Source organism: Streptomyces sp. NBC_00631, assembly GCF_045206895.1.
Lineage (GTDB): Bacteria > Actinomycetota > Actinomycetes > Streptomycetales > Streptomycetaceae > Streptomyces.
In genome coordinates this window covers 7,520,979-7,751,664 of the sequence record NZ_CP107734.1, presented here as the reverse complement: position 1 = coordinate 7,751,664, position 230,686 = coordinate 7,520,979, and the positions used below count along the sequence as shown (strand labels likewise).

Annotated in this window: 187 protein-coding genes, 5 tRNA genes, 3 pseudogenes and 1 riboswitch (2 of these 196 only partly in view); of the genes and pseudogenes, 71 read left to right on the top strand and 124 right to left on the bottom strand. The window is 71.0% G+C overall.

The annotated features are described in order from the left end of the window. On the top strand, positions 1 to 324 hold the 3' end of the coding sequence (locus OHB00_RS35745) for an LLM class flavin-dependent oxidoreductase (protein WP_406441024.1). 648 nt of this gene lie to the left of the window's left edge; 324 of the gene's 972 nt are visible here — the last part of the coding sequence; the start codon falls outside the window, past its left edge; its stop codon occupies positions 322 to 324. 230 nt (positions 325 to 554) lie between these two features. On the opposite strand, the gene OHB00_RS35740 is transcribed toward OHB00_RS35745, so the two are convergent. The 4 genes from OHB00_RS35740 to OHB00_RS35725 all read right to left on the bottom strand — a co-directional run bounded on the left by OHB00_RS35740 (position 555) and on the right by OHB00_RS35725 (position 7,111). After that, on the bottom strand, positions 555 to 1,973 hold the full coding sequence (locus tag OHB00_RS35740) for a sugar porter family MFS transporter (RefSeq protein ID WP_406441022.1): 1,419 nt from the start codon (positions 1,971 to 1,973) through the stop codon (positions 555 to 557). A 297-nt stretch (positions 1,974 to 2,270) separates the two neighbouring features. After that, the gene (locus tag OHB00_RS35735; RefSeq protein ID WP_406441020.1) at positions 2,271 to 5,993 is read right to left on the bottom strand and encodes an AAA family ATPase; all 3,723 of its coding nucleotides are present in this window, start codon (positions 5,991 to 5,993) and stop codon (positions 2,271 to 2,273) included. A gap of 251 nt (positions 5,994 to 6,244) precedes the next feature. After that, positions 6,245 to 6,448, bottom strand: a complete 204-nt coding sequence (locus OHB00_RS35730) for a hypothetical protein (RefSeq protein ID WP_093498859.1) — start codon at positions 6,446 to 6,448, stop codon at positions 6,245 to 6,247. Positions 6,449 to 6,829: 381 nt separating this feature from the next. Then, entirely contained in the window at positions 6,830 to 7,111 is a 282-nt protein-coding gene (locus OHB00_RS35725; RefSeq protein ID WP_406441018.1) for an acylphosphatase, read from the bottom strand. 189 nt (positions 7,112 to 7,300) lie between these two features. Between OHB00_RS35725 and OHB00_RS35720 the strand changes: the two genes are divergently transcribed. Beyond that, complete coding sequence (locus tag OHB00_RS35720; RefSeq protein WP_406441017.1) at positions 7,301 to 8,434, top strand: CAP domain-containing protein; 1,134 nt, start codon at positions 7,301 to 7,303, stop codon at positions 8,432 to 8,434. Between the two features lie 71 nt (positions 8,435 to 8,505). Further along, entirely contained in the window at positions 8,506 to 8,907 is a 402-nt protein-coding gene (locus tag OHB00_RS35715; protein ID WP_406441015.1) for a winged helix-turn-helix transcriptional regulator, read from the top strand. Here the strand turns inward: OHB00_RS35715 and mutM are convergent. The 8 genes from mutM to recG form a co-directional block, all read right to left on the bottom strand. Beyond that, entirely contained in the window at positions 8,880 to 9,740 is an 861-nt protein-coding gene (gene mutM, locus OHB00_RS35710; RefSeq protein WP_406441014.1) for a bifunctional DNA-formamidopyrimidine glycosylase/DNA-(apurinic or apyrimidinic site) lyase, read from the bottom strand. The two genes, OHB00_RS35715 and mutM, sit on opposite strands and share 28 nt — an antisense overlap. Positions 9,741 to 9,824: 84 nt before the next feature. Continuing rightward, on the bottom strand, positions 9,825 to 10,679 hold the full coding sequence (rnc, locus tag OHB00_RS35705) for a ribonuclease III (protein WP_406441013.1): 855 nt from the start codon (positions 10,677 to 10,679) through the stop codon (positions 9,825 to 9,827). Between the two features lie 8 nt (positions 10,680 to 10,687). Further along, positions 10,688 to 10,861 carry a 50S ribosomal protein L32 gene (rpmF, locus tag OHB00_RS35700; protein ID WP_007493396.1) on the bottom strand — a complete coding sequence of 58 codons (174 nt, stop codon included), beginning with the start codon at positions 10,859 to 10,861 and terminating at the stop codon, positions 10,688 to 10,690. Positions 10,862 to 10,863: 2 nt separating this feature from the next. After that, on the bottom strand, positions 10,864 to 11,514 hold the full coding sequence (locus tag OHB00_RS35695) for a YceD family protein (protein WP_406441011.1): 651 nt from the start codon (positions 11,512 to 11,514) through the stop codon (positions 10,864 to 10,866). Between the two features lie 153 nt (positions 11,515 to 11,667). After that, a complete protein-coding gene (locus OHB00_RS35690; RefSeq protein WP_406441009.1) occupies positions 11,668 to 12,774 on the bottom strand; it encodes a cell division initiation protein in 1,107 nt (368 codons plus the stop codon). A 57-nt stretch (positions 12,775 to 12,831) separates the two neighbouring features. After that, a complete protein-coding gene (gene coaD, locus OHB00_RS35685) occupies positions 12,832 to 13,311 on the bottom strand; it encodes a pantetheine-phosphate adenylyltransferase (RefSeq protein ID WP_406446138.1) in 480 nt (159 codons plus the stop codon). 26 nt (positions 13,312 to 13,337) lie between these two features. After that, positions 13,338 to 13,925 carry a 16S rRNA (guanine(966)-N(2))-methyltransferase RsmD gene (gene rsmD / locus OHB00_RS35680; RefSeq protein ID WP_406441007.1) on the bottom strand — a complete coding sequence of 196 codons (588 nt, stop codon included), beginning with the start codon at positions 13,923 to 13,925 and terminating at the stop codon, positions 13,338 to 13,340. 135 nt (positions 13,926 to 14,060) lie between these two features. Beyond that, entirely contained in the window at positions 14,061 to 16,265 is a 2,205-nt protein-coding gene (recG, locus tag OHB00_RS35675; protein WP_406441005.1) for an ATP-dependent DNA helicase RecG, read from the bottom strand. A gap of 169 nt (positions 16,266 to 16,434) precedes the next feature. Between recG and OHB00_RS35670 the strand changes: the two genes are divergently transcribed. Together OHB00_RS35670 and OHB00_RS35665 are read left to right on the top strand one after the other, a co-directional pair. Then, the gene (locus tag OHB00_RS35670; RefSeq protein WP_406441003.1) at positions 16,435 to 18,261 is read left to right on the top strand and encodes an HSP90 family protein; all 1,827 of its coding nucleotides are present in this window, start codon (positions 16,435 to 16,437) and stop codon (positions 18,259 to 18,261) included. Continuing rightward, positions 18,258 to 21,176 (top strand): tetratricopeptide repeat protein, encoded by a 2,919-nt coding sequence (locus tag OHB00_RS35665; protein ID WP_406446136.1) that lies wholly within the window; start codon positions 18,258 to 18,260, stop codon positions 21,174 to 21,176. The genes OHB00_RS35670 and OHB00_RS35665 overlap by 4 nt, the downstream gene beginning before the upstream one ends. A gap of 33 nt (positions 21,177 to 21,209) precedes the next feature. Here the strand turns inward: OHB00_RS35665 and OHB00_RS35660 are convergent, their stop codons facing one another. After that, entirely contained in the window at positions 21,210 to 22,886 is a 1,677-nt protein-coding gene (locus OHB00_RS35660) for a DAK2 domain-containing protein (protein WP_406441001.1), read from the bottom strand. A 259-nt stretch (positions 22,887 to 23,145) separates the two neighbouring features. Between OHB00_RS35660 and rpmB the strand changes: the two genes are divergently transcribed. Beyond that, on the top strand, positions 23,146 to 23,331 hold the full coding sequence (gene rpmB / locus OHB00_RS35655) for a 50S ribosomal protein L28 (RefSeq protein ID WP_003993230.1): 186 nt from the start codon (positions 23,146 to 23,148) through the stop codon (positions 23,329 to 23,331). Between the two features lie 129 nt (positions 23,332 to 23,460). Continuing rightward, positions 23,461 to 24,774: an FAD-dependent monooxygenase gene (locus tag OHB00_RS35650; RefSeq protein WP_406440999.1), complete on the top strand. Its 1,314-nt coding sequence runs from the start codon at positions 23,461 to 23,463 to the stop codon at positions 24,772 to 24,774. Here OHB00_RS35650 and thiD read toward each other — a convergent pair. Beyond that, positions 24,749 to 25,552: a bifunctional hydroxymethylpyrimidine kinase/phosphomethylpyrimidine kinase gene (thiD, locus tag OHB00_RS35645; RefSeq protein ID WP_406440997.1), complete on the bottom strand. Its 804-nt coding sequence runs from the start codon at positions 25,550 to 25,552 to the stop codon at positions 24,749 to 24,751. The genes OHB00_RS35650 and thiD overlap by 26 nt on opposite strands. Continuing rightward, a complete protein-coding gene (locus tag OHB00_RS35640) occupies positions 25,549 to 26,514 on the bottom strand; it encodes a thiamine-phosphate kinase (protein ID WP_093498874.1) in 966 nt (321 codons plus the stop codon). Before OHB00_RS35640 ends, thiD begins: the two co-directional genes overlap by 4 nt. A gap of 206 nt (positions 26,515 to 26,720) precedes the next feature. On the opposite strand from OHB00_RS35640, the gene OHB00_RS35635 reads away from it, so the two are divergent. Beyond that, positions 26,721 to 26,954 (top strand): Lrp/AsnC family transcriptional regulator, encoded by a 234-nt coding sequence (locus OHB00_RS35635; RefSeq protein WP_028802415.1) that lies wholly within the window; start codon positions 26,721 to 26,723, stop codon positions 26,952 to 26,954. Between the two features lie 20 nt (positions 26,955 to 26,974). Further along, entirely contained in the window at positions 26,975 to 27,460 is a 486-nt protein-coding gene (locus OHB00_RS35630; RefSeq protein ID WP_406440995.1) for a DUF3515 domain-containing protein, read from the top strand. 126 nt (positions 27,461 to 27,586) lie between these two features. On the opposite strand, the gene OHB00_RS35625 is transcribed toward OHB00_RS35630, so the two are convergent. From OHB00_RS35625 to OHB00_RS35615, 3 genes are read right to left on the bottom strand one after another with little or no spacing between them, the layout of a single operon-like run. Beyond that, positions 27,587 to 28,744 carry a D-alanine--D-alanine ligase family protein gene (locus OHB00_RS35625; protein ID WP_406440993.1) on the bottom strand — a complete coding sequence of 386 codons (1,158 nt, stop codon included), beginning with the start codon at positions 28,742 to 28,744 and terminating at the stop codon, positions 27,587 to 27,589. Positions 28,745 to 28,803: 59 nt separating this feature from the next. Continuing rightward, a complete protein-coding gene (locus OHB00_RS35620) occupies positions 28,804 to 29,814 on the bottom strand; it encodes an NAD(P)H-dependent glycerol-3-phosphate dehydrogenase (protein WP_406440991.1) in 1,011 nt (336 codons plus the stop codon). Further along, positions 29,811 to 30,575: a lysophospholipid acyltransferase family protein gene (locus OHB00_RS35615; protein WP_406440989.1), complete on the bottom strand. Its 765-nt coding sequence runs from the start codon at positions 30,573 to 30,575 to the stop codon at positions 29,811 to 29,813. The genes OHB00_RS35620 and OHB00_RS35615 overlap by 4 nt, the downstream gene beginning before the upstream one ends. 155 nt (positions 30,576 to 30,730) lie before the next feature. Between OHB00_RS35615 and cofC the strand changes: the two genes are divergently transcribed. Beyond that, entirely contained in the window at positions 30,731 to 31,369 is a 639-nt protein-coding gene (cofC, locus tag OHB00_RS35610) for a 2-phospho-L-lactate guanylyltransferase (protein WP_406440987.1), read from the top strand. Between the two features lie 9 nt (positions 31,370 to 31,378). Further along, positions 31,379 to 31,582: a hypothetical protein gene (locus OHB00_RS35605; RefSeq protein ID WP_406440985.1), complete on the top strand. Its 204-nt coding sequence runs from the start codon at positions 31,379 to 31,381 to the stop codon at positions 31,580 to 31,582. Positions 31,583 to 31,752: 170 nt separating this feature from the next. Here the strand turns inward: OHB00_RS35605 and OHB00_RS35600 are convergent, their stop codons facing one another. The 4 genes from OHB00_RS35600 to leuC form a co-directional block, all read right to left on the bottom strand. After that, on the bottom strand, positions 31,753 to 32,391 hold the full coding sequence (locus OHB00_RS35600; RefSeq protein ID WP_406440983.1) for an HU family DNA-binding protein: 639 nt from the start codon (positions 32,389 to 32,391) through the stop codon (positions 31,753 to 31,755). Between the two features lie 140 nt (positions 32,392 to 32,531). Further along, complete coding sequence (locus OHB00_RS35595) at positions 32,532 to 32,762, bottom strand: hypothetical protein (RefSeq protein WP_406440981.1); 231 nt, start codon at positions 32,760 to 32,762, stop codon at positions 32,532 to 32,534. A gap of 288 nt (positions 32,763 to 33,050) precedes the next feature. Continuing rightward, complete coding sequence (gene leuD, locus OHB00_RS35590; RefSeq protein WP_406440979.1) at positions 33,051 to 33,644, bottom strand: 3-isopropylmalate dehydratase small subunit; 594 nt, start codon at positions 33,642 to 33,644, stop codon at positions 33,051 to 33,053. 6 nt (positions 33,645 to 33,650) lie between these two features. Then, entirely contained in the window at positions 33,651 to 35,075 is a 1,425-nt protein-coding gene (gene leuC, locus OHB00_RS35585; protein ID WP_406440978.1) for a 3-isopropylmalate dehydratase large subunit, read from the bottom strand. A 205-nt stretch (positions 35,076 to 35,280) separates the two neighbouring features. Here leuC and ndgR point away from each other — a divergent pair, with 205 nt between their 5' ends. After that, positions 35,281 to 35,997, top strand: coding sequence for an IclR family transcriptional regulator NdgR (gene ndgR, locus OHB00_RS35580; protein ID WP_089098541.1), 717 nt, complete (start codon positions 35,281 to 35,283; stop codon positions 35,995 to 35,997). Positions 35,998 to 36,267: 270 nt separating this feature from the next. Here the strand turns inward: ndgR and OHB00_RS35575 are convergent, their stop codons facing one another. After that, positions 36,268 to 36,765, bottom strand: coding sequence for a DUF4188 domain-containing protein (locus tag OHB00_RS35575; protein ID WP_406440976.1), 498 nt, complete (start codon positions 36,763 to 36,765; stop codon positions 36,268 to 36,270). An 81-nt stretch (positions 36,766 to 36,846) separates the two neighbouring features. Between OHB00_RS35575 and OHB00_RS35570 the strand changes: the two genes are divergently transcribed. Beyond that, positions 36,847 to 37,491, top strand: coding sequence for a MerR family transcriptional regulator (locus OHB00_RS35570; RefSeq protein ID WP_406440974.1), 645 nt, complete (start codon positions 36,847 to 36,849; stop codon positions 37,489 to 37,491). Positions 37,492 to 37,545: 54 nt separating this feature from the next. On the opposite strand, the gene OHB00_RS35565 is transcribed toward OHB00_RS35570, so the two are convergent. The 6 genes from OHB00_RS35565 to OHB00_RS35540 form a co-directional block, all read right to left on the bottom strand. After that, a tRNA-Glu gene (locus tag OHB00_RS35565) sits at positions 37,546 to 37,618 on the bottom strand. Between the two features lie 28 nt (positions 37,619 to 37,646). Next, positions 37,647 to 37,718 (bottom strand) — tRNA-Gln (locus OHB00_RS35560). 21 nt (positions 37,719 to 37,739) lie between these two features. Next, positions 37,740 to 37,812, bottom strand: a tRNA-Glu gene (locus OHB00_RS35555). A gap of 28 nt (positions 37,813 to 37,840) precedes the next feature. Continuing rightward, a tRNA-Glu gene (locus tag OHB00_RS35550) sits at positions 37,841 to 37,913 on the bottom strand. Between the two features lie 21 nt (positions 37,914 to 37,934). Further along, a tRNA-Gln gene (locus OHB00_RS35545) sits at positions 37,935 to 38,006 on the bottom strand. A gap of 92 nt (positions 38,007 to 38,098) precedes the next feature. Further along, positions 38,099 to 38,842, bottom strand: a complete 744-nt coding sequence (locus tag OHB00_RS35540; RefSeq protein ID WP_406440972.1) for an HAD family hydrolase — start codon at positions 38,840 to 38,842, stop codon at positions 38,099 to 38,101. 37 nt (positions 38,843 to 38,879) lie between these two features. On the opposite strand from OHB00_RS35540, the gene OHB00_RS35535 reads away from it, so the two are divergent. Next, positions 38,880 to 39,164, top strand: coding sequence for a type II toxin-antitoxin system RelE/ParE family toxin (locus OHB00_RS35535; RefSeq protein ID WP_406440970.1), 285 nt, complete (start codon positions 38,880 to 38,882; stop codon positions 39,162 to 39,164). A gap of 59 nt (positions 39,165 to 39,223) precedes the next feature. On the opposite strand, the gene gltX is transcribed toward OHB00_RS35535, so the two are convergent. The 3 genes from gltX to OHB00_RS35520 all read right to left on the bottom strand — a co-directional run bounded on the left by gltX (position 39,224) and on the right by OHB00_RS35520 (position 41,799). Beyond that, a complete protein-coding gene (gltX, locus tag OHB00_RS35530; RefSeq protein WP_406440968.1) occupies positions 39,224 to 40,708 on the bottom strand; it encodes a glutamate--tRNA ligase in 1,485 nt (494 codons plus the stop codon). Further along, on the bottom strand, positions 40,701 to 41,486 hold the full coding sequence (locus OHB00_RS35525) for a fumarylacetoacetate hydrolase family protein (RefSeq protein ID WP_406440966.1): 786 nt from the start codon (positions 41,484 to 41,486) through the stop codon (positions 40,701 to 40,703). The genes gltX and OHB00_RS35525 overlap by 8 nt, the downstream gene beginning before the upstream one ends. 124 nt (positions 41,487 to 41,610) lie before the next feature. After that, entirely contained in the window at positions 41,611 to 41,799 is a 189-nt protein-coding gene (locus OHB00_RS35520) for a hypothetical protein (RefSeq protein ID WP_406440964.1), read from the bottom strand. Between the two features lie 566 nt (positions 41,800 to 42,365). Here OHB00_RS35520 and OHB00_RS35515 point away from each other — a divergent pair. The 8 genes from OHB00_RS35515 (at position 42,366) to OHB00_RS35480 (ending at position 53,025) form a co-directional block, all read left to right on the top strand. Further along, the gene (locus tag OHB00_RS35515; RefSeq protein WP_406440962.1) at positions 42,366 to 46,214 is read left to right on the top strand and encodes a nitrate- and nitrite sensing domain-containing protein; all 3,849 of its coding nucleotides are present in this window, start codon (positions 42,366 to 42,368) and stop codon (positions 46,212 to 46,214) included. 9 nt (positions 46,215 to 46,223) lie between these two features. Further along, complete coding sequence (locus OHB00_RS35510; protein WP_121890767.1) at positions 46,224 to 46,637, top strand: roadblock/LC7 domain-containing protein; 414 nt, start codon at positions 46,224 to 46,226, stop codon at positions 46,635 to 46,637. 110 nt (positions 46,638 to 46,747) lie between these two features. After that, complete coding sequence (locus OHB00_RS35505) at positions 46,748 to 47,146, top strand: DUF742 domain-containing protein (RefSeq protein ID WP_019058642.1); 399 nt, start codon at positions 46,748 to 46,750, stop codon at positions 47,144 to 47,146. Next, positions 47,127 to 47,702, top strand: coding sequence for an ATP/GTP-binding protein (locus OHB00_RS35500; protein WP_046729249.1), 576 nt, complete (start codon positions 47,127 to 47,129; stop codon positions 47,700 to 47,702). The genes OHB00_RS35505 and OHB00_RS35500 overlap by 20 nt, the downstream gene beginning before the upstream one ends. Before the next feature lie 392 nt (positions 47,703 to 48,094). Next, entirely contained in the window at positions 48,095 to 51,373 is a 3,279-nt protein-coding gene (locus OHB00_RS35495; protein ID WP_406440959.1) for a nitrate- and nitrite sensing domain-containing protein, read from the top strand. 10 nt (positions 51,374 to 51,383) lie between these two features. Further along, complete coding sequence (locus OHB00_RS35490; protein ID WP_005479603.1) at positions 51,384 to 51,797, top strand: roadblock/LC7 domain-containing protein; 414 nt, start codon at positions 51,384 to 51,386, stop codon at positions 51,795 to 51,797. 96 nt (positions 51,798 to 51,893) lie between these two features. Next, positions 51,894 to 52,463, top strand: a complete 570-nt coding sequence (locus OHB00_RS35485; protein WP_406440957.1) for a DUF742 domain-containing protein — start codon at positions 51,894 to 51,896, stop codon at positions 52,461 to 52,463. Next, positions 52,444 to 53,025 carry an ATP/GTP-binding protein gene (locus tag OHB00_RS35480; protein WP_046729246.1) on the top strand — a complete coding sequence of 194 codons (582 nt, stop codon included), beginning with the start codon at positions 52,444 to 52,446 and terminating at the stop codon, positions 53,023 to 53,025. The genes OHB00_RS35485 and OHB00_RS35480 overlap by 20 nt, the downstream gene beginning before the upstream one ends. 159 nt (positions 53,026 to 53,184) lie before the next feature. Here OHB00_RS35480 and OHB00_RS35475 read toward each other — a convergent pair whose 3' ends face one another. Beyond that, on the bottom strand, positions 53,185 to 55,278 hold the full coding sequence (locus OHB00_RS35475) for a protein kinase domain-containing protein (RefSeq protein WP_406440955.1): 2,094 nt from the start codon (positions 55,276 to 55,278) through the stop codon (positions 53,185 to 53,187). Positions 55,279 to 55,370: 92 nt separating this feature from the next. After that, positions 55,371 to 56,690 carry a hypothetical protein gene (locus OHB00_RS35470; protein WP_406440953.1) on the bottom strand — a complete coding sequence of 440 codons (1,320 nt, stop codon included), beginning with the start codon at positions 56,688 to 56,690 and terminating at the stop codon, positions 55,371 to 55,373. A gap of 218 nt (positions 56,691 to 56,908) precedes the next feature. Between OHB00_RS35470 and OHB00_RS35465 the strand changes: the two genes are divergently transcribed. Both OHB00_RS35465 and OHB00_RS35460 read left to right on the top strand, forming a co-directional pair. Next, positions 56,909 to 58,009: an NlpC/P60 family protein gene (locus OHB00_RS35465; protein ID WP_406440951.1), complete on the top strand. Its 1,101-nt coding sequence runs from the start codon at positions 56,909 to 56,911 to the stop codon at positions 58,007 to 58,009. 17 nt (positions 58,010 to 58,026) lie between these two features. Further along, positions 58,027 to 58,761, top strand: coding sequence for a hypothetical protein (locus OHB00_RS35460; protein WP_406440950.1), 735 nt, complete (start codon positions 58,027 to 58,029; stop codon positions 58,759 to 58,761). 72 nt (positions 58,762 to 58,833) lie between these two features. Here the strand turns inward: OHB00_RS35460 and OHB00_RS35455 are convergent, their stop codons facing one another. Both OHB00_RS35455 and OHB00_RS35450 read right to left on the bottom strand, forming a co-directional pair. Further along, positions 58,834 to 59,031 carry an acyl-CoA carboxylase subunit epsilon gene (locus tag OHB00_RS35455; protein ID WP_089098553.1) on the bottom strand — a complete coding sequence of 66 codons (198 nt, stop codon included), beginning with the start codon at positions 59,029 to 59,031 and terminating at the stop codon, positions 58,834 to 58,836. Between the two features lie 35 nt (positions 59,032 to 59,066). Next, complete coding sequence (locus tag OHB00_RS35450) at positions 59,067 to 60,662, bottom strand: acyl-CoA carboxylase subunit beta (RefSeq protein WP_406440948.1); 1,596 nt, start codon at positions 60,660 to 60,662, stop codon at positions 59,067 to 59,069. A 454-nt stretch (positions 60,663 to 61,116) separates the two neighbouring features. On the opposite strand from OHB00_RS35450, the gene OHB00_RS35445 reads away from it, so the two are divergent. Then, positions 61,117 to 61,713, top strand: a complete 597-nt coding sequence (locus OHB00_RS35445) for a YceI family protein (protein WP_406440946.1) — start codon at positions 61,117 to 61,119, stop codon at positions 61,711 to 61,713. Between the two features lie 126 nt (positions 61,714 to 61,839). Here the strand turns inward: OHB00_RS35445 and OHB00_RS35440 are convergent, their stop codons facing one another. The 5 genes and pseudogenes from OHB00_RS35440 to OHB00_RS35420 all read right to left on the bottom strand — a co-directional run bounded on the left by OHB00_RS35440 (position 61,840) and on the right by OHB00_RS35420 (position 65,128). Further along, entirely contained in the window at positions 61,840 to 62,520 is a 681-nt protein-coding gene (locus OHB00_RS35440; protein WP_406446134.1) for a DUF899 family protein, read from the bottom strand. Positions 62,521 to 62,613: 93 nt separating this feature from the next. Next, a pseudogene (locus OHB00_RS35435) lies at positions 62,614 to 62,906 on the bottom strand (formylglycine-generating enzyme family protein); the annotation flags it as partial. A 153-nt stretch (positions 62,907 to 63,059) separates the two neighbouring features. Continuing rightward, positions 63,060 to 63,602 (bottom strand): MOSC domain-containing protein, encoded by a 543-nt coding sequence (locus OHB00_RS35430; RefSeq protein ID WP_406440944.1) that lies wholly within the window; start codon positions 63,600 to 63,602, stop codon positions 63,060 to 63,062. Between the two features lie 143 nt (positions 63,603 to 63,745). Continuing rightward, a pseudogene (locus OHB00_RS35425) lies at positions 63,746 to 63,871 on the bottom strand (ATP-binding protein); the annotation flags it as partial. A gap of 117 nt (positions 63,872 to 63,988) precedes the next feature. After that, positions 63,989 to 65,128, bottom strand: a complete 1,140-nt coding sequence (locus OHB00_RS35420; protein ID WP_406440942.1) for an FUSC family protein — start codon at positions 65,126 to 65,128, stop codon at positions 63,989 to 63,991. 60 nt (positions 65,129 to 65,188) lie between these two features. Here OHB00_RS35420 and OHB00_RS35415 point away from each other — a divergent pair, with 60 nt between their 5' ends. Further along, a complete protein-coding gene (locus OHB00_RS35415; RefSeq protein WP_406440940.1) occupies positions 65,189 to 65,611 on the top strand; it encodes a MarR family winged helix-turn-helix transcriptional regulator in 423 nt (140 codons plus the stop codon). A 1-nt stretch (position 65,612) separates the two neighbouring features. Here OHB00_RS35415 and OHB00_RS35410 read toward each other — a convergent pair whose 3' ends face one another. Both OHB00_RS35410 and OHB00_RS35405 read right to left on the bottom strand, forming a co-directional pair. Next, entirely contained in the window at positions 65,613 to 66,986 is a 1,374-nt protein-coding gene (locus OHB00_RS35410) for a hypothetical protein (RefSeq protein ID WP_406440939.1), read from the bottom strand. Positions 66,987 to 67,028: 42 nt separating this feature from the next. After that, positions 67,029 to 70,040 carry a glycoside hydrolase family 3 protein gene (locus OHB00_RS35405; RefSeq protein WP_406440938.1) on the bottom strand — a complete coding sequence of 1,004 codons (3,012 nt, stop codon included), beginning with the start codon at positions 70,038 to 70,040 and terminating at the stop codon, positions 67,029 to 67,031. Positions 70,041 to 70,167: 127 nt separating this feature from the next. Between OHB00_RS35405 and OHB00_RS35400 the strand changes: the two genes are divergently transcribed. Further along, positions 70,168 to 72,057 carry a ricin-type beta-trefoil lectin domain protein gene (locus tag OHB00_RS35400; protein WP_406440936.1) on the top strand — a complete coding sequence of 630 codons (1,890 nt, stop codon included), beginning with the start codon at positions 70,168 to 70,170 and terminating at the stop codon, positions 72,055 to 72,057. Between the two features lie 45 nt (positions 72,058 to 72,102). On the opposite strand, the gene cimA is transcribed toward OHB00_RS35400, so the two are convergent. The 9 genes from cimA to OHB00_RS35355 all read right to left on the bottom strand — a co-directional run bounded on the left by cimA (position 72,103) and on the right by OHB00_RS35355 (position 83,419). Further along, positions 72,103 to 73,713, bottom strand: a complete 1,611-nt coding sequence (gene cimA, locus OHB00_RS35395) for a citramalate synthase (RefSeq protein WP_406440934.1) — start codon at positions 73,711 to 73,713, stop codon at positions 72,103 to 72,105. A 424-nt stretch (positions 73,714 to 74,137) separates the two neighbouring features. Continuing rightward, positions 74,138 to 74,737: a TetR/AcrR family transcriptional regulator gene (locus tag OHB00_RS35390; RefSeq protein ID WP_406440932.1), complete on the bottom strand. Its 600-nt coding sequence runs from the start codon at positions 74,735 to 74,737 to the stop codon at positions 74,138 to 74,140. A 9-nt stretch (positions 74,738 to 74,746) separates the two neighbouring features. Further along, positions 74,747 to 75,784 (bottom strand): agmatine/peptidylarginine deiminase, encoded by a 1,038-nt coding sequence (locus OHB00_RS35385; RefSeq protein WP_406440930.1) that lies wholly within the window; start codon positions 75,782 to 75,784, stop codon positions 74,747 to 74,749. Positions 75,785 to 75,794: 10 nt separating this feature from the next. Then, complete coding sequence (locus OHB00_RS35380; protein ID WP_406440928.1) at positions 75,795 to 77,507, bottom strand: urease subunit alpha; 1,713 nt, start codon at positions 77,505 to 77,507, stop codon at positions 75,795 to 75,797. Further along, positions 77,504 to 78,205, bottom strand: coding sequence for an urease subunit gamma (gene ureA / locus OHB00_RS35375; RefSeq protein WP_406440926.1), 702 nt, complete (start codon positions 78,203 to 78,205; stop codon positions 77,504 to 77,506). Before ureA ends, OHB00_RS35380 begins: the two co-directional genes overlap by 4 nt. A gap of 237 nt (positions 78,206 to 78,442) precedes the next feature. After that, on the bottom strand, positions 78,443 to 79,744 hold the full coding sequence (locus OHB00_RS35370) for a KamA family radical SAM protein (RefSeq protein WP_406440924.1): 1,302 nt from the start codon (positions 79,742 to 79,744) through the stop codon (positions 78,443 to 78,445). Between the two features lie 19 nt (positions 79,745 to 79,763). Further along, entirely contained in the window at positions 79,764 to 80,837 is a 1,074-nt protein-coding gene (locus tag OHB00_RS35365; protein ID WP_406440922.1) for a hypothetical protein, read from the bottom strand. Positions 80,838 to 80,946: 109 nt separating this feature from the next. Next, positions 80,947 to 82,035 carry a branched-chain amino acid aminotransferase gene (locus OHB00_RS35360; RefSeq protein WP_406440920.1) on the bottom strand — a complete coding sequence of 363 codons (1,089 nt, stop codon included), beginning with the start codon at positions 82,033 to 82,035 and terminating at the stop codon, positions 80,947 to 80,949. A gap of 340 nt (positions 82,036 to 82,375) precedes the next feature. Continuing rightward, positions 82,376 to 83,419: a 3-isopropylmalate dehydrogenase gene (locus OHB00_RS35355; RefSeq protein WP_406440918.1), complete on the bottom strand. Its 1,044-nt coding sequence runs from the start codon at positions 83,417 to 83,419 to the stop codon at positions 82,376 to 82,378. Between the two features lie 132 nt (positions 83,420 to 83,551). Between OHB00_RS35355 and OHB00_RS35350 the strand changes: the two genes are divergently transcribed. After that, a complete protein-coding gene (locus OHB00_RS35350; RefSeq protein ID WP_406440916.1) occupies positions 83,552 to 85,141 on the top strand; it encodes a purple acid phosphatase family protein in 1,590 nt (529 codons plus the stop codon). Positions 85,142 to 85,255: 114 nt separating this feature from the next. Here the strand turns inward: OHB00_RS35350 and OHB00_RS35345 are convergent, their stop codons facing one another. Further along, positions 85,256 to 85,387 carry a hypothetical protein gene (locus OHB00_RS35345; protein ID WP_015493350.1) on the bottom strand — a complete coding sequence of 44 codons (132 nt, stop codon included), beginning with the start codon at positions 85,385 to 85,387 and terminating at the stop codon, positions 85,256 to 85,258. 309 nt (positions 85,388 to 85,696) lie between these two features. Then, on the bottom strand, positions 85,697 to 86,392 hold the full coding sequence (locus OHB00_RS35340) for an SDR family NAD(P)-dependent oxidoreductase (protein ID WP_406440914.1): 696 nt from the start codon (positions 86,390 to 86,392) through the stop codon (positions 85,697 to 85,699). A 94-nt stretch (positions 86,393 to 86,486) separates the two neighbouring features. On the opposite strand from OHB00_RS35340, the gene OHB00_RS35335 reads away from it, so the two are divergent. After that, positions 86,487 to 87,389 carry a helix-turn-helix transcriptional regulator gene (locus tag OHB00_RS35335; RefSeq protein WP_406440912.1) on the top strand — a complete coding sequence of 301 codons (903 nt, stop codon included), beginning with the start codon at positions 86,487 to 86,489 and terminating at the stop codon, positions 87,387 to 87,389. A gap of 9 nt (positions 87,390 to 87,398) precedes the next feature. Here OHB00_RS35335 and pruA read toward each other — a convergent pair whose 3' ends face one another. Together pruA and OHB00_RS35325 are read right to left on the bottom strand one after the other, a co-directional pair. Then, complete coding sequence (gene pruA / locus OHB00_RS35330) at positions 87,399 to 89,030, bottom strand: L-glutamate gamma-semialdehyde dehydrogenase (protein ID WP_406440910.1); 1,632 nt, start codon at positions 89,028 to 89,030, stop codon at positions 87,399 to 87,401. A gap of 38 nt (positions 89,031 to 89,068) precedes the next feature. Continuing rightward, positions 89,069 to 89,995 carry a proline dehydrogenase family protein gene (locus OHB00_RS35325; RefSeq protein WP_406440909.1) on the bottom strand — a complete coding sequence of 309 codons (927 nt, stop codon included), beginning with the start codon at positions 89,993 to 89,995 and terminating at the stop codon, positions 89,069 to 89,071. A gap of 142 nt (positions 89,996 to 90,137) precedes the next feature. Here OHB00_RS35325 and OHB00_RS35320 point away from each other — a divergent pair, with 142 nt between their 5' ends. Further along, positions 90,138 to 91,436 carry a PucR family transcriptional regulator gene (locus OHB00_RS35320; RefSeq protein WP_406440907.1) on the top strand — a complete coding sequence of 433 codons (1,299 nt, stop codon included), beginning with the start codon at positions 90,138 to 90,140 and terminating at the stop codon, positions 91,434 to 91,436. A 24-nt stretch (positions 91,437 to 91,460) separates the two neighbouring features. On the opposite strand, the gene OHB00_RS35315 is transcribed toward OHB00_RS35320, so the two are convergent. Further along, positions 91,461 to 92,036 (bottom strand): TetR/AcrR family transcriptional regulator, encoded by a 576-nt coding sequence (locus OHB00_RS35315; protein ID WP_406440905.1) that lies wholly within the window; start codon positions 92,034 to 92,036, stop codon positions 91,461 to 91,463. Between the two features lie 97 nt (positions 92,037 to 92,133). On the opposite strand from OHB00_RS35315, the gene OHB00_RS35310 reads away from it, so the two are divergent. Next, the gene (locus tag OHB00_RS35310) at positions 92,134 to 93,642 is read left to right on the top strand and encodes an MFS transporter (protein ID WP_406440903.1); all 1,509 of its coding nucleotides are present in this window, start codon (positions 92,134 to 92,136) and stop codon (positions 93,640 to 93,642) included. Positions 93,643 to 93,748: 106 nt separating this feature from the next. On the opposite strand, the gene serA is transcribed toward OHB00_RS35310, so the two are convergent. From serA to OHB00_RS35280, 6 genes and pseudogenes are all read right to left on the bottom strand, one after another. Further along, on the bottom strand, positions 93,749 to 95,338 hold the full coding sequence (gene serA, locus OHB00_RS35305) for a phosphoglycerate dehydrogenase (protein WP_406440901.1): 1,590 nt from the start codon (positions 95,336 to 95,338) through the stop codon (positions 93,749 to 93,751). A 229-nt stretch (positions 95,339 to 95,567) separates the two neighbouring features. Next, complete coding sequence (gene ilvC, locus OHB00_RS35300; RefSeq protein ID WP_351961305.1) at positions 95,568 to 96,566, bottom strand: ketol-acid reductoisomerase; 999 nt, start codon at positions 96,564 to 96,566, stop codon at positions 95,568 to 95,570. A gap of 141 nt (positions 96,567 to 96,707) precedes the next feature. Continuing rightward, a complete protein-coding gene (gene ilvN, locus OHB00_RS35295; RefSeq protein ID WP_406440899.1) occupies positions 96,708 to 97,232 on the bottom strand; it encodes an acetolactate synthase small subunit in 525 nt (174 codons plus the stop codon). A 32-nt stretch (positions 97,233 to 97,264) separates the two neighbouring features. After that, entirely contained in the window at positions 97,265 to 99,115 is a 1,851-nt protein-coding gene (locus tag OHB00_RS35290; protein ID WP_406440897.1) for an acetolactate synthase large subunit, read from the bottom strand. 243 nt (positions 99,116 to 99,358) lie between these two features. After that, positions 99,359 to 102,359: pseudogene (locus tag OHB00_RS35285) on the bottom strand (putative bifunctional diguanylate cyclase/phosphodiesterase). Between the two features lie 468 nt (positions 102,360 to 102,827). Continuing rightward, entirely contained in the window at positions 102,828 to 103,778 is a 951-nt protein-coding gene (locus OHB00_RS35280; protein WP_406440895.1) for a 2-hydroxyacid dehydrogenase, read from the bottom strand. Positions 103,779 to 103,852: 74 nt separating this feature from the next. On the opposite strand from OHB00_RS35280, the gene OHB00_RS35275 reads away from it, so the two are divergent. Continuing rightward, positions 103,853 to 104,854, top strand: a complete 1,002-nt coding sequence (locus OHB00_RS35275) for an aldo/keto reductase (protein ID WP_406440894.1) — start codon at positions 103,853 to 103,855, stop codon at positions 104,852 to 104,854. A gap of 229 nt (positions 104,855 to 105,083) precedes the next feature. Further along, positions 105,084 to 106,247 (top strand): PQQ-dependent sugar dehydrogenase, encoded by a 1,164-nt coding sequence (locus OHB00_RS35270; RefSeq protein ID WP_406446132.1) that lies wholly within the window; start codon positions 105,084 to 105,086, stop codon positions 106,245 to 106,247. Between the two features lie 10 nt (positions 106,248 to 106,257). Here OHB00_RS35270 and OHB00_RS35265 read toward each other — a convergent pair whose 3' ends face one another. From OHB00_RS35265 to OHB00_RS35240, 6 genes are all read right to left on the bottom strand, one after another. Continuing rightward, on the bottom strand, positions 106,258 to 106,458 hold the full coding sequence (locus OHB00_RS35265; protein WP_406446131.1) for a DUF6191 domain-containing protein: 201 nt from the start codon (positions 106,456 to 106,458) through the stop codon (positions 106,258 to 106,260). A gap of 31 nt (positions 106,459 to 106,489) precedes the next feature. After that, the gene (locus OHB00_RS35260) at positions 106,490 to 109,525 is read right to left on the bottom strand and encodes an AAA family ATPase (RefSeq protein ID WP_406440892.1); all 3,036 of its coding nucleotides are present in this window, start codon (positions 109,523 to 109,525) and stop codon (positions 106,490 to 106,492) included. A gap of 161 nt (positions 109,526 to 109,686) precedes the next feature. Continuing rightward, complete coding sequence (locus OHB00_RS35255; RefSeq protein WP_406440890.1) at positions 109,687 to 109,887, bottom strand: hypothetical protein; 201 nt, start codon at positions 109,885 to 109,887, stop codon at positions 109,687 to 109,689. 206 nt (positions 109,888 to 110,093) lie between these two features. After that, positions 110,094 to 110,699, bottom strand: coding sequence for a hypothetical protein (locus OHB00_RS35250; RefSeq protein WP_406440888.1), 606 nt, complete (start codon positions 110,697 to 110,699; stop codon positions 110,094 to 110,096). 35 nt (positions 110,700 to 110,734) lie between these two features. Next, positions 110,735 to 111,310, bottom strand: coding sequence for a GNAT family N-acetyltransferase (locus OHB00_RS35245; protein WP_406440886.1), 576 nt, complete (start codon positions 111,308 to 111,310; stop codon positions 110,735 to 110,737). Positions 111,311 to 111,402: 92 nt separating this feature from the next. After that, positions 111,403 to 111,729 (bottom strand): hypothetical protein, encoded by a 327-nt coding sequence (locus tag OHB00_RS35240; protein ID WP_406440884.1) that lies wholly within the window; start codon positions 111,727 to 111,729, stop codon positions 111,403 to 111,405. Positions 111,730 to 111,915: 186 nt separating this feature from the next. Here OHB00_RS35240 and OHB00_RS35235 point away from each other — a divergent pair, with 186 nt between their 5' ends. Further along, entirely contained in the window at positions 111,916 to 112,725 is an 810-nt protein-coding gene (locus tag OHB00_RS35235; protein WP_406440882.1) for a methyltransferase domain-containing protein, read from the top strand. 56 nt (positions 112,726 to 112,781) lie between these two features. On the opposite strand, the gene gatB is transcribed toward OHB00_RS35235, so the two are convergent. From gatB to OHB00_RS35205, 6 genes are all read right to left on the bottom strand, one after another. Then, positions 112,782 to 114,296 (bottom strand): Asp-tRNA(Asn)/Glu-tRNA(Gln) amidotransferase subunit GatB, encoded by a 1,515-nt coding sequence (gatB, locus tag OHB00_RS35230; RefSeq protein WP_406440880.1) that lies wholly within the window; start codon positions 114,294 to 114,296, stop codon positions 112,782 to 112,784. Positions 114,297 to 114,311: 15 nt separating this feature from the next. Then, a complete protein-coding gene (locus OHB00_RS35225; protein ID WP_046726919.1) occupies positions 114,312 to 114,554 on the bottom strand; it encodes a hypothetical protein in 243 nt (80 codons plus the stop codon). After that, positions 114,551 to 116,044 carry an Asp-tRNA(Asn)/Glu-tRNA(Gln) amidotransferase subunit GatA gene (gene gatA / locus OHB00_RS35220; protein WP_406440877.1) on the bottom strand — a complete coding sequence of 498 codons (1,494 nt, stop codon included), beginning with the start codon at positions 116,042 to 116,044 and terminating at the stop codon, positions 114,551 to 114,553. The genes OHB00_RS35225 and gatA overlap by 4 nt, the downstream gene beginning before the upstream one ends. A 6-nt stretch (positions 116,045 to 116,050) precedes the next feature. Continuing rightward, on the bottom strand, positions 116,051 to 116,347 hold the full coding sequence (gene gatC / locus OHB00_RS35215) for an Asp-tRNA(Asn)/Glu-tRNA(Gln) amidotransferase subunit GatC (RefSeq protein WP_007384860.1): 297 nt from the start codon (positions 116,345 to 116,347) through the stop codon (positions 116,051 to 116,053). A gap of 212 nt (positions 116,348 to 116,559) precedes the next feature. Further along, entirely contained in the window at positions 116,560 to 117,051 is a 492-nt protein-coding gene (locus tag OHB00_RS35210) for a cupin domain-containing protein (protein ID WP_406440876.1), read from the bottom strand. 30 nt (positions 117,052 to 117,081) lie between these two features. Continuing rightward, a complete protein-coding gene (locus tag OHB00_RS35205; RefSeq protein ID WP_406440874.1) occupies positions 117,082 to 117,453 on the bottom strand; it encodes a DUF4267 domain-containing protein in 372 nt (123 codons plus the stop codon). A gap of 95 nt (positions 117,454 to 117,548) precedes the next feature. Between OHB00_RS35205 and OHB00_RS35200 the strand changes: the two genes are divergently transcribed. After that, positions 117,549 to 118,127, top strand: coding sequence for a TetR/AcrR family transcriptional regulator (locus tag OHB00_RS35200; RefSeq protein WP_406440872.1), 579 nt, complete (start codon positions 117,549 to 117,551; stop codon positions 118,125 to 118,127). A gap of 189 nt (positions 118,128 to 118,316) precedes the next feature. Here OHB00_RS35200 and OHB00_RS35195 read toward each other — a convergent pair whose 3' ends face one another. From OHB00_RS35195 to OHB00_RS35180, 4 genes are all read right to left on the bottom strand, one after another. Then, on the bottom strand, positions 118,317 to 120,557 hold the full coding sequence (locus OHB00_RS35195; protein WP_406440871.1) for a putative bifunctional diguanylate cyclase/phosphodiesterase: 2,241 nt from the start codon (positions 120,555 to 120,557) through the stop codon (positions 118,317 to 118,319). A gap of 213 nt (positions 120,558 to 120,770) precedes the next feature. Next, entirely contained in the window at positions 120,771 to 122,966 is a 2,196-nt protein-coding gene (gene ligA / locus OHB00_RS35190) for an NAD-dependent DNA ligase LigA (RefSeq protein WP_406440869.1), read from the bottom strand. A 13-nt stretch (positions 122,967 to 122,979) separates the two neighbouring features. Then, positions 122,980 to 123,981, bottom strand: coding sequence for a methionine synthase (locus OHB00_RS35185; protein ID WP_406440867.1), 1,002 nt, complete (start codon positions 123,979 to 123,981; stop codon positions 122,980 to 122,982). A gap of 9 nt (positions 123,982 to 123,990) precedes the next feature. Continuing rightward, positions 123,991 to 127,101 (bottom strand): AfsR/SARP family transcriptional regulator, encoded by a 3,111-nt coding sequence (locus OHB00_RS35180; protein ID WP_406440866.1) that lies wholly within the window; start codon positions 127,099 to 127,101, stop codon positions 123,991 to 123,993. Between the two features lie 244 nt (positions 127,102 to 127,345). Here OHB00_RS35180 and OHB00_RS35175 point away from each other — a divergent pair, with 244 nt between their 5' ends. Then, entirely contained in the window at positions 127,346 to 128,227 is an 882-nt protein-coding gene (locus tag OHB00_RS35175; protein WP_406440864.1) for a helix-turn-helix domain-containing protein, read from the top strand. Here OHB00_RS35175 and OHB00_RS35170 read toward each other — a convergent pair. Both OHB00_RS35170 and OHB00_RS35165 read right to left on the bottom strand, forming a co-directional pair. Beyond that, positions 128,196 to 128,903, bottom strand: a complete 708-nt coding sequence (locus OHB00_RS35170) for an SDR family oxidoreductase (RefSeq protein ID WP_406440862.1) — start codon at positions 128,901 to 128,903, stop codon at positions 128,196 to 128,198. The genes OHB00_RS35175 and OHB00_RS35170 overlap by 32 nt on opposite strands. Positions 128,904 to 128,910: 7 nt before the next feature. Then, positions 128,911 to 129,450, bottom strand: a complete 540-nt coding sequence (locus tag OHB00_RS35165) for a TIGR00730 family Rossman fold protein (protein ID WP_406440861.1) — start codon at positions 129,448 to 129,450, stop codon at positions 128,911 to 128,913. A gap of 158 nt (positions 129,451 to 129,608) precedes the next feature. Here OHB00_RS35165 and OHB00_RS35160 point away from each other — a divergent pair, with 158 nt between their 5' ends. Continuing rightward, a complete protein-coding gene (locus OHB00_RS35160) occupies positions 129,609 to 129,935 on the top strand; it encodes a DUF427 domain-containing protein (RefSeq protein ID WP_406440859.1) in 327 nt (108 codons plus the stop codon). On the opposite strand, the gene mnmA is transcribed toward OHB00_RS35160, so the two are convergent. Continuing rightward, entirely contained in the window at positions 129,911 to 131,047 is a 1,137-nt protein-coding gene (mnmA, locus tag OHB00_RS35155) for a tRNA 2-thiouridine(34) synthase MnmA (protein ID WP_406440857.1), read from the bottom strand. The genes OHB00_RS35160 and mnmA overlap by 25 nt on opposite strands. 77 nt (positions 131,048 to 131,124) lie before the next feature. On the opposite strand from mnmA, the gene OHB00_RS35150 reads away from it, so the two are divergent. Then, positions 131,125 to 131,781 carry an N-acetylmuramoyl-L-alanine amidase gene (locus OHB00_RS35150; protein ID WP_406440855.1) on the top strand — a complete coding sequence of 219 codons (657 nt, stop codon included), beginning with the start codon at positions 131,125 to 131,127 and terminating at the stop codon, positions 131,779 to 131,781. A 223-nt stretch (positions 131,782 to 132,004) separates the two neighbouring features. Further along, complete coding sequence (locus tag OHB00_RS35145; RefSeq protein WP_406440853.1) at positions 132,005 to 133,636, top strand: multicopper oxidase family protein; 1,632 nt, start codon at positions 132,005 to 132,007, stop codon at positions 133,634 to 133,636. On the opposite strand, the gene OHB00_RS35140 is transcribed toward OHB00_RS35145, so the two are convergent. The 4 genes from OHB00_RS35140 to OHB00_RS35125 all read right to left on the bottom strand — a co-directional run bounded on the left by OHB00_RS35140 (position 133,623) and on the right by OHB00_RS35125 (position 136,003). Next, positions 133,623 to 134,042 (bottom strand): hypothetical protein, encoded by a 420-nt coding sequence (locus OHB00_RS35140; protein ID WP_406440852.1) that lies wholly within the window; start codon positions 134,040 to 134,042, stop codon positions 133,623 to 133,625. The genes OHB00_RS35145 and OHB00_RS35140 overlap by 14 nt on opposite strands. Positions 134,043 to 134,185: 143 nt before the next feature. Beyond that, positions 134,186 to 135,349, bottom strand: a complete 1,164-nt coding sequence (locus OHB00_RS35135) for a cysteine desulfurase family protein (protein ID WP_406440850.1) — start codon at positions 135,347 to 135,349, stop codon at positions 134,186 to 134,188. 178 nt (positions 135,350 to 135,527) lie between these two features. Continuing rightward, positions 135,528 to 135,800, bottom strand: a complete 273-nt coding sequence (locus OHB00_RS35130) for a DUF4190 domain-containing protein (RefSeq protein WP_406446129.1) — start codon at positions 135,798 to 135,800, stop codon at positions 135,528 to 135,530. A gap of 35 nt (positions 135,801 to 135,835) precedes the next feature. Beyond that, complete coding sequence (locus OHB00_RS35125; RefSeq protein ID WP_089098627.1) at positions 135,836 to 136,003, bottom strand: hypothetical protein; 168 nt, start codon at positions 136,001 to 136,003, stop codon at positions 135,836 to 135,838. Between the two features lie 120 nt (positions 136,004 to 136,123). Between OHB00_RS35125 and OHB00_RS35120 the strand changes: the two genes are divergently transcribed. Next, positions 136,124 to 136,753 carry a TetR family transcriptional regulator gene (locus OHB00_RS35120; RefSeq protein ID WP_406440848.1) on the top strand — a complete coding sequence of 210 codons (630 nt, stop codon included), beginning with the start codon at positions 136,124 to 136,126 and terminating at the stop codon, positions 136,751 to 136,753. A 74-nt stretch (positions 136,754 to 136,827) separates the two neighbouring features. Here OHB00_RS35120 and OHB00_RS35115 read toward each other — a convergent pair whose 3' ends face one another. After that, on the bottom strand, positions 136,828 to 137,202 hold the full coding sequence (locus OHB00_RS35115; RefSeq protein WP_406440846.1) for a hypothetical protein: 375 nt from the start codon (positions 137,200 to 137,202) through the stop codon (positions 136,828 to 136,830). Between the two features lie 203 nt (positions 137,203 to 137,405). After that, on the bottom strand, positions 137,406 to 138,257 hold the full coding sequence (locus OHB00_RS35110) for a thioesterase family protein (protein WP_406440844.1): 852 nt from the start codon (positions 138,255 to 138,257) through the stop codon (positions 137,406 to 137,408). Between the two features lie 165 nt (positions 138,258 to 138,422). Between OHB00_RS35110 and OHB00_RS35105 the strand changes: the two genes are divergently transcribed. After that, positions 138,423 to 139,646, top strand: a complete 1,224-nt coding sequence (locus tag OHB00_RS35105) for an alpha/beta hydrolase (protein WP_406440842.1) — start codon at positions 138,423 to 138,425, stop codon at positions 139,644 to 139,646. Here the strand turns inward: OHB00_RS35105 and OHB00_RS35100 are convergent. The 10 genes from OHB00_RS35100 to OHB00_RS35055 form a co-directional block, all read right to left on the bottom strand. Beyond that, the gene (locus OHB00_RS35100) at positions 139,555 to 140,214 is read right to left on the bottom strand and encodes a trimeric intracellular cation channel family protein (RefSeq protein WP_406440840.1); all 660 of its coding nucleotides are present in this window, start codon (positions 140,212 to 140,214) and stop codon (positions 139,555 to 139,557) included. The genes OHB00_RS35105 and OHB00_RS35100 overlap by 92 nt on opposite strands. Before the next feature lie 47 nt (positions 140,215 to 140,261). Further along, positions 140,262 to 141,707 carry a M1 family metallopeptidase gene (locus OHB00_RS35095; RefSeq protein WP_406440838.1) on the bottom strand — a complete coding sequence of 482 codons (1,446 nt, stop codon included), beginning with the start codon at positions 141,705 to 141,707 and terminating at the stop codon, positions 140,262 to 140,264. Positions 141,708 to 141,807: 100 nt separating this feature from the next. Next, positions 141,808 to 143,235: a dipeptide ABC transporter ATP-binding protein gene (locus OHB00_RS35090; RefSeq protein ID WP_406440836.1), complete on the bottom strand. Its 1,428-nt coding sequence runs from the start codon at positions 143,233 to 143,235 to the stop codon at positions 141,808 to 141,810. Beyond that, positions 143,232 to 144,323 carry an ABC transporter ATP-binding protein gene (locus OHB00_RS35085; RefSeq protein WP_406440834.1) on the bottom strand — a complete coding sequence of 364 codons (1,092 nt, stop codon included), beginning with the start codon at positions 144,321 to 144,323 and terminating at the stop codon, positions 143,232 to 143,234. The genes OHB00_RS35090 and OHB00_RS35085 overlap by 4 nt, the downstream gene beginning before the upstream one ends. Further along, positions 144,320 to 145,327: an ABC transporter permease gene (locus OHB00_RS35080; RefSeq protein ID WP_406440832.1), complete on the bottom strand. Its 1,008-nt coding sequence runs from the start codon at positions 145,325 to 145,327 to the stop codon at positions 144,320 to 144,322. The genes OHB00_RS35085 and OHB00_RS35080 overlap by 4 nt, the downstream gene beginning before the upstream one ends. 72 nt (positions 145,328 to 145,399) lie before the next feature. Next, complete coding sequence (locus OHB00_RS35075) at positions 145,400 to 147,172, bottom strand: ABC transporter substrate-binding protein (protein WP_406440830.1); 1,773 nt, start codon at positions 147,170 to 147,172, stop codon at positions 145,400 to 145,402. A gap of 37 nt (positions 147,173 to 147,209) precedes the next feature. Continuing rightward, positions 147,210 to 148,208 carry an ABC transporter permease gene (locus tag OHB00_RS35070; RefSeq protein ID WP_406440829.1) on the bottom strand — a complete coding sequence of 333 codons (999 nt, stop codon included), beginning with the start codon at positions 148,206 to 148,208 and terminating at the stop codon, positions 147,210 to 147,212. 534 nt (positions 148,209 to 148,742) lie between these two features. Next, positions 148,743 to 149,540 carry an enhanced serine sensitivity protein SseB C-terminal domain-containing protein gene (locus tag OHB00_RS35065; RefSeq protein ID WP_406440827.1) on the bottom strand — a complete coding sequence of 266 codons (798 nt, stop codon included), beginning with the start codon at positions 149,538 to 149,540 and terminating at the stop codon, positions 148,743 to 148,745. 180 nt (positions 149,541 to 149,720) lie between these two features. Continuing rightward, positions 149,721 to 150,512: an enhanced serine sensitivity protein SseB gene (locus OHB00_RS35060; protein ID WP_406440825.1), complete on the bottom strand. Its 792-nt coding sequence runs from the start codon at positions 150,510 to 150,512 to the stop codon at positions 149,721 to 149,723. A 171-nt stretch (positions 150,513 to 150,683) separates the two neighbouring features. Continuing rightward, entirely contained in the window at positions 150,684 to 151,352 is a 669-nt protein-coding gene (locus OHB00_RS35055; RefSeq protein WP_406440823.1) for an AAA family ATPase, read from the bottom strand. 189 nt (positions 151,353 to 151,541) lie between these two features. Continuing rightward, a riboswitch (glycine riboswitch) is annotated at positions 151,542 to 151,639 on the top strand. A gap of 158 nt (positions 151,640 to 151,797) precedes the next feature. On the opposite strand from OHB00_RS35055, the gene gcvT reads away from it, so the two are divergent. The 4 genes from gcvT to OHB00_RS35035 all read left to right on the top strand — a co-directional run bounded on the left by gcvT (position 151,798) and on the right by OHB00_RS35035 (position 156,152). Then, positions 151,798 to 152,925, top strand: coding sequence for a glycine cleavage system aminomethyltransferase GcvT (gene gcvT, locus OHB00_RS35050; protein WP_406440821.1), 1,128 nt, complete (start codon positions 151,798 to 151,800; stop codon positions 152,923 to 152,925). Between the two features lie 123 nt (positions 152,926 to 153,048). Continuing rightward, the gene (gcvH, locus tag OHB00_RS35045) at positions 153,049 to 153,426 is read left to right on the top strand and encodes a glycine cleavage system protein GcvH (RefSeq protein WP_217547667.1); all 378 of its coding nucleotides are present in this window, start codon (positions 153,049 to 153,051) and stop codon (positions 153,424 to 153,426) included. Between the two features lie 39 nt (positions 153,427 to 153,465). Continuing rightward, the gene (glyA, locus tag OHB00_RS35040) at positions 153,466 to 154,728 is read left to right on the top strand and encodes a serine hydroxymethyltransferase (protein ID WP_406440820.1); all 1,263 of its coding nucleotides are present in this window, start codon (positions 153,466 to 153,468) and stop codon (positions 154,726 to 154,728) included. Positions 154,729 to 154,784: 56 nt separating this feature from the next. Beyond that, a complete protein-coding gene (locus OHB00_RS35035) occupies positions 154,785 to 156,152 on the top strand; it encodes an L-serine ammonia-lyase (protein WP_406440818.1) in 1,368 nt (455 codons plus the stop codon). 533 nt (positions 156,153 to 156,685) lie between these two features. On the opposite strand, the gene OHB00_RS35030 is transcribed toward OHB00_RS35035, so the two are convergent. The 3 genes from OHB00_RS35030 to OHB00_RS35020 form a co-directional block, all read right to left on the bottom strand. Then, positions 156,686 to 157,057: a hypothetical protein gene (locus OHB00_RS35030; protein WP_406440817.1), complete on the bottom strand. Its 372-nt coding sequence runs from the start codon at positions 157,055 to 157,057 to the stop codon at positions 156,686 to 156,688. Positions 157,058 to 157,178: 121 nt separating this feature from the next. Further along, positions 157,179 to 157,634: a hypothetical protein gene (locus OHB00_RS35025; protein ID WP_406440815.1), complete on the bottom strand. Its 456-nt coding sequence runs from the start codon at positions 157,632 to 157,634 to the stop codon at positions 157,179 to 157,181. 51 nt (positions 157,635 to 157,685) lie between these two features. After that, complete coding sequence (locus tag OHB00_RS35020; protein WP_406446128.1) at positions 157,686 to 164,642, bottom strand: ricin-type beta-trefoil lectin domain protein; 6,957 nt, start codon at positions 164,640 to 164,642, stop codon at positions 157,686 to 157,688. A gap of 369 nt (positions 164,643 to 165,011) precedes the next feature. On the opposite strand from OHB00_RS35020, the gene OHB00_RS35015 reads away from it, so the two are divergent. Next, positions 165,012 to 168,503, top strand: a complete 3,492-nt coding sequence (locus OHB00_RS35015; protein ID WP_406440813.1) for a DNRLRE domain-containing protein — start codon at positions 165,012 to 165,014, stop codon at positions 168,501 to 168,503. Positions 168,504 to 168,764: 261 nt separating this feature from the next. On the opposite strand, the gene OHB00_RS35010 is transcribed toward OHB00_RS35015, so the two are convergent. Next, positions 168,765 to 170,402: a protein kinase domain-containing protein gene (locus OHB00_RS35010; protein WP_406440811.1), complete on the bottom strand. Its 1,638-nt coding sequence runs from the start codon at positions 170,400 to 170,402 to the stop codon at positions 168,765 to 168,767. Positions 170,403 to 170,607: 205 nt separating this feature from the next. Between OHB00_RS35010 and OHB00_RS35005 the strand changes: the two genes are divergently transcribed. Continuing rightward, positions 170,608 to 171,402, top strand: coding sequence for an FHA domain-containing protein (locus OHB00_RS35005; RefSeq protein WP_406440809.1), 795 nt, complete (start codon positions 170,608 to 170,610; stop codon positions 171,400 to 171,402). Positions 171,403 to 171,457: 55 nt separating this feature from the next. Here the strand turns inward: OHB00_RS35005 and OHB00_RS35000 are convergent, their stop codons facing one another. From OHB00_RS35000 to OHB00_RS34990, 3 genes are all read right to left on the bottom strand, one after another. Continuing rightward, positions 171,458 to 171,685 (bottom strand): hypothetical protein, encoded by a 228-nt coding sequence (locus tag OHB00_RS35000; RefSeq protein WP_406440807.1) that lies wholly within the window; start codon positions 171,683 to 171,685, stop codon positions 171,458 to 171,460. A 32-nt stretch (positions 171,686 to 171,717) separates the two neighbouring features. Beyond that, positions 171,718 to 174,105: a hypothetical protein gene (locus OHB00_RS34995; RefSeq protein ID WP_406440805.1), complete on the bottom strand. Its 2,388-nt coding sequence runs from the start codon at positions 174,103 to 174,105 to the stop codon at positions 171,718 to 171,720. Positions 174,106 to 174,186: 81 nt separating this feature from the next. Then, a complete protein-coding gene (locus OHB00_RS34990) occupies positions 174,187 to 174,921 on the bottom strand; it encodes a Crp/Fnr family transcriptional regulator (protein ID WP_406440804.1) in 735 nt (244 codons plus the stop codon). Positions 174,922 to 175,094: 173 nt separating this feature from the next. On the opposite strand from OHB00_RS34990, the gene OHB00_RS34985 reads away from it, so the two are divergent. The 6 genes from OHB00_RS34985 to OHB00_RS34960 are packed head-to-tail and all read left to right on the top strand — an operon-like array spanning position 175,095 to position 179,577. After that, on the top strand, positions 175,095 to 175,829 hold the full coding sequence (locus OHB00_RS34985; protein ID WP_406440802.1) for a hypothetical protein: 735 nt from the start codon (positions 175,095 to 175,097) through the stop codon (positions 175,827 to 175,829). After that, positions 175,826 to 176,254, top strand: a complete 429-nt coding sequence (locus OHB00_RS34980) for a hypothetical protein (RefSeq protein ID WP_406440801.1) — start codon at positions 175,826 to 175,828, stop codon at positions 176,252 to 176,254. Before OHB00_RS34985 ends, OHB00_RS34980 begins: the two co-directional genes overlap by 4 nt. Further along, positions 176,251 to 177,453 carry a protein phosphatase 2C domain-containing protein gene (locus OHB00_RS34975; protein ID WP_406440799.1) on the top strand — a complete coding sequence of 401 codons (1,203 nt, stop codon included), beginning with the start codon at positions 176,251 to 176,253 and terminating at the stop codon, positions 177,451 to 177,453. The genes OHB00_RS34980 and OHB00_RS34975 overlap by 4 nt, the downstream gene beginning before the upstream one ends. Further along, positions 177,450 to 178,589 carry a hypothetical protein gene (locus OHB00_RS34970; protein WP_406440797.1) on the top strand — a complete coding sequence of 380 codons (1,140 nt, stop codon included), beginning with the start codon at positions 177,450 to 177,452 and terminating at the stop codon, positions 178,587 to 178,589. Before OHB00_RS34975 ends, OHB00_RS34970 begins: the two co-directional genes overlap by 4 nt. A gap of 14 nt (positions 178,590 to 178,603) precedes the next feature. Beyond that, positions 178,604 to 179,254, top strand: a complete 651-nt coding sequence (locus OHB00_RS34965; RefSeq protein WP_406440795.1) for a vWA domain-containing protein — start codon at positions 178,604 to 178,606, stop codon at positions 179,252 to 179,254. Next, complete coding sequence (locus OHB00_RS34960; RefSeq protein WP_406440793.1) at positions 179,254 to 179,577, top strand: hypothetical protein; 324 nt, start codon at positions 179,254 to 179,256, stop codon at positions 179,575 to 179,577. Before OHB00_RS34965 ends, OHB00_RS34960 begins: the two co-directional genes overlap by 1 nt. Positions 179,578 to 179,664: 87 nt before the next feature. On the opposite strand, the gene OHB00_RS34955 is transcribed toward OHB00_RS34960, so the two are convergent. Beyond that, positions 179,665 to 180,561, bottom strand: a complete 897-nt coding sequence (locus tag OHB00_RS34955) for a PfkB family carbohydrate kinase (protein WP_406440791.1) — start codon at positions 180,559 to 180,561, stop codon at positions 179,665 to 179,667. A gap of 167 nt (positions 180,562 to 180,728) precedes the next feature. On the opposite strand from OHB00_RS34955, the gene OHB00_RS34950 reads away from it, so the two are divergent. Together OHB00_RS34950 and OHB00_RS34945 are read left to right on the top strand one after the other, a co-directional pair. Then, the gene (locus OHB00_RS34950; protein WP_406440789.1) at positions 180,729 to 181,772 is read left to right on the top strand and encodes a phosphatidylinositol-specific phospholipase C domain-containing protein; all 1,044 of its coding nucleotides are present in this window, start codon (positions 180,729 to 180,731) and stop codon (positions 181,770 to 181,772) included. 99 nt (positions 181,773 to 181,871) lie between these two features. Continuing rightward, entirely contained in the window at positions 181,872 to 182,432 is a 561-nt protein-coding gene (locus tag OHB00_RS34945) for a glycoside hydrolase family 25 protein (protein ID WP_406440787.1), read from the top strand. Positions 182,433 to 182,469: 37 nt separating this feature from the next. Here OHB00_RS34945 and OHB00_RS34940 read toward each other — a convergent pair whose 3' ends face one another. Further along, positions 182,470 to 183,132, bottom strand: coding sequence for an NADPH-dependent F420 reductase (locus tag OHB00_RS34940; protein WP_406440785.1), 663 nt, complete (start codon positions 183,130 to 183,132; stop codon positions 182,470 to 182,472). Between the two features lie 138 nt (positions 183,133 to 183,270). Further along, on the bottom strand, positions 183,271 to 183,948 hold the full coding sequence (locus OHB00_RS34935) for a FadR/GntR family transcriptional regulator (RefSeq protein ID WP_406440783.1): 678 nt from the start codon (positions 183,946 to 183,948) through the stop codon (positions 183,271 to 183,273). A 248-nt stretch (positions 183,949 to 184,196) separates the two neighbouring features. On the opposite strand from OHB00_RS34935, the gene OHB00_RS34930 reads away from it, so the two are divergent. Further along, positions 184,197 to 185,891 carry a 2-isopropylmalate synthase gene (locus OHB00_RS34930; RefSeq protein ID WP_406440782.1) on the top strand — a complete coding sequence of 565 codons (1,695 nt, stop codon included), beginning with the start codon at positions 184,197 to 184,199 and terminating at the stop codon, positions 185,889 to 185,891. A 49-nt stretch (positions 185,892 to 185,940) separates the two neighbouring features. Here OHB00_RS34930 and OHB00_RS34925 read toward each other — a convergent pair whose 3' ends face one another. Together OHB00_RS34925 and OHB00_RS34920 are read right to left on the bottom strand one after the other, a co-directional pair. After that, positions 185,941 to 186,153 carry an EF-hand domain-containing protein gene (locus OHB00_RS34925; protein ID WP_406440780.1) on the bottom strand — a complete coding sequence of 71 codons (213 nt, stop codon included), beginning with the start codon at positions 186,151 to 186,153 and terminating at the stop codon, positions 185,941 to 185,943. Positions 186,154 to 186,200: 47 nt separating this feature from the next. After that, positions 186,201 to 187,148, bottom strand: a complete 948-nt coding sequence (locus tag OHB00_RS34920; RefSeq protein ID WP_406440778.1) for a MerR family transcriptional regulator — start codon at positions 187,146 to 187,148, stop codon at positions 186,201 to 186,203. 49 nt (positions 187,149 to 187,197) lie between these two features. On the opposite strand from OHB00_RS34920, the gene OHB00_RS34915 reads away from it, so the two are divergent. Then, positions 187,198 to 187,830 carry a GNAT family N-acetyltransferase gene (locus tag OHB00_RS34915; protein WP_406440777.1) on the top strand — a complete coding sequence of 211 codons (633 nt, stop codon included), beginning with the start codon at positions 187,198 to 187,200 and terminating at the stop codon, positions 187,828 to 187,830. Between the two features lie 37 nt (positions 187,831 to 187,867). On the opposite strand, the gene OHB00_RS34910 is transcribed toward OHB00_RS34915, so the two are convergent. From OHB00_RS34910 to OHB00_RS34880, 7 genes are all read right to left on the bottom strand, one after another. Continuing rightward, on the bottom strand, positions 187,868 to 188,479 hold the full coding sequence (locus OHB00_RS34910) for an ADP-ribosyltransferase (RefSeq protein ID WP_406440776.1): 612 nt from the start codon (positions 188,477 to 188,479) through the stop codon (positions 187,868 to 187,870). Positions 188,480 to 188,576: 97 nt separating this feature from the next. After that, positions 188,577 to 189,770 carry a beta-propeller fold lactonase family protein gene (locus OHB00_RS34905; RefSeq protein ID WP_406440775.1) on the bottom strand — a complete coding sequence of 398 codons (1,194 nt, stop codon included), beginning with the start codon at positions 189,768 to 189,770 and terminating at the stop codon, positions 188,577 to 188,579. After that, on the bottom strand, positions 189,770 to 190,528 hold the full coding sequence (locus tag OHB00_RS34900) for a polysaccharide deacetylase family protein (protein ID WP_406440773.1): 759 nt from the start codon (positions 190,526 to 190,528) through the stop codon (positions 189,770 to 189,772). Before OHB00_RS34900 ends, OHB00_RS34905 begins: the two co-directional genes overlap by 1 nt. Positions 190,529 to 190,628: 100 nt before the next feature. After that, on the bottom strand, positions 190,629 to 191,132 hold the full coding sequence (locus OHB00_RS34895; RefSeq protein WP_406440771.1) for an ATP-binding protein: 504 nt from the start codon (positions 191,130 to 191,132) through the stop codon (positions 190,629 to 190,631). A 289-nt stretch (positions 191,133 to 191,421) separates the two neighbouring features. Continuing rightward, positions 191,422 to 192,189, bottom strand: a complete 768-nt coding sequence (locus tag OHB00_RS34890) for an enoyl-CoA hydratase/isomerase family protein (protein WP_406440769.1) — start codon at positions 192,187 to 192,189, stop codon at positions 191,422 to 191,424. 113 nt (positions 192,190 to 192,302) lie between these two features. Next, the gene (locus OHB00_RS34885) at positions 192,303 to 193,538 is read right to left on the bottom strand and encodes an Ig-like domain-containing protein (RefSeq protein WP_406440767.1); all 1,236 of its coding nucleotides are present in this window, start codon (positions 193,536 to 193,538) and stop codon (positions 192,303 to 192,305) included. A gap of 164 nt (positions 193,539 to 193,702) precedes the next feature. Then, on the bottom strand, positions 193,703 to 194,938 hold the full coding sequence (locus OHB00_RS34880) for an Ig-like domain-containing protein (protein WP_406440765.1): 1,236 nt from the start codon (positions 194,936 to 194,938) through the stop codon (positions 193,703 to 193,705). A gap of 243 nt (positions 194,939 to 195,181) precedes the next feature. On the opposite strand from OHB00_RS34880, the gene glgX reads away from it, so the two are divergent. Continuing rightward, positions 195,182 to 197,416, top strand: coding sequence for a glycogen debranching protein GlgX (gene glgX, locus OHB00_RS34875; protein ID WP_406440763.1), 2,235 nt, complete (start codon positions 195,182 to 195,184; stop codon positions 197,414 to 197,416). A gap of 205 nt (positions 197,417 to 197,621) precedes the next feature. Here glgX and OHB00_RS34870 read toward each other — a convergent pair whose 3' ends face one another. From OHB00_RS34870 to OHB00_RS34850, 5 genes are read right to left on the bottom strand one after another with little or no spacing between them, the layout of a single operon-like run. Beyond that, entirely contained in the window at positions 197,622 to 198,539 is a 918-nt protein-coding gene (locus OHB00_RS34870; protein WP_406440761.1) for a dihydropteroate synthase, read from the bottom strand. 39 nt (positions 198,540 to 198,578) lie between these two features. Beyond that, a complete protein-coding gene (locus OHB00_RS34865) occupies positions 198,579 to 199,223 on the bottom strand; it encodes a response regulator (RefSeq protein ID WP_406440759.1) in 645 nt (214 codons plus the stop codon). Beyond that, positions 199,213 to 200,475, bottom strand: coding sequence for a sensor histidine kinase (locus OHB00_RS34860; protein WP_406440757.1), 1,263 nt, complete (start codon positions 200,473 to 200,475; stop codon positions 199,213 to 199,215). Before OHB00_RS34860 ends, OHB00_RS34865 begins: the two co-directional genes overlap by 11 nt. 25 nt (positions 200,476 to 200,500) lie before the next feature. Then, positions 200,501 to 201,235, bottom strand: coding sequence for an ABC transporter permease (locus OHB00_RS34855; protein WP_406440755.1), 735 nt, complete (start codon positions 201,233 to 201,235; stop codon positions 200,501 to 200,503). After that, positions 201,232 to 202,140, bottom strand: coding sequence for an ATP-binding cassette domain-containing protein (locus tag OHB00_RS34850; protein WP_406440753.1), 909 nt, complete (start codon positions 202,138 to 202,140; stop codon positions 201,232 to 201,234). Before OHB00_RS34850 ends, OHB00_RS34855 begins: the two co-directional genes overlap by 4 nt. A gap of 192 nt (positions 202,141 to 202,332) precedes the next feature. On the opposite strand from OHB00_RS34850, the gene OHB00_RS34845 reads away from it, so the two are divergent. The 9 genes from OHB00_RS34845 to OHB00_RS34805 all read left to right on the top strand — a co-directional run bounded on the left by OHB00_RS34845 (position 202,333) and on the right by OHB00_RS34805 (position 218,642). Next, positions 202,333 to 204,261 (top strand): ABC transporter ATP-binding protein, encoded by a 1,929-nt coding sequence (locus tag OHB00_RS34845; protein WP_406440752.1) that lies wholly within the window; start codon positions 202,333 to 202,335, stop codon positions 204,259 to 204,261. Then, the gene (locus tag OHB00_RS34840; RefSeq protein WP_406440750.1) at positions 204,258 to 206,135 is read left to right on the top strand and encodes an ABC transporter ATP-binding protein; all 1,878 of its coding nucleotides are present in this window, start codon (positions 204,258 to 204,260) and stop codon (positions 206,133 to 206,135) included. Before OHB00_RS34845 ends, OHB00_RS34840 begins: the two co-directional genes overlap by 4 nt. A gap of 23 nt (positions 206,136 to 206,158) precedes the next feature. Continuing rightward, a complete protein-coding gene (locus OHB00_RS34835; protein ID WP_406440748.1) occupies positions 206,159 to 208,012 on the top strand; it encodes an ABC transporter transmembrane domain-containing protein in 1,854 nt (617 codons plus the stop codon). Further along, positions 208,009 to 209,760 (top strand): ABC transporter ATP-binding protein, encoded by a 1,752-nt coding sequence (locus tag OHB00_RS34830; protein WP_406440746.1) that lies wholly within the window; start codon positions 208,009 to 208,011, stop codon positions 209,758 to 209,760. The genes OHB00_RS34835 and OHB00_RS34830 overlap by 4 nt, the downstream gene beginning before the upstream one ends. Before the next feature lie 312 nt (positions 209,761 to 210,072). Next, on the top strand, positions 210,073 to 212,118 hold the full coding sequence (locus OHB00_RS34825; protein ID WP_406440744.1) for a M4 family metallopeptidase: 2,046 nt from the start codon (positions 210,073 to 210,075) through the stop codon (positions 212,116 to 212,118). Between the two features lie 250 nt (positions 212,119 to 212,368). Further along, the gene (locus OHB00_RS34820) at positions 212,369 to 214,015 is read left to right on the top strand and encodes a M4 family metallopeptidase (RefSeq protein ID WP_406440742.1); all 1,647 of its coding nucleotides are present in this window, start codon (positions 212,369 to 212,371) and stop codon (positions 214,013 to 214,015) included. A 71-nt stretch (positions 214,016 to 214,086) separates the two neighbouring features. Then, entirely contained in the window at positions 214,087 to 214,602 is a 516-nt protein-coding gene (locus OHB00_RS34815; protein ID WP_406440741.1) for a DUF1990 family protein, read from the top strand. Positions 214,603 to 214,708: 106 nt separating this feature from the next. Beyond that, the gene (locus tag OHB00_RS34810; RefSeq protein ID WP_406440739.1) at positions 214,709 to 215,050 is read left to right on the top strand and encodes a trypco2 family protein; all 342 of its coding nucleotides are present in this window, start codon (positions 214,709 to 214,711) and stop codon (positions 215,048 to 215,050) included. A 4-nt stretch (positions 215,051 to 215,054) separates the two neighbouring features. Continuing rightward, on the top strand, positions 215,055 to 218,642 hold the full coding sequence (locus OHB00_RS34805) for a hypothetical protein (protein WP_406440738.1): 3,588 nt from the start codon (positions 215,055 to 215,057) through the stop codon (positions 218,640 to 218,642). Positions 218,643 to 218,693: 51 nt separating this feature from the next. Here OHB00_RS34805 and OHB00_RS34800 read toward each other — a convergent pair whose 3' ends face one another. Further along, entirely contained in the window at positions 218,694 to 221,318 is a 2,625-nt protein-coding gene (locus tag OHB00_RS34800; protein WP_406440737.1) for a glycosyltransferase family 1 protein, read from the bottom strand. A gap of 528 nt (positions 221,319 to 221,846) precedes the next feature. On the opposite strand from OHB00_RS34800, the gene OHB00_RS34795 reads away from it, so the two are divergent. The 4 genes from OHB00_RS34795 (at position 221,847) to glgB (ending at position 229,291) form a co-directional block, all read left to right on the top strand. Next, positions 221,847 to 223,901: an alpha-1,4-glucan--maltose-1-phosphate maltosyltransferase gene (locus OHB00_RS34795; RefSeq protein WP_406440735.1), complete on the top strand. Its 2,055-nt coding sequence runs from the start codon at positions 221,847 to 221,849 to the stop codon at positions 223,899 to 223,901. Further along, positions 223,898 to 225,598: a maltose alpha-D-glucosyltransferase gene (gene treS / locus OHB00_RS34790; RefSeq protein ID WP_406440734.1), complete on the top strand. Its 1,701-nt coding sequence runs from the start codon at positions 223,898 to 223,900 to the stop codon at positions 225,596 to 225,598. The genes OHB00_RS34795 and treS overlap by 4 nt, the downstream gene beginning before the upstream one ends. 111 nt (positions 225,599 to 225,709) lie before the next feature. Further along, positions 225,710 to 227,089 (top strand): maltokinase N-terminal cap-like domain-containing protein, encoded by a 1,380-nt coding sequence (locus tag OHB00_RS34785; RefSeq protein WP_406440732.1) that lies wholly within the window; start codon positions 225,710 to 225,712, stop codon positions 227,087 to 227,089. 27 nt (positions 227,090 to 227,116) lie between these two features. Continuing rightward, positions 227,117 to 229,291, top strand: a complete 2,175-nt coding sequence (glgB, locus tag OHB00_RS34780; RefSeq protein ID WP_406446126.1) for a 1,4-alpha-glucan branching enzyme — start codon at positions 227,117 to 227,119, stop codon at positions 229,289 to 229,291. Positions 229,292 to 229,316: 25 nt separating this feature from the next. Here glgB and OHB00_RS34775 read toward each other — a convergent pair whose 3' ends face one another. Continuing rightward, on the bottom strand, positions 229,317 to 230,686 hold the 3' portion of the coding sequence (locus OHB00_RS34775; protein ID WP_406440730.1) for a hypothetical protein. 889 nt of this gene lie beyond the right edge of the window; the window shows 1,370 of its 2,259 coding nt (coding positions 890-2,259); the start codon falls outside the window, past its right edge; its stop codon occupies positions 229,317 to 229,319.

Here is a 230,686-nt window from a genome sequence, read left to right as displayed (position 1 = left end):
CCCACGGCCGAGACGCCCCTGCTGCACATCGCCGAGGACCCGGACCGGGCGTGGGCCCGGTACGGCGAACACTTCCTGCACGAGGCCCGGATGTACGCGTCCTGGCAGTCCGGTGACATCCACTCGGCCGTGCGGTCCGCCGCGACCACGGTCGGGGAACTGCGCGAGGAGGGCGTCTACCGCATCCTCACCCCGCAGGAGTGCGTGACCTCCGGCCTGGACAACCTGGTCCTGCACCCGCTGGCGGGCGGGATGCCGGTGGAGGAGGGGTGGCGAAGCCTACGACTGTTCGCAGAGACCGTACTCCCGGCCCTGCCGGCGTAGCCGGGCGGGCCGGCCGACGGCCGGCCACGGGGTTCGGCACCGCCGGGCAGCGCGGTCGCGGTCGATCAACGTCGCGGCGGTGGGAAGGCCGCCGCGGCGGGATCGAGGGAGCCGAGCGTCTGCGCGACAGCGGAGCCGCCGCCCCGCCCGGGCAGTGACCGGGCGGGGCGGCGGGGGGATACGAGGAGAGGGGCAGCGGGGACTTGGCCCTTCTCCCCGAGTCGGGGGGCTCAGCCCATCTCCTCCAGGGCCTTGCCCTTCGTCTCCTTGACGTACTTGAGGACGAACGGGATGGAGAGGGCCGCGAAGACCGTGTAGATCACGTAGGTGCCGGAGAGGTTCCAGTCGGCCAGCGACGGGAAGCTCGCGGTGATGGCCCAGTTGGCCAGCCACTGCGCGGAGGCGGCCACACCCAGGGCGGCGGCGCGGATCCTGTTCGGGAACATCTCGCCGAGGAAGACCCAGACGACCACACCCCAGGACAGGGCGAAGAAGAGGACGAAGACGTGGGCGGCGATCAGGGCGATCCAGCCCTGCGCGGCCGGCAGCTTCCCGTCGACGAGGTCGTAGGAGAAGGCCCAGGCCTCCAGGGCGAGGCCGACGACCATGCCGACCGAACCGATGAGCGCCAGCGGCTTGCGGCCGATGCGGTCCACGAAGATCATCGCGATCACGGTGCCGATGATGTTGATGATCGACGTCGTGAAGGAGTAGAAGAACGAGTCCGTCGGGTCGACGCCCACCGACTGCCAGAGGGTGGAGGAGTAGTAGAACGCCACGTTGATGCCGACGAACTGCTGGAAGACCGACAGGCCGATGCCGACCCAGACGATCGGCTTGAAGAAGAAGGAGCCGCCGAGCAGGTCCTTGAACGTGGACCGGTGCTCGCTCTTCATCGCGTGCTCGATCTCCGCGACCCGGGCGTCCAGGTCGACGTTCTTGCCCTCGACCTCTTCGAGGATCGCGCGGGCGCGGTCACGCTTGCCGACGGAGAGCAGGAAGCGGGGGGACTCGGGGATCGCGAAGGAGAGCAGGCCGTACAGGCCGGCCGGGATCACCATGACGCCGAGCATGACCTGCCAGGCCTCCAGGCCCATCAGCTTGCCGCGCTGGTCGCCGCCGGCGGCGTTGAGCAGACCCCAGTTGACCAGCTGGGAGATGGCGATGCCGACGACGATCGCGGCCTGCTGGAAGGACCCCAGGCGGCCGCGGTAGGCGGGCGGGGCCACCTCGGCGATGTAGGCGGGGCCGATGACGGAGGCCATGCCGATGGCGAAGCCGCCGATGACCCGCCAGAAGGCGAGGTCCCAGAGCGCGAAGGGCAGCGCCGAGCCCACGGCGCTGATGGTGAACAGCACGGCCGCGATCTGCATGCAGCGGATACGGCCGATGCGGTCGGCTATCCGGCCGGCGGTCGCGGCGCCGATGGCGCAGCCGATCAGGGCGATGGCGATGACCTGGGCGAGGGCCGCGGACCCGATGTCGTAACGGCTCCGGATCGCCTCGACGGCACCGTTGATGACGGAGCTGTCGTAGCCGAAGAGGAAACCGCCCATCGCGGCCGCCGCCGCGATGAAGATGACATGCCCGAGGTGATCGGGGTGAGCCGTCCCGGCTCCTGACTGGGGTGCCTGCGCAGTGCTGGTCACAAGAAACTCCTCGGGCCACCGGCAACGCTGCCGGGGGTGGGGGGATGAGCCCTCTCAGGTTTAAGTGGCGCACACCTCCACACCGCTCACACCTGAAGGTAAAAGCAACGTTGCAGAGACTATGCCTTCAAGTTTCGAAGTCAATAGGGGCTGAGGTGTGAAGTTGCAGATACCACGCAATGAATATGCGTTCACTTCTTGAAGAAGAAGCGAAGGGGACGCACACCTAGGGGCGCGAAGCGCCGCGCGACCAGCCACGACGCACCCGCACCCGAGACCGTCGGCCATGACCCGGCGTCAGCGCAGCCGCTGGCTGATGACCTTCGACACACCGTCGCCCTGCATGGAGACGCCGTACAGCGCGTCGGCGACCTCCATCGTGCGCTTCTGGTGCGTGATCACGATGAGCTGGGACGACTCCTGGAGCTCCTGCATGATGCGGATCAGCCGCTGCAGGTTGGTGTCGTCCAGGGCCGCCTCGACCTCGTCCATGACGTAGAACGGGCTGGGGCGTGCCTTGAAGATCGACACCAGCATCGCGACCGCGGTCAGCGAGCGTTCGCCGCCGGACAGCAGGGAGAGCCGCTTGACCTTCTTGCCCGGCGGACGGGCCTCGACGTCCACGCCCGTCGTGAGCATGTTGTCGGGGTCGGTCAGGATCAGCCGTCCCTCGCCGCCCGGGAAGAGGCGGCTGAAGACGCCCTCGAACTCCCTCGCCGTGTCCCGGTACGCCTCGGTGAAGACCTGCTCGACGCGCTCGTCGACCTCCTTCACCACCTGAAGCAGGTCGGCGCGGGTCTTCTTCAGGTCCTCCAGCTGCTCACTGAGGAACTTGTGCCGCTCCTCAAGGGCCGCGAACTCCTCCAGGGCCAGCGGGTTCACCTTGCCGAGCTGCTGGTAGGCCCGCTCGGTCGCCTTGAGCCGGCGCTCCTGCTCGGCCCGGTGGAAGGGCTTGGGCTGGTTGCGCGGGTGCTCGGGGTCGTCCGGCAGCACCTCGCCCTCGGCGGGGGGCGAGGGCGGCACGAGCTGGTGCGGGCCGTACTCCTCGACGAGTCCCGCCGGTTCGACACCGAGCTCCTCCAGCGCCTTGGCCTCCAGCTGCTCGATCCGCAGCCGCTTCTCGGCGCCGAGTACCTCGCCTCGGTGAACTGAATCCGTGAGCTTGTCGAGTTCGGCCTTGAGATCGCGGCCGGCGGTGCGGGCGGCGGTCAGCTCCTGCTCGCGCCGGGCCTTCGCGGCTTCGGCGGCGGCACGTTCCTGCTCGGCCCGGCCCACGGAGACCTCGACGTGCGCCAGCAGTTGCCGCGCACCGGCGGCGACGGCCTCCGCGACCGCCGCCTCGTGGCGCAGCCGGGCCCGGCGCTGCTCGGCACGCGCGCGTGCGTCGCGTTCCGCGCGGGCGGCGCGGTCCAGGGAGTCGGCGCGGCCCGCCAGCCCCTTGACCCGTTCCTCGTGGGTACGGACCTGGAGCCGGGCCTCCATCTCGGTCTGGCGGGCGTTGGCGCCGTCGGCGGCGAGCCGGTCCCGCGCCGAGGTGTCGGGTTCCTCCTCGACGGGCATCTCCTCGGCCACGGCGAGCCGCTCGGCGAGAACCTCCACCTCTTCGAGGGCATTGTCGAGGGAGTCCTGGGCGCGAGCGGCGGCGGCCGCCGAACGTTCCGCCTCGCCCGCCGCGCCGCGGGCCTGTCCGGCGAGGCGGCCGAGCTGCTGGGCGACCGCCGACTTCTCGCGGTCGGCGGCGCGGCGCCGCTCCCCCAGGTCCTCGACGAGGGCGGCGCACTCCTTGCGGTGCGCCTGGGCCGACTCCTGCGCCTCGGCGAGCTCCTCGCAGCGGACGGCGAGCTCTTCCAGTTCGGCGGCGGCCTCGTCCACGGAGGCCTGCACTTCGAGCAGGCTGGGTGCGCCGGCGGAGCCGCCGTGGGCGAAGTGGGCGCCGAGGAGGTCGCCTTCGGCGGTCACGGCGGTGAGGTGGGGGTGGCGGTAGACGAGGTCTTCCGCGGCTTCGAGGGTGTCGACGACGACGATGCCCGTGAGCAGGCGTCGTACGGCGGGCATGAGGTCGGCGGGGCCGCGGACGAGGTCGGCGGCGAAGTTCCCTGACGGGAGGGCCGTGATAGGTCGTCGGTCGACCGGCGCGCCGTCGTGGCCGGTCGCGCCGTTCCCCGCGCCCCTGGGGGGCGCTGCCAAGTCGTCGGCTGCTTCGAGCGCCGTGGGAGGTCGTCGGTCGACCGGCGCGCCGTCGTGGCCGGTCGCGCCGTTCCCCGCGCCCCCATGGGGCGCTACGGACTGGGGGGCCTCAGGAGCCCCCGCCAGCAGCAGTGCCGCCCTGCCTCCGTCCTGCTTGCGCAGCAGGCGGATCGCGTCGGCTGCCGAGGCCGGGGTGGTCACGGCGATGGCGTCCGCCGCCGCGCCGAACGCGGCCGCCAGGGCGGTCTCGTGGCCCGGGGTGATCGTGAGGAGTTCTGCCGCCGGGCCCAGGACGCCGGCGAGGCGGTCGCGTGCGCCGAGCAGTATTCCGGTGCCGTCCTTGCGGCGCAGGCCCAGCGCCAGTGCCTCGTGGCGGGCCTGGGTCGCGGCGCGCTTGCGTTCCGCCGCCGTGACCGCCTCGCGGGCCGCGGTCAGGGCGGTCTCCGCCTCGGTGAGCCGGTGCTTGGCCCGGTCGTGCTGTGCGGCCAGCTCCTCGTCGCCGGCGTCGAGGCCGTCGACCTCCGCCTTCAGCGCCTCGTACTCCTCCTGCGCCGAGACCGCCCGCTCCTGGGCCTCGTCGCGGGCGGCGGCGAGCCGGTCGATCTCGGCCTGGGCGGACGCGGCACGCGAGCGGGCCGCGCCCACCTGGCCGTTCAGCCGGGCCAGGCTCTCGCGGCGGTCGGCGATGGAGCGGGCCACGTCCTTCAGGCGCCGTTCCTCCACGGCCAGCTCGCGCTCCAGCTCGGCGCGGTGGGCGACGGTGTCGTCCAGGGCGTGCTGGGCCGCCTCCAGGGAGGCTTCCAGCTCGGCCTCCTGCTCACGGATGCGGTGGGCCTCGCGCTCCATGTCCTCGGGGTCGCGGCCGCGCCGTTCCTCGGGGGGCGCGGAGGCGGCGCTCTTCACCCGGGCGTCGGCCAGCGAGATGGTGCCGCGGACCCGTTCGGCGAGCTGGGAGAGCTCGTACCAGGTCTGCTGGGCCCGCTGCAGGCGCGGGGTGAGCCGCCGTACCTCGTCCTCAAGGAGGGCCTCGCGCTGGAGGGCCTTCTTCAGCTCCTGCTCGGCGGCTTCCTTGCGTTCCTTGAGGGCGGCCTCGTCGGCGATCTCGGTCTGGAGTGCGTTGCGCAGTCGTACGAGGTCGTCGGCGAGCAGGCGCAGGCGCGCGTCCCGCAGATCCGCCTGGATGACCGCGGCCCTGCGGGCGACCGCCGCCTGGCGGCCCAGTGGCTTGAGCTGGCGGCGGAGTTCGTCGGTCAGGTCCTGGACACGGGCGAGGTTGGCCTGCATCGCGTCCAGCTTGCGCAGCGCCTTCTCCTTGCGCTTGCGGTGCTTGAGGACGCCGGCCGCCTCCTCGATGAAGGCGCGGCGGCCCATCGGGTCCGCGTGCAGGACGGAGTCGAGCTGGCCCTGGCCGACGATGACGTGCATCTCGCGGCCGATGCCGGAGTCGGAGAGGAGTTCCTGGATGTCCAGGAGGCGGCAGGTGTCGCCGTTGATCTGGTACTCGCTGCCGCCGTTGCGGAACATGATCCGCGTGATGGTGACCTCGGCGTACTCGATGGGCAGAGCGCCGTCGGAGTTGTCGATGGTGAGGGACACCTCGGCGCGGCCCAGCGGCGGGCGCCCGGTGGTGCCGGCGAAGATGACGTCCTCCATCTTGCCGCCGCGCAGCGACTTGGCGCTGTGCTCGCCCATGACCCAGGTGAGCGCGTCCACCACATTGGACTTGCCCGAGCCGTTCGGACCGACGACACACGTGATCCCCGGTTCGAACCGGAGCGTGGTCGCCGAGGCGAACGACTTGAACCCGCGGAGGGTCAGGGCCTTGAGGTGCACGCCGTCGGACTCTACCCGGCGGCGCTACCGCACTCCACGAAGCCTCGCAACCGCGCGGTTTCACGCATGAACATGCAGGGCACACCAGACGTTAAAGAAGGTGAAAGGATGCGCGGGGCTGGAAGGGCCCCGGCTCGGGCTCGGGGGCAAGAAAGAAGGGACGCCGGGGCGTCCCTTGCAAATCTTGACAACTTAAGCGGTTGAAAAGGCTGCCCAACCGCCGCATGTGCTGTTGTGGAGCGATGCAGCGATCAGGTGAGCGCAGGCTCCGCCTGGTTTGCGTCGATGCTCTCCATGATCCTGTCGGGAGAAGCGGCAGCCGTCAGCGCGTCGTTCTCGGCCTGAATCCGTACGAGCTCGGATTCGAGGTCCTGGACACGCTGCTGGAGCCGTCGCATCTCGGCGAGGAGTCGCGGGTCGGAGCCGCCGACGTAACCGAGAAGCGCCTTTGCCATGATGGATGGTCCTCCACACTGAGTGACCGACCGAAGCGGTGTGGGTCGTGAGGGATCGCACCCGCGGTGCTTGACACATCCGAGTGTTGCTCGACTGTTGCGCCATGCCAAACAGCTAAGGTGCGCGGGGCTTTCAGCGTCTCACCAAAAAGTTTGACGGTCAACACGATCACACCCCGTATTGGCGGGCGAACCCGTGGTCGGGCGGCCCTGGCCGGGCGGCGCTGCGACTCCCGCGGGGCCCTCAGGGCGTGGCGATCATCTGTAAGTCCGGAGCCTGCCACGACACGCGGTTCTTGGCAACCACCAGGCCATTTCTGCTCCGGGCACATGCCGGTGGCAGTTCACTCCGCTTCCGCCGCGCGGCTTCACAGCGCGGGTTCAGCGGATGGCGAAGCCGTCGTAGCCGCCCCGGGGTGTGTCCCAGATCTCGGTGACACCCTCTACCCGCCCGGGCGTGTCATCGCCTCGCAGCCAGCCGAGCAGCCCTTCGCAGCCCGCCCGGGAGCCCTCCGCGACCACCTGGACGCGGCCGTCACCCAGGTTGAGAGCAAAACCACTCAGGCCGCCGATCTCTAGCGCCTTGGCCCGCGTGAACCAGCGGAATCCCACACCCTGCACGCGTCCACGGACCCAGGCGACCAGTCGTACATCCTCGCTCATGGGTGCAACCTAACCGGCCAATGTCCCACTGGGCACTTCCTCCCTCAGCGGTATGGGGTACCGTCCCCACCCAACGAATCTCATATGAAACTCACTCGATCGAGTGAGTCTGGTTGACCAGAAGGAGTCATTGGCCACACCGGCCCCTGGTCGACCCCGACCGCGAGGACGAGGGAAGAGGGCAAGGACATGGGACGCCACCGACGCCACGCCGCCGGCCGCGCCGCCACGAGCCGCGCCACGGGGACCACGGAGAACAACGGCTCGTACACGGGCGGCCACGACCCGCAGGACTCGTACGCGGGCCTCCGCTACGGCACGGGCACGGCGGCCTACCTGCGCCAGGAGGAGTACGCCGACACCAACGCGCGTAGCTCGGCCTACCTGTTCGAGACCGACGGCGACTACGCCCGCTTCATGAACCCCGCCGACTTCCCGGCCGAGGAGTTCACCCCGGCCGGCGGCTCCCCCTCGGGCGGTGGGCGCCGGCGCCGGAAGAAGGCCGGGCGGCCCGTGGCCACCGGGCTGCTCGGGGTCTCCGCCGCCGTCGCCATCGGCACGGTCGCGGTGGCCACCGGTGTGGTGCCGGGCCTGGAGAACTACAAGCTCGGCGGCGGCAGCAGCACGACCGGCGGCGAGCGGGTGCAGGCCGACGGCGCGCCCAGCAACTCGGCCACCGAGCAGGGCGGCGCCTCCGGCAGCGCGGAGAGCCGCGGCACCGGCTCGTCGACCAGCCGGGACACCCAGCGCTCCGCCTCGCCCACGCCGACGGCCTCCGCCTCGAAGTCCGCCTCCGCGTCCGCCTCCGCGTCACCCACCCCGACGAAGACGGCGACCGAGAAGCCGACGCCCACCGCCACGCCGTCCAAGAAGCCGACGGCCACCCCGAGCAGGACCGCCACCAAGGCGCCGGTGAAGACCGCCGCGCCGATCACCTCCTCCGAGGCGGCCGTCGTCGAGGCCGAGGTGCTGAAGCTGGTGAACGTGGAGCGGGCCAAGGTCGGCTGCAGCGCGCTGTCGGCGAACTCCTCACTGACCGGGCTGGCCGAGGCGTTCAGTGACGACATGGCCGCGCGGGACTTCTTCGACCACACCGACCCGGACGGCAAGACGCCGTGGGACCGGGCCGCGGCGGCCGGCATATCCAACCTCGGCGGCGAGAACATAGCCCGCGGCCAGGCCACCGCCCAGGCCGTCATGGACGCCTGGATGAACAGCGCGGGCCACCGCGCCAACATCCTGAACTGCGACTTCAAGACCCTCGGGGTCGGGGTGCACTTCGGCGAGGGCGGGCCGTGGTGGACGCAGGACTTCGGCTACTAGCCACCAGGGGTGCGCTAACCAGCAGTTAGCGCACACTGTCGGTTAGCGCTGTGCTCCCGTACGCTTGACGCATGACCACCACCCAGGACGGCGTCGTGGAGCCGCAGCCTCCGTACGACGTCTTCGCCCGGGCCTGTCCCTCCCGCACCACCCTTGAGCACGTCATGGGCCGCTGGGGCGGGCTCACCCTGAGCGCGCTGCACGAGGGGTCGTTCCGGTTCAACGAGCTGCGCCGGCGCGTCGACGGCGTCAGCGAGAAGATGCTCTCCCAGACGCTCCAGGCCCTGGAGCGCGACGGCCTGGTGCATCGCGAGGCGCAGCCGACCAACCCGCCGCGCGTCGACTACGAACTCACCCCGCTCGGCCACGCGGTCGCCGAACGCCTGCTGTCCGTCGTCCACCTCGTGGAGAGCCGGATGGACGAGGTGCTGGTCGCCCGGGAGCGTTACGACGAGACGCGCGGCGCCCGCTGACACGTCGGGCAGAAGTAGCTGGACCGGTTCATCCAGGGCCGCCTGCGCATCGGCGTGCCGCATCGCCGGCAGGGCAGCCCCTCCCGGCCGTAGGCGTCCAGTGAGCGGTCGAAGTACCCCGACTCGCCGTTGACGTTGACGTACAGGCTGTCGAAGCTGGTGCCGCCGACCGCCAGCGCCGCGTTCATCACGTCCCGTACATGGCCGAGGAGTTCGGCGGTGCGCGGGCGGGTGAAGCCGGCGGTCGGCCGCTCGTAGTGGACGCGGGCGCGCCAAAGTGCCTCGTCCGCGTAGATGTTGCCGACTCCGCTGATCAACGACTGGTCCAGCAGCGCCCTCTTGATGGTGGACCGCTTCCGGCGCAGCGCCTGGTGGAAGGCCTCGTCGTCGAACAGCGGGTCGAGCGGGTCACGCGCGATGTGCGCGATGACGTCGGGCAGTCCGTCGAGGGTGTTGTCGTGCAACGACAGTCCGCCGAAGGTGCGTTGGTCGACGAAGCGGAGTTCCGTACCCAGGCCGTCGGCGAACCGGACGCGGATGCGCAGGTGCTTCTCCTCAGGCGCCTCGTGCGGCTGGACCAGCAGCTGGCCGCTCATGCCGAGGTGCGCGAGGATCGACTGGTCGGTGTCCTCCAACGGCAGCCACAGGTACTTGCCGCGCCGGCTCGGGGTGCCGATGCGGTGGCCCTTCAGCCGGTGCGCGAAGTCGTCGGCGCCGGCCAGGTGCCGTCGTACGGCACGCGGGTGCCGGACCTCGGCCTCGGCCACGACGCGATGGGCGACCCACCGCTCCAGGCCGCGCCGTACGACCTCCACCTCGGGCAATTCAGGCATCGGGACTCCCGGGAAGACCATGGAAGACTCCGAGCGCCCGCCCCCTTCGACTACCGGGTGCGGGCGCTCGGGCTGCGCTGTTCGTCAGGCGGAGGCGGCGGACGACGACGGGCCGTCGTCCTCCTCGGCCTCGGCCTCGGCGGCCTGTGCGGCTGCCGCGGCCTCGGCACGCTCGTCCGCCGCGGCGCGGATGGCGCGCCAGGCGGACTCGGCGGCCTGCTGCTCCGCCTCCTTCTTGCTGCGGCCGGTGCCGGTGCCGTACGAGACGCCTCCGACGCGGGCGGCAGCAGTGAAGGTCTTCTCGTGGTCGGGGCCGGTCTCCGTGACCAGGTACTCGGGCACGCCGAGGCCCTCCGTCGCGGTGAGCTCCTGGAGACTGGTCTTCCAGTCCAGGCCGGCTCCGAGGTTCGAGGACTTCTCGATCAGCGGGTCGAAGAGCCGGTGCACCAGCTCGGACGCCGAGTCGAGGCCCTGGTCGAGATAGACCGCGCCGATCACCGCTTCCAGGGTGTCGGCGAGGATGGACGCCTTGTCCCGGCCGCCCGTGCCCTCTTCACCGCGGCCGAGCCGGATGAAGGAGCCCAGGTCGAGACCGCGGCCCACCTCCGCGAGCGCACGCGAGTTCACCACCGCGGCCCGGAGCTTGGCCAGCTGGCCCTCGGGCAGGTCGGGGTGGGTGTTGTACAGCGTGTCCGTGACGACGAGGCCGAGGACGGAGTCACCGAGGAACTCCAGCCGCTCGTTCGTCGGCAGACCGCCGTTCTCGTACGCGAAGGAACGGTGGGTCAGCGCACGCACCAGAAGGGCGGACTCAAGCTTGTAGCCGAGCCGCCCTTCCAGAAGCGTGTGGGACGAGGCCGTGCTGTCCGCCTTCTTCTTGGCGGTTGGGTCCGCCTTGGGCTCATCGCCCTTCTTTGGACTGGACACAGTGCCTCTCACCTGGCCGCTCAGACTTCGAGGACCTGGCGCTTGTTGTAGGTGCCGCAAGACGGGCACGCGATGTGCTGCAGCTTGGGCTCGTGGCAGCGCTCGCACGCAACCAGGGTGGGGACCGCAGCCTTCCACTGCGACCGGCGGTGGCGCGTGTTGCTGCGCGACATCTTCCGCTTCGGAACAGCCACGGCTACTTCTCCTGCTTCTCGTCGACGCCCGCTTCCGCGTCAGCGCCGCTCATCTCGTCCTTCTCGCCGTCCTTGATGGAACCGGCGAGTCCCTGCAAAGCCGCCCAACGGATGTCGACGGCGTCATGGTGGTGGTCCGGGTCGTCCGTGAGCCGGGCTCCGCACTCGGAGCACAGGCCCAGACAGTCGTCCTGGCACACCGGCTGCATCGGCAGTGCGAGCACCACCGCATCACGCAGCACGGGTTCGAGGTCGAACAGGCCGTCCTCGATGAAGAACCTGTCCTCGTCGTCCTCGGCGTCGTCGCCCGGTTCCGCGATCACGCGGCCCCGGTCGTCGGCGTCAGGGTACGAGAACAGCTCCTGGAAGTCCGCTTCGAGCTCCTGCCCGACCGGCTCCAGACACCTTACGCACTCCCCCTCGGCCTGTGCACGGGCGGTGCCTGTGACGAGCACACCTTCCATGACCGACTCAAGCCGGAGTTCGAGCTCCACCGGGGCGCCCTGCGGCACTCCGATGACCCCCTTGATCCCGAAGTCCTCGGGAGCGTCGATCGTGCGGGTCAGGCGCTGCAGCGCACCAGGACGGCGCCCCAGCTCGTGTGTGTCGAACACGAACGGGTTGCGGTGGTCGAGGCGCGCGTGAGGAGCCATTCCTGCTTTCGATCTTCGAGTTCAGAGGGATGCCGTCCGGAGATGCCTCCGGGCAGCGTGGATCGCGGACGTAGACGCGACCGAAGAGCCAGGATACTGGACCTTTCGCTGTCGGCCCAATCCGCCGGTCTCCCGCCGCCTTCCACCCGGTTCCTACAGGCCCCGGCCCTGTTCGTAGGCCCGCAGCTGCTCCGGCGTGATCATGCCGGTGTCGAAGAGGCTGGTCTCGTCGAGGGCGTACGACTGGTGCTGCTGGTGCTGCGCCGCCGGCTGCTGCTGCTGCTGGGGGTCGTAGACGGGCTGCTGGCCGGTGTCGTAGCCCTGGTAGGCGGCGGCGTACGGATCGGCCTGCTGGTAGCCGTAGGGGTCCTGCTGGTAGCCGTACGCGTCCTGCTGCGCGTAGACGGGCTGCTGCTGGGGATAGCCGTACGGATCCTGCGCCACGGGCTGCTGCATGGGCTGCTCGTCGTACTGCGGCTGCCGCACGGGCTGGGCGGCGGGCTGCTCGGCCTGGGCCGCCTGCGCCGCCCGTTCGTCCTGGTCGGCGAGGGCCGCGAGGTCGGCCAGGTAGTCGGCGTCGCTGGAGTGCTGGAAGGTCGTGTTGTCGTCGGCGAGGGCGCCGAGGGCGTCGGAGGCGATCCGGCCGTGCAGTTTGGCGCGGCCCTTGCCGACCGCTTCCAGGGTCTTGGCGAGGACCGCCTCGAAGGCGCCGAGCTTGACGTCGACGTACGCGTCGGCGTCCCGGCGCAGGGTCTCCGGGTCGTGGCTGCGCTCGGGGGCGTCCTCGTCCTCGTAGCCCTGCTCGTCCAGGCCGGGGCCGGTGCCGAGCAGCTTCTCGCGGCCGCGGCCGACCGAGCCGAGGGTCTTGGTGAGGACGACCTCGAAGTTGGCGAGCTTGGAGTCGACGTAGTCGTCCGCGTCGGCGCGGACCTCCTCCGCCTCCTGGCGGGCCTCGGCGAGGATCCGGTCGGCCTCGGCCTGGGAGCGGCGGGCCACCTCGGTGTCGGAGATCAGCGAGCCGCGCTCGGCGTGCGCGGTCTCGATGATCCGCTCGGCCTCCATGCGAGCCTGCTCGACCATCTGGTCCCGGTCGCCGATCAGCTCCTGGGCCTGCGCGAGCGAGCCGGGCAGCGCCTGGCGCAGCTCTTCGAGCATCGCGAGCAGCTCGGCGCGGTTGACCACGCACGACGCCGACATGGGCATGGACCGGGCGCCGGAGACCGCGCTCACGATCTCGTCGAGCTTCTTCTGCACGTCCACCTGTGCTCGCCACTCTCTACAGCTGGGTTGGAGACGGACGGGACGACTGTAGCCCCATCAGTCCTTACCGAGACGCTTGTTGAGGGCCTCCAGAACGGCCGGCGGAACCAGGTGGGCGATGTCGCCGCCCCACTGGGCCACCTCCTTGACCAACGAGGAGGAGAGGAAACTGTAGGTCGGGTTGGTCGGCACGAAAAGCGTCTCGACACCCGACAGGCCGTTGTTCATCTGGGCCATCTGCAGCTCGTAGTCGAAGTCGCTGACGGCCCGCAGGCCCTTGACGATGGCCGGGATGTCGCGCTGCTTGCAGAAGTCGACGAGGAGGCCGTGGAACGCCTCGACCCGGACGTTGCCGTACTCGGCGGTGACCGTGCGGATCAGCTCGATCCGCTCATCGATCTCGAACAGGCCCTTCTTGGACTTGTTGATCATCACCGCGACGTAGACCTCGTCGTAGAGACGGGACGCACGGGCAATGATGTCGAGGTGTCCGTTGGTGATCGGGTCGAACGACCCGGGACAGACGGCGCGGCGCACTAGTGATCCCTCGCTCTCCGGTCCGGTCATCGTGCGTCTTCGCACGTAGAGGCGGCGCGACCGTACCAAAACGTTCCCTCGCCGTAGCGACGGGACCGGAGGGCCTCGAAGCCGTCCGGCCAGCCGAATGTGCCGCCTCTGGTGCTGCGCTCCACGGTGACGAGCGCATCGGGCGCGAGCCAGCCTCCCGAGCGGAGTGTGAGGAGAATCTCCCGAAGATCGTGATCTGTGACCGCGTACGGGGGGTCGAGGAAGACGATGTCGTACGGCTGCGCCGGCGCGGGGTTCTGGATGATCTGCTCGGCTTTGCCCGCCCTGACTTCGGCGCCGGGGAGGCCCAGGTTCTTCACGTTTTCACGTACGACGCGGGACGCTCTGGGGTCGGCTTCGACGAGGAGGGTGTGGGCGGCGCCGCGCGACAGGGCTTCCAGGCCTACGGCGCCCGAGCCGGCGTAGAGGTCGAGGACGCGTTCGCCGTCCAGGGGGCCGCCGAGGAGGGACTGCCAGGTGGAGAAGAGGCCTTCGCGTGCGCGGTCGGAGGTGGGGCGGGTGCCGGTGCCGGGCGGCACGGAGAGGCGCCGTCCACCTGCCTGGCCGGCGATCACGCGGGTCATGGGGGGTCCTTCTTCGAGGGCGGCTTTACGGTTCAGTTTGGCAGGCCCATGGGGGTGGGTGCCTGGTGTGCGACAGCGGCCACGGGTCCGCTCTGGCTCGTCGCGCAGTTCCCCGCGCCCCTGGGTTTCTCACCTCTAGCCCTTTTCCAAGTACTGCTCTCTCTCCTCGTCCAAGAGGGCGTCCAGGGCCGTTCGCAGGCCCGGGAGGTCGGTCAGCTCGGGGTCTCGGGCCACCAGTGCCGTCGCCTCCTCCCGCGCCTCCGCGATGATCTCCTCGTCCTCGATGACCGCCAGGACGCGGAGGCTGGAGCGGGCGCCGGACTGGGCCTGGCCGAGGACGTCGCCTTCTCTGCGCTGCTCCAGGTCGATCCTCGAAAGCTCGAAGCCGTCCAGGGTCGAGGCGACCGCCGTCAGGCGCTGGCGGGCCGGGCTCGCCTCCGGCATCTCCGTGACGAGGAGGCAGAGGCCGGGCGCCGAGCCCCGGCCCACCCGGCCGCGCAGCTGGTGGAGCTGGGAGACACCGAAGCGGTCGGCATCCATGATCACCATGGCGGTGGCGTTCGGGACGTTCACGCCGACCTCGATGACCGTGGTGGCGACCAGGACGTCGGTCTCCCCCGCCGTGAAGCGGCGCATCACGGCGTCCTTGTCGTCGGGGTGCATACGGCCGTGCAGGACCTCGACCGTGAGGCCGTTCAGGGGGCCCGTGGCGAGGTGGTCGGCCACGTCCAGGACCGCGAGCGGGGGGCGCTTCTCCGCCTCGTCCTCGGCGGACTTCTTCGCCTTCTTGGGGTCGTCCTCCTCGTCGCCGATGCGGGGGCAGACGACGTACGCCTGGTGGCCGTTCCCGACTTCCTCCCTGACCCGTTCCCAGGCGCGGGCCAGGAAGTGGGGCTTGTCGGCGGCGGGCACGACATGGGTGGCGATCGGGGAGCGGCCGGCCGGGAGCTGGTCCAGGACGGAGGTCTCCAGGTCGCCGAAGACCGTCATCGCGACCGTGCGCGGAATGGGGGTCGCCGTCATGACGAGGAGGTGGGGCGGCTGCTTGCCCTTGCCGCGCAGGGCGTCCCGCTGCTCGACGCCGAAGCGGTGCTGTTCGTCGACCACGACCAGGCCGAGGTCGTGGAACTGGACCTTGTCCTCGATCAGGGCGTGGGTGCCGATGACGATGCCGGCCTCGCCGGTGACCAGGTCGAGCATCGCCTGACGGCGGGCCGCCGTGCCCATCGAGCCGGTGAGGAGGACGACCTTGGTGGCGTGGTCCGCGCCGCCGAGCATGCCGCCCTCCGCCAGCTCGCCCATCATCTCGGTGACCGAGCGGTGGTGCTGCTGGGCCAGGACCTCGGTGGGGGCGAGCATCGCCGCCTGGCCGCCCGCGTCGACGACCGCGAGCATCGCGCGCAGGGCGACCATTGTCTTGCCGCTGCCGACCTCGCCCTGCAGGAGGCGGTGCATCGGGTGCTCCGTCGCCAGGTCGTCGAAGATCTCCTTCGAGACCTTCCGCTGGCCGTCCGTGAGGGTGAAGGGGAGGCGGTCGTCGAAGGCCGTCAGGAGGCCGTCGGGGGCCGGTCTGCGGGCCACCGCCGGGAGCAGGGCGTCCGTGTGGCGGCGGCGGGCCAGGGCGACCTGGAGGACGAAGGCCTCGTCCCACTTGAGGCGGTCACGGGCGGCCGCGATGTCCGCCTTGGTGTGCGGGCGGTGGATCTTGAGGAGGGCTTCCGGGAGGGAGACCAGGCCGCGGCCTTCGCGGAGGGTCGGGGGAAGGGGGTCCAGGGCCTCCTGGACGCTGGGCAGGACTGTCTGGACCGCCTTGCCGATCTTCCAGGACTCCAGCTTGGCGGTGGCCGGGTAGAGCGGGATCAGGGCTCCCGCCCAGGTCTCCACGGATTCGGCCGGGTCGTCACCGCGCAGCAGCTCGTAGGCCGGGTGGGCCAGTTGCAGGCGGCGGTTGAAGACCGAGACCTTGCCGGCGAACATCGCGCGGGTGCCGGGCAGGAGTTCCTTGTGGGGCTTGTGCACGCCGTTGCCGAAGAAGACCAGTTGGAGCCGGCCACTGCCGTCGGTGATCGTGACCTCCAGGCGCTGTCCCTTGCCGCGGGGCGCCTTGGCGGAGGCGAACGTGTGCAGGCGGGCGTCGGCGACCATGGCGACCACCGTCACGTGCTCGTCCATGGGCAGGTCGGCGAGGTGGGTGAGCTGGCCGCGCTCCTCGTATCTGCGGGGGTAGTGGTGCAGGAGGTCGCCGACGGTGTGCAGGCCGAGATGCTCGGCCATCACCTTGGCGGTGGCTGGGCCGAGCACTTTTTTCAGTGGTTCTTCCAGTGCGGGCACGAGATCCATTGCACACCACGCCACCGACAATGCCGGATACGGTTCGGGAAACCCCTGGTCAGACGGTCGTTTTGAGTCATAGGATGGCGCGCTCCGGCCATCCTTCCGCGGTCACCACCCCACCAGGGACCGCCCGACCCCGCGCCGACCACGTCTTCCCCCCTCCGGCGCAGCGACGATGGACTCCCAGACCTCACAGTCATCCCAGGCATCACAGCCACCTCATTCGTTCCAGGTCGACCTGCGTGGTCTGGTGGACCTGCTCTCCCATCACCTGTACTCCAGCCCCAAGGTCTACCTGCGCGAGCTGCTGCAGAACGCCGTGGACGCGATCACCGCGAGACGGGCCGAGCAGCCCGACGCCCCGGCGCGGGTGCGGCTGTACGCGGACGGCAGCGCGCTTCGGGTGGAGGACAGCGGCGTCGGGCTCACCGAGTCGGACGTGCACAACCTGCTTGCCACGATCGGGCGCAGCTCCAAGCGGGGAGACGGCCTGCAGGAGGCCCGCTCCGACTTCCTGGGCCAGTTCGGCATCGGGCTGCTGGCCTGTTTCGTGGTCGCCGAGCGGATCCGGGTGGTCAGCCGCAGCGCCAGGACGCCGGACGCGCCGCCCGTGGAGTGGACGGCCCGGGACGACGGGTCGTACACCGTACGGACCTTGGCGCCCGAGGCCCGGCCCGAGCCCGGGACCACCGTGTACCTCGTGGCGCGGGCGGGTGCGGCGGAGTGGCTGGACGAGCGGCGGGTGCTCGCGCTGGCGCGGGACTTCGGGTCGCTGCTCCCGTACGACGTGCGGGTGGGTGACGAGGCGGTCACCGATCTGCCGGCGCCCTGGGACCGGCCGTACCCCTCCCCCAGCACTCGGCGGGTGGCGCTGGCGCGGCACTGTCACGAGCTGTTCGGGTTCACGCCGTTGGACTCGATCGCCCTGGACGTGCCGCTGGCCGGGATCCGGGGGGTGGCGTACGTGCTGCCGTCGGCGGTGAGTCCGGCGCAGCGGGCCACGCATCGCGTGCACCTCAAGGGCATGCTGCTCACCGAGCGAGCCGAACAGCTGCTGCCGGACTGGGCGTTCTTCGTGCGCTGTGTCCTGGACACTGACAGTCTGCGGCCGACCGCCTCGCGCGAGTCGCTGTACGAGGACGAGACGCTGGCCGCCGTACGGGAGGCGCTCGGCGAAAGGATCCGGTCGTGGCTGACCGGTCTGGCGGCCGGTGATCCGGAGCGCCTCGCCGCTTTCCTGTCCGTGCATCACCTCGGGGTGAAGTCGCTGGCGCGGCACGACAAGGAGATGCTGCGGACCATGCTGCCGTGGCTGCCCTTCGAGACGACGGACGGGCAGCTTTCGCTGGAGGAGTTCGCGCAGCGGCATCCGGTGGTGCACTTCACCCGGACGGTCGAGGAGTACCGGCAGGTCGCGCCGATCGCCTCCGCGCAGGGCGTCGGTGTGATCAACGGCGGTTACACGTACGACAGCGAGCTGGTCGAGGCGCTGCCGTCGGTACGGCCCGGGACGGTGGTCGCGGAGCTCGACGCGGACACCGTGACCGCGCATCTGGACGCGGTGGATCCGGCGGAGGAGCTGGCGGTGGCGGGGTTCCTGGGGGTGGCGCGGGCGAAGCTCGACCCACTGCAATGTGACATCGTGCTGCGCGCCTTCCACCCTCTTTCGGTCCCCGTCCTCCACCTCGACGACCGCGCCGCCCGTCACGAGCAGGCCCGCGCGGAGGCCGAGGAGCAGGCCGACGACCTGTGGGCGGGCATCCTGGGCTCGCTGCGCGGCAGCGCGCCCCGCGCCCGGCTGGTGCTCAACCACCTCAACCCGCTGATCCGGCGGATCAGTGCCCTCAAGGACCCGGAGCTGATCGGCACCGCCACCGAGTCGCTCTACGGTCAGGCGCTGCTGATGGCCCAGCGCCCGCTGCGTCCGGCCGACTCGGCGCTGCTCAACCGCTCGTTCATCGGCCTCCTGGAATGGGCCACTCATGGGGAAGGCGATCACTGATGGAGATTGCTGACTTCGACTCGCTGCGCCGGGCGATGGCGGAGAACTCCGAGGAGCCGGAGGGGCCGGCCCGCAACGCGCGCGCGGAGCAGTTGCTGGTGGCGGCCGAGAAGCTGAGCATCCCGCTCGCCGTGATCGAGGCGCTCGGGCACCAGCTGAGGGTCTACAACTACAGCTCCGAGAAGGACAAGATGTTCGTCCCGTTCGCGCGGCTGCTGCGGATGTGGGACGAGCGGCCCGAGGACTTCGACGAGTACGAGACGCATTCGCTGCACTGGGTCTTCAAGTGGATGTCGGCCGGCATGCTCGACCAGCCGCACATCCCGCTCGCCTCGATCGAGAAGTGGCTGGGCGAGATGGAGCACCGCTACCGGCTGGCCGGGCACTCCGAGCGGGCGGTGCGCAGCGCCGAGTTCAGCGTGGCCGGGCACATCGGTGACCTCCCGCGCGCGGAGCGGGCGTACGCGGCCTGGCTGGCGGCGGACCGGGACCGGATGGCCGACTGTCACGCGTGCGAGCTGCACGGGCAGGGCGGCTGGCAGCTGAGGAACGGCCGGGACGCGCAGGCCCTGGAGGTGTGGGGGCCGGTGCTGGAGGGCGAGTACAGCTGCGCCCACGAGCCGCACACGGTGCTGGCCTCCTCCCTGGCCCCGCTGCTGCGGCTCGGCCGCGTCGACGAGGCCCGCGCCCACCATCTGCGTGGTTTCCGGCTCGTCCGCCCCATGGAGAGCATGCGGGGCGCCTACGCGGACCACGTCGAGTTCTGCGCGCTGACCGGCAACGAGGCGCGCGGTCTGGAGCTGCTGGCGGAACGTCCCGCCTATTTCACGGACACCGGGCAGCCGCGCAGCCGGATGGAGTTCCTGGCGGTGGTGGCGCTGCTGATGGACCGGCTGACCGAGCTGGAGCTCGGCGGACAGCGGGTGCCGGGGCCGGCCGGGCGGGAGTGGACCGCCAGGGAACTCGCCGGGCACGCGCGCGCGGAGGCTCTGGAGCTGGCCGCGCGGTTCGACGCCCGCAACGGCACCCCGTATGTCGGCGACCAGTTGCGCGAGCGGATGGCGCAGCGGCCGCTGGTGGACCGGCTGCCGCTGGGCGTGCGGGCGGTACGGACGGCGCCCGCCGGACCCCGCGCGCCCCTCGCCGCGGCGCCCGCGCCGGAGCAGTCGGAGCAGCGGGAGCAGCCGTCGCTGCCCGCACTCCTGGCCGAGGCGCGCCGGCTGTCGGACACCCTCCAGCCGCACGCCCTGGAGGCCTGGGCGGCGGTCGCGCGGGCCGCCGAGGAGACCGAGGTGGACACGTACGTCCGCGCGGAGATCGCCGACCACACGGCGATGGGGCGCGGCCCCGAGGGTGTCGCGCTGTTCGAGCGGGCGGCGGAGCTGTACGCGGAGGCGGGCGACGAGGGCGAGGCGATCGCGGCACACGCGCGTGCCGCGTACGTACGCGCGCTGTCGGGGGAGCTGGACGAGGCGCTGGCCGCGATCGACGATCCGTACGACCGGATCCTCGCCCTGTACGCCGACGACGCGACGGGCGTACGGCAGACGGCGTCCGTGCTCATGAGCCGGGCGCGGATCCTGATGCGTCAGGTGCACGAGCGGTCGTCGGGCGCGGGGGACGCCGAGCAGGCGGTACGGGAGCTGCTGGCGCTGGTCGGCGGGCGCGGCGGGTCCGACGTACGGCTGGTGTCCCGGGCGGCCGAGGGGCGGGCGATGCTCGCCGAACTGGCCGAGCACGCCGGGGACGGGGAGCGGGCGGGCGAGCTGTTCCGGCAGGCGTCGGCGCAGTTCGTCGGCGCGGAGCTGCCGTGGTTCGCGGTCGAGTACGAGGTGCGGGTGGCCGGGCTCGCCCACGAGCAGGGCGATCTGGCCGAGGCGGAGCGGGCGCTGCGCGCGGCGCTGGAGCACGGCGGGCCGCACGTGGAGCCGGTGGGGCGGGCGCAGCTGCATCTCCAGCTCGCCGAGGTCGTCGGCGGGCGGGGGGCGGCCGAGGAGGCCGCCGAGCACGCCCTGGAGGCCGCGCACTGGGCCGACGAGGCCGGGGAGAGCGGCACGCTGGGCGCGTGGGCCCGGCACCAGCTGGGCGGCTTCCTGCTGCGGCAGGGGCGGTTCGCGGAGGCCGCCGAGGTGCTGGAGTCGGCGCTGCCCGACCTGAGCGCCGAGACACACGGCGACGGCGCGGTGGTCCAGACCCAGTGGTGGCTCGGGGACTGTCTGAGCGAGCTGGGCGAGCACCACGCGGCGGCCGAACGTCGGTTGCAGGCCGCCGAGATCGCCCGGCACTGGCCCGAGCAGCACGACCACGCCACCCTCGCCCACCTGGCCGCCGAGTCGCTGGGCAACGCGGGGCTGCCCGCCGAGGCGGACCAGGCGTACACGCGCGCGGGCGAGTTGTGGCGGGCGATGGGCAATGTGCACTTCCTGGTGCGTTCGCTGCGGGCCCGCGCGTGGCTGGCGCTGCGGACCGAGGCGGGGCCGGAGGGCGCGCGGGCGCTGATGGCGGACGCGGTCCGGGAGTGCGAGGCGGCGCTGGAGGCCGTCGACGACCCGGCCGCGGCGGAGCGGCTCGCCGGTGAACTCGGTCACACGCACCGGCAGTTCGGCGACCTGCTGGCACGGTCCGTGCCGGAGGACGCCGACGACCCGGCGATCCAGGAGGCGTTCGAGGCGGCGCTCGCGGAGATGGCCGCGGCGATCTCGGTGTTCGCCGTGCTGGGCGAGGACGGGCTGCACAGCCGTACCGCGGCGGAGCTGGCCGCGGGCTGGCTGGAGGCCGACCTCAGCCGTCCGGCCGCGGCGACGGCACGCGCGCGTGCGGTGCTGGACGCCTACGAGGGCGCCGACCCGGCCGACGAGACGGTCCGGTCCCGGCGGGCGGAGGCCCGGCAGCTGCTGGAGCCCACGGAGGAGTGACGGCGGAGTGGAAGAGGAGCGGAGAAGGGGGGCTCACTCGACGCCGATGAGGAGCGGAGCCCCCTGCCGGCCGCCCCGGTAGACCACCGTGTCGACGGCGAGGTACGCCTCGCGCACGCGGGCCTCCAGGCGGTCGGCGACGCCCTCGGGCGCCTCGTCGCCGAGGACGAGGGTGACCAGCTCGCCGCCGGCCTGGAGCATGCGGTCCAGGACGGTCTCGGCGGTGGCCGTCACGTCCGAGCCGATCACCGCCACGTCGCCGTCTATCAGGCCCAGCACGTCCCCGGCCTGGCAGATGCCGGCCATGGTCCAGGACTGCCGCTCCGCGACCACGACCTCGGCGTAGCGGGTGGCGCCGGCCGCCGAGGTCATCTGGACGACGTCCTCGTCGAAGCGGCGGTCCGGCTGGTGCACCGCGAGCGCGGAGATGCCCTGGACCGCGGAGCGGGTCGGGATGAGGGCGACCCGGATGCCCTCCGCACGGACGTGTTCGGCCGCCGCGGCCGCCGTGTGCCGCAGGTCGGCGTCGTTGGGCAGCAGCACCACCTCGCGCGCGTGGGCGCGCCGTACGGCGTCCACCAGCTCCCCGCTGGCGGGCGGCTCCCCGGGGCGCGCGAGCACGGTGGTCGCGCCGGCCTCGGCGTACAGCCCGGCCAGCCCCTCCCCCGGCACGACGGCCACCACGGCCCGCTGCACCCGCTCGCGCGGCGGCCGTTCCCCGCCGGTGTGCACGTCCCCGGCGCCGAAGTGCGTGATCCGGATCCGGTACGGCCGTCCGGCCTCCACCCCGGCCTCCACGGCGGCCCCGGCGTCGTCGACGTGCACATGGACGTTCCACAGACCGTCGCCGCCCACCACCACCAGGGAGTCGCCGAGGGCGTCGAGCCGGGTCCGCAGCCGGTCCACGGCGGCGTCGCCGGCCTCCAGGAGGTAGATGACCTCGAAGGCGGGCCCGCCGGCGAGTTCGGCGCGGCTCTCGGCCCGCGCGTCGGAAACGGCGTCCACGCGCGCGTGCCCGACCGGGCCCGCCACGAACGCGTGCAGGTCGAACGCCGTCGGCGTCTCCCCCGTGAACGCCTCCACCAGCGCCCCGAGCACCGCGACCAGACCCCGTCCGCCGGCGTCCACCACCCCGGCACGCTCCAGTGCGGCCAGTTGGTGCGGAGTCGCCGCGAGCGCCTTGCACGCGCCCTCGTAGGCGGCCCGCGCGACCGCCCCGCAGTCGCCCTCGGCCACCTGGGCGGCGTCCGCCGCGGCCGCGGCGACCGACAGCACGGTGCCCTCCACGGGGTGGGCGACGGCCTGGCGGGCGGCGTCGGCGGCGTGCCGCAGGGCGAGCCGCAGCCCCTCGGCGTCGATGTGAGTCGCCTCACCCTCGGTGAGGACGTGGGCCATGCCGCGCAGCAGTTGCGCCAGGATCGTGCCGGAGTTGCCGCGCGCGCCTATGAGGGCGCCGTGCGCCATCGCGCGGACGGCGTCGGCCAGGGTCGGCACCTCCTCGCCCAGCTCGTAGCCGGCGAAGACGGCCTGCACGGCCCCCGCGGCCGACTCCACCGTCATGTACAGGTTGGTGCCGGTGTCGCCGTCGGCCACCGGGTAGACATTGATCGCGTCGATCTCCTCGCGCGCCCGCCCGAGCGCCCCGAGCGACAGTCCGCACCAGGTGCGTACCGCGAGAGCATCGAAGAATGTCTGCGGCACCTGCGCCACCTGCGCCTCCTTCAGCCGGCCGAACGTGGACGCAGCGTAGACCCCGGAAGGGTGTCCGCCGGAAGAGGGCCGGGGGCGGGGCCCTGAGCTGCCATGCTAGTTTCGTCTAACGGACGCAGCCGTTGTATGCTGCTCCGGTTGCCCGATCCGATCGGGCCATTCCCCTGGCAACGCCACTCAAGATCTCTGATCCTCAGAATCTCGATCCCGGCACGCCGGGATTCAACCGTAAGTGCATCTGAAGTCTTTGGAGTGACCCGTGGCTGCCAACTGCGACGTCTGCGGCAAGGGGCCGGGCTTCGGCAACAACATCTCGCACTCGCACCGCCGTACGTCCCGCCGCTGGAACCCGAACATCCAGCGTGTGCGTACCGTGGTCGGTGGGACGCCGAAGCGCGTGAACGCCTGCACCTCGTGCATCAAGGCCGGCAAGGTCTCGCGCTGACGCACTGTCGCTGAGCGCGCGGCCACCGCTGGTTCGCTGCACAGAGCCGGTCCACCTCAGGGTGGGCCGGCTTTTTGCCGTGCCGGAGAACGCGAACCCCGGCAGACCAGGCCCTGACAAGCTGACCCCATGCGCTTCGGCATCCTCGGCCCCCTGGACGTACGCACCGACGACGGCACCCCCCTCGATCCCGGCGGCCCCCGCCCCCGCGCCCTGCTCACCCTCCTGCTCCTGGACGCCGGACGGCCGGTCTCCACCCGGCGTCTGACCGACGGGCTGTACGGCGCCGAGCCGCCCGCCGGACCCGCCCTCGCCCTCAACCTCGCCCGGCTCGGGGCCCGCGTCACCGTCGTCGAGAAGGCCCCGGACCTGCGCGGCGGCGGCTTCGCGGTCGACTTCCGCGGCCATGTCCACCGTACGGTCCTGACCTCCATGGGCATCTGGGACGAGATCCACGCCCGCCAGACCCACATGGGCCGCCAGACCGTGGTCGACGCCGACGGCAACCCGCGCGTGGACCTGCCCGCCGAACTGATGAGCGGGGACGTGGAGATCTTCCGCGGTGACCTCGCACAGATCATGTACGAGCGCGCCAAGGACGACGTCGAGTACGTCTTCGGCGACTCGATCGCCTCTCTCGCACAGGACGCCGGCGGCGTCGACGTCACCTTCGAGATTGGCGCGCCGCGCCGCTTCGACCTGGTCGTCGGTGCCGACGGGCTGCACTCGAACACCCGTCGGCTCGTCTTCGGCGACGAGTCCCGCTACCTGCGCTTCTTCGACCACTACGTGGCCGGCTTCGACGTCCCCAACCACCTGGGGCTGGACCGCACCGGCCGCGCCTACAGCGAGCCGGGCCGCGGGATCGTCGTCGGCAACTACGACGGCGACCCGGACCGCGCGGGCGCGCTGCTGGTCTTCCGGTCGCAGGAGCTGTCGTACGACCGCCGGGACGTCCCGGCGATCAAGCGGATCCTCATGGAGCGCTTCGCCGGGATGGGCTGGGAGCTGCCCACCGTCCTCAAGGCCCTGGAGGAGACCGACGACCTGTACTTCGACGCGATCGCCCAGATCCACGTCGACCGGCTCGTCAAGGGGCGCGTGGCGCTGCTCGGGGACGCCGGGTACGGGGCGACCATGGGCGGGATGGGGACCGGCACGGCGGTCGTCGGGTCGTATGTCCTCGCCGGTGAACTCGCGCTCGCGGGCGGTGACTTCCGTACCGCGTTCGCCGAGTACGAGACCCGGATCCGGGACTTCGCCAAGGGCTGCCAGAAGATCTCCGGGAACGCGGGCCCGTTCTTCGCCCCGCCGTCCGAACGGCGTATCCGCAGCCGGGACCGCATGTACCGGGTGCTCGCGTCCCGGCCGCTGGCCCGCTTCTTCAAGAGGATGACCGAGAAAGCGGCCACCGACATCAAGCTGAGGGAATATCCCTTCTGAGCGCCCAGCCGTGGTCCACGGGCCCGATCCCGGCGCCGAGCGCGAACCCCGCGGCGATCGCCCCGGTGACGTACTCCTTGGCGGCCGTCACCGCCTCCGGCACGGACTGCCCCTTCGCGAGCTGCGACGCGATCGCGGACGCGAGGGTGCAGCCCGTGCCGTGGGTGTGCCGGTTGTCGTGGCGCGGGGCGCGCAGCAGGAGTTCGTCCCTGCCGTCCGTGAGCAGGTCGACGGCTTCGCCCGGCAGATGACCGCCCTTGATGAGCGCCCACTTCGGCCCGTACGACAGCACGGCCGCCGCGGCCCTGCGCAGATCCGCCTCCGATTCGACGTGCACGCCGGTGAGTTGGGCCACCTCGTCGAGGTTCGGGGTGGCGACGGTGGCCAGCGGCAGCAGCCTGGTGCGGACCGAGTCCAGGGCGGAGGCGGCGAGGAGCGGGTCGCCGTGCTTGGAGACTCCGACCGGGTCGACGACCACGGGTGCTCCGGTACCGGCGAGCAACTCCGCGACCGTCTCCACGAGTTCGGCCGAGGCGAGCATTCCGGTCTTCACCGCGTCGACGCCGATGTCGTCGACCACGCTGCGGTACTGGGCCCGCACGGCCGCCACCGGCAGCTCCCAAGCGCCCTGCACGCCCACGGAGTTCTGGGCGGTCACCGCTGTCAGCACGCTCATGCCGTGCACCCCCAGCGCGAGCATCGTCTTCAGGTCGGCCTGGATCCCGGCCCCGCCGCCGGAGTCGGAGCCCGCGACCGTCAGCACGCGCGGCAGGCTCACGACTCGATGTCCCCGAAGTGGTCCCAGCCGCCCTTGCTCGTCCAGGGCGCCCCGTCGACCGTCACCTGGGGCAGCGCGGACGGGTTGAGGACCTCGCCGATGACCTTCCAGCGGGCGGGAAGCTTCACGTCCGGCGGGAAGGTGGCCACGATCGCGTGGTCCTCGCCGCCGGTCAGCACCCACTGGATGGGGTCGACGCCGACGGCCTGGCCGATGTCGTTCATCTGGGTGGGGATGTCGATCGCGCCGGAGCGGATGTCGATACGCACCTTGCTGGCCTCGGCGATGTGCCCCAGGTCGGCGATCAGTCCGTCGCTCACGTCGCACATCGCGGTCGCGCCGAGGGCGGCGGCGGCCGGGCCCGCGTGGTACGGCGGCTCGGGGCGGCGGTGCGCCTCCACGAACGCCCGTGGTGAGCGGAAGCCGCGGGAGAGCACCGCGTAGCCGGCCGCGGACCAGCCCAGCCAGCCCGTGACGGCGATGAGGTCACCGGGCTGGGCACCGGCCCGGGTGACCGGTTCCTGGTTGCGCAGATCGCCGAGCGCGGTGATCGACACCATGATGGTGTCGCCGCGGACCACGTCGCCGCCGACGACCGAGGCACCGGCCACCTGGCACTCGTCCCGGATGCCGTCCATCAGCTCGCTGGGCCAGGTCACCGGGAGTTCGGCCGGCACCACCAGGCCGAGCAGCAGGGCGGTCGGCACGGCGCCCATGGCGGCGATGTCCGCGAGGTTCTGCGCGGCCGCCTTGCGGCCCACGTCGTAGGCCGTGGACCAGTCGCGGCGGAAGTGCCGGCCCTCCAGCAGGATGTCGGTGCTCGCCACCACCCGGCGGTCGGGCGCGGCGACCACCGCGGCGTCGTCGCCGGGGCCGACCCGGACCGCCGGAGTGGTGGTGAGACGGGAGGTGAGCTCCCTGATGAGCCCGAACTCCCCGAGCTCACCAACAGTGCCCTTCATTGCTCTTACGCCCCTTCTCTGCCTTGCCGTGCCCGCTCGCGCGTCACCGTCGACCTGGATACGGTCGAGGTGACCGTCAACATCTGTCCTGCCTGCACCCCGGCGCGCAAGCCCCTGTCCGCGCAGGTCTCGCCCCGGTGAGCGGCGACGCGATACCGTGGCGTTCCTTTTCCCCACATGATCCTCGTGGCCGCCCTGGAGGTTCCGTGGTACAGGCGTACATCCTGATCCAGACGGAGGTCGGCAAAGCGTCGACCGTCGCCGAGACGATCAGCAAGATCCCCGGCGTCATCCAGGCCGAGGATGTGACAGGACCGTACGACGTCATCGTGCGCGCGCAAGCCGACACAGTCGATGAGCTGGGTCGCATGGTGGTCGCGAAGGTCCAGCAAGTGGACGGCATCACGCGCACCCTGACCTGCCCGGTCGTCCATCTGTAGCCCCCGTCTACCCTTGGCCGGTGAACATCTTCCGTCACCGGCCATCCGGTCTGCCCGCGCTCGCCGCGCTGATGATCGCGGCAGTGGGCTGCTCATCAGCAGACGACGCCCCGTCGGCGGCGGTTCCCAGTCCGGGCGGGGCGGTTGCGAAGCTGTGCCGTCGCCTCGACGGGGTGCTGCCGAAGAAGGTCGACGGACTCACGCGCCGTGACCCCGAGCCCTCGTCCGCGCTGACCGCGGGCTGGGGGGACCCGGCGATCATACTGCGCTGCGGTGTTTCGCGACCCGCGAAGATGGCCGACCCGGAAGCCGACGGGGTTGAGGTGAACGGGGTGGGGTGGCTGTTGGAACAGCGGGCCGACAAATCGTTTCGGTTCACGACGACGTTGCGGAAGGCGTATGTCGAGGTGACGATCCCCGCAAAGCGGACGGGCGATGGCATGGCACCGTTGGTGAGCTTGGCGCCTGCCGTCAAGAAGGCGATTCCGGAGGGGATTGCCGACTAGTCGCCGTACGTGGAGCCGTCGCGTGTCGGGTGCCGGTGCGTTGTGGCTCATCGCGCCCACGCGGCGGAGCCGCATATCGAATACAGCCCCGCGCCCCTTTCGGGGCGCTCCGGCTCGGGGCGATCACTAGCGAAGCCCTGTCGAACGGTTCAGGGCTGCCCGGATCAGGCGGTCGATCAGGTCCGGGTAGCTGATGCCCGTGGCCTGCCACATCTGGGGGTACATCGAGATCGGGGTGAAGCCGGGCATCGTGTTGATCTCGTTGATGACGAAGTCGCCGGTCTCCGTGAGGAAGAAGTCGGCGCGGACCAGGCCCTCGCAGGACGCGGCCTCGAAGGCGTCCACCGCGAGCTTCTGGACCTCGGCGGTCTCCTCGGGGGTGAGGGGGGCCGGGACGATGCCGGGGGTGGAGTCGATGTACTTGGCCTCGAAGTCGTAGTAGGCGTGCTCCGACGGCGGCGGGATCTCTGCGGGGACCGAGGCGCGCGGACCGTCCTCGAACTCCAGGACGCCGACCTCGATCTCACGGCCGTGCACGGCCGCCTCGATGAGGATCTTCGGGTCGTGGGACTGGGCCTCGGCGATCGCCTCGTCCAGGCCGGAGAGGTCGTCGACCTTGGTGATGCCGATCGACGAGCCCGCGCGCGCGGGCTTCACGAACAGCGGCCAGCCGTGCTCGCCGGCGAAGTCGACGATCCGCTTGCGGGCGGCGGACTCCTGCTGCTGCCACTCGCGGGGGCGGATCACCAGGTACGGGCCGACGGCGAGCCCGAAGGAGGTGAACACCCGCTTCATGTACTCCTTGTCCTGGCCGACGGCCGAGGCGAGCACGCCCGAGCCGACGTACGGGACACCGGACAGCTCCAGGAGGCCCTGGAGGGTGCCGTCCTCGCCGAACGGGCCGTGCAGCACCGGGAAGACCACGTCGACCTCGCCGAGCGCCTTCGGCACCGAGCCGGGCTCGCTGTAGACGACCTCGCGGCTGGCGGGGTCGACGGGGAGGATCACGCCGCCCTCGGTGGACTCGGCGAGGTCGCCGACCTCGGGGGTACGGCGTTCGGTGATCGCCATGCGTTCGGGTTCGTCGGCCGTGAGCACCCAGCGGCCTTCCCGGGTGATGCCGATCGGCAGGACGTCGTACTTCGTCCGGTCGATGGCGTTCAGGACGGCTCCGGCGGTGACCGTGGAGATCCCGTGCTCGGAGCTGCGGCCACCGAAGACGACGGCCACGCGCGGCTTGCGAGCGGGCTGCTCAGGGCTCTGGGGGAGGTTCTCGGTGCTCATATCGCGTTGAGAGTACCCGGTGGTAGGGCCCCGAGACAGCGTCCGCCGCGTGCCGTGGCTCAGCGTCGTTCGGGCTTCGCGCTGCGCGACATCAGCTCCTTGAGAGCGACCACCGGCGGCTTGCCCTCGTGCACGATGTCCACGACCGTCTCGGTGATCGGCATCTCCACGCCGTGCCGGCGGGCCAGATCGGCCACGGACTCGCAGGACTTGACGCCCTCGGCGGTCTGCTTGGTGACCGCGATGGTCTCCTCCAGGGTCATGCCCTTGCCGAGGTTGGTGCCGAAGGTGTGGTTGCGGGAGAGCGGGGAGGAGCAGGTGGCCACCAGGTCGCCGAGCCCGGCGAGTCCCGAGAAGGTCAGCGGGTCGGCGCCCAGGGCGCTGCCGAGCCGCGCGGTCTCCGCGAGACCGCGCGTGATGAGCGAGCCCTTGGCGTTGTCGCCGAGCCCCATGCCGTCGGCGATGCCCACGGCGAGGCCGATGACGTTCTTCACCGCACCGCCCAGCTCGCACCCGATCACGTCGGTCTCGGTGTACGGCCGGAAGTACGGCGTGTGGCAGACCGCCTGGAGCCGCTGGGCGACCGTCTCGTCGGTGCAGGCGACCACGGCGGCGGCCGGCATCCGGGCCGCGATCTCCCGGGCGAGGTTGGGTCCGGTGACCACCGCGATACGGGTCGGCTCGACCTTGGCGACGTCCGCGATGACCTCGCTCATCCGCATGGTGGTGCCGAGTTCGATGCCCTTCATCAGGGACACCAGGATCGTGCGGGGCGCGAGCAGCGGTGCCCAGTCGGCGAGGTTGGCCCGCATGGTCTGGGACGGCACCGACAGGACGGTGAAGTCGGCACCGGCGGCCGCCTCGGCGGGGTCGGTGGTGGCCCGCAGGTTCTCGGGGAGTTCCACGCCGGGCAGGTAGTCGGGGTTGGTACGGCCGGAGTTGATCGCCTCCGCCACCTCCGCGCGCCGCGCCCACAGGGTGACCTCGCACCCCGCGTCGGCGAGCACCATCCCGAAGGCCGTACCCCACGAACCCGCGCTGAAGACCGCCGCCTTGGCAGGCATGCTCACTTGCCGCTCTCCTCTTCCAGACCGCTCTGCGCACGCGTGCGGCGCCGCTGCTCGATCCGCACCTGGCGTGGATCGTAGGGGGTCTCGGGAGCCTTCTCGCCGCGGATCTCCTCAAGCTGGCGGGTGATGGCCGCCATGATGACCTCGGTCGCCTCCTTGAGGAGGTCCTGGGTCATCTCCTTGCCGTAGAAGCGGGTGAGGTCGACCGGCGGGCCGGCGAGGACGTGGTGCGTCTTGCGGGGCAGCAGATCGAGCTTCTTGGCGTACGGCGGGAGCAGTTCGTTGGCACCCCACTGGGCGACCGGGATCACGGGGCACTTGGTCTGCAGCGCGACGCGGGCGGCACCGGTCTTGGCGGTCATGGGCCACTGGTCCGGGTCGCGGGTGATCGTTCCCTCGGGGTAGAAGGCGACGCACTCGCCGCGCTCCACGGCGTCGATCGCGGCCCGGAAGGCGCTGAGCGCGTCGGTGGACTCGCGGTAGACCGGGATCTGGCCGGTGCCCCGCATGGCGGCGCCGACGAATCCCTTCTTGAAAAGGCCGCTCTTCGCGAGGAATCGCGGAACACGGCCGGTGTTGTACTGATAGTGAGCGTAGGCGAAGGGGTCGATGTGGGAATTGTGGTTCACCGCGGTGATAAAACCGCCCTCGGCCGGAATGTTCTCCATTCCGCGCCAGTCCCGCTTGATCAGAACCACCAGCGGAGGTTTGCAGAGCACCGCAGCGAAGCGGTACCAGAAGCCGATTCTCCGGCGGGGCACGCGGACACCTTCCTCTAGGACTTCTTCCCGGCCTGGGATCGGGAAGAAGTGTGGCCCCGGCCCGCCGGCCTGTCGAGAACACCGTACGCCTCGGTGTCACGGCCACCCCGTGAGCCCGGGTGACAATGAGGCAACAAGGGAGGGACGGTACGACTGTGCAGTGGACCTTGGTCATCCCGCTCAAGCCGCTTGCTCGCGCCAAGAGCAGGCTCGCGGACACCGCGGCGGACGCTGTGCGTCCGTCACTGGCCCTCGCCTTCGCCCAGGACACGGTGGCGGCTGCCCTGGCCTGCCAGTCGGTGAAGGATGTGGCGGTCGTCACGGACGACACGCTTGCCGGGCGCGAACTGTCGGCGCTGGGCGCGCGCATCGTCCCGGACACCCCGGGAAGCGGCCTGAACGCGGCGCTGCGGCACGGGGCGGCGGCCGTCCGGGCGTCGCGTCCGGAAAGCCCCGTGGCGGCCCTGAACGCCGACCTCCCGGCCGTCCGCCCACTGGAATTGGCCCGAGTCCTCGACGCGGCCGCGGAATTCCCGCGCGCTTTTCTCCCGGACGCGGCGGCAATCGGCACCACCCTGTTGGCAGCTGCCCCCGGCCATGAATTGGCGCCCGCATTCGGGCTGGATTCCCGCGCCCGGCACGCCGCGTCGGGCGCCGCGGAACTCCGGCTGGTGGGCGTGGACTCGGTACGCCAGGACGTGGACACCGGCGCGGACCTGCGAGCGGCCCTGGCCCTGGGTGTGGGCCCCCGCACCGCCACAGTGGCGGCCCGCCTGCTGATCCCGGACCAGTAGGCTGCGCTCATGCAGGCGACCGCATACACGTACGACCCCGAGACCCGCAGCGGTCAGGTACTGCTCGACGACGGAACGCCCGTGGCGTTCGACGCAGCGGCCTTCGAGGCGGGCGGCCTGCGGCTGCTCAGGCCGGGGCAGCGGGTGCGCGTTGAAACGGAGGGGACCGGAGCCGACCTCCGCGTCACTCTGGTCACGTTGCAGACGTTCTGAGGCGTAACCAACCAGGGGCGCGGGGCTGTATTCGATATGCGGCTCCGCCGCGTGGGCGCGACCAGCCCCCACCCAGTCGCACCCCAAACGCAAAGCACTCCTGAACACACCGCGGGCCGGACTCCCCCAGGGAATCCGGCCCGTCGCGTGAGTATCCCGGCGCCCCGCCCTCAGCGAGCGGCCGTCGTCTTCTTCGCCGTGGCCTTGCGAGCCGTCGACTTCTTGGCCGGCGCCTTCTTGGCGGTGACCTTCTTGGCCGGCGCCTTCTTCGCGGCCGTCTTCTTCGCCGTGGCCGTGGTCTTCTTCGCCGCCCCCGTCGTCTTCTTGGCCGTGGTCTTCTTCGCGGCGGCTGCCGTGGTCTTCTTCGCCGTCGTCGTCTTCTTCGCGGCGGCCGTGGTCTTCTTCGCCGCCCCCGTCGTCTTCCTGGCGGTGGTCTTCTTCGCCGCGGCCTTCTTGACCGTCGCCGAAGCGGCGCCGGTCAGGCTGCCCTTGGGCGCCTTCTTGACCGAGACCTCGCCGCCGCGCGGGAGCTTCTTGGAGCCGCTCACCAGATCCTTGAAGCCCTGGCCGGCACGGAAGCGCGGCACGGAGGTCTTCTTGACCCGAACCCGCTCGCCCGTCTGGGGGTTACGGGCGTAGCGGGCGGGGCGGTCCACCTTCTCGAAGGACCCGAAGCCGGTGACCGAGACCCGCTCACCCGCGACGACCGCGCGGACGATGGCGTCCAGGACATGGTCGACAGCATCGGCGGCCTGCTGGCGGCCGCCCATCTTGTCGGCAATCGCTTCTACGAGCTGCGCCTTGTTCACGTCTTCCCCTTCGGAGACATCGCCAGAACGAATGTGTTCAAGCTTTTTCGCACGTTAGGCAGATATATACCGCAAATCAAACACGAAACGGGCTTATCACCCTCGTGCCGCAACGGATTCGGCCTGCTCGTACGGTCCGGTCAGCGGTCCTCTTCGGGGATTCGCCCCGCGTCGAGGTCCTCGTTGAACCGTTCGAGCCGCCTTGCCGCGTCGACGACGTCGTGTTTGGCCGCGGCCGTAATGACCAGCAGCTTCCGGGTCAGCGCCATCCGTACGCCCTCCGGGACTTGCAGTGCGCGCACTTTTGTGTGCGCTTCCTTGAGTTGGCCCGCGACCGCCGCATAGAGCTGGAGTTGGCCGTCGTGTTCCATGCACAGATTGTGCCATCTGGGGCGAGTTGTCGCCTGCGCAGGGTGCAACTGCCGCCTCAAATGGCCTTCCGAGCACTTGCGGAAGCCACGGACACAGCACTCACTTACCCCGACAACATCCGCCCTAACGTGGGAAGTTGGCAAGACCTGCGACAACGCGAGCGCCCGTTCGGGTGCAGACATGGCTGTACCCCCAATCGTGGCGATCGGGGGTACAGGCGGAGTGTTGCGGTGGCTGAAACCAGCCGTATTCAGATGTGGCGGTTCACGCCCGAAGCGGGCTCCGGCTCAGACCTGCAGCGTCCTCGGCTTGTACGACGGCCGCTTGGCCTCGTACGCGGCGATGTCCGCCTCGTCCCGGAGGGTGATGGAGATGTCGTCCAGGCCGTTCAGCAGCCGCCAGCGGGAGTTCTCGTCCAGCTCGAAGGAGGCGGTGACGCCCTCGGCGCGCACCTCGCGGTTCTCCAGGTCGACGGTGATCTCGACCTCGGGGTCGTTCTCGGAGAGCTCCTGCAGCGCCTCCACGATCTTCTGGTCCAGGACCACCGTGAGCAGGCCGTTCTTCAGCGAGTTGCCCCGGAAGATGTCGGCGAAGCGGGAGGAGATCACGGTCTTGAAGCCGTAGTTCTGCAGCGCCCAGACCGCGTGCTCACGGGAGGAGCCGGTGCCGAAGTCGGGGCCGGCCACCAGGACGGTGGCACCCTGCCGCTCGGGGCGGTTGAGGATGAAGTTCTCGTCCTTGCGCCAGGCCTCGAACAGACCGTCCTCGAAGCCGTCCCGGGTCACCTTCTTGAGCCAGTGAGCAGGGATGATCTGGTCGGTGTCGACGTTGGAGCGGCGCAGCGGGACGGCCCGGCCGGTGTGCGTGGTGAATGCTTCCATGGCTGATCAGACTCCAGCGGGCGTACGAGCGTCGGACAGGTCGGCCGGGGAGGCCAGGTGGCCCAGGACGGCGGTTGCGGCCGCGACCTGCGGCGACACCAGGTGGGTGCGGCCGCCCTTGCCCTGCCGGCCCTCGAAGTTGCGGTTGGAGGTGGACGCGGAGCGCTCACCGGGGGCCAGCTGGTCGGGGTTCATGCCGAGGCACATCGAGCAGCCCGCGTGCCGCCATTCGGCGCCGGCCTCCTTGAAGACCACGTCCAGGCCCTCGGAGACTGCCTGCAGACCGACCCGCGCGGAGCCGGGGACGACCAGCATCCGTACGCCGTCGGCGACTTTGCGGTCCTTGAGGATGTCGGCGGCGGCGCGCAGGTCCTCGATGCGGCCGTTGGTGCACGAGCCTACGAAGACGGTGTCCACGTTGATGGAGCGCAGCGGCTGGCCGGCCTCCAACCCCATGTACTCCAGGGCCTTTTCGGCGGCGAGGCGCTCCGAAGCGTCTTCGTACGAAGCCGGGTCGGGGACGTCCGCCGAAAGCGGCGCGCCCTGGCCGGGGTTGGTGCCCCAGGTGACGAACGGCGACAGCGCGGCGGCGTCGATGTGCACCTCGGCGTCGAAGACCGCGTCGTCGTCGGTGCGCAGCGTCTTCCAGTACGCCACCGCCGCGTCCCAGTCCTCGCCCTCGGGGGCGTGGGCGCGGCCCTTCAGGTACGCGAAGGTGGTCTCGTCGGGGGCGATCATGCCCGCGCGGGCGCCGGCCTCGATCGACATGTTGCAGATGGTCATGCGGGCCTCCATCGAGAGCTTCTCGATGGCGGAGCCGCGGTACTCCAGGATGTAGCCCTGGCCGCCACCCGTGCCGATCTTGGCGATGATCGCCAGGATCAGGTCCTTGGCGGTGACGCCCTCGGGCAGCTCGCCGTCGACCGTGATGGCCATGGTCTTCGGGCGGGCCAGCGGCAGCGTCTGGGTGGCCAGCACGTGCTCCACCTGGGAGGTGCCGATGCCGAACGCCAGCGCGCCGAAGGCGCCGTGCGTGGAGGTGTGCGAGTCACCGCAGACGACCGTCGTGCCCGGCTGCGTCAGGCCCAGCTGCGGGCCGACGACGTGCACGACACCCTGCTCGACGTCGCCCAGCGGGTGCAGGCGCACCCCGAATTCGGCGCAGTTCTTGCGCAGCGTCTCCAGCTGGGCGCGGGACACGGGGTCCGCGATGGGCTTGTCGATGTCGAGGGTCGGGGTGTTGTGGTCCTCGGTCGCGATGGTGAGGTCGAGGCGGCGCACCTGGCGGCCGTTCTGGCGCAGCCCGTCGAAGGCCTGCGGGCTGGTCACCTCGTGCAGCAGGTGCAGATCGATGAAGAGGAGGTCGGGCTCGCCCTCGGCGCGCCGGACGACGTGGTCGTCCCAGACCTTCTCCGCGAGTGTCCTACCCATCGCTTTCCCTCCGGCCGGCAGACGTGCACCGGCCCAACTAGAGATCTTGAGGAAGCGGCTGCCCGTGTACCGGGCCCCTGAAGTCGTGGTTCCGGGCGTCCGCCGCCGGGCCCGTTGGTCTGCGGGCCACTGTGTGATTCCAGGGTGGCGCGTTCCACGGAAAATTGAACTTGCGTTTCACAGAGTGAGACGTGAGTATCGTTTCATGGACAACAGTAGCGGCGTCGGCGTTCTGGACAAGGCGGCCCTTGTCCTCAGCGCTCTGGAGTCCGGTCCGGCCACCCTCGCGGGTCTGGTCGGGGCCACCGGACTGGCACGACCCACGGCCCACCGACTGGCCGTGGCTCTGGAACACCACCGCATGGTGGCACGCGACATGCAGGGCCGTTTCATTCTCGGTCCGCGACTCGCGGAACTGGCCGCGGCGGCCGGAGAGGACCGCCTGCTGGCGACGGCCGGCCCGGTGCTCACGCATCTCCGTGACATCACCGGAGAGAGCGCGCAGCTCTATCGCCGCCAGGGCGACATGCGCATCTGCGTGGCCGCCGCGGAACGCCTGTCCGGCCTGCGGGACACGGTCCCGGTCGGCTCCACCCTCACGATGAAGGCCGGCTCCTCGGCACAGATCCTGATGGCCTGGGAGGAGCCGGAGCGGCTGCACCGCGGTCTCCAGGGCGCCCGCTTCACGGCGACGGCCCTCTCGGGCGTCCGCCGCCGCGGCTGGGCCCAGTCCATCGGGGAGCGCGAGCCGGGCGTCGCGTCGGTGTCGGCGCCGGTACGGGGGCCCTCCAACCGCGTGGTCGCCGCCGTCTCCGTCTCCGGCCCCATCGAGCGCCTGACCCGCCACCCCGGCCGCATGCACGCCCAGGCGGTCATCGACGCCGCCGCCCGCCTCTCCGAGGCCCTGCGCCGCACGGGCTGACAAACAGAGCTCCCGCCGAGGAGAGGCCGGCCTCAACGCCGCGGCAGGCCTTTCCCGACGGGAGCGAAACGCCCCGTAAGGGGCGCGGGCAACTGCGCGATCAGCCACACGCGACCCGCATCCTCCCAACCCTCCCACCGCGCGAAGCCACGGCGAGGAATGTGCCCCCACAGGCCGCCAGCCGTCCGCCACGCCGTCGTGGCCTGTCGCGCCCACGCGGCGGTAGCCGCATATCAAACACAGCCCCGCGCCCCCTGACGGGGCGCTCACTCACGCAGATCGATGGGCGAACCGGTCCTTCGCGTAGCGCCCCCGGCGCTCCACCGGTACCACTCCGCTCGCCGCGCCCAGGCCGAACTCCGGCATGTCGAAGTAGATCGACTCGTACGAGCCCTCGGGCGCGACGTACGTCTCGTGCCACAGGCCCACGTGCTGCCGCAGCTTCCCCGCCCGCTCCTTGCGGTTCACGATGCTCCACATCCCGTGGTGGAGCATGTCCGGCGAACTCGCGTACGCGTACAGCTTCTCCTTGGACTCCCAGTACTGGACGACGTAGTACGTCCGCGGTGAGGCCGTCAGCAGGATGCGCCCCAGCAGTCCACGGGCAGGGTCCCGCGCAAGCTCCCCCAGCATGCGGAACATCGACCGCATGACCGGGAACCACTGGTGCACCGCCCAGAAGTGGTTGATCCGCATGCCGATGAGCAGCACCACCACATCACCCTCGGCCGCCGCGGTCGTACGGCCCGGTACCGGCTTCGCGAACATGACCGTCCCCCTCATCAGATAGCGTCACTATCCTTCTGTCGATGCTTGGATAGTGGCACTTACCAAGGAGGCGCGCAAGACATGCGGCTTGCCCGGTTGAGCGAGCGCAGCGGGGTGTCCGCCGCGACGATCAAGTACTACCTGCGCGAGGGGCTGTTGCCGCCGGGCCGCCAGGTCAACGCCACGACCGCGGAGTACGGCGAGGAGCACCTGCGGCGGCTGCGGCTGGTGCGGGCGATGATCCAGGTGGGCCGGATCCCCGTGGCGACGGTCCGCGAGGTGCTCGGACACGTCGACGACGACTCGCTGGGCCGCACGATCCGGGTGGGCGCCGCCCTGTGGGCGCTGCCGCAGCTGCCGGAGCCGGACGAGGACGACGAGTACGTGCGGGCCGCGCACCGGGAGGCCCACGCCCTGCTGGACGTCCTCGGCTGGGAGAACGCCAGTCAGCTGACGACCATCTCCCCCGCGTACCGCCAGTTGGTGGTGGCGTTGGCCGCGTTCCGCCGGCTCGGCTACGACTGGGACGCGGAACTCCTCGTGACCCACGCGAAGTTGATGCACCAGGCGGCAATCGCCGACCTGGACTTCCTGGAGACGCATCCCTCGGAGGAGGAGAAGGTGGAGGCCGCGGTGGCCAGCGCGGTGCTGGTGGAGCCGATGCTCCAGGCACTGCACCGACTGGCCCAGGAGGAGGAGTCGGCCCGGCGCTACGGCTTCGAGTAGGGCGCCGTACGCCACGAGAAAGGCCCTCCGCCGAAGCGGAGGGCCTTTCGAACGTACCCCCGACCGGATTCGAACCGGCGCTACCGCCTTGAGAGGGCGGCGTGCTAGGCCGCTACACAACGGGGGCGTGGACACTGCGTTTCCGCAGGTCCGAGCTGGTCTACCTGGACTCGAACCAAGACTAACTGAACCAGAATCAGTCGTGCTGCCAATTACACCATAGACCAATGATGGTTTAGACCAGTTCGTACCCCCGACCGGATTCGAACCGGCGCTACCGCCTTGAGAGGGCGGCGTGCTAGGCCGCTACACAACGGGGGCCCTAGCGATCATCCGTGGAAGATCTCCGTACCCCCGACCGGATTCGAACCGGCGCTACTGCCTTGAGAGGGCAGCGTGCTAGGCCGCTACACAACGGGGGCTTTGCAGATGAGCTCTGCGAGCTGGCCTACCTGGACTCGAACCAAGACTAACTGAACCAGAATCAGTCGTGCTGCCAATTACACCATAGGCCACTGGAACGCAAGCCCCTGAGGGGATCTTGTTCTAGTTTTCGCGCCTCCGGTTCCGGCCTTTCGGCCCGCTCCCCGGCGGCGCAGGAAGAACATTACCTGAAGGTGGACGGGGCTCCAAAACGGGTATCGGCGCGGAGGATCGCGGGCAGTTCGGCGAGGGAGGCGATCCGGTGCGGGCCGAGGGATGGGTCGGCCCTGGTGGCCGGGCCCGCGGAGAGTCCGTAGCGGTCGATCCACACCGACAGCAGTCCGGCGTCGGCGGCGCCGCGCCCGTCGATCTCCGGGTGGTCCCCGACGTACGCGACCTGGTGCGGCGCGAGTTCCAGGGCCTCGCAGACCGCCAGGAAGGCGGCGGCAGCGGGCTTGGAGACGCCCAGTTCGGCGGCGCAGAGCACGGCCTCGAACCGGTCGTGGACGCCGAGCGTGCGCAGCTTGTGGTCCTGGACGTGCAGGCTGGAGTTGGAGAGCACGGCGTGCCGGTAGCCGGCCGCGAGGGCGTCCAGGGCGGGCAGGACGTCCGGGAAGAGGGCCCAGACGGCCTCGTAGTGCGTCCGGTACCGGCGGAACCAGTCGTCGGCCTCGGCGTCGGTCAGCCGCGCCTCCAGGAACACCCGCACCCGGTCGCGGCGCTGGCCCTCGAAGGAGACCTCGCCCGCCGAGAACCGCGCCCACTGCTGGTCGGTGATCTCCCGCCACCGCACCAGCGCCGCCTCCGCGCTCCCCCAGCCGGCGAGCAGCCCCTCCGCCGCCAGATGCGCCCGCATGCCCTCGCGGTCGGCGGTGGTGTAGTCGAAGAGGGTGTCGTCGACGTCCCAGACCACGGCGCGAATGCTCATGGCTGCGACAGTAGCGCGGGCTGTCATGCTGAGGGGCATGACCGAGTACCGCGTCCAGTTCACCGTCGAAGCGCGTGCGACGTACGACAACCTGCCCGAGGAGCGGCGGGCGCAGCTGGACAGGGCCGTGCGGGTACTCGCGCGTGACCCGTTCCGGAAGAACGCGACCGCCCCGCTGGGCCCGGCCGAGAATCTGCGCCGGGCCTATGTGACTCCCGGCATGATGCTGGAGTACGTGGTCGCGGGTCCCCGCATGGTCGTCGTCGTCCTGGAGGTCTTCGACGAGTTCGCGTACCTGGTCGACGAGGCCGATGCGGTCTGATGCCGACGCGTGAGGGGCGGCACCCGATCCGGGTGCCGCCCCTCACGCATGTCCCGGCGTCACGCCGCCAGCTTCGCCAGCGCCGCGTCGATCCTCGCCAGGGTCTTCTCCTTGCCCAGGACCTCCAGCGACTCGAAGAGCGGCAGGCCGACCGTGCGGCCGGTGACGGCCACCCGGACCGGGGCCTGGGCCTTGCCGAGCTTGAGGCCGTGGGCCTCGCCGGCGGCCAGGACGGCCTCCTTCAGGGACTCGGGGGAGGTCCAGTCGGCCGACTCCAGCCGCTCCCGGGCCGTGGCCAGAAGGGCGTCGCTGCCCTCCTTCATCGCCTTGGTCCAGGACGCCTCGTCCGCGACCGGCTCCGCCAGGAACAGGAAGTCGACGTTCTCGGTGATCTCCGAGAGGACCTTCAGACGGGTCTGCGCGTGCGGGGCGATCGCCTGCCACTTGGCCTCGTCGAAGTCCTCCGGGGCCCAGGGGGCGAAGGGAGCCTTCAGCCAGGGGGCGCAGCGCTCCGTGAAGTCCTTCACGTCCAGCAGCCGGATGTGGTCGGCGTTGATCGCCTCGCACTTCTTCAGGTCGAAGCGGGCCGGGTTGGGGTTCACGTCGGAGATGTCGAAGGCCGCGACCATCTCCTGGACCGTGAAGATGTCCTGGTCGGCGGAGAGCGACCAGCCCAGCAGGGAGAGGTAGTTGAGCAGGCCCTCGGGCAGGAAGCCCTGCTCGCGGTAGAGGTTCAGGGACGCCTGCGGGTCGCGCTTCGACAGCTTCTTGTTGCCCTCGCCCATGACGTAGGGGAGGTGACCGAAGGCCGGGATCTGCTTCGCGATGCCGAGCTCGGTCAGCGCCTTGTAGAGGGCGACCTGGCGCGGGGTGGAGGAGAGCAGGTCCTCGCCGCGCAGGACGTGGGTGATCTCCATCAGGGCGTCGTCGACCGGGTTGACCAGCGTGTACAGCGGGGCGCCGTTGGCCCGGACGATGCCGTAGTCCGGGACGTTCTCCGGGGTGAAGGTCAGCTCGCCGCGGACCAGGTCGGTGAAGGTGATCGTCTCGTCGGGCATCCGGAAGCGCACGATCGGCGTACGGCCCTGGGCCTTGTACTCCGCCACCTGCTCGGCGGTGAGGTCGCGGCAGTGGCCGTCGTAACCGGACGGCCTGCCGGCGGCGCGGGCGGCCTCGCGGCGGCTGTCCAGCTCCTCCTGGGAGCAGTAGCAGTGGTAGGCGTGGCCGGCGTCCAGCAGCTTGGCGGCGACGTCGGCGTAGATGTCCATGCGCTGCGACTGGCGGTACGGCGCGTGCGGGCCGCCGACCTCGGGGCCCTCGTCCCAGTCGAAGCCCAGCCAGCGCATCGCGTCGAGCAGCTGGTTGTACGACTCCTCCGAGTCGCGGGCCGCGTCGGTGTCCTCGATGCGGAAGACCAGGGTGCCCTGGTGGTGCCGGGCGAACGCCCAGTTGAACAAGGCGGTGCGGACCAGGCCCACGTGGGGGTTACCGGTGGGGGAAGGACAGAAACGTACGCGAACGGGAGTGCCGGGTGCGCTAGCCACGCTTGACAACCTTGTTGGTGAGAGTGCCGATGCCTTCGATGGTGACGGCGACCTCGTCGCCGACGTGGAGGGGGCCGACCCCTGCCGGGGTGCCGGTGAGGATGACGTCGCCGGGGAGCAGCGTCATGGCCTCGGTGATGTTGACGATCAGGTCCGCGATGGAGTGGATCATCTCGCTCGTTCGGCCGAGCTGGCGCTGTTCGCCGTCGACCGTGAGCTGGATCGTCAGGTCGGACGCGGTCGCGAGGTCCAGGTCCGTCTCCACCCAGGGGCCGAGCGGGCAGGAGGTGTCGAAGCCCTTGGCCCGGGCCCACTGCTTCTCGCGCTTCTGGACGTCGCGGGCGGTGACGTCGTTGGCGCAGGTGTAGCCGAGGATCACGTCCGCGACCCGCTCGCGCGGGACCTCGCGGCACATGCGGCCGATGACCACGGCCAGTTCGGCCTCGTGGTGGAGGTCCTGGGAGAAGGACGGGTACTGGATGTCGTCGCCGGGGCCGATCACCGAGGTGGACGGCTTGAAGAAGGCGAAGGGGGCGTCCGGGACCTCGTTGCCCAGCTCCTTCGCGTGCTCCGCGTAGTTGCGGCCGTAGGCGACGACCTTGTTGGGAAGCACCGGCGGGAGCAGCCGGACCTTGCTCAGCGGGACCTTCGTACCGGAGAGCTCGAAGTCCGCGAACGGAATGCCCTTGATGATGTCGAGGACGAGTTCGTCCTGCTTGTCGCCCTCGACGGCGCCGAAGGCGACGTTCCCGTCGATGGAGAACCTGGCGATGCGCACGGGATCCTGGCGCCCCTCACTGAGCCGGCTGGAGTCTGACGCTCCAGGCTAACGCGGTGAGGGGTGGCCGCCGCGGAATAACCCGGTCAACGGGTGGATGAGTGATCGCCGGCCGGGTCCCGTACTACTCCGCGACCGAGGTCCCGACGGGGATCTCCATGAGGATCGTGCGCCGGGGGTTGGCGGTCTGGGAGGGGAGATCCAGGGAGTGCTCGGGCAGCTCGGGGATCTGCAGTTCCTCGGCGTCCTTGAGGTGGGCGAGGGTGGTGCGGCGGGGGTTGGCTATGTTGTGGAACATCATCGTCGTCTTCACGGTTGCAGTGGACCCCGTCATGTGTGGGTTGGCAGAGACTTCCCTCTTGTAAAGCGCCAGGCTAAACATCGAATTCCCGGCCGAAGCCGCCAAGAGCCCTGCATCAGCATGTGAGTTTGCTCACGGGGGCATGGGCAAAGCGGTCATTTCGGGCCCACAACTCACCGCAACGAAACGGACATTGACGAACTGAAGCTGTCATTCCGCTCCTGATCATGGCGACTGGGACACGGTCCACGCGCCAGCAACTGACAGGGATACGTCCGGTATGTACGCGATCGGCTTCCACATCTCGTAACGTGTCACTCACACGCTGTCACAGAGGTCACAGCTCGGTCCACGGCCCTTGTTGGAGATCCGGCACTGTGCTGGAATTCCACGGACCGCCGCAGGATCGAGCCGGCGCGCAGGGGGCGCGAAAGCGCCGAGTGGCGGTGAGACAGGGGGAGCCAGCGCCGGTCACACTCACGACCACCAGGGGGCGCATTCAGGGCGCTCCCCGTACAACGCCGACACCGTGTCCTTCCGTTACCGGAAGGGCGCCTGGTCCAGAGGTTGCGACGCTAGTGCAGGGACGTTTCAAGAGGGATGGCAGCGCTCCGGCGGAGCCGGAGGCGCACGGCGGGACCGACCGCGGTTCCTCGCCCCAGCACGCCCAGAATCCGGGCCCGGCTCCGGCCGGTGGTGTGGGTGACGGCGGTGAGCGCTCCGGGCGCCCCGCCGTGTCGGCGTCTTCGGGCCCCCAGCCGGCCGCCGCTCCGCCGACTCCGGCGATCAAGCCCGCGAAGGGCCCGTCCAACCCCGGCTCGCGCCTGGCCCTGCGCAACTGGCGTATCTCCACGCGCCTGGTGTCGCTGCTCGCGCTCCCCGTGGTGGCGGCGACGACGCTGGGCGCGGTGCGCATCAACCAGTCGCTCGACGACATCCAGCAGCTCGACAACATGAAGCTGCTGACGGACATGACCAAGCAGGCGACCGAGCTGGCCGCCGCGCTCCAGAACGAGCGCGACGAGACGGCCGGTCCGCTGGCGCACGGCGCGTCGCCCACGAGCGTCGCGGTCAAGGGCTACGAGGACAAGACCGACCGCGCCCGCGACAACTTCCTCAACGCCTCCGAGGAAATCGACACCGCGAGCAAGAACGGTCAGCTCCAGGGCGTCCGCGACAGCCTCGTCGGCCTGGCCGGCCAGCTGGACGACCTGGCGAAGATCCGCAAGGACGCCTATCAGCAGAAGGAGAACTCGACCCAGACGGTCGAGGCCTACCACCGGCTGATCACCCAGCTGATCGACCTCTCGCAGGACATGGCGCAGGCCTCCAGCAACCCGGAGATGATCCAGCGCACCCGCGCCCTGGCGGCGTTCTCCACCGCCAAGGAGTACGCGTCGGTGCAGCGCGCCGTCATCGCCGCGGCCCTGCCGGCCAACGGCACGAGCGCCGGTGACCTCTCCGAGAACGACCGTCTGTACGGCGAGTCGGCCCAGGAGAGCGAGACCTCCGAGCTGACGATCTTCCGGAAGATCTACGCCGGCAACGCGGCCGACCTGCTCAGCCCGATCGACGGGAACAACCCGACGATCGAGGCCGCGGACACCTACGCCAAGCGTGCGCTCGGCGCCGAGAACGGTCTGAACGAGCTCAGCAGGCGGTCGTACCTCGACTGGGTCGACGACAGCTCGACCAAGATCGACCAGATGGAGAAGATCGAGCACACCCTGCTTGAGGACATGGAGCAGAAGGCGCGCGAGCTGCGCGCCTCCTCCGAGCAGTCGGCGATCATCTCCGGTGCGCTGATCCTGCTCGTCCTCGGTGTCTCGCTGGTCGGTGCCTTCATCGTGGCCCGGTCCATGATCCGCTCGCTGCGCCGCCTCCAGGAGACCGCCACCAAGGTCGCCCAGGACCGCCTGCCCGAGCTGGTCAAGCAGCTGTCCGAGTCCGACCCGCAGGACGTCGACACGTCCGTGGAGTCGGTCGGTGTGCACTCCCGGGACGAGATCGGCCAGGTGGCCGCGGCCTTCGACGACGTGCACCGCGAGGCGGTCCGCCTCGCCGCCGAGCAGGCCCTGCTGCGGGGCAACGTCAACGCGATGTTCACCAACCTCTCGCGGCGCTCCCAGGGCCTCATCCAGCGTCAGCTCTCGCTCATCTCCGAGCTGGAGTCCCGCGAGGCCGACCCGGACCAGCTGTCGTCCCTCTTCAAGCTCGACCACCTCGCGACGCGTATGCGCCGTAACGGTGAGAACCTCCTCGTCCTCGCCGGTGAGGAGCCCGGCCGCCGCTGGACCCGCCCGGTCCCGCTGGTCGACGTGCTCCGCGCCGCCGCCTCCGAGGTGGAGCAGTACGAGCGCATCGAACTGGCCGCCGTGCCGACCACCGAAGTGGCCGGCCGCGTGGTCAACGACCTCGTGCACCTGCTCGCCGAGCTCCTTGAGAACGCCACCTCGTTCTCCTCGCCGCAGACCAAGGTCAAGGTCACCGGTCACGCCCTGCCCGACGGGCGGGTGCTGATCGAGATCCACGACACCGGTATCGGCCTCTCCCCCGAGGACCTCGCCGCGATCAACGAGCGGCTCGCCTCGCCGCCCACCGTGGACGTCTCCGTCTCCCGCCGCATGGGTCTGTTCGTGGTCGGCCGGCTGTCCCAGCGGCACGGCATCCGCATCCAGCTGCGCCCCTCCGACTCCGGTGGTACGACCGCGCTGGTCATGCTCCCCGTCGACGTGGCCCAGGGCGGCAAGAAGCCCGCTCCCGGCAAGCCCGGCGCCCCGGCGCCGTCCGGCGGTCCGGCCTCCGCGCAGGCCGCGGCCGGTGCGGCCGCCGCCCGTCGTGGCAACGGCCAGGGCGGCGCCCCCGGTCCGCTCGGCGCGGGTGCCCCCGCCCCGGCGCTCGGCGGCGGTGCCGGCGCGGCCGGCGGCCGCGGTGGTGCCCTCGGTCCGGGTGCTCCCTCCGGTGGCGGGCTGCTCGGTGCCGGTGCGGGTCCGCGCGGCCAGGTCGGCGCCGGCCAGGGTCCCCGGGCGGCGCTGCCCGGCGCGGGCCCGAACGGCGGCCGTCCCGGTGCACAGGGCGGTGGCCGCGGCTCGCAGGGCCGGCCGAACCCGGGTGCCGGTGCCTTCGGCAACCAGGACGCGTTCGGCAACCCGCAGGACCCCTTCGGCGGTCCTGACGCCTTCGGCAACCGCGCCCCGGTCCCGCCGCAGCGCTCCGCGAACTCCTCCGACCAGGGCCGTCAGCCCCAGCTGCCGCCGCGCGGCGGTCCGCGGGCCGAGCTGCCCGGCGGCAACCCGCCGGCGGGCCGGCCCAGCTGGAGCGACGACAACGCCCAGCCACCGCTCTCCCGTGCCTCGCTGGACACCCCGCGCGGCCACGACGAGCAGGACCCGACCCACACCGCGCCGATGCCCCGCATCGACGACCGGCAGGACTACGGCGCCACCTCGCAGATGCCGGCGATCCCGCAGGCCCCGTCGACCGGCGAGTTCCCGCGCCCCGACTTCAACGCGCCGAACGGCACGCAGAACACCGGTTCGTTCCCGCGTCCCGGCACCACCGGCCCGCAGGACACCGGCTCGTTCCCGCGCCCGAACGTCAACGGCCAGCAGGACTCCGGCCAGTTCGTGCGCTCGGATGTCTTCGGGACGCCGGCCGGCCCGCAGAACGGCTCCCAGAACACCGGGCAGTTCGCCGCTCCCCAGGCCTACGACAACGGCTCCACCGGCCAGTTCGCCGCCCCGCCCTTCGACGGCGGCGCCACCGGGCAGCACTCCCTGCCCGGTCGCCAGAACGGCTACCCGGCCAACGGCCAGAACGGCAACGGACTTCACAACACGGGCCAGTTCGAGCGTCCGGGGACCAACGGCCGCGGCGTCGACTTCGGTGCGCCACAGCGTCCGCCGGTCCCGCCGGTCCGCCAGGAGCCGGAGGCGCTGCCGCCGGCCACCGGCCCCGGTGACGGTCGCACTCCGCTGTACGACACGCTGGAGACCAACTGGTTCCACGGCGGCCAGCAGGAGCAGCAGCGCCCGCAGAGCAACGGCAACGGAGCGGCGATTCCGCCGGTCCCGCCGGTGCCCACCCAGCCGCCGGCGCCCGCCGCCGCGGCCCCCCAGCGTCCCGCCCAGGCTTCCTGGCGCACCTCCCCGAACGACGACCTCGTCCGGCAGGCGGAGCGCGTACGGCAGCCGGCGGCGGGCGGCGTCACCACTTCCGGTCTGCCGCGCCGGGTGCCCCGGGCGAACCTCGTTCCGGGCACGGCTCAGCAGCAACAGCACCACACAGGTCCGCAGGTCTCGCGTTCGCCTGACGACGTCCGCGGCCGGCTGACCAATCTCCGTCGGGGTATCGCACAGGGTCGACAGGCCGGCACCGGCCCGCAGACCGGCACTTTCCCGAGCCCCACTCACCAGCAGGAGCGTTAGTTGAGTCCGATGAGCCAGGCGGCACAGAACCTCAACTGGTTGATCACCAACTTCGTGGACAACACCCCAGGGGTGTCCCACACCGTCGTCGTGTCCGCCGACGGTCTCCTTCTGGCGATGTCCGAAGGCTTCCCACGTGACCGTGCCGACCAGCTGGCGGCCGTCGCGTCCGGACTCACCTCGCTGACGGCCGGGGCCTCCCGGATCTTCGAGGGCGGCGACGTGGCGCAGACGGTCGTCGAGATGGAACGCGGCTTTCTCTTCCTGATGTCCATCTCCGACGGCTCGTCCCTCGCCGTGCTGGCCCACCCGGAGTGCGACATCGGCCTCGTCGGCTACGAGATGGCGCTCCTGGTCGACCGCGCGGGCGCGGTCCTCACCCCAGACCTGCGCGCCGAACTGCAAGGCAGTCTGCTCCACTGACCGCCCGGATCCAACCCGCCTCACCAAATCACCGTCCGGCCGCCACAATCCCCCCACCGGCCACGTCCGACGGCTAGCCCGACCGACTTGCTGTCCCGCCCGGAGGAACGATGACCCCGCCCACCGCCTCTCATGATCCGTACGCGGAGCCGTACGGGGACGAGGGCGACCAGCCGCTGGTACGTCCTTACGCGATGACCGGCGGCCGGACCCGGCCGCGCTACCAGCTCGCCATCGAGGCGCTGATCAGCACCACGGCCGACCCGGCAGCGCTCATGGGGCTGCTCCCGGAGCACCAGCGCATCTGCCACCTGTGCCGCGAGGTGAAGTCGGTGGCCGAGGTCTCGGCGCTGCTGGCCATGCCGCTCGGTGTGGCCCGGATCCTGGTGGCCGACCTCGCCGAGGCCGGCCTGGTCGCCATCCACCAGCCGGGCGGCGACGAGAACAACGGCGGCGCACCGGACGTGACGCTGCTCGAAAGGGTGCTCAGTGGACTTCGCAAGCTCTGACGGAGGCCGGGCCACCACCTCCGCGAAGATCGTGGTGGCGGGCGGCTTCGGCGTCGGCAAGACCACGTTCGTGGGAGCGGTCTCCGAGATCAACCCGCTGCGCACGGAGGCCGTGATGACGTCCGCCTCGGCGGGCATCGACGACCTGACGCACACCGGGGACAAGACCACCACCACGGTGGCCATGGACTTCGGCCGTATCACGCTCGACCAGGACCTGATCCTGTACCTGTTCGGCACGCCCGGCCAGGACCGCTTCTGGTTCATGTGGGACGACCTGGTACGCGGCGCCATCGGCGCTGTCGTGCTCGTGGACACCCGGCGGCTCGCCGACTGCTTCCCGGCGGTGGACTACTTCGAGAACAGCGGTCTGCCGTTCGTCATCGCGCTCAACGGCTTCGACGGGCACCAGCCCTACACTCCCGAAGAGGTACGCGAGGCACTCCAGATCGGACCGGACGCGCCGATCATCACGACCGACGCCCGGCACCGTGCCGACGCGAAGAGCGCGCTGATCACGCTGGTGGAGCACGCCCTCATGGCGCGTCTGCGGTAGCCGCGGCGCGGTACCCAAATCAGTCATGATGTACGGCAGTTGTCGTATGGAAACCGGAGCCGGCTGTGGCCTTTGACACGGTCGGCTCCGGTGTTCATAACGTTTCGGCAGAGGAATCCGGTGGTATCGCCACGCGTCGCGGTCGCGCGGTGCCGCTGCGCTCACAATGGCCCCGCCTTTTGGCGGGGCTCGCTCTTTATGACCGTTTTATCTGGGGCTTACATCATCGCGCTCTGCCCCAACGGACTGTTTGGAAGTGCACCGGCCCCCGTGCTGGAATGCCTGAACTGCCCAATAGTCAAAGACGTACTGAGTAGTGGTCTGTGACACACCGGGCTCTGAGAGACTGCGGCACGACGACAGGTGCCCGCCGCCGAGAGGTTGTTGGTCGAGTGAGGCGAAGCAAGAACGGTCCCGAGCCGTCGGCACGGGGCAACTTCACCCCGCCGCCGCGCGCTGCGGCGCCCACCCCTGTGCCAGCCGCGGAACCACCGGCCGCGCCCGCGAAGAGCGGCGGCCGTTTCTCGCCGCGGAACTGGCGAGTGCCGACCAGGCTGAACGCGATCCTGCTCATACCCGTGGCCGTCGGCCTGGTCATGGGCGGCTTCCAGGTGAAGAGCTCGATCGACACCTGGCAGGACGCCCGGGACGCGGAGAACACCGCCCGCCTGGTCCGCGCGGCCCTCACCTACGGCGACGCCCTCTACAACGAGCGTGACGTCAGCGCGGCACCGCTGCTCCTGAACAAGGACAAGGCGACGGTCACCCAGGCGCGCACCGCGACCGACAAGGCCGCCGACGCCTTCGACGCCGCCGCGCAGAACATGCCGCAGAAGGCCGGCCTGGAGCGCCGCCTGAAGCTGTTCCGCGAGACCGAGCCCAAACTCACGGACCTGCGTGCCGCCGCGTACACCAGCAAGCTCTCCGGTGTGCAGACCGAAGAGGGCTACACCCAGATCGCGCACCCGCTGATGGAGTTCGCCAACGAGCTCGGTCTGGGCACCGGAAACATCACCTCCTACGGCCGTACCGTCTACGCCATCTCGCTCACCAAGGCGGCTCTGTCGCTGGAGCGGTCGATCGGCATGCACCTGCTGGTCAAGCCCGGCCCGGACGCCGGCAACCTGGCCACCCAGCGGGTCGCCCTCTCCTCGTACGCCTACCTCGAAGGCATCGCCGTCGAGGAGTACGTCGGTGGTGGTACCGAAGCCGACGCGCAGAAGCTGACCGACCTCGAAAAGAAGATCAAGACCGACGGCGCGGCGCTGGTCCAGCAGGCCAAGGCCAAGGACCCGAACTACGTGGCTCCGCCGTCCAAGACCACCACGATGGTCTCGGCACTGGCGACGCTGCAGAACACCGACCCCGCCACCCGCCAGGCGCTGGCCGCCCAGGGCATCACCGCCGAGAACTGGTGGACGGTCAACACCCTCAAGTACCAGGCCTACCGCACCATCGAGTCGGACATGGCCGACAAGGCGGTGAGCGAGGCCTCCGACATCGCCGACGGCGCCAAGACGGACGCGTTCATCACCGCCGCCGCGGTCATGGTCGCGCTGCTCGCCGCGTTCATCCTGGCCGGCATGGTGGCCCGCCAGATGTCCCGCTCGATGCGCCAGCTGCGCAACGCCGCCTTCGGCATCGCCGAGCAGCGGCTGCCGATGCTGGTCGACCAGCTCTCCCGCACCGACCCCGGCCGGGTCGACACCCGGGTGGCACCGATCCCGATCACGACCACCGACGAGATCGGCGAAGTCGCCCGCGCGTTCGACCAGGTCCACCGCGAGGCCGTCCGGCTCGCCGCCGAGCAGGCCCTGCTGCGGGGCAACATCAACGCGATCTTCACCAACCTGTCGCGCCGCAACCAGTCGCTGATCGAGGGCCAGCTGACCCTGATCACCGACCTGGAGAACAACGAGGCCGACCCGGATCAGCTGGAGAACCTCTTCAAGCTGGACCACCTCGCGACCCGTATGCGCCGCAACGGCGAGAACCTCCTGGTCCTCGCCGGCGAGGAGCCCGGCCGCCGCTGGGACCAGCCGGTCCCGCTGGTCGACGTGCTGCGCGCCGCCTCCTCCGAGGTGGAGCAGTACGAGCGCATCGAGCTCTCCGGCGTCCCGGAGGCCGAGATCCACGGCCGCGCCGTGACCGACCTCGTGCACCTGCTCGCCGAGCTCCTGGAGAACGCCACCACGTTCTCCTCCCCGCAGACCAAGGTCCGCGTCACCGCGACCCGTCTCCCCGACGGCCGCGTGATGATCGAGATCCACGACAAGGGCATCGGCCTCACCGCCGAGGACTTCGCGGACATCAACCACAAGCTGGCCAACCCGCCGACCGTGGACGCCGCGATCTCCCAGCGCATGGGCCTCTTCGTGGTCGGCCGGCTGTCCGACCGGCATGGCATCCGGGTCCAGCTGCGCCCCTCCGGCGAGCAGGCCGGCACCACCTCGCTGGTCATGCTGCCGGACGCGATCACGCACGGCGGTGGCGGCGAACAGCTACTGGATCGCGATGAGTTCACCGTCTCGCAGATCATCCCGGAGCAGCAGTTCCAGGCCGAGAGCTTCAGCCAGCCGCAGCTCCAGCCGATGCGTACGGCGGCCGAGCTCGGCTTCGACGACAGCCGCTACGTGGAAGTCCCCGACGACATCCGCGACCTCGACCCCGTGGGCCGCTCCCTGATGCGCGAGGAGCGCCGTGCGGCCCTGGAGGCCCAGTCGCAGACCCCGCAGGGCACAGAGCTCCCCCAGGCCCCGCAGGAGACCACGGAGATCCCGGCGTACGCCGACGAGTTCGACAGCGGCCGGCAGGGCTACGGCACGAACGGTACGGGCTTCCAGGAGCAGCCCACGGGCTACGACGGGCAGCCGGCGTACCAGGAGCAGCCACAGAGCACGTACGACGAGCAGTACTACGCGCCGAACGGCGGCCTGCCGCAGAACGACGCGTTCTCGGCCGACGCCTTCACGCCCGACCCGTTCTCCGTCAACGGCGGCTACCCGGAGCCCGCCTACCAGGAGCCGGTCCAGGAGGAGCCCGCGGCCGCGCAGCCCGCCGCCGAGGCGTTCCCGGCCTTCGGCGAGCAGCCTTACCAGGACGACTGGCCGCAGCAGGACGGTTACCGGAACGGCTACCCGGCCCAGTACGCTCCGGAAGCGGAGTCGGTGCAGGCCGGTGACGTGGACGAGCGGAACCGCGTAGGCTTCGACCGTCCGGGAGCGGCCCCCTCCGCCGGCCACCAGCTGACCGACGCGGGACTGCCCCGCCGGGGCTCCGCCGGCGGCACGGGCGGCCAGAACGGCGCGGGTCCCGTGCAGCACACTCCGGCTGCGGCCCCGGCACCGGCGGCCTCGACTCCGGGGCCGGGCGGCGACAGCTCCTGGCGTTCGCAGAACGACGAGCGCTGGCAGCAGGCCTCCCAGCTGCGCAAGCCCAAGGCGGGCGGGGTCACCTCCTCCGGCCTGCCGAGGCGGGTGCCCAAGGCCAACCTGGTCGAGGGGGCCGCCGAGAGCACTCCCCAGGGAGGCCCACAGGTCTCCCGCGCCCCGGAGGACATCCGGGGCAGGCTGAGCAACCTGCGTCGCGGCGTCGAGCGCGGACGCAACGCAGGCAGTGAAACGAACGGCCAGGGCTTCGGTCCTGACAGCACCTACAACCAGGAGCGTTAGTGTGAGCCCGATGAGCCAGGCGGCACAGAACCTGAACTGGTTGATCACCAACTTCGTGGACAACACCCCGGGGGTGTCCCACACGGTGGTGGTCTCCGCCGACGGACTCCTTCTGGCGATGTCCGAAGGCTTCCCCCGCGACCGCGCCGACCAGCTCGCGGCCGTCGCCTCCGGTCTGACGTCTCTGACGGCAGGCGCCTCCCGGATTTTCGAGGGCGGCAGCGTGAATCAGACGGTTGTGGAGATGGAGCGGGGATTCCTCTTCATCATGTCCGTTTCCGACGGTTCCTCGCTGGCGGTCCTGGCACACCCGGAGGCCGACATCGGCCTCATTGGGTACGAGATGGCCCTTTTGGTGGACCGCGCGGGCACCGTTCTTACCCCGGATCTGCGTGCGGAACTCCAGGGAAGCCTTCTCAACTAATAGTCAGACGGTGCGTTTTGGCGTCCCGGGGCCGTAAGGTTTCGGGACGCGGCTCCACAAGGATGGGTGCCCGGCACGGTCGGAGGAGGAGAGAAAGTGGCAACACCCCCAGGCGGTTCTAATAACGGCAACTGGTCGTACGGGCCTGCGCAGGGCCAGGGCGACGGTTCCGGGAACCGGTACAACTTCCCCTCCGCGCCGAGCCATCGGCAGCCGTACGCGCCGCAGGGCCCCGGCCCGTCCCCGTACGACCAGCCGCCGGCGCCGCGCATCCAGCCGGTGCAGCCGCAGCGCCGCCCCGAGCCGTCGACGGCCTCGGGGTCGAACAACCCCTTGGTGCGTCCGTACGCCATGACCGGCGGCCGGACCCGCCCGCGGTACCAGCTCGCCATCGAGGCCCTGGTGCACACCACCGCGCAGCCGCACCAGATGCAGGGCCAGCTGCCCGAGCATCAGCGGATCTGCAACCTCTGCCGGGAGATCAAGTCGGTGGCCGAGATCTCGGCCCTCCTGACGATCCCTCTCGGCGTGGCCAGGATCCTCGTCGCCGACTTGGCGGAGGCGGGCCTGGTCGCCATCCATCAGCCCGGCGGCGACGAGAACGCCGGCGGCCAGCCAGACGTGACACTGCTCGAAAGGGTGCTCAGTGGACTTCGCAAGCTCTAGCGGCGGTCCTTCCCGCTCCACCACCTCCGCGAAGATCGTGGTGGCGGGCGGCTTCGGCGTGGGCAAGACCACGTTCGTCGGTGCCGTCTCGGAGATCAACCCGCTGCGCACAGAGGCCGTGATGACGTCCGCGTCTGCCGGCATCGACGACCTCACCCACACCGGGGACAAGACGACCACCACGGTCGCCATGGACTTCGGCCGCATCACCCTGGACCAGGACCTGATCCTGTACCTGTTCGGCACCCCCGGTCAGGACCGCTTCTGGTTCATGTGGGACGACCTGGTACGCGGCGCCATCGGCGCGATCGTCCTGGTCGACACCCGGCGTCTCGCCGACTGCTTCCCCGCGGTCGACTACTTCGAGAACTCGGGCCTGCCGTTCGTCATCGCCCTCAACGGCTTCGACGGCAACCAGCCCTACAACCCCGAAGAGGTCCGTGAGGCGCTGCAGATCGGGCCCGACACGCCGATCATCACGACGGATGCGAGGCATCGGGCCGATGCGAAGTCGGCGCTGATCACGCTGGTGGAGCACGCTCTCATGGCTCGGCTGCGTTAATTTCGGCCACTGGGCTGCCGCGACTGGTTGTACGCCGACTGCGGGTGGTTTGTGGTTGATCGCGCCCACGCGGCGGAGCCGCATATTGATACAGTCCCGCGCCCCTTCAAAGAAGGGGCGGTTCCCGGGCCCCTTCCTCGAAGGGGCCCTTGGTTTTTTTCAGGAGCAGTTCGCCGTCACCATGTCGGCGACCACTCCCCGGCCTCCGGTACGGCCCGTGTTGGTCAGGGTGAGGTCGATGGTGCCGGTGTGGAAGGGGAAGGCGCGGGTGGTGTACCAGCCGCCCGCGTCGTAGGTGTGCTGGTCGAAGGTGAAGGCGTACCTGTAGTCGGCCTGGCCCTCGACGGTGCTGTCCACGTCGTAGACCTTGTAGTGGGCCGTGGTGGCCCAGGTGCCCGTCGCCACGTGGATGCGGAAGCTGCACGCGTCGACCTTGGTGCCGGGGGTGAAGACCCAGTCGGCGTTGGCGGTCCAGCCGTCGTCGTTGTCGTTGTAGAGGTTGATGTACTCGGCCGCGTCGCAGCCGTGCAGGTAGGCGCCGCCCTTGGTCTGCTTCCATTCGCCGTCCTTGGCGTAGAAGCTGGTCTCCGCCGCACCGGGGGAGGCGCAGTGGGTGCCCGCGTAGCCGGTCCAGGTGACCGTCGGGGTCTGGCTGGTGCCGCCGTCCGGAGCGCTCGGGGAGGGCGACGGTGTACGCGTACCGGCGGCGCCCTGGCCCGAAAGGGCGGCTCCGGAGGCCGAGCGGCCGGGAGTGGCCGAGCGCCGGGCGCCGGGTGACGGCGTGCCGGACGGGCTCACGGCGGCCGGGGCCGAGAGCGAGGCCGTGGGACCGCCGGTCTCCGGTGGGGTGATGGTGAGCGTGGAGCTTCCGGAGCGGCCGGCGGTCAGGGCCACGGCGACGGCGATACCGGTGGCGAGGACGAGCGGTACGGCGGTGAGCCGGACGCGGACCACGGTACGGCGGGTGGCGGCCCTGGTGAGGGTGTCGTCGACCTCCTTCCGGCGGGCGGCCAGCCGGGAGGCGGCGGCCGTGGGCAGCCAGGCCGACTCCTCAGGACGGTCCGCCCCGCACAGCGCGACGATCTCCTCGGGTGTCGGGCGGCGCCCGGGATCCTTGTGCAGGCAACGCCCGATGAGCTCCCGCAGCCGGTCGTCACCGCAGTCGAGGGCGGCGGGGTCGGGATCGGCGTGCGCGATGCGGTACAGCACCTCACCGCTGGTGCCGTCGCCGAACGGCGGGACGCCGGTGGCCGCGTAGGCGAGCACACAGCCCAGGGCGAACACGTCGGCGGCCGCGGTGACCTCCCGCCCGTCGGCCTGCTCGGGCGCCATGAACGGCACCGTGCCCACGCGGACGCCGGTCCGGGTCAGGCGGGCGGCGTCCGCGGCGCGGGCCACCCCGAAGTCGACGACCTTCGGGCCGGCGTCGTCCAGGACGACGTTGCCGGGCGTCAGGTCGCGGTGCAGCACCCCGGCGCCGTGGATGGCTGCCAGGGCCTCGGCGATTCCCGCGGCCAGGCCCAGCACGACGGCGGCGGGCAGCGGGCCGGCCGACCGCACGGCCTCCGCCACGGTCGGACCGGGCAGGTACTCGGTGGCCAGCCAGGGCCGTTCGGCCTCCGTGTCGGCCTCCAGCACGGCCGCGGTGTACGGCCCCGACACCAGGCGGGCCGCCGCCACCTCCGCGGTGAAGCGCTCCCGGAAGTGCGGGTCCTCGGCCAGGTCCACCCGCACCACCTTCACGGCGACCGGCCGACCGGCGCGGGACACCCCCAGGTACACCACCCCCATCGAACCGGCCCCCAACCGCCCCAGCAGCCGGTACGGGCCGGCCTTCGCGGGGTCGGAGGGCGAGAGGGGCGTGAGAGCGACGGGCGGGGCGGAGGCGGGGTTCGAGGCGGGGGCGGGTGCCGGGACTTCCGGTCCGGCTTCCGATCCTGCTTCCGGGGCGTCCGGCGTACCGGCGTCCAGGAGCGCCGGGTCCTGGCCGCGCAGCCGGGTGTCCAGTTCCCGCCAGCGCTCCTGCCAGCGCCGCACGTCACCGCCGCAGGCGGTCACGAACGCCGCGGTGACCTCCCACGAGGGCAGCCGGCGCCCGGCCGCGGCGTCCGACAGGGCGGAGGAGGAGTAACGGGCGCGGGCCGCCAGTTCCCGGTAGGTGGGCGAGCCGGGCGCCTGCGCCCGCAGCTCCCGCAGTCCCTCGGCGAAGTCCTTCAAGGGACCGTCCGGAACCGGAGCTTCCCGTCTGCCCATCGCGCCGCCCCTCAGCCCCACGGGTACCACCGCCCGGTCATATTAGTGCCCGACCGGTGTCGTAGCCGTCGTGATCCGGCCATGACGGGCGGTCAGCCGCCGGTGCCGGCGGTCGCGGCGACCTCGTGCAGGACGGCGCGGTCGGCGTCGGTGATGTCGCTGGTGAACACCAGGATGAGGACGGGGTGTTCGGCGACGGCGGCCTTCAGGTCGTCGGCCAGGTTGTCGCCGGTGTCGCCCGTGGCGCCGCGCATCTCGGCGATCACAGGCGTCTGACCCCACGGCGCGGACAGGGTGCGGCCGGGGACGACGCCGTTGTCCTGGAGCCAGATGCCCTTGGCCACCGCGTAGTCGACGATCTTGCCCTCGTCGTATCCGTCGGTGCCGCCGATGAACGTCTTGTCCGGCATCAGCGCCAGCGGGGTGCGGTGGAAGACGCTCGTGTAGGTGGTGATGGTGTGCTGGGCGTACCCCCACCACAGTTCGTCGGTGTAGCCGATCGCCTGCCACAGCGCGAGCAGGTCCGGGTTCTTCTCGCTGTCGGCCTTGCTCTCCCCGCCGACGCCGATCGAGATGTCCACGGCGGAGACGGCGGCGTCACCGTCGTAGCGGGCCGCGAAGGCGGCCAGAAACGTGTCCAGGTCGCTCTCGAAGGTCTGGTTCCAGTACTCCGGCATGACCGCGCCGTCCTGCTCGGTCACCGACTTCACGCCCTGGGCGTAGACCCAGCCGGGGGTGCCGTGCGCGGAGTCCGCGGCGGTGTCCCACTTCGCCCAGCCGGCCGCCGAGACGCGCAGGACGACCTTCTTGCCCGCGGCCACCCAGGGCTTCATGTCCTGGTCGATGAGGTTCCAGCAGTACTGGCCCTGCCGCGGCTCCAGTTGGGCCCAGTAGTAGACGAGGGAGCGTCCGGCCACGTCCGGGTCGGTGGCGAGGTCGGAGGTGTTGCCGCCGCTGAACGCGTAGATGCCGTGGAAGGAGGCAGCGGCCGACGTCGACACGGAGGGCGTGACGGATGCGGCGACGGGCGGCGTGACGGATGCGGCGTCCGAGGGTGTGGCCGGTTCGATGTCCGGGCTGGTCAAGGGGCTTGCCGAGGACGTTCCCGTCGTCGGCGCCGACGACGTGCCGCAGGCCGCCGATGCCGTGCCGGAGCCGGAGCCGGAGCTGGGGCCGGAGCCGGAGCCGGAGTCGGAGCCGGAGTCGGAGCCGGAGTCGGAGTCGCTGGTCGGTGTCGCCGAGCCGGCGGACGGGACGGATGAGGCGGCCGTGTCGGCGATCCGGGCCGCGTGCGGGGCGCCTGCGGGGTCCGGCAGCGCGTAGAGCGCCGCTCCGGTCAGTACCGCCGCCAGGGTTCCGGCGCCGTACGTGACGACCCTGCGGAACGCGGGCGGCAGATGCGAGCTCTGCATGGGGACCTCTCTTCGTCGCGGTGTCCTGCTTCCAGTCCACGCAGGTGCTCGCCGGTCAACCAGCCCTGTTTGTTGACCAGTTGACTGCGGACGCCGGCCGCCCCACCCGGCCTCGTTCGCCGCCAATCGGTCAACAAAAACCGCTGGTGCGTCAATGCGCCGGGCCGTCAAGTGGAGTCATCGCCCCTTCCTCTCCCCCGCTCTCCGGGAGCTTCGCCATGACCACCGTCCGTCTGACCCGCGTCCCTCTCCTCGCCGTCCTCCTGGCCCTCGTCCTCGCCCTGACCGGCGCCTCCCCGGCGGCGCACGGCACCGCTACGAGGAGCGCGCACGGCACGCACGCGCCCACCGCCACCCATATCGCCGCCAGACGTACTCCACACCCTGCCGCGAAACGGCGCTCGCCCGCCCCACGCGCCCCCCGCACCGCCCTGTTGCGCCCCGGAGACACCCTGTGGGGCCTGGCCCACCGGTACGGCACCACGGTCGCCGCCCTGCAACGCGCCAACCACCTGGGCAGCTCCACCCTGATCCGGGCCGGCGACCGCCTGACGATCCCCGCGCAGGGCGCCGGAAGCGGTGACCGGCCGAAGGCGCACACCGCCCCGGCCCCGGCAGCACCGGCCCCGGCGGGCAGCGTCGCGGTGGCGTTCGCCCGTGACCGGCTCGGCACCCCGTACCGCTGGGGCGGCACGGGGAACGGCGGTTACGACTGCTCGGGGCTGGTCCAGGCCGCCTGGGACGCGGCGGGTGTCCGGCTGCCGCGCACGGCCGCCGCCCAGGCCAGCGCCGGCTCCCGTACGAGCCGTGCCGAACTCCGGCCGGGGGACCTGATCTTCACCGCCTCCTTCGGCCACGTCCAGCTGTACGCGGGCGACGGCCGGGTCATCGAGGCCGCCCACACCGGCACCCGGGTCCGGTACGCGCCCCTGCCGGCCGCGGCCGCCGTCGACGCGTACGTCCGCGTCCACGCCCCGGCCGGTACGCCGGCCGCCCGCACCACCGCGACAGCGGCCTCCGCCACGGCACCCACGGGCGGCTCCGCCCGCCGCGCCGCGGTCGCCGTCTTCGGCGGCCAGTACGGCTGCGCCGCCGGGATCATCACCCGCGAGTCCGGCTGGCGTACCACCGCCACCAATCCCGCGTCCGGCGCCTACGGCCTCGCGCAGGCCGTGCCCGGTTCGAAGATGGCCCGCTACGGCGGTGACTGGCGCACGGATCCCACCACCCAGCTGCGCTGGATGCGCTCCTACGTCACCGCCCGCTACGGCAGCGCCTGCGCCGCCTGGGCCTTCTGGCAGACGCACCACTGGTACTGACAACCCAAGGAGAAACCATGTTCGACTTCCTGTCCCGGCGTCCGTCCTTCCTGTCCAGGCGCCCCTCCCTGCGCGTCACCGCCGCCCTCCTCACCGCCACGGCGATCGTCGGCACCGGCGTCGGCCTCAGGACTTCCGGCGCCCTGCCCGAGCTCACCGGTCACCGCGCCGCCACCGCGAAGATCAGCTCCGTGGCAGACGCCGTCGTCTGCCAGCCCGGCGTCGGGGTCAACCCGGTGGTCGGCACGGGCACTGTCAGCGTCACCGGCGGACAGCCCAACTGCTCGCAGGGGTCGGGGAGTTCCGCCGGCGCGCCCGTTGGCGACACCACCGTGCGGGCATGCTGGCTGGCGACGGCGAACGAGGAGGCGTTCAAGGAGTTCATGAAGAACTGGATCAGCAACAACAGCCAGCGCTGGTCGGGCGAGCTGCAGAACGCGGGCGTGGACCCCGAGACCGCGACGCCCAGCAGCCCGCGCGTGGACAAGGCGTTCACCAAGATGGAGCAGTCGTTCTACGACTCGGGCAGCGCCTTCGCCCAGGCACTGGCCGGCGTGGCGCAGAACGACAACGACTTCGTCTCCAGCTGCACGCCCAGTGACGACAGCTCGGAGCCCAACTGGATGGACGAGGCATTCGGCAAGGCGTACGACCTGGAGAACGAGACTCCGTGGTGGCTGGAGCAGGCCGAGCAGGCCCTGGTCCAGGCGGTCGCCCAGACGGCCTGCGACAACGCCGGCGGCAACTGCTGACGGTGAGTCGCTGAAACGCCGTCGGCCCCTCACCCGGAAGTGAGGGGCCGACGGTCGTGCGTGCTCGAACGCTCAGTGCCAGCTGTGCGGGGCGCGGAAGCCGTTCTCGCGCTCCAGGCGGCGCCAGCCGGCCTTGGCACGGCCTCGGTGGGTCTGCTCGGTGTCGGCGGTCGGCCGGGCGGCCGCGCGGGCCAGGAGGACCGCCGTGATGGCGGCGACTTCCTCCGGGTCGGCATTGCCCTTCTCGACGCGGATGTCAGGCACGTTCATGGGTGTCAGTCTCCGTGAGAGAGGTTTCCGCAGGATTACTGCGGGGGGTTGCCGTGCTTACGGGACGGCAGGTCGGCGTGCTTGGTCTGCAGCATCGCCAGGGACTTGGCGAGCACCTCGCGGGTCTCGGCCGGGTCGATGACGTCGTCGACCAGGCCGCGCTCGGCCGCGTAGTAGGGGTGCATGAGCTCGGCCTTGTACTCCTTGACCATCTTCTGCCGCATGGCCTCGGGGTCCTCGGCCGCACCGATCTGCCGACGGAAGATCACGTTGGCCGCTCCCTCGGCGCCCATGACCGCGATCTCGTTCGTCGGCCAGGCGTACGTCAGGTCGGCACCGATCGACTGGGAGTCCATCACGATGTAGGCACCTCCGTACGCCTTGCGCAGGATCAGGGAGATCCGGGGCACGGTCGCGTTGCAGTAGGCGTAGAGGAGCTTCGCGCCGTGGCGGATGATCCCGCCGTGCTCCTGGTCGACACCGGGGAGGAAGCCCGGTACGTCCAGGAATGTGACGATCGGAACATTGAAAGCGTCACACATCTGAACGAAGCGCGCAGCTTTTTCACTCGCCTCGATGTCCAGGACGCCTGCCAGCACCTGCGGTTGGTTGGCGACGATGCCCACCACCTGGCCGTCGATCCGGGCCAGCGCGCAGATGATGTTCCGCGCCCAGCGCTCGTGGACCTCCAGGTACTCGCCGTCGTCGACGATCTCCTCGATGACCTTGGCCATGTCGTACGGCCGGTTGCCGTCGGCCGGGACCAGGTCGAGGAGGACGTCGCTGCGGCGGTCGAGCGGGTCCGTCGACTCCACCCGGGGCGGGTTCTCGCGGTTGTTCTGCGGGAGCAGGGAGAGGAGGTAGCGGACCTCCGCGATGCAGGTCTCCTCGTCGTCGTACGCGAAGTGGCAGACGCCGGAGGTCTCCGCGTGGACGTCGGCGCCGCCGAGCCCGTTCTGGGTGATCTCCTCGCCGGTGACCGCCTTGACGACGTCCGGGCCGGTGATGAACATCTGCGAGGTCTCACGGACCATGAAGACGAAGTCGGTGAGGGCGGGGCTGTAGGCCGCGCCGCCCGCACAGGGACCGAGCATCACGCTGATCTGCGGGATGACCCCGGACGCCTTGGTGTTGCGCTGGAAGATGCCGCCGTAGCCGGCGAGGGCGCTGACGCCCTCCTGGATACGGGCACCGGCGCCGTCGTTCAGCGAGACCAGCGGGGCACCGGCCGCGATGGCCATGTCCATGATCTTGTGGATCTTGGTGGCGTGGGCCTCGCCCAGGGCGCCGCCGAAGATCCGGAAGTCGTGCGCGTAGACGAAGACCGTACGGCCGTCGACCGTGCCCCAGCCGGTGATGACACCGTCGGTGTACGGCTTCTTGGCCTCCAGGCCGAAACCGACCGCGCGGTGCCGGCGCAGCTGCTCGACCTCCTGGAAGGAACCCGGGTCCAGGAGCAGCTCGATGCGCTCCCGGGCCGTCAGCTTGCCCTTGGCGTGCTGCGCCTCGGTCGCCTTCTCGCCGGGGCCCGCCACAGCCACCGCACGGATCTCGTGCAGCTCGGCGACCCGCCCGCGCGCGTCCGTCGGCTCACCGGTGGGCTCGCCCGTCGTCTCTTCCAAAACGGTCATGTAGTGACCTTACGAAGGACACCAAGGAATGCGAGACGTCGACTCCGTACAGTCTCCGACGCGTTTTCCTGGAAGCACTGAACAGAACCAGAACCGCATGCAGCCGTTCCGACTGCTCAGGGGGCGTCGCCGTTGTAGGGGTGCCACAAAGGCGGGAGCTGAGACCCGCCTCACATTCACCGACGGTCCATACCACCCGCGGAGTGACACAGGACTCCGGACGGCGGTTCACCCACACAGAGCCTAGCCGCTTCCCAGCGGGTCCCGCCGCCATGACGGACGACGCGACGTTACGCTGCGTAATGACCGCGACACGCGGACGGATGATGTTGAAGGTTGAATGGAATAGGTCTACGGTGTCTTTCGTTGAGTTCGTTGAACGTTAAACATCAAGGCCGCGCCTTCCGCGTCCCACCGCTTCGAAGCCGCGACCCCGTCCCCCAAGGAGCACGTCATGGGCATCTTCGGCCGCAAGAACGACGAGACGACCGCCACCGGCGCGACCGCCGACACCGCCGCGCTGACCGGCGACTACACGATCGACCCCGCGCACAGCACGCTCGGCTTCGTGGCCCGCCACGCGATGGTCACCAACGTCAAGGGCAGCTTCCAGGAGTTCGAGGGCGCCCTGCACCTGGACGGCGCGGACCCGTCGAAGTCCACGGCCTCGCTGGACATCAAGATGGACAGCATCACCACCGGCAGCCCCGACCGCGACGGTCACCTGAAGTCGGCGGACTTCTTCAAGATCGACGAGTTCCCGACGATGACGTTCCGCTCCACCGAGGCGGAGGCGCTCGGCGGCGAGGACTACCGCATCACCGGCGACCTCACGATCCTCGGTGTCACCAGGCCGGTCACCATCGACCTGGAGTTCAACGGCGCCGCCAAGGACCCGTTCGGCAACGAGCGCGTCGGTTTCGAGGGCAAGGCCGAGATCAAGCGCTCCGACTGGGGCGTCACCTGGAACGCGGCGCTGGAGACGGGCGGCGTCCTCGTCTCCGACAAGATCAAGCTGAACTTCGACATCTCGGCGATCAAGAACGCGTGAGCCCGCGGCGCCGGACCGCCGACCGCTCTGATCACGGCCGCTGACCGCCCGCCTTCCACTCCCCTGAGGGCGGGCGCTCGGTCATGCCCGCGGCCGGCAGGACAGCCTGGCCGGAGCGGCCGCCGGCTAGTCGATGGTCGGGTACCAGTCCCCTCGCCCCGGCGGAGTCAGGTCGAGCAGGTGCCAGACGGGCGTCAGCAGGTCGATGCCGCGCTCCTGGATGTCGTCGGCCATGCGCGGATGGGCGGAGTAGGTGTGCCGGACCGTGCCGTCGCCGTCGCGAACGAAGACGGAGACCGTGGAGTCCTGTGCGCCGTCCTCGTCCTCGCTGCCCAGGTCGTACTTGAACGTGCTGTCACCACAGCTGAGCAGCCGCAGCCGGTGCCAGCCGCGGCCGCGGGCGTATGTCCGGAGGGTGGGCGGGTCGGCGGCCGCGGCGATGACGAGGTCCGCGTTGCGGGCCACGTGGTGAGCGATGCCGTTGTAGCCGTCGATCCACAGGGTGCACATCGGGCAGGGGCTGGTCTGCAGCTTGCCGTACATGAAGTGATACACGATCAGCGGGCGTTCGGGGGCGGTGAACAGTTCGCTCAGTACGGCCTCCCGGACCGGTGTGTCACCGGCGTCGAGGTCGGAGGGGCCTTCGAGGAAGACGTAGTCGTCGACGGGTGGGCCCTGCGGGAGCGCCCGGCGCCGAGCCGCGACCTCCTCGCGGTGCCGCATGAGCTCGACCTCGGCCAGCCGCAGTTCCTCACGGGCGGCGAGATAGTCCTCGGACTCCCCGGCCAGCCTGGTCTGCCGCACCATGGCGTCCTCCTCGGGCAGGCGTCCCCCGTGGCGGTCCTTCGAGTCTAGGACGGCGGCCTCGGTCACTCCCGTCGTGAGGCGCGGGAGGCACCCGTCGGAATTCCCCTGGTACCAGGCGACCTCGTCGAGCCGGCCGCACCGCGGGCCGGCAGTGCCGGCCCGGCAGGCGTGCCCCCCATTCGGCCTCGGTCGGCAACCGGCACCCGTCTGCGGAGGTGTCCCACTCGGCCGTCTCGGCGTCGACGCACAGGTGATCCGCGGGGCGTCAGCCCCTCACGCCGGGACAGGGCGTTACAGAACTGGACCGCATCCCACCAGGAATCGCCCTCGACCGGCAGCCGCTCACCCTGGGCGCTGCTCGGCCGTCGGCCCGTGGCTCGTTCGTACCCCCTGTCCCGAGGGGACCGCAACCATCCCGTTTCCTGCCCCCGCATCCGCAACAGGCCACCCTGGCGGCGCCTTCCCACCGCTCTGCCGATCTTTCCGAGCGGCGGTGGAGCCAGATCGACTTCGCGCCAGGTGAGCCGTTGCCCAGATGGTCAGACCCGGTCCAGGGGGCGGTGCGGACCGGTGGGAAGTTCCATTTCGATCGTGTCGCCAGGGCGCACCACGCCGCCTTCCCTCACGATGCTCATGATTCCGGCTTTGCGCACGATGTTCCCCGCTTCGTCGCGGCCGACGACCTGCTTCAGCAGCCCGTCCCGGAAGTTGTCGATCTGCAGGCAGGGATTGCGGAGGCCGGTGACTTCCAGGACTGCCGAGTCGCCGATGCGCAGCACTGTGCCGACCGGCAGACCGAGCAGATCGATACCGCGCGTGGTGATGTTCTCGCCGAGGTCGCCGGGAGCCACCTTGAAGCCTTCTTCGCCGACCTCGGCGAACAGCTCTTCGTGAATGAGGTGGACCTGGCGCAGATTCGGCTGGGTGGGATCCTGCGCGACGCGCGAGCGGTGCTTGACCGTCACACCGGCGTGAACGTCCCCCTCCACACCAAGCCCGGTGAGCAGTCTGACGCTGTCCCGGTTCGGCTTGGTGAACGAATACTCCCCGTTGCTGCTGACCGCCGTCACTCTCCCGCTCATGCCTCGCAACCCCCTCGTCGGCAACCATGACCAGCCACGAGCCTAGCCCTCGCCCGCAAGGCACAGCATCCACGATCAATCGCGGGTGGGGCCATAAGCGCCCTCCACCGCGAACTCGCACCACCACGCTGACCACCAGCAGGCCCCGGCCCGCAAGGGACGCCGTGGATCAACGCGTTGGTGGCCAGTTCGCTCACGCAGAGCAGTACGTCGTCGGCGCGCGGGCCGACTTCCACCACCGGAAACAGGCGCGGCTCACGCAGCAGCAGTTCGCCGAGCTCGCGGACCTGCACGACACCGGAGTTCGAGCGGAGCTTCGGTGGGAGCTCGCGTGCCGACGGGAGGTCACCGGGCGCCGGCGCGGGTGGATCGGGCTGTCGGTCGACTCACGCGCCCTGTGGCGGCTCGGTCTGCACCCGGATCAACCGTCCTCCGTCGTCAACGGGCCCTCCCCGCCGGCCTGGTGGCATGCCGCCGGCCTGGGTCACGCCAACGCCGGCCTTGCGGCGTTTCGGTACCGGCAGCAGCCACCAGGCCGACGCCACCGACAGGATCGCGCCCACCGCGATGCCCTCCAGACGGGTGGGGAGGAGGTGGAGGGCGTTCTGGCCGAAGTAGCCGAGGAGGAGGGAGAGGGCGCAGGTCACGCCGGCGGCCCAGTAGCCGTAGCTCAGGGGGCGTAGCCAGAGGGCGATCGCGAGGATCGTGAACATCAGGGCCACCGCGGTGTGGCCGGTGAAACCTGCCGCCGCCACGCCAGTGGCCAGGAGCGTGCCCACGCAGGCGCCGGCCAGGCGCTCGATTCCCTTGCGCAGTACGTCGGTTCGCCCGCGGTTGCCGCTCGCCGCGACGTAGGCGGTCAGCACGACCCAGGGCCAGTGGTCGTCGAAGAGCAGGTGGCCGAGGGCGAAGGCGGTGGCGATCCCGGCGGCCATCTGGAGGGCCATGCGGGTGCTGGGGCGGGGGTGGAGACGGGAGCGGCGTGGGGGCGGGTCGGGGGCCGGGGATGCGCGCCAGGGGCCGTAGCGGTCGGCCAGGCCCTGCACCAGCCAGACCGAGCAGCACGCCAGCACCCCGATCAGCGCCGACCAGCCCCAGGTCACCAGCCCGCTCTGTGCCCGGGCCGGCAGTGCGGGGCCGGGGACCACGAGCAGGGCCACCAGGGGGAGGGCGATCAGCGTGCCCACCTTGGTGGCGACCGGGCCGTACCGGCGGATCCAGATGGCCAGCGCCATTCCTGCCGTGTAGACGGCCGCGCCCGCCGCGTAGTCGGAGGCGAGCAGTCGGCCGACGAAGATCGAGGCGGCGGCTGTCACGGGCAGCAGCACCAGGGAGGTCAGCCGTCGGCGGGTGTCGGCGGTGCGGTGGCTCGTGGCGAGGGTCAGGGTGAGGGCGACCGCGAGGACCAGCACATCGGTGTGCAGCCCCGCGGCCCCCTCCAGCGCCAGCGCGGCTCCCCAGGAGAGCAGCACGGCCGTCATCGTCAGCCCGGCTTCGTACGCATTGCGTATGAGTTTGGCGGTCACAAGCCGAGGATACGGGCACGGAACGGCGGCAGGTAGTAAGTATTCGCGTACGATCTTGTCATGGAGCACCTCCCCGAAGCCGCCCGTATCCGTCGTGCCGTCCTCCGGTTCAACCGCCGGCTGCGGCAGGAGCGCGCGGACGGGAGCCTCAGTCCCAATCAGCTGTCGGTGCTCGGCCATCTGTACCGGCACGGGCCGGCCACGCCCGGCGAGGTCGCGGCCGCCGAGCGGCAGCGGCCGCAGTCGCTGACCCGGGTCTTCGCGGAGCTGGCGGCCGAGGGATTGATCGAGCGGGCGCCGGACCCTTCCGACGGCCGGCAGTCCCTGCTGAGCCTGACCGAAGCGGGGCGCCGGGCGCTGGAGGCCGACATGGCCCAGCGGGACGCCTGGCTGGCCGGGGCCCTCGGGTCGCTGAGTGAGACCGAGCGCGGGGTACTGCTGCTCGCCGCCGCCGTGATGGAGCGCCTGGGACAAGCGGAGTAGGTCAGAACCCGCCGCCGAAGTCCCCGCTGTCCCCGCCCCCGCCGCCGAAGTCCCCGCCTCCCCCGCCGAAGTCGCCGAAGTCCCCGGGGTCGAAGTCCGCGCCCGAGACGTCGCCGCCCTGGTAGCCGCCGGTGTCGAAGCCGCCGAAGTCGCCGTACCCGGTGCCGTAGTCGGCCGCGTAGGCGGGGGCGGACATCCAGCCGCCCAGGGCGGTGCCGAGGAGGAGGCCGGGGAGGATGCCGCCGCCGAAGTAGCCGCCCGCCCAGGGGCCGTAGGCCGGGCCCGCGTCCCAGTAGGGGCGGCGGCCGTAGTCCGTGTCGACCTCGCGGACCACCGGGTCGCGGCCGTCGGCCAGGCGGGTGGCGTCGGCCGCGCAGACCGGGACCTCGCGGGGCGCGCCGCCGGGCGGGGTCCAGGTGGCGTCCGTGACCGAGGGGCCGTGCCGGGGGTCGAAGAAGCAGGGCGGGCGGCGCTCCGGCAGCGGGCGGCCCTCGCGGCGGGCGGCCAGCTGGGCGAGCGAGAACCTGCCGTCCTCCAGCGCCTGGGTGACCGCCCGGACGTCCTCCGGTCTGCGGGCGCCGGCCATGGCGGACTTCGCCTGGTCGTAGGCGTTCAGCGCATGCTCGTAGTCCCCGCGCATCGCGTCGTCGGCGCCCGGCTCGGCCGGATGGAATTCGAGGCGGTCCAGTTCCTCGCCGAACGCGGTGATGTCCTCGTCCACGACGACCCGGAGCCGGTCCAGAGCGGCCCGCCGCTCCTCCTCGTGGCGCCGGCGGTTACGGCGGACCATCGCGTACGCGCCCGCTCCGCCGGCCACGACCACTGCTCCGATCGCGATCAGCGCCGTACTGGAGACCCCTGAGCCGCCCGTGCCGCCGCCCCAGGTCGAGGGGGCCTTGCCGCCCATGTTGGTCAGGGCGCGGTCGCTGAAGTCGGTGAGCTGGGTCCTGGCGGTCTGGCCCTGGACACTGGTGACCAGGTTCTGCACGGCCGTCCGGGGCAGCACCGAGGAGTCCGCGCGGGCGTCGAAGCGGTCGCCGAGGCGGACGGCGTACAGGCCGGTGATGCCGGTGGCGGTGCGCAGGTTCGTGAAGAGGTTCTGGGTCGGGTACCCGGCCGGCAGGACGGCGATGAACAGGGGTTTGTCCGCGTCCTTGATCTGCCGGGCCAGCGCGTCGGCGTCGGCCGTGGAGAGCTGGGCGGCGGCCGCCGGGTCGACGTAGACCGGGTTCTTGCGCAGGGCGTCGGCGATCGCCGAGACACCGGTGGCCGCGCCGGCCCGCGGGGCGACGGCGGTCAGGGCGACCAGCGCCAGCGCACACGCCAGGAACAGCAGCCCCGGGAGGCTTCGGGGGATCCGTCGCACCGCCTTCATGGTTCGAAAGTACCCCGAAGCCTCCCAAAGAGTGCTGTCCCTCTACGCTGCCCGGTACGCCTCCGTCAGCTTCTCCACCGCCGCCGCGTACCTGCCGGTCAGCAGCAGGTGGTCCGCGTCGGCGAAGGGCTTCGAGACGGCCGCCGTGATCGACTGCCCGGCCTTCGCCTGGACCAGCAGGCGCGCCTTGGTGACCAGTTTCCGGCCGGCCGAGTCGGCGCCCGCCCGTTCGGCCGCCCCGGCCGCCACGCCGAGCGCCTTCAGGGTGGCCTCGCCGCCCTGGGGAGCCCTGGTCAGGGTGGTCAGACCCCAGCCGTACGGGTACTGCGGGTCGTACGACGCGTCGCCCACGTTGATCGGCAGCTGCGCCTCGGACCTCGGCCAGGTGACCGGGAGCTGACCGGTGAAGGCCTTCCTGCCGTAGAGCACGTCGGCCACGCCGTCGCCCTCCGTGCCCGGCAGCCAGGACGCCACCAGGGCGTCGATCTCGCCGAGCCGGTCGCCGATCAGCTGCGGGCGCCCGGAGACGATCAGGACCGCGCACTTCATGGCCGCGCACACCTTGTCCACGGCCGCCTGGTCGGCGGCGGACAGCACGAGGTCGTTGCCGTTGCCGACGTCTCCGACGCCCTCGGCGTACGGGGTCTCGCCGACGACGACCACGCCCACGTCGTAGCCGCTCGTCGGCGCCGAGGCGTCCTTGGAGTAGGTGACGTCTCCCCCGGCGTTCTTCATGCCCTGGAGGATGGTGGTGCCGGTGGTGTGGGTGCCGGAGGCGCCCTGCCAGGTGATGGTCCAGCCGCCGGTCTGGTTGCCGAGGTCGTCGGCGTTGGACCCGGCGACGTACACCTTCTGGGACTTCTTCAGCGGCAGGACACCGGAGGAGTTCTTCAGCAGCACCTGGGACTCGGCGGCCGCCTGCCGGGCGACGGCCCGGTGCCCGGCGGAGCCGATCTCCGAGGCCCCGGACGTGTCGGCGTACGGGTGCTCGAAGAGGCCCAGCCTGAACTTCTGGGTGAGGATGCGGGAGACGGCGTCGTCGACGCGCTGCTCGCTGACGCGACCCGCGTTGACCTCGTCGATCAGGGTCGAGGTGAAGTCCTGGTAGCTGTAGGGGACCATCATCATGTCGACGCCCGCGTCGACGGCCGTGCGGACGTGGGAGGGATAGTCGCCGGGGAGCTGGTCGATGGCGTTCCAGTCGCTGATCACGAAGCCCTTGAAGCCCATCCGGTCCTTGAGCACCCCGTTGATCATGTCGGCGCGGGCGTGCATCTTCACCGGGCCCAGACCGTCGCCCACGATGTCGAGCGAGGAGTACGACGGCATGACCGTGCCGATGCCCCGGTCCACGGCCGTCTGGTACGGCGCCAGGTGGATCGCCTCCAGCTGCTGCCGGGTGACCGTGGTGACGCCCTGGTCGATGGTGTAGGTGCCGGTCGTGGAGGAGCCGTAGGCGGTGCCGCCGTCGCCGACGAAGTGCTTGGCGGTGGCGAGCACCTTGTCGTCGTCCTTCAGGTCACGTCCGTCGGCGCGCCCCTGCAGCCCCTGGATCACCGTCTCCATGGACTTCACCAGCGCCGGGTCCTCGCCGAAGGACTCGTAGGAGCGGCCCCAGCGTTCGTCACGGGTGACGCAGAGGCAGGGCGCGAAGTCCCAGGGGATGCCGGTGGCGCGGACCTCGGCCGCCGTCACCGCGCCTGTCCGCTCGGCCAGTCGGGGATCGCGGGTCGCGCCGATGCCGATGTTGTGCGGCATGATCGTGGCGCCGGCCAGGTTGTTGTGGCCGTGCACGGCGTCGACACCGTAGATCAGCGGGATCTGGAACCGGGTCGCCTGCGCCCGGAGCTGGAAGGAGTCGATCATCTGCGCCCAGGCCGCGGCCGTGTTGGGCGTGGGCGTCGAGCCGCCGCCGGAGAGCAGCGAGCCGAGGTCGTAGGCGGCGATGTCGCCGCCGTTGCCCACGGCGCCCCGCTCGGCCTGGGTCATCTGCCCGGCCTTCTCCGCCAGGGACATCCGGGAGAGGAGGTCCGCGACCCTCTTCTTCACGGGCAACCTGCTGTCCAGGTACGGCAGTCCGTGCGCGTCGATGACGACCTGCGGGGTCTCCGCGGGGGCCCTGGCGCCGGTGACCGTGAGCTTCAGCGGGATGGTCTTGGCGGATTCGGCCGAACGGTCCTTGAGCGTCGGCACCTCGATGGTCCGGGTCGCCCCGGAGGCGGTGCCCGCCGGGAAGGTGAGGGTGCCGGAGACCGCCTTGTAGTCCTTGCCGGACTCGGCGGTGCCGCCCGCCGTCTCGTAGGTGACCGTCACCGGGTCGTCGATCGGGGCGGAGCCGGTGGTGGCGACCGTGACCCTCACCGAGGCCGTGCCGCCCGCCTTCACCGGGTAGACGGCCGCGTCTGTGGTGACCGACGCCCGCAGCGCCTGGTCGGCCTTGCCGTACAGCTCCACGTCGTCCATGGCGAACTGCCCCTTGACCCCGACGGGGAGGGTGACCGCGTAGCCCCACATCCGAGTCAGGCCGAGGACGTGGTCGATGCCTCCGACGGGCTGGTAGTCCGTCCGGTAGACGAAGTCGGTGAACGGGATCTCGATCTGCTTCCAGCCGGAGAAGTCGTCGGTGAACGACGTCGTCCACAGCTCCGACGCCTCGCCGTCGGTGCCGCCGTCCTTGATCTCGAAGGCGGTCTTCTTGCCGTTGTCCTGGCCGTCCCACCAGAAGCGGATGCCCTTGTGGGCGGACCAGTCGTGGGCGGGTTCGGTGGCGGCGAAGTCGTGGGTGAAGCCGCCGTAGCCGCTGATGTCGTAGGTGCCGGACAGGACCTTGGCGCCCTCGGGGGCGTCGGCGCGGTCGGCGAACCGCAGGGTGGGCGGATCGTCGCTGTCGCCGCCCCAGGTGAAGATGCCCTCGGCGGGCTGGGAGGCGAAGGGGACCTCACCTTCGAAGCGGTCCACGGGGGTCGGCGCGGGGTCGTCGGCGGCGCGGGCCGCGGACAGGGGCATCAGGGCTGCGAGTAGAGCGGTGGACACGAGCAGGGCGGTTCTTGGCATGGACCTTCCCTCGACTCTCTGGTTCACTCAGGGCTCTCACAGTTCACTCATGGCTTAGATCACGTCGTGAGTTAACTAACGGCTCGCTTCCCCGTCAAGACGTCCCGTCAGGAAGGGCGATGTGCCCATGAGAAGCACCCCCCACGTGCCGGCGAGAAGAACACCCCGCGGCCTCCGGCTGCTCCTGGCCGGCCTGCTCACCGCGGCCGGCTTCAGCGCGGTCGTACCGCCGGCGCACGCGGCCGGCGAACAGGTCACCGCGTACCTCACCACCACGGACGACTCCGCCGGACGCCATGTCACGCGCGGCCTCCAGGCGCAGACGCCGTTCGCCTTCTCCTCCGGGACCGGCGGCAGCGGCGAGAACATCACCGTGGACGAGAACACCCGCTACCAGACCTTCACCGGCGGCGGCGCGTCCTTCACGGACACCGCGGCCTGGCTGATGAACAGCAGCGGGGCGTTGTCGCAGGCCACCCGGGACGCCACCATGCAGAAGCTGTTCTCGCCGACGAACGGCATCGGGCTGTCGTTCCTGCGCAATCCGATGGGCGCCTCGGACCTGGCACGGTACGGGTACACGTACGACGACATACCCGCCGGGCAGAACGACCCGAACCTGAACAGCTTCTCCATCTCGCACGACCTGGCGGACGTCGTGCCGCTCACCAGGCAGGCGCTCCAGCTGAACCCCTCCCTGACTGTCATGGCCTCGCCATGGACGGCGCCGGCGTGGATGAAGGACAGCGGCTCGCTCAACGGGGGCTGGCTGAAGGCGGAGGACTACGCGGCCTACGCCGGGTACTTCGTGAAGTACCTCCAGGCGTACAAGGACCAGGGCGTCAACGTCTCCTACGTGACCCCGCAGAACGAGCCCACCTGCTGTTCCGGCTACCCGTCGATGAGCTGGAACGCCTCCGGGCTGCAGTACTTCCTCAAGAACGACCTGCTGCCGCAGCTCCAGTCGGCCGGCCTGTCCACCAAGGTCCTCGCGCACGACTGGAACTGGGACGCCTACGACTCCTACGCGGCCGCGCTCGTGAACGACCCGACGATCCGCAACCACCCCAATTTCGGCGGGATCGCCTGGCACGGATACGGCGGTGACGTCTCCGAGCAGACCACCGTGCACAACCAGTACCCCACGCTGGACGCCTTCGGCACCGAGCACTCCGGCGGCACCTGGATCGCCGACCAGCAGCGCGAGGACATGAACAACATCATCGACTACACCCGCAACTGGGCGAAGTCGGTGACCAAGTGGTCGCTCGCCGTGGACCAGAACATGGGCCCGCACAACGGCGGCTGCGGCACCTGCACCGGTCTGGTCACCGTGCACGACGGGGACGGCGCGAGCGGGACCGTGGACTACACCGTCGAGTACTACGACATGGGCCAGCTGACCAGGTTCGTACGGCCGGGCGCCCAGCGGATCGCCTCCACCGCGTCCACCGCGGTGCCGAACGTGGCCTGGCGCAACCCGGACGGCTCGAAGGCCCTGATCGCCTACAACGACTCGTCCAGCGCCACGACCATGACCATCGACTGGGGCTCCCAGCACGCCACTTACTCGCTCCCCGGGAAGACCTCGGCGACCTTCACCTGGTCCGGCACCCAGTCGGGCGACTCCAGCCGGACCGGCGCGTTCGTGGGGCTGGCGAGCAAGTGCCTGGACGTGGCGGGCGGTTCGACCACGAACGGCACGGCCGTCCAGCTCTACGACTGCAACGGCTCCACCGCCCAGCAGTGGACCGTGCGGTCCGACGGGTCGATCCAGGCGCTCGGCAAGTGCCTCGACGTGACGTCGGCCTCGACGGCGGACGGCGCGAAGGTGCAGTTGTACGACTGCAACGGGACCGGTGCGCAGCAGTGGTCGTCCAACTCGTCCACCGGTGACGTCGTGAACACGGCGGCGAACAAGTGCCTCGACGTCACGGACAACTCGTCGGCGAACGGGGCCCGGGCGCAGATCTGGTCCTGCACGGGGGCGTCCAACCAGAAGTGGCACCTCCAGTAGCGAAGAGGGAGCTGGGGGCCGTGAGCGCAGCCCCCAGCCTCCGCGCTACTCCGCCGGTTCCACGCCCGCGCGCAGCAGGCCGTAGGTGTACGCGTCCTCCAGGGCCTGCCAGGAGGCGGCGATGACGTTCTCCGCGACGCCGACCGTCGACCATTCGCCGCTGCCGTCGGAGGTGGAGATGAGCACGCGGGTGATGGACTCGGTGCCGTGCTTGCCCTCCAGGATGCGGACCTTGTAGTCGACCAGGTCCAGCTTGGCGAGCTGCGGGTAGATCTTTTCGAGGGCCACGCGCAGGGCGCGGTCGAGGGCGTTGACCGGGCCGTTGCCCTCGGCCGTGGCGACGATGCGCTCGCTCTTGGCCCAGAGCTTGACCGTGGCCTCGTTGGCGTGGGTGCCGTCGGGGCGGTCCTCGACGATGGCCCGCCAGGACTCGACACGGAAGTAGGAGCGCGGCCTGCCCTCGACCTCGGCGCGCAGCAGGAGCTCGAAGGAGGCGTCGGCGGCCTCGTAGGTGTAGCCCTGGAGCTCGCGCTCCTTGACGCGCTCCACCACGCGGCCGACCAGTTCACGGTCGCCGCCGAGGTCGACGCCGAGCTCCTTGCCCTTGAGCTCCACCGAGGCGCGGCCGGCCATGTCGGAGACCAGCATGCGCATGGTGTTGCCGACCAGCTCGGGGTCGATGTGCTGGTACAGGTCCGGGTCGACCTTGATCGCGGAGGCGTGCAGGCCGGCCTTGTGGGCGAACGCGGAGACACCCACATAGGGCTGGTGGGTGGAGGGCGTGAGGTTGACGACCTCGGCGATGGCGTGCGAGATGCGGGTCATCTCGCGGAGCCGGTCCGCGGGCAGCACCTGCTTGCCGTACTTGAGCTCCAGCGCCGCGACCACCGGGAACAGGTTGGCGTTGCCGACCCGTTCGCCGTAGCCGTTCGCCGTGCACTGGACGTGGGTGGCGCCGGCGTCGACGGCGGCCAGGGTGTTGGCGACCGCGCAGCCGGTGTCGTCCTGGGCGTGGATGCCGAGCCGGGCGCCGGTGTCCGCGAGGACGGTGGAGACGACGGCGTTGACCTGGGCGGGAAGCATGCCGCCGTTGGTGTCGCAGAGGACGACCACGTCGGCGCCGGCCTCGGCGGCGGCCCGTACGACGGCCTTCGCGTACTCGGGGTTGGCGCGGTAGCCGTCGAAGAAGTGCTCGCAGTCGACGAAGACCCGGCGGCCCTGGTCCTTCAGGAAGGACACCGTGTCGCGGACCATCTCCAGGTTCTCGTCGAGGGTGGTGCGCAGCGCCAGCTCGACATGCCGGTCGTGGGACTTGGCGACCAGGGTGATCACCGGGGCGCCGGAGTCCAGCAGCGCCTTGACCTGGGGGTCGTCCGCCGCCTTGGCGTTCGCCCGGCGGGTGGCGCCGAAGGCGACCAGCTGGGCGTGCTTGAAGTCGATCTCCTGCTGGGCGCGGGCGAAGAACTCGGTGTCCCGGGGGTTGGCGCCCGGCCAGCCGCCCTCGATGAAGCCCACGCCGAAGTCGTCCAGGTGCCGTGCGATGGCCAGCTTGTCCGCGACGGTGAGGTTGATGCCCTCGCGCTGCGCGCCGTCGCGCAGCGTGGTGTCGAAGACGTGGAACGAGTCGTCCAGCTCGTGGGTTTCCGTCTCGGTCATGGTCCCTAGGCTCCTGATGTCTTGTCTCGGTCGTACCGGAATGACCGGCTCCACCGTGCCTCCATGGTCCCTCGCGCCTGTCTCCCGGCTGAAGGTGGGCCGGAAAACGAAAAAACCCCTCGCGGGTGCGAGAGGTCTGCGCGCGGGTCGAGGACGACGATGGCCACCCGTACCTGGTCGTACGTGGTGGTCACTGCGGACCGGCGCGCCTGCTGCCAATAATCGTGGCGAACGAGAGCACGGAGGCAGTCTGGCACAGCCCCGCCCCCGGCTCACGCACTGTCTCAGGATGCGGTCGCCCCCGGCTCAGGGGCGCAGGTCGACCAGGCGGGCGCTCGTCACTCCGTCCGGGCAGGACAGGACAGGGAGCCGAGGATCACACGCCGGCCGTCCAGCCCTCAGTGCGTACAACCCGGTCGTAAGGTCACGCGTCCGCGAGAAGATCCGCTTCGAGGAACTCGCTCACATGGCCGAGGACCTGTGCCCGGTCCGTGCCGCGCAGCCCGATCGCGACATGGATGGAGAAGCCGTCCAGCAGGGCGCGCAGGCGGGCGGCGAACCGGTCCGGGTCGACGGGCCGGAACTCGCCGCGCGAGATGCCCTCCGCGACCAGTGCCACCAGGTCGCGGTGCCAGGCGCCCTCGATGGCGGCCTGCCGGTCGCGGGCCGCCTCGTCGGCGTTCTGCGAACGGTTCCAGACCTCCAGCCAGAGGGTCCAGTGCGGGTCCCGGTGCCCGTCGGGGACGTACAGGTCGACGTAGGCGTCGAGGCGCTCGCGCACGGTGCCGCGCCGGGTGAGCAGCCGGCCGCGCTCGGCGCCCAGCCGGTCCTCGCTCCACTCCAGGGTCTGGAGCAGCAGTTCGTCCTTGGAGTGGAAGTAGTAGAGGAGATGGCCGCTGCTCATGCCGACCTCGCTGCCGAGCGCGGCCATGGTCAGCTTCTCCAGCCCCCGTTCGGCGATCATCGTCATGGCGGCGGCGAGCACGTCCTCGCGGGGCGGGGCCTGTCTGCGCCCACCGGCCATCGTCGGCTCCTAGATCCTCGGCTGCTGTTGCGTGATGCAGTGGATACCGCCCCCGCCGGAGAAGATCGTACGGGCGTCCACCAGCGTCACCGTCCGCTCCGGGAACAGGCGGCGGAAGATCCCGGCGGCGGTCTCGTCGCGCGGGTCACCGAAGCCGCACAGCACCACCGCGCCGTTGCAGAGGTAGTGGTTGATGTAGGAGTAGTCGGCCCAGTGGCCGTCGGCCTCCAGGACGGTCGGGGCCGGGACCTCCACGACCTCCAGCGCCCGGCCGCGTGCGTCGGTCCGGGATCGCAGCAGGCCGATGACCTCCTTGGTCACCTCGTGGTCGGGGTGCGCCGGGTCGGGCTGGGAGTGCGCGACCACGACTCCCGGGCGGGCGAAGGCGGCGACGATGTCGACGTGCCCGAGGGTGCCGAAGCCGTACGGGGGGTAGTCGCCGGTGAGGCCGCGCGGCAGCCATATCGCCTTGCGGGTGCCGAGCATTCCGTGGATCTCGGCCTCGACCTCCTCCTTCGTCCAGCCCGGGTTGCGCTCGGGGCCGAGCTGCACGGTCTCGGTCAGCACGACGGTCCCCTCGCCGTCGACGTGGATCGCCCCGCCCTCGTTGACCAGACGCGAGGCATACGTCTTCGCGCCCGCGAGGTCCGAGACATACGCGGCGATCTTCGCGTCGTGCTCCCAGCGGGCCCAGTGCTGGGCGCCCCAGCCGTTGAACGTCCAGTCCACGGCGGCCAGTTCACGGCCGTTCGTGAGAAACGTGGGGCCGATGTCCCGCATCCAGGCGTCGTCCAGCTCGCGCTCGACGGTGTCGGCGCCCGGGCCGAGCAGCGTCCGCGCGTCCGCCGACTGGCCGGGGCCGCACACCACCGTCACCGGTTCGAAGCGGAGGATCGTGCGGGCCACCGAGGCCCAGGCCATCCGTGCGGCGGTGAGGTCGTCGGGGTCGTCGAAGGTGGGGTTGGGGCCCGGCCACGCCATCCAGGTGCGCTCGTGCGGGGTCCACTCGGCGGGCATGTGGAAGCCGTCGGAGGCTGCCTTGTTCATGGGGGGTCCTTCAGAGGAAGTACAGGCGGTTGAGGGAGACGGAGTCGGCCGGCTCGGAGTGGAGCGGCTCGCCGTCGAGCGTGACCAGGCCGGTGCGCCGGTCGACGTCGACCGTTCCGGTACGGGAGTTGAGCCGCAGGTCGGCCGGGCCGATGCCGCGAGTGCCGCGGACGGCGACCCGGCGGCGCCGGGTGGGCATGGTGTCATGGCCCTGGTCGAGGGCGGCCTGGGCCACGAACGCGACGGAGATGTCGGCGGGGGTGGCGCCGTGCGCCCCGAACTGCGGTCCCAGGACGAGCGGTTCGCAGGTGTCGGTGGCCGCACCCGGGTCGCCGGTGACGCCGAACGCCGGGAAACCGGCCTTCAGCACCAGCTGCGGCTTGGCCCCGAAGTACTCCGGCGCCCACAGCACGATGTCGGCGAGCTTGCCGACCTCGATCGAGCCGACCTCGTGGGCGAGGCCGTGGGCGATCGCGGGGTTGATGGTCAGCTTGGCCATGTACCGCAGGACGCGCTCGTTGTCGTGGCCGGTGTCCGGGGCGCCGAGCTCGGCCTTCATCTTGCCGGCCATGGCGAAGGTACGGCGGACGGTCTCCCCGGCCCGGCCCATGCCCTGCGCGTCGGACGAGGTGATGCCGATCGCGCCCAGGTCGTGCAGCACGTCCTCGGCGCCCATGGTCCCGGAGCGGATGCGGTCGCGGGCCATGGCGGCGTCGCCGGGCAGGTCGGTCTTCAGGTCGTGGACGGAGACGATCATCCCGTAGTGCTCGGCGACCGCGTCCCGGCCGAAGGGCAGGGTGGGGTTGGTGGAGGAGCCGATGACGTTGGGGACACCGGCCATCTTCAGGACGTTGGGCACGTGTCCGCCGCCGCAGCCCTCGATGTGGAAGGCGTGGATGGTCCGGCCCTCCAGCACCCGCAGGGTGTCCTCGACCGACAGGCACTCGTTCAGCCCGTCGCTGTGCAGGGCGACCTGGACGTCGTGCTCCTCGGCGACCCGCAACGCCGTGTCCAGCGCCCGCGTATGGGCGCCCATGTCCTCGTGCACCTTGAAGCCCGAGGCGCCTCCCTCGGCGAGGGCCTCGATCAGCGGGGCCCGGTGCGAGGAAGAACCGCGCCCGAGGAAGCCGATGTTGACGGGCCAGGCGTCGAAGGCGCCGAACGCGTGCTTCAGCGCCCAGGGCGAGTTGACGCCCACGCCCCACACCGGCCCGAACTCCTGGCCGATGACGGTGGTCACGCCGGAGGCCAGCGACGCCTCCATGATGCGCGGCGACAGCAGATGGACGTGCGTGTCCACGGCACCGGCGGTGGCGATGAGCCCCTCGCCGGACACGATCGAGGTGCCGGTGCCGACCACGACGTCCACCCCGTCGAGGGTGTCGGGGTTCCCGGCCCGCCCGATGGCGCGGATGCGTCCCTCGCGGATGCCGATGGAGACCTTGCGGATCCCCAGCACGGCGTCGATCACGACGACGTTGCTGACGACGACGTCACAGGTCTCCCGGACCGCGGCGGCCTTCAGGTGCAGCCCGTCGCGGGCGGTCTTGCCGAAGCCGGCCAGGAACTCGTCGCCGTGGCGCTGGGAGTCGTCCTCGACCCGGATCACCAGCCCCGAGTCACCGAGGCGGACACGGTCGCCGGCGCGGGGGCCGTGGGTGGCCGCGTACTCGTGCGGGGTGAGGCGGCGGGCCTCGGCGGGGTGACCTCCGGGGCGGCTCATCGCCCGGCCTCCTCTGCGTCTCGTACGCCCAGGTACCCGCAGGCGGCGGCGCGGCGCAGCGCCTCCTCGCGGGCGCCGGGCGCATCCAGCGGCCCGTCGACGAGCCCGGCGAAGCCGATGGCGACCCTACCGCCGCCGATCGGCACGAGACCGACCTCCAGCGACTCCCCCGGCCCGAACCGCACGGACGACCCGGCGGGCACGGCCAGCCGCAGTCCGTAGGCCGCGGCGCGGTCGAAGTCGAGGCGGGGGTTGGCCTCGAAGAAGTGGAAGTGCGAGGTGACGGAGACCGGGACGGCCGCGGTGTTGGTGACGGTCAGCCGTACGACCGCCTCCGGATCGGCGTGCTCGGGCCCGGGAAGCAGGGCACCGGGTCCCTCCTCCCCCAGCCCGCCGCCCCCGATGGGGTCGGTGACGACCGCGAGCCGTGAGCCGTCGTCGAACACGGCCTCGACGTGCACCTCGGTGACGATGTCGGCGACGCCGGGCAGCACGTCGGCCGGGCCGAGGACGGAGCGGGCCGCCTCGACGGCCTCGGCGAGCCGCCTGCCGTCCCGGGCGGCCTCGCAGACGGTGTCCGCGATCAGCGCGGTGGCCTCCGGGACGTTGAGCCTGAGGCCCCGCGCGCGACGGGCCCGGGCCAGCTCGGCGGCGCCGAAGAGCAGCAGCCGGTCACGTTCCGTGGGGGTCAGTCGCACGCCCGGCACCTCCTTCGCTTCCTCTTGCCATGCTCGACTTAGAGCAACACTCTAAACTCCGGACCGCGAGAAGGAAACCTTTACCCCTGAGCTGCAGGTCAGGCACATCGAACGTCGCTCTAACAGGGGAGCGACCGCGCGACCCACCCGCCCGTCCGGCGTTCGAGGACGAGGCCGTTCAGGCCGAAGCGGAGGTCTGGGGGCGCAGCCCCCGGCACGTCGGCCGCCCCCCACGGGTCACCCCGGCTCCAGCCCCGGCAGGAACCGGCTCGCCCCGAACGCGGGCTTGAGGTCCGTGAACCACGTCGCCCCCTCGTCGTACGCGGCGAAGAAGGGTCGTCCGACCAGGTCCGGGTCGCGGGCCTGGATCAGGTGGAGCGCGAAGACCTTCTCGCCGGCCACCTCGGTGACGCCGTCCACGCAGACCTTGCCGGGCATCGCCGACATGACCGGGCCGCGGACCGTGCGGGCGAGGCCGGAGACGCGGGCGTAGGCGTCACGGAAGACGGCGTGGCCGCGGGCGAGGGGGACGCCGAAGTAGCCCTGGGGGCCGGTGTCCCGCTCCACGAACTGGTAGTACGGCACCGCGCCGAGCGTGGTCGTCTCCTCCCACAGCTGTGCCCAGGCGTCCGCGTTGTCGTTGATCCCGGCCACCAGCGGGCCCTGGCAGCGGATCACGGCCCCGGTGTCGCGGACGCGGCGCATCGCCTCCCGGACGACGGGCGGACGCAGCTCCTGCGGGTGGGTGAAGTGGGCCATCAGCGCGAGGTGCCGACCGCTCTCCACCACCTGTTCGAAGAGGCGCAGCAGGTCGTCGGCGTCGCGGTCGGTGGTGAAACGGTACGGCCAGAACGCGAGGGACTTGGTGCCGACGCGGATCGAGCGGACGGTGTCGATCCGCAGCAGGGGCTCGACGTAGCGGCGCAGTACCGCCGTGCTCATCACCAGCGGGTCGCCGCCCGTGACCAGGACGCTGGCGACCTCGGGATGAGCGCGCAGATAGGAGCTGGTGGCGGCGACGTCGTCCGTCGCGATGCGCAGGTCCGTCTCACCCACGAACTGCGGCCAGCGGAAGCAGTAGGTGCAGTAGGCGTGGCAGGTCTGGCCCTGGCGCGGGAAGACCAGCACGGTCTCCGGGTACTTGTGCTGGAGGCCGGTCAGCCGCTGCCCCTCGTGCACGGGGACGTTGGCGTCGAGCTGCCCGGAGGGGTGCGGGTTGAGCCGCATCCGGATCTCGTGCGCGGCGCGCTGGACCTCGGCCCGCGGCGCGTCCCTGGCGAGCAGGCCGGCCATCCGGCGGACATCGGGCGCGGGCAGCATCCCGGCCTGCGGGAAGGTCAGCCGGAAGACCGGGTCCTCGGGTACGGCGGACCAGTCGATCAGCTCGTCGACGACGTACGCGTTCGTACGGAACGGCAGGACCGACGAGACCGCCCGCAGCGCCAGCCGCTGATCGTCCGTCAGCAGGACGCGTCGGAGCAGACCGTCCAGGTCACGGGGCGTGAAGGCGCGGAAACGGGGGTGGTGCGCTGAGCTCATGTGTGGCGGGGCCCTCTGTTCATTCCGTGACCAGGACCGTGGACGGCCGCAACTCCACGAAGGCGGCCGCCTGCGCATCGTACTTCTCCTCGAAGTGGTGGATGAGCCGTCGATGCAGCTCGCTCTCGTCGTCCACCACGATGACGTCGTGCGCACCGGACCCGTTCAGGGCGTCGCTGTAGGCGCTGAGCTGGTCGAGCCGGCGGCGGGCCAGATAGGTGACGAGGTCGGGCGCGGCGACGTACAGGCGGTCGTCGAGGAAGACGAAGCGGCAGACGAACTCCCGTCGCCCGTCCGTGGCGTCGACGAGGGTGACGGGAAGCCGGGTGAACCGTTCCATCGGCTTGCCCTGCTGCCACAGTTCGTCGAAGCGCTGCTCCACGAAGGTGCCCAGCGGCGAGCGGACCGCGACCTCCAGCTGGACCCCCTCGCCGGAGAGCCGCCCCACGGTCAGGAAGGAGACCAGGCAGCGCTCGTCCCAGCGGTAGAGGGTGACGCCCGGGGAGGTCGAGCACAGCCGTACCTCAAGGAGCTGCCGGGAGGTCGCGTCCAGGCGGCGCGCGAAGTCGTCCAGGGTGCGCAGGTTGCGCATGATGTCGCGGCGGATGTCGGCGCTCTGTTCGCCCAGTTCGCGGCCGCGCAGGATGACCGCGAGGGAGTCCGGGTCCAGGAGCAGGATCTGCACCCGGGCGCCGCTCGCGGTGGCGGATCTGACACCGCGGAACAGCCGTTCGGAGAACTGCGGCCCGAACAGGTTGGAGAAGGTGTCCAGGACCTTCACGTTGGACGTCGAGCCGTACACCTGGGAGGCGAACCACTCGTAGTCCAGCCGGGTGTGCTCGCGGACCCGGCCCTCCTGGGCCCGGGATATCAGCGGGCCGATGACGAACACGGTGACGACCACGCCGACGATGTCGGTGCCGAGGTTGAGGGCGAGGTTCTGCCCGTAGTTGTCCATCGACGAGGCCCGCCACAGCAGCACGCCGGCGCCGGCGGTGAGCAGGGCGAGCACGGTGAGGCTCTGTGGGCGGCGCGGTGTACGTAACGTGCGCATCAGCCAGCGCAGCCGTGGCATCGGCGACCGTCCGCTCACGCGTGCTCCCTCCCCCGTGTGGACTCAGGAGATACCCGTACGGGGGAGGTGATACGCGTCGAACGGAAAGCCGAAGATCACCTGTTGGTGCGAACGGCGGGGACCGGGATCAGCCGAGCTGGTGCATCCAGCCGTGCTTGTCCTCGGCCGTGCCGCGCTGGATGTCGAGGAGGGCCTCGCGGAGCCTGAGGGTGACCTCGCCGGGCTCGCCGCCCGACTGCTGCCACTCGGCGCCGGCGCGCTTGACCGTGCCGACCGGGGTGATCACGGCCGCGGTGCCGCAGGCGAAGACCTCGGTGAGGGTGCCGTTCTCGGAGTCGCGCTGCCACTGCTCGATGGAGACCCGGGCCTCCTCGGACTCGTAGCCGAGGTCGCGGGCGACGGTGAGGAGCGAGTCGCGGGTGACGCCTTCGAGGATGGAGCCGGTGAGGGTCGGCGTGACGATCTTGTTCCCGTACACGAAGTACAGGTTCATGCCACCGAGCTCCTCGACCCACTGGTGCTCGACCGCGTCGAGGTAGCAGACCTGGTCGCAGCCCTGGGCCGCCGCCTCCGCCTGGGCGAGCAGGGAGGCCGCGTAGTTGCCGCCGGTCTTGGCGTCGCCCATGCCGCCGGGGACGGCGCGGACGCGGTCCTCGGAGGCCCAGATGGAGACGGGCTTGACCCCGCCGGGGAAGTAGGCGCCGGCCGGGGAGGCGATGACCAGGAAGAGGTACTCGTTGGCCGGCTTGACGCCCAGGCCGACCTCGGTGGCGATCATGAAGGGGCGCAGGTAGAGGGACTCCTCGCCGCCGTGCGCCGGGACCCATCCCTTGTCCTGCTGGACCAGCAGGTCACAGGCCTCGATGAAGGTCTCCACCGGCAGCTCGGGCATGGCGAGGCGGCGGGCGGACCGCTGGAAGCGCCTGGCGTTCTGGTCGGGGCGGAAGGTGGCCACCGAGCCGTCGGGGCGGCGGTAGGCCTTCAGGCCCTCGAAGATCTCCTGGGCGTAGTGCAGGACGTTGGTGGCCGGGTCGAGGGGGATCGGCGCGTACGGAACGAGCTGGCCGTCGTGCCAGCCGCGGCCCTCGGTCCACTTGATCGTCACCATGTGGTCGGTGAAGTGGCGGCCGAATCCGGGGTTGGCCAGGATCGCCTCGCGCTCGGCGGCGGCGGTCGGGTGCGCGGACGGCTTGAGCTCGATCGTGGGCGTCGTCATCAGTAGGGTCCTTCGCTTCCAGGCTGGGGCCGGGGCGGCTCCGGTTTTTCGGCCGGGTCCGGGGGTGTCCCCCGGGAGGTGCAGCACCGGTTGTAGTGAGGGGCCGCGCTCACACCCGTACGGCCGGTGTCCCGTAGCAGGGCGAGTGCCCTGTCGTAGGACGTCCGAGCACTCCCTCATGGCGCGGCTCCGCGTTCGATTATCGCGCGAGGGCCGGGGTGGAAGGAATCGGGGTGAATGCGGACCGGGGTAGATGGTGGCACCCGGTGGCAGGCATGGGGAAGCCGCCGGGCGCTTGTGCGACCCGGCGGCTTCTGAGTGGTGCGAGAAGCTCGGCGGGTCAGCCGGCTACTCGTACGGCCAGCGCGTCGCCGATCTCGGAGGTGGAGCGGGCGGGCTTGCCCTGACGCTCGGTGAGGTCGGCGGTGACGGCCTCCTCGACACGGGCGGCCTCGGCGTCGTACCCGAGGTGGCGCAGCAGCAGGGCGACGGACAGGACCGTGGCGGTGGGGTCGGCCTTGCCCTGGCCGGCGATGTCGGGCGCGGAACCGTGGACCGGCTCGAACATCGAGGGGAACTCGCGGGAGGGGTTGATGTTCCCGCTCGCCGCGACGCCGATGCCGCCGGAGACGGCCGCGGCGAGGTCGGTGATGATGTCGCCGAAGAGGTTGTCGGTGACGATGACGTCGAACCGGCCGGGGTCGGTGACGAGGTAGATCGTCGCCGCGTCGACGTGGATGTAGTCCGTCGTGACCTGGGGGAACTCCTCGGCCACCTTGTTGAAGATGTTCGTCCACAGGTGCCCGGCGAAGGTCAGCACGTTGTTCTTGTGGACCAGCGTGAGCTTCTTGCGCGGGCGGGCCTGGGCGCGGGCGAAGGCGTCCCGGACGACCCGCTCGACGCCGAAGGCCGTGTTGACGGACACCTCGGTGGCGACCTCGTGCTCGGTGCCCTTGCGGATGGTGCCGCCGTTGCCGGTGTACGGTCCCTCGGTGCCCTCGCGGACCACGACGAAGTCGATCTGCGGCTCGCCGGCCAGCGGGGTGGCGACACCCGGGAGCAGCTTCGACGGGCGCAGGTTGACGTGGTGGTCGAAGGCGAAGCGGAGCTTCAGCAGGAAGCCGCGCTCCAGGACGCCGGAGGGAACGCTCGGGTCACCGATGGCGCCCAGCAGGATGGCGTCGTGCTGCTTCAGCGCGTCGAGGTCGGCGTCGGTGAGGGTCTCACCGGTGGTGTGGTAACGCTTGGCGCCGAAGTCGTACTCCTTGGTCTCCAGCTTCACGTCCTCGGGGAGGACGGCGGAGAGGACCTTGAGGCCTTCGGCCACGACTTCCTGCCCGATGCCGTCACCGGGGATCACTGCGAGATCGATGCTGCGAGACATGTCGGCACCCTACTCCTCGTCCCATGGGATGACATGGAGTGTCCGGCATACGGACGCGGCGGGTCGTTCCGTCAACCGGCGTTCACCCGTGTGTGCGGCTGGCGTTGGCCCGCGCTGGGAAGCGTCTCACCTATGACTGCGCCTTCCAGGGGGACACCCCCCGGACCCCCCGTCCCCGACTTCGGCATCCCGCCGCGGCTGGCCGCGCGGATGAGCATGGCCGAGCAGTACGAGTACCTGCGTGCCCGGCCGGTGAGCCGCCGCACCCTGGTGACGGCGGCCGCGGTGGCGGGCGGCGGGCTGGTCGCGGGCTGCTCGACGACGCCGGCGAGGTCCGCGAACCCGGCACCGGCGACCTCGGCGGTCCGCGGCGCGGCGGTCGTGCCGTTCGGCCGCCATCTCGCCTTCGGCGTCGATCCGCGGACGCAGCTGCGGATCTCCTGGCAGGTGCCGTTCGCGGTGCGGAAGCCGTTCGTGCGGATCGGGACGCGCCCGGACCAGCTGGGCACACCCGTCGCCGCCGAGGTCCGGCATCTGCACACGCCCGGGGTGCAGGGGGTGCGCCCGGTGGTCGAGCAGTACTACGTCCACGCAGCCCTGGACGGCCTCACGCCCGGCACCACGTACTACTACGGCGTGGGCCACGACGGCTGGGACCCCACCGCCCCCGGCCACCGCGCCACCATCACCCCGTTCCGCACCGCGCCCGCGAGCCCGGAGCGGTTCGTGTTCACGGCCTTCGGCGACCAGGGCGTCAGCCGGGCCGGGAAGGCCAGTGACAACGCGCTGCTGAAACAGGACCCGGCCTTCCATCTGCACGCCGGCGACATCTGCTACGCGGACGGCAACGGCACGGGCAGGACCTCGGACGGCTACGACGCCCGGGAGTGGGACCGGTTCCTGAAGCAGAACGACCCGGTGGCCCGGTCCGTCCCGTGGATGGTGACGACCGGCAACCACGACATGGAGGCCTGGTACTCCCCCGACGGCTACGGCGGCCAGTACGCCCGTTTCGCCCTCCCGGACAACGGCTTCGACCCGCACGGGGCGCCCGGCGTCTACGCGTTCACCTACGGCAACGTCGGCTTCGTGGCGCTGGACGCGAACGACGTGTCGTACGAGATCCCCGCCAACCTCGGCTACAGCGGCGGCCGGCAGACGAAGTGGCTGGAGAGCAAGCTGAAGGAGCTGCGGGCGGCGAAGGGCGTGGACTTCGTCGTCGTCTTCTTCCACCACTGCGCGTACTCGACGTCCTCGCACGCCTCCGACGGCGGGATCCGGGCGGCCTGGCTGCCGCTGTTCGCCGAGTACCAGGTGGACCTGGTGATCAACGGGCACAACCACGTCTACGAGCGCACGGACGCGGTGCGGGACGGCGAGGTCGGCCGCGCGGTCCCGGCCGGCGGCTCGACCGACCCGACACGGGACGGGATCGTGTACGTCACGGCGGGCGGCGGGGGACGGGACCTGTACAGGTTCCCCTCGGGGGTCGAGGACAGCTACGAGGGGCACGTGACCCGGCACGACGCGGTGGACAGCTTCCACTGGGCGAAGGGGCAGCACAACGTGGCCGAGACGGTGGAGTGGTCGCGGGTGCGGTACACCGGCTTCTCCTTCCTCAAGGTCGAGGCGGAGGCGGGTACGGCCCCGAGGCTGAAGGTGTCGGCGCTGGCACAGAGCGGCGCGCGGATCGACCACTTCGAGGTACGGCGCGGGCAGTGATCCGCAGGGTACGGCGCGGCTGTCCCGGCCGCGCCGTACCCCGTGCGGGTGCGGCTCCCGTCGAGGGGTTGCTACACGTGTTACCGGCGAGGCGTCAACGGCTTGTCGAACGGCTCAGTGGCCTGTCTCGCCGCCGTTGTCCCGGCGGTCGAGGGCGCGCTGGAGGGCGGCGGCGGCGTTCTTGCGGTCGGACTCGCTCGTGCGGGACACGTGGCGGACTCGGCGGCGGACGGTCGTCTCGGCCATGGGAATCGACTCCTTCGGCATACCTGGAGTACGGCAGGGGGGATACGAGACGCCGGAAGGGGCGGGGAGCGGGGCCGCAGGGGTTGCCTGCACGGGGCCCGGCTCACGACCGCCATTCGCTTGATCTAGCGAGACGTTCGGCTCCTACAAAAGTAAGGGAGCGGCCCGCTTCTGTCTGCACAATTACTCGGACTTCCTACTATCTGAGACGGCGAAGCGGGCCGCACGGCTGTGAGCTGGGCTTTTGACGGGTGAGGCGGATGCTTCCGGAGGGGCGAACGGGTTACACGACGGCGGAGGCCGTACGGACTACCAGGCGACCGGGCCGTGCCGGTCGATGAAGCGGCCCGTCCCGGCGTCGGACGGCTCGGTGGCGAGGCGGACGATCGCGTCGGTGCCCTCGGTGACGGTCTGCGGGCCGCTGTGCGCGTTGAGGTCGGTCGCCGTGTAGCCGGGATCGACGGCGTTGACGCGGATGTCCTTGAAGGCCTTGGCGTACTGGGTGGTGAGCATGACGAGGGCCGCCTTGGAGGAGTTGTAGAGCGGCGCCACGACGGTGGACTCGACCCGGGCCGGATCATGGGTGACGGCGATCGACCCCAGTCCGCTGCTGACGTTGACGACGACGGGGTCCGCCGAACGGCGCAGCAGGGGCAGGAACGCGGTGGTCGCGCGGATGACACCGAAGAGGTTGACGTCGAACACGGCGAGCGCGTCGGCGGCGGTGAGCTCGCCCGGGTCGCCGTGCGGGCCGGCGATGCCGGCGTTGTTGATCAGCACGTCGATCCTGCCCTCGTGGGCGGCCACGTCCGCGGCCGCGGCGGCGACCGAGGCGTCGTCGGTGACGTCGATCCGGACGAACCGCGCGCCGAGCGCGCCGGCCGCCGCCGCGCCCTGCTCCGGGTCGCGGGCGCCGACGAGCACGGTGTGGCCCAGCTCGACGAGGCGGCGGGCGGTCTCGCGGCCGAGGCCCTTGTTGGCCCCGGTGATGAAGGTGATGGTCATGGGCCGATCGTGCGCCCGGCGCGAACGCGCTGCCAGGGACGCCTCGACCGTAGGAACGTCGGTACCAGGACCGCCGAGGAGGCAGGATGGAGGAATGACCGGGAAAACGACGACCGACCTGGGTGCCACCATCCGTGCCTGGCGGGAGCGGCTGTCACCGTCGGACCTGGGACTGCCGGTCGGCCGGGCCCGGCGCGCGGCCGGACTGCGCCGTGAGGAACTCGCCGAACGCGCCGGGGTGTCCGTCGACTACGTGGTCCGCCTGGAGCAGGGCCGGGCCACGGCACCGTCCGGACAGGTGGTCGCCGCCCTCGCCCGCGCCCTGCGGCTGACCCGCACCGAGCGCGAGCACCTCTACCGCATGGCCGGGCTGCAGCCCCCGGACGACGGCCCGATCCCCGACCAGCTCCCGCCGGGCGTGCACCGCGTGCTGAACCGGCTCGGCGATGTCGCGGCCGCCGTGTTCACCGCGCACTGGCAGCTGCTGTGCTGGAACCCCGCCTGGGCCGCACTGCTCGGCGACCCGTCGGACACCCCGCCCGAACTGCGCAACCTCGCCCGCGAGCGGTTCCCGGTGGGCGGCGAGGCGGCCCGGCTCTCGGCGTGGCCGGTGCGGGCGGCGAACGGCGACGACTCCGACCTCGCGATCGTGGCCGACCTGCGCCGCGCCACCGGCCGCTTCCCGCACGACGCCCGGCTGGCCGAGCTGGTCCGCGAACTGGCCGAGGGCAACGAGCGGTTCGCCCGGCTCTGGGCGAGCGGCACGGTGGCCGCCCATCGCGGGGACCGCAAGACGGTCGAGCATCCGGAGGTGGGGCCGGTGGAGGTGGACTGCGACGTCCTCACGGACGGCGATTCGGAACTGAAGATCGTGATCCTGACGGCGGCTCCGGGCAGCACGGACGAGGCCGGGCTCAGGGCCCTGTTCCAGCCATGGGAACAGGCCGGGAAGCCGGCTCGTGGGTCAGGCTTCCCGGCCCGTGCTCGGGTGGGGTGACGGCGCAGGTCAGCCCATGTGCGGGTACGCGTAGTCGGTCGGCGGGACCAGGGTCTCCTTGATCGCGCGGGTCAGGGTCCAGCGCAGCAGGTTCTGCGGGGCGCCGGCCTTGTCGTTGGTGCCGGAGGCACGGCCGCCGCCGAAGGGCTGCTGGCCGACGACGGCGCCGGTCGACTTGTCGTTGATGTAGAAGTTGCCGGCCGCGTAGCGGAGCTTCTCCATCGTGTACGCGGCGGCCGCGCGGTCGTTGGAGACGACCGAACCGGTCAGCGCGTAGTCGGACACCGACTCCATCTGGGTCAGCATCTCGTCGTACTTGTCGTCCTCGTAGACGTGCACGGCGAGGAACGGGCCGAAGTACTCGGTGCGGAACACCTCGTTCTCCGGGTCGTCGCAGACGACGACCGTCGGGCGCACGAAGTAGCCGACCGAGTCGTCGTAGGAGCCGCCCGCCACGATCTCGCAGGACGGGTCGGTCTTCGCCCGGTCGATCGCGGCCTTGTTCTTGGCGAAGGCACGCTCGTCGATCACGGCGCCGATGAAGTTCGACAGGTCGGTGACGTCACCCATGGTCAGGTAGTCGACCTCGGCGGCGAACTCCTCACGGAAGCCGTCGTTCCAGATGGACGCCGGGATGTACGCGCGGGAGGTGGCCGAGCACTTCTGGCCCTGGTACTCGAAGGCACCGCGGGTGAGCGCCGTCTTGAGGACGGCCCGGTCGGCGCTCGGGTGGGCGACGAGGAAGTCCTTGCCGCCCGTCTCGCCGACCAGACGCGGGTACGAGCGGTACTTCTCGATGTTGTTGCCGACCGTCTTCCACAGGTACTGGAAGGTCCTGGTGGAGCCGGTGAAGTGGATACCGGCCAGGTCCCGGTGTTCCAGCGCGACCTTCGACACCTCGATGCCGTCACCGGTGACGAGGTTGATGACGCCCTTGGGCAGGCCGGCCTCCTCCAGCAGCCGCATCAGCAGCACGGCCGCGTGGGTCTGGGTCGGCGACGGCTTCCAGACCACGACGTTGCCCATCAGCGCGGGCGCGGTGGGCAGGTTGCCGGCGATCGCGCTGAAGTTGAACGGCGTGATCGCGTAGACGAAGCCCTCCAGCGGGCGGTGGTCGAGGCGGTTCCAGACGCCCGGGGAGTTGGCCGGGGGCTGCTCGGCCAGGATCTGGCGGGCGTAGTGGACGTTGAACCGCCAGAAGTCGACCAGCTCGCAGGGCGAGTCGATCTCGGCCTGCTGGGCGGTCTTGGACTGGCCGAGCATGGTGGAGGCGGCGATGGTCTCGCGCCAGGGGCCGGCGAGCAGTTCGGCGGCGCGCAGGATGATCGCGGCGCGGTCGTCGAAGGACATCGCGCGCCAGGCGGGCGCGGCGGCGAGGGCCGCGTCGATCGCGTCCTGGGCGTCCTGCCGGGTGGCGTGCCGGCCGGTGCCGATGACGGCCTTGTGGTTGTGCGGCTGGACGACCTGGAACGGCTCGCCGCCGCCGAGCCGGCGTTCGCCGCCGATGGTCATCGGCAGCTCGATCGGGTTCTCGGCGAGCTCCTTGAGCTTCGCCTCCAGCCGGGTGCGCTCGGCCGAGCCGGGGGCATAGCCGTGCACCGGCTCGTTGACGGGGGTGGGGACCTGGGTCACAGCGTCCATGAGATCCGTAACTCCTTGTACGTGAGCGGGTGTTCGGTTCAGCCCTTGCTGATCATCGAGCGGACGAAGAAACGCAGGTTCGCCGGCTTCTCCGCCAGCCTGCGCATGAAGTAGCCGTACCAGTCGGTGCCGTAGGCGGTGTAGACGCGCATCCGGTGGCCTTCGGCGGCGAGCCGCAGGTGTTCGTCGCTGCGGATGCCGTACAGCATCTGGAACTCGTACTCGTCGGGCTTGCGGCCGGCGCGCCGGGCGAGTTCCTGGGCGATGGAGATGAGGCGCGGGTCGTGGGAGCCGACCATCGGGTAGCCCTCGCCCTCCATCAGGGTCTTCAGGATGCGCACGTACGCCTTGTCGATCTCGTGCTTCTGCTGGTAGGCGACCTCGGCGGGCTCCTTGTAGGCGCCCTTGACCAGCCGGACCCGGCTGCCGGCGGCGGCGAGGCGGCGGGCGTCGGCCTCGGTGCGGAAGAGGTAGGCCTGGATGACGCAGCCGGTCTGCGGGAAGTCCTTCCGCAGCTCCTCGTGGATGGCGAACATCGAGTCGAGGGTGGTGTGGTCCTCGGCGTCGAGCGTGACCGTCGTACCGATGGCGGCGGCGGCCTCGACGACCGGGCGGACGTTCGCCAGGGCCAGTCCGTGGCCGCCGGGAAGGGCCTGGCCGAACATGGAGAGCTTGACCGACATCTCGACCCGCTCGCCGAGGCCCAGCTCGCGCAGCCGGCCGACCAGCGCGAGGTAGGCGTCCCGGGCGGCGGCGGCCTGCTCGGGGGTCGTGATGTCCTCGCCGACGACGTCCATCGTCAGCTCCAGGCCGCGGCCCGTGAGCTCCTCGATGATCGGGACGATGTCGTCGACCGACTCACCGGGGATGAAGCGGTCGACGACCTGCTTCGTCACCGGGGCCGCCGAGATCAGACGTCGCATCCGGTCGCTGCGCGACGCGGCGAGAATCACGGGACCCAGCACGGGGCACCTCCACAGCACATGCCAGACAGGCCGCGATCCGACGATTTGGATACGGCACGGGGAACCACCGTGAAAGTTAAGGATCCCTCCGATCGTGGGCCATCGACAGCTGTCACGCATCCGTGCCGCAGATCTCAGACAGATGTATGAAGGCGACCGTGAATTGCGGGAGAATGCCCGGGTGACGTCGGAATTCAAGGGTGACTACCAGGAGCTGGTCGACGAGATCTCGGAGCTGCTGGGCGTCCCGGCGACCCTGGAGAACCGCGACTTCGAGCTGATCGCCTTCGGCGCGTACGACAGCGAGGGCGACCTCGATCCGTCGGCGCTGGACCCGGTCCGCACCCGCTCGATCCTGACCCGGCGCTCCACTGCGGCGGTCCGCACCTGGTTCGAGGGCTTCGGCATCACCCGGGCGACCGGACCGGTCCGGATCCCGCCGACCCCGGAGGCGGGGGTGTACCGGGGGCGGATCTGCCTGCCGGTACGCCATCGGGGTGTCGTCCTCGGCTACGTCTGGCTGCTCGACTCCGAGCCGGGCCCGACGGACGCCCAACTGGCCGCGGCCATGGGGGTGGCAGGGCGGATCGGGGCGCTGCTCGCGGACGAGGCGCAGGCGGGGGCGGGGCTGGGCCGGGAGCTGCGGGCGGTGCTGGTCGCGGCGGGCGGCTGGCAGCGGGAGATGGCGGTGGCCGAACTCCGCACCGCCCTCGGCGCCCGCGCGGACGGCCCGCACACCCTGGTCTGCGTCGCCCCCTGGCCGTCCGCCGCCCCGGACGACACTCCGTCCCCGCGCACGGTCCCGCACGCCACCGCGCTGTGCGCCCTGCCCTGGGGCGCCGCCGGTCACAGCCTCGCCGTGCTGGTCCGGCTGCGCAGCACGGACACGGCCACCCCCGCCCTGACGGCCGCCGCCCGGCTGCTCAAGGACGCGGAGGAGGCCCGGTCGGCGGCCGCCCGGGGGACCGGGGCGCGGACGGCGGCGGCGGTGGCCGCGGGGTTCGCCGGGCCGGTGCCGGCGGTGCCGGAGTGTGCCGCGGGGGTGGGCGGGGCCCGGACCGGGCTGGCGGAGCTGGGCGCGGTCTGGCAGGAGGCGTCGGCGGCCGCCCGGGCCGCGCTGGCGGAGCCGCGGTTGGGGCCGGTCGCGCGGTGGGCGGACATCGGCCCGTACCGTCTGCTGACCGCGCTGCCGCCGGAGGCGTCCCACGACCGGGCCGTGGCCCCGCTGCTCACCCCGGCCCACCACGAACTGGCCCGCACCGCCGAGGTCTACCTCGACCACGCGGGCCAGGCGGGCCGCACGGCCACCGCGCTCGGCATCCACCGGCAGACCCTGTACTACCGCCTCTCCCGCGTCGAACAGCTCACCGGCCTCGACCTGGACGACGGCGAGGACCGGCTGCTGCTGCACATGGCGCTGAAGAGGGCCCGGCTCGCCTGAGGAGCGCCGCGCGCGACGTTCACGTCAGCTCCGGGTCGCGGCCTCGACGATCTGGCGCAGCCCCTCGGTGAGCGCGTCGCCGTCGGGGGCGGTCTTCGGGTCGAAGGTCCACTGCGAGATGAGGCCGGACATCAGGGTCATGTAGAAGCGGCCCAGGGTGTCGGCGGTCTCGTCGGAGACCTCCTCCTCCGGTACGCCCATCAGCAGCGAGGTCAGCCCCCGGCCGCCCTCGCGCTGGGCGCGCGCCAACTGGTCGCGCACTTCCGGCAGCTGGTCGCCCATGGTCACGATCTCCACGCTGAGCCGCCACATCGAGCCGGGCCCGCGCATGCTGTCGACGATGTTCGACCACACCTCGCGGAACCGTTCCAGTGAGCCCGGCGCGCCGGTGAGCCCGCCGTCGCCGCCCTCGAAGGACATCTCCTCCACCAGCGCGATGTAGGCCTGGGCGAGCAGCGCGTCCTTGGAGCCGTAGTGGTAGCCGATCGAGGCGAGGTTGGTCCCCGACTCCCTGACGACGTCGCGCGCCGTCGTCCGCGCGAACCCCTTCTCCAGCAGGCAGCGCTTGGCGCCTTCCAGCAGATCCTCACGGTGTCCCATGCGGACCACCCTACCCGGGATCCATACAAGTGTCCTAGACGCGTGAATTATACAAGCGTTCTAGACAAGCGTTTAAGACGCTCGTATATTCCCTGGCATGACGAACCCGACGAGCACGAACACCCCACCGACCACGACGGCTCTGGCCGGGCGCCGCGAATGGACCGCGCTCGGCGTGCTGATGCTTCCGCTGCTCCTGGTCTCGATGGACGTCTCGGTCCTCTACTTCGCCCTTCCGGCGATCGGCGCGGACCTGGCGCCGAGCGGCACCCAGCAGCTGTGGATCCTCGACATCTACGGCTTCGTCCTGGCCGGCCTGCTGATGACGATGGGCGCGCTGGGCGACCGCATCGGCCGCCGCCGGCTGCTGCTCGCGGGAGCCGCGGCCTTCGGCGGCGCCTCGCTCCTCGCCGCGTACGCGGACAGCGCCGGAACCCTGATCGCCGCCCGCGCGATCCTCGGCATCGGCGGCGCGACCCTGATGCCGTCGACGATGGCCCTGCTGCGCACGATGTTCACCGACCCCGGCCAGCGCGCCAAGGCGATCGGCCTGTGGTCCGGGGTGATGACGGGCGGGATCGCGCTCGGCTCGGTGATGAGCGGCATCCTCGTCGAGCACTTCTGGTGGGGCTCGGTCTTCCTGGTCAACCTGCCCGCGATGGCGCTGCTCCTGATCGTCGGCCCGTTCCTGCTCCCGGAGTCCAAGAACCCCTCCCCCGGCCGCTTCGACTGGCCGAGCGTCCCACTCTCGATGGCCGCCGTGCTCCCCGTCGTCTACGGCGTGAAGGAGATCCCCTCCGAGGGCTGGCACCCGCTCTACGTCGTCTCGATCACCGTCGGCCTGCTCTTCGCCGCCCTCTTCGTCCACCGTCAGCGCACCACCGGCTCCCCGCTGATCCCGCCGGCCCTGCTGAAGGGCCACGGCTTCACCGCGGCGCTGGTCCTGAACCTGGTCGCCTCGCTCGCCATGATGGGCTCGGCGATCTTCACCACGCAGTACCTGCAGTCGGTCCTCGGGATGAGCCCGCTCGCGGCGGCGCTGTGGAGTCTGCTGCCCTCGGTGTTCATCGGGGTCGCGGGGCCGGTCACGGCACAGCTGGTGCAGCGCGGCGCCGACCGTGGACACGTGGTCGCGGGCGGCTTCGCGGCCATGGCGGCCGGGTTCGTCCTGCTCACTCTGATCGGCACCGACTCGCTGTGGCTGGTGCTGACCGGGGCCGGCGTCCTCGCCTGCGGGATGGTCGCGATCATGTCCCAGCTGACGGACCTCGCGATGACCGCCGCACCGGTGGAACGGGCCGGGACGGCGTCCTCGCTGCTGGAGACGGCTTCGGAGTTCGGCGGGGCGCTCGGCATGGCCGTGCTGGGCTCGATCGGTACGGCGGTCTACCGCCACGAGATGCCGGCCACGGCCCCGGCCGAGGCCCGCGAGACGCTGAGCGGCGCGCTGGCGACGGCGGGCCGGCTCCCGGGACCCGCGGGCCAGGCCCTGACCCACACCGCCCGCGAGGCGTTCACCAGCGGGATGCAGGGGGCGGCGATCGCGGGGGCGGTGCTGCTGGTGGGGGCGGCGGCAGGGGCCGCGGTGACACTGCGAAGGAGGTGACTGTGCAAACGCCGGACGGGCTGGGTTTCCCAGCCCGTCCGGCGTTTGAGGACACGACGCAAGCCTTCCGGCCCACCGAGTCGGGTGGGCCGGCGGGCAAGAAAAATCAGACCAGGTTCACCGAACGAGCCGACGTGGCCCCGATCTCCGCCTCGACCTCGGCCAGCACGCCGGGCGCCACCGTGTCGTCGACGGTGAGAACAGCGAGCGCCTCGCCGCCCACGGCCGCGCGAGCGACCTGCATACCGGCGATGTTGACGCCGGCCTCCCCGAGGATGCGGCCGACGGTGCCGACAACGCCCGGCCGGTCCTCGTACCGCAGCACCAGCAGGTGGTCGGCGATCGCGAGGTCGACGTCGTACTCGCCGACCGCGACGATCTTCTGCACGTTCTTCGGGCCGGCCAGCGTGCCGGAGACCGCGACCTCCTCGCCGTTGCCGAGGGTGCCGCGCACGGTGACGACGTTGCGGTGGTCGGCCGACTCCGAGCTGGTCGTCAGCCGCACCTCGACACCGCGCTCCTGCGCGAACAGCGGCGCGTTGACGTACGACACCGTCTCGTCGACGACGTCCTCGAAGACGCCCTTGAGCGCGGAGAGTTCCAGCACCTTCACGTCGTGCTGGGTGATCTCGCCGTAGACCTCGACGTCGAGGCGGACCGCGACCTCACCGGCGAGCGCGGTGAAGATACGGCCGAGGCGCTCGGCAAGGGGCAGGCCCGGCTTGACGTCCTCGGCGATGACACCGCCCTGGACGTTGACCGCGTCCGGGACCAGCTCGCCGGCGAGGGCGAGGCGGACGGACCTGGCGACCGCGATGCCCGCCTTCTCCTGGGCCTCGTCGGTGGAGGCACCGAGGTGCGGGGTGCAGACGACCTGGTCGAGCTCGAAGAGCGGGGAGTCGGTGCACGGCTCCTTGGCGTACACGTCGAGGCCGGCGCCGGCGACCCGGCCCTCCTTGAGCGCCGCGTACAGCGCCTCCTCGTCGACGATGCCACCGCGCGCCGCGTTGACGATCCGCACCGACGGCTTGACCTTGCGCAGCGCCTCGTCGCCGATCAGACCGACCGTCTCGGGGGTCTTCGGAAGGTGCACGGTGATGAAGTCGGCGACTTCGAGCAGCTCGTCCAGCGACAGCACCTTGACGCCCATCTGCGCGGCGCGGGCGGGCTGGATGTAGGGGTCGTACGCCACGACCTTCATGCCGAAGGCGGACATGCGCTGCGCGACCAGGGCACCGATGCGGCCGAGGCCGACGACGCCGAGGGTCTTCTCGGCCAGCTCGACGCCGGTGTACTTGCTGCGCTTCCACTCGCCGTTCTTCAGCGCGGAGTTGGCCTGCGGAATGTGGCGGGCGCTGGCGATGAGCAGGCCGCAGGCCAGTTCGGCGGCGGTCACGATGTTGGAGGTCGGAGCGTTGACGACCATCACGCCGGCCTTGGTGGCGGCGGAGACGTCGACGTTGTCCAGGCCGACGCCGGCTCGTGCGACGACCTTCAGCTTCCTGGCGGCGGCGATGGCCTCGGCGTCGACCTTGGTGGCGGAGCGGATCAGGATCGCGTCCACGTCGGCGATGGCGGGGAGCAGCTCGGCTCGGTCTGCTCCGTTGGCGTGCCGGATCTCGAAGTCCGGGCCCAGCGCGTCGACGGTGGCGGGCGACAGCTCTTCAGCGATGAGTACGACAGGTTTCGAGCTCACGTGAGTCCTCACATGTCCAATGCGGACGGCCGTCCCGACGGCCGCAGGCGGTGGAGGTTGGCTAGCCGCGTGGAGACGCACGACGCTGTGGGCCTGACGCGTATGTAGTACGGCAGTGTAGTGGCGTGGCGGAGGTCGTCCTGCGCCTCTGCGGAAGGATCACCCGTCCGAGATTCGACGGGACGGACAACAGGGCCGGGGCGTTCGCCCCGGCCCTGTCATCTGGGGCTCACGCGTCTTCGTTCACCCAGGACATCAGCTTGCGCAGCTGCTTGCCGGTGGTCTCCAGCAGGTGCTCGGAGTCCTGCTTCTTGTACTCGTTGTACTTCTTCAGACCGCCGTGGTACTCGTCCATCCAGTTACGGGCGAAGGTGCCGTCCTGGATCTCGGCGAGGACCTGCTTCATCTCGGCCTTGGTGGCGTCCGTGATGATCCGCGGGCCGGTGACGTAGTCGCCCCATTCGGCGGTCTCGGAGACCGACCAGCGCATCTTCTCCAGGCCGCCCTCGTACATCAGGTCGACGATGAGCTTCAGCTCGTGGAGGCACTCGAAGTAGGCGATCTCCGGCTGGTAACCGGCCTCGACCAGGGTCTCGAAACCGGCCTTGACCAGGGCGGAGGTACCACCGCAGAGGACGGCCTGCTCACCGAACAGGTCGGTCTCGGTCTCCTCGGTGAAGGTCGTCTTGATGACGCCGGCGCGGGTGCCGCCGATGCCCTTGGCGTACGACAGCGCCAGCGCGAAGCCGTTCCCGGTGGCGTCCTGCTCGACGGCCACGATGCAGGGTACGCCGCGGCCTTCCTCGTACTGGCGGCGCACCAGGTGGCCCGGGCCCTTCGGGGCGACCATGCAGACGTCGACGCCGGCCGGGGGCTTGATGAAGCCGTAGCGGATGTTCAGGCCGTGGCCGAAGAACAGGGCGTCGCCGTCGTTCAGGTTCGGGGCGATGGACTCCTCGTAGACCTGGGCCTGGATCGGGTCCGGGACCAGGATCATGATGACGTCGGCCTCGGCGGCGGCCTCCGACGGGGTCACCACGCGCAGGCCCTGCTCCTCGGCCTTCGCCTTGGACTTGGAGCCCTCGTGCAGACCGACACGCACGTCGACACCCGAGTCGCGCAGCGACAGCGCGTGGGCGTGACCCTGGCTGCCGTAGCCGATGACCGCGACCTTGCGGCCCTGGATGATGGACAGGTCGGCGTCGGCGTCGTAGAACAGCTCGGCCACTTTGGGTTCTCTCCTTGGTGTGCAGGTGTTGCGTCCCACCGTATGACGGCGGGCGGAAGGGAAGTCTCGGGGTCTCGGCATACGGGCGGCCGGCGCGCCGGGAAGGACCGTCGGCCGCCCGTGTCAAGCCTTGCTCAAGCCTTACGCAGATCGGTCGAGGGCGCGCAGCGACCGGTCGGTGATCGAACGGGCCCCGCGCCCGATCGCGATGGTGCCGGACTGCACCAGCTCCTTGACGCCGAACGGCTCCAGCATCTTGAGCATGGCGGTCAGCTTCTCGCTGCTGCCGGTCGCCTCGATGGTGACGGCCTCCGGGGAGACGTCGACGGTCTTGGCGCGGAACAGCTGGACGATCTCGACGATCTGGGAGCGCGTCTCGTTGTCGGCGCGCACCTTCACCAGAACGAGTTCCCGCTGAACGGCCGAACCCGGCTCCAGTTCGACGATCTTGAGCACCTCGACGAGCTTGTTGAGCTGCTTGGTGACCTGCTCCAGCGGCAGCGCGTCGACACTCACCACGATCGTGATGCGGGAGATGTCGGCGTGCTCGGTGACCCCGACGGCGAGCGAGTCGATGTTGAAGCCGCGACGGGAGAACAGGGCGGCGATCCGGGCCAGGATGCCCGGCTTGTTCTCCACCAGGACGGAGAGCGTGTGCTTGGACATTTTCTTCTGCGTCTCTCTCTTACGTCTCTCGCTCAGTCGTCTTCGTTGTCGCCGAAGTCGGGGCGGACGTCCCGGGCGGCCATGATCTCGTCGTTGGAGGTGCCGGCGGCGACCATCGGCCACACCATGGCGTCCTCGTGGACGATGAAGTCGATGACGACGGGGCGGTCGTTGATGGAGTTCGCCTCTTCGATGACCTTGTCGAGGTCGTCCGGGGACTCGCAGCGGATGGAGTAGCAGCCCATGGCCTCCGACAGCTTCACGAAGTCGGGGACCCGGGTCCCGCGGGCGTCCGGGTTGACGTCCTCGGGCCCGGAGTGCAGCACCGTGTTGGAGTACCGCTGGTTGTAGAAGAGGGTCTGCCACTGGCGGACCATCCCGAGGGCGCCGTTGTTGATGATGGCGACCTTGATCGGGATGTTGTTCAGGGCGCAGGTGGTCAGTTCCTGGTTGGTCATCTGGAAGCAGCCGTCGCCGTCGATCGCCCAGACCGTCTGGCCGGGGGCACCGGCCTTGGCGCCCATGGCGGCCGGGACCGCGTAGCCCATGGTTCCGGCGCCGCCGGAGTTCAGCCAGGTGGCGGGCTTCTCGTACTGGACGTAGTGCGCGGCCCACATCTGGTGCTGGCCGACGCCCGCGGTGAAGATCGTGCCCTCCGGGGCGAGTTGCCCGATGCGCTCGATGACCTGCTGCGGCGAGAGCGAACCGTTGTCGGGCAGGTCGTAGCCCAGCGGGTAGGTCTCGCGCCAGCGGTTGAGGTCCTTCCACCAGGCGGTGAAGTCGCCCTGGTGGCCCTCGCTGTGCTCCTTCTGCACCGCCTGGATCAGGTCGGCGATGACCTCGCGGGCGTCACCGACGATCGGCACGTCGGCGGCGCGGTTCTTGCCGATCTCCGCGGGATCGATGTCGGCGTGGACGATCTTCGCGTACGGGGCGAAGCTGTCCAGCTTGCCGGTGACGCGGTCGTCGAAGCGGGCTCCGAGGGCGACGATCAGGTCGGCCTTCTGCAGCGCGGTGACGGCGGTGACCGCACCGTGCATGCCCGGCATTCCCACGTGCAGCGGGTGGCTGTCGGGGAACGCGCCGAGCGCCATCAGGGTGGTGGTGACGGGCGCTCCGGTGAGCTCGGCGAGGACCTTGAGCTCGGCGGTGGCGTGTGCCTTGATGACACCGCCGCCGACGTAGAGGACCGGCCGCTTCGCGGAAGTGATCAGCTTGGCGGCCTCGCGGATCTGCTTGGCGTGCGGCTTGGTCACCGGGCGGTAGCCGGGCAGGTCCATCACCGGCGGCCAGGAGAAGGTGGTCTTCGCCTGGAGGATGTCCTTGGGAATGTCCACGAGAACCGGGCCGGGGCGGCCGGTGGAGGCGATGTGGAACGCCTGCGCGATGATCCGCGGGATGTCCTCGGCCTTGGTGACCAGGAAGCTGTGCTTGGTGATCGGCATGGTGATGCCGACGATGTCCGCCTCCTGGAAGGCGTCCGTACCGATCGCCGCGGAGACCACCTGGCCGGTGATCGCCACGAGCGGCACCGAGTCCATGTTCGCGTCCGCGATCGGCGTCACCAGGTTGGTGGCACCGGGGCCGGAGGTCGCCATGCAGACGCCGACCTTGCCGGTGGCCTGCGCGTAGCCGGTGGCCGCGTGCCCGGCGCCCTGCTCGTGCCGGCACAGGACGTGGCGCACCCGGGTGGAGTCCATCAGCGGGTCGTAGGCCGGCAGGATCGTGCCGCCGGGGATGCCGAATACCGTGTCAGCGCCGACCTCCTCAAGCGAGCGGATGAGGGACTTCGCACCCGTGACGTGCTCGACGGGGGCGGACTGCTGTCCTCCGGAACGGGGCCGCGGCTGCGGATGGTGGGCCCCGGTGGCCTGCTCGGTCATCGGCATTCTCTTCTCGATGCTGAGGGTTTTCGCGAGGTTCGTACGGATTTTCGCTGCCGTACGTCTGGTGCTGGTGCAACAAAAAACCCCTCGTGCCGAAAGGCAAGCGAGGGGAGCGCGCCGGTGTGGTCGCTGGGGTTTCCGGAGCCTCCTCCGGTGGGTCCCAGCTCAGCCGACGCGCTGTCCAAGTACGAGAATTCGGGTGCGCATGGGACTGACCCTCCCTCCGACGCGCACCACGTGTCAAGCGGGTGGGACGGGAGTCTCATCATGTGAGCGTAGGGCACTTCCACCGCCGAGCACGGCGGGCACACCAGTGGTGTACGCCCCCGGCCACCTTCTCACTCGTCGCTCACCTCCGGGGCGCTCCGGTCGGGGTCGCCCCCTCCGGCTCTCGCACGCCCCCCGCGTAGGCCGGTTCGGCCGGTGCGTGCGGAACCGGGTAGTGGCCGGAACCGAGCGCCCTGCGCAGCCGGTACTCGTCCACCGGGCCGGAGAACGCCATGCCCATCCCGTGTGTGCAGCCCATCGCGCGCAACACCGTGACCTGTTCGGGCAGGTCCACGCCCTCGGCCACGGATTCCAGGCCGAGGTCGCAGGCGATCCGCAGCAGACCGCTGGTGATCTTGTGCAGCCGGGCCGACTCGACGACCCCCTCGACCAGACCGCGGTCGAGCTTGAGCATGTCGACGGGGAGCTTCCGCAGGGCCGTGATCGCCGCGTAGCCGCTGCCGAAGCCGTCCAGCGCGATCCGGACACCGTGCCGGCTGAGCGCGGTCAGCCGCCGCTCCAGCTCGTCCAGCGGGACCCTGGGATCGGTGTCGGACAGCTCCAGGACCAGCGCCCCCGCCGGCAGCGCGTGCCGGGTGAGCAGGGCCTCCACGGAGCCGAGCGGCGAGGACCGGTCGAGCAGCCGCCGGGCGGAGGTCCGGACCGCCACCGGCACCACCAGCCCGCCTGCGGCCCGCTCGGCGGCCTGCTCGACCGCCTCCTGGAGGATCCAGCGGTCCAGCTCGGCCGTCTTGTCGCTGTCCTCGGCGACCCGCAGGAACTCGGCCGGCGTGAACAGCACCCCCTGCGAGGAGCGCCAGCGCGCCTGCGCGGAGACCGATTCGATCCGGCCGTTCTCCAGGCACACCACCGGCTGGTGCAGCAGCGCGAACTCGCCGTCGTGCAGGGCGGCCCGCAGCCGGGTGGCCAGTTCCGCCTTGCGTACGACGTCCTGCTGCATCTGCGGCTTGTACAGCTTGACGCGGCCCTTTCCGGCCGACTTGGCGCGGTACATCGCAAGGTCGGCGTTGCGCAGCAGCTCACCGGCGCCGAGGCCCGGTTCGGCGAAGGCGACACCGATGGACGCGTTGACACGGACATCGTTGCCGTCAATGGCGTACGGCTGGGAGAGGGTCACCCTGAGGCGGTCGGCGAGCTCCAGGATGTGCCGCTCCCGGGCACTGCGGTCACGGGTGGTGTCGCCGACGATCAGCGCCGCGAACTCGTCGCCGCCCAGCCGGGACGCGGTGTCGCCGTGGCGGACCGCGTCCTGGAGTCTGCGCGCGGCCTGGACGAGCAGTTCGTCCCCGGCCTGGTGCCCGATCGTGTCGTTGACGGCCTTGAACCCGTCCAGGTCGATGAAGAGGACCGCCGTGTTCCTGAGAGCGGGGCCCCGGTCGGAGGAACGGCGGCCGGACAGGGCCTGCTGGACGCGCCGGGTGAACAGGGCGCGGTTGGGCAGGTCGGTGAGCGGGTCGTGCTCGGCGTTGTGCTGGAGCTGCGCCTGCAGGCGCACTCTTTCGGTCACGTCCCGGCTGTTGAAGATGAGGCCGCCGTGGTGGCGGTTGACGGTGGACTCGACGTTGAGCCAGCCGCCCTCGCCGGAGCGGAACCGGCACTCGATGCGGGTGGTGGGCTCCTCCTGCGGCCTGGCGGCGAGGAAGCGGCGCACCTCGTGCACCACACAGCCCAGGTCCTCCGGGTGGATCAGGTTGGCCAGTTCCGAACCCACCAGGTCGTCGGCGGGCCGTCCGTAGACCCCGGCGGCGGCCGGGGACACGTACCGGAGGATGCCGTTGGGCGCGGCGATCATGATGACGTCGCTGGAGCCCTGCACCAGGGAGCGGAAGTGGTTCTCCTGCTGCGCCAGTTCCTGGGTGAGGGTGATGTTGTCGAGGAGCATGATGCCCTGGCGCACGACGAGCGCGAGGACCACGCAGCCGGCCGTGATCAGGACGACGTGGTCGGGGCTGCGGCCGTTGAGGACGTTGTAGAGGATGCCCAGGGTGCACACGGCGGCGGCCAGGTACGGGGTGAGAGCGGCCAGGGAGCCGGTGATCGGCCGGCCCGCCGGGTACCGGCTGTGATCGCCTCCCGGGGCGGGCGCGGGCGGCTGCTTGGGCGCCGTGCCCCGGCCGCCGGGCACGTGCTCGTGGACCACGCGCGTGCAGCCCTCGGGATCGGGGCCGCCCTGCGACCGGGGTGCGGCCCACGGGGCGTACGCGAGCAGCAGCGAGCCGGCGAACCAGCCCGCGTCCAGCAGCTGGCCGGAGCGGTAACTGCTGTGCAGCAGCGGCGAGGTGAACAGGGCGTCGCACATCACGGTCAGGGCGAGGGCGCCGATCGCGGTGTTCACCGCGGTGCGGTTGCCCGGCGAGCGCCGGAAGTGCAGCGCGAGCACCATGCTGACCAGGGCGATGTCCAGCAGCGGGTACGCCAGCGAGAGCGCGGTGTGCGCGACGCTGGGCCCGTCGAACCGGGCGGCCTGGGCGAGCGCGAGGCTCCACGACAGGGTGAGCAGCGAGCCGCCGATCAGCCAGGCGTCCAGCGCCAGGCAGATCCAGCCGGCCTTGGTCACCGGCCGCTTGGCCAGCACCAGCAGTCCGACGATGGCGGGCGGCGCGAAGCAGAGGAAGAACAGGTCGGCGTAGCTGGGGCTGGGCACCGGCCGCTCCAGCACTACCTCGTACCACCCCCAGACCGCGTTGCCGAGGGCCGCCATGGCCGAGGAGAGGGCGAACAGCAGCCAGGCAGGTCGGAAGCGGACCCGCGGGGAGCGGGCATAGCAGAAACACGACACGGCGGCGGCGCCGGCGGCCGCGGTCAGACCGAAGTCGCCCATGAACAGGGCGATCTGGTTCGAGCCCCAGTCGAACGCGGCACCGACGGCGTATCCCGCGCAGATCAGGGCCAGGACGAGTTGGCGGACCATGCCGGTCCCGCCGCCGGTGACCGGCGGCCGGGGGTGCGGCATCCCCGCCGGAGGCTGTGCCCGCAGCGCTCCGGGGAGAGTGGTCGTCACAGGCGTCGACGCCGTCACCGCAGGCTCCCGGTCCGCGCCGTTCCCGGGTCCCTGGGGTCCCGGTGCGCTGGGTGGGGGTGCCTCCGGCGTCCGCTGTGGCTGCGGTGGTGGTGATGGCTGGTGTGGTGGCCGCGTCTGCGCGCAGCTGTGCGCCAGGGTCGCCGCCGGCGGCTCCGCCGCGTCGGATCGTTCGTCCATAGGCCGTGCATCGCCCGTCGCCCCCCTCACAAATCTGAAATGTCCATCCCCGGCGCCGAACAGTGCGCGGCGCAGCCCCTTCCGGGACGATACACCAGTCTCGTCACTCAGGGACATAGCTTCTCTACGCTCCGTGACGACCAGCGGCTATGCGCGCACGCACCGCGCCCGGAAGGTTGCGGACCGTACCGGAAGCGGATTACACGCGTATTGCCGCGATGGTCAGTTGTCGGTGGATCCCGTCGTCAAAATCACGTTCCGCAACGGCTCTTGGTTCACGAGACGGTTCAACTGCTCGGTCACGAGGCGCTTGGCACGCGGCAGGAAGGCCGAGGTGGGGCCGCCGACATGAGGGCTGATCAGCACCCCGGGCGCCTGCCACAGGGGATGGCCGGCCGGCAGCGGCTCGGGATCGGTGACGTCCAGGGCGGCGGTGAGACGGCCGCTCTCCAGCTCGGCGAGGAGGGCCTTGGTGTCCACGACGGGACCGCGCGCGATGTTCACGAGCAGCGCACCGTCCTTCATCCGCGCGAGGAACTCCGCGTTGACCAGGCCACGCGTGGTGTCCGTGAGAGGCGTGGAAAGGATGACGACATCGGCTTCCGGAAGCAGATTCGGCAGTTCGGTGAGTGGAAGCACGGGACCGCGCGCCGAGGCGCGCCCGGAGCGCGCAACGCGCGCCACCCGCGCAACCTCGAAGGGCACGAGCCGGTCCTCGATGGCCGCGCCGATGGCGCCGTAGCCGACGATGAGAACGGACCTGTCGGCGAGGGCCGGGTGGAAGCCGCTCTCCCAGTGGTCCCGCTGCTGGGCGCGCACGAACCCCGGAATGCCGCGCAGGGACGCCAGCGTGAGCGCGAGGGCGAGTTCGGCGGTGCTCGCCTCGTGCACGCCGCGCGCGTTGCACAGCGGTACGCCGGGCGCGATGAGGTCGATGGCGGCGATCATGTCGTCGACACCGGCGGTGAGGGTCTGGATGAGCCGGACGTTCCGCATCCCCTCCAGCGGCCGCACCTTGACCGCCTGCCGCTTCATGTAGGGGACGACATAGACGGCGCAGTCGGCGGGGTCACCGGGAAACTCCTGGTCGCCGTCCCAGAAGAGGTAGTCGAACCCACCGGGGAGGCCGCTGAACTCGGCCGGGGGGATGGGGAGCCACACGTCGGAGGTCATGGTCAGGAGGCTATGTCAGAGGTGTGCGGGCGAGCGGGTTAGGTTGGGGGACGGAGAAGGAGGTTCACGGGCTGGTGGAGCGCAGGACGATCGGCGCGGGGGCGCTCGCGGTGGGGGCCGTCGGACTCGGGTGCATGCCGATGAGCTGGGCGTACAGCGGGTCGCGGCAGCGGGGCGACGAGTCGCTGAGGGCGGTGCACCGGGCGCTGGACCTGGGCGTGACGCTCCTTGACACGGCCGACATGTATGGCCCGTTCACCAATGAGCTGCTGCTGGGGCGGGCGCTCAGGGAGCGGCGTGCGGAGGCCTTCGTGTCGACGAAGGTGGGCCTGCTGGTGGGCGACCAGCACATCGTGGCGAACGGCAGGCCCGGCTATGTGAAGCGGGCGTGCGACGCGTCGCTGCGCCGGCTCCAGACCGAGGTCATAGACCTCTACCAGCTGCACCGCGCCGATCCCGAGGTTCCCGTCGAGGAGACCTGGGGCGCGATGGCGGAACTGGTGCAGGCGGGGAAGGTGCGGGCGCTGGGGTTGTGCGCCGTGGGGGCGCGTGGGGGGCGCAGGTCCGGCGCGCGCCTGCATGACGCGACCCTGCGGCAGCTTCGGCGGGTGCAGCAGGTGTTTCCGGTGAGCGCGGTGCAGGCGGAGCTGTCGGTGTGGTCGCCGGAGGCGCTGGAGTCGCTGCTGCCGTGGTGCGCGGCGCGGGGGGTGGGATTCCTCGCGGCGATGCCGCTCGGCAACGGTTTCCTGACCGGCACGCTCACGCCTGGTGAGGGGTTCGAACCGGATGACCTGCGGGCGCGGCACCCTCGCTTCACGGCGGAGATGATGGCGGCGAACCAGCCGATCGTGGCGGGGCTGCGGCGGGTTGCGGGCCGACAGGGGGGCGACGGTGTCACCGCCGCTCAGGTGGCACTGGCGTGGGTGCTGGCGCAGGGGGCGCATGTGGTGCCGGTGCCGGGGACGAAGCGGGGGCGGTGGGTGGCCGAGAACGCGGGTTCCGTGGAGGTCCGGCTGAGTGCGGAGGATCTGGCGGAGCTGGGCGGGCTGCCTGCTGCGCAGGGGTCTTGGGACTAGCACGGCGATGGCCGTGATGCGCCGGTGGTTCGGTGCGGCGCCCTGGTCGCGCCCACGCGGCGGAGCCGCATATGGGTACAGCCCCGCGCCCCTTACGGGGCGCTGGCAGCGGGCGTTCGCATCATGATCCGCCGGACAGCCCCGCGCCCCTGACGGGGCGCGCTGTACTACCGTCGGTCGCAGGAGCCGAGGCCTGTTCGAAGGGACCGTGATCGTGCGACGTCGAGCTGTGCCCGCCTTGTTGGCCGCGGCCGGACTGCTGCTGGTGGCGGGGTGCTCCTCCGGGGGCGGAGGCGGGGGCGGGGGTCTGCCCACGCCGTCCTGGGCCGGGGGGTCGTCGGCGAGCTCCTCCGGGGCCTCCGCGTCGGCCGGGACCAGCGAGTCCGCCGCGCCTGCCAAGGGGTCGGTGAAAGTGCTGCGTACGGTCGCCCAGGGGCTGAAGTCGCCCTGGGGGCTGGCTCCGCTGCCGGGCGGGGCCGGGCTGTTGGTGTCCGACCGGGACGACGGGACGATCAGCAAGGTCGACGAGAAGACCGGGAAGATCACGGAGCTGGGCGTCGTCTCCGGGGTGTCCGCGGCCGGGGAGGGAGGCCTGCTGGGTATCGCGCTCTCCCCCGGCTTCGCCTCGGACCACATGATCTACGCGTACTTCACATCTGCCTCCGACAACCGGATCGTGCGCCTGCTCTGGGACGCGGGCAGACCGGCCAAGGAGCAGCTGGGCGCCCCCGACACGATCTTCAAGGGCATTCCCAAGGGGTTCATCCACAACGGCGGCCGGATCGCCTTCGGCCCGGACGGCATGCTCTACGCCGGCACCGGGGAGAGCGGGCAGCGGGGCCTCGCGCAGGACAAGGGCTCGCTCGGCGGGAAGATCCTGCGGCTGACGCCGGAGGGCGACCCGGCCCCCGGCAACCCGTTCCCGGGCTCCCCCGTCTACACCTATGGCCACCGCAATGTGCAGGGCCTGGCCTGGGACGACAAGGAGCGGCTGTTCGCCTCGGAGTTCGGGCAGGACACCTGGGACGAGCTGAACGCCATCAAGCCCGGCGGCGACTACGGCTGGCCGAACGCGGAGGGCAGGTCGTCCGACCCGAAGTACGTCAACCCGATCGCCCAGTGGCACACCGACGACGCCTCCCCCAGCGGCATCGCCTATGTCGACGGCGTGATCTGGATGGCGGCCCTCAAAGGCCAGCGGCTGTGGCGCATCCCGCTGGACGGCACGACCACGGCCGCCGCGCCGCAGGCCTTCCTCACCGGTGAGTACGGCCGCCTGCGTACCGTCGTGGCGGCCGGCGGCGACAAGGTGTGGCTGGTGACCAGCAACACCGACGGGCGGGGCAGGCCGAAGGCAGGCGACGACCGGATTCTGGAGCTGGAGGTGACGTAGGCGGCGCCGCTCACACCTCGTCGTCCCCGGAGTCGCCTGCGGGCTCCGCTTCGGACTCCTCCTGCGGAAGCCGTATGACGACCTTGCCGGACGCGAGGTCTATCGGTCCGCGTCCGGGATCCGTGTCCCCCACGTCCTCCCGGGTCAGCTCCAGCCGCTTCTGCTCCTCGTGGGTGTGTTTGCGGCCGGGTGCGAAGAGCTCCTCGAACATGTTGAACACGGTGCCTCCTGAGCCGGTCCCCTCATCTGGTCGGGTCGAGTGCCTCGACGGGGAACATCCCCAGTCTGTGCGCCACCGCCGCCGCCTCGCCCCTCCCTGCAACGCCCAGCTTGCCCAGAATGTTCGAGACATGGACGCTCGCGGTCTTCGGCGAGATGAAGAGCTCCTCGGCGATCTGCCGGTTGGTACGACCGGCCGCCACCAGGCGGAGGACGTCGCGCTCCCTGCTGGTGAGGCCGAGGCTCTCGGCGGGGTCGAGGACCCGGCGGGAGGCCCGGGTGGTGAGGGGGAGGCGGGCGCGCTGGGCGAGGAGGGCGACGGCCTCGGCGAGCGGCCGGGCGCCCAGGTGGTCGGCGACGGCCCCGGCCAGCCGGAGGAGTTCCGTCGCCCGGTCGCGTTCGTCGTCGCCGGTGGCCTCTTCGAGCAGGGCCTCGGCGAGGCGGCGGCGGACCCGGGCGAGGTCGTAGGGGCGGTCCAGGCACTCGAAGTCGGTGACCACGTCCGACCAGACGGCGGCGGTGCCGGTACCCCGGGCGCGGTGCAGCTCGGCGCGGGTCCAGCGCTCGTACGCCTGCCACAGGGGCGTGCCGGTGGTGAGCTTGCGTGCGGTCTGGGCGAGCCGGTCGAGGGCCTCGGCGCGGCCGTCGGCCGCCGCGGGCAGGGTGCGGGCGTCGGCCTCGGCGGTGGCGGCGGCCAGCAGCAGAGGCCAGCCGTAGCGGTGGGTGCCGGGCGGGAAACCGGCCGCCAGAGCACGGTCCAGTTCGGCGCGGGCGTCGAGGAGCCTGCCTTCCTCGGCGGCGACTCCGATGGCGATGCGGGCGACCGGGAGCAGTACCTGGGGCATCGGGTCATGGGTGCCGTAGTGGGCGTGCGCGATGGCCAGCCGGCGGGCGGCCTCGGCCGCGTCGCCCCGGGCGAGGGCGATATGGGCGAGGCGCAGGGCGCCGACGCCGCGGGGCTTGGCGCTGGCGGCGGAGCCGAGGGCGCCGGTGGCGGCTTCGGCGGCCTCGTCCCACTGGCCGAGCGCGTACAGCGATTCGGAGAGGTTGCCCCAGATCCACGCCTCGGAGTCCAGCAGGCCGTATCTGCGGGTGAAGGCGAGCCCCTCGCGCAGGATCGGCACGGCCTCCCGGGAGCGGCCGACCGACTCCAGCTCGGACGGCAGGTTCACATAGGCCCGGCCGACGACATGGGCATCACCGTCCTGGAGCACGGCCTCCTTGACCCGGTACAGCTCCGCGAGGCCGTTGTCGACGTCACCCGAGTCGACCATGAGGCAGCCGAGGGTGACGCGCGCGTTGAGCTCGATCTCCCGGGCGCCCACCATCCGCGCGTACTCCACGGCCCGCTCGGCGGCGGCGAAGGCCTCGGGGCCCGGCCGGTGCAGCATGGACCAGGTGGCGGCGTTGGCCAGGACGTCGGCGTGCACCTGGGACGGCGGCAGGCCGCGCACCAGGTCCTGGGCGTTGGCGAGTTCCTGCCGGCCGTCGCCGCGGGCGAGGCCCTGGACCAGCCGGGAGCGCTGCACCCAGAACCAGGCGGCGCGCTGCGGGTCGTGCTCGTCCTGGAGGATCCGCAGCGCCTTCTTGGTGATCTTCAGGGCGCGTTCGCGCTCCCCGCAGAAGCGGCCGGCGACCGCCGCCTCCGCCATCAGGTCGAGGTAGCGCAGCGGGGTGGTGGCGGGATCGCAGCCGCACGGAGGGTAGACGTCGGTGAAGTCGACGGGGCGCAGGGCGGCGCGGACCTCCTCGGGGGCGGTGTCCCACAGCTCCATCGCCCGCTCCAGGAGCCGCAGCTGCTCGCTGTAGGCGTGCCGGCGGCGGGCCACGACGGACGCGTCGAGGACGGCGGGCAGGGCCTTGGCCGGGTCGTGGGCCTGGTACCAGTAGCTGGCCAGGCGGGTCACGTGCGCGTCGGCCGCCACCAGGGTCGGGTCGCTCTCCAGGGCCTCCGCGTAGCGGCGGTTGAGCCGGGAGCGTTCGCCGGGCAGCAGGTCGTCCGCGACGGCCTCGCGGACCAGGGAGTGCCGGAAGCGGTATCCGTCGCCGGCCGGGGTGGCGGTGAGCAGGTTGGCGCCGACGGCGGCCCGCAGCGCCTCGATGAGGTCGTCCTCGGCGAGCTGGGCGACGGCGGCGAGCAGCCGGTACTCGACGGTGGAGCCGCCCTCGGCGACGATCCGGGCCACCCGCTGGGCGCTTTCGGGCAGGGCCTCGACCCGGACCAGGAGCAGGTCGCGCAGGGAGTCGGTGAGTCCGGTGCAGCAGCCCTCGGTGGCGGCCACCGCGAGTTCCTCGACGAAGAAGGCGTTGCCGTCGGAGCGTTCGAAGATCTCGTCGACCTGGGCGGGGTCGGGTTCGGTGGCGAGGATGCCGGCGATCTGGCGGCCGACCTCCTCGCGGGTGAAGCGGGCGAGTTCGAGGCGGCGGACGGTGCGCAGCCGGTCGAGTTCGGCGAGCAGGGGGCGCAGCGGGTGGCGGCGGTGGATGTCGTCGGAGCGGTAGGTGGCGAGGACCACGAGCCGGCCGGTGCGCAGGGTGCGCAGCAGGTAGGCGAGGAGGTGGCGGGTGGAGGCGTCGGCCCAGTGCAGGTCCTCCAGGGCGACGACCACCGTGCGCTCGGCGGCGACCCGCTCCAGCAGGCGCGCGGTGAGCTCGAAGAGGCGGGCCATGCCCTGTTCGTCGTGGCGGCCGGCGGTGGCCTCGCCGAACTCGGGGAGCAACCGGGCCAGTTCGTCCTCCTGACCGGCGGCGGCCGCGGCCAGTTCGTCGGGCAGGGCGGCCCGCAGTGCGCGCAGGGCGGTGGAGAAGGGGGCGAACGGCAGCCCGTCGGCGCCGATCTCCACGCAGCCGCCCAGGGCGACGACCGCGCCCTGGCGGCAGGCGGCGGTGGCGAACTCCTCGACCAGCCGGGTCTTGCCGACGCCTGCCTCGCCGCCGAGCAGCAACGCCTGCGGCTCGGCGGCGCCGGCACGGGCGAGCGCGTCGTTCAGAGTGTCCAACTCGTCGCTGCGGCCTACGAACACGGGACTCACGGACCTGGTTTCCACAGGCCAGAGCATCGCATGGGGCCCAGAGCCCACGGCAGCGGTTTTCCACAGCACCGGTGCGCCTGTCGTACCGGTGGACGGCAACGGGGGAAGCCGGTGGCCCGTCCCCGTGCGGCCACCGGCTTCCCCGTTCCCGGCCTTCGGGCGGTCGGCGCCGCCCGGCCGCCCCGTGGTCATGCGGCGCGCGGGAGCCGGCGCCGGCCGCGGCGGTCGGTATGGGCCTCCTGCGCCACTGCGTCTTCCGGCACCGCGTCGTGCCGTGCGTCGCGGCGTGCGGCACGGCGGGAGCGGACGGCCTCGCGGACGAGGCGGGCCTCGTCGGCCTGCCGGCGCAGTTCGGCGGAACGGATCCGGTGGAGTTCGTACTCGAACATGTGGTGTCCCTGGTGAGAGTGGGTGGTCGGGCATCGCTTTCCGCGATGCCCCCACCTTCGTCTCCCAGGGGGGTGCGCCACATCGGGAGAGTTCCGCATCTTCGCGGGGCCGCCGGGCCCCGGACGCGCCTAAGGGGCCTCAGGCCGTCCGTAAGGTGCTTACGGACGGCCTAAGGCCCCTTCTGACCTGGGCTGTCGCGGCTGGGTCAGCTGGTCGACGGCAGTCCGAGGACTGCGTCGGAGTACTTGAGGACGGCCAGCAGCAGGCCGATGACACCGAGCGCGACGCCCGCCCAGGCGACCGACTTGATCCACGGCGCCTGCGGCTTGCCGGGGGCACCGAAGGCGGGCCGGGCCAGCACCACGACGCCGGTGAGCAGCGCGGCCAGCGCGAACAGGCCGGCCCACAGCGCGGTGGTCGCCCACGCGTCGCCGTACACCTCCTTGACCTGCTTGGCGACGCTCGCGGTCGACGAGGTCTGGAGCTGGCCGATGAGGGTCTCGCGGGCCGCGGCCACCGTACCGATCCAGCCACCCGTGAGGGAGACCAGGCCGAGCGCGACGGAGACGACGGCACCGGCGCCCTGGCCGACTCCGGACGGGCCCGCCGGTTCCTCCTCGGCGAGGGCCGCCAGTTCGTCGTCGGTCAGTTCGTCACCGGTCTCCTCGGTCTCCTCGGCGGACTGCTCCGCCTCCTGCGCGTCCTCCGCCTCGGCGGCCTTGGTGACGTCCACCGCCGTCTCGTCGGTCGCCGTCTCGTCGTTCTTCGCCTCGGCGCCGGTCCCGGCCCCGTCCACTGTCTTCGTTCCCATACCTCGCACCGTACGGACGCTGTCTGAGAGGTCTCTTAATGATCGTTCGCGGCGGCACGCGCGCGTGCCGCACGCCACTCGGGAGCCAGCACCGACCAGACCTCGGTGTCCGTGCGCACACCCCGGTGGGGGTAGTTCTCCCGCATCACGCCGTCGCGGGTCATGCCCAGCCGCCGGGCCACGTTGATGCTCGCCTCGTTGGCCGACGACGCGTGCCACTCCACACGGTGCATGCCACGCTCGTCAAACGCCCAGTCCAGAAGCGTCCGCATCCCGCGGGTCACCAGGCCCCGCCCGACGGCCGCCGGCTCCAGCCAGCAGCCGGCCTCGCAGACCCCGGTCGGCGTGTCCCAGACCCGGAACAGCAGCCCGCCGACGAGCCTCCCGTCCAGCCACAGCCCGTGCAGGCTGCCGGCGTCGGCGGCACGCTTGTCGGCGTAGGAGCGCAGATAGGCGCGGGCCTGCTCGACGTCACCGATCACGTCGGGCAGGGCGACGTGCCGGCCGATGTACTCCCGCCCCCGGTCGATGTCGGCCAGCAACTCCTCGGCGTGCCATACCTCCAGGGGCCGCAGCTCGGCGCCGTCGTCACCCAGGGATGTCGCGTACATCGTGCGATCGCTCCTCGTCCCGTTCCTTCACGACGTGGCCGAGCCTCTCATGGGTGCGGGCGGCCCCGTCGGGACGGGCGCCGGCGGGCACGTCAGTCGAACTGGTCGCCGAGCGCCATCACCATGGTGCCCAGGATCATCAGCCAGAGGGCCCAGCGGGTACGGCCGCGGGCCCCGAGCGCCCCCGCGAGCACGCACACGGCGGCTCCCGAGCCGTAGGCGGCCGGCACCAGGGCGGGCACGCCCCCGCCCACTCTCATCGACGTGGCGGTGAGCCCCATCAGGGCCAGCAACACCCCGGTCACGGTGGCGGTCCAGCGGGCCCGACGGGCGTCCTCGTAGAGGTCGTCGTCCTCGTCGTCCGCGGCCTCCACCCCGGGTGTCCCGGGTTCGGCGTCGGATTCGGCGTGTGCGGTCATGGCGGGCGAGCGTAGTGCCCGCGCCTGAGGAAACCGGCTGCGAACCAGCTGGACAACTGCTAGCTTCCGCTGGTCAGCCCTGACCGGCCCCTCGCCGACGACCGAAGCGGGTGCATTGTTTGACGGTTCGACCGAGCTCCTACGCATCGTCTTCCACTACGAAGATCACAAGGAGCCCGTTCAGTCATGTCCGACGCCGTTTCTCCCGCACCGTCGAACGACGCCTCTCTCACTGACCGTCTGAACCTCCCCCGCTATCCGCTCAGCAGCACCTACGACGCCCGCTGGGCCGTCGAGAACCAGATGGGCCCGCACGCCCTGTGGCTGCTGGAATGGCTGGCCCCCGCCCTCGGCCTGGACGCCCTGCGCCCCTGCGCCCGCGTGCTCGACCTGGGCTGCGGCCGGGCGATGACCTCGATCTTCCTGGCCAGGGAGTTCCACGCGCAGGTCACCGCCGCCGACCTGTGGGTCAGGCCCGACGACAACGCCGGGCGCATCGCCGAGGCGGGGTTCGCCGACCGCGTGCAGCCGGTGCACGTGGAAGCGCACGACCTGCCCTTCGCCGAAAGCAGCTTCGACGCGATCGTCTCGGTCGACGCGTACCAGTACTTCGGCACCGCCGACCTGTATCTGCCCACGCTCACCCGGCTGCTGAAGCCCGGCGGGCGGATCGGGATCGTCGTGCCCGCGGTGCGCGAGGAACTGGACGGCGCCGAGCCGCCCGAGCACCTGAGGGCGCACTGGGACCCCGGTTTCTGGGCGTTCCACTCCGCCGGCTGGTGGCACCGCCACTGGACGCGCAGCGGGGCCGTACAGGTCGAGGCCGCCGACTGGCTGGAGGACGGCTGGCGCGACTGGCTGCTGTGGAGCGAGGTGTGTGCCGCGGAGAGCCCGTACCCGGAGATGGCCCGGATGGCCCGGGAGTCGGTGGAGCTGGTGAAGGCGGACCGGGGGCAACTGCTCGGCTTCGCCCGGATCGTGGGCCGCCGCGTGTGACGCGGTACGGCCCCGGAGGCGCTGCCTCCGGGGCCGTACCGCGTGCGGGTGGCTGCTCAGCCCTCGCTGACGCCGAGCTTCTCCAGGATCAGCTCCTTGACGCGGGCCGCGTCGGCCTGGCCCCGGGTCGCCTTCATGACGGCGCCGACCAGGGCACCGGCCGCGGCCACCTTGCCGCCGCGGATCTTGTCGGCGACACCCGGGTTGCCGGCGATGGCCTCCTCGACGGCGGCGGTCAGCGCGCCCTCGTCGGAGACGACCTTCAGACCGCGCTTGTCGACGACCTCGTCCGGGGTGCCCTCGCCCGCGAGGACGCCCTCGATGACCTGGCGGGCCAGCTTGTCGTTGAGGTCGCCCTTCGAGACCAGCTCGGTGACCCGGGCGACCTGCGCCGGGGTGATCGCCAGCTCGTCGAGCGAGGTGGCCGACTCGTTGGCGCTGCGCGCCAGTTCGCCCATCCACCACTTGCGGGCGGAGCCCGCGTCGGCCCCGGCGTCGATGGTGGCGACGATCAGGTCCAGCGCGCCGGCGTTCTGGATGGCCTGCATCTCGACTGCCGAGATGCCCCACTCCGCGAGCAGCCGGGTACGGCGGGCCAGCGGCATCTCGGGCAGCGCCGAGCGGATCTCCTCGACCCACTCACGGGACGGCGCGACCGGGACCAGGTCGGGCTCCGGGAAGTACCGGTAGTCCTCGGCTTCTTCCTTCACGCGGCCCGAGGTGGTGGACCCCGTGTCCTCGTGGAAGTGCCGGGTCTCCTGGATGATCGTCCCGCCGCCGCTCAGCACGGCCGCGTGCCGCATGATCTCGAAGCGGGCCGCACGCTCCACGGACCGCAGCGAGTTCACGTTCTTCGTCTCGGAGCGGGTGCCGAACTTCTCGGTGCCGTTGGGCCGCAGCGACAGGTTCACGTCGCAGCGCATCTGGCCCATCTCCATGCGGGCCTCGGACACGCCGAGCGCCCGGATGACCTCGCGCAGCTCACGGACGTACGCCCGCGCGACCTCCGGGGCCCGCTCGCCCGCGCCCTCGATCGGCTTGGTGACGATCTCGATGAGCGGGATGCCGGCGCGGTTGTAGTCGAGCAGCGAGTGCGAGGCGCCGTGGATCCGGCCGGTCGCGCCGCCCACGTGGGTGGACTTGCCGGTGTCCTCCTCCATGTGGGCGCGCTCGATCTCCACGCGGAAGGACGTGCCGTCCTCCAGCTGCACGTCGAGGTAGCCGTTGAAGGCGATCGGCTCGTCGTACTGGGAGGTCTGGAAGTTCTTCGGCATGTCCGGATAGAAGTAGTTCTTCCGGGCGAAGCGGCACCACTCGGCGATCTCGCAGTTCAGCGCGAGACCGATCTTGATCGCGGACTCGACGCCGGTCGCGTTGACGACCGGGAGCGCGCCGGGCAGGCCGAGGCAGGTCGGGCAGGTCTGCGAGTTGGGCTCGGCGCCCAGCTCGGTCGAACACCCGCAGAACATCTTGGTCTTGGTGCCGAGTTCGACATGGACCTCAAGGCCCATGACGGGGTCGTACGACGCCAGCGCGTCCTCGTACGACACCAGGTCGATCGTGGTGGTCACGGTGAAACTTCCCTCTCAGCCCAGCAGGACGTCGTCGTCGCCCAGCCGCTTCAGCTCGCGGTAGAGGATCGCGAGGCCGGTCACGATCGCCACGGCGGAGACCGTGGCGTCGATCAGCCGGAGCGTGTCGTGCTCGGCGCGGGCCTTCTTGATCTGCTTGGCGACACTCACCGCGCCGAACGCGGTGGTGGCCATGGACAGGTACGTACCGGACTTCGACTTCTTGAAGCCCTTGGCCTTCGACAGTGCGTTGCTCACAGCGACGGTGCCTCCTCCAGGAGCGGGTGCCCCCACCTTTCCACGAAGGCGGCCTCGACAGCGGCTCCGACCTTGTAAAGGCGGTCGTCCTGCAGCGCCGGGGCGATGATCTGCAGGCCCACCGGGAGGTTGTCCTCCGGAGCGAGACCGCAGGGCAGCGACATGGCCGCGTTGCCCGCGAGGTTGGTCGGGATGGTGCACAGGTCGGCCAGGTACATCGCCATCGGGTCGTCGGCGCGCTCGCCGATCGCGAAGGCCGTGGTCGGCGTCGTGGGCGACACGATCACGTCCACCTGCTCGAAGGCCTTCTCGAAGTCGCGCGTGATGAGCGTGCGGACCTTCTGGGCGGAGCCGTAGTACGCGTCGTAGTAGCCGGAGCTGAGCGCGTACGTGCCGAGCATGATGCGGCGCTTGACCTCGGGGCCGAAGCCGGCCTCACGGGTGAGGGAGGTGACCTCCTCGGCGGAGTGGCCGCCGTCGTCGCCGGTCCGCAGGCCGTAGCGCAGGCCGTCGAAGCGGGCGAGGTTGCTCGAACACTCGCTCGGGGCGATGAGGTAGTACGCCGACAGCGCGAGGTCGAAGGACGGGCAGTCCAGCTCGACGATCTCGGCGCCCAGCTCCTTGAGGAGGGCGACGGACTCGTCGAAGCGCTGGATGACGCCGGCCTGGTAGCCCTCGCCGCGGAACTGCTTGACGACACCGACGCGCATGCCCTCGACGCTGCCGTTGCGGGCGGCCTCGACGACCGGCGGGACCGGGGCGTCGATGGAGGTGGAGTCGAGCGGGTCGTGCCCGGCGATGACCTCGTGGAGGAGGGCCGCGTCGAGGACCGTACGGGCACACGGGCCGCCCTGGTCCAGGGAGCTGGAGAAGGCGACCATGCCGTACCGCGACACCGCGCCGTACGTGGGCTTCACGCCGACCGTGCCGGTGACGGCGGCCGGCTGGCGGATGGAGCCGCCGGTGTCGGTGCCGATGGCGAGCGGCGCCTGGAAGGAGGCGAGCGCGGCGGAGGAACCGCCACCGGAGCCGCCGGGGATCTTGGTGAGGTCCCACGGGTTGCCGGTCGGCCCGTACGCGCTGTTCTCCGTGCTCGACCCCATGGCGAACTCGTCCATGTTGGTCTTGCCGAGAATGACCACGTCAGCGGCCTTGAGACGCTTGGTGAGGGTGGCGTCGTACGGCGGGATCCACCCCTCCAGGATCTTCGAACCGACGGTGGTCGGGATGCCCTCGGTGGTGAAGATGTCCTTGAGCGCGAGTGGGACGCCGGCGAGCGGGCCGAGCTTCTCGCCCCGGGCCTTCTTCTCGTCGACGGCACGAGCCTGCGCCAGGGCGCCCTCGCGGTCGACGTGCAGGAAGGCGTGCACCTTCTCGTCGACGGCCTCGATCCGGGCGAGATGGGCCTCGGTGACCTGGACCGCGGTGAGCTCGCCGGAGGCGATCTTCGCGGCGATCTCGGCGGCGCCGAGCTTGATGATGTCCGTCATGGCTGTCTAGTCCTCCCCCAGGATCTGCGGCACCTTGAAACGCTGCTGCTCCTGGGCCGGGGCGCCGGAGAGCGCCTGCTCGGGGGTGAGCGAGGGACGGACCTCGTCCGCGCGCATGACGTTCGTCAGCGGCAGCGGGTGCGAGGTCGGCGGTACGTCTTGGTCGGCGACCTCGCTGACGCGGGCGACCGCGCCGATGATGTCGTCCAGCTGGCCGGCGAAGTGTTCGAGCTCTTCGGGCTTCAGCTCCAGACGCGCCAGCCGGGCGAGGTGGGCGACCTCCTCGCGCGTGATGCCAGGCATGCAGCGTTCCTCTGGGGTGAGTGTGTGGTTCGGAGCGGGGTGCTGGCGTCACGTTTCCGCCCTCCGCCCGAGGGGCGGGCCTCGCGGCGTCTGGTGCGAGCGTGCGTGCCGGGCGTCGCGAGGCAGCGGAATTGTGACGCCAGTGCCCAATCCTATGGGGCGGGGCCCGGTGGCTGCTAAACGGTTTGGCCGGGCCCCGTATCCATCGGGTTTCAGTGACGCTTCTCCCAGGCCGTGCTGCGCAGGAAGTGGTTGTCGTAGCGCTCCTGGACCTCCAGAAGGCTCTCCAGCGTGGCCTCGCCCAGGCGCAGGCGCTGGAGGTGGCGGAAGTACTCGAAGCGCTCCACGCCCGGCGTGATGACGATCAGGATGTCCGCGGTGCTGCCGGGGACGGCGGCGAAGGCATGCGGTCTGCCGGGCGGGACGACGACCAGGTCACCGCGTCCCGCGGTGACGACGTCGTCACCGGAGAGCACTTCGGCGGCGCCGTCGAGCAGGTAGAACATCTCGGCGGAGTTGCGGTGCAGATGCGGTACGGCGCCGTCGGCGCCCTCGGCGAGCGTGACGCGCACGGTGGAGAGCGCGCCGCCGGTGGCGCTGCTGTCGGCGAGCAGCCGGACCCGGGTCGGGTCACCGCCGACCACCTCGGCGCCGGCCTCCCGCACGATCACGGAGTCATCGAACTTCGGTACGGACAGCGACATGTGCGAGCCCCCTGCCGATGGATGTGGCGTTCACACGAGGAACAGCAGCGCGGCGCTGATCAGGACGACGATCGCGGTGGCGAAGTGGATCCCGAAGGCGACGGCTCGCGTGCCGCCGTGCCGCAGGACTATCAGCATGTCCCCGAGCGGTACGAGTGCCACGCAGAGCATGAACCAGGCCTCGGCGTGCGCTCCGGCGAAGGCCAGCAGCGCGAGCCCCACGACACCGAACGTGCCGTCCCTGAGGCCCTTGATCGAGAGATAGGCCCCCGCGTCGCCCCGGGGGTCGGCGGCGACGCCGTATCCGGCGGCGGCAGCGGCCGGCTGGAACAGGAACCGGTAGCCGAGGAACAGGCAGAACAGGTCGAGCAGGACGGCGAGCGTGTACGCGGTGACGGTCATGGTGTCCCCCCTGGAAGTTTTTCTCGCAACGCTAGGACTGATAGCGAAGATAGCAGAGCATCGACAGATTGACTAGCGCCGCTAGAATCCAGAGTATGTCGATTCAGAACCGCCGGGAACGTGAACGGGCGGAGCGCGAGCAGCTCATCGTCACGGCCGCACGCGAACTCGCCGAAGCGGAGGGCTGGGACGCGGTGACGACCCGTCGCCTGGCCGCCGAGATCGAGTACAGCCAGCCGGTCCTCTACAGCCACTTCAAGGGCAAGGACGCGATCATGGCGGCGGTGGCCGTCCGGGGCTGCGCGGACCTCGCGGTGGAGCTACGCGCAGCGCGTGCGGCGGCGCAGGGCACGCGGGAGTCCCTGGCCGCGGTGGCGACCACGTACACGTCGTTCGCCCGCCGCCGCCCGGCCCTGTACGACGCGATGTTCACCCACCTGGTGGACCTCCCCTTCGCGACCCCCGAGGCCCCGGAGGCCCTGCAGGCGGCGTTCGGCGAGATCCTCGGGGTGGTCGAGCCCATCACCGGCGACGACGAGGAAGCGGGCTTCCTGACCGAGACCTTCTGGGCGGCCCTGCACGGACTGGTGACCCTGATGCGCAGCGGCCGCCTCCCGAAGGAGGCACACGAGACAAGACTGGCCCTACTGGTCAACCACTTCAGCGCCCCGTAGCTTTTCAACGCCCCGGAGCTTTAAACGCCCGGAAGGTTCGCGCCCCCAAAGGGGCGCGGCTGTGTCTGACATGCGGCTCCGCCGCGTGGGCGCGAGCAACCCCCACGCACCCACTGCCGCCACACCGCCGCCCGCCCCCACGGCAGAGGCTCACCACTCCGGAAACAGTGAACGGGCGGGTGGGCGAAACTACTCGGCGGCCGGCAACGCAGCCCGCGGCCGCTGCCACCCCCGCGACCCCCGAGCCAGCAGCCACGCCGTCGCCTCCTCCGGCGGCATCGCCGCGGCCACCAGCCACCCCTGCACGGCGTCACACCCGAGGTCCCGCAGCCGCTCCCACGTCTCGTCGTCCTCGACCCCCTCCGCGACGACCAGCAGCCCCAGCGAATGCGCGAGGTCGACCGTGCAGCGCACGATCTCCGCGTCCTCGTTGTCGACAGCCAGCCGGGCCACGAAGGACCGGTCGATCTTCAGCTCGCTCACCGGCAGCCGCCGCAGATGCACGAGGGACGAATACCCGGTGCCGAAGTCGTCCAGCGACATCTTCACGCCGTGCCCGGTCAGCCCGGCGAGGGTGTCCGCGGCCCGCTGCGGGTCCTCCAGGAGCACATGCTCCGTTATCTCCAGTTGGAGCGCTCCCGCCGGCACCCCATGCCGGGCCAGCCGCGCCGCCACCGACCCCGCGAACCCCGGCGTGTGGACGTCCCGCGGCGAGACGTTGACCGCCACCGGCACCCGCAGCCCCTGCGCCCGCCACTCGGCGACCTGCCCGAGCGCGGTCTCCAGCACGTACTCCGTCAGATGGGGCATCAGCCCGGACGACTCGGCGATCGCTATGAACTCGTCCGGCGGCACCTTCCCCCGTTCGGGGTGCACCCACCGCACCAGCGCCTCAAGTCCGGCCACCTGCCCGTCGAAGCGGACCTTCGGCTGGTAGTGCAGCTGCACCTCGTGGGCGTCCAGGGCGCGCCGCAGGTCGCCCAGCAGGCCCAGCCGGTCGGGGGTGTTGGAGTCCCGCTTGGACTCGTACACCTCGACGCCGGTACGGTCCCGCTTGGCCTGGTACATCGCCACGTCCGCCCGGCGCAGCATCCCCTCCGCGTCGAGCGCGTGGTCGGGGAAGACGGCGACACCCGCGCTGGCCTCCAGCACGAGGGTGAGCCCGTCGAGGTCGAGCGGGGAGGAGAGGGCCGTGACAAGGCCCCGGGCCACCCTGGTGGCCGAGGTCGTGGAGTCGGCCACCGGCAGTAAGACCGCGAACTCGTCGCCGCCGAGCCGGGCCGCCTCCGCACCGCGCGGCAGCGCGGCCCGCAGCCGGTCGGCTATCTGGAGCAGCAGCCGGTCACCGGCGAGATGACCGAGCGTGTCATTGACCGAGCGGAACCGGTCGAGGTCGATCAGCATGAGGGCGGAGCGGGCGCCGATGCGTTCGGCGTCGTCGAGGGCGGTCCAGATCCGCTCAAGGAGCCACTGCCGGTTGGGCAGTCCGGTCAGCGGGTCGCGCAACTGCTCCTCGGCGCGGGCCCGGGCTATCCACAGGGTGGAGTCGAGGGCGACCAGCGGGATGGAGAACAGCGGCAGCAGCAGCGGCTGGGCGACGGCGACCACGCAGACCAGCGGGGCGATGCCGAGCAGGGCGACGGCGACCAGGCCCTGGCGCATCAGGGCGGTACGGGCGACGGTGGGCAGGCCGCCGCCGCGCGGGGCCTGCAGGTACCAGAGCAGGGCGCGGGTGACGGCGAGGTAGGCGACCGCGACGAGCACCACCTCGGGGGCGGTGGCGACACTCCAGCCGGTGGGGTCCCAGGGCGACTCGACGGTCGGGACGCGGCCGAACGCGCCGAGCACCAGCGCGCCGGCACCGATGCCGAGGATGTCCACCGCGCCGTGCAGGACACCCTGCCGCCAGCGGTGGCGCCTGGCTATGCCGACCAGGACGACGACGGTGAGACTGACCATGCCGGCCGGCACCCAGCCGTACAGCAGGAGGACGGCGAGGGTGAGGGCGGCGCCGGAGCCGGTGCCGCCCCACCAGCGGGCGCGGCCGAGCAGGACGAGGTGGCCGACGATGATGCCGGTCAGCACGGCCAGCGACCAGCCGACCGTGCCGGACGGGAAGAGGGCGTGGTTGTCGGAGAACGCGCGGAGGAACCCGGCGCCGAGGACGAACGCGGCGGCCGCGACGACCCCGGCGGGCAGCGCCGGCCAGGACAGGTGCGGTGGGTGCTCGGTGCCGGACAGGTCGGACGGCGGCTCGACGGCGGCCAGCGGCAGCGGATCGCGCGCCTGGGCGGCGAGGCTCACCACCGGCACGCCCGGCGCACCCGGGCGCCGATCGCCCCGCACCGTCCACCGGCTCCCCCGCCACGCGGACGCCCGGCGGCGCAGCGGCAGCCGCGCGCCCGGGGCGGCGCTCTCGGTCGGTTCCATTCCCGTCCCTCTCACAGCCGGCGGTGCCCACGCCATGCGGTCCGTGCCCTGCCGGAGCACGGGAATGCCCCGACCGCAGCTGGGCACGGCAGGCGCACATCTCAACAGTAGGCCGCAGAAGGCTTCCACGGGCAGCGGTCGTCGACGGTTGCCCGATTGTGCACCGGCCACCCGTATGCATCTGGTATGCGCCGAACGGGTGGCCTTCAACCGCTACTCCTCGGTCGGAAGGGCGACTTCGGCCGCTGCGTCCGGTCCCTGCTCCAAAAGGACGACAAATCCGTCCTCGTTCAGAACAGGAACCTTCAGCTGCATCGCCTTGTCGTACTTCGATCCGGGGTTGTCACCGACCACCACGAACGACGTCTTCTTCGACACCGCAGCGGTCACCTTGGCTCCGCGGGTCTGCAGTGCGTCCTTGGCGCCGTCCCGGGTGTAGTGCTCCAGGGTGCCGGTCACGACGACGGTGAGGCCCTCCAGCGGACGCGGCCCCTCGTCCTCGCCGGTGGACTCGTCCTCCAGCGGGACTCCAGCGGCCTTCCACTTTCGGATGATCTCGCGGTGCCACTCCTCGGCGAACCACTCCTTGAGCGCGGTCGCGATGATGCCGCCGACGCCGTCGATGTTCGACAGCTCCTCCTCGGTGGCCTGCTCGATGCGGTCGATGGAGCGGAACTCACGGGCCAGCGCCTGGGCGGCGACCGGTCCGACGTGCCGGATGGACAGGCCGTTGAGGAAGCGGGCGAGCGGGCGGGTCTTCGCCTCCTCGATGTGCTGGAGGAGGGCGAGGGTGTTCTTCTTGGGCTCGCCCTTCTGGTTGGCGAAGACCGTGACGACCTTCTCCTCGCCGGTCTTGGGGTCGCGCTTGGGCAGCCCGCTGTCGGCGTCGAGGACGTACGCCTTGATGGGCAGCAGCTTCTCGACGGTGAGGTCGAACAGGTCGCCCTCGTCGACCAGCGGCGGGTCGGTGGGCTCCAGCGGCCGGGTGAGCGCGGCCGCCGCCACCGCCCCGAAGTTCTCGATGTCCAGGCACTCCCGGCCCGCCAGGTACGACACCCGCTCCCTCAACTGGGCCGGGCAGGTGCGGGCGTTGGGGCAACGCAGGTCGATGTCGCCCTCCTTCATGGCCCGCAGCGCGGTCCCGCACTCGGGGCACTCGGCCGGCATCACGAACTCCCGCTCGCTGCCGTCCCGCAGGTCGACCACCGGGCCGAGGATCTCCGGGATCACGTCACCGGCCTTGCGCAGCACCACGGTATCGCCGATCAGCACGCCCTTGGCCTTGACGACCTCCTGGTTGTGCAGAGTCGCGAACTCCACCTCGCTGCCCGCCACGGTGACCGGCTCGACCTGGGCGTACGGCGTGACGCGGCCGGTGCGGCCGACGCCCACCTTGATGTCGATCAGCTTGGTGTTGACCTCTTCCGGCGCGTACTTGTACGCGATCGCCCAGCGGGGGGCACGGGCCGTCGAGCCGAGGCGCCCCTGGAGGCGGATCTCGTCGAGCTTCACGACGACACCGTCGATCTCGTGCGCCACGGAGTGCCGGTTCTCGCCGTAGTAGGCGATGAACTCCCGTACGCCGTCGAGGTCGTCGACCACCCTGTTGTGCGGGGAGGTGGGCAGGCCCCAGGTCTTGAGCAGGTCGTACGCCTCGGAGAGCCGGTTCAGGCCCTCGAAGCCCGCCAGCGCGCCGATGCCGTGGACGACCATGTGCAGCGGGCGGCCGGCGGTGACCCGCGGGTCCTTCTGGCGCAGTGAACCGGCGGCGGCGTTGCGCGGGTTGGCGAACGGCTTGTCGCCGGCCGCGACCAGGCGTTCGTTGAGCTCGGCGAACTTCTCCATCGGGAAGTAGACCTCGCCGCGGATCTCGACCAGGTCGGGGACGCGCTCGCCGGGCAGCCGGTCCGGGATCTCCGCGATCGTACGGACGTTGGGCGTGATGTCCTCGCCGGTGCGGCCGTCGCCGCGGGTCGCCGCGCGGGTGAGGCGGCCGTGCTCGTAGGTGAGGTTGACGGCGAGGCCGTCGACCTTCAGCTCGCACAGGAAGTGGTACTCCTGCGCGCCCAGTTCCCGGTGGATCCGGTCGGCCCAGGCGGCCAGGTCGTCGTCGTTGAACGTGTTGTCCAGGGACAGCATCCGCTCGCGGTGCTCGACCGCCGTGAACTCCGTCTCGTACGCCCCCGCGACCTTCTGGGTCGGCGAGTCCGGCGTGCGCAGCTCGGGATGCTCGGCCTCCAGCGCCTCCAGCGTTTTCAGGAGCTTGTCGAACTCCGCGTCGCTGATGACGGGAGCGTCCTTCACGTAGTACCGGAATCGGTGCTCCTCGATCTGCTCAGCGAGCCGCGCGTGCTTCTCCCGTGCCTCGGCGGGCACTGCCGTCTCCGCCTGCTGCTTGTCGCCGGCCACCGTGTTCCTCCCGTTACTCTGGGTTGTCCGCGAGGGATCTCGCCGCCCGGACGCAGTGGGCGAGCGCCTGCCGGGCGTACGCGGGGGAAGCGCCCGCCAGCCCACACGCGGGAGTGACCGTGACGGACTCCGCGAGAAGCCCCGGTCGCAGCCCCAGCCTGCGCCACAGCGTCCTGACACCCATGACGCTACCGGCAGGGTCTGACAATGCCGTGTCCGTGCCGGGCACGACACCGGCGAACAGCCGGGTGCCCGCCTCCACCGCCTCGCCGATCACATCGTCGTCACGTTCGGTGAGGAGCGAGAAGTCGAAGGAGACGGCGGCCGCCCCGGCGCGGCGGAGCAGCGCGAAGGGGACGTCGGGGGCACAGGAGTGGACGACGACCGGGCCGTCGGCGTGAACGCCGAGCACGTCGCGCAGGGTGGATTCGACGACCTGGCGGTCGACGGCGCGGTGGGTGCGGTAGCCGGAGGCGGTCTTCACCTGGCCGCGCAGAACGTCAGTGAGGGACGGCTCGTCGAGCTGGAGCACCAGGCGGCCGCCGGGGATGCGCCGCCGCACCTCGGCCAGGTGCAGCCGCAGTCCCTCGGCGAGGGAGCCGGCCAGGTCACGGCAGGCACCGGCGTCGGACAGGGCCGACTCGCCGTTCCTCAGCTCCAGGGCGGCGGCGAGGGTCCAGGGCCCGACCGCCTGGACCTTGACCGGTCCCTGGTGGCCCTGGGTGAACTCCTCCAGCGCGTCCAGGTCCTGGCCCAGCCAGGACCGGGCCCGCCGGGTGTCCCGGCCCGGCCGGTCACCGATCCGCCAGCCGCTGGGCTCCACGCGCGCGTACAGCTCGACGAGCAGGCCGGCGGTGCGGCCGATCATGTCGGCGCCGGGGCCGCGGGCGGGCAGCTCGGGCAGGAAGGGGAAGTCCTCGAAGCTGCCGGTCGCGGTCTTGGCGGCCTCGCGGGCGTCGGTGCCGGGCAGGGAGCCGACGCCTGTGGCCGGGCCGAAGTCGGAGATTGCGTTCACGTGAGGAGCCTAAGCGGGGTGGGCGGTGCGGTGTGCGGGGGCGGGCGGTGCGGTGTCCGCCTGTGGGTCCGCCCGGGTGTCCCGCCGGGTGTCCGCCCCTGTCTCCGTCCGCGTCTGCGTCCACGCAGGGGTTCCCAGGCGGGTGCCGATCCTGGTGCGCAGGGCCTGGGCCTCCGGCAGGCCCAGTTCGTCGAACAGGTCCAGGGCCCGCCGCCAGGCGTCCAGCGCGGGGCCGGGGCTGCCCGCCGCGTCGTGGGTGTCGCCGAGATAGCTGAGGCCGACGGCCTCGCTGCGGCGGTCGCCGGTCTTGCGGAAGAGCGCGAGGGCCCGGTCGTAGCACTCCACGGCGGTGGTGTGGCGGCCCAGGTGCCGGTGGATGTAGCCGAGGCTGTCCCAGGTGTGCGCCTGGCCGCTCAGGTCGCCGGTCGCCTGGACCAGCGGCAGTGCCTGCCGGCAGTGCTCCAGTGCCTCGCGCAGCTCGCCGAGTTCGGCGAGGTACCAGCCGATGTCGTTGAGGGCGACCGCCTGGCCGCCGCGGTCGTGCGCGAGCCGGAAGTGTTCCAGCGAGCGGCGCGCGTACTGCAGCGCCTCCCGGGTCGCGCCGTGCGCCCAGGCCATCTTGGCCAGGTTCTGGCAGGTGCGCGCCTGACCGGGGTGGTTGTCCAGGCGCCGGAAGAGGCCGAGGGCACGGGTGAGGTGGTGCCGGGCGCCGAGCGCGTCCCGCAGCTGGAAGCGGGCCAGGCCCAGGCCGCGGTGGGCGGCCGCCTGCCCGGCCAGGTCGTCGTGGTGGACGGCCGCGCGCAGGGCGACGGTGTGGATGTCGGTGAGGGCCTGCCAGTTGCCCTGGCGTTCGAGGAACGTGGTCAGGGTCGCGGCCAGCTGCCAGGTGTGGGCGTCCAGGCCCGGTGCCGGGCGCTCCACGGCCGACAGCAGCACGGACTGTTCGGCGATCAGCCAGGCCAGCGCCTCGTCGTGGTCGGCCAACGGACGTGGCAGCGCGCCGGGTTCGGCGGGTTCGAGGGTCATCGGGTGGCGCCGCCGGGTCAGCAGGGCGTCGGCGGCGTACGCGGTGTGCAGGTAGTGGTCCCGGACGCGGCGGCTCGCGGCCCGTACCGCGCGGTCGTCGTCGTGCTCGGTGACCAGTTCGACGGCGTAGGCCCGCAGCAGGTCGTGGCAGGTGTAGCGGAGCGGGGTGTGCTCGATCAGCAGGTGGGCGGCGGTCAGTTCGGCGACCGGCGCCCGTACCCGGCTCTCGCCCACGCCGGCCAGCGCGGCGAGGGAGGCCTGGTCGGCGTCGGGGCCGGGGTGCAGGCCGAGCAGCCGGAAGAGCCGGGCCGCCGCCGGGCCCAGCGTGCGGTACGACCAGTCGAAGACCGTCCGTACCGCGGTGGCCGGGTCGCCGGTGTCCAGGGGGTCCAGGATCCGCTCGGCGGTGCGCAGTTCCTCGGCGAGACCGGCCAGTGACACGTCGGGGCGGGCGGCGGCGCGGGCGGCGACCACCGCGAGGGCGAGCGCCAGCCCGGCACACCGTACGACGATCTCGTCGACCGCGGCGGCCTCGGCGGCCACCCGGGCGGCGCCCATACGGGCGGCGAGCAGTTCGCGGCTCTCGTCGGCACCCAGCGGGCCGAGGGCGAGCAGCCGCGCGCCCTCGGCGGCGGCGAGCCCGGTCAGCGGGGCGCGGCTGGTCACCAGGGCCAGACAGCCCGGCGCGCCGGGCAGCAGCGGCCGCACCTGGTCCGCGTCCCGGGCGTTGTCGAGGACCACCAGGACCCTGCGGCCGGCCAACAGGCTGCGGTACAGGCCTGCCTGCGCGTCGGGCGACTCCGGCACCCGGGCGGCCGGCACCCCGAGCGCCTCCAGGAAGCCGCGCAGGGCACGATCCGGGGAGAGGGGCGCGCCGCTCGGGTCGTAGCCGCGCAGGTTCACGTACAACTGCCCGTCGGGAAAGGCCGGACGGGCCTGCCGCGCCCAGTGCACGGCCAGCGCGGTCTTGCCCACGCCGCCCATGCCCGACAGCGCGGCCACCCCGACCACCGCCGGATCCCGCCCGAGATCCGCCGACCACGCGTCCAGCCGGGCGAGTTCATCGGTACGGCCGGTGAATCCCGGTGCTCCTACGGGAAGTTGAGCGGGCGCCGGGTACGGGGTGACGGCGGCGGAACTGGGCTGGGGTCCGGCGGGGCTCGGCTGGGGTCCGGCCGGAGCGGGCTGGGGCCCGGCCGGGCCGGTCCGAGTTCCGGCAGGGGCGGGCCGCGGTTCCGGCGTGGTGCGCCCGGCCCGGGGCCGGTCGGCGGAGGTGGCCGGGGCAGGGGTCGAGGCCGGGGCCGGGGCCGGTCGGAGTGCCGCCCGGGTGGGCGCCGGCGGGTGGTCGCGGGCGGGGAGGGGATCGTGTCCGCGGGTGGGGGCACCGGGGTGGTCGCGGAGGATGCGCTGGTGCAGTTCCCAGAGCCGGCGGCCGGGTTCCGTGCCGAGCTCCTCCACCAGCCGATTTCGGGTCTGGGTGTAGCAGCGCAGCGCCTCGCCGCCGTCGCCGGCCGCGTGCAGGGCCCGCATGAGGGCCTCCGCGAGGGGTTCCGTCAGCGGGTACTCGCCGAGCAGGTCCGTCAACTGACCGACCACGGCCGCCGGATCGCCGCTGTCCGTCTCGATGTCCGCGAGCCGTACGGCGGCGTCCACGCGCTGCCGCCGCCAGGTCTCCCGCATCCGGGCCGGCCAGGTCCCGGGCAGACCGGCGAACGGCTCGCCGCGCCACAGGGCGAGCGCCTCGCGCAGGTGCGCGGCACGGACGCGGCCGGGCAGCGCGTCATCGCGGGCGGTGCCGGAAAGCCGCTGGAAGCGGTGCAGGTCGACTCTGTCGGGGTCGAGGTCCAGCTGGTAGCCGCCGGCGCGGCGCAGCACCGGTAACCGGCCCTCGCCGCTGTCGTCCAGGCGTTCCGCCAGCCGCCGGATGCGGGCGATGTGCGCGTACAGGGCGCGGCGGGCGCCCTCCGGCGGATCGGCGCCCCAGACCCGGTCGACGAGCGCCTCGACGGGCACGGGCCGGCCGGTGTCCACGGCCAACGCGGCCAGTACCGCCCGGCGTTGGGGCGGTCCGAGATCGACCGGCGTCTCACGCACGAGCACTTCCACCGGTCCCGAAAGACACAACCGCAGCATTGCGCGCACCCCCCGTCCGCCCTGATTTCACAGTCTCCTCACATTCGTGGGCTGGGCGACAACCTTTCGGCAAAGAATCGGCCCATGCGCGCCACCCACCCTGGTCCGGGCGGCGTCACGCCGGTTCGTCGGCGTGTCGCGCCCGCCACCTCACCCCCGGACCGGCACCGGTCGGGGGCTCACACGTGACCACGGGGGTAGACACGTGCATCGACCGGAGAGGGCGCCCGCGACCGCCCCGGCACCGCCACCGACCGGACCGCTGGACACGGCGCTTCCGGCCGGCGCCGGCGGGCCCTTGTCCGGGGCGGCCGGGCGCGGGGTGCTGGAGGGGGCCTTCGCGCTCCTGGACGCCGTGCAGCAGGAGCAGGACGCCGGGGTGACCGCGCTGGCCGAGGTGTGCGGTCTGCCCAAGACGACCGCGTACCGGCTGCTCGACCAGCTGGCGGAGCTGGGCGCCGTGGAGCGCAGTGCGGGGCGTTACCGCATCGGACCTGGCATGTTCCGGCTGGGCCACGACTGGCAGCCGTACCCGGGGCTGCGCGCGGCCGCCCGGCGGCCGCTGCGGCGGCTGACGGCCGTCACCGGGACGACGGTGGCGCTCGCCGTGCTGCACCGGGGTCAGACGCTGGTCCTGGACTGGGCGGCGCCCGCGGACGCGCCGTGCCCGCTCCCCGACGACCAGCCGGTCTGGCCCTGGTACACGGCGGCCGGGAAGGCCCTGGCCGCCTGGGCGCACCCCGGCCCGGCACTCGGTCCGCCGCCCCGCACCTGGCCGGACGAGGCCGCGCGGATCCGCGAGTCCGGGGCCGCCTACGACCACGAGGAGGTGCTGGAGGGAGTCTGCTGCGCCGCCGTACCGGTGGCCGCGGCGGACGGGCTCCCGGTGGCGGCGCTGTGCGTGCTGACCGGCCCCGGACACCGTCTGGAGCGCCTCGCCGACACGTCCCGGCGCGCGGCGTCGGCCATCACGGCGGGGCTCGGCCGCCGCCACACGCCCAGGCACGACGCGCCGCCCAGGCCCGCGGCACCGGCGTTACCGGCCGTCGGCCGTACTAGCCGGGAAGCAGGCCGGGGCGCACGGTGACGTCGTTGATCTCCGCGTCCCGCGGCAGGTCCAGGGCGGTCAGGACGGTGGTCGCCACCGACTCCGGGTCGATCCAGCGCGCCGGGTCGTACTCCTTGCCCTCCTGCTGGTGCACCTTCGCCTGCATCGGGCTCGCCGTGCGGCCCGGGTAGACCGAGGTGACCCGGACGCCGTTGCCGTGCTCCTCGGCGCGGAGGGAGTCGGCGAGGGCCTTCAGGCCGTGCTTGGAGGCCGCGTACGCCGACCAGCCCGCGTGCGCGGCGAGTCCCGCGCCGGAGTTCACGAACAGCACCTGGCCGCGGGCGGCGCGGAGCTGGGGCAGGAAGTGCCGGGTCAGCTCGGCCGGTGCGATCAGGTTGACGTTGAGCTGGTGGCGCCAGGACTTCGGGGTCAGCTCACCGACCTCGCCCAGGTCGACGACGCCCGCGATGTGCAGCAGTGAGTCCACGCGGTCCGGGAGGGTCTGGTGGGAGAAGGCCCAGGAGAGCTTGTCCGGGTCCGCCAGGTCGCCGACCAGGGTGCGGGCGGCGGGGAACGCGGCGGCGAGTTCCTTCGCGCGGCCCGCGTCGCGCGCGTGCAGCACGAGCTCGTCCCCGCGCGCGTGCAGGCGGCGGGCCACGGCGGCGCCGATGCCGGAACCGGCCCCGGTGATCACATGAGTTGCCATGGGGCCCATGCTCGCATCAGCGGGCGCCGAGACTCTGCTCCAGGTGGGCCAGGGCCTGTGCGGGTTCCTCGGCGAAGAACATCAGTTCCGCCAGGGGGCGGGGCAGGAAGCCCTCCGCCTCCATGCGGTGGAACTGTTCCTTCAGGCCGTCGTAGAAGCCGGCGGTGTTGAGCAGGACGACGGGCTTGTCGGTGCGGCCGTGCTTCTTCAGCTCCAGGATCTCGGTGGCCTCGTCGAGGGTGCCGGTGCCGCCGACCATGACGACCACGGCGTCGGACTTCTCCAGGAGGAGCCGCTTGCGCTCCGCGAGGTCGGCCGCGACGACCATCTCGTCGGCGCCGGGGCGGGCCTTGTTGGCGAGGAAGCCGACGGAGACGCCGATCAGCCTGCCGCCGGCTTCCTGGACGCCGTCGGCGACGACCTTCATGAGGCCGACGTTGGAGCCGCCCCAGACCAGGGAGTGGCCGCCCTCGCCGATCAGCTTCGCGAAGTCGCGGGCGGGGCGGGTGTAGCGGTCGTCGAGATCTGCCGCGGAGAGGAAGACACAGATTCGCATGGGGTCAGGGTAGGGCCGGTGGTTCGGCGGGTGCGGGTGTGTGGGGGTTGCTCGCGCCCACGCGGCGGTAGCCGCAAATCGAATACAGCCCCGCGTCCCTGAGGGGGCGCCTCACTGAGCGTCGGGAACAAGTGGGCGTCCCTCGGCGTCACCCTTACATGGCCTCAGGACACACGATCACCATCGAGAACAGTGACCAGCACGTGCGCGTGACGCACGGCGATCTGGTCCTCGCCGAGAGCGACCGGCCTCTCGTCCTGCGTGAGACCGGATCGCCCGTGCGTTACTACATCCCCGCCGAGGACGTCCGTCTGGACCTCCTCACGCCCTCCGAGACGCACACCGTCTGTCCCTTCAAGGGGACCGCGTCCTACTGGTCCCTGCCGGACGCGCCGGACCTGGTCTGGGCGTACCCCGAGCCGAAGGCCGACGTCGCCCGGATCAAGGACCACCTCTGCTTCTACGAGGTCGAGGTCACCGGCTGACGGCGGACCGTCGAGGCGATGGTCGCCGAGCCGACGACGCGGGTGTCGTCGTACAGGACGATCGCCTGGCCGGGGGCGACGCCGCGGACCGGCTCGGTGAACGTGACGCGCAGTTCGCCGTCGACCAGTGCCGCGCTCACCTCGCTCTCGCCGCCGTGGGCGCGGAGCTGGGCGGTGTAGACGCCGGGGCCGGTGGGGGCGGTGCCGCACCAGCGGGGCTTGATCGCCGTCAGGCCGGTCACGTCGAGGGCGGCGGCCGGGCCGACCGTCACCGTGTTGTTCACCGGCGAGATGTCGAGGACGTAGCGCGGCTTGCCGTCGGCGGCGGGGGTGCCGATGCGCAGGCCCTTGCGCTGGCCGATGGTGAAGCCGTACGCGCCCTCGTGGGTGCCGACCTTGGTGCCGGACTCGTCGACGATGTCGCCCTCGGCCTTGCCGAGCCGCTTCGCGAGGAAGCCCTGGGTGTCGCCGTCGGCGATGAAGCAGATGTCGTGCGAGTCGGGCTTCTTGGCGACCGCGAGGCCCCGGCGCTCGGCCTCGGCGCGGATCTCGTCCTTGGTGGTGAGGGTGTCGCCGAGCGGGAAGAGGGCGTGGGCGAGCTGCTGCTCGTCCAGGACGCCGAGGACGTACGACTGGTCCTTGGCCATGTCGGAGGCGCGGTGCAGCTCGCGGGAGCCGTCGGGAAGCGTCACGATCTTCGCGTAGTGGCCGGTGCAGACGGCGTCGAAACCGAGCGCGAGGGCCTTGTCGAGCAGGGCCGCGAACTTGATCTTCTCGTTGCAGCGCAGGCACGGGTTGGGGGTGCGGCCCGCCTCGTACTCGGCGACGAAGTCCTCCACGACGTCCTCGCGGAAGCGGTCGGCGAGGTCCCAGACGTAGAACGGGATGCCGATGACGTCGGCGGCGCGGCGGGCGTCGCGGGAGTCCTCGATGGTGCAGCAGCCCCGGGCGCCCGTGCGGAAGGACTGCGGGTTCGCGGAGAGCGCGAGATGGACGCCGGTGACGTCGTGGCCGGCCTCGGCCGCGCGGGCGGCGGCGACGGCGGAGTCCACGCCGCCCGACATGGCGGCGAGGACGCGGAGGGGTCGGGTGCGCTGCGGGGTGTCAGTCATAGCCCCTCCAGGGTACGGGGGCGCGGGAACCGGGGCCCGCGAGTATCCGTTGGAGATCACATGGGGGTGGATCGGACATGGATCAGACGGCGGCGGGTGATCAGGACCATCGGATCGGGCGGCGGGCGCTGCTGATCGGCGGGGCGGCGGCCGCGGTGGGCACGGCGGCGCTGACCAGGGGCGAGCTGACGCGGCTGTACTGGCGGCTGCCGGGCGTGCGCAGGGCGCGGGTGGCGGGGGCGGTGGACTTCAGGGGCGCGCGCTGGGTGGCGGCGTCCCCGGCGAACTACCGCACGGCCGACCGGCCGGACGACTACCCGATCGACCGGGTGGTCATCCATGTCACCCAGGGCGGCTACGCGAGCGCGGTGAAGGTGTTCCAGGACCCGGCGCACGGGGCGGCGGCGCACTACATCGTGCGCAAGGACGGGCGGATCACCCAGCTGGTCCGCGAGCTGGACGTGGCGTTCCACGCGGGGAACAGGTCGTACAACGAGCGCAGCGTCGGGATCGAGCACGAGGGGTTCGTGGACCGCCCGGAGGACTTCACGGACGCGATGTACGCGGCTTCGGCGCGGCTGACGGCCGCGATATGCCGGCGGTACTCCATGGCCGTGGACCGCGAGCATGTGATCGGTCATGTGGAGGTGCCGGGGACGGATCACACCGACCCGGGGAAGTACTGGGACTGGGGTCGGTACATGGGACTTGTTCGGCGCGTCGGACAGGCCTGACCCCCGGTTCCACCTGTGACTCAATCGTTATCCTGTGCCCGCACTGCGCGCCGCCTGTGTCCGTTGCGTCCCGCACCCCGGCCGCCAACTGCGTCTGCTCAACTCGGCTTTTTTTCAAGGGAGTTAAGTATTACCAGCATCCACGGCCGCTTCACAGTTCCCCCGGTCCGCTCCTAACTTCGCCTCAGATTTCACACAGTCCCCAGGTCAAACATCCGGGGCCATGACCCACACCACGGATCCCGCCTTCGAGGCGGACAGAAACGAAGAGCAGGCCACCGGCGGCGGCAGGCGCCGGCGCGCCAAGGGCGCGAAGGCCGCCGGGGCGGAGCACTCCAAGGCCGAGCGTGCCAGGGACGCCGAGCACACCAGGGAAGGAACGGCCAAGCGCGGCAAGGGCGTTCACCGGCGGAAGTTCCTCGGCGGCATGGCCGGCGTCGGTCTGGGCGCCGTCGCCGCGGCCGGCTCCACCTTCGCCCTGCTGACCGACGCGAAGGGCAACAAGGCCGGCGCGGCGACCAACACCGCCACCCTGAACATCCCCGACCTTCTGGAGGGCACCACCTCCGACAGCACCACCACCTACACGCTGGAGGCGAAGACCGGCACCGCCGAGGTGCTCAGCGGTGTCACCAGCACCACGGCGGGCTACAACCAGTCGTTCCTCGGCCCGACCATGAAGTGGACCAAGGGCGACACGGTCCTGCTCAACATCACCAACAGCCTGGGCGAGGACACCACGGTCCATTTCCACGGTGCGCATGTCCCGGCCAAGATGGACGGCGGCCCCCAGGTCGCCTTCTCCGACGGGGAGACCTGGGCGCCGACGTTCACGGTCAAGGACGATCCGACGACGCTCTGGTACCACCCGCACGCGCTGGGCACCACGGCGAAGCAGGCGGTGCACGGTCTGGCCGGCATGATCATCGTCGACGACAGCGACAACACCACCAGCGCCGCGCTGCCCAGCACCTACGGCACCGACGACATCCCGCTGATCTTCCAGTCCCTGGCCGTGGACGCCGCCGGCGACATCAAGTACGACGTCACCGGCTATCTGGCAGCCACGAGCTTCCCGCTCCTGGTCAACGGCACCAACGTCGACGACACCACCCTCACCTTCACCGCGACCAAGACCCGGACCCGGTTCCGGCTGCTCAACGCCTCCCCGTCGGACATCATCGTCATCCAGCGCAGCGACGGCGGCACGATGACGCAGATCGCCACCGACCAGGGCTACCTGGCCGAGGCGGCCGACGTGACGACGATCCGGCTGGTGGCCGGCGCCCGCGCCGAGATGGTCATGGATATGTCGGACGACGTCACCCTGCAGGCGGTCATCACCACCGGCTGGATCCGCGGCGGCAGCGGCACGTACGACTTCCTGGCGGTCACCGCGAGCGGCACCGACACCCCGTCCGACCTGCCCAGCTCGCTGCGGACCATCGACCGGTACGACACCAGCGACTTCACCGCCCGGACCATCACGCTCGGCAACAGCGGCGGCACCATGCTGATCGACGGCAAGGCCGGGACCAGCATGGACTCCATGACCATGATCAGCACCACGCTGGGGTCCAAGGAGATCTGGACGATCAAGAACAGCACGCAGCTGGAGCACTCGTTCCATCTGCACGACGTGCCGTACCAGCTGATCTCCATCAACGGCGCGGACCCGACCGGCGTCCAGCTGGGCTGGTACGACACGTACGAGGTGGTCGGCGGCGGATCCATCGTGATCGCCATGGAGTTCACGGACTTCTCCGACGACACCTACATGTACATGCTCCACTGCCATCTGCTGCAGCACGAGGACGAGGGCATGATGGCGTCCCTCATGGTCACGGACAGCTAGTCGCCGCTCGGGCCCCCTGGGGGGCTGCCGCCGGCAGTGGAAGTGCCGGCGGCAGCCGTTCGCGAGGTTCCGTGCTGTCCGCCACCACGAGGTCGCGGATCTCCGTGGTGGTGTTGTCGGAGTAGGGGCCCTCGGTGACCTCGGCGGTGAGGGAGCAGACGCCGGCGGAGGTGTCGCTGGTGGCGGCGGAGCTGCCGGAGCCGGCTTCCGCGGTGACGGTGTCGGCGGAGGTGAGGTGGGCGGCCATCGGTCCACCCGCCGTGGCGATGGTGGCGCCGCCGGTCAGGACCCGCCGCCGTTTCATGGTGTCGTCCACCCGGTGGCGGCCGCCGGCCTCGGCGTCGCCGGAGTCGTCGGAGGAAAGGAGTTCGGGGGTTCGCCCGGAGGCAGAGGCGTTGTCTGTCATGTCAGCAGAACCTAAAGACCGACCTGAGGTCAGCCATGGCCGCGGACTGTGAGGCCGCTGGGGCAGAATCCCCCAAGTCGCCCACTACCGAGCAGAGTTGGGACCAATACCGCGTGTCGGCGAAGGCGGCCGAGAACCGGCCGCTACGACAGTCCGGCGGCCCGCGCCCGTTCCACGACCGGGCCGATCGCCTTCGCGACCGCCTCGACGTCGGCCTGGGTGGAGGTGTGACCGAGCGAGAAGCGCAGCGTGCCCCGGGCCAGGTCCGGGTCGGTGCCGGTGGCCAGCAGGACATGACTGGGCTGCGCGACCCCGGCCGTGCACGCGGAGCCCGTCGAGCACTCGATGCCCTGCGCGTCGAGCAGCAGGAGCAGCGAGTCGCCCTCACAGCCCGGGAAGGTGAAGTGGGCGTTGGCCGGGAGGCGGTCCACCGGGTCGCCGCCGAGGATCGCGTCCGGTACGGCCGTACGGACGGCGTCGATCAGCGCGTCGCGCAGGGCGCCGATCTCCCGGGCGAACCACTCGCGGCGCTCGGCGGCGAGGTGCGCGGCCACCGCGAAGGAGGCGACCGCCGGGACGTCGAGGGTGCCGGAGCGGACGTGCCGCTCCTGGCCGCCGCCGTGCAGGACCGGTACGGGACTGTACTCACGGCCGAGGAGCAGGGCACCGATGCCGTACGGGCCGCCCACCTTGTGGCCGGAGACGGTCATCGCGGCGAGGCCGGAGGAACCGAAGTCCACCGGGATCTGGCCGAAGGCCTGGACCGCGTCGGCATGCAGGGGGACACCGAACTCGTTCGTCACGGCGGCGAGTTCACGGACCGGCAGGACCGTGCCGATCTCGTTGTTGGCCCACATGACGGTGGTGAGGGCCACGTCGTCGGGGTTGCGGTCGATCGCCTCGCGCAGCGCCTCGGGGTGGACCCGGCCGTAGGTGTCGACGGGGAGGTACTCCACCGTCGCGCCCTCGTGTTCGCCGAGCCAGTGGACGGCGTCCAGGACCGCGTGGTGTTCGACGGGGCTGGCGAGGACCCGGGTGCGGGCCGGGTCGGCGTCGCGGCGGGACCAGTAGAGGCCCTTGACCGCGAGGTTGTCGGCCTCGGTGCCGCCGGAGGTGAGGACGACCTCGCTGGGGCGGGCGCCGAGCGCTTCCGCGAGGGTCTCCCTGGATTCCTCGACCGTGCGGCGGGCCTTGCGGCCGGAGGCGTGCAGGGAGGACGCGTTGCCGGTGACGCCGAGCTGCGCGGTGAGAGCCGCGGCTGCCTCCGGGAGCATCGGGGTCGTGGCGGCGTGGTCGAGGTAGGCCATGGTGAGTCGATTCTACGGGGGGCGGGGTGAGGGTCGCCTAGCCGCCGTAGGTGGCCTGTGCCGGTGGGCGGGTGCCGGTTCGGTGTGGCTGGTCGCGCCTACGCGGCGGAGCCGCACATGGACACAGCCCCGCCCCCCTGAAGGGGCGCTCCTGTGAACGGCGCTTCAGAGATCATGTCTACAGGCTCCAGGAGATCGTGTTCGAGACCTCCATGGCGATGGCCAGGACCGCCAGGTCCGCCACACCCAGGGCCAGGCCCAGATACGCGCGGCCCTTGCGCTGCGTGCCGCGCCACAGGGAGACCAGGGCCAGGATGATGGCGATCGGGCCCAGGAACAGGTTCAGGACCAGGAGGCCGAGGAGGCCCAGGATGAAGGACGCCACGGCCATGCCGTCGGCGTCGCGGGTGCTGGTCTGGGGCCGGGGGGTGGCCGGGGCGGTGAGTTGCATCATGCTCAGCTCCTCAAGTGAGCGGGGACAGCAGGTCAGTTGGCCGAGGTGTGGCGGCGGCGGGCGAGGCGCTCGCGGAGTGCGAAGACGGCCAGCCAGACGACGATCACGGCGGCGAGGCCGGCGGTGACGTCGAGCGGCGCGTGGGCCACGGTGCCCAGCACCACGCCGAGCAGCATGAGTGCGGCGACGAGGAACAGCATGGGGTCGATCCCCCTCCGTTACATTTGGGTGAACGGTTGTAGTAACAGTTGTTCACTGACTTCGAGTCTAGCAACTCGTACGGCTTTTCAATTCCGGAGAACAGTTGTTAACTGGATGACATGAGTCACACCCTCGGCATCCGACAGGCCCAGAAGCAGAAGACCCGCCAGGCCTTCCTGGACGCGGCGCTGGCCCTGCTGGAGGAGCAGAGCCTGAGCAGCCTGGGACTGCGCGAGGTCACCCGGGCCGTGGGCGTCGCCCCGACCGCCTTCTACCGGCACTTCCGTTCGACCGCCGATCTCGGGGTCGCCCTCGTCGACGAGGCGCTCGGCAGTCTGCACCCCATGGTCCGTACGACGGTCGCCACACCCGGCGCGGAGCGCATCACCCGGGCCGTGCGGCTGATCGCCGACCATGTGGCCGCGCACCCGGCCCACGTCCGGTTCATCGCCCGGGAGCGGCACGGCGGGGTGCAGCCGGTGCGGGAGGCGATCCGGGACCAGCTCGCCCGGTTCGCCGAGGAGGTCAAGACCGAGCTGGCCAAGGACCCCGAGGCCGAGGGGTGGAACGACGACGACCTGCTGATGCTCGCCCACCTCTATGTGGACCAGATGCTCATCACGGCCTCCCTCTTCCTGGAGACCCTGGAGCCCCCCGAACCCTCGGAGGCGGAGCGCGAGCGCGCCACTCGGATCGCCACCCGGCAGATGCGCCTGATCAGCCTCGGCCGGCAGCACTGGCTGGACTAGGGGCTGCCGGGGAACGCCAAGGGGCGGCGTGTCCGTTCACCGGACGCGCCGCCCCTGTCGTGTGACCCCCGCGGTCAGCTCTTCGTCGCCTGCGCGGTGGGCGCCCCGCTGGGGGCCGCGCCGCCGGCGCCGGGGCCGCCCTGTCCGCCACCGCAGCCACCGCCCATGCCGCCGGGGCCGCCGCCCTGACCGCCGCCGCCCGGCGCGCCGCTGGGCATGCCGGTGGAGGTACCGGTCGGCTTGGCGGTGCCGGTGGGAGCGCCCGAGGGGGCGCCGCTCGGACGGCCCGACGCGTTGCCGGTCGGCATCCCGGAAGGCTGCTGACAGGACTGCGTCTGGCCGGAGTTGCCGCTGCCGGAGGAGGACGAGTCGCTCGAACCGCACGCGGTCAGCAGCAGCGGGGAGACGGCGAGCAGGGCGACGGCGGGGACGAGTCGTACACGCTTCATGAGAGACAACTCCGTAAAGGATGAGGGAGTCCTGAGGAGTGGCACTCAACCAACGGCGTTTAGGGCGTTCTTGGGCTCGCCCTGTCCCCAGCCTGTGATTCGGGTAATGGGAAACCCAAAGAACCGCTCCGACCTGCGCTTTCCCGGACGATCACCATTTACTCGCTGGTACAGGCCCGTGACAGAACACAGTTGCCCGGAGGTCAGCCGAGACGGACCCGGGCCAGCTGGCGGGACTGGGCGACCAGGCGGTCCGCGCTGTCCCAGACCTCCGCGTCCTCCTCCAGGAAGCCGCCGGCCAGGTTGCGGGTGGTGACGGAGACGCGCAGCGGGCCCGGGGCGGGGCGGTGACGGACGTGGACGGTCAGCTCGACGGTGGGGACCCAGCCCTTGAGGCCGATCTCGAACGCGGTGGGCGGCAGCGCGTCCACCGCCAGGAGGAGGGAGAGCGGGTCGGCGTCACGGCCGTCCGCGAGACCGAACCAGGCACGCATCTCGCCCTTGCCGGAGGGGGCGCCGAGGGCCCAGCCGAGGGTGGCGGGGTCCAGCTTGAGCATCAGGCGCTCGGTGATGGCCGAGCTGCCGTCGACCGGCGCCGGACCGTCCTCGGGACCGAAGCAGTGTGCCATGGGCGGGAACGCGGGCGGGGCCGCCGCCGTGCGGACGTCGTCAGGGAGGGCGGCGAGGTCGCCGTAGGAGGCGAGGACGCGGATCCGTTCGACCTCGTTGCCCTCCCCGTCGTACTGGAAGAGCGAGGCCTGGCCGGTGGAGAGGGTGCGGCCGGTGCGGACGGTGTCCGTGCGGATCACGGCCGGGCCCGGCTGGGAGGCGGTCAGGTAGTGCGCGGAGATGGTGAACGGGTCCGGGTGCGGCAGCGTGTCCGCGAGCGCCCGGCCGAGCACGGCCAGGAGATAGCCGCCGTTCACGGCGTTGATGATGGTCCAGCCGGCCGAGAGGTCGATGTCGTAGACCCCGGGGGCGCGCCGGGTGACCGCGGTGTCGCGGTCGAACTCGCTGTCACCGATCAGGGCCCGCGTGGCTGCTGCTTCTGGCATGGCTGAACAGTACAAGAAGTGATTACTAAGCGGTAGCTTTTGTGAGCCACACACCAGTGGCCCGGCCGGTAAGGGATCCCTCCGCCGAGTGAGGTTCCGGCAATTTCTAGGTAAGTGTCCGGACACGTCCGTAACCCGGGGCCCGTGATTGCCCTCTATGGGGACATGAGCCTCACCGGGACTCCGTTCCTCTACACGACCATCGTCCTGTCGGTGGTCGCCCTCATACTGCCGCTCCTCCTGTGGTCGAGGATGCGGGGACCCAAGGCCGTGCGTACCGCGGCCCGGGTCCTGATGCTGCTGTTCGCCCAGGCCACGGCGGTGACGCTGATCTTCGTGCTGGTCAACAACGAGAACAACCTGTACGACAACTGGGCCGACCTCCTCGGTACCGGCAACCACGTGCAGCAGGCCGCGAACCTCGGCCAGGACGGTACCGGCGGCATAGCGCTGAAAACGCTGCCCAAGGTGAAGCAGGCCTTCACCGCGGCCGGCGGACCTGGCATGCGCGGGGTGCGGGTCACCCAGCTCAAGGGCCGGATCTCCGGGGTGAACGCCGAGGTCTACGTGTGGCTGCCGCCCCAGTACAACGAGCCGAGGTACAAGAACCACAAGTTCCCGGTCGTGGAACTGCTGCCGGGCTACCCCGGCTCGGCCAAGGCCTGGTTCGGCTCGATGAAGGTGACCGCCCAGCTGGCACCGCTGATGAGGAGCGGCAGGGTCGCCCCCTTCATCCTGGTCGCGCCGCGCACCAACCTGCTGGCCGGCGTGGACACCGGGTGCGCCAACATCCCGGGCACGGTCAACGCCGACAGCTGGCTCAGCATCGACGTCCCGAAGATGGTGACCGACAACTTCCGGGCCGCCCCCGCCCCCGCGAACTGGGCCACCGCCGGCTACTCCGCCGGCGCGCACTGCGCGGTCAAGCTGGCGGTCGCCCACCCGGACCGCTACCGGGCCGCGGTCAGCCTGTCCGGCTACAACGACCCCATCGGCGAGCGCAATTCACTCGCCGCGCAGAACATCACCCTGCGCGAGCAGAACAACCCCTACCTGCTGCTGAGGAAGGCGGTCAGCCCGCCCCGGATCGCGCTGTACCTGTCCGGGGAGTCCGGTGACGGCTACCAGGCCGGGGTGGCACTCGAACAGATCGCCAAGGCGCCGACCACCGTGCACGTGGTGTACCTGCCGCGCAGCGACGGCGGTCACAACATGGCCCTGTGGCGGCCCCAGGTGACGACCGTGTTCGAGTGGCTCACGGTCAACATGGGCCAGAGCCACGTCAAGGGCCGTGCCACTACTCCTCTCGAACCGTCGAGCGCCGGTTCCACGCACGCGGCGCTCGCCAGTGGTACCGCATCGCGAGCAGGCGCAGTACGAAAGCGGTGACCACCGCGAGCCCGCTGGTGAACGGGGTCAGCGCGTCGTAACGGAGGCACAGCACCACCATCGTCGCCCCGACGATCGCTGGGACCGCGTACAGATCGCGGTCCCAGCGCAGCAGCGAGGGAACCTCGTTGGCGAGCACGTCCCGGAGCACACCGCCGCCGACCGCGGTGGCCAGGCCCAGGGCCGCGGAGGCGAACAGGTTGAGTCCGTAGGAGTACGCCTTCGTCGTCCCGCTGACGGCGAACAGGCCCAGGCCGGCCGCGTCGAAGACCAGCACCGCCGACTGGATCCGCTCCACGTGCGGATGCAGGAAGAACACCACGAGCGCGGCGAACAGCGGGGTGATGAAGTACCCCAGGTCCGTGAAGGCGGCCGGGGGCACCGCCCCGATGATCACGTCCCGGAAGATCCCCCCGCCCAGCGCGGTGACCTCGGCCATCACGCCGATGCCGAAGACGTCGAAGTTCTTGCGGACGGCCAGCAGCGCGCCGGAGATCGCGAACACGAAGATGCCGATGACGTCGAGCGTGTGCTGGACGGAGGGAGAGAAGAGTTGCTGGAGCTGCACCCTGACATTGTGTCCTGTCAGGGTGCATGAACCTTACAAACCCAGGCTCACAGGGCGGGTTTCCCTGTGGTGAACAGCCAGGTCCGGAACAGGTCGTCCAGCTGCTGCCCGCTGACCTTCTCCGCGAGGCGGATGAAGTCGGCGGTGTCCGCGTTGCCGTAGCGGTGCAGCTTCGTCCAGGCCGGGAGCAGCTTGAAGAACGCCGTGTCGCCGATGCGTTCGCGCAGCATCTGGAGGGTCATCGCGCCGCGCTGGTAGACGGCCGAGGCGAACATGGTGTCGCGCTGCGGGTCGGCGACGGTGATCTGCCAGAAGGGGTTGTCGGCGGTCCGGGCGTCGTAGGCGGCGAGGAACGAGTCGTGGGCGGACCTGGTGCCCTGGTGCTCCGCCCACAGCCACTGGGCGTAGGTGGCGAAGCCCTCGTTGAGCCAGACGTCCTTCCACTGCGCCACGCTCACCGAGTCGCCGAACCACTGGTGGGCCAGCTCGTGCACGATCGTCGTCTCGTTGCGCACCGCCGAGTAGGCGGGCTTGCTCTGCACCTCCAGCGAGAACCCCGCCTCAGGCATGTCGTCGACGATGGCCCCGGTCTCCTCGAACGGGTACGGCCCGAAGACCTGCGACCAGTAGTCGGTGGCGGCGGCGGTGACGGCGTACACGTCGACGCTGTTGCTGTTGGCGAGGACCGGGTCGATGGCGACGTAGATCGGGATGCCGGAGGGGGTCCTGCCGGTCCGCACGTCGAACTTCCCGATGGTGGCGGTGGCGAGGTAGGTCGCCATCGGCTTGCCCTCGCGCCAGTGGGTGTACGTCGAACCGCCCTTGTCGTACGTGGAGACCAGCCGGCCGTTGGAGACCGCGGTCAGGCCCTCGGGCGCCTTGATCCGGATGTCATAGGTGGCCTTGTCGGAGGGGTGGTCGCTGGACGGGAACCAGGTGGAGGCGGCGTTGGGCTCACAGGCGACGAAGACGCCGTCGGGGGTCTTCATCCAGCCGTAGTCCGAGCCGAAGACGATGGGCCCGTTGAGGGGTTCGGGTATCCCGCCGTAGGTGACGGAGACCGTGAAGTCCCGGCCCTTGGCGAGCGCGTCCCTCGGCGTGACGGTGATCTCGTCGCCCGCGCGGGTGAACTGGGCGCGTCTGCCGTTCACTTCGACCTTCGTGACCTCCAGCTTCTGCAGGTCGAGGTCGAAGGAGGAGAGGTTCTGGGTGGCGCGCGCGGTGATCGTCGTACGGCCGTCCAGGCGGCCGGTGTCCGGGGCGTAGGCCACGTCGAGGTCGTAGTGGCGGGCGTCGAAGCCGCCGTTGCCCAGTTGCGGGAAGTAGGGGTCGCCGATGCCGTCGGCGCCCGGGGTGAGGGCGGGCGCGGCCGCGATGACGAAGGAGGCGGCTGCCGCGGTCAAAACCAAGCTTCCGCGCGTAGCGCGTCGTTTGAGGGTGGTGGTGGGAGACGGGCGGGCAGCCGCCAGACGTGCCGAACGGGAGAGGCGCATGGGTCGTCCCTTTCGAGCGTGCCGGTCAGTGGACGGACACGGTCGACTCTGCGCTCTCCCGTTAAGGCATGTACATGACTTTGCCCAGTTGTGTCATGGGCTACTTGTCGGTTGACTCCTGTGGCTTCTGTGGCTCCGCTGTGGAGTCGCCGGAAGCGGCAGGCGCGTCGGGGGTCTCGGCGGCCGGCCCGGGCTCCGGTTCGGCGTCTTCGGCCGTCGCCTCGGACTCCGGTTCGGCATCGGCGGCTTCGGCCGTCGCCTCGGACTCCGGCTCCGTCGCGGCCGGTTCGGCCGTCGCCTCGGACTCCGGCTCCGTCGCGGCCGGTTCGGCCGTCGCCTCGGGCTCCGGTGCGGCCACCGCCTGCGACGTCTTCGCCTCCTCCTCCAGAACCGCCTCGCCCACCAGCTCGGAGGCCTCCTTCGCCGCCGCCAGCAGGACGGTGTCCTGCGGGGCCTGGTCGGCGAAGTTCTCCGGATGGTGACACGCGACCCGCTGCCCCGGGCGGAGTTCCAGGAGCGGCGGCTCGGTCGTCTTGCAGATCTGGGTCGCCTTCCAGCACCGGGTGTGGAAACGGCAGCCGGACGGCGGGGCGATCGGCGACGGCACGTCACCGCGGAGCAGGATGCGCTCGCTCTTCTGCCCGCGCCGCTTCGGGTCCGGGACCGGCACGGCCGACATCAGCGCCTTGGTGTACGGGTGCATCGGCGACTCGTACAGCTTGGTGCTGTCGGCGAGTTCGACGATCTTGCCGAGGTACATCACCGCGACCCGGTCCGAGACGTGCCGGACGACGGAGAGGTCGTGGGCGATGATCACGTAGGTCAGGCCCAGTTCCTCCTGGAGGTCGTCCATGAGGTTGACGACCTGTGCCTGGATCGAGACGTCCAGGGCGGAGACGGGCTCGTCGGCGACGACCAGCTTCGGCTTCAGGGCGAGCGCCCGGGCGATGCCGATGCGCTGGCGCTGGCCGCCGGAGAACTCGTGCGGGTAGCGGTTGTAGTGCTCGGGGCTCAGACCCACCAGCTCCAGGAGGCGCTGGACCTCCTTCTTGATCCCGCCCTCCGGCTCCACGCCCTGCAGCCGGAACGGCGCGGAGACGATCGAGCCGATGGTGTGCCGGGGGTTGAGGGAGCCGTACGGGTCCTGGAAGATCATCTGGATGTCGCGGCGCAGCGGGCGCATCTTCGCCGTGGACAGGTGCGTGATGTCCTGGCCCTCGAAGGTGACCTTGCCGCCGGTCGGGTCCTGAAGCCGGGTGATGACCCGGCCCATGGTCGACTTGCCGCAGCCCGACTCGCCGACCACGCCGAGGGTCTCGCCCTTGCGCACCTCGAAGTCGATGCCGTCGACGGCCTTCACCGCGCCGACCTGACGCTGCAGGATGCCCTTCTTGATCGGGAAGTGCTTCTGCAGGCCCTCGACCTTCAGCAGCACCTCCCGGTCCCCGGACGCCCGTTCGGACGTCTCCTCGGAAGCCGACGCCTGCTGCGGGATGACGGCGTCATCGGTTTTCTTCGTGTCGCTCACAGCTTCGGCGCAATCTCTTCGGTCCAGATCCGCGTGCGGTCCTCGGCCGAGAGGTGGCAGGCGGACCAGTGGCCGCCGTCGACCTGCTGCAGCTCCGGGCGGACCGTGCGGGTGACGTTCCCCTTGGGGAGGTCCGCGTACGGGCAGCGCGGGTGGAAGGCGCAGCCCGAGGGGACGTTGATGAGGCTCGGCGGCTGGCCCTTGACCGGGATGAGCCGGTCGGAGGTCTCCCGGTCGATGCGCGGCATCGAGCCCAGCAGACCCCAGGTGTAGGGGTGCTGCGGCTTCTCGAAGATCTCGTCGACGGGACCGCGCTCCACGCACCGGCCGCCGTACATCACCAGGACGTCGTCGGCGATCTCGGCCACCACACCCAGGTCGTGGGTGATGAGGACGACCGCGGAGCCGAACTCCTTCTGCAGGTCGCGGATCAGGTCGAGGATCTGCGCCTGGACGGTGACGTCGAGGGCGGTGGTCGGCTCGTCCGCGATGAGCAGCTCGGGGTTGTTGACCAGAGCCATGGCGATCATGGCGCGCTGGCGCATACCGCCGGAGAACTCGTGCGGGTAGCCGTCGACACGCTTGGCGGGTTCGGGGATGCCGACCCGGTCGAGCATCTCGATGGCACGGGTGCGGGCGACCTTCTTGGAGACGTCGTGGTGCACCCGGTACGCCTCGACGATCTGGTCGCCGATCTTGTAGTACGGGTGCATCGCGGACAGCGGGTCCTGGAAGATCATCGCCATCTCGCGGCCGCGCAGCCGGCGCACCTCGTCCGGGGAGGCGCCCACGAGCTCCTTGCCGCCCAGCCAGATCTCGCCGGACATCCGGACGTTCTTGCCGCGGGCGCCGAGCCGGTGCAGGCCCATGATGGCCAGCGAGGTCACGGACTTGCCGGAGCCGGACTCGCCCACGATGGAGAGGGTCTTGCCCTTCTCCAGGGAGAAGCTGAGGCCGTCCACGGACTTGACGATGCCGTCGTCCGTCGGGAAGTGCACCTTGAGGTCGCGGACATCGAGGAAGGCGTCGGACGGGCTGGTCGGCGTGGGCTCGCCCACGGCGGCGCCGGTCTTGGAGAGTTCGGTCACGAGAGCCTCACCCGCGGGTCGGCGGCCGCGTAGAGCAGGTCCACCAGGAGATTTGCGATCACGACGAAGAAGGCGGCGAGCAGGGTCACGCCGAGGATCGGGGGCAGGTCGTTGTCGTCGATGGCCTGCACCGCGTACTGGCCGATGCCGTGCAGCGAGAACACGGTCTCGGTGATCACCGCGCCGCCGAGCAGCAGACCGAGGTCCATGCCGAAGACGGTGATGATCGGGGTGAGCGCGGCGCGCAGTCCGTGCCGGACGACGACCTTGCGCTCGCGCAGGCCCTTGGCGCGGGCCGTGCGGATGTAGTCCTCGTTCATCGTCTCCAGCATGCCCGAGCGGGTGAGCCGCGCGTAGATGGCCGAATACAGGAGGGCGAGCGAGCACCAGGCGGGAATGAGGGTGTTGGCCCACTGCGCCGGGTTCTCGGTCAACGGGACGTACGTGCGGCCGAAGATCGGCCACTGGTAGGTGAAGAGCAGGATCGCCAGGTTGCCCGTGAAGAACATGGGCAGCGAGACACCCGCGAGGGCCACGCCCATGAAGGCGCGGTCGAAGAAGGAACGCGGCTTCAGTGCCGAGATGACACCGACGACCACGCCGGAGACCAGCCACAGCACGGCCGCGCCCAGGGCCAGCGACAGGGTCACCGGCATCCGGGAGGTCAGCTGCGGCCAGACCGCCTGGTGGGTCTTGAAGGAGTAGCCGAAGCACGGTGCGTCGCAGTGCACCTTGCTGGGGCCCAGGTCATAGGTGGCGCCGGAGACGATCCCCTTGATGAAGTGCCAGTACTGGACGTAGACGGGCTGGTCCAGACCGAGGTTGTGCTTGACCGCGGCGATGTCCGCCTTCGACGGGCTCTTGCCGATGTACTGCTGCGCCAACTGGTCGGCGGTCTGCCCGGCCAGCCGCGGCAGCACGAAGAAGATGGCGAAGGTGACCGCGGAGACGACCAGCAGCAGGATCACTGCCGCGAACGTCCGGCGGAGGATGTACGAGATCACGGGGATCGGCGCTGGTGCCCGCGGGCCTCGCGGCCCGCGGGCACCAATGCCTTCACCTGCCTTCCGGGGCTGCTACTTCGACGCGACGCCGATGTTGAGGTAGTCGTACTGTCCGCTGAAGGCCGACGTGGAGACCAGGTTGGTGTAGTTGGTCGGGCGGTACAGCAGGACCTTGAAGTAGGTCAGCGGCACGAGGACCGCGTCGTCCATGGTCTGCTTGTCGATCTGCGTGTAGAGGCTGTTGCGCTCGGTCGCGTCCTGCGTACCGATCGCCTTGGACAGCAGGTCGTTGACCGTCTTGTTGTTGTACTGCGACAGGTTGGTGTTACCCGACTGGCTGATCGCCTGGCCGTTCAGGATCTGCTGCTCGAAGCCGTAGCCGGACGGCCAGTCCGCGCCCCACTGCATCATGATCAGGCCGATGTTCTGCTGCTCGGTGAACTTCGGGACACCCGAGTAGTCGGTGAAGTACTTGCCCGACGGGTACTGCTTGAGGGTGGCGTTGATGCCGACGGCCTTCAGCGAGTTGATGATCGCCGTGGCGGCGTCGACCTCCTGCGGGCGGTCCGAGCGGGCCGTGATGTTGGTGTTGATGGAGGTCTTGCCGCAGGCCTTCAGCTGCTCCTTGGCCTTGGCGACGTCACCCTTGTTGCCGGTGGAGGCGTAGACGTCCGACTTGGTGTAGCCCGGGATGTCCGGGGGCAGCACCGTGGTGGCGATGTCACCGCGGATCGGGCCGCCCTCGGCGGTCTGCACCGAGACCTTGTTGATCGCGTACTCGACGGCCTTGCGGCAGGCGACGTTGTCGAACGGCTTCACCTTGGTGTTGATCGCCATGTAGACCAGACGGCCGCCGTAGGCGTTGTCCGTGTTGGCCTTCTTGCTGGCGTCGGTGAGCACCTGCGCCTGCGTGGCGGACTGGACACCGGCACCGCCGAGGTCGATCGCGTCGCCGGCCAGCACGTCCTTGTCGACCGTCTCCGGGTTGACCTTCAGGTTGACGACGATCTTGTCCGGCAGCTGCTTGCGCAGCGGGTCGGTCTTCGGGTCCCAGTTCTTGTTGCGGACCAGCACGGCCTGCTTGCCGTCCTGGTAGCTCTGGAACTGGTACGAGCCCGAGGACACGATGTTCTTGACGTAGTCGACGCCGTTGTCCTTGGCCTGCGGGACCGGGGCCGTCTGCGGGGCGGCGACCAGGTAGTCGAACTCCTGGAAGGCCGTCTTCAGGTGGAAGACGATCGTGGTGTCGTCCGGGGTCGCGATGGACGCCAGGCCCTTGGCGCTCTTGTCCTTGTAGGGGCCCTTGTACTTGTCGCCGCCGACCAGGAACTGCTGGAAGTAGTTCGGGCCGAGGGAGAGCACGTCACGCGCGAAGTTCGAGCGCTCGACCGCGTACTTGACGTCCTTGGACGTGATCGCCGTGCCGTCCTGGTACTTCAGGCCCGACCGCAGCTTGTACGTCCAGGTCTTGCCGCCGTCGCTCGGGACGCCCTTGCTCGCGGCGAGGTCCGGGACCAGGGTGTTGCCCTTGGAACCGGCGGCCGGCTCGAACGTCATCAGCGGGCGGGCGTACAGCCGGCTGAAGTTGTACATGTACGCGTAGTACGTGTTGCCGGGGTCGAACGAGTCCGGCACGTCGGACAGCTCGTAGGTGAGCGTGCCGCCCTTCTTGTCGGACGCGTTGACGACACCCTTGGTAGCCGCGTTGGCCGCGGCGGAGCTGCCGCCGTTGTCGTCCTTGTTGTCATCGGCCTTGCTGCACCCTGCAACCAGCAGGGTGGCGGAGCCGATGGCCGCGATCGCGGCCAGCGCTGACCTTCGCATGATGGGTGGATTCCCCTCCATTGTCGGAAACTTTTTGGGCTCTCGGTGACGGCAGGCGTCAGCGGCTGCGTGGGTCGAGAGCATCACGGAGACCGTCACCGAGCAGGTTGAACGCGAGCACGGTCACGAAGATGGCGAGGCCGGGCACGATCATGTACTCGGGATCGACCTGGTAGTACGTCACCGCTTCGCGGAGCATGCCGCCCCAGGACGCCTGCGGGGGCTGGATGCCGACGCCGAGGAAGCTGAGGGACGCCTCGAAGAGGATGTTGGTCGGGATCAGCAGCGTCGAGTAGACGATGATCGGGCCGACCAGGTTGGGCATCAGCTCGCGGAACAGGATGTACGGGCCCTTGGCACCCATGCCGCGGGAGGCGTCGACGAACTCGCGCTCCCGCAGGGCGAGGGTCTGGCCGCGCACGATCCGGCCCAGATAGGGCCAGTTGAAGAAGCCGATGACGAAGATGAGCACGCTCAGGTGCAGCGGGAGTCCGTTCAGGCCGAACGCGCCGCCCTGCAGGGTGGCGGAGATGGCGATGGCGAACAGCAGGAGGGGGAAGGCCAGGAAGGTGTCCATCAGCCGGCTGATGACCGAGTCCACGCGGCCGCCGTAGTAACCGGCGACGACACCCAGGATCGCGCCGATCACGTTGGACAGGATGGTCGAGCCGAAGGCCACCACCAGGGACACCCAGGAACCTTCGAGGACGCGGGTGGCGATGTCACGGCCGAACTTCGGGTCCACCCCCAGGGGGTGATCAAGGCTCATGCCACCCCAGCCGCCGGTCGGCAGCGAGGTGTTGGCGTCGATCAGCTCCTGGTGGAAGGCGTTGGGGTCGAGACCGAACAGGGCCTGGATGGGACGGGAGAGGATCGCGACGACGATCAGCAGGACGACAACGATGCCGCCCGCGACGGCGACCCTGTCCTTCTTGAACCGGGACCAGGCGATCTGACCGAGGGAACGACCCTCGATCCGCGCGCTGCCGGCACCCTCCAGCACAGCTTCCGGCTGCGCCTCGGCTGCCGACCCGGTGGTCTCGATCGGTGCGGTCACAGTGACCTGACCCCTCTCACCGGTGGTGACCGGCTTTTGTCCGCCGCGGTGGGCGGCTTGGTTCGCTTGACTGCTGCGCGGTGGCCGCCGATGGTTACGGCCCGGCTGTCCACGAGACCCTTCGACCGATACTGGTCCGTATCGGGTCGCAGGATCACTGACCTCGCGTCTGAGAGGCGAGTCTTCAACGCCCTGGTGATCACACGCCAGGCCTGATGGAGAAAGTATGCGCAACCGTGATGACGACGGGGGTTTCCGCTATCCGGACGGCAGGCCATAGAGGCCGGACGGAACCAATCCCGCCAAAAGCGGCAAAGGCTCCCCAGTTGCGCTTATCTACGCGCGAAGATCACCCTCGGCGAGCTGACGGACCGTCACCGTGGCCGACGCCACAGCTGGACCGCTCGCCATGCCCGATCCACCGCTCGCCTTCCTTCCTCCCCGCCCGCCCGGTGAACAATCGGGACTTCGGACGCACATCACCTTTTCTCCCACCCGTCCGGTGGCAGGGACGGGCGCGACGTCCTGTCGTGCTCAGTAGCCGGTCTGGGCGGGCGGATAGCCGTACCCCGAGGCCGGCGCCGGCGGCAGGGCCGCGTGTGCCTCTCGGTCGTAGAACGGTCGTGCCGTCGCCCGCATCCACATCACGACCGGGTCGTACTCGTCGGTCATCGCCACCGTCGACACCGGCAGCCCGTCCGGCACCGCGCCGATCGACTGCTGCATCATCGCCCGCACCGAGTCCACGGCCGGCGGCGAGGTGTCGTACACGTCCAGGCCGATCGCGAGGTACGGTGCCCCGAGCGCCGGCTGCACCCAGGCGCGGCGCAGGGAGCGGACCGCGGGGGTGCGGTGGGCGTTCTGCGTCAGCAGGGCGTAGAACTGCGGGACCTCGATGGCCGGTTCGGTGAGCCGCAGCGGACCGGCCGGCTGGCGGTCCAGGCCGGTGGCGATGCGGCGCAGGTCCAGCCACGGAATGCCGACGCCGCCGCCCGGCGCGTGCGGGTTGAGCCAGAGGCCGAAGTGGTCGGGATAGAGCGTGCGGGCCACGTCGACGCCGTCGACCACCTCGTACGACCGGTTCCAGCCGCTCGCGGAGAGCTCCTGGGCCGAGGTCACACAGGGGGCGTAGCCGTGGCCCTCCACCTCCATGTTCCCGTACTGGGCGTCCGGGGAGCCGGCCTGGCCGTGCCAGAGCAGCATCCAGATCTGGCCGGAGGAGGGCGCGGCGAGGGCGCGGAGGAGTGCCTCGTAGGCGTCGTAGCGCCCGGGGGTTACCTGGCGCAGCATGTGCTCGACCTGTCCGGTCGCCGCGGTGCCGCTGGCGCTCACGTGTTACCGCCCCTTCATATGTCGCCCCGCATGTGGAGGCCGCCCCGCGTTTGGAGACAGCTTAAGCGCCAAGGGGGGTGGCGCCGATTGTCCGTCTGCGGGTGCGCAGTCGGTGGCTGGTCGCGCCCACGCGGCGGAGCCGCATATCGATACAACCCCCGCGCCCCTGGCGGGGCGCTTTCATTGGCCGTACTGATAGAAGGGACGCACGTTGTCCCGCATCCAGTGGCCCACCGGGTCGTCCGCCACGTCCAGCAGGACCAGGTTGACCGGCCATCGCACCGGCGTCCGGCCCAGCGCCTTGCCCAGGGCCTCCAGGGGCAGGGCGCGCATGTCGCCCTCCCACTGGGAGAGTTCGACGCCCACGAACATCACGGGTTCCGCCGTCTCGATCACGGCCAGGCAGCGGCGGGCCGTGGCGACCACGCCGGTCTGGGCGAACTCGGCCGACGCGGCGGCCAGGAAGTCCATCGGGTCGTCCTGCCAGTCCGGTTCGAAGAGGCGGACCCGGCCGCCGGAGGCGGGGCCGTCCAACTCGGTGCGGTCGGCCCGGCAGAGCTGGGCGACCGCCTCCGGGGGCAGCGGGACACCGACCACTCCGCCGGGGTTCACGGCGATGCCGACCTGCGGGGGCAGGCCGCGGGCGAACTCGACGGCGGGGGCGATCGTGTACGACAGGTGGGAGCCGGCCACCAGACGGAACTGCTCCTCGGAGCTGAAGACCGGCACGTACACCTGGCCCTCGATCTGCGTGGTGGGCAGGTCCAGCGGGCCGCTGTGCGGGCCGCCGCCCTCCGGCAGCGGGATCCACAGGAAGCTCCGGCCCAGTACCTCGATGAGCCGGCCGGCCGCCGCGGGTACACCGAGGGAGGCCGACAGGACCTCCTCCAGTTCGTTGCCGGGCCACCCGCCGTGCGGGTGGGGGTGTGCCTGTGCCGGGAAGTCCGCGGGAATGTCCGCCGGGAAGTCCATCTGCCTACCGCCTGCTGGAAACCGCTGCTGAGGCTGGAAAGGCTAGCGGGTGACACCGACAAAGCCACCAGCCGCTCCGACCCGCACCCGCGGTCCCGCCGAGCGAAGCCAACCGGCCGGCGGACACCCGCGGTCCCGCCGAGCGAAGCGAACCGGCGGGCACCCGCGGTCTCAGCGTGCGAAGGCGATCCTGCGCAGGACGTCGGCCGCGTCCCGGTCCAGGAGGACCGCCGAGCCGACGCCCTCGGGCAGTTCTCCCTTCTCCACCGCGCGCAGCAGCCGGCCGGCCGCCCGGCGGTGGCGCAGGAAGGCGTACCGGGAGACGCCCCGGCCGCGCTCGCGCTGGCCGTCCAGTGCCGTGCCGGCGGTGACGTCGAGGAGGAGCAGGTGCAGGGTGCCGCCGCGGCGGCGGGCCTCGCGGGCCAGCCAGTCGCGGACCCAGGCCTGTGTCCCGCAGTCGTGCACGACCACGCCCTCGCCGGTGTCCAGGGCCCGGTGCAGCCCGGCGTAGTGGGCGAGCCGGACCAGGGGGCGGTAGACGGCGTACGGCAGGAGGCGGGCCAGGCGGGCGTCCCAGCGGTCGCGGGTGTCCTGGGAGTCGATCCGCAGGCCCTGGACGGTGCGGTGCATCAGGGTGGACTTGCCGCTGCCGGGCAGCCCGGTGACCACCACCAGGTCACGGGGGCCGAAGAGCAGGCCGAGCGGGCTGTGCCCCGCGCGGTCGCGCAGGTCGCGGACGACCGGTGCGGGGAGCTCGCCGCACCGCTCGTGGGCCGGGGCCGCCGGCTGCTGGGGCAGGGCGATGCCCGTCGTCGTCGCGTATGCCGTGGTCCTTGTCACCGTGACCGTCCTCCCTCGGGGTTCAGGAAAGGTTCTCCCCACTTAACGTAAAGAGAAGGTAATGCACGGTGTCTCGCGATTCCGTGCGCGTGGTGCCACAGCCGCGTCACAGAGGCAGCAGCCAAGTCCGGCCTGCCGTGCGGCCGGGCGGCGTGCAATGATGTCCGCGCCAACTGCATACCGGCCGTTTGAATCCGCGCGGGAGAGTCCCCAGCCGTCTTCGCTGGGGCGCCGAAGGAGCAAGTCCCTCCCTTGAATCTCTCAGGCCCCGTTACCGCGCGGGCGAGGCACATCTGAAAAGCGGGCCGCTGTGTCAGTGGCTCCACCCAAGGTGCAAGCCGTGATCACGTTCGTGGTCAGGGCGAACCTCTCAGGTTCCGATGACAGATGGGGAGGACAGACCTCGCCTGTCATGCCCTTGGGACCTCCGGGAGACGACCGACCGATGAGCAGTACCGATTCCGCCGCACTCCGCCACACCGCGCTCGATGCCCTGCACCGCTCGCTCGGCGCGACCATGACCGACTTCGCCGGCTGGGACATGCCCCTGCGCTACGGCTCCGAGCGCGACGAGCACGTCGCCGTACGGACCAGGGCCGGGCTCTTCGACCTCTCCCACATGGGTGAGATCACCGTGACCGGCCCGCAGGCCGCCGGGCTGCTGAACCACGCCCTGGTCGGCAACATCGCCTCCGTGGGCACCGGCCGTGCCCGCTACACCATGATCTGCCGCGAGGACGGCGGCATCCTGGACGACCTGATCGTCTACCGGCTCGCCGAGACCGAGTACCTGGTGGTCGCCAACGCCTCCAACGCCCAGGTCGTCCTCGACGCGCTCGTGGAGCGGTCCGCCGGGTTCGACGCCGAGGTGCGCGACGACCGGGACGCGTACGCCCTGATCGCCGTCCAGGGGCCCGAGTCGCCCGGGATCCTGAAGTCGCTCACCGACGCCGACCTGGACGGCCTGAAGTACTACGCCGGGCTGCCCGGCACCGTCGCCGGCGTCCCGGCCCTGATCGCGCGCACCGGATACACCGGCGAGGACGGCTTCGAGCTGTTCGTGAAGCCGGAGCACGCGGTGGAGCTGTGGCAGGCGCTGACCGAGGCGGGTTCCGCGGTGGGCCTGGTGCCGTGCGGGCTGTCCTGCCGGGACACCCTGCGCCTGGAGGCGGGCATGCCGCTGTACGGGCACGAGCTGACCACGGAGCTCACCCCCTTCGACGCCGGGCTCGGCCGGGTGGTGAAGTTCGAGAAGGAGGGCGACTTCGTGGGGCGCGCGGCGCTCGCCGAGGCCGCCGAGCGGGCGGGGCAGAACCCGCCGCGGGTGCTCGTCGGCCTGGTCGCCGAGGGCCGCCGGGTGCCGCGCGCCGGCTACCAGGTGGTCGCCGGCGGCGAGGTCGTCGGCGAGGTCACCTCCGGTGCGCCCTCCCCGACCCTGGGCAGGCCGATCGCCATGGCGTACGTCGACGCGGCGCACTCGGCGCCGGGCACGGCGGGCGTCGGCGTGGACATCCGGGGCAGTCACGAGCCGTACGAGGTCGTGTCGCTGCCGTTCTACAAGCGCCAGAAGTGATCGCCTCTACGAGCGTCGGCCACGGCCACCGAACGTGATCCGGCGCACATCGCCGCTGGTCACGCACGTTTCCAGCAGTCCCCCATTCACCAGCACTCCCCCGCGTACAGGAGAATTCAGGCCATGAGCAACCCCCAGCAGCTGCGTTACAGCAAGGAGCACGAGTGGCTGACGGCCGCCGAGGACGGCGTGGCGACGGTCGGCATCACGGAGCACGCGGCCAACGCGCTCGGTGACGTCGTCTTCGTCCAGCTCCCGGCGGTCGGCGACACGGTGACCGCGGGCGAGTCCTGCGGCGAGCTGGAGTCGACGAAGTCGGTGTCCGACCTGTACGCGCCGGTCACCGGTGAGATCACCGCGGTCAACGAGGACGTCGTCGAGGACCCCTCCCTGGTGAACTCGGCCCCCTTCGAGGGCGGCTGGCTGTTCAAGGTGCGCGTCGCGGACGAGCCGGGCGACCTGCTCTCCGCCGACGAGTACACCGCCTTCACCGCCGGCTGAGAGCCGCAGCAGACCCCGGCCTAGGAGTCGTAGAAACAGATGTCCGTTCTGAACACGCCCCTGCACGAGCTCGACCCGGAGGTAGCCGCCGCGGTCGACGCCGAGCTGGAGCGCCAGCAGTCCACCCTGGAGATGATCGCCTCGGAGAACTTCGCTCCGGCCGCGGTCATGGAGGCGCAGGGTTCGGTCCTCACCAACAAGTACGCCGAGGGCTACCCGGGCCGCCGCTACTACGGTGGCTGCGAGCACGTCGACGTCACCGAGCAGATCGCCATCGACCGGGTGAAGGAGCTGTTCGGCGCCGAGTACGCCAACGTGCAGCCGCACTCCGGTGCCTCCGCCAACCAGGCGGCCCTGTTCGCGCTGGCCCAGCCCGGCGACACCATCCTGGGTCTGGACCTGGCGCACGGCGGCCACCTGACCCACGGCATGCGCCTGAACTTCTCCGGCAAGCAGTTCGACGTGGTCGCCTACCACGTCGACGGCTCCGGCCTCGTCGACATGGCCGAGGTGGAGCGGCTCGCCAAGGAGCACCGGCCGAAGGTGATCATCGCGGGCTGGTCGGCGTACCCGCGGCAGCTGGACTTCGCGGAGTTCCGCCGCATCGCCGACGAGGCCGAGGCGTACCTGTGGGTCGACATGGCACACTTCGCCGGCCTGGTGGCGGCGGGCCTGCACCCGAACCCGGTGCCGTACGCCGACGTGGTCACCTCCACCACCCACAAGACGCTGGGCGGCCCGCGCGGCGGGATCATCCTGGCGAAGAAGGACTTCGCGAAGAAGCTGAACTCGTCCGTCTTCCCGGGCTTCCAGGGCGGCCCCCTGGAGCACGTGATCGCGGCGAAGGCGGTCTCCTTCAAGGTCGCGGCCTCGGAGGACTTCAAGGAGCGGCAGCGTCGTACGGTGGAGGGGGCGCGCATCCTGGCGGAGCGGCTCACCGCCGCCGACGCCCGCGAGGCCGGGGTGAACGTCCTGTCCGGCGGTACGGACGTGCACCTGATCCTGGTGGACCTGCGCGAGTCGGAGCTGGACGGGCAGCAGGCCGAGGACCGTCTCCACCAGGTCGGCATCACGGTCAACCGCAACGCCGTCCCGAACGACCCGCGGCCGCCGATGGTCACCTCGGGTCTGCGGATCGGCACCCCGGCGCTGGCCACCCGCGGCTTCACTGCCGAGGACTTCGCCGAGGTCGCGGACGTGATCGCCGAGACGCTGAAGCCGTCCTACGACGTGCGGGCGCTCAAGGCCCGGGTCGAGGCACTGACCGCGAAGTACCCGCTGTACCCCGGTCTGAACAAGTAGTTCCCTGGTGGGGGCACCCGATGGCGTGTGCCCCCACCCTTTTCCAAGGAGTTCCCGTGGCCATCTCGGTCTTCGACCTGTTCTCGATCGGCATCGGCCCGTCGAGCTCCCACACCGTCGGCCCGATGCGCGCGGCCCGCATGTTCGCCCGCCGCCTGCGCAACGAGGGGCTGCTGGAGTCCGTCACCGCGATACGCGCCGAGCTGTACGGCTCCCTCGGCGCGACCGGCCACGGCCACGGCACCCCCAAGGCGGTGCTGCTCGGCCTGGAGGGCGCCTCGCCGCGCACGGTGAACGTGGAGACGGCCGACGACCGCGTCGAGGCGATCAGGACCACAGGACGCCTCTCGCTGCTCGGCGAGCACGAGATCGCGTTCTCCTTCGACGACGACCTGTTGCTCCACCGCCGCAAGACACTCCCCTACCACGCGAACGGCATGACCCTCTGGGCCTGTGACGCGTCCGGGGCCGAAGTCCTCACCAAGACGTACTACTCGGTCGGCGGCGGGTTCGTGGTCGACGAGGAGGCGGTCGGCGCGGACCGCATCAAGCTGGACGACGCGGTCCTGAAGTACCCCTTCCGCACCGGAGACGAGCTGCTGCGCCTGACGCAGGACACAGGTCTGTCGATCTCCGCGCTGATGCTGGAGAACGAGCGGGCCTGGCGCACCGAGGAGGAGATCCGCGAGGGCCTCCTGGACATCTGGCGGGTGATGCAGGCGTGCGTCTCGCGCGGTATGTCCCGTGAGGGCATCCTGCCGGGCGGGCTCCGGGTGAAGCGCCGGGCGGCCGTGACCGCGCGCCAGCTGCGGGCCGAGGGCGACCCCTTGGCGCACGCCATGGAGTGGATCACGCTCTACGCGATGGCCGTGAACGAGGAGAACGCGGCCGGCGGCCGGGTGGTGACCGCGCCCACGAACGGCGCGGCCGGCATCATCCCCGCCGTCCTGCACTACTACATCAACTTCGTCCCCGGCGCCGACGAGGACGGAGTCGTCCGCTTCCTCCTCGCGGCCGGCGCGATCGGCATGCTCTTCAAGGAGAACGCGTCCATCTCCGGCGCCGAGGTCGGCTGCCAGGGCGAGGTCGGCTCGGCCTGCTCGATGGCGGCGGGCGCCCTCGCCGAGGTCCTCGGCGGCTCCCCCGAACAGGTCGAGAACGCGGCCGAGATCGGCATGGAGCACAACCTCGGCCTCACCTGCGACCCCGTCGGCGGCCTCGTCCAGATCCCCTGCATCGAACGCAACGGCATGGCCGCGGTCAAGGCGGTCACGGCGGCCCGCATGGCCATGCGCGGCGACGGCTCCCACAAGGTGTCCCTGGACAAGGTCATCAAGACCATGAAGGACACTGGCGCCGACATGAGCGTCAAGTACAAGGAGACGGCGCGCGGGGGACTCGCGGTGAACATCATCGAGTGCTAGGGGAAGGGGCCCTGACCAGGGCATTCGTGTCTTTCGGCGCTGCCGGGGGCTTCCCTGCTTACCTGGCGGAAAGTCCCCATAGAAGGGGCTCTTGACCTGCCGGTTCGCAACACATGATCAACGCCGGCTCGCCGCCGCTCGCCCACCGAGCGGCGGCGAGCCGCAGGTAAGCCCTGCCTCAACCGCGCGGTCTGCCTGCCCTTGCCGACCGAGACGTTGACCGCCCCACCGATGCTCTGCGTGAGCCCGTCACTTTCCCTCCCACGTCGCCAGGACCGCGTCGAAGAATTCCCGCGGCGGCTGGTATCCGTGGTCCGCCACGCGTTCTTCCGTGCATCCTGAAAGGCGAGGCAGAAGTCGCAGAAACGCATGCCCTGGTAGACGTTCATCGTTCAGCAGGGACGTGCCCTCTTCCGACCGACCAGGCTCGTCAGCGTCGTCCGGGTACTCGTACAGGCTGAGGTCCTGGCAGTACGCCATCGCTCACCTCCTGGGGTTCTGGTGCTCGCGGCAGATCACGACGCGCGTTGAAACTACGACTGCTTGCAGCTTGCCTTGGTGGCCAGCAAAGCGACGAAGCCACGCTTGGCCCGCTGGGCCGAATAGTCGCGAACGCGGAGAGTCCAGCCCTCCTTGGTGAGGGTTACCCGCCGCATTCCGTTCACCTGGGTGCGCCGCTCGCCACCCCAGCCGTCGTCGTTAAGGCTGGTGATCGTGGCGTCCACGGGGTCGGGCCCATTCTGGGACAACGGCTGCAGCAGATAACCGACGACGCAGCCCCGCTCGTCCCTGGTGGGCTCGTCCACCAAGGACAGGCCACCCCCGCGGACGGCGGCCTTCAGATCCTTCTCGATGTCGCGTGCCTTCGCGGCCGGGTCCGCGACCTCGGTCGTGGACGTAGCCATGGACGTGGATGCATCCGGGGAAGCAGGTGTCGTGCCGCAGCCAACGAGCGGGGTCAGCAGTGCGCCTATGGCGCCCGCGACGGCCGCAGCCCTTACCCGCCGCGGCCAAGAGCGCCGGGTCTCAGCCCTGGACGAGTTTCGCAACGCCTTCACCTGCCTGAGCGGCCGCAGCGTAAAGATCACGGACCTTCTCCAGGTAACGGCCGAGGATTTCCAGATAGCCAGCCGGGATATCGCCGTGGCGAAACGTCCTCGCGATCTCGTCGGCGTGTTCGGCGACGGACCGTGCGGTGTCGACGGAGACCAGGAAACGAGCTGCGACCGCCACCTCGTCCGGCGGGAGGTAGAAGCAGGCGGTGCCAAGGTCATCGTCACCCAGGAGGTCGCCCATCGTGATGGGAAGTTCGCTGATCTCCTCAGGCCCCTGAGCCAGCAGGATCTGCTCCAAGACTTCCCACTCGCGGCCGAGAAAGCACTCGCTCTCCACACCGCTGCGTTCACCCGAGAATCCGGATACGACATACCGGAATCCCTTGTCCGCATCCGCAGCAGAAATCCTTCGAAGCGTCATATCCATCGCCAACTACTCCGATCCACAAGTCTCAGGGGTGCCCATTGTACCGTCGCCTCAGGGGATGACAGGGAGCGGCATCGGAAAGCCACCTCCGACCGGACTCTTGGGCATCCAGGGATTGTTGGACCAGTCATGGTTCGTGATGTTCTCATGCCACCAGTTCTGGGTTTTCTCCCACCATGATTCCGGTTGTTCCTGTTCCTGCTCCTGGACTTGTGGACCGGGCAATGTGATCCGTTTGATCTCTCTGGTCTTATAGGCGATCACGCCCTTGCTCCGAGTGGACGGGTATGACTCGACCCATTCATTCTTCTTGAAGTTGTTGATGCCGGCCTGGGGCGGTATGTCGAATCCGACCTTGGCCTTCAGGTGCCCCATGCCCATGTCGTTGAGCTGCTTCTGAAGGTATTTGACCTTGTCCGTCACTTCCTTTCCGCCCTTGCGTTCCGCTTCTCCACCGCCGTGCTTCACATCCCAGACGTAAACGCTGTCATCCGTCCAGTACAGAAGGTCGGCCCAGCCATCCTCCTTTCCGGGATGGTCGCTCGACCCACCCTTGATCCAGTTCTCGGAATCGCGGACCTTCGCGGTCTGCTGCAGGTCGACCGTCACGACGCCGCCGCCGTGCGGCTGGGCCATCACCAACCATGACTTGGCCATCAGAATCGTGGTGTCGTGAGCCAGGGTGTACTTCTCGCGGACCTTCTTGAAAGCCTCGGCCCGCGCCTTGCGCTTTCTCTCCTCGTCCTCTCGCTTCTTCCGTTCCTGCTGCCGCTCGAACTCCATCCGGTCCGGGTCGTACAGCCCGGTCGGGTCGCTCTGCGTCGTGGGGTTGTTGTGGCTGTAGGCGTAACCGTTGATCTGGAGCGGATCGGCCGCATCGATGACCGGGTCGGCGGACAGGAAGCGCCCGGCGGAGGGGTCGTACTCGCGCGCGCCCAGGTGGGTGAGGGCGGTACTGGTGTCGTCGATGCCGCTGCCGAGATACGAACGACTGTTTGGCCAGCTTGTCGGCTTGGTGCCGCGGACTTCTCCGTAGGGCTTGTAGAAGCGTCGCGCGTAAGGCTGTCCGCTGGTCTCGTCCACCGACATGGTGGCCGTGCCGAGGGGATCACTGAGCAGAACGCTGAGCTTGTGACCGGTTGTGCTGCCGTACTTGGTGGAGCGGACCACCGACGGCGCGCCTTTGTGCGTGTACGTACGGGTGGCCTGGACGGCGTTGCCCTTGATGTCCGCGGAGACCTCGGTCTCGCCGAGGTAGAGCACGCTGCCGGCGGCGGAGTGCTGGAGGATGCGGTTGCCCTCGGCGTCATAGACGTACGACGTGTGATCGGCAGGGGTCCACCGCTGACCAGCGGTGCCGTTGCAGGTGTACAGCTGCAGGTCGGTGCCGTCGGCGTCGTTGGCACCGGGTACGTCGACGCACTTGCCGGAGGCCGGGTTGTACAGGCTCTGGTCCGAGGCACGGACGGTGAACTTCTGGGCGGCGCTGCCGTCACACGTGGCAAGCAGGATCTTGGTGCCGTTGGCGGTGCCGTTGGCGCCGGCGCACTTGCCCATCACGCGCAGGGTGTCGCCGGTCGGCTTCCATTGCTGCGCGGCGCTGTTGTTGCAGCGGTAGAGCTGAATCGCACTGCCGTCGACGGTGGTGCCGCCGGCGTTGTCGAGGCACTTGCCGGACAGGCCGACGACCGCGCCCGCACCGTCACCGAAGCCGGTGACGTCGGTGACCTTGTTCTCGCTGTTCCAGAGCAGGCTCTGGCTGCCGCCGGTCAAGGACCGGGTCTTGGTGTTGCCCGTGGCGTCGTTGACGTAGGTGAGGTCGGCGCCGGCGGCCGGGGCGGTCTTGGTGAGGGTGTGCGGTTGGGTCAGCTTCGGAGCGCTGGTGCCGTTGCCGGTCACCAGGGTGCCGTAGGAGTACTGACTGGTCTCGTCCAGCGCCGAGTTGGCCGGGTTGTGCTCGGTCAGCGAGGCGCGGTTGCCGATGGTGTCGAAAGTGAACGACTGCCAGTAGGCGGTGGTACCGGTTGTGACGGTGCCGGCGGCCGGGGCCGCGCCCGCCAGCGACGCGGAGATGTCGACGCTGTTCCCGGCGGAGTCGGTGGCGGCGGCCTCGGCGATCGGACCGGCGGAGGTCTGCCCGTCCTCGCGGTAACCCCAGACCGTGCCCGAGGCGGACTTGCAGCCCGTGCCGGCGGTGCCGACGGCATTGCCGGAGGTCCAGGCGTGGACCAGTTCACCCAGGTTGTCGTAGGTGAAGCACTGGTTGTCCCAGGCGGAGGTCGCTCCGTCGGTGAGCTTGCGCGCTGTGGAGGTGACGTTTCCGGCACGGTCGTACGAGTAGTAGCTGTCTGCCAGTCGGTGGGAGTTCGCCGTCTCCCGGTCCCACACCGTGCGCTGCAGGCGCCCGGTGTGTTCGTCGATGAAGTTGGTGGTCCACACCCGGTAGGGCTGGGGGCCGCTGACAGTCCGGAGGGGTTCACCGTACGGGGAGTAGGTGACGTCGCTGGTGTACCAGCTCAGGCCGGACGTCGACACGGGGAGATCGTCGGTGTCGTAGCGGGTGACGACCTTCTCCTGGCCCAGTCCGCCGACCGCGGGCAGCGTGACGCTCAGTGGCTTGCCGCCGGGTGTGTAGGTGTAGCTGTACTTGTAGGTGCCGGAAAGGCCTGCCGTGCTCGCGTTCGCCGGGATGACGATCTCGCGTCCCGTGGGCCGGTATTCGGTGTCGTAAGCGGTGACGCGGTTGATGTAGTCGCCGGTGGCGTCGTGGCGGATGGAGGCGGCCGGCTGGCCCAGGGCGCCGGCCGGGTCGTAGGTGAACTCCTTGACGGGGGCGGCGTCCGGAGCACCCTCGCGGGCGGCGGTGACGCGCCCGAGCTCGTCATAGGAGGTGTAGACGGTCTTCAGCAGGGAGTCGGTGACACTGACCGTGCGGTCCAGGTCGTCGTAGCCGAAGGTCGAGGAGCCGGTGTCCGGGTCGGTGGACTCGGTCAGGCGGCCGCGAGCATCGTAGGTGGACGTCCACAGGTTTCCGGCCGCGTCCTTGATCCTGGTGCGGTTGCCGCGGGCGTCGTAGGTGTACTCGGTGTTGCGCCAGTGGCTCTGCCCGACGTTGGTGAAGTGCTGAATGAGGTTGACCCGGCCGAGCGCGTCGGTCCACGACTTGACCGCCGGGGTGGCGCCGCCGGCCGGACGCCTGAGTGTCCAGTTGTCACCGTAGGTGGTGCCGTCCGAGTACACGGCCTTGCCGCTGTGGACCGTGGTCGTCTTGACCGGGCGTTCCAGACCGTCGTAGAAGGTCCTGGTGAGGCTGGGAACCGTGGAGTCGCTCGCCCGCTTGAACTGCGCGGCCACCGGGTCGCCCTTGGCGAGGTAGCTTCCGGTCTGCTCGCGGACCAGGCCATGGTCGTCGTAGCGGGTGTCGGTGATGATCCGGCCGGGACCGTGCGCCTCGCTCTGGGTCTGGATCGGACGCATCAGGCCGTCGTAGATGGTGACCTGCTTGGCGTACTCGCCGTTGTCCTTCAGGCTCTTGACGGTCACCGCCGTCGGTCTGGTCACCGTGGCCGTGGCGGTCGCCATCTGGTAGCTGATCACCACGTCGGGGGTCTGGTCGCCGGACGAACGGGCGGCGGTCCAGCCCTTCACCAGGCGGCCCAGGGCGTCGTACTCATTGCGGACGACCCGGCCGTTGGGGTCGGTGACGGTGAGGGTCAGGCCGCGCCCGGGATCGATGGTGCTGACCGAGGTGTGGCCCTTGGCGTTGATGGTCTTGATGGCGGTGACCGGTCCCCCCGCGTCACCGGGGATGTACTGGGTCTCGGTGGTCTTCTTGAGCGCGTCCGTCACCTTCCGGACCCGGCCGAGCGGGTCGTAGGTGGTGCCGGTGACCACCGAATAGGAGGTGCCGGCGCCGTCGATCGACGCGGAACTGGTGGCAAGACCCCTGGTCGGGGTCGCGCCCCACGCACCGTCGTCGTAGCTCACCCGGGTGGCCTCGATCAGCTGGGTCGCCGGATCGGCCTGGTCGTAGTCCGCACACGACGTGGCGGTCTTGCGGACCTGCTTGGGCAGGCCGATGAGGTGGGCCGACTCATTGGCGACGTAGTCGGTCTTCGCACAGGTGTAGTCGCTGAGCGTCTCACCGCCGCCGCTCTTCGGTTTGACGACCTCGGTCTGCACCTGGACCGGCAGGCCGTAGTCGGAGTCGACCTCGGTCTCCGTGCGCACCGCCTGCCAACTGGAATCGACCGTCTGGATGTCGTCGGTGCGCTTGATGCCCGTGCGCTGGGCGAGCAGCGGCGACAGGTCGCCGTCCCGGTCACGGGAGGCGGTCTGCTTCGACCAGGGGAAGTTCAGAGTGCGCTTGAGGACACGGCCGCCCGTGCCGTCGTAGGAGATCGCCTCGGCGATCATGCCCGCGTACTGGGGCGCGTCGTCGGCGACGAGAGTGACCTCGCCCTTGGAGTCCTTGACCGCGCCGCCCGCGCCCCGGAAGTAGCGCTTGACGGAGAACGACTGCGTCTGGGCTACACCGACGCCGGCGCTGTTCTTGGCGCCCTTGACCGTGGTGACCTGCTGGTAGCCGCGCCAGACGCTGTAGGTGCGCAGGGAAGGCTTGGAGAACTCGTCGTCGTCCTTGCCCCAGGCCGCGCCGGAGTAGGTGTACTTGCTGGTGAGGCGGTCCGATACGCCGGTGATCTTGTCGGTCTCGGTGACGGAGTGCACGACGTACTTGTCGAACCAGGCCAGAGCCGGCTTCTCCAGGTCGCCGTCCGGGGACCAGCGCACCGGATAGCAGGTGCCCTGGTTGCTCTCCGGCGCGACGGAGGGCTCGGTTCTGCACCCGCCCGTGTAGACGACCTCCAGATCGCCGCCGTGCTCCGTGGACACGGTGCCGATCCGCGGGCGGGTGAAGCCGGGACGGGCATCGCCCTTGTAACGGGGCACGAGGTTGGGCAGTTGCTGGTCCTTCAGGTAACTGCCGAGCGGATCGTCCTTGTCCACGACATAGGGGCCGAAGCTGACACCGGACGCCGTCAGCGTGGTGCCGGTGCTGTCACCGGGCGCGTAGCCGGTGCGGGTGATGGAGTTCAGCCAGAGCCCGGGGGAGGTGTTGTACCAGTCGCGAGGGAAGGACTGATGAAGGGTGTACGTGTCCACCTTGGCGAGCCCGGTGACGCCGGGGCGGGCGCCATAGGTGGTCACGGACGCCAGGCGCATCTGGGTCCAGAACGACGGAAAGGCCGGGCAGAGCTTGGAGCCGGACTTGCAATTGAGGTTGCCCGGGCTGTCCCACCAGGGGCGGTAGGAGGCGGGGTTCTTGGTGTCGTCGAACTTGTCGGCCACGCAGGAGCCGTCGGTCTCCAGGCAGCGCTGCTCGGCGGTGAAGACGACCTTCGCGGAGGGCTTGGTGAGGTCGGTGGCGCGCAGCCCGTACTCGATGCCGGTGGGGTAGCCGCCGCGTACGTACGACACGGGATTCTTGAACTTCTTGTTGGGCGCGTAGTAGTTGGCCTCCGGATGCCAGTTGACGACCATCGCGTTGCCGTGGACGTCGACGACCTTGTCCAGCCCCCACTGCCAGGCCTGGGTGCAGCGGGAGTCGGCGAAGGCGTCCTTGTGGCAGGGCTCGCCGGAGTGGTTGCCGTAGACCGGGACGGTGAAGACGGAGCCGGTGTCGGCATGACCGCCCCCGACCTTGTTCAGACCGTAGGAATACTGGGTGCCGTCATTGGTGGTGACGATCCAGTACTCGCCGTTCTCGTCACCGTTGTCCGCGCCGGTCCGGTGCTCGACCCTGGTGCCGTCGTCCTGCTCCGGCCGGTAGATCTCGGAGCTGCCCACGCGCACCAGTTCGGTGGTCTTGCCACCGAGCGTCATCACGGCGTTGTACGAGACCCAGCACAGGTCCGAGGTCTTGTACTTCTTCTCCTTGTTGTTGGCCGCTCCGGCGCCGATGTCCTCGCGATCGTCCTTGCAGGTGCGGTAACGGCGCTCGATGTGGCCCGGGTCGTAGTCCCAGCCCTCCCCGATCCAGGAGGCCTGCGGGGACGTGGTCGCCGTCTTGCCGTCCACCGTCTGCGAGTTGTAGTCGAACGAGATGTCGGGCTTGGGACCGGCCGGGGTGGGCGGCACCTGCAGGGGGTACGACCAGGTGAAGGCGCCCGACGAACCACCGGCGCTCCACTTGCCGTCAGCGGCCAGCGGTGTCGCCTTGAACGTGCCGGCCGGACCCGAACCCGAATCCACCGCACCGATCACCGCCTTGTCACCGGTGGCCGCCGCAGGACGGGCGTATGACGCCTGGAGGACCCCCGAAGACGTGGCGGCACTGGCCGTCGAGGCCGAGGGGACCGTGCCGTCGGCAGCGGTGTCGACGGTGGCGGTGACGGTCTTGGAGTCGGGGTCGTTGACCGTCTCCAGCTCCGTGTAGGCCTGGCACTCCTCCAGGTCGGGGGTGGTGAGGTAGCACTCGGGGAACTGCACGAACTGCAGGCGGGAGGCCCAGTCGGCGCCGTAGAGGTTCTCGTACGTCTTGTAGCTGAGCTGGACCGAGATCGGCACCGAGCCGGTGGAGGGCGCGGTCACGGTGACCACCGCGCCGTCTACGCCGTCGGACTCGGCCGCTGTGCGGGCGGACACGGCCACCTGCCAGGTGCCGGTCGGCGCGGGGGCGTCCGGGGCCTGGCCGAGCTTGACGGGAAGGGGGCCGGCGGGCGCGTAGTCCGCCGGGGTCACTGTGGTGCTACCCGGGGCGGCCGTCTGTGTGGAGCCGCCGAAGGAGACGGGGGCGGTGCCGGAGACGGCCGGGGTGGTGGTGCCGACCGGGGCCTCGTCCTGGTTCTCGGGAGTGTCGACCGCGATGCTGTCGAGCTTGGCATCGCGGGTCGAGCCGCTGACCATCGGCTCGACGGGCAACTGCTCCAACGTGACGTCCTCGCGAGGCACTTCGGCGCTGCCCGGGTCCGGGGGCGCGGCCATGGCCTCGGTCGGCAGCAGCGCCATCGCCAGCGCGAGGCCTACGGCCGGGAGCAGAGCGGAGCGGCGGCCGCGCCGACGGCGCGCGGACGTGAAGAAAGGCACAGCAGACCCCCCGGACGGCATGAGGCAGCCGCCTGGGCAGACAGGGCTGCGCACAGGTGATGCCACGTCAAGAACGGCCTGATTCTGTGTTGGTGATGTGAGGAAGACCAGAGTTCCCTGTGAGTTAGTGGTGATGATCACGCCGCGTAACGGTCAAGTAGCTTCAAAGCCGGACCCAATGACGCCCCAACGGACCGCAATGGATCGGCCATGGAAAACTGGCGCGTGACGGCAACCGCTCCTTCGGACATGATCTGGTCCCGTTGTCCGAGGGGGAGAGGGAACGCGCGCATGACGAGCACATGGCCGAGCAGATGGCGCCGTATGTCCGGTCGCCGGGTAACCGCGGCGGCCGTCCTGGCCGCCGTCGCGACCTCCGGTCTGACGTACGCCGCGCTGAACGGCAGCGGGGACGGGCACCGGCCGCACACCGGGACGCAGGCCCGTCGCAGCGCGCCGCTGAGCGAGGCCGACGCGGTGGCGAAGGCTGCCCGAACCGGAAAGCCGGTCGAGGTCAGCGGGCTGCGCACGGCCTACGAGACCACGTGGGCACGGCCGGACGGGCTGCTGCAGCGCCGGATCCACTCGACGCCGATCCGGGCCAAGGCCGACGGGACGTGGCGGGCGATCGACACGTCCCTCATACACACCGCCGACGGCTGGTCTCCCAGGGCCACGAATGTGCGGATGACCTTCTCGGCGGGTACGCGCGCAGGCACCCGGCCAGACGACGAGCGGGCCGATCGCGGCGCGGGCGTACGCAGGGTGCCGCTGCTCGCGCGGGCGGACGCCACGACTTCCACCGCGCTGGTGACACTCAGCACGGGTGACCACGACATCGTCCTGACCTGGCCCGGAGCCATACCGACACCCGTCATCGACGGCTCCCGCGCGCTCTACCCCGAGATCCTGCCGGGCGCGGACCTGGTACTGACGGCGGACGACGGCGGCTTCGCGCAGTTGCTGGTGGTCAAGACCCGTCAGGCTGCCGCCGATCCTCGCGTGGCGCAACTCTCGTACGGCCTGTCCTCTCCCGATCTGAGCTTCTCACTGGACCCGACAACCGGCATCGTCAGCGCCGACGATGCGGACGGCGAGGAGGTGGCGGTCTCCCCCACCCCACTGATGTGGGACAACTCCGGCACCCCGGCGCTCACCGACGGCCAGGCGGGCAGCAGCGCGTCGCCCACCGCATCCGAGAGCCTGTCCTCGGACGTCACCGGCGCACCTGACGACTCGGAGTCGCCGACGGACGCCTCGCCCGAGCCCAGTGACAGCGTCAACGACGGTGACGAGGCGGACACCGACAACGAAGTACTGTCCGAGGCGACCGACGAGGCCCCCGACCCCTCGGCCACCGAGAGCGAAGCGGCCCAGCCCTCCGTACCGGCCGAGGCATCCCCGGACCCCACCCACAGCGGCGCGGCGGCGACACTCGACCTGCCGTCGCTGGCGGGGCCGCAGCCCGACTCGCACGGCACGGTCGTCGAGGCGGACCTGAGCGGCTCGACCTGGACCCTGACGCCGGACCAGGGCTTCCTCACCGACCCGGACACCGTCTACCCGGTCTTCATCGACCCGTCGGTGAGTAAGCACACCAACGACTGGACGACGGCGTACAGCCGCTACCCGAAGGCGAACTTCTACAACGGGCGGAACTTCAACAAGGGGACGCATGAGGCGCGCGTCGGCTTCGAGTCCGACACCTGGGGCACCGGCCGCTCATTCTTCAGTATCGACTGGAACCCGGACCTGAAGGGCGCGTCCGTCATCAGCGCCAAGCTGCACGCCCTGGAGACCTACTCCTGGTCGTGCAGCGCCCGCACGATGAACGTGTATCTGACCGGGCCGATCAGCAACAAGACGAACTGGAACAACGCCCCGAAGATGACGGCCGGCAACAAGCTCGCGAGCAAGAGCTTCGCGCACGGCTACAAGTCCGGGACCTGCCCGGACGACTACGAGGCCTTCGACGTCAAGTCCGCCGCGCAGAAGGCCGTAGCGGGCGGCTGGGACACCCTGACCATCGGCATGCGCGCCGGCGACGAGAACTCCGCGTACAGCTGGAAGAAGTTCCAGGCCGACGGCGGCAACGACCCGTACGTCGAACTGGTCTACAACCGCCCGCCCGCTGCCCCCTCGCACCTGGACCTCGACCCCGACCTGTCCTGCGACACCAGCTCGCCGTACATCAATGTCGGCGCCTCCTCGATCACCTTCTGGGCGAACTCCAGCGACAAGGACTCCAACCTGGCCTCCGTGCGCTTCGAGCTGTGGCCGACGGGCGGCAGCGGAAACCTGCTGGGCGCGAAGGGCAAGGTGTCGGTGGGCAGCCAGACCGACTCCGCCCGGGTGCACACCGACGCGTTCTCCACCAGCGGGCTCAAGAACGGCGTCAAGTACTCGTGGCGGGCGAAGTCCGTCGACAAACGGGGCACCGCCTCCGGCTACACGCCCAAGAAGACCCCGTGCCGCTTCGTCTTCGACAGCTCCAGGCCCACCCCGCCCGTGGTCACCTCGACGCAGTTCCCCGACGCGGACGCCTCGGACGACGGCTTCAAGAACGGCGTCGAGGACTCCAAGTGGAGCACCGTCAAGTTCGGCACGGCCGGCTCCTTCACCTTCAAGGCCTCGCAGACCGATGTCGTGAAGTACGAGTACGGCTTCAACGCGCCTGCCTATACCGGTTCCTCGACCAGGACGAACGGCGCGGCCACCTCCACACTGACCACCTGGTCCAGCGCCAAGCCTCCGCTCGCGGGACCCAATGTGCTGTACGTACGAGCCGTTGACGACGCGGGCAACGTGTCCGACCCGCGGAAGTACTTCTTCTACGTCACCCCGCGCGATGACGCCGACGCCCCCGGCGACTTCACCGGCGACAACCTCCCCGACCTGATGGTCGTGGACGCGAACGGCAACCTGCGGATGTACCCGGAGCGCGCCACGACCGACCTGTCCAAGGGCACCGGCACGCTCGGGTACTCCATGTCCGGCGCCTACCGCGAGAACCCCGCCAAGGACCCCAACGGCGAGGACGACGACGTGCCCCTGTACGTGGCACCGCCCTCGGGCTACTGGAAGAACACCCTGATCGCACACCTCGGCGACGTCTACGGCGGCGACGGTCTGCAGGACCTGATCGCGGTGCGCGAGGGCAAGCTGTGGGTGTATCCGGGCGACGGCTACGGGGCGGTCGACATCGGCAGGCGCCACGAGATCCTGCTGCCGGCCGGTGCACCGGATCCCTCCACGATCACTCAGATCGTCTCGGCCGGCGATGCCACGGGCGACGGCAAGCCCGACTTCTTCCTCACGGTCGGCGACGCGTTGTGGGCGCTGATCGGGTACAACGGCGCCACCGTGGACGAGGCCCGGCGACTGTCCGCGTCGTCCTGGACCGAGCGTGACCTCGTCACCGCCCAGGACATCTCCGGCGACGGCGTCACCGACTTCGTCTACCGCTCGGACGCCAGCGGACGGCTGCTGCTGCGCAAGGGCATCAAGGACACCGCGACCGGCGGGGTCGACACCGGCTCACTCGCTTCGGCGGCGGCCTCCTCCGGGGGCGTGGACACCGAGTACGGCGCCTCCGGCTGGGGCAGCTCCAGCATCAGGCTGCTCTTCGGCACTCCGGACGCCAACGGGGACGGCATCCCCGACATCTGGACCCTGAGGGTGGACGGCACGGTGCGCTTCTACGCCGGCAGCCGCACAGCCCTGAGCGGCTCGGGTACGGAGATCATCAGCAGCGGCTGGCAGAACAAGCTGACCATAGGTTGAGTAGGCTCGGGGACTGGCACGGTAGCTGTCGTTCCGTTTCCAGTCCCCACTGCTCCAAGTAAAAGCGGGTAATGACGTTGCGGGCCGGCGCAGAGAGCACGTGCTGGACGTGGGCCTCAGCTCGTTCCGCCAGACGGTTGCCTCGACGCCAGCCCGGATCGCGTAGCGGCACAGCCGGTCTGCGGCGGCTTGGTCAAAACCTGGGCGACCATCATCGAGTGCTGAGGGGACGGGGGGGCCGGCCAAGGTGTGCCGTCGGCCTCACTGCTTGACGGGGGTGTGGCCGTTCATGCCGAAGCGGGCGGAGCACTGCTCGTCGGATCGGTCGCTCGCGTTCCAGACGCAGATCCACATCGTGTGGCCGACGTCCGAGACGAAACTTGTTCTCGCGGCGCCCCAGGAGGCACGGAACGTGTACGCGACGCCGTCGCTGCGGTAGAGCTCGGCGTCGCAGGTCTGGTTCAGGGATGTGTTGAGCACCCCCGCGAGCTCGCCGGAGCCGTTGTCGTCCAGCCAGGCGGAGCAGGCGGCGTCATTGCCGAGCCAGGCGGTGTCCGCCTCGGAACCCTTGACCTGTGCCGGGTCTTCGCTGCCGTTGACACCGCTGATCGACGACGAGGTGAGGCGTTCGGCAGCCGCCGAGGACGTGGTGGTCGCGGCGGTCGCGACGGTCCCGGAGGGCGAACGCGCGCTGGACGTGCCCGGTGGGACGCCGGTGTCCGTGCGCACCGGGACGGCCGGGGTCGGGTGCGCGGAGCCTGCGGTGGGCGAGGCCGAACGGCTTGGGCTCGCGGAGGACGTCCGCGTCGCCCCGGCCACGGGTTCGACGGTGCCCGCCGCGCTGCCGGACGACTGCGCGGCGCCCTTCCGCGGGGCGTCGGACGGGGCGAGTACGAACGCCGCGACGGCGCCGAGGACGACCACCGCGGCGGCCGAGAGCAGGAACAGGCGTTTGCCTGGGCGGCGAGGTGACACAGCGGAGGGCGGCACGGCCCCGGGTGAGGGATCCACCTCCGCGTTCGGCGGCGGGACGGTCTCCAGCTTGCCGACCGGCGTCACGGCGAAGGCACGTCGTGAGGCGATGCGTGACATGACCTCGGAAGGCCAGGAGGGGGGAGGAACGGGCAGGTGCGCGCGGGCCGCCTTCGCCACCTCGCCGGCGGTGGGGCGGCCGTCGGGGGCGGTCGCGAGACAGGACTCGATGACGGCGGCGAGGTCGGCGTCCACGGCGCGCAGCGGCTCGACGTCAGGGACGACGCCGGGCGTGCGCCCCGAGGCCGCGAAGAGCAGGAGTGCCCCGAGCGAGTAGACGTCCGCGGGCGCCTCCACGTCCTCGTCCCCGGCCTGCTGTTCCGGTGCGGAGAATCCCTGTGTTCCGTAGCCGCCACCGCTCTTGGTCAGCCGTGCCTGGTCTGCGGCGCGCGCGATGCCGAAGTCGATCAGTTTCACGCCGTCACGCACCAGCATGACGTTGGCGGGCTTGACGTCGCGGTGCGCGATCTCCAACGCGTGCACGGCCGACAGGTGAGCGGCTGCCTCGGCCAGCAGCAGCCACAGTGCCTCGGCGGGAAGCGGGCCGCGCAGCCGGACCGCCTCGTCCACGGTGAGTCCGGGTACGTATTCGGTGGCGAACCAGGGACGCTCCGCGGTGCTGTCGCTCGCCAGCACCCGCGGCCCGACCCCGGCCGGCACACGGTAGAGGATGCCGACCTCGCGTTCGAAGCGCTCGCCGGCGACCAACCGTGGCCGGACTCGCTTGACGGCGGCGTAGCCCTTGTCGGACGCCCCGAGGTAGACCTCGCCCATGCCGCCGACGCCGAGCAGGCCGATGATGTTGAAGCTGCCGATCTCCTGCGGATCGTCCGGGCCGAGCGGTTCGGCGATCGTGCTATCCATCATCAGCAGTTCCCCGGCCGCTCGCGCTCACGGCGGGCAACCTATCGGACAAGTCTGGCACCTGCAACGCGAGTTGGCAGCGAAGGGGGCCCATGCGCGGCGTACTGGACCTCGTACCTCCGCGCTCTCGGCGGACCGCCGGTCGTGCCAGGACCGGTCCTCGCGGTGCGCTCCTACACTGACGCGACCCGAGCCGGAGGTATGTGACATGGCGTACGGAAACTTCCCACCCCAGATGCTGCCGCCGGGCAGTCCGTCCGGCAGGGTGCCCTCCGCGCCGCCGGGGACGATCTTCGTACTGGGTCCGGAGGGCGGGTACGCCGTGCCGCCGCGCCGGTACACGCTGCTGTTCGGGCGCGACCGCGAGGACGTGCATGTGCCGGTCGGTGTCGACGACCCAACCGTCAGCCGTCGGCACGGCGTGTTCACCTGTACGGGCACGGACGGCGACTGGTGGCTGGTCAACACCGGCAACCTGCCGATCGAACTGCCCGACGGAGTGCTGATGCTCACCGGCCACAAGCGGATCGTCGAGTCCGGCTACACCCCCCTGGTGATCAACTCGTCCAAGCACCGTTCCCACCTGGTGGAGGTCCGCGTCGTGGACGAGGACGACCGGCACCCCCGCTCCACGGGTGGGGCGGAGACGGTGGATCCCGAGACCGTCTACGAACTCTCCCCGCAGGAGCGGCTGGTGCTCACCGCGCTTGCCCGGCGCTACCTGGAGGGCCACGACGCCTTCCCGCTCCCGCTGGCCTGGGAGGACACTGCCCGTCTGGTCAACGCTTCCCCTTACGCGACCAAGACCTGGACCTACAAGTCGGTCGCGAACGCGGTCGAGGACGTGCGCGAACGGCTGCACCGCCGGGGCGTGCGCGGACTGCTGCGCAACGAGGTCGGCGAGCCGGTCGGCTCGACGCTCAGTGTCAACCTGATCAGGGAACTGCTGAAGACGGCGACGCTGAGTGCTCAGGACCTGGAGCTGCTGGCCGACAAGGACTGAGCGGATCGCAGGGTACGTGCCCCGGCCGATCGCCGACCGGGGCCCGCGGCGTTGCTCAGCCTTCCGCCCCACGCTCGGCTGCGGCGTGGTAGGTGACGTGCATGGTGCCGTGCTCGACCGCGAAGACGGCTGCCTGGTCCGCCGCCGAGTTCTGCTGCCGCGGCTGCGACTGTTCCTGCTCGGGACGGCGCGTGGTGTTCGTGACGCGGTTGTTGTCTCCTACGACGAAGGTGCCGGAGACGTCCCCGGTGTGGATGTCTCCGTGGGTGGATTCCGCTGGCATGGCCGGCCTTTCCTGGTTCGTCTCGGGGAGGGTCACTCGCCGCAGTCGGTCTGCAGGTCGACTGCGGCCGAGCTCATCGCCGAGGCCTGACTCGACGTGTCGATCTCGGAACCTTCCGGATCGCTTTCGTACGACTGGTACTGGCTCTCCATCTCCTGAACGGGCGCCAGCATGCCGTTGAGGTCTGCTTCCACGGAGCTGTCCTGGGCTTGTGAGATGGCCCCCTGGAGCGTGGACTCCACGGACTGCAGGTCGCTGATGGCGGTGTTCAGGCCGGCGAGCAGCACGCTCTCGTCGGGAGGGGTGGACGTCAGGCCCGAGTTGTAGTCGTCCATGGCGCTGTTGTACGAGTCGATGTCGCCGGACACGATGGAATCGTCCGTGATGAACTGCTTTATCTCCGGCATCAGATCCGGGATGCCGCTCGCGCACACGGGATCGACGGTGGGCGAGGTGCCGTCCGTGAGCGAGGTGCCGTCGCTCGGGCCCGGCGTGCCGAGGGGGCTCGACGCGAGGGCCGGAGACGGGTTCGGCCGGTCGTTCGCGTAGACCGCGGCACCCACGCCGACCACGGCCACCATGCCGAGCACGCAGGCGAGGGCGAGCGCCGACATTCCGCCCTTGGCACCCGCCGCACCGGCGGCGGTGAGCGTCGTGTGGCCTGCGCTCGTCGTGGTCGTGGTCGTGGTCACGGCGTGCGTCGGCTGGGCGGCGGGAGTGTGCGTCTGCGAGAGGTCGATCCGCTTCGGTATCGGTGCGGTGGAGTGCGCGCCGGGCACCTGGGCGGCAGCGTGCGGCTGTTGGGCGCGACGGGAGACGTCGAACACCGGCCTCGCCACGTGTGCGGGCGCGGGTGCATGCGCGGGAGCCGAAGCAGGGGTGGGGGCGGTCGGGTGGGTGAGGGCCTGCGTGTTGCCCGCGACGTGCGTCGGGGTGAAGGGGTGGGCCGGCGATGTGGTGGTCGTCGCCGCGTCGGCGACGTGGTGGGCCGCCGAATGCCCGCGCAGGGCGGCGAGTTCCCGCCACAGCGCCCCCGCCTCAAGCACCAGGGCCGTCGTCTGCGCGGCCCGCCCTATCGCCTTCCGCCGGGTGCGGGCCTCGTGCAGGAAGAACTCCTCACCCTCCTTGTCTCCCGCGCTCTTCGCCGCTGCCCAGCCGGCTCCGAGCAGGCTGCCCCACGCGTCGAACTGCCGGGACAGCGCCAGCTTCGGCGAGGCGGCACGGGCCAGGGCCGCGCCGAGCTGCGCGTGTCCGCTCTTCTCCGCTCGCAGCACCGCGACATCCAGGGCCTGGAAGTGCGCGGCGATGTCATCGGGAGTGGTGTCCCTCGCCTCGGCCCACGCGGTGAACGCCCGGCAGAGCCGATCGGCGGGAAACTCCGTCTTCCGCATGTTCAGCACGGACTCGGCGACATCCGGCGGACAGCTGTAACCGGTCTCCGAGGCGAGCAGCAGGCCGTGTCGCACCAGGCCCTCGGCGAGCGCGTCGGAGTCCGGCCGGCCGAGCAGATGATGGAGGTGCCGGGGGGCCAACTCGGCGCCGGACAGCGAGCCGAGCAGGTACAGCAGGTCGCGCTCCTGCGGCCGGAGCCTGTTCAGCAACGCGGGAAGCAGTGCGGGGAGATCGGCGATGCCCGGCAGGCCCTCGCCCGTCGCGGCGGACAGGGCGATGCGCCGCAGCCGGAGCGGGTTGCCCTCCACCGCGTCGCACAGCGCGGGGACGATCCGCGCCTCGTCCGGCCGCAGCTCGCGGGAGAGCAGCGCCGCCACGAGTTCCGTCGCCGCCGGGGCCGGCAGCCCTTCGAGCCGGATCGCGTGGACACCGTCGACCGCGGTCCGCCGCTGCGCGGTGAAGACGAACGTGGACTGCTCGGCCATGTCGAAGAGCCGGCGCAGGTCCTTCTCGTCGAGTCCCGCGTCGTCGAGGTAGATCCGCAGCCGCAGGAACTTCAGATGCTCCTTCAGCACCTCCGGCGACGGCTTGTAGTTCGGCGCCTCGAAGCTGATGTCGAACATCGCCTGCGCGATGTCGTCAGCCGTACGTCCGCCGGCCTCGATGTAGGCCGCGCCTTCGGACCCGCTCGGCATCGTGCGCGCGAGGTGGCGCAACAACGCACTCTTGCCGACCCCGGACGCGCCCCAGATCTGCACCAGCTGACGTGTCTCGATCGCCTCGCGCAGTACGCGCACGTCCCGCGCCCTTCCGATCAGCGGCTCGGCGGCGGACCGCGGCAGCTGGGAGATCGGTTGGCGCCTGACCGGATCCGGCAGCGGCCCCGCGTGGACGGTGACGGTCGAACCGGACCCGGTGTTGATGTTCAGGTTGTTCACGGTGTTGTGGCTGCCTACGACCATCGTCCCGGAGACATCGCGGGTCCGGATCCGCTCTGCACCCTCCGGATCGCCGTTGTTCTCTGGCATCTGCTTCCCCCGTCCTCTCCGGCGCTCGGGTCCCGGCGCTCGGTAAGGCTGCCGCCGATCCGTCACGCGAACCCGGCGTTTTTACGTGATGTGCGAGATCGCCGGCGATCCGGCGGGCCCGGCCGCGACGGCGATCCTGGCGAGGTGATCCAGGTCGAGGATCGTGATCCTGCGGTAGCCGGTCACGACCGCGCCGGACTCCCGCAGCACCCGCAGGGCCTTGTGGATCGACGACTCGGCCGCGCCGACCAGGGTGGCCATCTCCGGCTGTGACAACGGAAGCTGGGCTTCGTTCCGACCGGGACGCCCGTAGGTGACGGCCAGGTGGTGCAGGATCCTGGCCAGCCGTCCGAGCACGTCGCAACCGGTGAAATCGACGATCCGGCCGGTCGCCGTACGCAGCTTGGCCACCACGCTCGCGCTGAGCGCAAGTCCTATGCCGGGGTGCTGCTTCGTGCACTCCAGCAGTTCGGAACGGAGTATGTAGCGGGCCAGCACCCTGCCACAGGCGGTCACGGTGCCGACGCGCGGCTGGCCGTCGATTCCGGCGAACTCCCCGACCATGTCCCCGGCCATCCGCACGGCCAGCAGCGCCTCGCGGCCGTCCTGCGCATGCGCGGTGACCTTCACCATGCCGCCCAGCAGGAGCAGCGCGAAGTCCGAGGTGTCGGCCTCGCGGATGGTGATCTGACCAGCCGGGTAGGCCACGCGGTGGCCGAGTCCCATGAGGATCGCGCGGTCGGCCTCGTCGACCCGGCCGAGCAGCCCGGCCGGCGGCCAGTAGGCCGTGGCCCCGCGAACCCGTGTGTTGCCCATCGGCCACACCTCCCCTCCCCGTGCAGCCGAAACCGCACAAGCCGTATTAGTAGCGGTTCTACCCGGGGACCCCTCCTCTACGGTCTCGTCAATCATCTTGTCGACACCGGACAGCCGGGACGGCAGCAGATCGGTCTTCGAGCTGCCTGCCCCGTCGTGATCGCGGAGGAACCGTGAATCCGAGGTACGAATACCGAGCCCTGCTGGCGTGCGACATCGCGGGCTCCGCGGGCCGCGGCGAGCAGCGGCTGCAGGAGATCCGCAGAGTTCTGCGTTCCGCGCTGGCCGACGCCCTGGGCATGGCGGATCTGGACGCGCGGGACTTCGCGTACGTGGACACCGGCGACGGCTGCCGGCTCGTCGCACCGGCCGCACTGCCCAAGGCCGGACTGCTGGTTCCGCTGCTCCCGGAGCTGGGCTCCCGGATCCGTGAGCACAACCGGCACGCCGACGCGGACACCCGGCTGCGGGTGCGGGCCGCGGCACACGCGGGAGAGATCCGGCTCGATCCGGACGGCACCGTCTCCGGCGCCCCCTTCGAGGCGCTGGCCAGGCTGCTCGACTCGGTCCCGCTGCGGCACGCGACGCAGGCCGGTACCGGCGGCACCCCGCTGGCCGCGATCCTTTCGCACCACTTCTACGAGGAGACAGTCGGGCACGGCCACGAGGGGCTCGAAGCCGACGCCTTCACCGCGGCCGACGTCCGGGTCAAGGAGTACGCCGCGCGGGCCTGGCTCTGGTACCCGGGCAGCCCCGTCGGGCCGCAGATCGCTTCCGGCCGCGATTCCGGCTCCGTCGAGCAGCCCGAGCCACGGGCCTCGGATCAGTTCGTCCAGGCCACGGGAAACGGCACGGTCTTCGCCGTCCACCGAGGCGACCAGTACGTCCGCCACAACGCCCGAGGTTGACACCGCTGATGAACGAGGAAATCGCCGAGCTGGCCGCGAGCGGCGCCACCGCTCTGGTCTCCACCATGGGCACCGATCTCTGGCAGGAGGCGAAAGGGCTGATGAGCCGCGTCATCGCACAGGCTCGGGGCAGCCGCCGCGACGAGCTGTCGGAAGCGCTGAACCGGCAGTCGACCGCCACGAGGGGAGCGGTCGACGTCGGTGCCGTGAACTACTGGACCGAGGCTCTGTGCCGGCTGCTCGACCAGAACCCGGATCTCGCCCAGGACGTCATGACCCTGGCTTCGCTGCGAACCCCGGAAAGGCCGGACATCGTGATCCAGGTCAATTCCGCCACCCGGTCAGGTGAGGTGTTCGCGGTGCAGCACGGCACTCAGCACATTGCCTCCGGGCCGACATCCCGCGACGCCGGGGAACGGCAGTGAGCGGGGACGCCGGCCGGCGAGACGGCCTCATGGGCGGACGGTTGCGGGCGGTGCTGCTCGTGGCCGTCGTCATCGGGGCCTTCGTCGAGGTCAGCACGGAGCATCGACGGTACGGCCCGCTGGTGGACGTGTTCGCCCTCGCGGCAGTCGGTGTCGTCGGCGCGGCGGCCGTGCTGGGGTCCGAGTCCACCGCGGCACCGGCCCTCCAGCGGGATCGGCTCGCACCGGAACCCCGGCCCGGCACAGCGGTTCCGATCTGCCGCTACGTCACAGGACCGGCGGCGCCGCAGTCCCAGACCCCGAGGCCCCGGCCGTTCCTGCGCGAGCGGCCGACCGACCTGAGCGTCCCCCGCTTCGGCGACGGCGCCCGTGCCCAGGGCTATCCCTGGCTGCTGCCGGAGCGCACGGTACAGAACGGGATCGCCGCCGACGAGGCCACGGTCGGTGCCTTCACCATCCGCGCGGCCTCCGTCATCGGGCCCGGCCACCGTTGCGGCCGGCCCGCCGAGCCGCGCCAGGACTCGTACCGGATCGGGCGAAGCCGGGACAGCCGGTACGCGATCGTGGCCGTGGCCGACGGCCTGTCCAGTGCGGCCTGGTCCGACGCCGGGGCCACCACGGCCTCCAGCCAGGCCGTCACCCTGCTGCGCGAGCAGATCGAGGCAGTGGGTTTCGGCGGGCTCGATGCCAAGGAGCTGTACGGGCGGATCGCGGAATCGATCGCCGCCTACGCGGCCGGCCGCGGCGTCGGCACCTCGCACCTGGCCACCGTGCTGATCACCGCGGTGCTCGCCGAGCCGGACGCGAACGGCGTCGCGCGGGCCTGGGTCGCGTGGCTCGGCGACAGTTCGGCCTGGACACTCGACCCGCACGTCCCGCTGTGGCGGTTCTTGGCCGGCGAGGCCAAGGACCGAGCGGCCGCGGTGGTCTCGAACGAGGTCGCCGGGCGGCTGCCGGACACACCGCAACTGGTCAGGGACCACTACGTCACGCTGGCTCCCGGCGCCGCCCTCGCCCTGGTCACGGACGGGATCGGCGACGCGTGGGCGGACCCGGCGGGCAACGTCAACGAGTACTTCGCGAACGCCTGGCGCTCGCCGGTCCCTGCCACGCGGTTCACCGCCGACGTCGGCTTCGACGCACCGCAGTGCCTTGACGACCGCACCGCCGTGGTGATGTGGAACGGTGACCGGGCATGACAGAACCCCACCTCGTCGACGGCGCCGACGACAATGCCGGCGACGGCGACGCCCCGGCGGCCGATCCGCGGGGCTGGCTGTTGCCACGGACCATGGGCGTCAGCGATCTCGGACCACTGGCCGCCCCGATCTCCGAACACAACGGCCAGGCCGTCGCCGTGAGGCCACTGATGGACCATCCGGGCTGGCTGGCCAAGCTCTACCGGCCGGACCAGCACCCGGAGGACGCCCATCGGCTCGACCTGCTGATCTCGGCTCCGGGCACGCTGCCGGAGGCGGATCGTGCGGTCCTGTACGCCGGCACGTGCTGGCCCGCGGCCCGGATCCACGAGGCCGGCAACCCGGCAGTCGGCTGCGTGATCCCGATGGCACCCGAGCAGTACCGTGCCGAGCTGCGCCGCGGCGAGTTCAGCGATCGGCGCTTCGTGGAGATCGACTGGCTGGCGAAGTCCGACGAGTCGATCCGGGGCGTCGGACTGCCGTCCCCCGGCTTCGCGGGCAGGCTGGCCGCCTGTCGCCGGCTGACGGAGCTCGCCGCGATCCTGGAGAGGCTGGGCCTGGTCTACTCGGACTGGTCGTTCTCCAACGCCTTCTGGAGCCCGGATCAGCGCTCCGTCTACCTCATCGACGTCGACGGCTGTCAGCCGAAGAAGATGCCTGACCTCCACCAGCCGAACTGGGCCGACCCACTCACGCCGCCGGGCACCGACGCGGACGAGTACACCGACCGCTACCGGCTCGGACTGCTCGTCGCGAAATGCATGACGGGCCAACGTGACGCACGTGCCTTCCACACCGTCGCCGCGTCCCTCTGGCAGAACCAGCCCGCCGTCTCCGAGGTACTGCTCGACATGCTGCTCGCGACCGACCGCGAGCGACGGCCCTCGGCCGCTCAGCTGAGTCAGGCGCTGAGCGGCGGCCCCTATCTCAGGACCGTGCCACGTCCGACGCGCACGGCTCTGCCCGCGCTGCCCAGGCAGCCTCCGGTCCCGCAGCCCCCCGCCGAGGCCCGCAAGCCCGTGCAGAAACCGGAGTCGGCGCCCTCCAAGGCGCCTGAGACCGGTCCGCAGGCCGGCTGGATTCTCGTTCTCGTCATAGCCGTGATCCTGCTGTTCGTCATCGCCTCCAACCACTAGCTCAGAGGTGCACCATGTCGCTCTGTCTGCCCACCTACGTGGTGATCGACGCGTCCTCGTCGATGAAGGAGCACGAGGCAGTGCTCAACGCGACCCTCTCCCGTCTGCACTACAACCTGGCGACCAATCCCAGGGTCTCGGAGTTCGCCCGCGTCAGCGTGGTCGCCTTCTCCACCGATGTGCACGTGGTCATCCCGATGTCGGACATGGAGCAGGTGCCGGCCATGCCCGAGGTGCTCTGCGGCGGGCGGACGGAGTACGGCAAGACCTTCGACCGGGTGCGGGAGTGCATCGAACAGGACGTCAGCAACCTGAGGACGCAGAACTTCAGCGTCCTGCGGCCGACGGTCTTCTTCCTGACCGACGGCGGTCCGACCGACGCGCACTGGCACAGTTCCTTCCGCAAGCTGGTGGACAGGGACTGGCCGCGCCACCCGCACGTGATCGCCTACGGTTTCGGCGGCGCGAAACGCGACGTGCTGGAACAGGTGGCGACCAAGGCGCTGTTCATCGCCGACGGTTCGGACACCGAGTCGGCGCTGAGCGCGGCGATCACCGGTCTGCTCAACACCCTGATCGCCTCGTCGAAGACCGGTCAGATGCAGATCGCCACCGACGTCAAGGGTTTCGACTACGTCCAGGTCGCCCAGGAATACGTGGACTGATGACGGACGTCGACCCGCGTTCCGCGTCGTCCCGGACACTTCGCGCCTCCGTCGGACTGACCGCGCTGGCCGCGACGCTGCTCGTCTGCGGCGCCGCGGTCGAGGCGACGGGCAATCTCCTCGACTCCTCAGCGCATGGGAGCGACGGCAGCTCGCACCCGGCGACGACTGTGCACCCGCCCCCGACCCACGCCCCCTCCCCCGCCCCCTCCCGCGCCGCCGAGGCGCCGTCACCGGACCGTTCGACCCCGACCTCACCCACCCGCCTGCCCAGGCCCACCGCCACCGCCACCGCCACCGCCGCTCCGTTGAACCGGAGGTAGAGATCAAGGCCGCGTCCAGCGGTGACGGCGTCGAGCAGGGCTGCCGGGGGACGAGTGCCGGCCTGAGGGGTCGCTCGGGATCGCCGGTCAGTCCGCGGTCAGCCACGCGCGTGTGCCGAAGGAGGCGCAGGCGCGGGAGGCCACCGCGGCGGCCCGGGCCAGGGCTTCGGTGAAGGCCGGGCCGTCGATGCGGTCGGGTCCGCTCAGGTGGTAGGCGAGGGCACCGTGCAGGACGTCGCCCGCGCCCAGCGTGTCCACCACGCGGGTCTCCGGGACCTCGACGAGGCCACCACCGCCGGGGCCCGCCCACACGATCGGCGCCCCGCCGCCGGTGACCGCCGCCCAGGTCACCCCGTGGTCCTGGAGGAAGTCCAGGGTCTCGGCGGGCGTGCCGGCGCCGGGTGGGTGGAAGTCCGCCGAGCACACGGCGACGTCGGTCGACGCCAGCAGCCGCTCCGTGCCGTCCTTCCAGCTGCCCGCGTCGAGGACGGTGAGCCGGCCGGCCCGGCGGGCCAGGTCCGCGACGTCGACGGCCAGTTCCATGTGATGCCCGTCGAACTCGGCGACCCGCGACGACATCACCAGCTCCTCAAGGTCGGCCGGGGCCCGCAGCCGGTGCCCGGTCGCGTTGGTCGAGGCGACCGCGCGCTCTCCGGTCGACGCGGTCACCAGGATCGAGGAGACCGCGGGCGGGTCCTCGCGCTCGGCGGCCAGGTCCGAGACGCGCACGCCGAGCGCGTCGAGGTCCGCCCGGACGCCGCGCGCCAGCGGATGGGAACCGAGGCCCGTGAGCAGCCGGGGCAGGCCGCCCAGGTGGCCGAAGGTCACGGCCGCGCCCGTGGCCGGACCGCCCGCGGCGGCCACCTGGTCACGGGCCGTCAGCTTCTCGTCCGGACCCGGTACCCGGTCCACCAGCTGGATGACGTCCAGGGTGCACAGCCCCACGAACAGACCCGTGGGCCGCCGTCCCGCCACCGTTCCCATCCGCCAACACCTCCTCGGGACTCGGCCTCGGCACGCGGCCAGCGTACGTGCGGCCTCCCGAGTCCCGCGGGAGTTCCGGAGGCCGATGTTCCCCCAGGGGCTACCACTCAGTAACCACTTGCTTCTACGCTGCCGCCAACTCACCACCAACCCTAGGGAGTTGGGTCATGCGTGTACTGAGACGGCTGGCGGCGGTCGTGGGTGCCGGGGCCTTGTTCGTGATGGCGGGCTCCGCCGCGCACGCGGACACGGACCTGAACACGGCGAAGTTCTCCGCGACCACCACCGTCGGCACGCACAACGCGTACGAGAAGGACAAGTACACCTACTGGGCGCAGGCCCTGGACTCCGGCGCGTCACTGCTGGAGCTGGACGTGTACGTCGACAGCATCAGCAAGCGGTGGCGGGTCAGTCACAGCAACCCGTGGGGCGACGACAACAACTGCGAACACGCCAACACCCCGAGCCAGTTGTACAGCCAGAGCACCAGCCAGGACCTCGGCAGCTGCCTCGACAACATGGCGGCCTGGGAGCAACTGCACCCGGACCACGCGCCCGTCGTCGTCAAGGTCGAGATGAAGGTCGGGTTCAACCAGACCATCGGCCTCGGGCCGAGCGCGTTCGACACGCTCGTCTCGCAGAAGCTCGGCAGCAGCGTGTACAAGCCGGCCGACCTGCTCGGCTCGTCGTATTCCACGCTCGACGCCGCCGCCAAGGCGGACGCCTGGCCCACCCGTGACCAGCTCAAGGGCAAGTTCGTCTTCGAGCTGATCCCGGGCACGGTGGAGGAGGCCAACCCGTTCGACCACTACTGGACGGACGAGGAGTACGGGGACCACCTGCGCGATCTGTACGCGGCCGGGAACATCTCCCAGGCCCAGGCCTTCCCGGCCGTGCTGGGCGCCGCGAACGGGGATCCCCGGACCAGCAGGTACGACTCCTCCATCCGGCCCTGGTTCGTGTTCTTCGACGGCGACGCGGCGACGTACGTGAACAACGGCTACGACACCTCGTTCTACGCCACGAACCACTACATCCTGATCATGACGGACGCCTACAACGTCTCACCGGCGATCTCCTCGACCGCTCCGACGGACGCCGAGGTCGCGGCCCGGCTGGCCCTGCTCGCCGCGGACCACGCCAGCATCATCACCTCCGACTGGTCGACGAAGTCGGCGGCCGTGCTCGGCGAGGCGGCGGCCCGCGGCTGACAATTCACGCGCCCACGCGGATCCGTCACGGCGAGTCGGGGAATACGACATACGCAGTTGCAACTCGTGTCACCCCACTGGCACCCAGGGAGCCTCCACATGCTGCACGGAATCGACGTGAGCGCGTATCAGTCCTCGGCCTACGGCACGGACGGCCTCTCCTTCGTCTTCATCAAGGCGACGGAGGGGCATTCGTACGTCAACCCCAAACTCGCCGCCCAGACGAAGACCGGACGCGACGCCGGACTGGTCGTCGGCTACTACCACTTCCTCTGGCCCGGCAACCTCACCGCCCAGGCCGAGTACTTCGTCCAGCACGCCCCCGAGAAGGCGGGCGAGATCCTCGCCGTCGACTGGGAGACCACCGGCGACGGCACCCACGCGAGCAACGCCGAGAAGGACTCCTTCATCCGCAAGGTGAAGAAGCTGCGGCCCAGCCACCGGGTCGTGCTGTACACCAACCGGAACTTCTGGCTGAACGTCGACAACACCTCGTACGCCGGCGACGGCCTCTGGATCGCCGACTACGTCAGCGCCGGTCACCCCCGCATCAAGGCCCACTGGCTTTTCCACCAGTACACCAGCGACCCGCACGACAAGAACGTCGCGGACTTCGCCGACAAGGCCGCCCTCAAGGCCTGGGCGGCGAAGGGGGACTGAGCGCCTGGGACCGGACCCGCCGAACTCTCCGGTGCCGTCAGCCGCGGAAGCCCTCCGGGCGCTCCGGGGACGCCTCCGCCAGGGCCTTGCGTACGCCTTCGACGCCGGCGCGCAGGCCGTACACGGGGGTGCCCGGCTGCTGGCGCCAGGAGTCGTCGATGCCGCCGTTGTCGACCGTGTCGAAGCCGAGTTCGTCGATCAGTGCGAGGACGACCCGCTTGGCGGCCTCGTCGTCGCCGGAGACCGGGAGGGCCTGGCGCTCGGGGTCCCCGGCGGGGCGGCCGCGGTCCAGGATGTCCTGCGCGAAGGTGCCGTTGAAGGCCTTGATCACGGGGTGGCCGATCTGCCGCTCGGTCCACCGGCTCTCCGCGATGCCCTCGTCCTCGATGCCGGCGATCCGGCCGTCCCGCTCCCGCGGGTAGTAGTTGTTGGTGTCGATCACGGCGACGTTCTCCGCGGCGCCGTCCAGGAGGCCGGACGGCAGGTTCGGGACCGCCTTCACCGGGACGGTGACCACCACGACCTCCGCGCCGCGCGCCGCCTCCTCGGCCCGTACCGCCGTCGCGCCCGTCTCCCCGGCCAGTTCGGCCAGGGTCTCGGGGCCCCGGGAGTTCGCCACGGACACGTCGTGCCCGAGGGCGGTCAGCCGCCGGGTGAGGTTGCCGCCGATGTTGCCCGCGCCGATGATGCCGATCTTCATGACACACCTTCCGAGAGTCCATGCACTTGCATACATACGCTGCTGTGCGGCAACAACCCCGGGCCTGCCTGACCTATTCCACGGCTGGGCCGACCGGGCGAGGCCCCGGTTCCGGGCCACGCGCGCCGACTCCACCGGCTACCCCGCGAACGGGTCCGCGAGCTCCGCCCGCAGTACCTCCGCCGCCGTGTCCGCGTCCCCCTCGGACACCGCGCGCGCCAGCGCCTCGTGGGCCGCGTCCCCGGTGTCCGGGTCGGTGCCGCGCAGGCCGGTCAGCGCCAGGAGTTCGATCAGCCCCTCCCGGAGCACCGGCCTGAACTCGGCGAACAGATCGATCAGCACGGGGTTGTGGGCGGCGGCGACCACCGCCGCGTGGAAGGCGATGTCGGCGTCGACGAAGACCGCGTCGTCCGCGCCCGCGGCGGCCCGGCGGCCGGCCAGGGCCGCCTCGATCGCCGCCACGTCCGCCGCCGTACGGCGCTCCGCCGCGAGCCGGGCCGCGTGCACCTCGACCGCCGTCCGGACCTCGTACACGTCGGTCACCGCGGCCCGGCGCAGCCGCGTCGGCCAGTCCTCGGCGGCCTCGGTCGCGATCACGAAGACGCCCGAGCCCTGCCGGGGCTGCACCAGCCCGGCGCCGGCGAGCACGCGCAGCGCCTCGCGGACCGTGGAGCGGCCCACGCCGAGCTCCTTGGCCAGGGTCGTCTCCCCGGGCAGCCGGGTGCCGACGGGCCAGGCGCCGCCGGTGATCTGCGCGCGCAGCCGGGCGGCGGCCTGTTCGACCAGGGGGCTCGGGCGGACGGGACCGAGGGCCATACGGGGTCACCAACTCCTCTGTGGACCAGGACGCTGCACAGGAATTCTCACTTGTCTGAGGACCTGAGGAGTCGCTAGCGTACCGGCCATGACGTTCCGCGGTCTTCTTCTCGGCTGCCGCGGCGGGGCCTGACCCGACCGGCACCCCGCCGCGGGTCGCCGTGCTGCCGGTCACCGCCCGACCTGGGGCCTGTCTTTCGGCTCACCCGCAGACGAAGGACAGGCCCCCGCCGAGAGGCAGCAGCACGATGACCCTTCTGTGGAACCCCCAGCAGCCCAGCCCCATGCCCTACCACCGCTACCGCCCGTTCCAGGAGCGGGTGCACGTGCCGGTGCCGGACGACCGCGGCTGGCCCGCCGCCCGGATCGAGCGCGCCCCGCTGTGGGTGCCGGTCGACCTGCGGGACGGCAACCAGGCGCTCGCCGAGCCGATGGACACCCCGCGCAAGCGCCGCTTCTTCGACCTGCTGGTGCGGCTGGGCTTCAAGGAGGTCGAGGTCGGCTACCCGTCCGCGAGCCGGACCGACTTCGACTTCGTACGGCACCTGGCGACGGACGGGGCGGTGCCCGGCGATGTGACGCCCGTCGTCTTCACCCCGGCCCGGCGGGACCTGATCGACCGGACCTTCGAGGCGATCGAGGGAATGCCGCGGGCCGTCGTCCACCTCTACATCGCCACCTCTCCCGTGTGGCGGGAGGTGGTGCTGCGCCGGGACCGGGCCGAGGTGTGGCGGACGGTGCGCGAGGCGGCGGAGCACATGGCCCGCCGGGCCCAGGACGCGCCCGGCATCCGATTCCAGTTCTCCCCGGAGACCTACAACCTCACCGAGCCCGACTTCGTCCTCGAACTCTGCGACGGGCTCACCGGCTTGTGGGACGCGAGCCCGGACCGCCCGGTCACCCACAACCTCCCGGCGACCGTCGAGATCGCCACCCCGAACGTCTACGCCGACCAGATCGAGTACGCCCACCGCCATCTCGCCCGCCGCGACTCGGTGATCCTCTCCGTGCACCCGCACAACGACCGCGGCACCGGGGTCGCCTGCGCCGAACTCGCCGTGCTGGCCGGCGCCCAGAGGGTGGAGGGCTGCTTGTTCGGCAACGGTGAGCGCACCGGCAACGTCGACCTGGTCACCCTCGCCCTCAACCTGTTCGCCCAAGGGGTGGATCCCATGGTCGACTTCGGCGACATCGACACGGTCCGGGAGACGGTCGAGGCCTGCAACAGGCTCCCCGTGCACCCCCGCCACCCCTACGCCGGCGAGCTGGTCCACACCGCGTTCTCCGGCACCCACCAGGACGCGATCAGCAAGGGATTCGAGGAACACGCGCGCCGGGCCGCGGAGTTGGCGGTGCCTGAGTCCCGGGCCCCCTGGTCCGTCCCCTACCTGCCGGTCGACCCGGCCGACCTCGGCCGCTCGTACGAAGCCGTTATCCGCGTCAACTCCCAGTCAGGAAAGGGCGGTTCAGCTTACCTTTTGCGTACCCACCACGGCATCGACCTGCCGGAACGGATGCGTCCCGAGTTCGCGCGCCTCGTCCAGGAGGTGACGGACGCGAGCGGCCGGGAGGCCACTCCGAAGGAGCTGTACGACCTCTTCCGCGCCGCCTACCTGCCCTGCGGCACCGACGGCGAGGTCCGGCTGGACTCCTGGTCGGTGCACGAGGAGGGGCCGGGCCGGCACCGCTTCGTGTGCACCCTGCGCACCGCCGACCGCACCGGCGACCACGAGGGCACCGGTCCCGGCGCGCTGACCGCCCTCGCGGACGCGCTGACCGGCGCCGGCTACGCCACGGAGATCCTGGAGGCGACCGGCAGCGGCCCGTACGCCTTCGCCGAGTGCCGGGTGAACGGCACGACGACGGCCTGGGGCGCGGCCACCGCCTCCTCCCCGCTGGCCGCGTCCGTCGGCGCGGTCCTGTCGGCGGTGAACCGGGCATGAGAAAGGGGGCGCCCGCGCTCCAGGAGCCGGGCGCCCCCTCCCCTGCGACTCACTTGTTCAGGTAGGCCCAGAACTCGTCGAACGACAGGACCTTGTCGCCGTTGAGGTCGCGGGTCCTGATGATGGCCTCCGCGACCGTCTCGGTCACGTTCCAGTCGCCACCCTGGGCCAGGGCGGTCTTGAACTCGGCCGCGGTGATGACGCCGTCACCATCCGTATCGATCCGCTCGAAATGCTTGCGTGCTTCCTCGATGTCCGCCACCGGATCCGCCCCTTCGTACGCTTTACTGCCTGTTGACGGAGGCCAGATTAACCGGCCGCGTGAGCGCGCAGTGCGGCGACCACCCAGGCGAACTCCGCACGGTGCGCGGCCGCGGGCCCCGTACCCTTCACCTCGGACAGCAACTCCCGGTACCGGGCGAGCCGGTCGTTGGCCGCCGACTCCATCCGTTCGAGTGCGGCGGCCAGGTCCCCGCCTCCCAGCACCTCCCGCACGATCGCCTCCGCCTCCGGCGACTCGGGCGCGATTCCCCGCTCGCGGGCCTGGGCGCCCAGCTGCACCAGCCGCATGGGAAACCACGTGGACCGCCCGGGGGCGGCGGAGCGCCCCTGGTCCGCGGCGTTGAACTCGATCACCTGCCGCATCTGCGCCCGGAACTGCGGGTCCTGGACCATCTCCGCCAGCTCCACCCAGGCGTCCACCTGCTCGGGGGTGGGCTCCTCCGGCAGGTCCACCGCGATGGAACGCATCCGCTCCTCGATGGCCGGGTCCACGGCGTCGAGTCCGTGGAACAGCTCCGCCACGAACTCCTCCATGATCCGTTTCCGTTCGGCCGCCGACAGCCGCGCCAGCTTGTTCATGAACGTCATCTCCTCCGCACTCGAACCGCGTCGCGCCACGGTCGACAGCACCGCACGGGTCACCTTCAGCGAGCTGATCTGCGCGTCCAGCGCCGCCACGTGCGCGGCCGCGACCTCGGCCACGGTCTGCTCACCGGAGAGCACCGCGCGCACATGCCCGAGGCCGAGGCCCAGCTCGCGCAGGGTGCGGATCAGCTCCAGGCGGGCGAACGACTCGGCGTCGTAGAGCCGGTAGCCGCCCGGGGAGCGGGTCACCGGGGTGAGCACGCCCTCGTCGGACCAGTAGCGGATGGTGCGCACGGTCAGCCCGGTGGCCTTGGCCAGCTCGCCGATGGTGAGAAGTCCGGTGCGGTCGTACGGGGGGTCTGGGGGGCCGCCCCCCGGATAGCGCAGCATGTCTGCGAGTGTGGGCCTTCCAGTGGGTGGAGACTCAAGGAGTGCGGGCGTGGAGACCTTGCGGGACATTCTGGACGCGGCGGCCCGCGGTGTCTTCCCGCCTCCCGACGGCCGTACGACGGTCGTGCCGCAGCCGTCCGCCCGGGATGCCGGGGTCCTCTCCTTCACCGCGCACTCGGTGGTCTTCGTGGACGAGGACCCGGAGTGGGTCCGCGGCATCCTGCGCGCGACCCTCGCCGACGAGTTGGCCGCGACCATGAACGCACGCTTCCTCACCGCCCTGATGGATCGCACGGGCCGGGAGCACGAGACGATCGACGCGCTGCTGGTCGCCGACCCGCTCCCCGGCTCCCCGGACCTCCCGCTGACCGAGCTCACCGGGCCGGACCACTCCCGGGTCGCCTACGCCCGCAACCGCCGCGAGGAGGTACGCGCCTGGGCGGCGGACGGCGGGGTGGTGGTGCTCGGCCGGGGCGTGGCGGGTCGGGTCGAGGTCTCGGTCGAGGTGGACGAGGGAGTCCGGCAACGGGGGCTGGGCCGGGCCCTGGTGACCGCCGCCCGGCAGCTCACCGAGGAGCCGCTGTGGGCGCAGGTCGCCCCGGGGAACGCCCGCAGCATGCGGGCGTTCCAGGCGGCCGGGTATGTGCCGGTCGGCGCCGAGGCGCTGCTGCTCAGGCAGTGAGCCAGTCAGCGAACCATTCAGTGAACCAGGACGGACCTCAGTGCCAGGGCTTGTAGTTCGGGTTGCTCCGGCAGTCGTCCATGATCTCGGTCTTGGTCCTCTTGTCGACCGGGCAGACCCCGATGACGTACTGGCGCAGGATCCCGCCGGGAAAGGCGACCTCGACCTGGTCGGCCCACTTGTGGGTGTCACCGATGGTCTTGTTGACGTCGACGCCGCCGGGCGCGTCGATGTAGTAGTTGTAGCCGGACTTGTACCAGGTCTTGTACAGGTCGTGGTCGTAGGTCGTGGAGACGTACGGGGAGGGCTGGTTGACCAGGACGTACTGCTCCACGTCGTACTGCCCGTCGACGACGTCCTTGGGCAGGAAGCCGTCCTCGAAGATGACCGAGGGCGCCCGGCTGTCGCTGCGGTAGAGGGTGCCGCAGGTGGCGCGCCAGACGGGCGTCGGGGTGATGCGGTCGACGTCGACGCGGCGGTCGGCGGCTGCCTTGATCCTGTCCTCGAACTGGGGGCAGGCGGGGGCGGCGGCCTTCGTGGCCGCGGCGGGCGCGGTGGGCGCGGTGGCGGGGGCGGCGGCGGTGGTGGCGAGGACGGCGGCGAGGGAGAGGGCGGCGGCAGCGGCACGCCGCAGGCGAGTGGCGATCATGGGCAGCACGATGTCGGCTCGGTGCCGGGCCGCCGGGGACCGTCACTCGATCGGCGGCGTGTCCGACCGGCCGGTGGTCACCCGTGGTCGCCCCTGGTCAGCGGAAGATGCCGGTGTGCCCGAGGGAGTAGCGGCCGGGCTGTGGGTAGACGGCGAGGCCGTGCGGGCCGCTGCCGACGTGGATGCGGGCCAGTTCGGTGCCGGTGCGGGTGTCGATGGCGTACACCTCGGAGTTGTACCGGCCGGACAGCCACAGCACCTTGCCGTCCGTCGACACCCCGCCCATGTCGGGGCTGCCGCCGCCCGGCAGGCGCCACTTGCCGGTCAGCCGGTTCTGGGCGAAGTCGAAGACGGAGATGGTGCCCTCACCCCGGTTGGAGATGTACATCTGGCGGGAGTCCCGGCTGACGTACAGCCCGTGGGCGCCCTTGCCGGTGGCCAGGAAGGTCGGTCTGGCGAAGGTGTCGCCGTTCAGGATCCACAGCCCGTCGGCCATCATGTCGGCGATGTAGAACCGCTTGCCGTCCGGCGAGACCTTGACGTCCTGCGGCATCGCCCCGTGGAAGGGAAGTTTCTCCTGCCGGAGCACCTTCATCTTCTCGGTGTCCACCTTGAGCAGTTCGCCGCTGAACTCGCAGGAGACGATGAAGTAGCGGCCGTCCAGGGAGAAGTCGGCGTGGTTCACGCCGTAGCAGCTGACCGGGACGGCCTTGACGGTCTGCATGGTGTGCGCGTCCCGGAAGACCAACTGGCGGTCGTTGGAGGCCATCACGATCGCGTACTTGCCGTTGGGCGTGAAGTACAGGTTGTACGGGTCGTGCACGGCGACCGGCCGCCCGGCCCGGCCGGTCCGCGGGTCGATGGGGGTGAGACTGTTGCCGAGGTCGTTGTTGACCCACAGGGTCTTCAGGTCCCAGGACGGCACCACGTGCTGCGGCTGCCGGCCGACCCGGATGGTGCCGATCACCCGGTACGTCTTCGGGTCGATGACCGAGACCGTGTCGGAGTTGGTGTTCGGGACGTAGACCAGGGACGGGAAGCCCTTCACCACGGGTGAGAGATTGCCGGGGCGGTCGGCGGCGTACACGTCCCCGGGGTCGAGGACCGGGGGCATGCCCGGCAGCCCGTCGACGACCGGTTCCCCCTTCTTCGCCGGCGGCTGCACAGCCGCGGTGGTGCCGGCGGCCGGCGTCCCGGGGCTCTCGGATCCGCCGCTGCACGCGGGCAGCAGCGCCAGGGCGGCGAGGACGGCACCGGTGGACAGCAGACGGACGGCGTTCGTGGTTCGCATCAGCTGAGCAGCTCCGTGGTGGTGACCGCGCGCAGTCCACGGCGGTGGAGTTCTTGGAGGACGGCGGGGAGGGCGGCGACCGTGTCCGGATACCCGAGGTGCATGCTCACCACCGAGCCGCCCGTGACCTCCGCGAGCACCTTGCGGGTGATGGCCGGCGCGCCGGGCCGGGTGTAGTCGAGCGAGTCGACGTCGTACGACAGCACGTGCGGGTAGCCGGCCTCGGCCGCGAGCCGGGCGACGAGCGGGGAGGCGGTCGGCGCCCTGGAGGGGCGGAACCACCTCCCGATCGATCCGGTGAGCCGCTTCAGCCGCTCCGCGCAGTCGGTGATCTCCTTGCGGGCGTCCGCCTCCGCCATGGCGTTGATGGAGATGTGCCGCTGGGTGTGGTTGCCCAGGTCATGACCGCCGTCCAGGATGCGGCGGGCCATGGCGGGGTAGGCGTCGAGCCAGCTGCCGACGGCCAGGACCGTGAGGTGGGCGTCGTGCTGCTCGGCGGTGGCGAGGAGCTGGTCGGCGAGGGCGGGGTCGCCCTGGCCGTGGAAGGTGAGGGCGACGGACGCGGCGGTGCGGGGGCCGTGGGTGACTTGGAAAGGGAGCCGATGGGGGGAAGCCGACGGTGAGGTGGGGCTGGTGGTGGGAGGTGCTGCGGTGGCCGTACCGGTGGTGCCGCAACCGGCGGCGAGCGTGCCTACGGCGGTGAGGGCGGCGCCTGCGCGGAGGAGGTCGCGTCGGTGGGTGGGGGTCACCTGCACCATTTAAAGTGGGATAGGTAAGAAAGTGGGCTATTGACCCGATAAGGGTAGTGTTTGCAATCCTCGGATCGATGGGGGTTGAACGGGCGCTTTCACCTGGCCCCTATCGATCGGCCACCCGCATCTCGAACCACGTCGTCTTGCCGCGGGGCAACAGGTCCACGCCCCACCGGTCCGACAGCTTGTCCACCAGGAACAGTCCGCGTCCGCTGATGTCCGTCTCCTGAACCGGCATCAGGCAGGGCAGCCCCCGTGACGGATCGCGCACCTCCACCCGGATCCACCCGGGGCGGCGGCGCATCCGCAGGCCGAACACCCGGGCACCCGTGTGCCGTACGGCGTTGCCCACCAGTTCGGAGACGAGTAAGACCACGTCCTCCGTCATCTTGGGGCTGAGCCGCCACTGGCGGAGGACGACGACCTGGGCCAGCCGGCGGGCGGTCGCCGCGGACTCGGGGCGGGACGGCAGCGGAACCTCCGCGTCCGTCGGGTTGCCGAACAGCTCGATCGCCTTGAGTGCCCGCTCGTCCTCGACCGCAGGCGACCAGCGTGCCGCGGCCGCACGGCTGTGTCCCCGCGGCTGTTCGATGCCCTCCAGCCCCGCCATGCCCCCATCATGGCCGCCCAGCGCACCCTCCGGGGCCGTTCCTGAGGAATACGCCCCCGCAAAACTTCCGCCCGACCCCCGGTGATCGGCATATGCCGCAGGCATCACGGCGGCCTCGATCTCTGGCTTGACCTGCGAAGACGTCCCATCTGCGGGCAATCGCCAGACCCCCTTGGCAAGGCGGGCTTAGGGTTGCCTTAAGGCTCCCGTAATCCGCCCCATCGGGGGACCTGGAATCAGACACCGCGTCAATTGCAAGCGGTTCGGGACTTTCACAGCGGGGCGAAGATCACAGGAACTTGGCCTTGCCCGGCCCCTCCTCCACGAAGCTCCGCATCCCGCGCTCCCGGTCCTCGGTGGCGAACAGTCCGGCGAACCAGTTCCGTTCGACGGCGAGTCCCGTCTCCAGGTCGGTCTCGACGCCGGTGTCGATCGCCTCCTTGGCGGCCCGCAGCGCGATCGCCGGCCCCTGCGCCAGCTTCGCCGCCCAGGCGTGCGCCTCGGTGTAGACGTCGGCGGCGGGCACGACCCGGTCGACGAGGCCGATGGCGAGCGCCTCGTCCGCCTTGACCATACGGCCCGTGAAGATCAGGTCCTTGGCCCTCGACGGGCCGACGAGCCGGGGCAGCCGCTGGGTGCCACCGGCCCCCGGGATGAGCCCGAGCAGGATCTCGGGCTGCCCGAGCTTGGCGTTGTCGGCGGCGATGCGGTAGTCCGCGCAGAGGGCGAGCTCACACCCGCCGCCGAGCGCGTACCCGGTGACGGCGGCGACGACCGGCTTGGGAATCCGGGCGACGGCACTGAAGGAGTCCTGCAGATCACGGGCGCGCAGCACCATGGCGGCATGGTCCATGTTCTGCATTTCCTTGATGTCGGCTCCCGCCGCGAAGACCTTCTCGCCGCCGTAGACGACGACGGCACGCACGTCTTCGCGCCGGGTGGCCTCTCCGGCCAGCTCCTTGATGCGGTCCTGGGTGGCAACGTCCAGGGCGTTCATGGGCGGCCGGTCGAGGCGGATCGTACCGACACCTTCGGCGACTTCGAGGGTTACAGTCATGCCCAGCAGGTTAACGCCGGTTCAGCAGCGCCCCGTCAGGGGCGCGGGACCGTATCGACATGCGGCTGCGCCGTGTGGGCGCGACCAGCCCCCACACCCCCGCAGCCGAACGGCTACGCGGTCCATTCCTTCCACGACATGTTCCAGCCGTTGAGCCCGTTGTCCGGCGACACGGTCTGGTCGTTCGAGTGCTTCACCGTCACCACGTCGCCGACGATCGAGTGGTCGTAGAACCACGCCGCCGGCAGCGCCCGGTCGCCCCCGCCCCGGATGTCCCGAAGGCCGACGCACCCGTGGCTCGCGTTGTAGTTGCCGAAGGCGTCGCCGCCCCAGTAGTTGCCGTGGATGAAGGTGCCGGACGTGGTCAGCCGCATCGCGTCCGGCACGTCCTTGATGTCGTACTCGCCGCCGTAGCCGACCGTCTCGCCGTTCATGCGCGTGACGCGCAGCTTCTCGCTGATGACCATCTGGCCGTTCCACGTGTCGTAGCCCGGCTTGCCGGTGGTGACCGCGAGGGTCTTCACGACCTTGCCGTCCTGCGTGACCTTCATGGTGTGCTTCTTGGCGTCGACGACGGACACCTGGTTGCGGCCGATCGTGAACTTCACGGTCTTGGCCTGCTCGCCGTACACCCCGTCACGGCCCTCGACACCGTTGAGGTTGAGGGAGACGGAGACCTTCGTGCCGGACTTCCAGTAGTTCTCGGGGCGGAAGTCGAGGCGGTCGTTGCCGAACCAGTGGCCCTCGACGTCGACCGCCGGCTCGGTCTTGATGGTGATCGCCTTCTCGACCGCGGCCGGGTCGGTGATGCCCCGGGTGAAACGGATGGAGAACGGCATGCCGACGCCGACCGTGGAACCGTCCTCCGGCGTGAAGTAGCCGATGAACGTGTTCTTCGGGGTGAGCGTCGTGAAGCTGGAGTCCTCCGCCGACTCACGGCCGTCGGTGTCCTTCGCGACCGCGTGCACCGTGTACTTCGTGGAATTGGCGAGGTGCGTCGAGGGCGTCCAGCTGGCGCCGCCCGCTGCGATCGCCCCGTCGACCTCGTTGCCCTTGGCGTCCTTGACCTCGACGTCGGTCAGCTTGCCCTTGGCCGCGGTGACCTTCAGGGCCCCGCTGGTGTCCACGCCGGTCGCACCGGACTTGGGGCTGATGCTGACGGTGGCCACGGACTGCTTGCTCGCCTGGGTGGTGGAGTCCTTGGCGTTGCCGTCGTCCGCCCCCTTGCCGGAGGAGCCGCCCCCGCCACAGGCGGTGACGGCCATGAGCAGGACACCGGCGACGACCGCCATCCCCTGCTTCCTCCGTGCCCCCCGAACCGACGCCCCCGATATCGGCCGCTCGTTCAAAGTGGTTCTCCCCTCCCAGGGCCTGGTCAGGCCCACCCCAGCGCGTCAGGCGCGCGCTCTGGCGCATAGTAACCGCCGGGTTTTGAGGTTGGTGTTGGGCGAATGTCACCGTTGGGTCGCAACTTCCCGCCCCCCACCGGCCCCCTCGACCCGCCCCCACCTGGTTACTTGACCGCGCTGCCCGCCTTCCACTCCTTCCACCCCATGTTCCATCCCCCGAGGCCATTGTCGGGAGCGACCATTTTGTCCTGGCTGTTCACGACTTCGACCACGTCACCGATGAGGCTGCGGTCGTAGAACCAGCCCGCGGGCGTCTCCGAGCTGCCGCCCTTCACATCGCGCAGACCGACGCAGCCGTGGCTGACGTTGACGTGTCCCGGGGCGTCCGGCGCCCAGTAGTTGCCGTGCAGGAAGGTGCCGGAGTCGGTGAGCTTGAGGGCGTGCGGGACGTCGGGGATGTCGTACTCGCCGCCGAAGCCGACCGTGCGGCTGTTCATGCGGGTGACGTCGTGCATCTCCATCACCACCATTTTCCCGTTGTAGGTGGTGTGCGCCGGCGCGCCCGCGGTGATCGGGACGGTGGCGAGCAGCTCGCCGTCGCGGCGGACCTCCATGGTGTGCGCGGCCGCGTCGACGAGGGAGACCTGGCTGCGGCCGACGGTGAAGGTGAACGTCTTGGACTGCAGGCCGTAGACACCGCGGGCGCCCTCGACGTCGCGGAGGTTCAGGCCGACGGTGACGACCGTGCCGGGCCGCCAGTAGCGCTCGGGGCGGAAGTCGAGGCGGTTCTTGCCGAACCAGTGCGGGCGGATCTCGACCGCGGGCTTGGCGGTGACCTGGATCGCGCGTTCGACGGCGGCGCGGTTCTCGATGTCGCGGCTGAACGCGAGGGAGACGATCATGCCGGTGCCGACGGTGGCCCGGTTCTCCGGGGTGACGTACCCGATGAAGCGTTCGTCGGGGACGAGCGTGGTGAAGGTGGTGTGGCGGGCGGAGCGGCGGCCCTCGCCGTCGACGGCGACCGCGTCGACCGTGTACTTGGCGGCGAGCGCGAGTCTCGGGTCGTCGGGCCGCCAGGTCGTGCCGTCGGCGGCGATGTGCCCGGGGACCGGGGAGTCCTGGGCGTCCTGGGACCTGACGACACTGACCGACTCCAGCCGGCCGCTCGGCACCCGTACCGTCAGCCGGCCGCCGGGCCGTACGGCTTTGGTGCCGTCGTCCGGGGAGATGCGGATGACGTCCTCGGGTGCCGGGGGTTTGCCGCCGAGGACGCGGTCGATGCCGAGCCCGTCCGTGCTGTCCGAGGAGCAGCCGACGGCTCCCGCCAGCAGCCCCGCCCATGTCAGTACCGCGGCCAACGCGGCCCCCGCGCGCCGTGCGCGCCCTTGTGGATGCCTCACGTGCGGCTCAACGAGCGGGCATGCCCCGGGGAAACGTGAGTGCGACGCCGGCACTGGGCAGAACAGAGGGAAGGACGACGAGCTGGGGAGCCGCCGTGCCCGTGCGCGAGCCGTCGCGGGCACGTCCGTAGCGAGCCGCCGACCGTGCCCGGGACCGGGAGTCCGGGCGCCGCCGGCTGCTCGGACACGGGCGGGTGCGCCCCGGTGGTCGGCGAACCGCGGGACACAAAAAGGGGCCGACAGGTGACGAGCGCAGCCGAGCAGCAGGGGGCACGGGCGCGGGCCCCGAGGGCGGACGGCGCCGCGGTGAACGGGACGCCCCTGCCCGTCCCGTCGGCGTGGCCGGGGGCGTCGACACCGCTCGGCGCCCGGTTCCGGGTCGGCCCCGACGGGGTGGCGGGCACCAACTTCGCGCTGTGGGCGGCCGGCGCGGAGGCGGTCCGGCTCTGCCTCTTCGACGAGCAGGGGCGGGAGACCCGCATCCCGCTGACCGAACTCACGCACGAGATCTGGCACGGGTTCGTCCCCGGTGTGCTGCCGGGGCAGCGGTACGGCTACCGGGTCGACGGCCGCTGGGACCCGTGGACCGGCGCCCGCTGGAACCCGGCGAAGCTGCTCCTGGACCCGTACGCGCGGGCGGTGGACGGCGAGTTCGCGCTGCCGCCCGAGGTGTACGGGCATGTCCGGGACTGGCCGGACCAGCAGGTCGCCGACACCGTCCGCGACGACCGCGACTCGGCGCCGTACGTCCCGAAGGGCGTGGTCGTCCACGATGACGACGACTGGTCCGACGACCACCGCCCGAAGACGCCGTGGGCGGACTCCGTCATCTACGAGCTGCACGTGCGCGGTTTCACGAGACTGCACCCGGGGATACCGGAGGAACTGCGCGGCACCTACGCCGGACTGGCGCACCCGGCCGCCGTCGACCACCTCGTCAACCTGGGTGTGACGGCCGTGGAGCTCCTCCCCGTCCACCAGTTCGCCCACGAGGACCACCTCCTCAGGCGCGGCCTGAAGAACTACTGGGGCTACAACTCCATCGGCTACTTCGCCCCGCACGCGGCCTACGCCGCCGCCGGTACGACGGGACAGCAGGTCGGCGAGTTCAAGCGGATGGTGCGGGCGCTGCACGCGGCCGGGATCGAGGTCATCCTCGACGTGGTCTACAACCACACCGCGGAGGCCGGTGAGCTGGGCCCGACGCTGTCCCTGAAGGGTATCGACAACCGGGGCTACTACCGCCTCCAGGACCATGACGCCCGCCGCTTCGCCGACTACACCGGCTGCGGCAACACCCTGCACGTGGTCCGGCCGCACGTGCTGCGCCTGATCACCGACTCGCTCCGCTACTGGGTGACCGAAATGGGCGTGGACGGCTTCCGCTTCGACCTCGCGGCAGCGCTGGCCCGCTCGATGCACGACGTCGACATGCTCTCCCCCTTCCTCGCCGTGATCGCCCAGGACCCGGTGCTGCGCCGGGTGAAGCTGATCGCCGAGCCGTGGGACGTGGGCTCGGGCGGCTACCAGGTCGGCGCCTTCCCACCCCTGTGGACGGAGTGGAACGACCGCTACCGCGACGCCGTCCGCGATTTCTGGCGCGGCGCCCTCCCGGACGTCCGCGACCTCGGCTACCGCCTCTCCGGCTCCAGCGACCTCTACGCCTGGGGCGGCCGCCGCCCCTACGCCTCCGTCAACTTCATCACCGCGCACGACGGCTACACGCTGCGCGACCTGGTGTCGTACGAACGCAAGCACAACGAGGCCAACGGCGAGAACAACCGCGACGGCTCGGGCGACAACCGCTCCTGGAACTGCGGGGCGGAGGGCGAGACGGACGACGCGGGCGTACGGGCGCTGCGCAGGCGGCAGTTGCGGAACCTGCTGACGACCCTGCTGCTGTCGACGGGGGTCCCGATGCTGGTCGCCGGTGACGAGCTGGGCCGCACGCAGCGCGGCAACAACAACGCGTACTGCCAGGACAACGGCATCAGCTGGCTGGACTGGAGCCTGCTGGACGACCCCGCCTGGCGGCCGCTCCTCGACCTCACCGCCCGCCTCATCCGGCTCCGTCACCGCCACCCGGTGCTGCGCCGCCGGGCCTTCTTCTCCGGGCGCGCGCACTCGGCGGACGGGCTGCGCGACCTGGCCTGGTTCACGGCCCACGGCGCGGAGATGACCGAGGGCGACTGGTACGCGCCGGCCGCCACCCTCGGCATGTACCTCTCGGGCCGCGACATCCCGGGCCGCGACGACCGGGGCGCCCCGGTCGTGGACGACAGCTTCCTGACCGTCCTGCACGCCGGCGACCGCCCGGCACAGTTCCTGCTGCCGGGCCCGCCGTGGGCCGAGCGCTACGAGGTGCTGGTGGACACGTCGCTGGAGAACCAGGGCGAGGCGCCAGGGGTGGCGCACGAGGCCGGGACGACGATCACGGTACCGGGACGGGCGGTGCTCTTCCTGAGAGTGGTTGGCTGAGGAGTCGTTGGCTGAGGGGGCCTGCGACGTCCCGTCGTACCTTCGGTGGTCTCATCGGCGGTGGCGCGGTCACCGCCGTCGCCGGGGCCGCCGCCCCCGCCGCGGCCGCCTCAGCTCCCGCCGAGCGCCCGTTCCCCGCCCGTACCGCGTCCGCGCACACCGGCCACCCCGGGAGAGGAACGCCCGGGCTGCTGCCCTGTCCGAGCTAGGCTCGGGGAGCGAAGGATTGTGGGCCGAGTGCCCGGAGAGCAGCCAGTGTCGCTCTTATCCGAGGGACTTCGTGAGTGCGGTAGACGCCTGTTCCCCCTAGATGCGCCAGTACCGTGAAGAAGCCTTCGGCGGTACGGAACTCATCCTCGAAGAGGCTGAAGGCGTGAGGCAAGGCGTGGCAGATGGGAAGGCCCATCCGTCGCAGCCGGAATGTGTTCAAGAGGGCACGGCCCTGATAGTGAACGCGGGCATCAGCGGTTATGTGTCCGTCATGGGAGAAGCCGATCCCGGGGTCGATGACGATTCGATCGACCCCGGCCGAGCGAGCGTGTTCCACACGCCTCTCGAAGTAGTCGAGCATCCCGGGGATGGGATCCTGCTCTATGCCCTTGGCACGCACGTCCCGGGAGTTCTTCCCTTCGACATGGCACAGGACAACTGTCGCCTGGTGGTCGGCCAGCAGGGGGAACATCTCACCGTCCGACGCCAACCCGCCGGAGTAGTTGAGGAGGAGCGCCCCCGCGTCCAGGCACGACCGGGCAACGGCAGGCTCGTACGTCTCGACCGAGACGGCGACACCTTCCGAGGCGAGCCCCTTCACGACCGGCACCAGGGCGGCCGCCTGTTCGTGCACGGAGACCTGTCCAGTACGGGGGTTGCTCGACTCGGCGCCGATGTCGACGATGTCGGCGCCCTGCGCCGCGAGGATACGACCTTTCCTGACAGCGGACTCGGTCGAAGTCGCGATGCTCTCCCGGTAGGTGGAGTCCTGAGAGAGATTGATGCATCCCATGATGGCGGGGGTGGTGTCGACATCGATTTCTCGATCCCCCACACGAAGCGGTTCGACGGGTAAGGAAAGATCGTCCTCGAATCGCCGCGCCAGATCCACCAAATGAGCAAGAGAAATCATCCGACCTCATTCCTGTCCGACCGTCCGAGAAGCACCTTGCTAGCCCAGAATCCCCCGCTGGTACCCCGTCGCGACCGCTGCCGCGCGGTCGTTTACGCCCAGCTTGGCGTAGAGGTGGGTGAGGTGGGTCTTCACCGTGGCCTCGCTGATGAAGAGCTCGCGGGCGATCTCGCGGTTGGAGGTGCCTCGGGCGACGAGGGCGAGGACTTCGCGTTCGCGGGCGGAGAGTGGTTCGTTGGCGGGGGCGGTCGGAGTGCGGACGGCGGAGACGAGGCGGGAGGCTACGGCCGGGGAGAGGACGGTGCGGCCCTGGGCGGCGGCGCGGACGGCGGTGAAGAGCTCCTCGCGCGGGGCGTCCTTGAGGAGGTAGCCGGTCGCGCCGGCCTCGATCGCGGGGAGGGTGTCGGAGTCCGTGTCGTACGTGGTGAGGACCAGGACCTGGGCGCGGGCGCCGTGCCGGGTCAGTTCGCGGATGGCGTCGACCCCGCCGCCGCCCGTCATCCGCAGGTCCATAAGGATCACGTCCGGGTCGAGGGCGACGGCGAGCGCGACGGCCTCGACGCCGTTCGCCGCCTCGCCGAGGACCGTGAAGCCGGGGGCGGACTCGAACATGCCGCGCAGTCCGTCGCGGACAACGGGGTGGTCGTCGACGACGAGCAGCGTGATCGGGGGCTCAGTTGTCATGGCGGACCAACGGTACGCGCGCCGACAGGGCCGTGCCGAGTCCCGGTTCGGACTCGACCGTCAGGGTGCCGGCGATGCGTTCGGCGCGGGCCCGCATGCCGTCCAGGCCGAAGCCGCCGGCGCGGGTGCGGGCGGGCAGGGCGAGCGGGTCGAAGCCGACGCCGTCGTCACGGATGTCGAGGATGACCTCGCCGCCCGGGAAGTCGCCGAGGTAGGAGAGGGTGACGCCGACGCGGGAGGCCCGCGCGTGCCGGGCGGCGTTGGACAGGGCCTCCTCGACGATGCGCAGGAGCGTGGCCGCGACCTCCTCGTGCAGTTGCTCGGCAGTGCCGGTGAGGGTGAACTCGGCGCGTACGGAGGTCCGTTCGCCCCATTCGGCGACCGTCTTCTGCAGCGCCTCGGGCAGGCCGTCGTGCTCCAGGGCCACCGGGGCCAGGTTGTGCACGGAGCGGCGGGCCTCGCCCAGGCTGTGCCGGGCCAGCGCCAGCGCGCGGCCCACGTGCTCCTCGGCCACCTGCGGATCGGGGGTGTTGATGACGACCTGGAGCTGGGCGATGATCCCGGCCAGCCCCTGCGCGATGGTGTCGTGGATCTCGGCGGCGAGCCGGCGGCGCTCGTCGGCGACCCCGGCCTCCCTTGCCTGGACGAGGAGTTGCGCGTGCAGGGCCGCGTTCTCGTCGAGGGCCTGCTGCAACGCGGCATTGGTGCGGCCGAGTTCCGCGATGGTCTCCGCCTGGACGTGGGCACGCGCCTGCTCCTGCGCGTTGGCCCGGGTGAAGAGGGCGACCAGTCCGCAGTTGGCGCCGAACACGATGACGAAGCCGAACCACCACAGCAGGCCGTGCGGCGGCATCCCGCCGATCTCGCTGCCCGCCATGGTGACGGCGGTCAGGAACAGACCGGGCAGCACCAGCCGACGGGTCAGCTGGCGGGCGGCGGTGTAGTAGCCGGTGACGGCGAAGAAGGCGAAGAACGGGTTGAGCCACGTGAGCAGGAACCCGAGCGCCCAGCGCACGAAGTACAGCGTCACGCTCGTCCGGTTCGGCCCCGGCCGTTTCCGGGCGGCCCGCCCCCAGTACAGCTGGAGCAGCAGGGCCAGGACCACCAGCACGCCGGAGGCCCACATCGCGGCCCGTGTCATGCCGACCACGTGGGCGGAGCCGACCGCCGTCACCACGCCCACGGCGAGCAGCGCATAGGGCCCCCAGCGGTCGAAGGAGACCCTGGTCGCCGCTTCGTCGGCGTTCGTCATGGCACCAGTCTCCGGCACGGTCCGCTCACTCCCAGCGGAACCAGCGGGCGGCCCCGGCCGTCAGCAGGATCGTCCAGGCGGCGAGCACGCCCAGGTGCGCCCAGCCGGGCCAGTGGCCCGTGGCGGCCTGGTCCAGGGCGCGGGCCGCCGCGCCGAAGGGGGTCAACTGCACCACCCGGGCCATGGCGTGGGGCATCTCCTGGACCGGGATCCACACCCCCGCGCAGAACATCATGGGGAAGAACACGGCCGAGCCGATCGCGCCCGCGATCTTCGTGGTGCGGGACAGCGCCGAGACGACCGAGCCGAGAGCGAGGGCGGCCGCGGCCGCGAGCAGCAGGGCCAGCAGGTAGCCGCCGGGCTGTTTCGGCAGTCGTACGCCGAAGGCCAGCCGGCCGACGAGGAGCGCCAGCAGCGCGGAGCCCAGCGCGACCGTGCCCTGCACCACCATCTGCGCGGACAGCAGCGCGGAGGGCCGGACGGGGGTGAGCCGCATCCGGCGCAGGATGCCCCGCTCCCGGTGGCCGGTGAGCGCCTGGGGCAGGGTCTGCACACCGGACATGATCAGGGCGATCAGTACGGCGATGGGGACGTAGGCGTCGACCGGGCGCAGCCCGCCGAGGGACGTGTCGGCCTCCCGGAACGACGGAATCGAGCCGAGGATCACGAGCAGCAGCGTCGGGAACAGGAAGACCCAGAAGACGGCGCCCGGTTCGCGGCGGAACAGCCGGAACTCGGCGCGCAGGACGGCGGTGTTCACGCTGCTTCCTCCTTCGTCAGGTCCAGGAACGCGTCGTCGAGGGTGGCGTCGGTGACGCGCAGCTGGTGCGCGGTGACGCGGTGCCGGGCGAGCAGGGTGATGACGGCGTTGACGGTCTCGTCGGTGCCGGAGAGCGTGATCCGGCCGTCCTTGCGCTCGACGGAGGCGAGGGCCGGGAGGGCGGCGAGGTCGTGGTCGTCCAGCGGCGCCGACGGGGTGAAGCTGATGACGGTGGCACCGGCGCTGCGGCGGATCAGCCCGGCCGGGGTGTCCAGGGCGGCCACCCGCCCCTTGTCGATCACGGCGATCCGGTCGCAGAGCCGCTGCGCCTCCTCCATGAAGTGGGTGACGAGGAGGACGGTGACCCCGCGGTCCCGGACGTCCTCGATCAGCTTCCAGGTGTCCCGCCGGGCCCGCGGATCGAGTCCCGTGGTCAGCTCGTCGAGGACGACGACCCGGGGGTTCCCGATCAACGCCAGCGCGATGAAGAGGCGTTGCCGCCGGCCGCCCGACAGCTTGCCGAACCGGGTGGCGAGTTTCCCGGTGAGGCCGAGACGTTCGGCGAGTGGCGCCCAGTCGAGCGGGCTCGGATAGAAGGAGGCGTACAGCTCAAGGGCCTCGCGGACGGTGAGCTTGGGTTGCAGCTCGCTCTGCTGGAGCTGGGCGCCGAGGACACGGGCGACCTTGTCGTGGTCGGCGACGGGGTCGAGCCCGGTGACCCGGACGCGTCCGGCGTCGGGGACCCGCAGCCCCTCCACACACTCCACGGTGGTGGTCTTGCCGGCCCCGTTCGGCCCGAGGATCCCGAAGATCTCGCCCTCCTCGACGGCGAGACTCACCCCGTCCACGACGGCCCGGCCCCCGTAGGACTTCCGCAGGTCTGTCACTTCGATCACGGTTGGCATGCTCCGAGGGTCCCGGCCGACCCGGGTCCGCCACATCGCCCGTCCCGCTCGACCCGGCATCAACCGATCGGCTGATGCCCCCCATCCACCTGTACGACCCCTCGAACGCCCAGGTCGTAGCTCCGACGGCGGATTCCGGTCCGGCCAAAACTCGGTGGGCGTTGTCAGTGCCGATCCGTAGGCTCGCACCTGATGCCTCCGACACCTGCAACCACCAAGGACCGCTCCGCCGTCCGTACCCTGCTGCGCCTGTGGCCGTATGTACGGCCGGTGCGGGTGCGGCTGTCCATCGCCGCGTTCGTGGCGGTCATCGCCTCCTGTACGGGGCTCGTGATCCCCCTCGTGCTCAAGTGGATGGTGGACGGCCCGGTGGCCGACCGCGACCCGGCCGGGGTGTGGCTCGGCGCGCTGTACCTGCTGCTGCTCGGCATCGCGGAAGCACTGCTCTTCGGTCTGCGCCGCTGGCTGGTCGCCAGACCGCTCTCGCACGTCGAGGCGGAGATGCGCGCGGACCTCTACGGCCATCTCCAGCGCCTGCCGGTGGCCTTCCACGACCGCTGGGCCTCCGGCCAGCTGCTCTCCCGGGCCACCACCGACCTGATGCTGCTCCGTATGTTCCTCGCCTTCCCGCTGACCTTCCTCCTGGTCAACGGGGTGACGATCCTCGTCGGCGTGGTGATCATGCTGGCGCAGGACTGGACGCTGGGCCTGGTCATCCTCGGTCCCACGATCCCCGTGATCTGGACGTGCGTCATCTTCGAGAACCGGTATGCGGAGGTGGCCCGGCTCGCCCAGGACCAGGTCGGCGACCTCACGACGGTGGTCGAGGAGAGCGTCCTCGGCATCCGCATCATCAAGGGCTTCGGCCGCCACCGCAGCCAGGCACACGCGTTCCGCGAACTGGTACGGACCCTGCGGGGCACGGAGCTGCGCAAGGCGCGGCTGCTGGCGATGATCTGGGGCGTCATCGTGACCCTGCCGGAGGTGGCGATCGGGGCGGCACTGCTGTGGGGTTCCATCCAGGTCGCGGAGCACGAGCTGAGCGCGGGGACGCTGGTGGCGTTCCTGTCGACGGCACTGGCGCTGAGATGGCCGGTGGAGTCGATCGGCTTCCTGCTGGCGATGAGCCAGGAGGCGGCGACCGCCACCGAGCGGTACTTCGAGGCGCGGGACGCGTCGCGGGAGGGCGCCGATCCGTCTTCGGCTGCGGGAGCACCGGGGCTGGTCGCGCAGTTCCCCGCGCCCCTTCGGGGCGCTCCTCGACCGGCGGCTGAACAGCGCCCCGTAAGGGGCGCGGGGCGAGACAATATGCGGCTCCGCCGCGTGGGCGCGACCAGCCACAACGGCGCCGCACCCGACCACGGACCGGCTCCCGAACCCGACGGCATCCGCTTCGAGAACGTGCGGTTCCGCTACCCCGACGCCGCCCCCGACTCCGCCCCGACCCTCGACCTCGTCGACCTCCACATCCGCCCCGGCGAGTCCATGGCCCTCGTCGGTGCCACCGGCAGTGGCAAGACCACGCTCACCGCGCTCATCCCCCGCCTGCACGAGGTCACCTCCGGGCGGATCACCCTCGACGGCCGGGACATCACCGCCATGCCCCGCGAGGAACTCCGCTCCCTGGTCGCCGTGGCCTTCGAGGAGCCCACCCTCTTCTCCGCCTCGGTCGGCGAGAACGTGCTCATGGGAGCCGGGGACGGCGCCGGCGAACCCGAGTTGGCGCGTGCCCTCGCCGTCGCGCAGGCCGATTTCGCGCACGCCCTCCCCCAGGGCACCGGCACCCAGGTCGGTGAGCAGGGCCTGAGCCTCTCCGGCGGCCAGCGTCAGCGCCTCGCGCTGGCGCGGGCGGTCGTCGGCCGGCCCCGCTTCCTCGTGCTGGACGACCCGCTCTCCGCCCTGGACGTGCACACGGAGGCCGCCGTCGAGGCCGCCCTCCGCGACGTACTGGCCGACACCACGGCGCTGATCGTCGCCCACCGCCCCTCCACCGTCCTGCTCGCCGACCGAGTCGCCCTGCTCTCCGGCGGCCGGGTCACCGCCGTCGGCACCCACCACGAACTGCTGCGCGGCAACGCCGAGTACGCCCATCTGATGTCCGGGGAGGATCACCGCCGATGACCGCAGCCACCTCCCTGCCCGCCTCCGACGAGGACGACGAACGCCCCTACCCGGATCCGGCCGGAACCGACGGATCCGCCACCGGCGACCCCTTCGACCGGGACGTCCTGCCCACCCCGCCCGGCGCCACGGCCACCCTGCTGCGCTCGCTCCTCGCCCCCATGAAGGCGCGGGTCGCCGTCACCACGCTTCTGCTGCTGCTCCAGCAGGCGGCGGTCCAGGCGGGACCGCTGCTGGTGGCGTACGCCATCGACACGGCCGTACCGGCGTTCCGCCGCCACGACCACGGCCCGCTGTTCGCGGTGGCGGCCGGCTACGGCCTGAGCGCGCTGTTCTCCGGCGGCCTCCAGTACGCGTTCGTCCGGGCGTCCGCGCGGGTCAACCAGGACGTGCTTCTCGACCTGCGCGGCCGCATCTTCCGGCACGCGCAGGCGCTGAGCATCGACTTCCACGAGCGCTACACGTCCGGCCGCCTCATCTCCCGCTCCACCACCGACGTCGAGTCGCTCCGCGAACTCCTCACCGAGGGCCTCCAGGAGCTGATCACGGTCATCCTCTCCTTCCTCTACATCTCGGCGATGCTGCTCTGGCTGGACCTGGGCCTCGGCGCGGTCGCGGTGGCCAGCTTCGTACCGCTGTACCTGCTGGTCCGGCTGTACCAGCGGCGCGCGGTACGGGTGTACAAGGCGCGGTCCACGGCGATCGCGTCGGTGATCGTGAAGTTCGTGGAGACGATGAACGGCATCCGCCCGGTGCGCGCGTTCCGCCGGGAGGCCGCCAACGACGCCGAGTTCGCCGTACTGAACCGCCGTCACGAGCGGACGAACGGCGACGCGCTCCTCGAAATGGCGCGGTACGTGGTCGGCTCCCGGCTGGTGGCGAACACCTCGGTCGCGGTGATCGTGCTGTGGGGCGCCTACCGGGTGGCGTCCGGCTCGCTGGAGCTGGGCGTCCTGGCCGCGGCCGTCCTCTACCTGCGGCGGCTGTACGACCCGATCGACCGCCTGGGCATGTTTCTCAACTCCTACCAGTCGGCCGCGGCCTCCCTGGAGAAGATCGCGGGCCTGCTGGCCCAGACCCCGTCCGTCCCGGAGCCCACGGTCCCGAAGGAACTGCCCGTGCCGGCGACCGAACTCCCCGGCCGCGAGGTCGTCTTCGACGGTGTCCGCTTCGCCTACCGCACCGGCGGCGAGGTGCTCCCCCGCTTCGACCTCACCCTGCCGGCCGGGCAGACGGTCGCGGTCGTCGGCACCACCGGCGCCGGCAAGTCGACCCTCGCCAAACTGCTCGCCCGCTTCTACGACCCGTCCGAGGGCCGCGTCCTCCTCGACGGCGTGGACCTGCGCGAACTGACCATGGCCGAACTGCGGCGCGGGGTCGTGATGGTCACCCAGGAGGCGTTCCTGTTCTCCGGCACGGTCGCCGAGAACATCGCCATCGGCCGCCCGGACGCCACCCGTGAGGAGATCGAGCAGGCGGCCAAGGCGATCGGCGCCCACGAGTTCATCGCCGCGCTGCCCGACGGGTACGACACGGACGTCCGCAAGCGCGGCGGGCGCATTTCGGCGGGGCAGCGCCAACTGGTCGCGTTCGCACGCGCCTTGCTCGCCGACCCGGCGGTACTGATCCTCGACGAGGCGACCAGTTCCCTGGACATCCCCGGCGAACGGGCCGTGCAGCGCGCGATGTCGACCGTGCTCAAGGGCCGTACGGCGGTGGTGATCGCGCACCGGCTGTCCACCGTGGAGATCGCCGATCGGGTACTGGTGATGGAGCACGGCCGCGTCGTCGAGGACGGTCGCCCGGCCGAACTCATCGCCGGCACGGGCCGGTTCGCGGATCTGCACCGGGCGTGGCGGGACAGTCTGGCGTAGCCGACAGGACGGGGGTTGGCAGGGTGATCGACGCGTACGAGGATCCGGGCACGCCCGACACGCGCGGCGGCTGGTCCTATCTGTGGTGGCTGGTGGCCTGCCAGCCGGGCCGCTCGCTCGCCGGGGCACTGCTCGGCAGCGTCTGGCTGACGCTGATGGCCGGGACGCCGTACATGATGGCCCGGGCCGTCGACGACGGCCTGGTGCCGGGCCGTATGGCGGTGCTGGCCGGCTGGTCAGCGGCGATCTTCCTCCTCGGGGCGGTCAACGCCTGGCTCAGCATCATGCGCCACCGCACGATGACCCGGGTGCGGATGGACGCGTACTTCCGCACCATCAAGGTGGTCGTCGGGCACACGGTACGGCTCGGCGCCGAGCTGTCGCGCCGTGCCGACGCCGGGGAGATCGTCACGATCGGCGTCGCCGACGTGCACACCATCGCCCAGGCGCTGACCGTCGTCGGCCCCGGGGTGGGCGCGGTCGTCGTGTACGCGGTGGTGGCCGGCCTCCTGACGACGATCTCGCCCCTGCTGGCCGGCGTGGTGCTGCTGGGAGTGCCGGTGGTGGCCCTGATCGCGGGCCCGCTGGCCCGGCGCCTGCAGGGCAGGGAGACCGAGTACCGGGAACGCCAGAGCGTCCTCACGGCCCGCATCGGCGACCTCGCGGGCGGCCTGCGCGTCCTCAACGGCCTCGGCGGCAAGGGCCTGTTCGCGGACGCCTTCCGCCGCGACTCCCAGCACCTGCGCGCCCAGGGCTACCGGGTGGGCGCGGTCGCCAGCTGGGTCCAGGCCCTGGGCATGGGCCTGCCGACGGTCTTCCTCGCGGTCGTCACCTGGATCGCGGCCCGCATGGCGGCCCGCGGCGACATCACGGTGGGCCAGCTGGTCTCGGTGTACGGCTATGTCGCGGTCCTGGTGGGCCCGGTCGCGTTCTTCCTCGACATGGGCTACCAGCTGAGCCGGGGAGTGGTGGCCGCCCGCAGGGTCGTACGTCTCCTGCGCCACGAGCCGCAACCGGACGAGGGCACCCAGCGGCCCCCGGCCGACCCGGCCGTCCTGCACGACCCGGAGTCGGGCGTACGAGTCCGGCCCGGCCGCCTGACGGCGCTCGTGAGCGCGACGGAAACAACCGCGGTGATCGACCGCCTCGGCCGCTACACCCCCTCGGACGCGACCTGGGGAGGAGTACGCCTGGACGCCGTACCCCTGGCGGAGGTACGGTCCCGCATCCTGGTGGCCGACAACGACGCGCACTTCTTCGCCGACACGTTGCGCAACTCTCTGAAGGGCGCGGCGCCGCATCAAATGTGCGGCTGCCACAACGCGCCCCAAAGGGGCACAGGGCTGTATCCGACGTACGGCTGCCACAACGCGCCCCAAAGGGGCGCGGGGAACTGCGCGAGCAACCCGGACGCGCCCGCACCCGCCGACGCACCTCAAGCCGCACCCCCTGACGCGCGCCTCACCCAGGCCCTGCACGCCGCCGCGGCGATCGACATCGTCCAGGCCCTCCCCCACGGCCTCGACTCCGAACTCACCGCCCAGGCCCGCAACCTCTCCGGCGGTCAGCGTCAACGCGTCCGCCTCGCCCGCGCCCTCCTCGCCGACCCCGAGGTCCTCCTCGCCGTGGAACCCACCTCCGCCCTCGACGCCCACACCGAAGCCCTCGTGGCGGAGCGCCTGCGCACCGCTCGCGCCGGCCGCACCACCCTCCTCACCACCAGCTCCCCCCTGATGCTGGCCCACGCCGACGAGGTGATCTTCCTGGTGGACGGCAAGGTCGCCGCGACCGGCACCCACGAGGCGCTGCTGGAGGACGCACCCGGATACCGGGCCCTGGTGGCCCGGGACACCGAAGACGAGGAGGCCGTCCGGTGACGACGAGTCAGCTGCCCGTCGCCGGCCGCGCCGACGTCCGCCGGGCCACCCTCCGCCTCGTGAAGGCGGACCGCGGTCCCTTCGCCGCCGCCCTGCTGCTGAACGCGGCGGCGGCCGGCACCGGCCTCGTCGGCCCGTGGCTGGTCGGCCGGATCGTGGACGAGGTAAGGGCCGGCCGCGGGGTCGGCGCCGTGGACCACCTCGCCCGGTGGATCCTGTTCTGCTCCCTCGCCCAGCTGCTGCTCGCCCGCTCCGCCCGCTACCTCGGCCACCGCTTCGGCGAACGCACGCTGGCCCGCGTCCGCGAGGAGTTCGTGGACCGGGCTCTCGCCCTGCCCGCGTCGGTCGTGGAGCGGGCCGGCACCGGCGACCTGACCGCGCGCGGCACGGGCGACGTGGGCACCGTCGGCACCACCCTGCGGGACGCCGGACCGGAGCTGCTGGTCAACACGGTGCAGGCGGTGTTCGTGATGGGCGCGGTGTTCGTCCTCGACCCGGTGCTGGCCGCGTTCGGGGTGCTCGGGCTGACCCCGATCTGGTTCGCGCTGCGCTGGTATCTGCGCCGGGCCAGGGAGGGCTACCTCGCCGAGGGCGCGGCCACCTCCGGGGTCGCGGAGATCGTCACGGCGACGGTGGCGGGCGCCCGTACGGTGGAGGCGTTCCGGCTCCAGGAGCAGCGGATCACGGCGAGCCGGGACGCGCTGGAGACCAACCGGAGGGCCCGGTTCTACACCCTGTGGCTGCGAACCGTGTTCTTCCCGGCCGTCGAGGTGTCGTACACGGTGCCGGTGGCCGGGGTGCTGCTGGTCGGCGGGCTGCTGCACGCGGGCGTCGGCGTGGTGGTGTCGGCGGCGCTGTATCTGCGGCAGTTCACGGAGCCGCTGGACCAGATCCTGGTACGGGTGGAGCAACTCCAGTCCAGCGGCGCCTCGTTCGCACGGGTGGAGGGGCTGGCGCGGGCCCCGCGGGCGGTGGCGGACGGTGCGGCGCCCGCTCCGGCGGACGACCGGATCGACGTGCGCGGGGTGCGGTACGCCTACGAGCACGGCGGCGAGGTGCTGCGCGGGGTGGACCTCACGGTGCGGCCCGGGGAGCGGCTCGCGGTGGTCGGGCCGTCCGGCGCCGGGAAGACGACGCTCAGCCGGCTGCTGGCGGGCGTCGACGCGCCCGGCTCGGGCACGGTGACCGTGGGCGGGGTGCCGATCGCGGGTCTGGAACCGGAGCGGCTGCGCCGCCAGGTCGTCCTGGTCACCCAGGAGCATCACGTCTTCCTCGGCACGGTCCGGGACAACCTGCTGATCGCCGAACCGGCCGCGACCGACGCCGAGCTGTGGACGGCGCTGACCGCCGTCGGCGCCGGCGACTGGGTGCGCGGCCTGCCCGACGGCCTGGACACCCCGCTCGGCGCGGGCGGCTCGGGCGGTCCGGCCACCGACGGCTCCCGGGCCCAGCAACTGGCGCTGGCGCGGGTGGTGCTGGCCGACCCGCACACCCTGATCCTGGACGAGGCGACCGCGCTGCTCGATCCGGCGACCGCCCGGCACACCGAGCGCGCCCTGGCCGCCGTACTCGAAGGCCGTACCGTCATCGCCATCGCGCACCGGCTGCACACCGCCCATGACGCCGACCGGGTGGCCGTGATGGAGAACGGCCTCCTCACCGAGCTCGGCACGCACGAGGAACTGGTGGCGGCGGGCGGCGCGTACGCGGCGCTGTGGGCGACCTGGCACGGCGACAAGGCGCCCTGAGCCGCTGCGGCCCCGGTCGCCCCTGAGACCGTTGACGTTCCCTCAACAATCCGCATACCGAACATGAACATCCGGTCAACGAACGATTTCCGGCCAAGTTTCTGACGCGGTCCTGACAGGTGGCGTTTTCTGCTGCCACTCTTCCCACGGCCGACTCACAGCAACCCCACAGATTCACCCCACTGCTGCTGTCGAGCCCGGCACTGCACACGCACATGGTTCCGCGTTCCGCCCAGTTCTGCCCGGCCGGCCCACCCGCCGTCCGGATCTCCCCTGGCCGTGCGACCCGCGGCCACGCAGAAGGAGTCAGTGTTGAGAAGCAGTTCCTCTCGCAGACGCACCCCCCACAGCACATACCGCCGCACCGCGGCCGTCGCCCTCGCCGGTGTCGGCGCACTGATCGCCGCCGCCGTCCAGTCGGGCGCCGCCAGCGCCGCCCCGGCCGCCCCGCAGCTCGGCCGGGTCAACCCGGCCCATGCGGCCGTCAGGCTCTCTCCCTCGCAGCGCGCGGAGCTGCTGCGCGACGCGAGCGGCGAACGGGCCGCCACCGCCAAGGCGATAGGCCTCGGCACCCAGGAGAAGCTGGTCGTCAAGGACGTCGTCAAGGACGCCGACGGCACCCTGCACACGCGCTACGAGCGCACCTACGCGGGCCTGCCGGTGCTCGGCGGCGACCTGATCGTCGACACCGCGAAGTCGGGCGCCACCGAGCGCGTCATCAGGGCGAACAACGCCACGCTCAAGGTCGCCGACCTCACCCCGGCCAAGAGCGCGGCGAGCGCCGAGAAGACGGCCCTCGCGGCCGCGAGGACGCTGGGTTCGACCAAGTCGGCCGCCGACGGCGCCCGCAAGGTCATCTGGGCCGGCACGGGCACCCCCGTCCTCGCCTACGAGACGGTCGTCGGCGGCTTCCAGGACGACGGCACCCCCAACCAGCTGCACGTCATCACCGACGCCGCCACCGGCAAGAAGCTCTTCGAGTACCAGGGCATCGAGAACGTCACGGGCACCGGCAACACCCAGTACAGCGGGACGGTGTCGCTGTCCACGACCCAGTCGGGCTCGACGTACAACCTGACGGACGGCGACCGTGGCGGCCACAAGACGTACAACCTGAACCACGGCACCTCGGGCACCGGCACGCTGTTCTCCCAGTCGAGCAACACCTGGGGCAACGGCACCACGTCGAACGCCGCCACAGCGGGCGCCGACGCGCACTACGGGGCCGCCGAGACCTGGGACTTCTACAAGAACACGTTCGGCCGCAGCGGCATCAAGAACAACGGCGTGGGCGCCTACTCCCGTGTGCACTACGGCAACTCGTACGTGAACGCGTTCTGGGACGACGGCTGCTTCTGCATGACGTACGGCGACGGCTCCGGCAACGCGGACCCGCTGACCGCCCTCGACGTGGCCGGCCACGAGATGAGCCACGGCGTCACGTCGAACACCGCCGGTCTCAACTACAGCGGTGAGTCCGGCGGCCTGAACGAGGCGACCTCCGACATCATGGGCACCGGCGTGGAGTTCTACGCCAACAACTCCTCCGACGTCGGCGACTACCTCATCGGCGAGAAGATCGACATCAACGGCGACGGCACCCCGCTGCGCTACATGGACAAGCCCAGCAAGGACGGCGGCTCGGCCGACTACTGGTCCTCGTCGGTCGGCGGCCTCGACGTGCACTACTCGTCCGGCGTGGCGAACCACTTCTTCTACCTGCTGAGCGAGGGCAGCGGCGCCAAGGTCATCAACGGCGTCAGCTACAACTCGCCCACGAAGGACGGCCTTCCGGTCACCGGCATCGGCCGGGACAAGGCGCTGCAGATCTGGTACCGGGCGCTCACCACCAAGTTCACCTCGACCACCAACTACGCGAGCGCCCGCACCGGCACCCTCGCGGCGGCGGGCGAGCTGTACGGCACCACCAGCACCGAGTACAAGGCGGTGCAGGACGCCTGGGCGGCCGTGGCGGTCGGCTCGCGGTCGGGCGGTGGCGGCGGTACGGGCACCTCCTACGAGAGCAACACGCCTGTGTCGATTCCGGACAACGGGCCCGCGGTCACCTCGTCGATCACGGTCTCCGGCCGGACCGGAAACGCCCCGAGCAACTTGCAGGTAACGCCGAATATCAGCCACACGTGGCGCGGCGACCTGGTGATCGATCTCGTCGGCCCGTCCGGGACGTCGTACCGGCTGAAGAACTTCAGCTCGTCCGACTCGGCGGACAACGTGACGGACACCTACACGGTGAACGCCTCGTCGGAATCGGCCAACGGCACCTGGAAGTTGAAGGTCCAGGACCAGGCCGCGCAGGACGTCGGCACGATCAACGGATGGAAGCTGACCTTCCCGTAACCGCTGGTGACGAAAGCGCGCACCGGGCGCCGTCCAGGGGGAGCATCCCCTCGGGCGGCGCCCGTTTTACAAGGGCGCAATATTCACCCGACACCTGCTTTTCGGCCAACATCACTTCAGGGTCCTGACATGTACGCGACCCTGATGTCACTCTTCCTTCACCCGTCGCACAGCACAGCAACTTCACAACCCCACAGCCGGACCGGAGACCCCAACTCCGCCCGGACTCCCCACACTTGAAGGAGCTTGAGTGAGCCCCCTCTACGCGCGTCACAAGCGCACCACGCTCGCCATCGCCACCGCTGTCGCCGCCGGCGCCCTCCTCACCACCGGTATGACCGCGAACGCCTCGGCCGTCGACAAGCAGCCGCTGGCCGCCGCCCCCACCCTGCTCTCCAACTCCGCCCGCACCGCCCTGATCCAGAAGGCGGACGCGAACGTCGCCGAGACGGCCAAGCAGATAGGCCTCGGCACCAAGGAGAAGCTGGTCGTCAAGGACGTCGTCAAGGACGTCGACGGCACGGTCCACACGCGCTACGAGCGCACCTACGCGGGCCTGCCCGTCCTCGGCGGCGACATCGTCGTGCACACCTCCAAGGCCGGCAGGACCGAGGGCGTCACCAGGGCGACCAAGGCGGCCATCAAGGTGGCCTCCCTGAAGCCGCAGCTCACCGTGGCCAAGGCGGAGAAGGCGGCCCTCACCGCCGCGAAGACGCTGGGCTCCACCAAGTCGGCCGCCGACGGCGCCCGCAAGGTGATCTGGGCCGGCGACGGCAAGCCCGTTCTCGCCTACGAGACGATCGTGGGCGGCTTCCAGGACGACGGCACCCCCAACCAGCTGCACGTCATCACCGACGCCGCCACCGGCAAGAAGCTCTTCGAGTACCAGGGCATCGAGAACGCCACCGGCACCGGCAAGACCCTCTACTCGGGCACCGTCAGCCTCACCACCACGCTGTCGGGTTCGACGTACTCGCTGACCGACGCCTCCCGCGGCGGCCACAAGACGTACAACCTGAAGCACACCACGAGCTCCGGCACCGGCACCCTGTTCACCAACACCACCAACACGTGGGGCACCGGCACCGCCTCCAGCTCCACCACCGACGTGACGGCGGCCGCCGACGCCGCCTACGGCGCGCAGGAGACCTGGGACTTCTACAAGAACACCTTCGGCCGCAGCGGCATCAAGAACAACGGTGTCGGCGCCTACTCCCGCGTCCACTACGGCAGCTCGTACGTCAACGCCTTCTGGGACGACAGCTGCTTCTGCATGACCTACGGCGACGGCTCCAGCAACACCCACCCGCTGACCTCGCTGGACGTGGCCGGCCACGAGATGAGCCACGGCGTCACCGCCAACACCGCCGGTCTCAACTACAGCGGTGAGTCCGGCGGCCTGAACGAGGCCACCTCGGACATCTTCGGCACGGGTGTGGAGTTCTACGCCAACAACTCCTCGGACCCCGGTGACTACCTCATCGGCGAGAAGATCAACATCAACGGCGACGGCACCCCGCTGCGCTACATGGACCAGCCCAGCAAGGACGGCGGCTCCGCCAACTACTGGTCCTCCTCGGTCGGCAACCTCGACGTGCACTACTCGTCCGGTGTCGCGAACCACTTCTTCTACCTCCTCTCGGAGGGCAGCGGTTCGAAGACCATCAACGGCGTCAGCTACAACTCGCCGACGTACAACGGCTCCACGGTCACCGGCATCGGCCGGGACAAGGCCCTCCAGATCTGGTACAAGGCCCTGACCACGTACTTCACGTCGACCACCAACTACAAGTCGGCCCGCACCGGCACGCTGTCCGCGGCGGCCGCGCTGTACGGCTCCGGCTCCACCGAGTACAACGCGGTGGCGGCGGCCTGGACCGCGGTCAACGTCAGCTGACCCCGTCCCGAACGTCACGGGCGGGCCCCCGGGGAGAAGTCGTCCCGGGGGCCCGCCCTACGCTCTCTCCCATGTCCTTCACGTACGAGGCGGTCGGCGCCACTCGCGAGAACCTCGCCGCCTGCCCGCCGGGCTTCCGTCCGCTGCACGTGCGCACGCGCATAGGCGAGGGCCAGGAAGTCTTCCACCGGGCCGCCGAGGCGGTCCTCACCTGGGAACTCCACCGCGCCCTCGGCGTGGGGATCGACGCCGCCGCCGACCGCGCGGCCCCCGGCGTCGACGTCACCGTCACCCTGGCCGGCCTCCTCAAGGCCCCCTGCCGGATAGTCTGGACGGCCGAGGAGTCCCGGCGCGCCGGCTGGGCCTACGGCACCCTGCCCGGCCACCCCGAATGCGGCGAGGAGGCCTTCGTGGTCGACCGCACGGGCGACGGCACGGTCTGGCTCACGGTCGCGGCCTTCAGCAAGCCCGCCAAGTGGTACGCCCGCGCCGGCGGCGCGGCGACCCGGGGGTTGCAGCACGCATACGCCCGCCGGTGCGGCAAGGTGTTGCGCACGCTGTGCGGGGGTGGGGAGGATTCGCTCTGAAGGGGCTCCAGCGCCCCGTCGTTCTGGCACGCTGTCTCCCTGACCACGGGACGGACCGGAGCACCGGACGCACGGGGCGTCCGGGCCGCCGGTCAAGGGGGACGACATGCCGGAAGAGCTGGAACTGGCCGCGGCCGTAAGCCTGGTGCGTGACGAACTACTGAGTGCCTCGGCCACCGCGGCGCACGAGAACCTGCGCTTCGAAGTGGGCCCGATCGCCATGGAGTTCACGGTCGAACTGCGCCGGGACGTGAGGGCGAAGGCCGGATTCAAGGCGTGGGTGGTCGCGGCCGACGCCGAGGCGAACGCGGGCCGCACCCGCACCCACAAGGTGTCGCTGACCCTCACCCCGAAGCGGTCCGACGGCGGCCCCGTGGAGATCTCCCGGGACATACCGGACGACGGCGCCGGCACGGGGGCCCTGTTCGCGCCGCCCGATCCCTCCTGAGCACATGAACGGAAGCCGACTGGCCGCCGTCCGCACCAGCGTCGGGGGCAAGCACCCCCGCCTCAGTTCCGGCTGTGTGATCGCTCCCGGGCTGGTGCTGACGGCCGGCCACGCGCTGAACCCGCGGGGCGCGGCGATGGCCCCCGGTCAGGTGCACGTACAGGTGCAACTGCTCACCGTCGACCGGCTGGTGCCCGCGGAGGTGGTCTGGGACGGCCGCGGGGCGGGCCTGGACGCCGCCCTGCTGCGGGTGGCAGCGCGACACTGGCCACGGGACATCGTCGACGCGCCGGTCCGTTTCGGGCAGTTCGCCACCCTGCGTGCCGGGCAGGCCGCCGGCACGCTCGGCTTCACCTGGGTACCGGGTGCGCGGCGCGCCGACCAGTTGGAGACCGCCCAGGTCTCCGGCAAGGTCAGCCCCGGCGACGGCATGATCGGCGGGCACTGGCACCTGACCGTCGACCTGGCGCCCGTCAGCCTCGGCGACTCTCCGTGGCACGGCATGTCCGGATCCGCCCTGTGGAGCGGGCAGCTCCTGTGCGGGGTCGTGGTGGTGGACCTCGCGCACTGGCAGCACGGCAAGCTCCAGGCCGTACCCGCGCACCGGCTGCTGCGCGAGCCGACGCTGCGGGCGCTGCTGGCCGGGGAGCTGGGGTACGTGCCGATCGCCGAGGCCGTGGAGCTGGAGGCCCTGTGCGAACCGGCGGTGCCCAGCCGCAGCCCGCGCCTGCCGTCGGAACTGCTCCGCCCGCAGGCCGAGGCGGTGCCCTTCACGGGCCGCGCCGACAGTCTCGCCGAGTTCCAGGACTGGTGCACGGAAGGCGGCGGCTTCACCACCCGGCTGATCACGGGCCGGGGCGGCCAGGGCAAGTCACGGTTCGCCCGGGAGTTGTCGGTGACCATGGCCGGCCGCGGCTGGCTGACCGCGCAGCTACGCGAGTCCGGCACCGAACGGGCCGAACTGGTACGGGGGTTACGGGCACTGACGGCGGTCGACCGGCGCATGCTGCTGGTGATGGACTACGCCGAGACCAGCCCCGAACTGGTCGGCAACGTCCTGGAGACCCTCCAGGCGCGCGGCGGCCACCATCCGGTGCGCATGGTGCTCATCGCCCGGAGCGCGGGCGAGTGGTGGGAGCAGTTGCCGGGTGCGACGCCGCGCAGCGCCGGCGTGCTCAGCGGGGCCCGCACGGTGGAGCTGACGGATCTGGCGCCGACGCCGGCCGAGCGCGCCCGGATGTACCGGGCGGCGGTGCGGGCGCTGGCCCGTCGGCTGCCCGCACTGCGGGACCTGCCGGAGTACGCCCGGGTCGACTGGGCCGGAGTCGAACGCGCGGTGTCGTCGGCCGGGACGAACCGCCGGTTCACCGACGGCTCCGCGCTGCATCTCCAGATGCGGGCCCTGCTGGACCTGCTGACCGCGGCCGACCGCCAGATCGCCACCGGCAGGGCGCGCCCGCCCCGGGACAACGGCAGGGAGCCGGACGTCCAGGCGGAGCTCCTCGGCCACGAACGGCGGTACTGGCAGCGCACCGCGGGCTCCTGGCCGAAGCTGGAGGGGGTCGGCCAGGCAGCCCTGCAGGACGCGGTGGCGGTGGCCACGCTGACCCGGGCGGCCGACCGGGAGCGTGCCGCCGAGTTGCTCGCCACCCTTCCCGGCCTCGCGGGCGACCGGAGCACGGCGGCGGCGGAGTGGCTGCACGAGCTGTACCCGTCGGCCGAGGGGACGTACTGGGGATCGCTGGAGCCGGACCTGCTGGGCGAGTACCAGGTGGCACTGCGCACCCGGGAGAACCACCACCTGCTGCCCGGGCTGCTGCCGGGTCTCGACGGCCGGGAGGCCGAGCGGGCCCTGACCGTGCTGGCCCGGGCAGCGGCCCAGCCGGCCTGTCCGCACCCGGAGCTGGCCGCCCAGGTCGCCGAACTGATCGTCGGCCATCCGCGGGTCCTCGCCGTTCCGGCGGTCGCGGTGGCCGGACGCTCGGAGAACCCCGGCTTCCTGCTGGAGGCGCTGCGGCGGCTGGCCGAGCGGACGGATCTCCCCCTCGACCTGATGGAACTCGTGCACGCCGCGGTGCCCGAGCGCAGCAGGCTGCTGGGCGAGCAGGCCCTGGCGATCGCGGCCCGACTGGCCCGGGCCCGCCGGATCCGGACCCACCTCTCGGGCGGGGCGGTGGCCCCGGCGGCCGTGCGGGCGGAACTGGCGCGCGCCGAGCACAATCTCGCGGTCCGGCTGACCGCCGTACACCGTTGGGAGGAGGCCGTGGAGTCGAGCGGCCGGGCAGTCCGGCTCTACCGTGGCCTCGCCCGCGGCCACCCGGAGGAGTATCTGCCCCTGCTGGCCGAGTCGCTCGGGGTCCGCTGGGCCGCGCTCTCCGCACTCGGCCGGTACCAGGAGGCGCTCGGGGACTGCGCGGAGGCGATCCGGGTCAACCGGCGGCTGGTGGCGGACGAGACGGGCCACCCCGACCACGCCGGGCTGATGCCTCACCGGGCCCGGCTGGCCCAGGCGCTCAGCAACCTCTCGGTGGTCCTGGCCGCCCGCGACATGCGGTACGAGGCGCTGGTCGCGGCCGAGGAGGCCGTGGAGATCCTGGAGCGGCTGGTCCACGAGCGTCCCACCCGACAGCATCTGGCCCTGCTCGCCGGGGCGCTGCACAACCTGGCCAATCGCCGTTCACCGGGGAACAGTGCCCTGAAGACGGCGACGCATGCCGTGCTGATCCGGCGCCGCCTGGCCCAGACGCATCCGGACATGTATCTGCCGGGTCTCATGGAGTCGCTGCACAACCAGGCGCTGGAACTGGCAGCACTGAGCCGGTACTCGGCGGCCCGCAGGGTGGTCGACGAATGTCTGCGCGTGACGTTGCAGTTCGTCGCGGACCAGCCGGCCATCTACCGTCCGCTGCTGGCTCAGGTGCTGCGGACCAGGGCCGGTGTGCTCAACAAGCTCGGCGGGCGCATCGAGGCGGCCCGGACCGTCCACCGGGCCGTGCTGCTCTACCGTGAGCTGGCCCGGGAACACCCCGAGGAGTTCGCGGCGGACCTGGAGGCGACGCTGCGGCAGGCCGCATGGGTGAGCTGGGACGCGTTCGAGAACTGGGACAGGGAGAGCGGGGCGCTGCGCTGGCAGACGCTGCTCACCGAAGCCAACGGCTTCGCGGCCGACCGCCGGGCCCGGGCGAGGCTGAGGCAGCTGCGCGACAGCCGCAGGAACCGCTTCTGGGCGCGGACACGCCAGCTGGCCGGAACACGTCTGCGGGTGGAACGCAGGTCCGCGACGGGACGGGCGGCGTGGCTGCCTCGTTTCACGGCGGGGCTGAGGGTGCCCCGGCTGAGCGTCACTCCGCCGGTGGACGAGGAGACCCGCGACCGCATGGCGTTCCGCGAACTCCTCGCCTACGGGGACCTGCTCCGAAAACCCCCGGCCGACGATCCGGATCTGCCGGATCTGCCCGCTCCGTCGGACGCACCGCGCATGCTCGTGCGTGACGGCCTCACCTGGGCACGGGAACTCGGTGCGGAGCTCCTTGAGGAACTGGCGGAACTCGGCCCCCTGCACTACGAGGAGGACGAGGGCGAGCACCTCTGACACCGGGGTGCGGTCCGGGGACGGAAAGCCCCGCGGACCGCACCCCCGGGGTCACCGCATCAGCACCCCGGCCCCCGCCACCGCGCCCTGCGAAGGCACCACCACCAGCCCCAGTTCCGCGCCGGACGCCAGCAGGCGGTGGGCGGGGAGGATGCGGACCGTGTAGCCGTAGGGGCCCGTGCGGTCCAGGGACAGGGGGCCCTCGTAGGTCCAGTGGCCCTCCAGGTCCGGGCCGGCGGTCGGCTTCAGCGGGACGGTCGTCGCGTCCGTGATGCGGTCCTCGGGGTCGACCCGGCCGGAGACGGCCTGGACCTCCACGTCGTCGGGGGCGAGGTCGCCGAGGCGGACGCGGACGCGCACGGCGAGGGTGGTGCCCAGTTCGGCGGTGGCCGTGGCGGTGGCCGTCTCCACGTGGTCCACCGAGACGCCGTGCCAGGCCGCCCGCACCCTGCCCTTCCAGGCGGACAGTTCCCGGGCGGTGTCCGGCGTCATGGCCCGGTGGGCGTGGGCCGCCGGGGTGTAGAGGCGCTCCACGTACTCCCGGACCATGCGGCCCGCCAGCACCTTGGGCCCCAGCAGGGTCAGGGTCTGCCGGACCATCTCGATCCAGCGGTCCGGCAGCCCGCTGCGGCCGCGCTCGTAGAAGCGCGGGGTCACCCGCTGCTCCAGCAGGTCGTACAGCGCGGCGGCCTCGATGTCGTCCCGGCGGTCCGGATCGGTGCCGGCGCCGTCCGCCGTCGGGATCGCCCAGCCGAAGTCCGGCTGGAACCATTCGTCCCACCAACCGTCCAGGACCGAGAGGTTGAGGCCGCCGTTGAGCGCCGCCTTCATCCCGCTCGTCCCGCACGCCTCCAGCGGGCGCAGCGGGTTGTTCAGCCAGATGTCACAGCCGGACAGGAGCTTCTGCGCCATCGCCATGCCGTAGTCGGGCAGGAAGACGATCCGGTGGCGGACGCGCGGATCGTCGGCGAACCGGACGAGTTCCTGCACCAGCCGCTTGCCGCCGTCGTCCGCCGGATGCGCCTTTCCGGCCACCACGATCTGGATCGGGCGGTCCGGATGCAGAAGCAGCTCCATCAGCCGGTCGCGGTCGCGCAGCATGAGCGTGAGGCGCTTGTACGACGGGACGCGCCGGGCGAACCCGATGGTGAGGACGTCCGGGTCCAGGGCGCTGTCGATCCAGCCCAGCTCGGCCGTACCGGCGCCGCGTTGCCGCCAGGACGCCCGAAGCCGCTCCCGCACCTCCAGCACCAGCTGCTCGCGCAGGCTGCGGCGCAGCTCCCAGATCTCCTGGTCGGCGATCTGGGCGACCGCGTCCCAGCGCTGCGGGCCGCCGACGGTCAGGGCCTCCTCGGCACGGCGGTCGCCGAGTTGCCGGGCGCCCAGCCGGACCACCTCGGGGGCCACCCAGGTCGGGGCGTGCACCCCGTTCGTCACGGAGGTGATGGGCACCTCGTCGGGGTCGAACCCCGGCCAGAGCCCGGCGAACATCTCCCGGCTGACGTTGCCGTGCAGCAGCGAGACCCCGTTGGCGCGCTGGGCGAGCCGCAGCCCCATCACCGCCATGTTGAAGAGGTTGGGTTCGCCGCCCGGGTAGGTCTCCATGCCGAGCCGCAGGATGTGCTCCACCCCGATCCCGGGGAGTTCGGCGTCGGCACCGAAGTGGTGGGCGACCAGCTCACGGTCGAAGCGGTCGATACCGGCCGGGACGGGCGTGTGCGTCGTGAAGACCGTACCGGCCCGGACCGCCTCCAGCGCGGAGTCGAAGTCCAGCCCGCCGGCGGCCAGTTCGGCGATCCGCTCCAGGCCCAGGAAGCCGGCGTGGCCCTCGTTGGTGTGGAACACCTCCGGCTCGGGGTGGCCGGTCAGCCGGCAGTACGTCCGTACGGCCCGCACACCCCCTATGCCGAGCAGCATCTCCTGGAGCAGCCGGTGCTCGCTGCCGCCGCCGTAGAGCCGGTCGGTGACCCCGCGTTCGCCGACGTCGTTCTCCTCCACGTCCGAGTCCAGCATCAGCAGCGGCACCCTGCCGACCTGGGCCAGCCAGATGCGGGCGCGCAGCAGTCTGCCGCCGGGCAGCGCGAGGGAGACGTGCGCCGGGGTGCCGTCGGCCTCCTTCAGGAGGGCCACGGGGAGTTCGTTGGGGTCGAGGACGGGATAGTGCTCCTGCTGCCAGCCGTCCCGGGACAGGGTCTGCCGGAAGTAGCCGTGCCGGTAGAGCAGGCCGACGCCGATCAGGGGGACACCGAGGTCGCTGGCCGACTTGAGATGGTCGCCGGCGAGGATGCCGAGGCCGCCGGAGTACTGGGGCAGGGCGGCCGTGATGCCGAACTCGGGTGAGAAGTAGGCGACGGCGGCCGGGAGTTCGGCGGACCGCTCCCCCGACTGGTACCAGCGGTCGCCGGTCACATAGTCACTCAGGTCGTCGGCGACCGCGGTCAGCCGGCGCAGGAAGCGACGGTCACCGGCCAGCTCGGCGAGGCGCGTCGGCGGCACACTGCCGAGCAGCCGCACCGGGTCGCCCTCGGAGGCGGCCCAGCGCTCGGGGTCGACGGTCTGGAAGAGGTCACGGGTCTCGGCGTGCCAGGACCAGCGCAGGTTACGGGCCAGGTCGCTGAGGGGGCGGAGGGGGTCGGGGAGAACGGGACGGACGGTGAACCGACGGATCGCCTTCACATTCCACTCCACGCGTTCGCGGTGAGAGCCGTACGGCGGTGTGCGGCTCGGCGTCTCTCCGACAGTACCGGTGCCGGGGTACCGCTGGGGGCTGCCGCCCCCAGTCCCCCGCTTCGACCTGAACGGCCCAGTCCTGGGCGAAAACAAGCCGAACCGCGTCGCACGCCCTTCCGGCCCTGGTCGCCAAGTCCCTGATTGCGGAGGCCGCGAGCGGGAAGGTGTCCGGGGCGGAGCCGGGATCGCCGAACGGACTCCTCCGGGTGCCGGAGTCCTGAAGCGGTTTCCGGTGTGCGATCGCGCCACCGGCTCCGTTCGCCGCGAACGGGGCCGGTCTTGTGCGTAGACATACGGCTGAGTAGTTAACAAAGTGCCGGATTGCCCACCCGAATAGGGTGGGAAGGCTCCTCCGGTACACCCCACAGACACAGGACTGACACCAGGCAGCGGTACAACACCAGGTACACCCCGCAGGACCCACCTCCCCACCACCCATCCGCCCACACCCAGTTGCCGCGGACAGGAGCGGTCATGCCCGCCACGCACCATTCCTCAGCACCTCCGACCCGGCGCACGTCACCCGGCGCGCCACCCCCCGCGGACGAGGCCACCGCCGTCGGCCGCATACCCGTCCTCGACGTCCGCCCGCTGATCCAGCAGGGGCGCAGGCCCGCCAAAGCGGTCACCGGGGAGTCGTTCGAGGTCACCGCCACCGTCTTCCGCGAGGGCCATGACGCCGTCGCCGCCAATGTCGTCCTGAAGGACCCGAAGGGCCGACCCGGCCCCTGGACCCCGATGCGGGAGCTCGCCCCCGGTACCGACCGCTGGGGAGCCACCGTCACCGTCGACGGGAAACCGGGCCGCTGGACCTACCAGGTCGAGGCATGGGGAGATCCCGTCACCACCTGGCGCCACCACGCCCGGATCAAGATCCCGGCGGGCATCGACACCGATCTGGTCCTGGAGGAGGGCGCCCGGCTCTACGAACGGGCCGCCGCCGGGGTCCCGAAGGCAAAGAAGCGGGAAATCCTGCTGACCGCGGCCGCCGCCCTCCGCGACGAGGAACAGCCCGCCCCCTGGCGCCTGGCCGCCGCCCTCACGCCCGAGATCGACAAGGTGCTGGCCCGCCATCCGCTGCGGGAGCTGGTGACCGTCTCCGAGCCGCTGCCGCTGCTCGTCGAGCGCGAACGGGCCCTGTACGGCTCCTGGTACGAGTTCTTCCCCCGCTCCGAGGGCACACCCGAACGGCCCCACGGCACGTTCCGGACAGCCGCCCGCCGCCTGCCGAAGATCGCCGAGATGGGCTTCGACGTCGTCTACCTCCCCCCGATCCACCCCATCGGCACCACCTTCCGCAAGGGCCGCAACAACACCCTGGACCCCGCACCGGACGACGTCGGGGTGCCCTGGGCGATCGGCTCACCCGAAGGCGGGCACGACGCCGTCCACCCGGACCTGGGCACGATCGAGGACTTCCAGTGGTTCGTGGCCGAGGCCGGCCGCCACGGCCTGGAGATCGCCCTGGACTTCGCACTGCAGTGCTCCCCCGACCACCCCTGGGTGCAGAAGCATCCCGACTGGTTCCACCACCGGCCCGACGGCACCATCGCCTACGCCGAGAACCCGCCCAAGAAGTACCAGGACATCTACCCCGTCGCCTTCGACGCCGACATGCCCGGGCTGATCGCCGAGACCGTCCGGGTGCTGCGGCACTGGATGGACTGCGGAGTACGGATCTTCCGCGTCGACAACCCGCACACCAAACCGGTGGTCTTCTGGGAACGGGTCATCGCGGACATCAACCGCACCGACCCCGACGTGATCTTCCTCGCCGAGGCCTTCACCCGCCCCGCGATGATGCGCACCCTCGCCCAGATCGGCTTCCAGCAGTCCTACACCTACTTCACCTGGCGCACCAGCAAACAGGAACTCACCGACTACCTCACCGAACTCTCCGGCGAGTCCGCCGCCTACATGCGGCCCAACTTCTTCGCCAACACCCCCGACATCCTGCACGCCTACCTCCAGCACGGCCACCGCCCCGCCTTCGAGGCCCGGGCCGTGCTCGCCGCCACCCTCTCCCCCACCTGGGGCATCTACAGCGGCTACGAACTCTGCGAGAACACCCCCCTCAAAGAAGGCAGCGAGGAATACCTCGACTCCGAGAAGTACCAGCTCAAACCCCGCGACTGGACCCTCGCCGACACCGACGGCATCGCACCCCTCATCACCCGCCTCAACACCGTCCGGCGGAGCAGCCCGGCCCTGCGGCAGTTGCGCGACCTCCACTTCCACCACGCCGACCAGGAAGCGGTGATCGTCTACAGCAAGCGAAGCGGATCGAACACGGTTCTGGTGGTCGTCAACCTCGACCCCCACCACACCCAGGAGGCCACGGTCTCGTTGGACATGCCGCAACTCGGCCTGAACTGGCACGAGTCGGTGCCGGTGCGCGACGAGCTCACCGGTGAAACCTACAACTGGGGCAGGGCCAACTATGTGCGCCTGGAACCGGGTCACCGGCCCGCGCACATCCTCACCGTCCTGCGACCGTCCCCGCGGATCGGAGGGTCACCCATACAATGATCGTCAACGAACCCGTCCCGGACACCTTCGAGGACACACCGGCGAAGGACCGGGACCCGGACTGGTTCAAACGCGCCGTCTTCTACGAGGTCCTGGTCCGCTCGTTCCAGGACAGCAACGGCGACGGCATCGGCGACCTCAAGGGCCTGACCGCCAAGCTCGACTATCTGCAGTGGCTCGGCGTCGACTGCCTCTGGCTGCCGCCCTTCTTCAAGTCCCCGCTCCGGGACGGCGGTTACGACGTCTCCGACTACACCGCCGTACTCCCCGAGTTCGGTGACCTCGCCGACTTCGTGGAGTTCGTCGACGCCGCCCACCAGCGCGGCATGCGCGTCATCATCGACTTCGTCATGAACCACACCAGCGACCAGCACCCGTGGTTCCAGGAGTCCCGGAAGGACCCCGACGGGCCGTACGGGGACTACTACGTCTGGGCTGACGACGACAAGCAGTACCAGGGCGCGCGGATCATCTTCGTCGACACCGAGGTCTCCAACTGGACCTACGACCCGGTGCGCAAGCAGTACTACTGGCACCGGTTCTTCTCGCACCAGCCGGACCTCAACTACGAGAACCCGGCCGTCCAGGAGGAGATCCTCTCCGCGCTCCGCTTCTGGTTGGACCTGGGCATCGACGGCTTCCGGCTGGACGCGGTGCCGTACCTCTACCAGCGCGAGGGCACCAACTGCGAGAACCTCCCCGCGACCCACAACTTCCTGAAGCGGGTGCGCAAGGAGATCGACTCCCAGTACCCGGACACCGTGCTGCTGGCGGAGGCGAACCAGTGGCCGGAGGACGTCGTCGACTACTTCGGCGACTACGAGAAGGGGGGCGACGAATGCCACATGGCGTTCCACTTCCCCGTCATGCCGCGGATCTTCATGGCCGTACGCCGGGAATCCCGCTACCCCGTCTCGGAGATCCTCGCCAAGACCCCCGCCATCCCCTCCGGCTGCCAGTGGGGCATCTTCCTGCGCAACCACGACGAACTGACCCTCGAAATGGTCACCGACGAGGAACGCGACTACATGTGGGCCGAGTACGCGAAAGACCCGCGTATGCGCGCCAACATCGGCATCCGCCGCCGCCTCGCCCCCCTCCTGGACAACGACCGCAACCAGATCGAGCTGTTCACCGCACTGCTGCTCTCCCTGCCCGGCTCGCCGATCCTCTACTACGGCGACGAGATCGGCATGGGCGACAACATCTGGCTCGGCGACCGGGACGCCGTCCGCACCCCCATGCAGTGGACCCCCGACCGCAACGCCGGATTCTCCTCCTGCGACCCCGGACGCCTCTACCTGCCGACCATCATGGACCCCGTCCACGGCTACCAGGTCACCAACGTCGAGGCCTCCATGTCCTCGCCGTCCTCCCTGCTGCACTGGACCCGCCGGATGATCGAGATCCGCAAGCAGAACCCCGCCTTCGGGCTGGGGTCCTACACCGAGCTGCAGTCGTCGAACCCGGCGGTGATCGCGTTCCTGCGGGAGTACGAGGACGACCTGGTCCTCTGCGTGCACAACTTCTCCCGGTTCGCCCAGCCGACGGAGCTGGACCTCAGACGCTTCAACGGCCGGCATCCGGTGGAGCTGTTCGGCGGGGTCCGGTTCCCGGCGATCGGCGAGCTGCCCTACCTGCTCACCCTGGCCGGGCACGGCTTCTACTGGTTCCGGCTGCGCGCGGACGCGGCCTAGGACAGCGGACCCGGCACGGTCCACCCCGGGCGGCGGCGGTTGGTTTCCTCCGGCCCGCCCGGGGCACGCATCAGTAACGCCCCCGACGACCCGGGGAAAGGACGTACCGCCATGGCGGAAACGGTCAGCCCCTCCACGCCCGCTCTTCTCGCCTCGCTCGACCCCCTGCTGCGCGAGTGGCTGCCCCGGCAGCGCTGGTTCGCCGGCAAGGGGTCCCCGGTCACCGGCTTCTCCCCGGTGGCCGAGACCGAACTCCTGCCCTCGGACGGCGGGCTGGGCCTGCGCCATCTGCTGGTCCGCGCCCATCAGCCGCCCGCCCCGGCCGAGGCCGGCGACTGCTACCAGCTCCTCATAGGCGTGCGCGAGGCGCTGCCACCCCGGCTGGCGCCCGCGCTGATCGGACACGTGACCGAGGGCCCGCTGGCCGGACAGACGGTCTACGACGCCCTGTACGACCCCCGGCCCGCCGAGATGCTCCTGGAGGCCCTGCGCACCCGGGCCCGGATCGGCGGACTGCGCTTCGAGAGCGACCCAAGCCAGGAGATACGCGACGGGCTGGTGGCCCGGCTGATGACCGGCGAGCAGTCCAATTCCTCGGTCGTCTACGGAGATACGTTCATCCTGAAGCTGTTGCGCCGGGTGGTGCCCGGCGTCAACCCCGACCTGGAGATCCCCCTGGCCCTGGCCCGCGAGGGCTGCGCCCGGGTGCCCGCGCCGACGGCCTGGCTGCGGGCGGAGCCGGCCGACAAACCCGGCGAGCCGTACGTCCTGGCCGTCCTGCAGCCCTTCGTGCGCGGCGCGACCGACGGCTGGGAGCTGGCGCTGCGCGAGCTGGCGAAGGGCGAGGACTTCGCGGCCGAGGCGCGGGCGCTGGGGCGGGCCACCGCCGAGGTGCACATGGCGCTGGCCCGGGCACTGCCGACCGTGACCGTCGGCCACAGCCAGCTGGAGCCGCAGGTCGCGGGCATGGTCGAGCGGCTGGCGGCGGCCGTGCAGGCGGTGCCGGCGCTGCGGCCGTACGAGGACGGGCTGCGGTCCGCCTACACCGCGCTGGGCGACCTGGCCGCCGAGGGCCGTACCTGGACCGCCCAGCGGGTCCACGGCGACCTGCACCTGGGGCAGTGCCTGCGCGCACCGTCCGGGGAGTGGTCGCTGATCGACTTCGAGGGGGAGCCGGCCCGCCCGCTGGCCGAGCGCCGGATGCCGCAGCCGCCGGTGCGGGACATCGCCGGGATGCTGCGCTCCTTCGACTACGCGGCCCACTCGGTGACCCCGCCGGCCCCCGGCTGGGCGCGGGTGTGCCGGGCGGCCTACTGTTCCGGCTACGCCGAGATCACCGGCGTCGACCCGCGCACCGATCCCGTCCTGCTGCGGGCCTACGAGACCGACAAGGCCGTCTACGAGGTCGTCTACGAGGCCCGGCACCGCCCCGACTGGCTTCCCGTCCCACTGTCGGCCGTACACCGCCTGGCCACCTCCGACCCGACCTGATCTCCGGGAGACGCGTCCGTGACCTCCATGAACCCCGTGTCCGTAGCCCCCGGCGACCGCGAACGGCTGCTGCAGGGCACCCATCACGACCCGCACTCGGTGCTGGGCGCGCATCCCGTCCCGGGCGGGATCGCCGTCCGCGCGTTCCGCCCGTACGCCCGCGCGGTGACGGCCGTGGCGGGGAAGGGTCTGCGGGCCGCGCTGCACGACGACGGCGACGGTTTCTTCTCCGCGCTGCTGCCCGTCTCCGAGGTGCCGGTCTACCGGCTGCTGGTGGAGTACGAGGGGACGGTCCAGGAGACCGAGGACGCGTACCGCTTCCTGCCCACCCTCGGCGATCTGGACCTGCACCTGATCGGCGAGGGCCGGCACGAGCGGCTGTGGGAGGTGCTCGGTGCGCGTCCGACGACCCACCAGGGCGTGCCGGGCACCCGGTTCTCGGTGTGGGCGCCGAACGCGCGGGGGGTGCGGCTGGCCGGGGGTTTCAACTTCTGGGACGGCACCGGGTACCCGATGCGCTCGCTCGGCTCCTCGGGGATCTGGGAGCTGTTCCTGCCGGGTGTCGGCGCGGGCGAGCTGTACAAGTTCGACATCACCCGCCCGGACGGCTCCCGGACGCTGCGGGCGGATCCGATGGCCCGGCACACGGAGGTGCCGCCGCAGACGTCGTCGATCGTGCACGCCTCCCATCACGAGTGGACGGACGCGGAGTGGATGGCGCACCGGGGCGACACCCCCGTCCACGAGGCCCCCTTCTCGGTCTACGAGGTGCACCTGCCGTCCTGGCGCCCCGGCCTGACCTACCGCGAACTGGCCGAGCAACTGCCCGCCTACGTCGCCGACCTGGGCTTCACGCATGTGGAGCTGATGCCGGTCGCCGAGCATCCCTTCGGCGGCTCCTGGGGCTACCAGGTCACCGGCTTCTACGCGCCGACGGCCCGGCTCGGCACCCCCGACGACTTCAAGCACCTGGTCGACGCCCTGCACCGGGCGGGCATCGGGGTGCTGATGGACTGGGTGCCGGCGCACTTCCCGCGGGACGACTGGGCGCTCGCGGAGTTCGACGGCCGCCCGCTGTACGAGCACGCCGACCCGCTCCGCGCCGCGCACCCCGACTGGGGCACCCTGGAGTTCGACTTCGGCCGCCGTGAGGTGCGCAACTTCCTGGTGGCGAACGCCGTGTACTGGTGCGAGGAGTTCCACATCGACGGGCTGCGGGTGGACGCGGTCGCCTCGATGCTCTACCTCGACTACTCGCGCGAGCCGGGTCAGTGGACGCCGAACGAGCACGGCGGCCGGGAGAACCTGGACGCGGTGGCGTTCCTGCAGGAGATGAACGCGACGGTCTACCGCCGGGCGCCGGGCGTGGTGACGATCGCGGAGGAGTCGACGGCCTGGGAGGGCGTGACCCGCCCCACCGACAGCGGCGGTCTCGGCTTCGGGCTGAAGTGGAACATGGGCTGGATGCACGACTCGCTGGAGTACATGTCCCATGAGCCGGTGCACCGCAGGTACCACCACCACGAGATGACCTTCTCGATGGTGTACGCGTACAGCGAGAACTACGTCCTGCCCATATCCCACGACGAGGTCGTGCACGGCAAGCGCTCGCTCGTCTCGAAGATGCCGGGCGACTGGTGGCAGCAGCGCGCCGACGACCGTGCCTACCTGGCCTTCATGTGGGCCCACCCGGGCAAGCAACTGCTCTTCATGGGACAGGAGTTCGCCCAGGGCGCGGAGTGGTCGGAGGCGACCGGCCCCGACTGGTGGCTCCTCGACCCCGGCTATGGCGCCGAGGCCGACCACCGGGGCGTGCGTGACCTGGTCCGCGACCTCAACACGGTGTACCGGGCGACCCCGGCCCTGTGGCAGCGGGACACGGCACCCGCCGGTTTCCAGTGGATCGTGGGGGACGCGGCGGAGGACAACGTCTTCGCCTTCCTCCGCCTGGACGCCGAGGGCACGCCCCTGCTCTCCGTCTCCAACCTCTCCTCCGTCGTCCGCCACGACTACCGCCTCGGCGTCCCGGACGAGATCCCCGCCTGGCACGAGACCCTCAACACGGACGCGACGGCCTACGGCGGCAGCGGCGTCACCAACCCCGACCCGGTGAAGCCGGAGCCGCAGAGCGCCCATGGCCGCCCGGCAAGCATCCGCCTGACCCTGCCGCCGCTGGCCACGGTGTGGCTGCGGCCGGCGTAGGACCATCGGCTGGGCCCAGCGGGCGTCACTCCGCGGGCTCGGCCAACGATTCGACCAGTTCCGGGAGTTCACGGAGCGTACGGAGAGTTCGCGGCACCTCTCGGACGATCGCGTCGGCCTGCCCTCGACTGAACACGAAACGCACATCGCCCTCTCGGGCTTTGTCGGCCACCAGATCCAGTGTCTCCCGTGCGCGCCGGGTCTCGTCGAGCAGTCTGCCGACACGGACGCGCACCTCATCGGCGAGCTGCTCCAGAGGGGAGGAGCCGTCGGGAGCGGGCGCGTGCCCGGGCTGCCGCGAGGCCTCGGGGGCCTGGTCCGCGCCAGCCGCCTGCAACGGCTCGGGCGTGGGTGTGGGGGTGGGCTCAATCCCGTGCAGGTTCCCAGAAACACTCGGCAATCCAGGCGACACCGGGTGCGGCTCGGCCGGCATCGCGTCGCCAGTGGGTGCGTTGGGCGGGCTTCCGTCGCCCGCGCCGAGTGTGGAGCGCGGCTGCGCCGGATGGGCGCGCGGCGCGGGCGGTTTGTTCAGGCGTTTTCCGGTCTCCTTGGGGAACTCGCGGTTGAACCAGGCTCCCTTCATGGGCTCGTACAACAGTTCACCGCTCCGACTGACCTTGCGCGGGGGGCGGTCCTGATCCATGGCCTTGGCGAGCTCCCGTAGCACCGCCACGGCCTGGATCCTGCTGTTGTTCCGCAGAGCGTTCAGGGCGTTGCGTACCGTCCGGCGTACGCGGGTCGCCTCCGTGCCGTCGTCTTCGTCGGACTTCTGCCCGGTCAGCGAGCCCCGGTCGGCATCGATGAGACCGTAGGCGGCCAGCCAGTGGGCGGCGCGATAGCTCACCAATTCCTCGAAGGCGTCCTCGTCGGTCTCAGCGGACGCGAGGAGGTCCCGCAGCAGACGGCCCGATAGTTTGATGCCGCCCCGCACATCGCCCACCTGGAACATCTCACCGATGCGCGGATTCCAGGCCTTCGGGTAGCTCTCGGAGGTGAGGGCGGACCATGCACGGGCGCGACGGGCCACTTCGGGGGCGGTGAGCTGGGAGGGTGGCGACTCACTGAGCGCGCGCCGGATCAGGAACTGCTTTTCCCGGTCAACGGGGAAGAGCTCGCCGAGCAGCATCATCGAGCGTAGGTCTCTGAGTTCACTCACCGTGGCGTCGCTCGGCGCGCCCGGCAGTTCGCTGATCGGCGCGGCCCCCGAGAGCACCTCCGCGGTCCTCTCGTCCAGACATCCCGCTGCCACGTACGCGCCGAGGACGCTGCGCGCGACGGCCCGGCTGCGGTCATTCTGCTCGAACTCCAAGGGCGGGTGCACATGGTCACGCCGGTTGCTCATTTGCACGATGCGGTACAGGCGGCGCGGTGTGGGGCTGCCCACCACAAGGTGCG

Coding starts and splice junctions, on each gene's coding strand:
- OHB00_RS35730 (WP_093498859.1), bottom strand. CDS start 6,448: ATGGCAAAGGCGCTTCTCGGTTACGTCGGCGGCTCCGACCCGCGACTC.
- OHB00_RS35725 (WP_406441018.1), bottom strand. CDS start 7,111: ATGAGCGAGGATGTACGACTGGTCGCCTGGGTCCGTGGACGCGTGCAG.
- OHB00_RS35720 (WP_406441017.1), top strand. CDS start 7,301: ATGGGACGCCACCGACGCCACGCCGCCGGCCGCGCCGCCACGAGCCGC.
- OHB00_RS35715 (WP_406441015.1), top strand. CDS start 8,506: ATGACCACCACCCAGGACGGCGTCGTGGAGCCGCAGCCTCCGTACGAC.
- mutM (WP_406441014.1), bottom strand. CDS start 9,740: ATGCCTGAATTGCCCGAGGTGGAGGTCGTACGGCGCGGCCTGGAGCGG.
- OHB00_RS35695 (WP_406441011.1), bottom strand. CDS start 11,514: ATGGCTCCTCACGCGCGCCTCGACCACCGCAACCCGTTCGTGTTCGAC.
- rsmD (WP_406441007.1), bottom strand. CDS start 13,925: ATGACCCGCGTGATCGCCGGCCAGGCAGGTGGACGGCGCCTCTCCGTG.
- recG (WP_406441005.1), bottom strand. CDS start 16,265: ATGGATCTCGTGCCCGCACTGGAAGAACCACTGAAAAAAGTGCTCGGC.
- OHB00_RS35670 (WP_406441003.1), top strand. CDS start 16,435: ATGGACTCCCAGACCTCACAGTCATCCCAGGCATCACAGCCACCTCAT.
- OHB00_RS35650 (WP_406440999.1), top strand. CDS start 23,461: ATGCGCTTCGGCATCCTCGGCCCCCTGGACGTACGCACCGACGACGGC.
- OHB00_RS35640 (WP_093498874.1), bottom strand. CDS start 26,514: ATGAAGGGCACTGTTGGTGAGCTCGGGGAGTTCGGGCTCATCAGGGAG.
- OHB00_RS35625 (WP_406440993.1), bottom strand. CDS start 28,744: ATGAGCACCGAGAACCTCCCCCAGAGCCCTGAGCAGCCCGCTCGCAAG.
- OHB00_RS35605 (WP_406440985.1), top strand. CDS start 31,379: ATGCAGGCGACCGCATACACGTACGACCCCGAGACCCGCAGCGGTCAG.
- OHB00_RS35595 (WP_406440981.1), bottom strand. CDS start 32,762: ATGGAACACGACGGCCAACTCCAGCTCTATGCGGCGGTCGCGGGCCAA.
- leuD (WP_406440979.1), bottom strand. CDS start 33,644: ATGGAAGCATTCACCACGCACACCGGCCGGGCCGTCCCGCTGCGCCGC.
- leuC (WP_406440978.1), bottom strand. CDS start 35,075: ATGGGTAGGACACTCGCGGAGAAGGTCTGGGACGACCACGTCGTCCGG.
- ndgR (WP_089098541.1), top strand. CDS start 35,281: ATGGACAACAGTAGCGGCGTCGGCGTTCTGGACAAGGCGGCCCTTGTC.
- OHB00_RS35575 (WP_406440976.1), bottom strand. CDS start 36,765: ATGTTCGCGAAGCCGGTACCGGGCCGTACGACCGCGGCGGCCGAGGGT.
- OHB00_RS35570 (WP_406440974.1), top strand. CDS start 36,847: ATGCGGCTTGCCCGGTTGAGCGAGCGCAGCGGGGTGTCCGCCGCGACG.
- OHB00_RS35540 (WP_406440972.1), bottom strand. CDS start 38,842: ATGAGCATTCGCGCCGTGGTCTGGGACGTCGACGACACCCTCTTCGAC.
- OHB00_RS35535 (WP_406440970.1), top strand. CDS start 38,880: ATGACCGAGTACCGCGTCCAGTTCACCGTCGAAGCGCGTGCGACGTAC.
- OHB00_RS35510 (WP_121890767.1), top strand. CDS start 46,224: ATGAGCCAGGCGGCACAGAACCTCAACTGGTTGATCACCAACTTCGTG.
- OHB00_RS35505 (WP_019058642.1), top strand. CDS start 46,748: ATGACCCCGCCCACCGCCTCTCATGATCCGTACGCGGAGCCGTACGGG.
- OHB00_RS35490 (WP_005479603.1), top strand. CDS start 51,384: ATGAGCCAGGCGGCACAGAACCTGAACTGGTTGATCACCAACTTCGTG.
- OHB00_RS35475 (WP_406440955.1), bottom strand. CDS start 55,278: ATGGGCAGACGGGAAGCTCCGGTTCCGGACGGTCCCTTGAAGGACTTC.
- OHB00_RS35470 (WP_406440953.1), bottom strand. CDS start 56,690: ATGCAGAGCTCGCATCTGCCGCCCGCGTTCCGCAGGGTCGTCACGTAC.
- OHB00_RS35465 (WP_406440951.1), top strand. CDS start 56,909: ATGACCACCGTCCGTCTGACCCGCGTCCCTCTCCTCGCCGTCCTCCTG.
- OHB00_RS35460 (WP_406440950.1), top strand. CDS start 58,027: ATGTTCGACTTCCTGTCCCGGCGTCCGTCCTTCCTGTCCAGGCGCCCC.
- OHB00_RS35455 (WP_089098553.1), bottom strand. CDS start 59,031: ATGAACGTGCCTGACATCCGCGTCGAGAAGGGCAATGCCGACCCGGAG.
- OHB00_RS35450 (WP_406440948.1), bottom strand. CDS start 60,662: ATGACCGTTTTGGAAGAGACGACGGGCGAGCCCACCGGTGAGCCGACG.
- OHB00_RS35445 (WP_406440946.1), top strand. CDS start 61,117: ATGGGCATCTTCGGCCGCAAGAACGACGAGACGACCGCCACCGGCGCG.
- OHB00_RS35440 (WP_406446134.1), bottom strand. CDS start 62,520: ATGGTGCGGCAGACCAGGCTGGCCGGGGAGTCCGAGGACTATCTCGCC.
- OHB00_RS35430 (WP_406440944.1), bottom strand. CDS start 63,602: ATGAGCGGGAGAGTGACGGCGGTCAGCAGCAACGGGGAGTATTCGTTC.
- OHB00_RS35415 (WP_406440940.1), top strand. CDS start 65,189: ATGGAGCACCTCCCCGAAGCCGCCCGTATCCGTCGTGCCGTCCTCCGG.
- OHB00_RS35410 (WP_406440939.1), bottom strand. CDS start 66,986: ATGAAGGCGGTGCGACGGATCCCCCGAAGCCTCCCGGGGCTGCTGTTC.
- OHB00_RS35405 (WP_406440938.1), bottom strand. CDS start 70,040: ATGCCAAGAACCGCCCTGCTCGTGTCCACCGCTCTACTCGCAGCCCTG.
- OHB00_RS35400 (WP_406440936.1), top strand. CDS start 70,168: ATGAGAAGCACCCCCCACGTGCCGGCGAGAAGAACACCCCGCGGCCTC.
- cimA (WP_406440934.1), bottom strand. CDS start 73,713: ATGACCGAGACGGAAACCCACGAGCTGGACGACTCGTTCCACGTCTTC.
- OHB00_RS35390 (WP_406440932.1), bottom strand. CDS start 74,737: ATGGCCGGTGGGCGCAGACAGGCCCCGCCCCGCGAGGACGTGCTCGCC.
- OHB00_RS35385 (WP_406440930.1), bottom strand. CDS start 75,784: ATGAACAAGGCAGCCTCCGACGGCTTCCACATGCCCGCCGAGTGGACC.
- OHB00_RS35380 (WP_406440928.1), bottom strand. CDS start 77,507: ATGAGCCGCCCCGGAGGTCACCCCGCCGAGGCCCGCCGCCTCACCCCG.
- OHB00_RS35370 (WP_406440924.1), bottom strand. CDS start 79,744: ATGAGCTCAGCGCACCACCCCCGTTTCCGCGCCTTCACGCCCCGTGAC.
- OHB00_RS35360 (WP_406440920.1), bottom strand. CDS start 82,035: ATGACGACGCCCACGATCGAGCTCAAGCCGTCCGCGCACCCGACCGCC.
- OHB00_RS35355 (WP_406440918.1), bottom strand. CDS start 83,419: ATGTCTCGCAGCATCGATCTCGCAGTGATCCCCGGTGACGGCATCGGG.
- OHB00_RS35350 (WP_406440916.1), top strand. CDS start 83,552: ATGACTGCGCCTTCCAGGGGGACACCCCCCGGACCCCCCGTCCCCGAC.
- OHB00_RS35345 (WP_015493350.1), bottom strand. CDS start 85,387: ATGGCCGAGACGACCGTCCGCCGCCGAGTCCGCCACGTGTCCCGCACG.
- OHB00_RS35340 (WP_406440914.1), bottom strand. CDS start 86,392: ATGACCATCACCTTCATCACCGGGGCCAACAAGGGCCTCGGCCGCGAG.
- OHB00_RS35335 (WP_406440912.1), top strand. CDS start 86,487: ATGACCGGGAAAACGACGACCGACCTGGGTGCCACCATCCGTGCCTGG.
- pruA (WP_406440910.1), bottom strand. CDS start 89,030: ATGGACGCTGTGACCCAGGTCCCCACCCCCGTCAACGAGCCGGTGCAC.
- OHB00_RS35320 (WP_406440907.1), top strand. CDS start 90,138: ATGTATGAAGGCGACCGTGAATTGCGGGAGAATGCCCGGGTGACGTCG.
- OHB00_RS35315 (WP_406440905.1), bottom strand. CDS start 92,036: ATGGGACACCGTGAGGATCTGCTGGAAGGCGCCAAGCGCTGCCTGCTG.
- OHB00_RS35310 (WP_406440903.1), top strand. CDS start 92,134: ATGACGAACCCGACGAGCACGAACACCCCACCGACCACGACGGCTCTG.
- ilvN (WP_406440899.1), bottom strand. CDS start 97,232: ATGTCCAAGCACACGCTCTCCGTCCTGGTGGAGAACAAGCCGGGCATC.
- OHB00_RS35290 (WP_406440897.1), bottom strand. CDS start 99,115: ATGACCGAGCAGGCCACCGGGGCCCACCATCCGCAGCCGCGGCCCCGT.
- OHB00_RS35280 (WP_406440895.1), bottom strand. CDS start 103,778: ATGACCTCCGACGTGTGGCTCCCCATCCCCCCGGCCGAGTTCAGCGGC.
- OHB00_RS35265 (WP_406446131.1), bottom strand. CDS start 106,458: ATGTTCGAGGAGCTCTTCGCACCCGGCCGCAAACACACCCACGAGGAG.
- OHB00_RS35260 (WP_406440892.1), bottom strand. CDS start 109,525: ATGCTCTGGCCTGTGGAAACCAGGTCCGTGAGTCCCGTGTTCGTAGGC.
- OHB00_RS35255 (WP_406440890.1), bottom strand. CDS start 109,887: ATGTTCGAGTACGAACTCCACCGGATCCGTTCCGCCGAACTGCGCCGG.
- OHB00_RS35250 (WP_406440888.1), bottom strand. CDS start 110,699: ATGGGAACGAAGACAGTGGACGGGGCCGGGACCGGCGCCGAGGCGAAG.
- OHB00_RS35245 (WP_406440886.1), bottom strand. CDS start 111,310: ATGTACGCGACATCCCTGGGTGACGACGGCGCCGAGCTGCGGCCCCTG.
- OHB00_RS35240 (WP_406440884.1), bottom strand. CDS start 111,729: ATGACCGCACACGCCGAATCCGACGCCGAACCCGGGACACCCGGGGTG.
- OHB00_RS35235 (WP_406440882.1), top strand. CDS start 111,916: ATGTCCGACGCCGTTTCTCCCGCACCGTCGAACGACGCCTCTCTCACT.
- gatA (WP_406440877.1), bottom strand. CDS start 116,044: ATGACGGACATCATCAAGCTCGGCGCCGCCGAGATCGCCGCGAAGATC.
- gatC (WP_007384860.1), bottom strand. CDS start 116,347: ATGCCTGGCATCACGCGCGAGGAGGTCGCCCACCTCGCCCGGCTGGCG.
- OHB00_RS35210 (WP_406440876.1), bottom strand. CDS start 117,051: ATGTCGCTGTCCGTACCGAAGTTCGATGACTCCGTGATCGTGCGGGAG.
- OHB00_RS35205 (WP_406440874.1), bottom strand. CDS start 117,453: ATGACCGTCACCGCGTACACGCTCGCCGTCCTGCTCGACCTGTTCTGC.
- OHB00_RS35200 (WP_406440872.1), top strand. CDS start 117,549: ATGTCGATTCAGAACCGCCGGGAACGTGAACGGGCGGAGCGCGAGCAG.
- OHB00_RS35195 (WP_406440871.1), bottom strand. CDS start 120,557: ATGGAACCGACCGAGAGCGCCGCCCCGGGCGCGCGGCTGCCGCTGCGC.
- OHB00_RS35170 (WP_406440862.1), bottom strand. CDS start 128,903: ATGGGCCCCATGGCAACTCATGTGATCACCGGGGCCGGTTCCGGCATC.
- OHB00_RS35165 (WP_406440861.1), bottom strand. CDS start 129,450: ATGCGAATCTGTGTCTTCCTCTCCGCGGCAGATCTCGACGACCGCTAC.
- OHB00_RS35160 (WP_406440859.1), top strand. CDS start 129,609: ATGGCCTCAGGACACACGATCACCATCGAGAACAGTGACCAGCACGTG.
- mnmA (WP_406440857.1), bottom strand. CDS start 131,047: ATGACTGACACCCCGCAGCGCACCCGACCCCTCCGCGTCCTCGCCGCC.
- OHB00_RS35150 (WP_406440855.1), top strand. CDS start 131,125: ATGGATCAGACGGCGGCGGGTGATCAGGACCATCGGATCGGGCGGCGG.
- OHB00_RS35145 (WP_406440853.1), top strand. CDS start 132,005: ATGACCCACACCACGGATCCCGCCTTCGAGGCGGACAGAAACGAAGAG.
- OHB00_RS35140 (WP_406440852.1), bottom strand. CDS start 134,042: ATGACAGACAACGCCTCTGCCTCCGGGCGAACCCCCGAACTCCTTTCC.
- OHB00_RS35135 (WP_406440850.1), bottom strand. CDS start 135,349: ATGGCCTACCTCGACCACGCCGCCACGACCCCGATGCTCCCGGAGGCA.
- OHB00_RS35130 (WP_406446129.1), bottom strand. CDS start 135,800: ATGCAACTCACCGCCCCGGCCACCCCCCGGCCCCAGACCAGCACCCGC.
- OHB00_RS35125 (WP_089098627.1), bottom strand. CDS start 136,003: ATGCTGTTCCTCGTCGCCGCACTCATGCTGCTCGGCGTGGTGCTGGGC.
- OHB00_RS35120 (WP_406440848.1), top strand. CDS start 136,124: ATGAGTCACACCCTCGGCATCCGACAGGCCCAGAAGCAGAAGACCCGC.
- OHB00_RS35115 (WP_406440846.1), bottom strand. CDS start 137,202: ATGAAGCGTGTACGACTCGTCCCCGCCGTCGCCCTGCTCGCCGTCTCC.
- OHB00_RS35110 (WP_406440844.1), bottom strand. CDS start 138,257: ATGCCAGAAGCAGCAGCCACGCGGGCCCTGATCGGTGACAGCGAGTTC.
- OHB00_RS35105 (WP_406440842.1), top strand. CDS start 138,423: ATGAGCCTCACCGGGACTCCGTTCCTCTACACGACCATCGTCCTGTCG.
- OHB00_RS35095 (WP_406440838.1), bottom strand. CDS start 141,707: ATGCGCCTCTCCCGTTCGGCACGTCTGGCGGCTGCCCGCCCGTCTCCC.
- OHB00_RS35075 (WP_406440830.1), bottom strand. CDS start 147,172: ATGGAGGGGAATCCACCCATCATGCGAAGGTCAGCGCTGGCCGCGATC.
- OHB00_RS35060 (WP_406440825.1), bottom strand. CDS start 150,512: ATGGACTTCCCGGCGGACATTCCCGCGGACTTCCCGGCACAGGCACAC.
- gcvT (WP_406440821.1), top strand. CDS start 151,798: ATGAGCAGTACCGATTCCGCCGCACTCCGCCACACCGCGCTCGATGCC.
- gcvH (WP_217547667.1), top strand. CDS start 153,049: ATGAGCAACCCCCAGCAGCTGCGTTACAGCAAGGAGCACGAGTGGCTG.
- glyA (WP_406440820.1), top strand. CDS start 153,466: ATGTCCGTTCTGAACACGCCCCTGCACGAGCTCGACCCGGAGGTAGCC.
- OHB00_RS35030 (WP_406440817.1), bottom strand. CDS start 157,057: ATGGCTACGTCCACGACCGAGGTCGCGGACCCGGCCGCGAAGGCACGC.
- OHB00_RS35025 (WP_406440815.1), bottom strand. CDS start 157,634: ATGGATATGACGCTTCGAAGGATTTCTGCTGCGGATGCGGACAAGGGA.
- OHB00_RS35020 (WP_406446128.1), bottom strand. CDS start 164,642: ATGGCGCTGCTGCCGACCGAGGCCATGGCCGCGCCCCCGGACCCGGGC.
- OHB00_RS35015 (WP_406440813.1), top strand. CDS start 165,012: ATGACGAGCACATGGCCGAGCAGATGGCGCCGTATGTCCGGTCGCCGG.
- OHB00_RS35010 (WP_406440811.1), bottom strand. CDS start 170,402: ATGATGGATAGCACGATCGCCGAACCGCTCGGCCCGGACGATCCGCAG.
- OHB00_RS35005 (WP_406440809.1), top strand. CDS start 170,608: ATGGCGTACGGAAACTTCCCACCCCAGATGCTGCCGCCGGGCAGTCCG.
- OHB00_RS35000 (WP_406440807.1), bottom strand. CDS start 171,685: ATGCCAGCGGAATCCACCCACGGAGACATCCACACCGGGGACGTCTCC.
- OHB00_RS34995 (WP_406440805.1), bottom strand. CDS start 174,105: ATGCCAGAGAACAACGGCGATCCGGAGGGTGCAGAGCGGATCCGGACC.
- OHB00_RS34990 (WP_406440804.1), bottom strand. CDS start 174,921: ATGGGCAACACACGGGTTCGCGGGGCCACGGCCTACTGGCCGCCGGCC.
- OHB00_RS34970 (WP_406440797.1), top strand. CDS start 177,450: ATGACAGAACCCCACCTCGTCGACGGCGCCGACGACAATGCCGGCGAC.
- OHB00_RS34965 (WP_406440795.1), top strand. CDS start 178,604: ATGTCGCTCTGTCTGCCCACCTACGTGGTGATCGACGCGTCCTCGTCG.
- OHB00_RS34960 (WP_406440793.1), top strand. CDS start 179,254: ATGACGGACGTCGACCCGCGTTCCGCGTCGTCCCGGACACTTCGCGCC.
- OHB00_RS34955 (WP_406440791.1), bottom strand. CDS start 180,561: ATGGGAACGGTGGCGGGACGGCGGCCCACGGGTCTGTTCGTGGGGCTG.
- OHB00_RS34950 (WP_406440789.1), top strand. CDS start 180,729: ATGCGTGTACTGAGACGGCTGGCGGCGGTCGTGGGTGCCGGGGCCTTG.
- OHB00_RS34945 (WP_406440787.1), top strand. CDS start 181,872: ATGCTGCACGGAATCGACGTGAGCGCGTATCAGTCCTCGGCCTACGGC.
- OHB00_RS34940 (WP_406440785.1), bottom strand. CDS start 183,132: ATGAAGATCGGCATCATCGGCGCGGGCAACATCGGCGGCAACCTCACC.
- OHB00_RS34935 (WP_406440783.1), bottom strand. CDS start 183,948: ATGGCCCTCGGTCCCGTCCGCCCGAGCCCCCTGGTCGAACAGGCCGCC.
- OHB00_RS34930 (WP_406440782.1), top strand. CDS start 184,197: ATGACCCTTCTGTGGAACCCCCAGCAGCCCAGCCCCATGCCCTACCAC.
- OHB00_RS34920 (WP_406440778.1), bottom strand. CDS start 187,148: ATGCTGCGCTATCCGGGGGGCGGCCCCCCAGACCCCCCGTACGACCGC.
- OHB00_RS34910 (WP_406440776.1), bottom strand. CDS start 188,479: ATGATCGCCACTCGCCTGCGGCGTGCCGCTGCCGCCGCCCTCTCCCTC.
- OHB00_RS34905 (WP_406440775.1), bottom strand. CDS start 189,770: ATGCGAACCACGAACGCCGTCCGTCTGCTGTCCACCGGTGCCGTCCTC.
- OHB00_RS34900 (WP_406440773.1), bottom strand. CDS start 190,528: ATGGTGCAGGTGACCCCCACCCACCGACGCGACCTCCTCCGCGCAGGC.
- OHB00_RS34895 (WP_406440771.1), bottom strand. CDS start 191,132: ATGGCGGGGCTGGAGGGCATCGAACAGCCGCGGGGACACAGCCGTGCG.
- OHB00_RS34890 (WP_406440769.1), bottom strand. CDS start 192,189: ATGACTGTAACCCTCGAAGTCGCCGAAGGTGTCGGTACGATCCGCCTC.
- OHB00_RS34870 (WP_406440761.1), bottom strand. CDS start 198,539: ATGATTTCTCTTGCTCATTTGGTGGATCTGGCGCGGCGATTCGAGGAC.
- OHB00_RS34865 (WP_406440759.1), bottom strand. CDS start 199,223: ATGACAACTGAGCCCCCGATCACGCTGCTCGTCGTCGACGACCACCCC.
- OHB00_RS34860 (WP_406440757.1), bottom strand. CDS start 200,475: ATGACGAACGCCGACGAAGCGGCGACCAGGGTCTCCTTCGACCGCTGG.
- OHB00_RS34850 (WP_406440753.1), bottom strand. CDS start 202,140: ATGCCAACCGTGATCGAAGTGACAGACCTGCGGAAGTCCTACGGGGGC.
- OHB00_RS34845 (WP_406440752.1), top strand. CDS start 202,333: ATGCCTCCGACACCTGCAACCACCAAGGACCGCTCCGCCGTCCGTACC.
- OHB00_RS34840 (WP_406440750.1), top strand. CDS start 204,258: ATGACCGCAGCCACCTCCCTGCCCGCCTCCGACGAGGACGACGAACGC.
- OHB00_RS34815 (WP_406440741.1), top strand. CDS start 214,087: ATGTCCTTCACGTACGAGGCGGTCGGCGCCACTCGCGAGAACCTCGCC.
- OHB00_RS34810 (WP_406440739.1), top strand. CDS start 214,709: ATGCCGGAAGAGCTGGAACTGGCCGCGGCCGTAAGCCTGGTGCGTGAC.
- OHB00_RS34805 (WP_406440738.1), top strand. CDS start 215,055: ATGAACGGAAGCCGACTGGCCGCCGTCCGCACCAGCGTCGGGGGCAAG.
- OHB00_RS34795 (WP_406440735.1), top strand. CDS start 221,847: ATGCCCGCCACGCACCATTCCTCAGCACCTCCGACCCGGCGCACGTCA.
- treS (WP_406440734.1), top strand. CDS start 223,898: ATGATCGTCAACGAACCCGTCCCGGACACCTTCGAGGACACACCGGCG.
- OHB00_RS34785 (WP_406440732.1), top strand. CDS start 225,710: ATGGCGGAAACGGTCAGCCCCTCCACGCCCGCTCTTCTCGCCTCGCTC.
- glgB (WP_406446126.1), top strand. CDS start 227,117: ATGAACCCCGTGTCCGTAGCCCCCGGCGACCGCGAACGGCTGCTGCAG.